Annotated in this window: 220 protein-coding genes, 10 pseudogenes, 2 riboswitches and 1 other annotated feature (1 of these 233 running past the window's edge); of the genes and pseudogenes, 176 read left to right on the top strand and 54 right to left on the bottom strand. The window is 34.3% G+C overall.

The window, feature by feature from the left end; all coding sequences use genetic code 11:
• Positions 1–618, bottom strand: the beginning of a protein-coding gene (locus tag AABL52_RS11165) for an MFS transporter (RefSeq protein WP_120450523.1). It extends 627 nt beyond the left edge of the window; the window shows 618 of its 1,245 coding nt (coding positions 1–618); its start codon is at positions 616–618; the stop codon falls past the left edge of the window.
• A gap of 224 nt (positions 619–842) precedes the next feature.
• On the opposite strand from AABL52_RS11165, the gene AABL52_RS11170 reads away from it, so the two are divergent.
• The 4 genes from AABL52_RS11170 to AABL52_RS11185 all read left to right on the top strand — a co-directional run bounded on the left by AABL52_RS11170 (position 843) and on the right by AABL52_RS11185 (position 7,127).
• Positions 843–1,424 carry a TetR/AcrR family transcriptional regulator gene (locus AABL52_RS11170; protein ID WP_341519388.1) on the top strand — a complete coding sequence of 194 codons (582 nt, stop codon included), beginning with the start codon at positions 843–845 and terminating at the stop codon, positions 1,422–1,424.
• 433 nt (positions 1,425–1,857) lie between these two features.
• Positions 1,858–3,633 carry an S-layer homology domain-containing protein gene (locus tag AABL52_RS11175; RefSeq protein WP_073515638.1) on the top strand — a complete coding sequence of 592 codons (1,776 nt, stop codon included), beginning with the start codon at positions 1,858–1,860 and terminating at the stop codon, positions 3,631–3,633.
• A gap of 289 nt (positions 3,634–3,922) precedes the next feature.
• Positions 3,923–4,657, top strand: a complete 735-nt coding sequence (locus AABL52_RS11180) for a DnaD domain-containing protein (RefSeq protein ID WP_341519389.1) — start codon at positions 3,923–3,925, stop codon at positions 4,655–4,657.
• A 79-nt stretch (positions 4,658–4,736) separates the two neighbouring features.
• Complete coding sequence (locus AABL52_RS11185; protein WP_341519390.1) at positions 4,737–7,127, top strand: penicillin acylase family protein; 2,391 nt, start codon at positions 4,737–4,739, stop codon at positions 7,125–7,127.
• Positions 7,128–7,416: 289 nt separating this feature from the next.
• Here AABL52_RS11185 and AABL52_RS11190 read toward each other — a convergent pair.
• Positions 7,417–7,671: pseudogene (locus AABL52_RS11190) on the bottom strand (DUF4878 domain-containing protein); the annotation flags it as partial.
• A 251-nt stretch (positions 7,672–7,922) separates the two neighbouring features.
• On the opposite strand from AABL52_RS11190, the gene AABL52_RS11195 reads away from it, so the two are divergent.
• From AABL52_RS11195 to AABL52_RS11210, 4 genes and pseudogenes are all read left to right on the top strand, one after another.
• On the top strand, positions 7,923–8,750 hold the full coding sequence (locus AABL52_RS11195) for a helix-turn-helix transcriptional regulator (RefSeq protein ID WP_341519391.1): 828 nt from the start codon (positions 7,923–7,925) through the stop codon (positions 8,748–8,750).
• A gap of 292 nt (positions 8,751–9,042) precedes the next feature.
• On the top strand, positions 9,043–9,282 hold the full coding sequence (locus AABL52_RS11200; RefSeq protein ID WP_078205579.1) for a cupin domain-containing protein: 240 nt from the start codon (positions 9,043–9,045) through the stop codon (positions 9,280–9,282).
• 735 nt (positions 9,283–10,017) lie between these two features.
• Positions 10,018–11,289, top strand: a complete 1,272-nt coding sequence (locus AABL52_RS11205) for a tripartite tricarboxylate transporter TctB family protein (protein WP_341519392.1) — start codon at positions 10,018–10,020, stop codon at positions 11,287–11,289.
• A gap of 205 nt (positions 11,290–11,494) precedes the next feature.
• Positions 11,495–11,862, top strand: a pseudogene (locus tag AABL52_RS11210) (nitrilase-related carbon-nitrogen hydrolase); the annotation flags it as partial.
• A 210-nt stretch (positions 11,863–12,072) separates the two neighbouring features.
• Here the strand turns inward: AABL52_RS11210 and AABL52_RS11215 are convergent.
• Entirely contained in the window at positions 12,073–12,726 is a 654-nt protein-coding gene (locus AABL52_RS11215) for a YczE/YyaS/YitT family protein (protein WP_341519393.1), read from the bottom strand.
• Between the two features lie 98 nt (positions 12,727–12,824).
• On the opposite strand from AABL52_RS11215, the gene AABL52_RS11220 reads away from it, so the two are divergent.
• Positions 12,825–13,277 carry a MarR family winged helix-turn-helix transcriptional regulator gene (locus AABL52_RS11220; protein WP_341519394.1) on the top strand — a complete coding sequence of 151 codons (453 nt, stop codon included), beginning with the start codon at positions 12,825–12,827 and terminating at the stop codon, positions 13,275–13,277.
• Between the two features lie 50 nt (positions 13,278–13,327).
• Positions 13,328–13,771 (top strand): GNAT family N-acetyltransferase, encoded by a 444-nt coding sequence (locus AABL52_RS11225; RefSeq protein WP_341519395.1) that lies wholly within the window; start codon positions 13,328–13,330, stop codon positions 13,769–13,771.
• Between the two features lie 198 nt (positions 13,772–13,969).
• Here AABL52_RS11225 and AABL52_RS27135 read toward each other — a convergent pair.
• Positions 13,970–14,322, bottom strand: a pseudogene (locus tag AABL52_RS27135) (alpha/beta fold hydrolase); the annotation flags it as partial.
• 145 nt (positions 14,323–14,467) lie between these two features.
• Complete coding sequence (locus AABL52_RS11235) at positions 14,468–15,826, bottom strand: PLP-dependent aminotransferase family protein (RefSeq protein ID WP_341519710.1); 1,359 nt, start codon at positions 15,824–15,826, stop codon at positions 14,468–14,470.
• A gap of 501 nt (positions 15,827–16,327) precedes the next feature.
• On the opposite strand from AABL52_RS11235, the gene AABL52_RS11240 reads away from it, so the two are divergent.
• The 15 genes from AABL52_RS11240 to AABL52_RS11305 all read left to right on the top strand — a co-directional run bounded on the left by AABL52_RS11240 (position 16,328) and on the right by AABL52_RS11305 (position 32,121).
• Positions 16,328–18,493 (top strand): peptidoglycan D,D-transpeptidase FtsI family protein, encoded by a 2,166-nt coding sequence (locus tag AABL52_RS11240; protein ID WP_423250474.1) that lies wholly within the window; start codon positions 16,328–16,330, stop codon positions 18,491–18,493.
• A gap of 407 nt (positions 18,494–18,900) precedes the next feature.
• Positions 18,901–19,131 (top strand): hypothetical protein, encoded by a 231-nt coding sequence (locus AABL52_RS11245; RefSeq protein ID WP_341519397.1) that lies wholly within the window; start codon positions 18,901–18,903, stop codon positions 19,129–19,131.
• 267 nt (positions 19,132–19,398) lie between these two features.
• Positions 19,399–19,719 carry an ArsR/SmtB family transcription factor gene (locus AABL52_RS11250; protein ID WP_341519398.1) on the top strand — a complete coding sequence of 107 codons (321 nt, stop codon included), beginning with the start codon at positions 19,399–19,401 and terminating at the stop codon, positions 19,717–19,719.
• A gap of 48 nt (positions 19,720–19,767) precedes the next feature.
• Complete coding sequence (locus AABL52_RS11255) at positions 19,768–20,271, top strand: DUF3902 family protein (RefSeq protein ID WP_341519399.1); 504 nt, start codon at positions 19,768–19,770, stop codon at positions 20,269–20,271.
• A 100-nt stretch (positions 20,272–20,371) separates the two neighbouring features.
• Entirely contained in the window at positions 20,372–20,506 is a 135-nt protein-coding gene (locus AABL52_RS27140) for a polysaccharide deacetylase family protein (protein ID WP_167496993.1), read from the top strand.
• Positions 20,507–20,601: 95 nt separating this feature from the next.
• Positions 20,602–21,915, top strand: coding sequence for a D-alanyl-D-alanine carboxypeptidase family protein (locus AABL52_RS11260; RefSeq protein ID WP_341519400.1), 1,314 nt, complete (start codon positions 20,602–20,604; stop codon positions 21,913–21,915).
• Between the two features lie 383 nt (positions 21,916–22,298).
• On the top strand, positions 22,299–23,474 hold the full coding sequence (locus tag AABL52_RS11265) for an MFS transporter (protein ID WP_341519401.1): 1,176 nt from the start codon (positions 22,299–22,301) through the stop codon (positions 23,472–23,474).
• 323 nt (positions 23,475–23,797) lie between these two features.
• Positions 23,798–24,706, top strand: a complete 909-nt coding sequence (locus AABL52_RS11270; RefSeq protein ID WP_341519402.1) for a DMT family transporter — start codon at positions 23,798–23,800, stop codon at positions 24,704–24,706.
• Positions 24,707–25,035: 329 nt separating this feature from the next.
• Positions 25,036–25,857: a peptidoglycan-N-acetylglucosamine deacetylase gene (locus AABL52_RS11275; RefSeq protein WP_341519403.1), complete on the top strand. Its 822-nt coding sequence runs from the start codon at positions 25,036–25,038 to the stop codon at positions 25,855–25,857.
• Positions 25,858–26,570: 713 nt separating this feature from the next.
• Positions 26,571–27,638 carry a glycoside hydrolase family 113 gene (locus AABL52_RS11280; RefSeq protein WP_341519404.1) on the top strand — a complete coding sequence of 356 codons (1,068 nt, stop codon included), beginning with the start codon at positions 26,571–26,573 and terminating at the stop codon, positions 27,636–27,638.
• An 89-nt stretch (positions 27,639–27,727) separates the two neighbouring features.
• Positions 27,728–27,919, top strand: coding sequence for a DUF378 domain-containing protein (locus AABL52_RS11285; protein ID WP_000670803.1), 192 nt, complete (start codon positions 27,728–27,730; stop codon positions 27,917–27,919).
• A 210-nt stretch (positions 27,920–28,129) separates the two neighbouring features.
• Positions 28,130–29,212: a 3-phosphoserine/phosphohydroxythreonine transaminase gene (gene serC, locus AABL52_RS11290; RefSeq protein WP_341519405.1), complete on the top strand. Its 1,083-nt coding sequence runs from the start codon at positions 28,130–28,132 to the stop codon at positions 29,210–29,212.
• Positions 29,213–29,224: 12 nt separating this feature from the next.
• Positions 29,225–30,397: a 3-phosphoglycerate dehydrogenase family protein gene (locus tag AABL52_RS11295; protein WP_341519406.1), complete on the top strand. Its 1,173-nt coding sequence runs from the start codon at positions 29,225–29,227 to the stop codon at positions 30,395–30,397.
• A gap of 13 nt (positions 30,398–30,410) precedes the next feature.
• Positions 30,411–31,658, top strand: coding sequence for a DUF1015 domain-containing protein (locus tag AABL52_RS11300; RefSeq protein ID WP_341519407.1), 1,248 nt, complete (start codon positions 30,411–30,413; stop codon positions 31,656–31,658).
• 85 nt (positions 31,659–31,743) lie between these two features.
• Positions 31,744–32,121 (top strand): enoyl-CoA hydratase, encoded by a 378-nt coding sequence (locus AABL52_RS11305; protein ID WP_341519408.1) that lies wholly within the window; start codon positions 31,744–31,746, stop codon positions 32,119–32,121.
• A gap of 231 nt (positions 32,122–32,352) precedes the next feature.
• Here AABL52_RS11305 and AABL52_RS11310 read toward each other — a convergent pair whose 3' ends face one another.
• The 3 genes and pseudogenes from AABL52_RS11310 to AABL52_RS11320 form a co-directional block, all read right to left on the bottom strand.
• Positions 32,353–32,748 carry a DUF3224 domain-containing protein gene (locus tag AABL52_RS11310; protein WP_341519409.1) on the bottom strand — a complete coding sequence of 132 codons (396 nt, stop codon included), beginning with the start codon at positions 32,746–32,748 and terminating at the stop codon, positions 32,353–32,355.
• 44 nt (positions 32,749–32,792) lie between these two features.
• A complete protein-coding gene (locus AABL52_RS11315) occupies positions 32,793–33,824 on the bottom strand; it encodes a S66 family peptidase (protein ID WP_341519410.1) in 1,032 nt (343 codons plus the stop codon).
• Positions 33,825–34,475: 651 nt separating this feature from the next.
• A pseudogene (locus tag AABL52_RS11320) lies at positions 34,476–34,923 on the bottom strand (hypothetical protein).
• A 449-nt stretch (positions 34,924–35,372) separates the two neighbouring features.
• Here AABL52_RS11320 and AABL52_RS11325 point away from each other — a divergent pair.
• Positions 35,373–36,014: a hypothetical protein gene (locus tag AABL52_RS11325; RefSeq protein ID WP_341519411.1), complete on the top strand. Its 642-nt coding sequence runs from the start codon at positions 35,373–35,375 to the stop codon at positions 36,012–36,014.
• Positions 36,015–36,205: 191 nt separating this feature from the next.
• On the opposite strand, the gene AABL52_RS11330 is transcribed toward AABL52_RS11325, so the two are convergent.
• Positions 36,206–36,460 (bottom strand): hypothetical protein, encoded by a 255-nt coding sequence (locus tag AABL52_RS11330; protein ID WP_000900575.1) that lies wholly within the window; start codon positions 36,458–36,460, stop codon positions 36,206–36,208.
• A gap of 275 nt (positions 36,461–36,735) precedes the next feature.
• On the opposite strand from AABL52_RS11330, the gene AABL52_RS11335 reads away from it, so the two are divergent.
• Positions 36,736–37,005 (top strand): 2TM domain-containing protein, encoded by a 270-nt coding sequence (locus AABL52_RS11335; RefSeq protein ID WP_000434263.1) that lies wholly within the window; start codon positions 36,736–36,738, stop codon positions 37,003–37,005.
• 311 nt (positions 37,006–37,316) lie between these two features.
• Here AABL52_RS11335 and AABL52_RS11340 read toward each other — a convergent pair whose 3' ends face one another.
• Positions 37,317–38,189, bottom strand: coding sequence for a LysR family transcriptional regulator (locus AABL52_RS11340; RefSeq protein ID WP_341519412.1), 873 nt, complete (start codon positions 38,187–38,189; stop codon positions 37,317–37,319).
• 182 nt (positions 38,190–38,371) lie between these two features.
• Between AABL52_RS11340 and AABL52_RS11345 the strand changes: the two genes are divergently transcribed.
• From AABL52_RS11345 to AABL52_RS11380, 8 genes are all read left to right on the top strand, one after another.
• Positions 38,372–39,100 carry a (Fe-S)-binding protein gene (locus AABL52_RS11345; RefSeq protein ID WP_341519413.1) on the top strand — a complete coding sequence of 243 codons (729 nt, stop codon included), beginning with the start codon at positions 38,372–38,374 and terminating at the stop codon, positions 39,098–39,100.
• Positions 39,097–40,509 carry a LutB/LldF family L-lactate oxidation iron-sulfur protein gene (locus AABL52_RS11350; RefSeq protein ID WP_341519414.1) on the top strand — a complete coding sequence of 471 codons (1,413 nt, stop codon included), beginning with the start codon at positions 39,097–39,099 and terminating at the stop codon, positions 40,507–40,509. Before AABL52_RS11345 ends, AABL52_RS11350 begins: the two co-directional genes overlap by 4 nt.
• A 1-nt stretch (position 40,510) precedes the next feature.
• On the top strand, positions 40,511–41,203 hold the full coding sequence (locus tag AABL52_RS11355) for a LutC/YkgG family protein (protein ID WP_341519415.1): 693 nt from the start codon (positions 40,511–40,513) through the stop codon (positions 41,201–41,203).
• Positions 41,204–41,243: 40 nt separating this feature from the next.
• Entirely contained in the window at positions 41,244–42,596 is a 1,353-nt protein-coding gene (locus AABL52_RS11360; RefSeq protein ID WP_341519712.1) for an MFS transporter, read from the top strand.
• Positions 42,597–43,055: 459 nt separating this feature from the next.
• Positions 43,056–43,895 (top strand): YitT family protein, encoded by an 840-nt coding sequence (locus AABL52_RS11365; protein ID WP_000747488.1) that lies wholly within the window; start codon positions 43,056–43,058, stop codon positions 43,893–43,895.
• Positions 43,896–44,047: 152 nt separating this feature from the next.
• Positions 44,048–44,725 carry a response regulator transcription factor gene (locus AABL52_RS11370; protein ID WP_341519416.1) on the top strand — a complete coding sequence of 226 codons (678 nt, stop codon included), beginning with the start codon at positions 44,048–44,050 and terminating at the stop codon, positions 44,723–44,725.
• 1 nt (position 44,726) lies between these two features.
• Positions 44,727–46,103 carry a sensor histidine kinase gene (locus AABL52_RS11375; protein WP_341519417.1) on the top strand — a complete coding sequence of 459 codons (1,377 nt, stop codon included), beginning with the start codon at positions 44,727–44,729 and terminating at the stop codon, positions 46,101–46,103.
• A 202-nt stretch (positions 46,104–46,305) separates the two neighbouring features.
• Positions 46,306–46,776, top strand: coding sequence for a DinB family protein (locus tag AABL52_RS11380; RefSeq protein WP_341519418.1), 471 nt, complete (start codon positions 46,306–46,308; stop codon positions 46,774–46,776).
• A gap of 117 nt (positions 46,777–46,893) precedes the next feature.
• Here AABL52_RS11380 and AABL52_RS11385 read toward each other — a convergent pair whose 3' ends face one another.
• Both AABL52_RS11385 and AABL52_RS11390 read right to left on the bottom strand, forming a co-directional pair.
• Positions 46,894–48,153 carry an MFS transporter gene (locus AABL52_RS11385; protein WP_341519419.1) on the bottom strand — a complete coding sequence of 420 codons (1,260 nt, stop codon included), beginning with the start codon at positions 48,151–48,153 and terminating at the stop codon, positions 46,894–46,896.
• Between the two features lie 69 nt (positions 48,154–48,222).
• Complete coding sequence (locus tag AABL52_RS11390; protein WP_341519420.1) at positions 48,223–48,846, bottom strand: ArsR/SmtB family transcription factor; 624 nt, start codon at positions 48,844–48,846, stop codon at positions 48,223–48,225.
• 185 nt (positions 48,847–49,031) lie between these two features.
• Between AABL52_RS11390 and AABL52_RS11395 the strand changes: the two genes are divergently transcribed.
• Positions 49,032–50,096: an ABC transporter permease gene (locus tag AABL52_RS11395; RefSeq protein ID WP_341519421.1), complete on the top strand. Its 1,065-nt coding sequence runs from the start codon at positions 49,032–49,034 to the stop codon at positions 50,094–50,096.
• Positions 50,096–50,767 carry an ABC transporter ATP-binding protein gene (locus AABL52_RS11400; RefSeq protein WP_064449276.1) on the top strand — a complete coding sequence of 224 codons (672 nt, stop codon included), beginning with the start codon at positions 50,096–50,098 and terminating at the stop codon, positions 50,765–50,767. The genes AABL52_RS11395 and AABL52_RS11400 overlap by 1 nt, the downstream gene beginning before the upstream one ends.
• 64 nt (positions 50,768–50,831) lie before the next feature.
• On the opposite strand, the gene AABL52_RS11405 is transcribed toward AABL52_RS11400, so the two are convergent.
• The gene (locus tag AABL52_RS11405; RefSeq protein WP_341519422.1) at positions 50,832–51,944 is read right to left on the bottom strand and encodes an LPXTG cell wall anchor domain-containing protein; all 1,113 of its coding nucleotides are present in this window, start codon (positions 51,942–51,944) and stop codon (positions 50,832–50,834) included.
• A gap of 150 nt (positions 51,945–52,094) precedes the next feature.
• Positions 52,095–52,688, bottom strand: coding sequence for an ATP-binding protein (locus AABL52_RS11410; protein WP_341519713.1), 594 nt, complete (start codon positions 52,686–52,688; stop codon positions 52,095–52,097).
• 207 nt (positions 52,689–52,895) lie between these two features.
• Between AABL52_RS11410 and AABL52_RS11415 the strand changes: the two genes are divergently transcribed.
• From AABL52_RS11415 to AABL52_RS11455, 9 genes and pseudogenes are all read left to right on the top strand, one after another.
• Positions 52,896–53,810, top strand: coding sequence for a class I SAM-dependent methyltransferase (locus tag AABL52_RS11415; protein WP_341519423.1), 915 nt, complete (start codon positions 52,896–52,898; stop codon positions 53,808–53,810).
• Positions 53,811–53,955: 145 nt separating this feature from the next.
• The gene (locus AABL52_RS11420; RefSeq protein ID WP_341519424.1) at positions 53,956–54,750 is read left to right on the top strand and encodes a MerR family transcriptional regulator; all 795 of its coding nucleotides are present in this window, start codon (positions 53,956–53,958) and stop codon (positions 54,748–54,750) included.
• Between the two features lie 109 nt (positions 54,751–54,859).
• On the top strand, positions 54,860–55,684 hold the full coding sequence (locus AABL52_RS11425; RefSeq protein WP_341519425.1) for a CPBP family intramembrane glutamic endopeptidase: 825 nt from the start codon (positions 54,860–54,862) through the stop codon (positions 55,682–55,684).
• Positions 55,685–55,709: 25 nt separating this feature from the next.
• Complete coding sequence (locus AABL52_RS11430) at positions 55,710–55,928, top strand: hypothetical protein (RefSeq protein WP_340420465.1); 219 nt, start codon at positions 55,710–55,712, stop codon at positions 55,926–55,928.
• 289 nt (positions 55,929–56,217) lie between these two features.
• On the top strand, positions 56,218–56,418 hold the full coding sequence (locus AABL52_RS11435; protein WP_000903049.1) for a helix-turn-helix transcriptional regulator: 201 nt from the start codon (positions 56,218–56,220) through the stop codon (positions 56,416–56,418).
• A gap of 5 nt (positions 56,419–56,423) precedes the next feature.
• The gene (locus tag AABL52_RS11440; protein WP_000925449.1) at positions 56,424–56,717 is read left to right on the top strand and encodes a hypothetical protein; all 294 of its coding nucleotides are present in this window, start codon (positions 56,424–56,426) and stop codon (positions 56,715–56,717) included.
• A 476-nt stretch (positions 56,718–57,193) separates the two neighbouring features.
• A pseudogene (locus AABL52_RS11445) lies at positions 57,194–58,734 on the top strand (serine hydrolase domain-containing protein).
• A gap of 196 nt (positions 58,735–58,930) precedes the next feature.
• On the top strand, positions 58,931–60,163 hold the full coding sequence (locus tag AABL52_RS11450) for a DUF4073 domain-containing protein (protein WP_341519426.1): 1,233 nt from the start codon (positions 58,931–58,933) through the stop codon (positions 60,161–60,163).
• A 251-nt stretch (positions 60,164–60,414) separates the two neighbouring features.
• Positions 60,415–61,410: a D-cysteine desulfhydrase gene (locus AABL52_RS11455; protein WP_341519427.1), complete on the top strand. Its 996-nt coding sequence runs from the start codon at positions 60,415–60,417 to the stop codon at positions 61,408–61,410.
• A 170-nt stretch (positions 61,411–61,580) separates the two neighbouring features.
• Here AABL52_RS11455 and AABL52_RS11460 read toward each other — a convergent pair whose 3' ends face one another.
• Positions 61,581–61,871 carry a hypothetical protein gene (locus tag AABL52_RS11460; RefSeq protein WP_098238182.1) on the bottom strand — a complete coding sequence of 97 codons (291 nt, stop codon included), beginning with the start codon at positions 61,869–61,871 and terminating at the stop codon, positions 61,581–61,583.
• 102 nt (positions 61,872–61,973) lie between these two features.
• On the opposite strand from AABL52_RS11460, the gene AABL52_RS11465 reads away from it, so the two are divergent.
• The 3 genes from AABL52_RS11465 (at position 61,974) to AABL52_RS11475 (ending at position 65,294) form a co-directional block, all read left to right on the top strand.
• A complete protein-coding gene (locus AABL52_RS11465) occupies positions 61,974–62,396 on the top strand; it encodes a hypothetical protein (RefSeq protein ID WP_341519428.1) in 423 nt (140 codons plus the stop codon).
• 912 nt (positions 62,397–63,308) lie between these two features.
• A complete protein-coding gene (locus tag AABL52_RS11470; RefSeq protein ID WP_001064088.1) occupies positions 63,309–64,754 on the top strand; it encodes a L,D-transpeptidase family protein in 1,446 nt (481 codons plus the stop codon).
• Between the two features lie 324 nt (positions 64,755–65,078).
• Positions 65,079–65,294: a hypothetical protein gene (locus AABL52_RS11475; protein ID WP_001104093.1), complete on the top strand. Its 216-nt coding sequence runs from the start codon at positions 65,079–65,081 to the stop codon at positions 65,292–65,294.
• A gap of 176 nt (positions 65,295–65,470) precedes the next feature.
• Here the strand turns inward: AABL52_RS11475 and AABL52_RS11480 are convergent, their stop codons facing one another.
• Both AABL52_RS11480 and AABL52_RS11485 read right to left on the bottom strand, forming a co-directional pair.
• Entirely contained in the window at positions 65,471–66,844 is a 1,374-nt protein-coding gene (locus AABL52_RS11480) for a sensor histidine kinase (protein ID WP_341519429.1), read from the bottom strand.
• Positions 66,841–67,515 (bottom strand): response regulator transcription factor, encoded by a 675-nt coding sequence (locus AABL52_RS11485; RefSeq protein WP_001264519.1) that lies wholly within the window; start codon positions 67,513–67,515, stop codon positions 66,841–66,843. The genes AABL52_RS11480 and AABL52_RS11485 overlap by 4 nt, the downstream gene beginning before the upstream one ends.
• Positions 67,516–67,943: 428 nt before the next feature.
• Here AABL52_RS11485 and AABL52_RS11490 point away from each other — a divergent pair, with 428 nt between their 5' ends.
• Positions 67,944–68,414 (top strand): hypothetical protein, encoded by a 471-nt coding sequence (locus tag AABL52_RS11490; RefSeq protein WP_341519430.1) that lies wholly within the window; start codon positions 67,944–67,946, stop codon positions 68,412–68,414.
• Positions 68,415–68,434: 20 nt separating this feature from the next.
• A complete protein-coding gene (locus AABL52_RS11495) occupies positions 68,435–68,758 on the top strand; it encodes a PepSY domain-containing protein (protein WP_341519431.1) in 324 nt (107 codons plus the stop codon).
• A gap of 263 nt (positions 68,759–69,021) precedes the next feature.
• Here AABL52_RS11495 and AABL52_RS11500 read toward each other — a convergent pair whose 3' ends face one another.
• Entirely contained in the window at positions 69,022–69,354 is a 333-nt protein-coding gene (locus AABL52_RS11500; protein ID WP_001120954.1) for a DUF1904 family protein, read from the bottom strand.
• Positions 69,355–69,800: 446 nt separating this feature from the next.
• Between AABL52_RS11500 and AABL52_RS11505 the strand changes: the two genes are divergently transcribed.
• Positions 69,801–70,460 (top strand): serine/threonine protein kinase, encoded by a 660-nt coding sequence (locus AABL52_RS11505; protein WP_120450488.1) that lies wholly within the window; start codon positions 69,801–69,803, stop codon positions 70,458–70,460.
• A gap of 377 nt (positions 70,461–70,837) precedes the next feature.
• Here the strand turns inward: AABL52_RS11505 and AABL52_RS11510 are convergent, their stop codons facing one another.
• A complete protein-coding gene (locus AABL52_RS11510) occupies positions 70,838–71,215 on the bottom strand; it encodes a hypothetical protein (protein WP_341519432.1) in 378 nt (125 codons plus the stop codon).
• Between the two features lie 369 nt (positions 71,216–71,584).
• Between AABL52_RS11510 and AABL52_RS11515 the strand changes: the two genes are divergently transcribed.
• The 3 genes from AABL52_RS11515 to AABL52_RS11525 all read left to right on the top strand — a co-directional run bounded on the left by AABL52_RS11515 (position 71,585) and on the right by AABL52_RS11525 (position 73,371).
• Positions 71,585–71,746: a hypothetical protein gene (locus AABL52_RS11515; protein ID WP_000441004.1), complete on the top strand. Its 162-nt coding sequence runs from the start codon at positions 71,585–71,587 to the stop codon at positions 71,744–71,746.
• A gap of 289 nt (positions 71,747–72,035) precedes the next feature.
• Positions 72,036–72,434, top strand: a complete 399-nt coding sequence (locus AABL52_RS11520; protein WP_002072351.1) for a DUF1259 domain-containing protein — start codon at positions 72,036–72,038, stop codon at positions 72,432–72,434.
• Positions 72,435–72,720: 286 nt separating this feature from the next.
• Positions 72,721–73,371 (top strand): YwbE family protein, encoded by a 651-nt coding sequence (locus AABL52_RS11525; protein WP_341519433.1) that lies wholly within the window; start codon positions 72,721–72,723, stop codon positions 73,369–73,371.
• 261 nt (positions 73,372–73,632) lie between these two features.
• Here the strand turns inward: AABL52_RS11525 and AABL52_RS11530 are convergent, their stop codons facing one another.
• Positions 73,633–74,229: a hypothetical protein gene (locus AABL52_RS11530; RefSeq protein WP_341519434.1), complete on the bottom strand. Its 597-nt coding sequence runs from the start codon at positions 74,227–74,229 to the stop codon at positions 73,633–73,635.
• A gap of 457 nt (positions 74,230–74,686) precedes the next feature.
• Here AABL52_RS11530 and AABL52_RS11535 point away from each other — a divergent pair, with 457 nt between their 5' ends.
• From AABL52_RS11535 to AABL52_RS11565, 6 genes are all read left to right on the top strand, one after another.
• Positions 74,687–76,165: a DHA2 family efflux MFS transporter permease subunit gene (locus tag AABL52_RS11535; RefSeq protein ID WP_341519435.1), complete on the top strand. Its 1,479-nt coding sequence runs from the start codon at positions 74,687–74,689 to the stop codon at positions 76,163–76,165.
• A 505-nt stretch (positions 76,166–76,670) separates the two neighbouring features.
• A complete protein-coding gene (cypD, locus tag AABL52_RS11540) occupies positions 76,671–79,868 on the top strand; it encodes a bifunctional P-450/NADPH--P450 reductase (RefSeq protein WP_341519436.1) in 3,198 nt (1,065 codons plus the stop codon).
• A 611-nt stretch (positions 79,869–80,479) separates the two neighbouring features.
• Positions 80,480–80,986 carry a GNAT family N-acetyltransferase gene (locus tag AABL52_RS11545; RefSeq protein ID WP_341519437.1) on the top strand — a complete coding sequence of 169 codons (507 nt, stop codon included), beginning with the start codon at positions 80,480–80,482 and terminating at the stop codon, positions 80,984–80,986.
• A 590-nt stretch (positions 80,987–81,576) separates the two neighbouring features.
• Positions 81,577–82,320, top strand: coding sequence for a class I SAM-dependent methyltransferase (locus AABL52_RS11555; RefSeq protein ID WP_097843167.1), 744 nt, complete (start codon positions 81,577–81,579; stop codon positions 82,318–82,320).
• Positions 82,321–82,583: 263 nt separating this feature from the next.
• A complete protein-coding gene (locus AABL52_RS11560; protein ID WP_341519438.1) occupies positions 82,584–82,889 on the top strand; it encodes a monooxygenase in 306 nt (101 codons plus the stop codon).
• A 404-nt stretch (positions 82,890–83,293) separates the two neighbouring features.
• Positions 83,294–83,665, top strand: coding sequence for a DUF1304 domain-containing protein (locus AABL52_RS11565; protein ID WP_000402482.1), 372 nt, complete (start codon positions 83,294–83,296; stop codon positions 83,663–83,665).
• Positions 83,666–83,777: 112 nt separating this feature from the next.
• Here AABL52_RS11565 and AABL52_RS11570 read toward each other — a convergent pair whose 3' ends face one another.
• The gene (locus AABL52_RS11570; protein WP_000248329.1) at positions 83,778–84,101 is read right to left on the bottom strand and encodes a hypothetical protein; all 324 of its coding nucleotides are present in this window, start codon (positions 84,099–84,101) and stop codon (positions 83,778–83,780) included.
• Positions 84,102–84,369: 268 nt separating this feature from the next.
• Entirely contained in the window at positions 84,370–84,762 is a 393-nt protein-coding gene (locus tag AABL52_RS11575; RefSeq protein ID WP_001145281.1) for a VOC family protein, read from the bottom strand.
• 111 nt (positions 84,763–84,873) lie between these two features.
• Between AABL52_RS11575 and AABL52_RS11580 the strand changes: the two genes are divergently transcribed.
• Both AABL52_RS11580 and AABL52_RS11585 read left to right on the top strand, forming a co-directional pair.
• Positions 84,874–87,183 carry an AAA domain-containing protein gene (locus AABL52_RS11580; protein WP_341519439.1) on the top strand — a complete coding sequence of 770 codons (2,310 nt, stop codon included), beginning with the start codon at positions 84,874–84,876 and terminating at the stop codon, positions 87,181–87,183.
• Positions 87,184–87,258: 75 nt separating this feature from the next.
• Positions 87,259–87,361: riboswitch (SAM riboswitch) on the top strand.
• Between the two features lie 88 nt (positions 87,362–87,449).
• Complete coding sequence (locus AABL52_RS11585) at positions 87,450–88,655, top strand: M20 family metallopeptidase (RefSeq protein ID WP_341519440.1); 1,206 nt, start codon at positions 87,450–87,452, stop codon at positions 88,653–88,655.
• A 115-nt stretch (positions 88,656–88,770) separates the two neighbouring features.
• On the opposite strand, the gene AABL52_RS11590 is transcribed toward AABL52_RS11585, so the two are convergent.
• Positions 88,771–89,211 carry an Lrp/AsnC family transcriptional regulator gene (locus AABL52_RS11590; RefSeq protein ID WP_064469892.1) on the bottom strand — a complete coding sequence of 147 codons (441 nt, stop codon included), beginning with the start codon at positions 89,209–89,211 and terminating at the stop codon, positions 88,771–88,773.
• A 226-nt stretch (positions 89,212–89,437) separates the two neighbouring features.
• Here AABL52_RS11590 and AABL52_RS11595 point away from each other — a divergent pair, with 226 nt between their 5' ends.
• The 6 genes from AABL52_RS11595 (at position 89,438) to AABL52_RS11620 (ending at position 96,265) form a co-directional block, all read left to right on the top strand.
• Positions 89,438–90,202 carry an SDR family oxidoreductase gene (locus AABL52_RS11595; protein ID WP_341519441.1) on the top strand — a complete coding sequence of 255 codons (765 nt, stop codon included), beginning with the start codon at positions 89,438–89,440 and terminating at the stop codon, positions 90,200–90,202.
• A gap of 282 nt (positions 90,203–90,484) precedes the next feature.
• The gene (locus AABL52_RS11600; RefSeq protein WP_064469890.1) at positions 90,485–91,081 is read left to right on the top strand and encodes a TetR/AcrR family transcriptional regulator; all 597 of its coding nucleotides are present in this window, start codon (positions 90,485–90,487) and stop codon (positions 91,079–91,081) included.
• 62 nt (positions 91,082–91,143) lie between these two features.
• Positions 91,144–92,286: an MFS transporter gene (locus AABL52_RS11605; RefSeq protein WP_341519442.1), complete on the top strand. Its 1,143-nt coding sequence runs from the start codon at positions 91,144–91,146 to the stop codon at positions 92,284–92,286.
• A gap of 223 nt (positions 92,287–92,509) precedes the next feature.
• Positions 92,510–94,057 (top strand): spore germination protein, encoded by a 1,548-nt coding sequence (locus AABL52_RS11610; RefSeq protein ID WP_064449518.1) that lies wholly within the window; start codon positions 92,510–92,512, stop codon positions 94,055–94,057.
• A gap of 4 nt (positions 94,058–94,061) precedes the next feature.
• Entirely contained in the window at positions 94,062–95,165 is a 1,104-nt protein-coding gene (locus tag AABL52_RS11615) for a GerAB/ArcD/ProY family transporter (protein ID WP_033659858.1), read from the top strand.
• Positions 95,162–96,265 (top strand): Ger(x)C family spore germination protein, encoded by a 1,104-nt coding sequence (locus AABL52_RS11620; RefSeq protein WP_000824428.1) that lies wholly within the window; start codon positions 95,162–95,164, stop codon positions 96,263–96,265. The genes AABL52_RS11615 and AABL52_RS11620 overlap by 4 nt, the downstream gene beginning before the upstream one ends.
• Positions 96,266–96,878: 613 nt before the next feature.
• On the opposite strand, the gene AABL52_RS11625 is transcribed toward AABL52_RS11620, so the two are convergent.
• The gene (locus tag AABL52_RS11625; protein WP_000770119.1) at positions 96,879–97,511 is read right to left on the bottom strand and encodes a sterol desaturase family protein; all 633 of its coding nucleotides are present in this window, start codon (positions 97,509–97,511) and stop codon (positions 96,879–96,881) included.
• A gap of 21 nt (positions 97,512–97,532) precedes the next feature.
• Complete coding sequence (locus AABL52_RS11630) at positions 97,533–98,216, bottom strand: GntR family transcriptional regulator (RefSeq protein ID WP_000659654.1); 684 nt, start codon at positions 98,214–98,216, stop codon at positions 97,533–97,535.
• A 330-nt stretch (positions 98,217–98,546) separates the two neighbouring features.
• On the opposite strand from AABL52_RS11630, the gene AABL52_RS11635 reads away from it, so the two are divergent.
• From AABL52_RS11635 to AABL52_RS11655, 5 genes are all read left to right on the top strand, one after another.
• Positions 98,547–98,690, top strand: coding sequence for a hypothetical protein (locus AABL52_RS11635; RefSeq protein WP_002108101.1), 144 nt, complete (start codon positions 98,547–98,549; stop codon positions 98,688–98,690).
• A gap of 473 nt (positions 98,691–99,163) precedes the next feature.
• Positions 99,164–99,730, top strand: coding sequence for a TetR/AcrR family transcriptional regulator (locus AABL52_RS11640; RefSeq protein WP_063259541.1), 567 nt, complete (start codon positions 99,164–99,166; stop codon positions 99,728–99,730).
• A 58-nt stretch (positions 99,731–99,788) separates the two neighbouring features.
• A complete protein-coding gene (locus AABL52_RS11645) occupies positions 99,789–101,645 on the top strand; it encodes an alpha/beta fold hydrolase (protein ID WP_341519443.1) in 1,857 nt (618 codons plus the stop codon).
• A 520-nt stretch (positions 101,646–102,165) separates the two neighbouring features.
• The gene (locus tag AABL52_RS11650; protein WP_000817662.1) at positions 102,166–102,612 is read left to right on the top strand and encodes a MarR family winged helix-turn-helix transcriptional regulator; all 447 of its coding nucleotides are present in this window, start codon (positions 102,166–102,168) and stop codon (positions 102,610–102,612) included.
• Positions 102,613–102,644: 32 nt separating this feature from the next.
• Positions 102,645–103,589 (top strand): acetyl-CoA carboxylase carboxyltransferase subunit alpha, encoded by a 945-nt coding sequence (locus AABL52_RS11655; protein ID WP_000052085.1) that lies wholly within the window; start codon positions 102,645–102,647, stop codon positions 103,587–103,589.
• Positions 103,590–103,979: 390 nt separating this feature from the next.
• Here AABL52_RS11655 and AABL52_RS11660 read toward each other — a convergent pair whose 3' ends face one another.
• Positions 103,980–104,564 carry a DUF7010 family protein gene (locus AABL52_RS11660; RefSeq protein WP_341519444.1) on the bottom strand — a complete coding sequence of 195 codons (585 nt, stop codon included), beginning with the start codon at positions 104,562–104,564 and terminating at the stop codon, positions 103,980–103,982.
• Positions 104,565–104,819: 255 nt separating this feature from the next.
• Here AABL52_RS11660 and AABL52_RS11665 point away from each other — a divergent pair, with 255 nt between their 5' ends.
• The gene (locus AABL52_RS11665; protein WP_341519445.1) at positions 104,820–106,250 is read left to right on the top strand and encodes an IS4 family transposase; all 1,431 of its coding nucleotides are present in this window, start codon (positions 104,820–104,822) and stop codon (positions 106,248–106,250) included.
• A 320-nt stretch (positions 106,251–106,570) separates the two neighbouring features.
• Here AABL52_RS11665 and AABL52_RS11670 read toward each other — a convergent pair whose 3' ends face one another.
• The gene (locus tag AABL52_RS11670; protein ID WP_087966744.1) at positions 106,571–107,413 is read right to left on the bottom strand and encodes a type II CAAX endopeptidase family protein; all 843 of its coding nucleotides are present in this window, start codon (positions 107,411–107,413) and stop codon (positions 106,571–106,573) included.
• Between the two features lie 200 nt (positions 107,414–107,613).
• Here AABL52_RS11670 and AABL52_RS11675 point away from each other — a divergent pair, with 200 nt between their 5' ends.
• The 15 genes from AABL52_RS11675 (at position 107,614) to menA (ending at position 122,169) form a co-directional block, all read left to right on the top strand.
• The gene (locus AABL52_RS11675; protein WP_341519446.1) at positions 107,614–109,047 is read left to right on the top strand and encodes an IS4 family transposase; all 1,434 of its coding nucleotides are present in this window, start codon (positions 107,614–107,616) and stop codon (positions 109,045–109,047) included.
• 904 nt (positions 109,048–109,951) lie between these two features.
• Positions 109,952–110,461 (top strand): DinB family protein, encoded by a 510-nt coding sequence (locus tag AABL52_RS11680; protein WP_341519447.1) that lies wholly within the window; start codon positions 109,952–109,954, stop codon positions 110,459–110,461.
• A 469-nt stretch (positions 110,462–110,930) separates the two neighbouring features.
• Positions 110,931–111,236, top strand: a complete 306-nt coding sequence (gene arsR / locus AABL52_RS11685; RefSeq protein ID WP_000046014.1) for an arsenical resistance operon transcriptional regulator ArsR — start codon at positions 110,931–110,933, stop codon at positions 111,234–111,236.
• 60 nt (positions 111,237–111,296) lie between these two features.
• Positions 111,297–111,734, top strand: coding sequence for an ArsI/CadI family heavy metal resistance metalloenzyme (locus AABL52_RS11690; protein WP_098346762.1), 438 nt, complete (start codon positions 111,297–111,299; stop codon positions 111,732–111,734).
• An 18-nt stretch (positions 111,735–111,752) separates the two neighbouring features.
• Positions 111,753–112,793 carry an ACR3 family arsenite efflux transporter gene (gene arsB / locus AABL52_RS11695; RefSeq protein ID WP_046954878.1) on the top strand — a complete coding sequence of 347 codons (1,041 nt, stop codon included), beginning with the start codon at positions 111,753–111,755 and terminating at the stop codon, positions 112,791–112,793.
• Between the two features lie 37 nt (positions 112,794–112,830).
• Entirely contained in the window at positions 112,831–113,235 is a 405-nt protein-coding gene (gene arsC / locus AABL52_RS11700) for an arsenate reductase (thioredoxin) (RefSeq protein ID WP_097843177.1), read from the top strand.
• 344 nt (positions 113,236–113,579) lie between these two features.
• A complete protein-coding gene (locus AABL52_RS11705) occupies positions 113,580–114,197 on the top strand; it encodes a uridine kinase family protein (RefSeq protein ID WP_341519448.1) in 618 nt (205 codons plus the stop codon).
• 323 nt (positions 114,198–114,520) lie between these two features.
• Positions 114,521–115,504 (top strand): phosphotransferase enzyme family protein, encoded by a 984-nt coding sequence (locus AABL52_RS11710; RefSeq protein ID WP_341519449.1) that lies wholly within the window; start codon positions 114,521–114,523, stop codon positions 115,502–115,504.
• A gap of 55 nt (positions 115,505–115,559) precedes the next feature.
• On the top strand, positions 115,560–116,159 hold the full coding sequence (locus AABL52_RS11715; protein ID WP_341519450.1) for a DJ-1/PfpI family protein: 600 nt from the start codon (positions 115,560–115,562) through the stop codon (positions 116,157–116,159).
• Between the two features lie 376 nt (positions 116,160–116,535).
• Positions 116,536–117,285: a metal ABC transporter ATP-binding protein gene (locus AABL52_RS11720; RefSeq protein WP_341519451.1), complete on the top strand. Its 750-nt coding sequence runs from the start codon at positions 116,536–116,538 to the stop codon at positions 117,283–117,285.
• The gene (locus tag AABL52_RS11725) at positions 117,282–118,148 is read left to right on the top strand and encodes a metal ABC transporter permease (RefSeq protein WP_341519452.1); all 867 of its coding nucleotides are present in this window, start codon (positions 117,282–117,284) and stop codon (positions 118,146–118,148) included. The genes AABL52_RS11720 and AABL52_RS11725 overlap by 4 nt, the downstream gene beginning before the upstream one ends.
• A gap of 17 nt (positions 118,149–118,165) precedes the next feature.
• The gene (gene mntA, locus AABL52_RS11730) at positions 118,166–119,101 is read left to right on the top strand and encodes a manganese ABC transporter substrate-binding protein/adhesin MntA (RefSeq protein ID WP_341519453.1); all 936 of its coding nucleotides are present in this window, start codon (positions 118,166–118,168) and stop codon (positions 119,099–119,101) included.
• A 390-nt stretch (positions 119,102–119,491) separates the two neighbouring features.
• Positions 119,492–120,376: an alpha/beta fold hydrolase gene (locus AABL52_RS11735; protein ID WP_341519454.1), complete on the top strand. Its 885-nt coding sequence runs from the start codon at positions 119,492–119,494 to the stop codon at positions 120,374–120,376.
• A 239-nt stretch (positions 120,377–120,615) separates the two neighbouring features.
• Positions 120,616–120,891 (top strand): hypothetical protein, encoded by a 276-nt coding sequence (locus AABL52_RS11740; RefSeq protein ID WP_001176332.1) that lies wholly within the window; start codon positions 120,616–120,618, stop codon positions 120,889–120,891.
• A 366-nt stretch (positions 120,892–121,257) separates the two neighbouring features.
• A complete protein-coding gene (gene menA, locus AABL52_RS11745) occupies positions 121,258–122,169 on the top strand; it encodes a 1,4-dihydroxy-2-naphthoate polyprenyltransferase (protein WP_098662348.1) in 912 nt (303 codons plus the stop codon).
• A gap of 81 nt (positions 122,170–122,250) precedes the next feature.
• Here menA and satA read toward each other — a convergent pair whose 3' ends face one another.
• Positions 122,251–122,802, bottom strand: a complete 552-nt coding sequence (gene satA / locus AABL52_RS11750; RefSeq protein WP_341519455.1) for a streptothricin N-acetyltransferase SatA — start codon at positions 122,800–122,802, stop codon at positions 122,251–122,253.
• A gap of 252 nt (positions 122,803–123,054) precedes the next feature.
• On the opposite strand from satA, the gene AABL52_RS11755 reads away from it, so the two are divergent.
• The 4 genes from AABL52_RS11755 (at position 123,055) to AABL52_RS11770 (ending at position 127,181) form a co-directional block, all read left to right on the top strand.
• Positions 123,055–123,456, top strand: coding sequence for a response regulator (locus AABL52_RS11755; RefSeq protein WP_341519456.1), 402 nt, complete (start codon positions 123,055–123,057; stop codon positions 123,454–123,456).
• A complete protein-coding gene (locus AABL52_RS11760) occupies positions 123,453–125,237 on the top strand; it encodes a sensor histidine kinase (RefSeq protein ID WP_341519457.1) in 1,785 nt (594 codons plus the stop codon). The genes AABL52_RS11755 and AABL52_RS11760 overlap by 4 nt, the downstream gene beginning before the upstream one ends.
• Positions 125,238–125,363: 126 nt before the next feature.
• Positions 125,364–126,047: an N-acetylmuramoyl-L-alanine amidase family protein gene (locus tag AABL52_RS11765; RefSeq protein WP_341519458.1), complete on the top strand. Its 684-nt coding sequence runs from the start codon at positions 125,364–125,366 to the stop codon at positions 126,045–126,047.
• A gap of 291 nt (positions 126,048–126,338) precedes the next feature.
• Entirely contained in the window at positions 126,339–127,181 is an 843-nt protein-coding gene (locus AABL52_RS11770; protein ID WP_341519459.1) for a polysaccharide deacetylase family protein, read from the top strand.
• A 194-nt stretch (positions 127,182–127,375) separates the two neighbouring features.
• On the opposite strand, the gene AABL52_RS11775 is transcribed toward AABL52_RS11770, so the two are convergent.
• Positions 127,376–127,921: a TetR/AcrR family transcriptional regulator gene (locus AABL52_RS11775; protein WP_341519460.1), complete on the bottom strand. Its 546-nt coding sequence runs from the start codon at positions 127,919–127,921 to the stop codon at positions 127,376–127,378.
• Positions 127,922–128,094: 173 nt separating this feature from the next.
• Here AABL52_RS11775 and AABL52_RS11780 point away from each other — a divergent pair, with 173 nt between their 5' ends.
• From AABL52_RS11780 to AABL52_RS11835, 12 genes are all read left to right on the top strand, one after another.
• Complete coding sequence (locus AABL52_RS11780; protein ID WP_341519461.1) at positions 128,095–129,549, top strand: DHA2 family efflux MFS transporter permease subunit; 1,455 nt, start codon at positions 128,095–128,097, stop codon at positions 129,547–129,549.
• A gap of 357 nt (positions 129,550–129,906) precedes the next feature.
• Complete coding sequence (locus AABL52_RS11785; RefSeq protein ID WP_341519462.1) at positions 129,907–130,269, top strand: DUF2294 domain-containing protein; 363 nt, start codon at positions 129,907–129,909, stop codon at positions 130,267–130,269.
• Between the two features lie 612 nt (positions 130,270–130,881).
• Complete coding sequence (locus AABL52_RS11790; protein ID WP_341519463.1) at positions 130,882–132,414, top strand: NADH dehydrogenase subunit 5; 1,533 nt, start codon at positions 130,882–130,884, stop codon at positions 132,412–132,414.
• Positions 132,414–135,038, top strand: coding sequence for a DUF2309 domain-containing protein (locus AABL52_RS11795; protein WP_341519464.1), 2,625 nt, complete (start codon positions 132,414–132,416; stop codon positions 135,036–135,038). Before AABL52_RS11790 ends, AABL52_RS11795 begins: the two co-directional genes overlap by 1 nt.
• A 79-nt stretch (positions 135,039–135,117) precedes the next feature.
• Entirely contained in the window at positions 135,118–135,639 is a 522-nt protein-coding gene (locus AABL52_RS11800) for a carbonic anhydrase (protein WP_341519465.1), read from the top strand.
• A gap of 257 nt (positions 135,640–135,896) precedes the next feature.
• Positions 135,897–136,922: an alpha/beta hydrolase gene (locus AABL52_RS11805; protein WP_341519466.1), complete on the top strand. Its 1,026-nt coding sequence runs from the start codon at positions 135,897–135,899 to the stop codon at positions 136,920–136,922.
• 174 nt (positions 136,923–137,096) lie between these two features.
• Complete coding sequence (locus tag AABL52_RS11810; RefSeq protein ID WP_341519467.1) at positions 137,097–138,314, top strand: NAD(P)/FAD-dependent oxidoreductase; 1,218 nt, start codon at positions 137,097–137,099, stop codon at positions 138,312–138,314.
• 215 nt (positions 138,315–138,529) lie between these two features.
• Positions 138,530–140,053 carry an MDR family MFS transporter gene (locus AABL52_RS11815; RefSeq protein ID WP_341519468.1) on the top strand — a complete coding sequence of 508 codons (1,524 nt, stop codon included), beginning with the start codon at positions 138,530–138,532 and terminating at the stop codon, positions 140,051–140,053.
• Positions 140,054–140,129: 76 nt separating this feature from the next.
• Positions 140,130–140,711: a PadR family transcriptional regulator gene (locus AABL52_RS11820; protein ID WP_098313821.1), complete on the top strand. Its 582-nt coding sequence runs from the start codon at positions 140,130–140,132 to the stop codon at positions 140,709–140,711.
• A gap of 110 nt (positions 140,712–140,821) precedes the next feature.
• On the top strand, positions 140,822–142,252 hold the full coding sequence (locus AABL52_RS11825; protein ID WP_341519469.1) for a cryptochrome/photolyase family protein: 1,431 nt from the start codon (positions 140,822–140,824) through the stop codon (positions 142,250–142,252).
• Between the two features lie 132 nt (positions 142,253–142,384).
• On the top strand, positions 142,385–142,840 hold the full coding sequence (locus tag AABL52_RS11830; protein ID WP_341519470.1) for a TspO/MBR family protein: 456 nt from the start codon (positions 142,385–142,387) through the stop codon (positions 142,838–142,840).
• Positions 142,841–142,943: 103 nt separating this feature from the next.
• Positions 142,944–143,654 (top strand): alpha/beta hydrolase, encoded by a 711-nt coding sequence (locus AABL52_RS11835; protein ID WP_341519471.1) that lies wholly within the window; start codon positions 142,944–142,946, stop codon positions 143,652–143,654.
• Between the two features lie 35 nt (positions 143,655–143,689).
• On the opposite strand, the gene AABL52_RS11840 is transcribed toward AABL52_RS11835, so the two are convergent.
• Positions 143,690–144,055: a YxeA family protein gene (locus AABL52_RS11840; RefSeq protein ID WP_000714881.1), complete on the bottom strand. Its 366-nt coding sequence runs from the start codon at positions 144,053–144,055 to the stop codon at positions 143,690–143,692.
• A gap of 331 nt (positions 144,056–144,386) precedes the next feature.
• Positions 144,387–144,612: a binding site (T-box leader), on the top strand.
• A 101-nt stretch (positions 144,613–144,713) separates the two neighbouring features.
• Between AABL52_RS11840 and AABL52_RS11845 the strand changes: the two genes are divergently transcribed.
• The 3 genes from AABL52_RS11845 (at position 144,714) to AABL52_RS11855 (ending at position 146,565) form a co-directional block, all read left to right on the top strand.
• Positions 144,714–145,343 carry a DUF1349 domain-containing protein gene (locus AABL52_RS11845; RefSeq protein ID WP_341519472.1) on the top strand — a complete coding sequence of 210 codons (630 nt, stop codon included), beginning with the start codon at positions 144,714–144,716 and terminating at the stop codon, positions 145,341–145,343.
• A gap of 370 nt (positions 145,344–145,713) precedes the next feature.
• On the top strand, positions 145,714–145,836 hold the full coding sequence (locus AABL52_RS11850; protein ID WP_000564623.1) for a flavoprotein: 123 nt from the start codon (positions 145,714–145,716) through the stop codon (positions 145,834–145,836).
• 399 nt (positions 145,837–146,235) lie between these two features.
• Positions 146,236–146,565, top strand: coding sequence for a hypothetical protein (locus AABL52_RS11855; protein WP_197244043.1), 330 nt, complete (start codon positions 146,236–146,238; stop codon positions 146,563–146,565).
• A 132-nt stretch (positions 146,566–146,697) separates the two neighbouring features.
• Here the strand turns inward: AABL52_RS11855 and AABL52_RS11860 are convergent, their stop codons facing one another.
• The gene (locus AABL52_RS11860) at positions 146,698–146,853 is read right to left on the bottom strand and encodes an acyl dehydratase (RefSeq protein WP_232289219.1); all 156 of its coding nucleotides are present in this window, start codon (positions 146,851–146,853) and stop codon (positions 146,698–146,700) included.
• A gap of 119 nt (positions 146,854–146,972) precedes the next feature.
• Between AABL52_RS11860 and AABL52_RS11865 the strand changes: the two genes are divergently transcribed.
• The 6 genes and pseudogenes from AABL52_RS11865 to AABL52_RS11890 all read left to right on the top strand — a co-directional run bounded on the left by AABL52_RS11865 (position 146,973) and on the right by AABL52_RS11890 (position 151,896).
• Positions 146,973–147,248, top strand: a complete 276-nt coding sequence (locus AABL52_RS11865) for a general stress protein (RefSeq protein WP_341519473.1) — start codon at positions 146,973–146,975, stop codon at positions 147,246–147,248.
• Between the two features lie 85 nt (positions 147,249–147,333).
• On the top strand, positions 147,334–147,675 hold the full coding sequence (locus tag AABL52_RS11870; protein ID WP_341519474.1) for a peptidase U61: 342 nt from the start codon (positions 147,334–147,336) through the stop codon (positions 147,673–147,675).
• A 35-nt stretch (positions 147,676–147,710) separates the two neighbouring features.
• On the top strand, positions 147,711–148,736 hold the full coding sequence (locus AABL52_RS11875; protein ID WP_341519475.1) for a ParM/StbA family protein: 1,026 nt from the start codon (positions 147,711–147,713) through the stop codon (positions 148,734–148,736).
• Positions 148,737–149,021: 285 nt separating this feature from the next.
• Entirely contained in the window at positions 149,022–149,972 is a 951-nt protein-coding gene (locus tag AABL52_RS11880; protein ID WP_341519476.1) for a magnesium transporter CorA family protein, read from the top strand.
• Between the two features lie 457 nt (positions 149,973–150,429).
• Positions 150,430–150,798 (top strand): annotated as a pseudogene (locus AABL52_RS11885) (MarR family transcriptional regulator).
• Between the two features lie 219 nt (positions 150,799–151,017).
• Positions 151,018–151,896: a LysR family transcriptional regulator gene (locus tag AABL52_RS11890; protein ID WP_341519477.1), complete on the top strand. Its 879-nt coding sequence runs from the start codon at positions 151,018–151,020 to the stop codon at positions 151,894–151,896.
• A 304-nt stretch (positions 151,897–152,200) separates the two neighbouring features.
• On the opposite strand, the gene AABL52_RS11895 is transcribed toward AABL52_RS11890, so the two are convergent.
• The 4 genes from AABL52_RS11895 to ycaC form a co-directional block, all read right to left on the bottom strand.
• The gene (locus tag AABL52_RS11895) at positions 152,201–154,036 is read right to left on the bottom strand and encodes an amidohydrolase (RefSeq protein WP_341519478.1); all 1,836 of its coding nucleotides are present in this window, start codon (positions 154,034–154,036) and stop codon (positions 152,201–152,203) included.
• Between the two features lie 13 nt (positions 154,037–154,049).
• Entirely contained in the window at positions 154,050–154,643 is a 594-nt protein-coding gene (locus AABL52_RS11900) for an antibiotic biosynthesis monooxygenase (protein WP_097843211.1), read from the bottom strand.
• The gene (locus AABL52_RS11905) at positions 154,640–155,284 is read right to left on the bottom strand and encodes a hydrolase (RefSeq protein WP_000067162.1); all 645 of its coding nucleotides are present in this window, start codon (positions 155,282–155,284) and stop codon (positions 154,640–154,642) included. The genes AABL52_RS11900 and AABL52_RS11905 overlap by 4 nt, the downstream gene beginning before the upstream one ends.
• Before the next feature lie 172 nt (positions 155,285–155,456).
• The gene (gene ycaC / locus AABL52_RS11910) at positions 155,457–156,101 is read right to left on the bottom strand and encodes an isochorismate family cysteine hydrolase YcaC (RefSeq protein ID WP_341519479.1); all 645 of its coding nucleotides are present in this window, start codon (positions 156,099–156,101) and stop codon (positions 155,457–155,459) included.
• A 506-nt stretch (positions 156,102–156,607) separates the two neighbouring features.
• Between ycaC and AABL52_RS11915 the strand changes: the two genes are divergently transcribed.
• From AABL52_RS11915 to AABL52_RS11930, 4 genes are all read left to right on the top strand, one after another.
• On the top strand, positions 156,608–157,444 hold the full coding sequence (locus tag AABL52_RS11915; protein ID WP_341519480.1) for a bromoperoxidase: 837 nt from the start codon (positions 156,608–156,610) through the stop codon (positions 157,442–157,444).
• A 458-nt stretch (positions 157,445–157,902) separates the two neighbouring features.
• Complete coding sequence (locus AABL52_RS11920) at positions 157,903–159,492, top strand: bifunctional metallophosphatase/5'-nucleotidase (protein WP_340420415.1); 1,590 nt, start codon at positions 157,903–157,905, stop codon at positions 159,490–159,492.
• 820 nt (positions 159,493–160,312) lie between these two features.
• Positions 160,313–161,578 carry a Y-family DNA polymerase gene (locus tag AABL52_RS11925; protein ID WP_341519481.1) on the top strand — a complete coding sequence of 422 codons (1,266 nt, stop codon included), beginning with the start codon at positions 160,313–160,315 and terminating at the stop codon, positions 161,576–161,578.
• Positions 161,575–161,916: a YolD-like family protein gene (locus tag AABL52_RS11930; RefSeq protein ID WP_341519482.1), complete on the top strand. Its 342-nt coding sequence runs from the start codon at positions 161,575–161,577 to the stop codon at positions 161,914–161,916. Before AABL52_RS11925 ends, AABL52_RS11930 begins: the two co-directional genes overlap by 4 nt.
• A 214-nt stretch (positions 161,917–162,130) precedes the next feature.
• Here the strand turns inward: AABL52_RS11930 and AABL52_RS11935 are convergent.
• Positions 162,131–162,789 (bottom strand): annotated as a pseudogene (locus tag AABL52_RS11935) (DUF1796 family putative cysteine peptidase).
• Positions 162,790–163,234: 445 nt separating this feature from the next.
• Between AABL52_RS11935 and ppsA the strand changes: the two are divergent.
• On the top strand, positions 163,235–165,841 hold the full coding sequence (ppsA, locus tag AABL52_RS11940; RefSeq protein ID WP_341519483.1) for a phosphoenolpyruvate synthase: 2,607 nt from the start codon (positions 163,235–163,237) through the stop codon (positions 165,839–165,841).
• A 57-nt stretch (positions 165,842–165,898) separates the two neighbouring features.
• Here the strand turns inward: ppsA and AABL52_RS11945 are convergent, their stop codons facing one another.
• Positions 165,899–166,516, bottom strand: coding sequence for a TetR/AcrR family transcriptional regulator (locus AABL52_RS11945; protein ID WP_341519484.1), 618 nt, complete (start codon positions 166,514–166,516; stop codon positions 165,899–165,901).
• A 131-nt stretch (positions 166,517–166,647) separates the two neighbouring features.
• On the opposite strand from AABL52_RS11945, the gene AABL52_RS11950 reads away from it, so the two are divergent.
• The 9 genes and pseudogenes from AABL52_RS11950 to AABL52_RS11990 all read left to right on the top strand — a co-directional run bounded on the left by AABL52_RS11950 (position 166,648) and on the right by AABL52_RS11990 (position 175,015).
• Positions 166,648–167,868 carry a YhgE/Pip domain-containing protein gene (locus tag AABL52_RS11950; RefSeq protein ID WP_341519714.1) on the top strand — a complete coding sequence of 407 codons (1,221 nt, stop codon included), beginning with the start codon at positions 166,648–166,650 and terminating at the stop codon, positions 167,866–167,868.
• Between the two features lie 189 nt (positions 167,869–168,057).
• A complete protein-coding gene (locus tag AABL52_RS11955; RefSeq protein ID WP_341519485.1) occupies positions 168,058–168,492 on the top strand; it encodes a ferritin-like domain-containing protein in 435 nt (144 codons plus the stop codon).
• Between the two features lie 232 nt (positions 168,493–168,724).
• A pseudogene (locus AABL52_RS11960) lies at positions 168,725–169,182 on the top strand (DUF2691 family protein).
• A gap of 27 nt (positions 169,183–169,209) precedes the next feature.
• The gene (locus tag AABL52_RS11965; protein WP_000841644.1) at positions 169,210–169,725 is read left to right on the top strand and encodes a GNAT family N-acetyltransferase; all 516 of its coding nucleotides are present in this window, start codon (positions 169,210–169,212) and stop codon (positions 169,723–169,725) included.
• A 3-nt stretch (positions 169,726–169,728) separates the two neighbouring features.
• Positions 169,729–170,607, top strand: coding sequence for an aminoglycoside phosphotransferase family protein (locus tag AABL52_RS11970; RefSeq protein WP_341519486.1), 879 nt, complete (start codon positions 169,729–169,731; stop codon positions 170,605–170,607).
• Positions 170,608–170,720: 113 nt separating this feature from the next.
• On the top strand, positions 170,721–172,049 hold the full coding sequence (locus AABL52_RS11975; protein WP_048566125.1) for a YjiH family protein: 1,329 nt from the start codon (positions 170,721–170,723) through the stop codon (positions 172,047–172,049).
• A gap of 112 nt (positions 172,050–172,161) precedes the next feature.
• Entirely contained in the window at positions 172,162–172,749 is a 588-nt protein-coding gene (locus AABL52_RS11980) for a GNAT family N-acetyltransferase (RefSeq protein WP_341519487.1), read from the top strand.
• Between the two features lie 330 nt (positions 172,750–173,079).
• Complete coding sequence (locus AABL52_RS11985; RefSeq protein ID WP_000662230.1) at positions 173,080–173,712, top strand: YdcF family protein; 633 nt, start codon at positions 173,080–173,082, stop codon at positions 173,710–173,712.
• Between the two features lie 154 nt (positions 173,713–173,866).
• Entirely contained in the window at positions 173,867–175,015 is a 1,149-nt protein-coding gene (locus AABL52_RS11990; RefSeq protein WP_341519488.1) for an acyl-CoA dehydrogenase family protein, read from the top strand.
• A 136-nt stretch (positions 175,016–175,151) separates the two neighbouring features.
• Here AABL52_RS11990 and AABL52_RS11995 read toward each other — a convergent pair.
• Both AABL52_RS11995 and AABL52_RS12000 read right to left on the bottom strand, forming a co-directional pair.
• Positions 175,152–175,510, bottom strand: a pseudogene (locus AABL52_RS11995) (DUF4440 domain-containing protein).
• Positions 175,511–175,649: 139 nt separating this feature from the next.
• Positions 175,650–176,120, bottom strand: coding sequence for a DinB family protein (locus AABL52_RS12000; protein ID WP_341519489.1), 471 nt, complete (start codon positions 176,118–176,120; stop codon positions 175,650–175,652).
• Positions 176,121–176,189: 69 nt separating this feature from the next.
• Between AABL52_RS12000 and AABL52_RS12005 the strand changes: the two genes are divergently transcribed.
• The 5 genes from AABL52_RS12005 to AABL52_RS12025 all read left to right on the top strand — a co-directional run bounded on the left by AABL52_RS12005 (position 176,190) and on the right by AABL52_RS12025 (position 180,718).
• Positions 176,190–176,918 carry an ArsR/SmtB family transcription factor gene (locus tag AABL52_RS12005; protein ID WP_341519490.1) on the top strand — a complete coding sequence of 243 codons (729 nt, stop codon included), beginning with the start codon at positions 176,190–176,192 and terminating at the stop codon, positions 176,916–176,918.
• A gap of 218 nt (positions 176,919–177,136) precedes the next feature.
• On the top strand, positions 177,137–178,282 hold the full coding sequence (locus AABL52_RS12010; protein WP_097843664.1) for a stage II sporulation protein P: 1,146 nt from the start codon (positions 177,137–177,139) through the stop codon (positions 178,280–178,282).
• 196 nt (positions 178,283–178,478) lie between these two features.
• Positions 178,479–179,156, top strand: a complete 678-nt coding sequence (locus AABL52_RS12015) for a copper homeostasis protein CutC (protein WP_341519491.1) — start codon at positions 178,479–178,481, stop codon at positions 179,154–179,156.
• Positions 179,157–179,179: 23 nt separating this feature from the next.
• Positions 179,180–179,731: a signal peptidase I gene (gene lepB / locus AABL52_RS12020; RefSeq protein ID WP_000662492.1), complete on the top strand. Its 552-nt coding sequence runs from the start codon at positions 179,180–179,182 to the stop codon at positions 179,729–179,731.
• A gap of 153 nt (positions 179,732–179,884) precedes the next feature.
• Positions 179,885–180,718, top strand: a complete 834-nt coding sequence (locus tag AABL52_RS12025) for a DNA alkylation repair protein (protein WP_341519492.1) — start codon at positions 179,885–179,887, stop codon at positions 180,716–180,718.
• A gap of 193 nt (positions 180,719–180,911) precedes the next feature.
• On the opposite strand, the pseudogene AABL52_RS12030 reads toward AABL52_RS12025, so the two are convergent.
• Positions 180,912–181,091, bottom strand: a pseudogene (locus AABL52_RS12030) (hypothetical protein); the annotation flags it as partial.
• A gap of 164 nt (positions 181,092–181,255) precedes the next feature.
• On the opposite strand from AABL52_RS12030, the gene AABL52_RS12035 reads away from it, so the two are divergent.
• From AABL52_RS12035 to pcp, 7 genes are read left to right on the top strand one after another with little or no spacing between them, the layout of a single operon-like run.
• On the top strand, positions 181,256–182,008 hold the full coding sequence (locus AABL52_RS12035) for an IclR family transcriptional regulator (RefSeq protein WP_341519493.1): 753 nt from the start codon (positions 181,256–181,258) through the stop codon (positions 182,006–182,008).
• A gap of 14 nt (positions 182,009–182,022) precedes the next feature.
• Positions 182,023–182,736, top strand: coding sequence for a 5-oxoprolinase subunit PxpB (gene pxpB / locus AABL52_RS12040; protein ID WP_341519494.1), 714 nt, complete (start codon positions 182,023–182,025; stop codon positions 182,734–182,736).
• On the top strand, positions 182,727–183,716 hold the full coding sequence (locus AABL52_RS12045) for a biotin-dependent carboxyltransferase family protein (protein ID WP_341519495.1): 990 nt from the start codon (positions 182,727–182,729) through the stop codon (positions 183,714–183,716). The genes pxpB and AABL52_RS12045 overlap by 10 nt, the downstream gene beginning before the upstream one ends.
• Before the next feature lie 18 nt (positions 183,717–183,734).
• Positions 183,735–184,496, top strand: coding sequence for a 5-oxoprolinase subunit PxpA (pxpA, locus tag AABL52_RS12050; protein ID WP_341519496.1), 762 nt, complete (start codon positions 183,735–183,737; stop codon positions 184,494–184,496).
• A 21-nt stretch (positions 184,497–184,517) separates the two neighbouring features.
• The gene (locus AABL52_RS12055; protein ID WP_000593388.1) at positions 184,518–185,213 is read left to right on the top strand and encodes a DUF969 domain-containing protein; all 696 of its coding nucleotides are present in this window, start codon (positions 184,518–184,520) and stop codon (positions 185,211–185,213) included.
• A gap of 1 nt (position 185,214) precedes the next feature.
• Complete coding sequence (locus AABL52_RS12060) at positions 185,215–186,177, top strand: DUF979 domain-containing protein (protein WP_098096428.1); 963 nt, start codon at positions 185,215–185,217, stop codon at positions 186,175–186,177.
• Positions 186,178–186,192: 15 nt separating this feature from the next.
• A complete protein-coding gene (pcp, locus tag AABL52_RS12065) occupies positions 186,193–186,840 on the top strand; it encodes a pyroglutamyl-peptidase I (RefSeq protein WP_341519497.1) in 648 nt (215 codons plus the stop codon).
• 474 nt (positions 186,841–187,314) lie between these two features.
• On the opposite strand, the gene AABL52_RS12070 is transcribed toward pcp, so the two are convergent.
• On the bottom strand, positions 187,315–188,802 hold the full coding sequence (locus AABL52_RS12070; protein WP_341519498.1) for a peptide MFS transporter: 1,488 nt from the start codon (positions 188,800–188,802) through the stop codon (positions 187,315–187,317).
• 357 nt (positions 188,803–189,159) lie between these two features.
• On the opposite strand from AABL52_RS12070, the gene AABL52_RS12075 reads away from it, so the two are divergent.
• From AABL52_RS12075 to lepB (AABL52_RS12085), 3 genes are all read left to right on the top strand, one after another.
• Positions 189,160–189,897 (top strand): NAD-dependent protein deacylase, encoded by a 738-nt coding sequence (locus AABL52_RS12075; RefSeq protein WP_341519499.1) that lies wholly within the window; start codon positions 189,160–189,162, stop codon positions 189,895–189,897.
• Positions 189,898–190,138: 241 nt separating this feature from the next.
• On the top strand, positions 190,139–192,292 hold the full coding sequence (locus AABL52_RS12080; RefSeq protein ID WP_341519500.1) for a peptidoglycan D,D-transpeptidase FtsI family protein: 2,154 nt from the start codon (positions 190,139–190,141) through the stop codon (positions 192,290–192,292).
• 82 nt (positions 192,293–192,374) lie between these two features.
• Positions 192,375–192,896: a signal peptidase I gene (lepB, locus tag AABL52_RS12085; RefSeq protein ID WP_098274003.1), complete on the top strand. Its 522-nt coding sequence runs from the start codon at positions 192,375–192,377 to the stop codon at positions 192,894–192,896.
• A gap of 36 nt (positions 192,897–192,932) precedes the next feature.
• Here the strand turns inward: lepB (AABL52_RS12085) and AABL52_RS12090 are convergent, their stop codons facing one another.
• Positions 192,933–193,565, bottom strand: coding sequence for a cephalosporin hydroxylase family protein (locus tag AABL52_RS12090; protein ID WP_341519501.1), 633 nt, complete (start codon positions 193,563–193,565; stop codon positions 192,933–192,935).
• 252 nt (positions 193,566–193,817) lie between these two features.
• Here AABL52_RS12090 and AABL52_RS12095 point away from each other — a divergent pair, with 252 nt between their 5' ends.
• Positions 193,818–194,003: a hypothetical protein gene (locus AABL52_RS12095; RefSeq protein ID WP_341519502.1), complete on the top strand. Its 186-nt coding sequence runs from the start codon at positions 193,818–193,820 to the stop codon at positions 194,001–194,003.
• 210 nt (positions 194,004–194,213) lie between these two features.
• Positions 194,214–195,071, top strand: coding sequence for a PhzF family phenazine biosynthesis protein (locus AABL52_RS12100; protein WP_098257736.1), 858 nt, complete (start codon positions 194,214–194,216; stop codon positions 195,069–195,071).
• A gap of 55 nt (positions 195,072–195,126) precedes the next feature.
• Here AABL52_RS12100 and AABL52_RS12105 read toward each other — a convergent pair whose 3' ends face one another.
• Entirely contained in the window at positions 195,127–195,888 is a 762-nt protein-coding gene (locus tag AABL52_RS12105) for a class I SAM-dependent methyltransferase (protein WP_341519503.1), read from the bottom strand.
• 341 nt (positions 195,889–196,229) lie between these two features.
• Here AABL52_RS12105 and AABL52_RS12110 point away from each other — a divergent pair, with 341 nt between their 5' ends.
• Positions 196,230–196,997: a MerR family transcriptional regulator gene (locus tag AABL52_RS12110; protein ID WP_341519504.1), complete on the top strand. Its 768-nt coding sequence runs from the start codon at positions 196,230–196,232 to the stop codon at positions 196,995–196,997.
• Positions 196,998–197,145: 148 nt separating this feature from the next.
• Here AABL52_RS12110 and AABL52_RS12115 read toward each other — a convergent pair whose 3' ends face one another.
• The 3 genes from AABL52_RS12115 to AABL52_RS12125 form a co-directional block, all read right to left on the bottom strand.
• Positions 197,146–197,916 carry a DNA alkylation repair protein gene (locus tag AABL52_RS12115; RefSeq protein WP_341519505.1) on the bottom strand — a complete coding sequence of 257 codons (771 nt, stop codon included), beginning with the start codon at positions 197,914–197,916 and terminating at the stop codon, positions 197,146–197,148.
• A gap of 32 nt (positions 197,917–197,948) precedes the next feature.
• Positions 197,949–198,254 (bottom strand): iron-sulfur cluster biosynthesis family protein, encoded by a 306-nt coding sequence (locus tag AABL52_RS12120; RefSeq protein WP_141545264.1) that lies wholly within the window; start codon positions 198,252–198,254, stop codon positions 197,949–197,951.
• Between the two features lie 113 nt (positions 198,255–198,367).
• A complete protein-coding gene (locus AABL52_RS12125) occupies positions 198,368–199,834 on the bottom strand; it encodes an amino acid permease (protein WP_341519506.1) in 1,467 nt (488 codons plus the stop codon).
• Positions 199,835–199,946: 112 nt separating this feature from the next.
• Positions 199,947–200,139, bottom strand: a riboswitch (Lysine riboswitch).
• 386 nt (positions 200,140–200,525) lie between these two features.
• On the opposite strand from AABL52_RS12125, the gene AABL52_RS12130 reads away from it, so the two are divergent.
• Entirely contained in the window at positions 200,526–200,975 is a 450-nt protein-coding gene (locus tag AABL52_RS12130; RefSeq protein WP_341519507.1) for a GNAT family N-acetyltransferase, read from the top strand.
• 39 nt (positions 200,976–201,014) lie between these two features.
• On the opposite strand, the gene AABL52_RS12135 is transcribed toward AABL52_RS12130, so the two are convergent.
• Complete coding sequence (locus tag AABL52_RS12135) at positions 201,015–202,025, bottom strand: sulfite exporter TauE/SafE family protein (RefSeq protein WP_002072193.1); 1,011 nt, start codon at positions 202,023–202,025, stop codon at positions 201,015–201,017.
• Between the two features lie 97 nt (positions 202,026–202,122).
• Between AABL52_RS12135 and AABL52_RS12140 the strand changes: the two genes are divergently transcribed.
• The 6 genes from AABL52_RS12140 to AABL52_RS12165 all read left to right on the top strand — a co-directional run bounded on the left by AABL52_RS12140 (position 202,123) and on the right by AABL52_RS12165 (position 207,136).
• Positions 202,123–202,920 carry a VOC family protein gene (locus AABL52_RS12140; protein WP_341519508.1) on the top strand — a complete coding sequence of 266 codons (798 nt, stop codon included), beginning with the start codon at positions 202,123–202,125 and terminating at the stop codon, positions 202,918–202,920.
• Between the two features lie 14 nt (positions 202,921–202,934).
• Positions 202,935–203,873: an aminoglycoside phosphotransferase family protein gene (locus AABL52_RS12145; RefSeq protein ID WP_341519509.1), complete on the top strand. Its 939-nt coding sequence runs from the start codon at positions 202,935–202,937 to the stop codon at positions 203,871–203,873.
• Positions 203,874–203,886: 13 nt separating this feature from the next.
• Positions 203,887–204,630 (top strand): metallophosphoesterase family protein, encoded by a 744-nt coding sequence (locus AABL52_RS12150; protein WP_341519510.1) that lies wholly within the window; start codon positions 203,887–203,889, stop codon positions 204,628–204,630.
• A gap of 151 nt (positions 204,631–204,781) precedes the next feature.
• Positions 204,782–205,450 (top strand): hypothetical protein, encoded by a 669-nt coding sequence (locus AABL52_RS12155; protein WP_341519511.1) that lies wholly within the window; start codon positions 204,782–204,784, stop codon positions 205,448–205,450.
• 42 nt (positions 205,451–205,492) lie between these two features.
• Positions 205,493–206,035, top strand: a complete 543-nt coding sequence (locus AABL52_RS12160; protein ID WP_341519512.1) for a GrpB family protein — start codon at positions 205,493–205,495, stop codon at positions 206,033–206,035.
• Between the two features lie 276 nt (positions 206,036–206,311).
• Positions 206,312–207,136, top strand: coding sequence for a DUF2785 domain-containing protein (locus tag AABL52_RS12165; protein WP_340420382.1), 825 nt, complete (start codon positions 206,312–206,314; stop codon positions 207,134–207,136).
• A gap of 118 nt (positions 207,137–207,254) precedes the next feature.
• Here AABL52_RS12165 and AABL52_RS12170 read toward each other — a convergent pair whose 3' ends face one another.
• Positions 207,255–208,127: a hypothetical protein gene (locus AABL52_RS12170; protein ID WP_341519513.1), complete on the bottom strand. Its 873-nt coding sequence runs from the start codon at positions 208,125–208,127 to the stop codon at positions 207,255–207,257.
• A 241-nt stretch (positions 208,128–208,368) separates the two neighbouring features.
• Between AABL52_RS12170 and AABL52_RS12175 the strand changes: the two genes are divergently transcribed.
• Entirely contained in the window at positions 208,369–208,683 is a 315-nt protein-coding gene (locus tag AABL52_RS12175) for a DUF3892 domain-containing protein (protein ID WP_341519514.1), read from the top strand.
• A gap of 86 nt (positions 208,684–208,769) precedes the next feature.
• Here the strand turns inward: AABL52_RS12175 and AABL52_RS12180 are convergent, their stop codons facing one another.
• Both AABL52_RS12180 and AABL52_RS12185 read right to left on the bottom strand, forming a co-directional pair.
• The gene (locus AABL52_RS12180; protein ID WP_341519515.1) at positions 208,770–209,210 is read right to left on the bottom strand and encodes a YaiI/YqxD family protein; all 441 of its coding nucleotides are present in this window, start codon (positions 209,208–209,210) and stop codon (positions 208,770–208,772) included.
• An 81-nt stretch (positions 209,211–209,291) separates the two neighbouring features.
• Positions 209,292–210,734: a PLP-dependent aminotransferase family protein gene (locus tag AABL52_RS12185; protein ID WP_341519516.1), complete on the bottom strand. Its 1,443-nt coding sequence runs from the start codon at positions 210,732–210,734 to the stop codon at positions 209,292–209,294.
• Between the two features lie 124 nt (positions 210,735–210,858).
• Here AABL52_RS12185 and AABL52_RS12190 point away from each other — a divergent pair, with 124 nt between their 5' ends.
• On the top strand, positions 210,859–211,770 hold the full coding sequence (locus tag AABL52_RS12190; protein WP_000832980.1) for a DMT family transporter: 912 nt from the start codon (positions 210,859–210,861) through the stop codon (positions 211,768–211,770).
• A 33-nt stretch (positions 211,771–211,803) separates the two neighbouring features.
• Here AABL52_RS12190 and AABL52_RS12195 read toward each other — a convergent pair whose 3' ends face one another.
• On the bottom strand, positions 211,804–212,256 hold the full coding sequence (locus AABL52_RS12195) for an NUDIX hydrolase (protein ID WP_341519517.1): 453 nt from the start codon (positions 212,254–212,256) through the stop codon (positions 211,804–211,806).
• Positions 212,257–212,352: 96 nt separating this feature from the next.
• On the opposite strand from AABL52_RS12195, the gene AABL52_RS12200 reads away from it, so the two are divergent.
• The 4 genes from AABL52_RS12200 to AABL52_RS12215 are packed head-to-tail and all read left to right on the top strand — an operon-like array spanning position 212,353 to position 215,153.
• Complete coding sequence (locus tag AABL52_RS12200; RefSeq protein WP_087956256.1) at positions 212,353–212,760, top strand: DUF3980 domain-containing protein; 408 nt, start codon at positions 212,353–212,355, stop codon at positions 212,758–212,760.
• Between the two features lie 17 nt (positions 212,761–212,777).
• A complete protein-coding gene (locus AABL52_RS12205; protein ID WP_144649390.1) occupies positions 212,778–213,248 on the top strand; it encodes a GNAT family N-acetyltransferase in 471 nt (156 codons plus the stop codon).
• 48 nt (positions 213,249–213,296) lie between these two features.
• Complete coding sequence (locus AABL52_RS12210) at positions 213,297–214,187, top strand: AraC family transcriptional regulator (RefSeq protein WP_341519518.1); 891 nt, start codon at positions 213,297–213,299, stop codon at positions 214,185–214,187.
• A gap of 24 nt (positions 214,188–214,211) precedes the next feature.
• Positions 214,212–215,153: a serine hydrolase domain-containing protein gene (locus AABL52_RS12215; protein ID WP_341519519.1), complete on the top strand. Its 942-nt coding sequence runs from the start codon at positions 214,212–214,214 to the stop codon at positions 215,151–215,153.
• Positions 215,154–215,302: 149 nt separating this feature from the next.
• On the opposite strand, the gene AABL52_RS12220 is transcribed toward AABL52_RS12215, so the two are convergent.
• Positions 215,303–216,061 (bottom strand): CPBP family intramembrane glutamic endopeptidase, encoded by a 759-nt coding sequence (locus AABL52_RS12220; RefSeq protein WP_341519520.1) that lies wholly within the window; start codon positions 216,059–216,061, stop codon positions 215,303–215,305.
• 171 nt (positions 216,062–216,232) lie between these two features.
• On the opposite strand from AABL52_RS12220, the gene AABL52_RS12225 reads away from it, so the two are divergent.
• Both AABL52_RS12225 and AABL52_RS12230 read left to right on the top strand, forming a co-directional pair.
• Entirely contained in the window at positions 216,233–217,264 is a 1,032-nt protein-coding gene (locus AABL52_RS12225; protein WP_341519521.1) for an SDR family oxidoreductase, read from the top strand.
• A 55-nt stretch (positions 217,265–217,319) separates the two neighbouring features.
• Positions 217,320–217,751 (top strand): SMI1/KNR4 family protein, encoded by a 432-nt coding sequence (locus tag AABL52_RS12230; RefSeq protein ID WP_341519522.1) that lies wholly within the window; start codon positions 217,320–217,322, stop codon positions 217,749–217,751.
• A gap of 63 nt (positions 217,752–217,814) precedes the next feature.
• Here the strand turns inward: AABL52_RS12230 and AABL52_RS12235 are convergent, their stop codons facing one another.
• Positions 217,815–218,012, bottom strand: coding sequence for a hypothetical protein (locus tag AABL52_RS12235; protein WP_070168923.1), 198 nt, complete (start codon positions 218,010–218,012; stop codon positions 217,815–217,817).
• Between the two features lie 195 nt (positions 218,013–218,207).
• Between AABL52_RS12235 and AABL52_RS12240 the strand changes: the two genes are divergently transcribed.
• The 6 genes from AABL52_RS12240 (at position 218,208) to AABL52_RS12265 (ending at position 221,876) form a co-directional block, all read left to right on the top strand.
• A complete protein-coding gene (locus AABL52_RS12240) occupies positions 218,208–218,597 on the top strand; it encodes a GntR family transcriptional regulator (protein WP_341519523.1) in 390 nt (129 codons plus the stop codon).
• Positions 218,585–219,457, top strand: coding sequence for an ABC transporter ATP-binding protein (locus AABL52_RS12245; protein WP_098721172.1), 873 nt, complete (start codon positions 218,585–218,587; stop codon positions 219,455–219,457). Before AABL52_RS12240 ends, AABL52_RS12245 begins: the two co-directional genes overlap by 13 nt.
• Positions 219,445–220,062, top strand: a complete 618-nt coding sequence (locus AABL52_RS12250) for an ABC-2 transporter permease (RefSeq protein ID WP_341519524.1) — start codon at positions 219,445–219,447, stop codon at positions 220,060–220,062. The genes AABL52_RS12245 and AABL52_RS12250 overlap by 13 nt, the downstream gene beginning before the upstream one ends.
• Before the next feature lie 29 nt (positions 220,063–220,091).
• Complete coding sequence (locus AABL52_RS12255; protein WP_341519525.1) at positions 220,092–220,385, top strand: YfzA family protein; 294 nt, start codon at positions 220,092–220,094, stop codon at positions 220,383–220,385.
• 358 nt (positions 220,386–220,743) lie between these two features.
• Positions 220,744–221,211 (top strand): NUDIX hydrolase, encoded by a 468-nt coding sequence (locus AABL52_RS12260; RefSeq protein WP_341519526.1) that lies wholly within the window; start codon positions 220,744–220,746, stop codon positions 221,209–221,211.
• A 20-nt stretch (positions 221,212–221,231) separates the two neighbouring features.
• Positions 221,232–221,876: an alpha/beta family hydrolase gene (locus AABL52_RS12265; protein ID WP_341519527.1), complete on the top strand. Its 645-nt coding sequence runs from the start codon at positions 221,232–221,234 to the stop codon at positions 221,874–221,876.
• A 46-nt stretch (positions 221,877–221,922) separates the two neighbouring features.
• Here the strand turns inward: AABL52_RS12265 and AABL52_RS12270 are convergent, their stop codons facing one another.
• Entirely contained in the window at positions 221,923–223,866 is a 1,944-nt protein-coding gene (locus AABL52_RS12270; RefSeq protein WP_341519528.1) for a translation factor GTPase family protein, read from the bottom strand.
• 264 nt (positions 223,867–224,130) lie between these two features.
• Here AABL52_RS12270 and AABL52_RS12275 point away from each other — a divergent pair, with 264 nt between their 5' ends.
• From AABL52_RS12275 to AABL52_RS12310, 8 genes are all read left to right on the top strand, one after another.
• Entirely contained in the window at positions 224,131–224,559 is a 429-nt protein-coding gene (locus AABL52_RS12275; protein WP_061676916.1) for a MarR family winged helix-turn-helix transcriptional regulator, read from the top strand.
• Between the two features lie 18 nt (positions 224,560–224,577).
• A complete protein-coding gene (locus AABL52_RS12280) occupies positions 224,578–225,216 on the top strand; it encodes a nitroreductase family protein (protein WP_000185376.1) in 639 nt (212 codons plus the stop codon).
• Between the two features lie 44 nt (positions 225,217–225,260).
• Positions 225,261–225,554, top strand: a complete 294-nt coding sequence (locus tag AABL52_RS12285) for a putative quinol monooxygenase (RefSeq protein WP_000583826.1) — start codon at positions 225,261–225,263, stop codon at positions 225,552–225,554.
• 147 nt (positions 225,555–225,701) lie between these two features.
• Positions 225,702–226,634, top strand: coding sequence for an AAA family ATPase (locus AABL52_RS12290; protein WP_341519529.1), 933 nt, complete (start codon positions 225,702–225,704; stop codon positions 226,632–226,634).
• On the top strand, positions 226,631–227,740 hold the full coding sequence (locus AABL52_RS12295) for a DUF58 domain-containing protein (protein WP_341519530.1): 1,110 nt from the start codon (positions 226,631–226,633) through the stop codon (positions 227,738–227,740). The genes AABL52_RS12290 and AABL52_RS12295 overlap by 4 nt, the downstream gene beginning before the upstream one ends.
• A 15-nt stretch (positions 227,741–227,755) precedes the next feature.
• Positions 227,756–228,484: a signal peptidase II gene (locus AABL52_RS12300; RefSeq protein ID WP_341519531.1), complete on the top strand. Its 729-nt coding sequence runs from the start codon at positions 227,756–227,758 to the stop codon at positions 228,482–228,484.
• A 269-nt stretch (positions 228,485–228,753) separates the two neighbouring features.
• Positions 228,754–229,260 carry a DUF3902 family protein gene (locus tag AABL52_RS12305; protein ID WP_000805748.1) on the top strand — a complete coding sequence of 169 codons (507 nt, stop codon included), beginning with the start codon at positions 228,754–228,756 and terminating at the stop codon, positions 229,258–229,260.
• Between the two features lie 203 nt (positions 229,261–229,463).
• A complete protein-coding gene (locus tag AABL52_RS12310) occupies positions 229,464–230,630 on the top strand; it encodes a serine hydrolase domain-containing protein (RefSeq protein WP_341519532.1) in 1,167 nt (388 codons plus the stop codon).
• The last annotated feature ends 56 nt before the right edge of the window (positions 230,631–230,686 follow it).

Below are 230,686 nucleotides of genomic sequence, written 5' to 3' on the forward strand. Positions count from 1 at the left end.
ATGTTCAAGAGTAGGTAAATTTCGGTGCAACAAAACAGTTACGAAGAGTAAAAGAATAGCAGAGGTGAGATAAACAGATCGCCATCCAGCTAAATCTGTTAATGTGCCTGCAAATGTACGAGCAAGGAGAATGCCTATCACAACGCCACTTGTAACGAAACCTACTATGCGTCCACGTTCTGATGGTTTAGCTAAAATTGATGCATATGCGACGAGTGTTTGCGTAACAGTTGCAAGAATTCCTACTAAGGCCATACCTATAAAAAGTACGATGGTTGAGGGAGCGACTCCAATTATAATTAAAGCAATAACGGATAAAAGCATTTGAGCAATAATAAGTTTCTTTTGGTTTAATAAGTCACCGAGTGGAACTAATAAAAGTAATCCGATTGCATAACAAATTTGAGTAATAGTAATCACAATACCGATAGTTGAATGACTAATCTTAAATTCATTTGATAAAGAATCAAGTAGTGGATGGGCGAAGTATATATTTGCTACAGCCATCCCACAAGCTATTGCAAATAATAGAGTCATATAACGAGACATTGCTGCATGAACAGGTGAATGTATCTGAGTATGTTTTCGAATGGTCATCATTTTTTCTTTACTATTCATAAAATCAGCTCCTTTTTGTATTATTGAAAATAACGTACCGAACGGTATGTTATTTATAAGTAAAATATAATCTCGAAGAAATATATATGTCAAGTTTGTTTTGAGTTAATTATGATTTTTTTGACATGTCGTTTATAATCTAATACGATATATAATATACCGATTGGTACATAAATGATGATGTATAGTCTTAATAACTAGATGTAGAAAGGAGATGGTTTTAAATGGCGCGACTACGTGAATTTGATGAAGAAAAGGCTTTAGATGCTGCTATGCAACTTTTTTGGGAGAAGGGATACGCAGCTACTTCATTAAGTGAATTAACTGCAAAAATGGAAATACAAAAGCCGAGTTTATATTCAGCCTTTGGTGATAAAGAGGGATTATTTGAAGCGGCATTAAGGCGATACACAAATTTACATGCGGCTAATATACGAATAAAACTTCAAAACGAACAATCTGTAAAAGAAGCTATTCGGGCGTTTTTTGAAGATATGGTGGAAGAGGAATATAAAAAAGATTTCAGTAAAGGCTGTTTTTGCATTAACACAATGGTTGAACTTGCTCCTCATAATGAAAAATTTGAAGTACTGACTAGAGAACATCAAATGTATCTTACAGTTATTTTTCAAGAATTAATTACGAAAGGAATTCGATCAGGAGAACTACAAAATGATTTGAACGCTAAAGCATTAGCGCAAACATTAGTCACGTCCTTAATTGGATTAACGGTGTTAATGAAATCACGCCCAGAACGTTCCGTTATAGATAATTCGGTATCTATAATAGTATCTTTACTAAAATGACTTTTGTAGAAATGTATTTCAATGTTAGTGAGTAAAATAAGAGTAATCTTTTCCATATAATAACTCCTTTCAATGTGAAAATATTGATATTTAAAAATGGGGAAAGTATACAGCAATAGGATTGATTAATAGATACATAATAGTTATGAAAAATCATAAAGATCCTTCTTGTTGAAGAAAATCAGTAAAAGGTATCCTAATCTATTTTTTGAGAAGTAGTGGAGTGTAAGGTGGATAAGTGCTTTTGACGGCAATTGCAATTGGTTTTAAAATAATGTCTGTTAAGGAATTTTATAGAAACTATCATTCACCTGCTGGGGAAAGTATTTATAAAAGGGTGAAATAAACATAGTAGATTTATAGTCTTTCACTAATTGGAAAATAAAGGGGGGTTAAGATGCTTACACGAACTGTGTAGGTATTTCATACAGCAATGAATATTAAAAAACGAGTAATCACACTATCAACAAGTTTAGTAATGTTAGGGAGCGCACCTTTAGTGATATCAGCAGAAGAGAGTAAACACCCTCAAGCTGATCAACTTCGTATCGCACAAGGAGAACGTGGAACGAACGGATTAAGTTATTCTGATTTCAATCTAGAAACTCCAGATTACATGCAAATTAATGAAGCGGAAGTATCAGAAAACGAGAAAATTCTCCTAGAAGAATATAAGCATAAACATGATGAAACTGAAGAGTTACATAAAATGAAAGAAGCGAAAAAAGGTCAAGTAGCGGAAGAAGAAGCTATTTCAAATATTGAAAAGGCATTTGAACATGTAGACGGTCGAAATGATGGTTCTACTCGCGAAATGAAGCCAGTCGAAAAACCAAGAGCGATTCAGTATAGTGCATCGATGACTACAAAGAAATATGGAACTCTTGCAGGTACTCCGTTTGTAGAGTGGATTGTTCCAGCAGGAAACCCTGATATTCGCCCTGCCAATCCGATGAAAGCACGTTACATTACAATTCACGAGACTGCAAACACAGCTCGTGGTGCGAATGCTGAAAATCATGCGAAATACTTGTATAAACAAGCAACGGAAGGTACGTTCCGAACTGCTTCATGGCATTTTACTGTAGACGATAAACAAATTTATCAGCACTTACCAACAAATGAAAACGGTTGGCATGCAGGAGATGGTGATGGCTCAGGAAACAGAGAATCTATTGGGATTGAAATTTCTGTTAACCAAGATGGAGATTACAATAAAGCGTTAGAGAATGCGAAGCGACTTGCAGGTTACTTAATGAATAAAGAAGGAATTAGCGCGGATCACATTTACAGGCATCAACAATGGAGCGGAAAAAACTGTCCTGATATTTTAATTTCTCGTGGGAATTGGACTGGCTTCGTACAAGGTATTCAATGGTATGCAAATGTGAACGCACAAATTGACTCGCCTTTACAAGAAAGAAACGAGCTATTTGATTCAAATGAATTTAATCCAGCTGAACCTAGCATGGAGCTAGTCGTGAATGGTGATGGTATAAACATACGTAGCGGCGCAGGAATTGAACATCCTACCGTTCGTAAAGCTTCAAACGGAGACCGTTATAAAGTGCTAGCAGTTAAAAACGGTTGGTACAAAGTAGGAAATGGAGAATGGATTTTCTACAATCCGAGTTGGATTAAAATTAATTACAATGTACCAAAAGAAGAAGTACAAAAGCCAAAAGATGATATTACAGGTGGATGGTTTGAGGGACATATTCGTAAACTACACAGTCTAGGTATTATGCACGGAGAAGGAAATGGTGTATTTGCGCCTTATCGTAATGTAACGAGAGCTGAGTTTGCGACATTAATCTCAAATGCTCTTAAACTACCAGAAGGAAATAAGTTATTTGTAGATATTAACAAAGCGCACCCATCACTTCATGACGGTATTAAACGTAGTGCAAGTGCAGGAATTATTAGCGGCCGTGGCGGGGGGATTTTTGACCCGAATGCGCCAATCACTCGTGAAGAAGCATCTATCATGATTGACAACGCATTACAGTATAAAGGTGTTACAGGTGAATTAGTTGCATTACCATTTCGGGATAAACATTTGATCACATATAAACAGCCTGTTCAACGATTATACAGCTTACAGGTAGTTACTGGTGTTGGAAATAATGAGTTTAATCCTAAAGGTACAACAACTCGTGGTGAGGCAGCTGCCTTTTTAGTGAAGATGTTAGATGCAAGTCAAAAATAGAAAGAATGGTAAAGGAGCTTTCCAAAATGAGAATTTGGAACAGCTCCTTTTTATTTTAGCCCCTATGAAGCCCCTTCCAAGCCCCTCATAAGCACCTACCAAGTAATAAATCACTAAGAAAAAACAAAACAAAAACAACTACAAGAACAAAAAGCGCGAAAAAATAAAACCGTCGTTGTAGTAGTTAAAAAAATTTGAAATTCAAACGCAAAAACAAAGCCCTCATTCCTATATGTATATGGAAGGATTGAAATTTGTCTTTTTATGAATAAAAGGAGGAGGGAAATAGATGGCGGTATACCGTAATGTGCAGGTGAACTTTTGGCAAGATGAATTCATATTAGATTTAACGCCAGAGGAGCGTTATTTTTACATATATTTGTTAACTGGTACAAAAACGAAGCAATGTGGAATTTACGTATTACCGAAGCGTGTGGCAGAACTGGAAACAGGCTACAGTATGGAAACTGTTGAGAAATTGTTGAACAGGTTTATTGAATACGGAAAGATTTTATACGATGCAGAAACGAAAGAGTTATACATACTAAATTGGCTACACTATAACCCTATTTTAAATACGAACGTAGAGAAGTGTGTATTGCGTGAGTTAAAGACTGTGAAAAATAAAGAGTTTATACATATGTTATTACGTAAATGTCTGGAAGAAGAATGGAAGATTCCATTGTTATTGCAGCACTTTGGAATGCCGAAGGAAGAGGGTAATAGTAGTTTACAAGAAATTGTTGAGGAGAAGGAAGAGATAGAAGAGGATACTTCGCATAGTGAAGTGTATAAGTTTTACGAACAACATATAAGTAGTCTATCCCCATATATCGTGAAGGAATTGAAAGAGTGGATACAAAAATTTTCAGGAGAGACAGTACTAGAGGCACTTAAAATTGCGTTTGAACAGAATAAGCGAACGTTTGCTTATGTGAAGGGGATTTTGAGAAAGTGGTTTAAGAAAGGACGGGGGGATTTCCGTGGAAGAAAGGAAGGAGAAGTCTGTTCACATGATCCATAACAAGAGAAAAGAAGGATCTTTCCTGTTCAAAAAGGTTCTTTTCAAATAAAAGCGAATTGTTTGAGAAAGGAGGGGTTATATGGAAGTCGTCATAAAGAAGAAACGAACTAGAGGTAAGAGAATTTTTATATGGTCTAGTAGTATCGTTCTTTTGTTAGTTATTTGTACAGTAATTTTTTTAAACATATATACGCTGAGATCTGTGCCAAAGATTGATGGGACGATAAAGCTAGAGGACCTGCAACGTGCTGTTCAGGTAAAGCGGGATAGTAAAGGGGTACCGCATATTAAAGCGGAAAATGCACATGATTTATATTTTTCGCAAGGGTATGTACAAGCGCAAGATCGTTTGTTTCAAATGGATTTAAGTAGAAGGCAAGCTTCTGGGATGTTGAGTGAAGTTGTAGGGGAAGCAGCTGTTGATCGAGATAAGTTGTTTCGAACGCTCGGTTTACGGAGAGCAGCCGAAGCGTCTGTTAGTCAATATGACGGAGAAGCGAAATATGCCCTGCAGTCATTTGCTGATGGGGTGAACGCTTTTATACGCGAGGCAAAAGAGGAAAAGAAATTGCCAGTTGAGTTTACTATATTAGGCTATGAACCTGCTGAATGGTCCATTATTGATACGTTAACGATTGGAAAGTATATGGCGTTTGATTTAGGTGGACATTGGCACGGACAGGCATTTCGATATTGGGCGCTGAAAAATTTACCGAAAGAGCAAGCAAATGAGCTATTTCCTACATATCCGAAAGATGCGCCTAGATTGCTGGCTGAACTGAAAAATACAAATGTGGACGTAGCGCAAAGTTTTGCAAAAACAATCATTCCGCCAGAGTTTAATGGTAGTAATAACTGGGTCATAAGCGGTGAGAAGAGTGCGTCTGGTAAGCCAATCTTAGCGGATGATCCTCATTTATCTCTTGCGACGCCTTCAATTTGGTATCAATCAAAACTTGAAATGAAAGATTTGAATGTGAGTGGCGTTATTTTCGCAGGAGTACCAGGTGTTATATTAGGTCACAATGACAAAATAGCATGGGGTGTTACGAATACTGGCCCTGATGTGCAAGACTTATATATTGAGAAGAGAAATCCTAATAATGAAAATGAATTTTTGTATAACGATAAGTGGGAGAAAGCCACAGTTGTTGATGAATCCATCAAAGTAAAAGGCGGGAAAACAATTCCGTATAACGTGACGGTTACGAGGCATGGTCCAGTCATTTCAGAGTTTGCGGATAAAGGGAAAGAGAAAACGAAAACCGTATTTGCTTTGAAATGGACTGCTTTGGAACCTTCCGCTGAATTAAAGGCTGTATTAAATATGAATAAAGCGAAAGATTGGAATGAGTTTGAAACGGCACTTCAAGATTTTCATACACCAACTCAAAACTTTGTATTTGCATCAAATGATGGCACAATTGCTTATAAAGCGAACGGAAATATACCAGTGCGTAAAAAAGGAGATGGGAGTTTACCAGTACCAGGATGGACAGATGAATATGAGTGGGAAGGGTATATCCCATATGATCAACTCCCAAAAGTAATAAATCCAAAACAAGGGTTTATTTCAACGGCGAATAATAAAATTGTGGATGATCATTATCCATATCATATTAGTAATACGTGGGCGCAGCCATATAGACAAATGCGTATTCAAGAGTTTTTACAAGAGAAGGAAAAGTATACGGTGAAAGATTTAGAAGAGTTACAGATGGATCAAAAAAATTTATACGGGAAAGAATTTGCTCCTATATTGTTAAAAGAGTTAAATAAAGCATCTTTAAATGAAGTAGAGAAAGAAGGCGTAAAACAATTAGCAAAATGGAATTTTTATGATAGTAAAGATGAAGCGGCACCATTACTATTCCATTTATTAATGAAAGAGATTTCGAATACGTTATTTTCAAAAGAAATACCGAAAGATGTGATGGAGTTATTTGAAGGGAAGTCACAAGTTGTTGATGAATTGATTCGAAAAGAAGTAGCGGGAGAAAAGAGCGCTTGGTTTACGAAGTACGGAGGATTCACGAAAGTTGTGCATACATCGTATGAAAATGTAATGAAGAAATTACAGAAGGAATATGGACCAGATGTTGGGGAGTGGAAGTGGGGCGATTACCATCAACTAGCGTTCACACATCCAATTTCAAAATCATCTAGTATATTAGCACTACTTGCATTTAATCGCGAAAAACCAGTTCCAATTGGCGGAAGCCAAGTTACCGTTCAAGCAGCGAGTTACGGAGAAAACGGTATTGTTAATCATGGAGCTTCTTGGCGATTCGTTATTGATACGAAAGATATGTCAAACGGTTATCATATCGTAGGGCCAGGACAATCGGGACATTTTAGAAGCGATTGGTATCATGATCAAATCGATGATTGGGTAAATGGAACGTATCATACGACTACATTGAATACGGATGGGATAGAGGGGAAGGTGTTAACTTTAGAGCCGAAGTGATGGAGTGTTTTTGTTTGTGGAGGGGACTAGTAATAATCTTTTTGATAATGAAAGCGTATCATTTAGAACATAACCTAGTTCTTAAATAATTTTAACAGCCAGCCTACTATCATTTAATTTGATAGTAGGTTGTTTCCATATTCGAAATCGTTGTCTACATAGAATGTTTTGGAATAAATGAAGCAAAGCCAATGATGTTTAACATTGTGCAAGAATTAGATATCTACGTGATTTTGAAGAAGAAGATTGAGGGAACTAAAAAAACGGTCTAGAATTCTAGACCGTTTTTTTATGATTTACTAATTTTCCAACCATCATCCGTTTTCTCAAGTTCAATTACGATTACTTTTTTAGGATTACCTTTATATGCAGCATCAACAGTTACTGTAGCAATTTCATTTTTCTCTTCGACTTTTCGAATTTTATAGCTTTTAAGATCCTTGCTAACCGATTTCATTAGGTCTGCATTTCCGCCCACAAAAGCAACGATTTTCTTCGCTTCAGGAGTGAATAACTCGCCAAAATCTTTAACATTTCCTTCTTTTGTACCCTTGTTTCGTCATTTTTCTAGGCCATCCAACTTGACAAATGTTTTTTTATCAAACTACAATGAAAATCATTATCAATAATATAGGGAGGATACTTTTGTAAATAAATGAAAAACAATATATTTATAGGTTAGTAGCCAGATCTTGTTAAGTCGTATGTACTATTTTTAGTTTAGCGTTACCCAGAATGTACACCAATTAATCTCGCGAATTACAAGAAAACTATTATTGAAATGAGGCGTGCATTATGAAGTTGGACGTGAATGAGTTAGCAGAGTATCTTTCTAATAATCCTTTCCGAGTAGAAGGAGTATATCGTTATGCTAAAAATCCAGGTGTGCCTTGTGCTGAGTCTACAGATTCTTTTCCAGGATTTGTATTTCCACTTACAGGAAAGACGCAATTTCAATTTAATGGTACGCCGTATATCCTTTCCCCAGGAAAAGTTATACATGGGGGTGCAAAAATGACATTAGCCCATAAAATGCTTGGTGAAATAAACTGGGAATATATTCTTGTTTTATATCGGATAAGCAATTCAGAACGAGAAGACTCTGGCTTTACTCATCAGCATTTTGAATTATTAACAGGACAATCTCCTCGTCTTGTCGAATTACTTATGCGTCTTTGGGATGTGTATAATCAGCGTGGAGGCATTTCGATGTTTCAGACCGAAATGCTGTTTCGCGAAGCGTTGAATGAAGCTTTATTAAGTGTTGTCAATAGAGAAAACAACTATGAGTCGCATACTTTATTCGAACGAATATCTAGTTATGTCCGAAAATACTACTATAAGGATATTGCGATACATACACTTACAGAACAAAATAATGTTAATAGAAATCGTCTTTCTTACGTGTTTAGAAAGCATGCAGGTATGGGGCCAGCAGAATATTTATTGAACTATCGTATAAAGATGGCTCAAAAAATGTTATGTACAAGTAGTGTGCCTGTACAACAAATTGCGCAGGCTGTTGGAATTGCAGACCCTTTTTATTTTAGTAGAGTTTTCAAGAAACGAGTGGGCATTTCGCCTACTAAATATCGTGAGAAGTTCATCAATAATCCATACTAATGTCAACAGAGGTCCATTCTTATTTGAAAATCACTGTTCTATACTTATGGAGAGTTAAAGGAAACATTGGATTGAAAGAACTTTCATTGAAATCACTCCTTTGTACTATCTGAATGAAAAATTCTGGCCGGAGCATTTTCTTTTTAAGTGTAATGACGACTTTTTACTTAGATTACTGTAATATAGTGGAAGTTAAAAATGAGGAGGGATTATTATCCATTACCAACCTATTAAACTAAATGAAGAATTATCTAAAATTAACGATTATTGGTATCCACGAGTGATTGGTGAAATGAATGATGATCAAATTCAGCTTTTTAAAGCTAATGGAGATTTTATATGGCATGAGCATCCTAATACGGATAAGCTATTTATTGTGCTTGAAGGGGAGATGTTCATCGATTTTCGTGATGGACAGGTGAAAATTTCTAAGGGCGAGATGTTTATTGTCCCGAGAGGCGTTGAGATTAAACCTTTCACTGAAAAGGAATCCCACATCATGTTGGTAGAGCCTAAAAGGGAAATGGATTGATAATTGTATCTAATGTTTCATTGGCAGATAAGAAAGTGTAGATACAATTGAGAAGTTAGGATTTAAATGCTCTATTATGGAATAAAGCATGCATCTTTAATTGATATTCTATTATAGAAATATTATGCAGTAACCTTTTCCTTATTAATTCGCTCGTATTCCTATTCTAATATCTAAAATAAAAATACATCACTATTAAATAGTGATGCATTTTTATTTTAGAAAGAATCGTTGTACGTAGCTGTACGAAAATGAGGTTCTCTTTAATTAATAGATTTTGTATTGAAAATCGTATTCAATATATGTAACTACAACGATTTATTTATAGCAAAGTCATACTTATGAAATTTATAAGAGAATCAATTACTGGCAGGCTAGCCTATCTATCTTGTCTATTTTTTATGTACTATGTATTTAGTTCTGTAAATCTATAGAATTTTAGTTTAGAGTTTCTTGTCCCAATTAAGTTCCCAAAATGAAAGTTTAGAGTTTCTTGTCTTTGTATGTAAAAAGACATTCATGAAGGATCTACTTTCTTGTCTAAAAAATATCAATTTTCATGTTCTTGTACAGTTATTTCTTTTATTGTTAAAAATATAGTTATCTAAATAGAATTCCTATTTGTATTTCATAAAAAAATATCACCACTTCCTTATTACATCATATAAGGTTATTATAATAACTGGAGTATTAATATTTACTAAGTTAATTATTGTAGGGAGAGAACTTAATAGTATGGACATTTTGATAACAATTTTAATGTTTGCTTCAATCAGTTTATTAGTATACTCACTAATACAAAAAATAAGAAAAAAACCAGCTATCATATGGCTGAAAATCGCTGGTATATCATTCGGTCTTGCTTTAATCATATCTGGATTTTCTGTTGGAGTAAGAGGTGGATTTGCCGCAATAACGTTTATTATTGGAGCATGCACTACAGTAAAACTAATTTTACAATTTGTAAAAAAACAATCCGGAAAATTAAAAACTTTCATTGTGGTTCTTATTGCATTTACCACATATACCATACTAGACAATGTAATTCCATATAGTACAAGTGTTGAAAGTAGCGATGGAAATGTTACAAGTCAAAAGAAACCTGCTGTAGATGTGGGGAAAGTAGATGCGAAAGAAGAATCTAGAGAACCTACTCACAAACAGTATAGCACGGAAGAAATTAAATCATTGTTTACTATCGGTATGAGTATAAAGGAATTTGAAGAAAAAAAAGAAGACAGCAAGTTAAAAGTTCGAAACTATAACAATTACGATCCAGCTGGATTATACACATTTGATACTAAAGATGGGCAAATTGTAGTAGTGGTATTAAATGCAAAAGAGGTTATTAAAGTTGAAACGTTAACTGACGAAGCTTCTTTAGGAAATTTCATTAAAGATGAAGAAAATAGAATGAATGAAGAAAAAAGAGTTGCAAAAGAAGAAGCTGATAGAAAGCTAAAAGAATCATACGAAAATAGTAAACAGAAATTAGAAGGATCTGGTGATTCTGTCACAAATAAAGTTAATCTAAAGTCAGGTTTGGCTTTTTTTGATTTTAATAATGCAGGTTCAAGAAACTTTATAATACATTTAAAAGATTCTAGTGGCAAAGATGTTGGATTGTTAGTAAATACAATAGGTAGTTATAAAGGGAAGGTATCAGCTACGATTCCGGCTAGTGGGGAATATTATTTAGAAGTGAAATCGAGTGGCGATTGGAATGTAGCAATAACGCAAGAAACACCACTTGTATCAGAATCGGTTCCAGGGACAATTAACGGGCATGGTGATGATGTAGTATTCATTAATATCCCAAGTGGAAATCATATTGTTAAGTTAAAACATACAGGTTCAAGAAACTTTATTATTAAAGTGAATGATCAGAATTTATTAGTCAATAAAATTGGTTCTTATGAAGGTTCTTCTTCTCACGTTTTCAAAGATTCAGGGATGTATAGTTTTGGAGTAAAAGCAGATGGAGATTGGAGCATTACAATAGAATAGTACTATAAGGGTGGCCACAAATATAGTTATAGCTTTAAAATGAAGTTTAAATTAAAAACCTTCGTTAAATTTAATGAAATATTGATTTAAGAAGTTTTTTGGGAATCTTAGATTAAACCCTTGTATAAAAACTAATTTTATATGTCTAACACGAGAATCTATTTTGATTAATCTTTTTTCAAAATGGATTCTTTTTCTTTATCGTAAAACATGTTTTTATGCAAAAGGCGTTCAAATCTATATTGCAGCGGAAGGACGATGCTTCGTTTTATCTTGTAATCAATATGTTAATAAAGATATGTATCCTGTCGATTTAGCCTGTTATGAAGACTTACTATCCTCTCCTGATGAGATGTGTCCTGGGGGGAGTGCAATTGTTGGTCCTTTAGGGGAATATATTAAAGAACCTGTTTTTGGAAAAGAAGATATTCTCATAGCAGATCTTGATTTACGAGATATAGCATACAGTCAATTTGATTTTGATGTAGTAGGTCATTATTCAAGACCAGATGTATTTCAACTCTTAGTAAACAAGGAGAAAAAAAGAACGTAAAATGGGAAAGGTATGAATGAATAATAAAATTGTTTACTTTTGATCTGAAAAATAAGAGCCATAGTACATTTGAAATGTAATATGGCTTCTAATTTTGAATACTCACTTGCTCTCCCTATTGTAAATAATTTCGAGTCTGATATATCAGTATTGTTTACTTTATCGTATACGTGAAACAATGTACTTACATTAACGGAACAGGTTAATTAAATAAGTAGAACAAAACCATCCTATGTAGGATGGTTTTGTTCTTTATCATAAATTTTTGAGGTGGAAGTGTCTATTAATAGGTGTTCTACTATGTTTTTAGTGATTGGTATAAAGTAATTAAGTATTATTCCTCCTAAACAGACAGTTAATAAAGTTCCAATGCCAATTGGACCATTAAAAATAAATGCCACAATCAAGAATATGAGATAAATAAATGTTCTGGATAAAAATATATTTGTTCTAGTTAATTCTTGTATGATTAATGTCAATCTGTCTACTGGAACCGCTGCAAAATTTGTGTGTAAATAAATTGCGGTGCCAAATCCTATAACAACTAGGCCGATTATAAAACAAACAATTTTACTATACCATAGTTCAGGTGATATCACATTTTTCAATAAGAATAGCCACATATCGATACCGATACCTGTTATAAAAGCTGTTAATATCCCCAAAACTTCAGGTCTTTGTTTTTTTAAAAATGAATTACAACCGATCAATATGAAAGCTAGAATGATTTCCCAACTGCCTACTGTTAGCCCCACGCTTTTGGATAGTCCCACCAAAAGTGCATCAAAAGGTGAAGTTCCAAGGTCTGATTGTATAGTGAGAAAAACACCAAAGGTTAATATTAAAATTCCTAATACATAAAGAACATATTTTACTTTACTCACCTCTTTATATTTTTATTGCAAATACAACAATAATGAGTTATGTTTAATATACAAGCTTTTTGTTGTATTTGCAATAAAAAACAGTTGAGGAGTTAATTATGAAAGAGATTCTTCGTGAAATTGGTAAGATTGCAAGAGCATTAGATTCTATTAGTAATATAGAATTTAAAGAATATGACCTCACAAAAGGGCAATATTTGTACCTTGTACGAATATGTGAAAAACCGGGAATCATTCAAGAAAAGTTAGCGGAGATGATAAAAGTAGATCGAACAACAGCTGCACGCGCTATAAAAAAACTAAAAATAAATGGATTCATCGATAAAAAAGATGATGAACATAACAAAAAAATAAAAAAACTTTTCCCAACAGAGAAGGGCAAGAATGTTTATCCTTTTATAAAAAAAGAAAATGATTATTCTAATATGGTTGCATTAAATGGATTTACAGAAGTGGAAATGGAGACCCTATTTAACCTTCTTCAAAGGGTGAGGGGAAATGTAGAAGTTGATTGGGAATTTGTTAAAAAAGGAAACAAAAGAAATTATTGATTATATAAATTTTTTTGCATTTGCAACAAAAAAACAAGAGGTGAAATTTTATGGGTTGGAATTTAAAGGAATTTGACGAGTTAACAAATATTGAACTATACAATCTTTTAAAAGAAAGAACTTTAGTTTTTGTGGTTGAACAAAATTGCCCTTACCCAGAAGTTGATGGTAAAGATCCTTTTTCATATCATCTTTTTAAAGAAAACAATGGAGAAATCATTGCATATTTAAGGATTGTACCTGCAGGTGTTTCTTATCAAGAAATTTCCATTGGAAGAGTCTTTGTAAAGAAGGAATATAGGGGACAAGGAATTGCAGAGGAACTTTTAAAAAAGGGGCTAGATTTTATCCAAAATGAATTAAAAGAAAAAACTGTTAAAATTCAAGCCCAAGATTATTTGAGAAAATTCTATAGTTCCTTTGGTTTTCAAACCATATCTGAAACATATTTAGAAGATAACATCCCTCACATCGATATGGTTTTACAAAGATAACAAAACTGATCATTATTGGGGGGCGTTAGAGTTATCTTAAGATGTAGAAGAGATTGTTAAGAGTTACACTTAAACAAACGGGTCGCTAGTTTAACACAAAAAATTAAAAATCGGTTCCTAAATATTGTAAAGGAATCGGTTTTTATGCTCCATTTAGCTTAACGTTGTAAATCCGCATTTTCCTGACACTCCTCCTACTAGTGGTAATGCCATTATCTTATTTAATATATTTACAAAAGGAATTGGTTTAACCAAAGCGCTTTTAATCATAGCAAAATCAATTAAATTTTGTTTCTTACTAAACATTGAAAGGGTTACTTGGGAACCTAAAGAGAAACTTTTGCCACAACAGACTTACCTTCTCTTTTTTCTTCTATTAATTTAATTATTTTCTCTGCTGCATGATCAATTGAAAATTTGTTCATCTTTTCTGCTATATCCATGTTCAGGTAGGTTAGGTCAAGAACTAAACAATGAAAATTTTGAAAGAAGTAATCAACTTGTTTCTCCCACATCCAATCACTTACTCCGCCACCATGTATATAAACCATCTTAGTTCAATAAGAAGTAAACAAACTTTATTGTCACTAAACAAAAGGGCCTATAATTAATTGGAAATATATAACAGTATCTACCTAATACGAAACTCAAAAAGACACCTTGAAATAAGGTGTCTTTTTGAGTTTCACATTAATATTAATTCCATATTATCATCTCTTTTTTCTTTTCCACCATATCTACTATACAAGCTGCTAATTCCCGAATCCCATATTCTATTTTATCTTTATTTACCTTGGAGATACTGATCCGAATGGCCTTTTGCTTACTTCCTTCTAAATACATTCGAGATGCATTATCTACATAAATGCGTTTTTCTTTTAACAAATCAATCAACTTGTCCATGTTTATATGTGAAGGTAAGAAAATAGTAAGATACAAACCACCTTGTGGTTTCGTAAATTCTATATAATCTGGTAAATAAGAAGAACAAGCATTTAATAAGGTATTCATTTTATTAATATACAATTTTTTAACATTATCTACATGATAATGAAACATGCCACTTTTTAGATAAATTTCTAAAGCACCTTGTGAGAGTGTCGATGTATTAAAATCAGAAACAAATTTATAATTTATAAATGAATCAACCATCGCTTCAGGTAGTATAACTGTTGCAATCCGTAATCCCGGTACAAAGACCTTCGAAAAACTTTTAACATAAATGACCCTTCCATTAGGTTCATATGCAAATAATGGATCTGCTTTTGAATTCTCATCAAATTCAGCCAAATAATCATCTTCTACAATGTAAACATCATACTTTTCTGCAAGAGCGACCATTCTTTTCTTATCTTCATTTGTATAATGATGGCCAAGTGGATTATGAAATCTTGGCATAGTATAAAAGAATTTAATATCTTCGTCTCGGAACAAAGCTTCTAGTTTACCAAAATCAATACCATCCATTGTTAAATCAATCCCTAGTATCTCGTTTTGATTTAACTGTAAGGTATTTATCATACCATAATAGGTAGGTTGCTCAATTAATACTTTTTTCTTTCCGTTTAAGAAAGGCATGATTGATAAGATATTTAACGCTTGTTGTGACCCCGAAGTAATAACAAGTCGCTCAGGCTTCGTAAACACTTGTGAATGATGTAAGTAATTTATTAACTCTTTTCTCAACGAGAGTAACCCTTGCGGCTCACTATAAGCGAATATTTGTATTTTATAATACTCGATTGCCTTGTTGATACAATGCTGAAAATCTTCATACGGCATGGTTCGTTCATCAGGACCTACAGACAAAAAATCTACATCATGCGTTTCATCAGGTACTATGTGTGTATGAACGACGTAATAACCACTTTTAGGTTTGGAATAAACAATATGTTGTTTTTCTAATTCTAATAATGCTTTTACAACCGTATTTTTACTACATTGAAATTGATCAGCCAATGTTCGGATAGAAGGTAATTTATCTCCAGCTTTAAAATGCTTATCTTCTATTTGTTGTTTCAACCATACTAAAATACCTCTATATTTTGAAATCATATAAATTCTCCCTGTAATCTGTACCACGACAGACATGAAATTCTACTATATAGAAAAAAATTATTAACAATTATAATCATATTTAATTAGCTTAAACAGTTTAATGATAATTATGATGTACATTCATGTATTTGTGAAGGGGGGATGAACATTAAAATTCTATGTTGTTACTTTTAAATCATCAAAACATTCAAACCTACCAAGAATTATAGTAAAAAAGAAAAGTTATGTTGAAAATATTGAGAAAGAAACAAAATGGATAAGAGGCGGACTATGGTGTAAAAGTGATTGATGTTACAAGCTAACATATAACATATAAATCATTTAATCGTTCAACTGTTTTAGTTCAACATATGAAATAAATTTGATAACCAATCCAAGTAGAATTTATGGTGTATGAATTACAAATGTGAGAATTTTTTCTGATTGAACATTTGTTACCAATTGTTTTAGTCACTCAGTAGTTAACATGCAATGTCAACAGTATTAAATGGAGGAGTTATGAAGAAACAGCAAGGAAAGAAACAAGAGAAGAAAATAAAAAATAATAAACAGAATAGACGTATATCTATCCGATTAAATATAATGTTTCTTTTCGTATTTTTACTATTTTCAGCTATTATTATTCAACTGGGAAAGGTGCAAATTATTGATGGTGAGACCTATAAGAATCAAGTGGAGAAAAATGAGAATGCGACAACGAGTATTCCAGTCCCACGTGGACATATTCTAGATCGAGAAGGAAACGCTGTTGTAAATAATCGTTTTATTCGCACGATTACGTATACAAGGTTAAAGAGTGTAACGAGTGATGATATTTTCAAAGTAGCAAATAACCTTGCAAAAGTACTTGAAATACCTGATAAAGATCTAAGTAAGTTAACTGAGACGGATAAAAAGGATTTTTGGATGCAATTAAATAAGAAACACGCGGAATCACTGGTCACAAAAAAAGACATAGAAAAATATAAAGAAAAAGGAATTGAAGGGAAAGAGCTAGATAAAAAAATAGAAGACTTAAGGCGAAGTCGTATAACAGAGGAAGAATTGGCAGAGCTAACAGCACAAGATTTAAAGGTATTAGCTATTAAAAGTAGAATGAGCTCAGGTTATCAATTAACACCTCAAATTGTGAAAAAAGATGCGACAGATGAAGAATATGCAAGGATAAGTGAACATCTCGCTGAATATCCAGGGGTAGATGCAACAGTTGATTGGGAACGTAATTATGTGAATGGGGAATTGTTCCGCTCTGTATTAGGAAATATTACAAGTAGCGAAGAAGGTTTACCAAAAGAAAATTTAGACTCATATTTAGTACGCGGATATAACCGAAATGAGCGTGTAGGGAAAAGTTATATTGAACAAAAATATGAAGATGTACTACATGGTACAAAAGAAGAAGTTAAATATATTACGAATAAATCAGGTAACATCATAAACACGGAGAAGGTTTCTAAAGGGAAAAGTGGCAATAGTTTAACACTAACAATAGATATGGAATTACAAAAGAAAGTAGAAGAAATTATAGAAAAACATTTGAGAGCATTTAAAACTTCAGAACCATTAATGGATCGAGCTTTTGTTGTCATGATGAATCCGAATAATGGACAACTTTTATCTATGGCGGGTAAAAAGATTGTACAAAAAGATGGGAATATAGAACTTCAGGATTTAGCATTAGGTAACATGACGACTTCATATGAATTAGGATCCTCTGTAAAAGGAGCTACGGTATTAACCGGATACCAGACAGGTGCTATTCAACCAGGAACGCAATTTTATGATGCGCCTATGAAGTTTAAAGGTACACGAGTTAAGAAATCTTGGAATGTATCTGGATTTGGTAGTATTAATGAATTGAGAGCTTTACAAGTATCTTCAAATGTCTATATGTTCCATACAGCTTTGAAAATAGCAGGAGTTAATTATGTACCAAATGGCTCGTTATCTATTAAACAAGAAGCATTTGATACAATGCGTTATTACTTTAAACAATTTGGTTTAGGAGTTCAGACAGGGATTGATTTACCGAATGAAATTACAGGACAAACTAGGAAAGTAGATAGTCAACCTGGATTTCTACTCGATTTCGCCATTGGACAGTATGATACCTATACACCATTACAATTGGCACAATATGTTTCAACTATTGCAAATGGTGGATTTCGAATGCAACCTCAAATTGTAAAAGAAATACAAGAACAACCAATAAAACAAGAAGAGGTTGCTAAAGTTATACGTTCTATAGAACCAGTGGTATTAAATCGAGTAGATATGAAGACTGAATATATTGATCGAGTAAAGGAAGGCTTTAGATGGGGATTTCAAGAAGGGGATGGAACGGGTGTAAAGTACTTCAAAAATGATCCATACAAGCCAGCTGGGAAGACAGGGACAGCCCAAACGGTTTATGGTGGAGATGACCCAATTGGGAGAAATGAAAAGGGAGAACGGATAGAGTGTTACAACTTAACATTAGTTGGATATGCTCCAAATGATAATCCGGAAATATCATTTTCAGTAGTAGTCCCGTGGCTAAAACATGATAATAAAGGAATCAATTCTATGATTGGAAAGGAAGTTATAGACGCATACTTTGACTTGAAAAAACAGCGTATAAATGGTGGTGCGCCTAGCATAGAATCACCAAATAAAAATCAGTAAAATTATAGTTTTCTTGTAAAAAGATATCCTTTACCAGGGTTAGAGAGACTCTGTTTATATAAAGTTCTTCTAAACTAAATAAAAAACATTAAAAATTAAAAGGAGAAATAGCAACTATCATTGTTACTATTTCTCCTTTTTTTATTTTGTAACGTCTAATGAAATGAAATGAAATCAAATCAATTCAAAGGAATATCATGATGTTCATTACCCAAAATTACTTATCTATTATTTGTCATTTTAATTATTCTAAATTGTACAGTTTTACATCTTACATGAATTCTGTACCATGACAGATACAAAAATCTGTCCTATAGATAAAGTTTGATATCAGTTAGAATCATAATTAATTAGCTTATTCAGTTTAAATATAAAGTACATTTTTGTATCTATAGAAGGAGGTGTGATTGAAAAACAATATAAGAACAGGAATGTTACTTGATGTTATTTGTTTTCGTTTAACACTACCTGTTACTAGAAAAGCTGTACCTTACTTTGGTGCGACAGTTGCTGGATTAAGTAGAACGGGCATTGTAGCAATAATACCCACGAAAAGGCCATTGATTATTGCGATTCGAACTGTATTAGCCTTTCCACTATTATCAACCTACACTATGAAATCGTTACCTGTATCATAAGGTGGCATTGCAATAGTTGGTAAGAATGGTTCTACGTTAAGAAGAAAGCGTACTATAAAAAGCATATACTTATAAATCAGGTAACAAGTTTATAAAAAGCTAATTAAATATTTCAGTTATAAGTATTATAAAAAATTCAATTGAGGAAAATGAAATACAAAAAAAATGAATGTTACAAGTTCACTCCACCCTTAATACGTGGGATCTTAAGGTGTATCTAGTTATTCATGAAAAGAAAATTGAAAGTTATGGAGGGACTAACAAGTAATGAATGATGAACAACTTACAGATATATTCAAGGCACTATCAAACAAAAATCGCTTAAGGATAGTACAACTGTTAAAAGATCCAGAAAAAAACTTCCCTCCTCAATTTCCTAATCAAAAAGGAGAAGAATTTCCAGGAGGAGTTTGTGCAGGGGATATACAAGATAAGATAGGTTGGGTTCAATCAACAACTTCTCGACATTTATCATCGCTGCAAAAGTGTGGCCTTCTAGAGAATAAAATTGTGGGAAAGTGGTCTTATTATCGAAGAAATGAAAAAGTAATTAAACAGTTAGATCGCTTCATTCGTAAAGTCTTGTAATACAAAAATTTTAATATAGTAAAAATTGTTTAAGGAAGTGAAGACATCATGAAATCAGCTCTAAATAAAATTATTATCTCCTTTATTTTTGCAGTAGGAGGGATGATTTTTCTTCTATTTAATTTAAAAGGAGAGCAAGATTGGATCTTAAGTTGGATAGGGGTATTACTGGCATATCTATCTTTGGCCATTTTAAATGATCTATATAATAAAACAGTTTATTACAAAACATTTCCTAAAATATTAAAAAGAATTTTGTTTATTTCTTTCAATGCTTCAGTATTAGGAATAGTAATCGGTATATCATACCAGCTATTAGGAAAATGGGATCTTAATATAATGATGTTTTATTGGATAATAATTTTATTATTACATCTAATTACTATATTTACATTAGGTACCCTAACACTTTTGAATTGTAATAATGAAAATTATAGCTTGCTATATAAATTTATTATACTTTTAAATATTTTCCTTACTTTAGGACCAGTATTATATCCAGTAGTTATAACTATTATTGGAAACGGAATAAACAGTAGTGCAGGGAATTAAATTTACAAACGTAAAATGAGTTTGTTAAAAAAATCTATTATCTAATAGGATGGTAAAAACTAAACAAGAAAATTAAAGAAATACAATAGGTAGATGAATTGTGTATTTAACCATTGATGCTGGATTAGGGAAATGTGCAGCCTACTTATTAGATATATTTAAGAAAAAGAATGTGGAAGCCACATTCTTTTTCATTGGAGATAATCTGAAAAAGTTCTCTTATTCCGTAAAGTAAGAACATATAGCGCACTAACAAAACTTATAAGGGATGGAATAAGATGCTCTATATGAAAGCACTCATTGAGCATAAAGATATTGGAGGTAATAGAAGTGAACGCTAGGTTTTGCAAGAGATTTATTGTAATAATAACAGTGCTTACATTATTTTGTAGCATGGTTGTTACGTCAGGTAGTGCATCAGCGGAGACATCGCCTGCTATAGACGTAAAAGCAGGATCAGCCATTTTAGTAGAAGCACATTCCGGGAAAATTTTATATCAAAAGAATGCAGATGAATCATTAGCAATTGCTAGTATGACAAAAATGATGAGTGAGTATTTAGTTCATGAAGCGGTGGATAAAGGAAAACTTAAGTGGAATCAAAAAGTTAGAATTTCTGAATATGCACATAAAATTTCCCAAGATCGCTCATTATCAAATGTTCCATTAGAAAATGGTGGCTCTTATACGGTATATGAGTTATATGAGGCAATGGTGATTTACTCAGCAAACGGTGCAACAATTGCTTTAGCTGAAGCGATTGCTGGAAAAGAAGTCGATTTCGTAAAAATGATGAATGCTAAGTCGAAAGAGTTTGGTATGAAAAATTATAAATTTGTAAACTCTACAGGCTTAACAAACTACGATTTAAAAGGACACTACCCCGAAGGGACAACTCCAGAAGACAATAATAAAATGTCTGCAAGAGATTGTGCGATTTTAGCACAACGTCTCATTCAAGATTTCCCAAATATATTAGATACAGCAAAAATCCCCAAAAAAACATTTCAGAAGGGCGGCAAGTATCCAATTGAAATGGTGAACTTTAACTGGATGTTAAAAGGTTTAATTAAGCAATACGAAGGTGTAGATGGCTTGAAAACAGGAACTACTTTAGAAGCCGGCGATTGTTTCACCGGTACAGTAGAAAGAAACGGCATGCGTTTAATCTCTGTAGTGATAAAAACAAACTCTCATACAGCACGTTTTGATGAAACAAAGAAATTATATGATTATGGGTTTGCGAATTTTGAAGTCAAGAAGGTTTATGAAAAAGACTCAGTGATACAAGGGCATGAAACAGTGAGAATAGGAAATGCAAAAGACAAAGATGTATTTGTTCAAGCAAAGCAAGCTGTTTCACTTCCAGTGCAAAAAGGCAACAAAGACGTTTATAAAAAAGAATTTAAAGTATTGAATGAAGAACAACAAGCACCTATTAAAAGAGGTGTAACAATTAGTCAAATGAATATATCGCCTCAAGATAGTACAGATCCTGGGTTCTTATCAGGCAAATCATTACAAGTAGATCTTGTAACAAAATATGAAGTAGAACAAGCAAATTGGTTTATACGCTCTATGCGGGCAATAGGATCTTTCTTTAGCGGTATGTGGAATAGTGCGGTTGATATAGTAAAAGGATAGCTTTATAGGATAAGAATAAATATTAGCAGAAAAGAAAAGGTTTTATAGTAGGATAGATTCTTTTATGAATGAAAGCTAATTCAGAAGAAGTGATTAAACATTTGGCGTAATAACTTATATAGTTATGTATGAGTTAAGTGAAGAATAGAGAAGTTGATTAAGTAATAGACAGTGAATTAAGAATGAAGTAAGCCAATTGCTAAAGAAAATCGATGAAATGTACTTTAGAGAATTTTTCTGAAATTAGTAGGAAACATTAGGGAGAAACATGTTACTGATAGAAAGTGGTCACAATATGTGAGCACTAGAGTTGTAACGCGGGAAACTAAGCTCTCGTCTCTTATTTATTAGAGACGAGAGCTTTTTAATTGGAGGTTAAAAGAATGCTTGAACAGAATAAAAAACTCACCTTAAATATTTTGCTTGGAAATCTGTTTATGGTTTCTTTAGGGCTTGGGTTAGTGATTCCTGTCCTCCCAAGGTTAATAAATGAACTTGATATCAGTGGTTCAACAGCTGGTTATTTAGTGGCTGTATATGCGATCACGCAATTTATTACGTCGCCTTTTTCAGGAAAATGGGTGGATCAATACGGTCGTAAGCCGACAATTATGTTAGGATTACTAATATTCGCTGTTTCTGAATTATTATTTGGACTTGGAAAAAATGTATATGTATTATTTGTTTCACGAATACTTGGAGGGTTCAGTAACGCATTCATTTTCCCTGCCGTTACAGCGTTTATAACAGATGTCACGTCTGAAAATAAGCGACCAAAGGCAATGGGCTATATGTCGGCAGCTATTAATACTGGATTTCTTATTGGACCAGGAATCGGTGGTTTTTTGGCTGACATCAATATGCGAATGCCTTTTTTTATAGCAGCCCTATTTGGAGCTTTTTCAGTAGTTTTTTCTTTTTTATTATTGAAAGAACCTAATGAATTCGAAGAAAAAAATGAGCAAAAAGAAATGGAGATAAAAGGGAATGAATATTTCAAACAGGTTTTTCAACCTATGTATATAATAGCTTTTTTAATCATTTTCATTTCCTCTTTCGGCTTAACTTCGTTTGAGTCTATATTGTCTTTATACGTTAACCATAAATTCAATTTTTCACCAAAAGAGATTGCTAGTGTCGTATCAGTTAGTTCAATTATTGGGATGATTGGTCAAATATTCCTTTTTGAACATTTTACCAAAAAAATAGGAGAAATTGCTCTTATTCGTTACTCTTTGGCACTGGCAGCTATATTTATATTTCTAATGACGGTTGCGAATTCATATGCAACAATTTTGTTAACCTCATTATTGTTATTTGTAGGATTCGATTTTATACGTCCATCCGTCACAACTTATTTATCAAAAATTGCAGGTAATCAACAAGGATTTGTCGGTGGGATGAACTCAATGTTCACCAGTATAGGAAATATTGGGGGACCAATTGTAGGTGGCACTTTATTTGATATAAATATAAATTATCCATATTATTTCGCAACAATAGTAATAATATGTGGAACCATTCTAACAACATTTTGGAAAAAACCAGTCAGTTTATAAGGATTATATAACTTTATTTAAATTCTAGAAAAAATCAGTTCGTCTTCTAATACAACTACATTAAACTTTACAAAGAAAAATAGTGACTATCTTAGTTGCTATTTTTCTTTGTAATTTGTAACGTTTTATGAGGTCATATTAATTAAAAAGGACTAGGTACTAATTCTATATTGTATCGTTATATGTTTCCTTTGAAATCTGTACCATGACAGGTGTGAAATTCAATGGTATGGAAAACGATCGATATCCGTTAGAATCATAATGTATTAGCTTACCCAGTTTAACTACAAATTACATTTATGTATCTATAAAAGGAGGATCGAATGAAAAACAACATAAGAAAAGGAATGTTACTTGGTTGTATTGGTGTTATTTGTTTTAGTCTTACACTCCCAGCAACAAGAACGGCCGTACCCTACTTTGGCGAGGCAATTGTTGGGTTAGGTAGAGTTGTCATTGCAGCAATAATAGTAGGTATTATTTTTATTAAAAACCAAGAAAAAATACCAAATAAAGACCAAATGAAAAGCCTATGGATTGTTGCTATTGGTGCTGTACTTGCTTTTCCATTATTATCAACCTACGCAATGAAATCGCTGCCTGTATCACACGGAGCCATTGAGGTGGCATTATTACCACTTGCAACAGCTGGCTTTGCGACGTGGAGGGGGGGAGAGCAACTTTCCAAGCGTTATTGGATTGCAAGTATCATTAGTACAATAACTGTTTTTCTTTATGCTGGGTATCTTGGATTAGGCCAATTACAGATGGGTGATATAGCATTAATTGCAGCTGTATTAATTCTCGGTTTAAGCTATGCAGAAGGAGGCAAACTTTCAAAGGATCTTGGAAGTTGGAAAGTAATCGCATGGGCGAATTTAATCGGTGCTCCTTTCTTTATAATTCCTGTTGGACTAAGCATATCCAGTGATATGCTTCAAGCGCCTATAGAGGCCTGGATTAGCTTATTCTACTTAGCTATCATAAGTCAATTTTTAGCATATATCGCTTGGTACGGCGGCATGTCTTTAGGTGGCATTGCAAAAGTTGGTCAGTTGCAATATTTACAACCATTTTTAATGATTATTTTTTCAGTTTTATTCTTAGGTGAATCAATTACATGGCTAACAATTGTCTTAGCTTTTATTGTTGTCATCTGTGTAATTGTGGGTAAAAGTGAACCTTCAACTAAGAAGGAATCTTACTATGAAAAGCATGTAATTCATAAATAAGGTGTCAAATTTATACCAAGCTAATTAATTATTTCAGTTAGAAACATAATAAAAAATTCAATGTCTTAGAAGTGAAATTCAAACAAATTAAATATTAGATATTCACTCCTCTTTAATAGGGTGAATCTTGAGATATATTTAGTTATCTATGAAAAGAAAATTAAAAGTTACGAGGTACTAAATCGTAAAGGTACTACTAAATACAAAAAGTGATTGAGGATAGTACAGCTTTTATAATATCCAGAAAAAACTTACACTTTCAATTTGTTAATCATGGTAAAACTAAACAACATGAAGTGGAATAATAGGATAGAAAGAAGAAATAATGTATGAAAATTAGGCTTAAGAAAAAGAGAGTTATAAGTGTATTACTAGCTATTATAGTAGTAGCGATAGGTTATTACATGTTTCAATCTATTACGAATCCTAAGCTAGTAAATGCGGCAGAAGGAAACAGCGTTCAACAAGTGAGCAGTCTACCTAAAAATGAATTAAAAAAATCAATACCTAATCGTTTTGATGGCAAAGAAAGAAAAGTTGTATATTTAACTTTTGATGATGGACCAGGAAAATATACATCTAATCTATTAGATGTATTAAAGAGAAATAATGTGAAAGCAACATTCTTTTTAATTGGTAACAATGTGAAAAGGTTCCCAAATTTAGTGAAACGAGAGCATGTAGAAAACCATTATGTGGGCATGCATAGTATGACACATGATTTTAAAAATCTATACACCAATCAAGAATATGTTAAAGAAATGAAAGAGGACCAATCTTTAATTAGACATGTTATTGGAAACTCACCGAAATTAACACGGCCACCATATGGATCAATGCCTGGCTTAAATGAATCACTTCGAAATCAAGTGATCGGAAATGATTTAAAAGTATGGGATTGGACAATTGATTCTTTAGATTGGAAATACAATAAATTACCCGTTGATGTAGCAGCTGCAAAGATTGTTCAAAATGTCTTAGCAGGTGCGACGTCTTCAAAAGAAATTGTTTTAATGCATGATATTCATCCACAATCTGTCGCGGCAGTTCCAGCAATTATAAAAGGGTTAAAAGAAAAAGGGTATGAATTTGAAGCTTATGATGAGAATAATCATTTTCCAATAAACTTCTGGCATGATAATCGTATATAAAAAGATATGTATTAGTTAAAAGAAACTCAGAATGAAATTGGCAATTTATATAGGGTTTATATATTAGTAAGAGCGTGTTTAGATAAATAGATGAAAACACGCTCTTTTTATTGTGCTATTTTTCGTTAGAAATTGAAGTTAATACTTTCATGTCTTTGGACAATAGCACATTAAGATAGGAGGGGAGTTTAACTCACATCCCCTGAAGTGTTCGTTAAATCCCGATTTAATGAACACTTGGATAATATACGTATCTCTCTCCCTTCTTTATTTTTTAACTAAAAGAATTAATTATAGGTATAATGTTCATGAAGTAATTATTACTTTGTACACAGTTAAGAATTTATTTGTATGATGGTGTAATTTTTGAAAGGAGAAAAAAGGAATTCTTAACTGAAAAGATAGATAATGAAGTAAATGTAATACAAACAAAAATGAATTTGGATAAAAATGTTTTGATACATTTATGAGTATAAAAATTTATTTATACGAAAAGATAGATGTGTTTGGATTATGAGAAAAAGTAAAAAAAGGAGTGAAAATAAGCTCCTTTTTTATTTACCTTACTATTTTTAGGAGGTTAGTATGAATAAGGTGTGAATAAAGGATGAATAGCATTTTTTTGGATGAAAATTCCACCCTTTTTTGTATGGGATATATATGAAACATTGTATAAAATAATCAAGAAAGCCAAAAATTATAGGAGGAAAGTTGTGAAGAAAAATAAGAGTTTAGTAAGTTTTTTAGGAGTGTTTATTATGTTGTTTTCTTTTTGTTTTCAAGGAAATGTACAGGCAGATGTAAATACTGTTCAATCTGGGAAAATCAAATCAGGAAATGTAACGGTATGGGAAGTTGGGAATGTGGCGAAAGTGTTAGCTGATGTAGAGCGCTTAAATTTAAATACCGTAAATGTACCGATTCAAGTAGATATTCCGAACGTGACTTCTACGAACATGGTAATTAATCAAGCGCAAAAGCAACAGGCTATTCTTTTAATTCAAGAATTATTAAAGCGTAATATTCAAGTTATAGTGGAACCGTTCCCGTATATTCAGCAAGGAAATGTTGGGGAAACGGAATGGAATCCGAGTAATATTAATGATTTCTTCTGGAATTGGAAAACGGTTATTTTGCAAGATATCTTTACTTCCATTACAAGTAAATACAATGTGTACGGAATCAAGATTGCTTCTAATTTCGTGAATATGGAATATGCAGAAGGATATTGGAGCGATACGATTGATTTTGTTCGTCAGCAGTATAAGGGGAATGTTTTGTATCAAATGAATTGGTGGTTAACAGCAAGTTGGGATCCTTCTTATGAAGCGAAGTTTGTAGAGAAAATCAATCGTCCGTATTTAAAAAAGGTAGATATTGTTAGTATCGATAGTTGGTTTGAAGTTTCGGGAAAAAGAAATCCATCATACGAAGAAGTGAAGCAAAGTTTATTTGCCACAACAGTGTATAATCGTGGGCAAAATGTTGTGCAGCAACTAGAACAATTACATAAAGCAACAGGAAAACCGGTTTATTTTGGTGGATTTAACGTTCCGGCACGTGAACTAGGCTTGCAAAATCCGTGGAATCCAGATGTATCTAATGTGTTTTCAAAGGACGTACAATTAAACGGATGGCGTGCTTACCGTGATGTATTAGAACCGAAACCATATTTTAAAGGTTTTTCAATTTGGTTTATTGGCTCTCATAATAGTACGCATGCGTATCAAATACATAGTAAAGAAGCAGAGGCAGTTATTAGCGGCTGGTACCGAAAATAATTTTTATAAAATAGGTAAGTTTTGAATTTTACCACATATATTTCTAGTGAAAGGCCTTTCACCATCTTATCACCTAGGGGGCAATCATAATGAAATTTTTGTCTTACCTTACCGTAATTTTGGTGATTCTTGGCGGTTTGAATTGGTTGTTTGTAGCGTTAGATTACAATGTAGTTGAGAAATGGTTTGGTTCTATGCCGGCGCTTGTGGACACTATTTATTGGCTCATTGGTCTTTCTGCTATTTATCAAATTTTTGATCGGTTTTTCACGGACAATTAGCAATTATACTTTATTACTAGAGTGTTAAGTACGATTATGTACTTAACACTTTTTTGTATGTTTATAAAAAATAGTTTGCACATGCAAGCGATTCCATTGCGTCTTACGCCGTAATAATAGAAAACAAATTGACCACGTATTATATTTTAGGTTATAATTCAGAAAGTTTAAAAAATAATAAAAATGAGAAATAGGGAGGTTTTCAGGGTGATGGAGAGAGTGTATAATTTTTCAGCTGGACCATCAATACTCCCTTTGCCAGTTTTAGAGAAAGTGCAAAAGGAGCTTGTAAATTATAACGGGACAGGCATGTCTATTATGGAAATGAGTCATCGATCTTCTTATTTTCAAAGTATTATAGATGAAGCGAGTAACCTAATTCGTGAATTAATGAACATTCCTGATGAGTATGAAGTACTGTTTTTACAAGGCGGTGCGTCATTACAATTTTCTATGATACCGTTAAATTTAATGAATACGTATAAAAAAGCAGGGTACGTATTGACTGGCTCATGGTCTAAAAAGGCGCTGCAAGAAGCTGAAAAAGTAGGGGAAGTACAAGTGATTGCTTCTTCTGAACAAGCGAAGTTTACTACAATTCCTAAATTAGATGGTTTACTGAGCAATGAAAAACTAGATTATGTACATATAACAACGAACAATACAATTGAGGGGACGAAATATGTGGACATTCCACATTTAGATAAAGTACCGCTCGTTGCGGATATGTCCTCAAATATTTTATCAGAACAATATGATGTTACGAAGTTTGGTCTTATATATGCGGGAGCGCAAAAGAATTTAGGGCCAGCGGGCTTAACGATTGCTATTATAAAAAGAGATTTAATTGGGGGAGCAGAACGCTCTTGTCCTACGATGTTAAACTATGAAACTTACAGCAAAAATAACTCCTTATATAATACACCGCCATCCTTTAGTATTTACGTAACGAAACTTGTACTAGAGTGGCTGAAAGAGCAAGGCGGGGTATCTGCGATTGAAGAACAAAATAGAATGAAATCTTCACTTCTTTATAATTTCTTAGATGAATCAAAATTGTTTACTTCACCAGTTGATCCTATGTATCGATCACTTATGAACATTCCGTTTACAACACCGTCAGAAGATCTGAACAGTGAGTTTTTACAAAAAGCGAAAGAACGCGGCCTTGTTACATTAAAAGGACATCGCTCAGTCGGTGGTATGCGCGCAAGTATTTACAATGCGATGCCAGTACAAGGCGTACAACAATTAGTAAATTATATGAAGGAATTTGAGCTTGAGAATAGATAGGGAGATGGGAATATGTTTCGTGTTCAAACGTTAAATCAAATTGCAGAAAAAGGTTTGCAAGTACTCAGCGGAGATCGCTATGAAGTAGGGGATAGAATGGACCACCCAGATGGTATTTTACTTCGCAGCTATTCTTTACATCAAGAAGATTTTTCAAAAGACTTAAAGGCGATTGCAAGAGCTGGTGCTGGTGTAAATAATATTCCTGTCGAGCGATGTACAGAAAAAGGGATTGTAGTATTTAATACACCAGGAGCGAATGCCAATGCAGTAAAGGAACTTATTATCGCCAGCCTTATTATGTCTTCACGTAACATTATTAACGGAGTAAGCTGGACGAAAAATTTAGAGGGCGATGAAGTACCGCAGCTTGTTGAATCAGGAAAGAAACAATTTGTTGGGTCAGAAATTGCAGGGAAGCGTCTAGGGGTTATCGGCCTTGGTGCAATCGGTGCTTTAGTTGCGAACGATGCGTTAGCTTTAGGAATGGACGTTGTCGGATATGATCCTTACATTTCAGTTGAAACTGCATGGCGCCTTTCTACACATGTGCAAAGAGCATTTAGTTTAGATGAAATCTTTGCAACGTGTGATTATATTACACTGCATATTCCTCTTACGAATCAAACGAAGGGAATCATTGGTGAACACGCTGTAGAGAAGATGAAAAAGGGTATGCGTCTATTCAATTTCTCTAGGGGAGAACTTGTAGATGAAAATGTTCTTCAAAAAGCGTTAGAAGAAGATGTTATTACGCATTACGTAACAGACTTCCCGAATGAAAATGTTATAAAGATGAAAAATGTAACAGCGACGCCTCACCTTGGTGCATCTACGTCAGAATCGGAAGAAAATTGTGCGATCATGGCAGCGCGTCAATTACGTGAATATTTAGAGACAGGAAATATTCGAAATTCAGTCAACTATCCAAACGTAGAATTACCGTATATCGGAAAAAAACGAATTACGATTATGCATCAAAACGTTCCGAACATGGTAGGACAAATTACAGGATGTTTAGCAGAGCATCATATTAATATTGCTGATATGATTAATCGTAGTAAACATTCTTGGGCGTACACAATGATTGATATTGATAACGGAATTGATGATATAATAAAAGAGAATATAGTGGGAAATATAAGCAAAATTACAGGTGTTGTAGCCGTTCGAATGATTGTGTAAAGGAGAGAGGGAATTGGCAAAAATCCGACCGTTTCGGGCCATTCGTCCAGTAGAAGAAAAAGCAGCGGAAGTTGCAGCTTTACCGTATGACGTATTAAATAGTGAAGAAGCAAGAGAAGTTGTAAAAGGGAATCCGTATTCTTTTTTACACGTTGATAAAGCAGAAATTGATTTAGACCCGGCACTTTCACCGTACGATGATCGTGTATATGAAAAAGCGGGTGAAAATTTAAATCGATTTATACGAGAAGAAGTATTCATTCAAGACGAAGAGCCAGCACTATACATTTATGAACTGACGATGCAAGGAAGAACGCAGTCAGGCCTTGTCGTTTGTACATCTATTGATGAGTATGAAGATGATACAATTAAAAAACATGAAAGAACGCGTCATGAAAAAGAACTAGATCGCATTCGTCACGTAGATGTGTGTGATGCAAATACGGGTCCTATCTTTTTAACGTATCGTACTAAAGAAGAGATAAAGCGTTTCATTGCCAGCTGGAAAGAAGAACATGCACCAATCTATACATTTACAGCAGAAGACGGCGTTAGGCATGTTGCTTGGAAAATAGCTGATGAAGAAGTAATTACAAGTTTAGTAAACTTATTTGAAGATATCCCTAACTTGTACATTGCAGATGGGCATCATCGCTCTGCATCAGCTGCAAAAGTAGGGCTCATGCGAAGAGAACAATATCCGAATTACACAGGGGAAGAGGAATTTAATTTCTTCTTATCTGTTTTATTCCCACACGATGAATTATCCATTTGGGACTATAACCGAGTTGTAAAAGACTTAAACGGCTTATCAGAAGAACAGTTTTTAAAGCAAATTGGACAATACTTTTATGTAGAAGAAGCACCTGTTTCTCCGTATAAACCAAATGAGCCAAAAACTTTTGGAATGTATGTAAATGAGAAGTGGTATAAGCTTACAGTGAAAGAGGAAACGTTTGATGCGAATGATCTCGTGAAAGGTTTAGATGTATCTATTCTGCAAGATCATTTATTAAGCCAAGTACTTGAAATACACGATCCGCGATCTGATTCACGTATCGATTTTGTCGGAGGAATCCGCGGATTAGAAGAACTAAAACGTCTTGTAAAGAGCGGTGAATATAAAGTAGCGTTTTCATTATATCCGACATCAATGGAAGCTTTATTGGCAATCGCAGACGCTGGAGAAATTATGCCGCCGAAGTCAACGTGGTTTGAACCGAAACTGCGTAGTGGGTTGTTTGTACATTCTTTAAAGTAAATATAGACTTCTTTAGATTGAAAAACCGAAATGATTATAGTTTCGGTTTTTCTTATGTTAAAAGTGTTTTTGAGGAGGGGGATAGATGAAATTGCAAGTAGGCGAAAAAATCACCTTTGAGCGAACTTTTACGAAAGAGGATGTTGTTTTATTTACGGAAGTATCGAAAGATGAAGGTGTTCATCATGTTACACCAGATGAGCAGGGGAGATTTGTTGTACAAGGGCTGTTAACATCAACGTTGCCTACAAAAATTGGCGGTGACTATAACGTACTAGCTCGCAAAATGGATTTTGAATTTTTACGTCCTGTTTTTAGTGGTGATACGATTCGCTGTGACGTAACCATTGAAAAATTTGAGCTCGACGAAAAAAATCGTACAAAAATTATTGCGATGTTTATATGTAGGAATCAACTTGAAAAGGAAGTGTTGAAGGGAAGTTTTTCGGGAATTATTCTTTAGTTAGTAGAAAAAGTAATGAATAGGTGGGGGGCCATGTCACTCGGGCTTAGATTTTTAATTCCCCCCATAACGAAAATTTTATGTATCATTGAATACTGATAATAAGACGTTATGCAATATACTCTGTTCTTTTCTTAACTAATAGAAGAATAGTTGAATAAGCCCATCAACAAAAAGGACATTCCTAGTATTACAAGAAATGTCCTTTCCACTAAATTATAGGGTATTTTGCTAATATTCAAACTCTAAAATTAGTTTACTTGTTTGACCTGTAAACTGATAATTATAGGATCCTCGCAGATTTTCTAAGTTACCGGTAGTTTTAATAATTGTTCCTGGGGAATCTAGATTTCCTTTATCAAATATTCCTTGCTCTATAGCTGTAAATGTTCCTTGTTGCCCCTTGTAAATTCCTTCAAAGTGTAAAAATCCAGAAATTTTAGCAGTAGCCAAGTGACCATCATTTATATTTGAGTCTAAATAATATAATAAGTATTCAACAAAAGCTTTTCCTTTTAATTCCCCATCAATATCATATTCAACATGAGCAATATTAATAGGGAAATCTTTTCTAGTATCATCAATTGGTTTTTCATCCCATTTACTTACTGTAAATGTTACTTCCATACACGTAATCTCCCTCCAATTAGATACTTATTTAAAGTTTTCCTTTATTCCACGCCACTCTCTAAAATAGAGAAAGACCCATTTTCACAATCAATTTCTGCCATCGCACCGTAAGGTAAAATAAACTTCGGCTCGGTATGACCAAAATTTAAATTATAAAGAATAGGCAAATCTTCTAAATGATGTTCCTTCATAACCTGCAGTATTTCATGTTTATATTCTTCATAATATTGTTCATCTTTCGGTTTACCGAAGATGATACCTTTTGCTTTTTGCAGAATACCTTGCGCTGCATAATTTCGTAACCAATACTTTATGTAACTTGGTTCTGGATAATCTTCAGAAGTTTCAAAGAAGAGAATACTATCCTCCCAATGTTTTTTTGCAGGCCAAAGCTCCGTTCCTTTTGCAAATTCAAGTACCTCTATACAACCACCAATTAAACGCCCTTGTACGGTAGTAGAGCCCTGAAGTAGTTCATATCCATTGTTTTGTTGCATCGTACGCCTTGTATCTTTATTTACCTCTATCCATTCTAAACGCTCACTTGTCCATTTAGGAGCTGGTTGAATCTCGCCAATTGTCTCATTTGAAAAGAGAGTTCGATTTACCATTTCAATTGTATATGGATCCATCTCTACATTTTCAGCAAAATCAGTTAAAATGGCTGGACCGTATAAAGAGGAAAGCCCTGCTTTATGGCAAAATAAATGTGAAATAGTAACGTCAGAGTATCCCATAAAAATTTTCGGGTTTTCACGTATCACATTAAAATCTATATAGGGAAGTAAACGAATGCTATCTTCACCGCCAATATTCGCAATAATTGCTTTCACGCGCGTATCTTTAAAAGCTGTCATTAAATCTTCCGCACGCGCCTGTGGATTGTTATAAACGAATTCGCTACCTTTTAAACTATTTGGCATTGGGATAACCGTAAGACCGAAAACTTCTTCTAATCTCTTTACTCCTTGTTCATACCGCCATCTTATCTCAGAATCACCTGCGCCTCCCCATGAAGGGCTTACTGTTGCCACAATATCTCCTGCCTGTAATCTCTTTGGTTTCTTTAACATGTGAACTCCGCTCCTACATAATGTAATGGATTACGATAATACAAACTGTAGCATTGAAAAATATGATGCATCACATTTATTTCTTCGTCATCAATTCGTTTACCTGCTGGTATTCAAGAATTTAGCATTCGTGTTGAATATAGGAATAATTGATTCATATTTAAAAATTACAGTATGCAACATTGCATAAGAAAGATGGTTGCTATTTTCTGCAATCTGTAACTGTAATGATTATAAGTTGGTCGTATTCAATCCAAAAAATAAAATCATCATGAATGGAAAGGTTACAGCTTTTCCTGAACAAGAAAGCTATCGCCTTTAGGCACTTGGGATGAAAGTGAGATTGGATGGGAGTGTCACTAAAAATCGCAACGTTCGTGATACTTTAAGCGTCTGAAGTATAGGTAGTTTCTTCGGTTTTTTTGTTGGGATTTTTAGGGGAGTATTCTTTAATTATTAGATAGAGAGGTAAAATACACCTAATTACTAGGTGTATTTTTTAGAATTGAAAACCACATATGTATTGGAAATTTCTCTCGGGTAGAGTGTATCACAATAGAAATCATGTATATACATACTATTCGTTACATCAAATGGTTTCCTTGTAAATATATGAAAATGGTAAACAAAATAGATTTCAATTTTGGTAACTTAAATACCTGTACCATGCTCAGAATTAGCAGGAGCGCCGCCAGTATTGCCATGAGATTCAACTTTTGGAGCTGGGAAATGTTCATGCCCTTCCTTGTTTAGGAGCACCACCAGTGTCACCGATGTTTAATGCAGGAGCGCCGCCAGTATCGCCAATATTGAAAGCAGGAGCCCAAGTATCCCCTTTATTGTAAGATGAAATAGGAGGTCTGCCATGATCATAAGCAGGAGCGCCACCGCCATCCCCAATGCTTACTGATTTAGGAGCAGGAGTATCGCCAACATTGAAAGTAGGAGCGCCACCGTGGTCCCCATGGCTTTCTAATTTCGGAGCAAAAGTTTCACCGTGCTCAGCTTTTACAACGCCGCCATCCCCAATATTTACACCAAAAAGACCAAAGCTAAGTACCGATAAACCTACAACAGCTGTACTAATTTTTCTTTTCAATCTATATCTCTCCTTTTGTTATGTTTTTCATTTTGTCTAAACATGGTAGATAAAATGAAATGAATCGTAAAAAATTTCCAATTATATTACGATATACGAATAATTCTGTGTAATATTTTGTAAAACCTCCTTGAAATTTGAATTTTATGAAAATAAAATTCGACATGGTTCATTTTTCAATTCGTTGAATAGATTTTGATTGAGTTTTTATAAAGCTATTCGTTAACCTTAGGACCGAAAGTAGTTCTTAATTTCTTTATACCGTGGTCATAAGGTTATTTTAGCTTTGAATTAAATTAAAGCCCTCTTGCTGTATATTTAAAAAGTACAGTATGCAACATTGCATAAGAAAGATGGTTGCTATTTCGTATGACCTGTAACTATAATAGTTACAGGTTGGTCGTATCCAATCAAAAAAATAAAATCATCATGAATGGAGATGTTTCATAATGGGTATGAAAAAAATAATTTTAGCAGGTGCTTTAGGTATCGCAGCATTATCAGGAACGAATTTACCAGGATTAGAACTGTCAAAAGCGAGTGCGGCTTCTATTGAGTCGAATTTCTCGACGTTAGAAGGACGAGTAATAGAAGTAGATAAAGGTGTGATTGTTGTAAAATCTAAGCAATATGAAGAACCTGTTAGTGTGTACATGGATTCATTTTCAAATGTGAAAATAGGAGATGAAGTAAAAGCTACTGGATCTATGATGCGTAATTTCACGGAATATATGATTGCAAATACAGTTGAAAATACTTCAAATAAATTAGGTATGCACATGAAAGAAGACGGCTCTCCTGATTATGTAATTGGAGAAGTATCAAAAGTAGGAACAATGGAAGAAGAGGGAGACGTTTCTACTAAATATGTCGGAGTTGAGTATCCATCGCTAAACGGGAAGAAAGTGATTATTGATGTTTTCTTAACAAAGGGACAAGTATTTCATACAGGTGAGAAAGTAAAAATTGATATGAAGTATGTGGGCTGGGGTGGAAGTTCTATTAACTGGAACACAACGGATCATATCGAAAAAGTGTATGAGGTAAAGAGCAACGTTGAAAATAATGATGATGTTTGGATTTGGTCTTAATTAGACTTCTGTAAATAACAAATGTACCATGCAGTACCCATCGAATTATCATATGTATGATAATTCGGTGGGTACTTTTTCTTTATTTTATATTCGGGGCTAAGGTACATCATTGTCTATAATAATTTTTAAAATGCGGGTGTACAGTTGAATCGAATAAACCCATACAGACAAGTGCTTTAGCCTATTGCTTATGCATTGATTTTATTCAAAATTGAGACCCTATTGGTCGTAAATAATAGATAATTTTGTTTTACTGTTCTGATTAAAATCCGGTCTGTTGTAGCGTATGCTGTTCCAATTCGGATTACGTTTTCTTCTTCTACACCAGCATAGGTTTCATCTTCTGTAACTTCAATAATTTCACTTAATGGAATTTGAATCTTAGCTAGTTGCCATGAAATAATTAATTCTCCATCTGTTTTTTTGATATCGATACCTAGCATGTTACCAAAACCTTTCTGTATTAAAATATCGCTATTAATTTTATTATACAGATTTAAAGGTTTTATTTCTATTGTGAAATTTGATTTTTCAATTTTTTCACAAGGTATCGTACTACGAACAAAAAAGGGTATCCACTAGCCACCTGCAATCTTCCTGAAATGAAGACGATCTTTTTTATTTTGTGAATTTTTGAGAATAAGAGATTTTTGATTAGAATATGATGTTTAAATCGGAGCGAATTTAAAAAATACAATAATGAAAGAGGTGTTTATAAATGGAGCAAGATGAGGTTTATTTACGAGCTAAAAAAAGGGTGGAGAATTTAAAAGCATTTTACATTCACTTAACGGTTTATATTCTAGTGAACTTAATGCTTTTTATTATAAATATAAGCTCTGATTCAAGTAAATTATGGTTTTTATATCCACTTGCAGGTTGGGGAATCGGTATCGTTATACATGGTTTGACAACTTTTCCAGTTGGGATATTCGGAAAAGAGTGGGAAGAACGAAAAATTAAAGAATATATGGAGAAAGATAAGTAAATCCATTTTGATAATTCGATTTTCAAAATAAATACTGAGGATGGAGTAGTGTTCTACGCCCGTTTAGAAAAATGGGATATAAAGAAGTAAGGTGTGACGTTCGGCGTAAAGACCTTACTGAGGATTACAATTCATTAAAAAAACAAAGATGTGAAGTCCCTTCTATGACTTCGCGTCTTTGTTTTTTCTGTTTAGAAGGATTACTGAGACATATAACATGTCCAATGATAATAATAGAAGAAATAATTTTATAAACGAGGTAATAGCGATGGAGAAGCGAATAGATCTATCTCTACACTTCTAGGCTTTATTCATGTACATTCTATAAATCGTTGAGCTCTTTTAGAAAGCTTCCGATTTTTTAGCCATATAATCGATGATTCGGATTGATAAGGAAAATCCATTACATCTACTATTTTTATAAATTCTTGCGGGATATGAGATACAGCGCTTTTCGGCAAGATAGAGGCGCCGATTCCAGTCATGATAAGCATAAGAATAAATGCTGAGTCAGGACATTCACATGCTATATTTAATTGAATACCAAGGTGCTTGCATTCATCAATGACGAGCTGATGATAGCTGTTTTCTGTATCTTTATGTAAAAGTAAGAGGGGAATATGACTTAATTCGGTTAGAGGAATTGGAAGCTGTGAGTGATATAGTTCCCATTTAGCAGGCATGATTAATACGAATGGTTCCTTTGATAAACTAATACTAGAAAAAACATCTTTATTAAAGGGCGCGCGCAAGATAGCAAGTTCGATATTCCGATTTTCTAATTGCTCTATTAAGTAAAAAGGACCACCTTCCCATATTTTTAAGTTCACATTTGGATAGTTATCTCGAAAATAGCGGATTTTTTCAGAGAGAAAAGGAATGCAAGAATGGAATGCTCCAATAGAAAGATTACCCCTTAGCCCTTCACCGGTATCTTTAATTTCCGTAATGGTTTCTTCTAATTGTTGAATAATGTTTTTGGCTTTCGTATATAAAATTTTGCCTTCTTCAGTCAAATGCATATTTCGACCGTTTCTTTCAAATAAGCTTACTGATAATTCTTGTTCTAGTAGAGATAGTTGTCTACTTAAAGGTGGCTGTGCCATATGAAGCCGTTGGGCAGCACGGGTAAGCTGTTTTTCTTCAGCGATTACAGTAAAGTAACGAAGTTTTCTTATATCCATTTTAAAGTCCCTTCTATACCTTTTTTGTATACAAAAACAACCTTATAGATAGTTTTCATATAATATCCCACATGATATCATAAACAAAAAGTTTTAAAAATAGAAAATTCTAAAAATTTAAAAATTAATCTGATAGAGTAATACTTTGAAAATAGATCGTATCGTTTTGAGGGGGGATTTTTATGAAAGTTTCGTTATTTATTACTTGTTTATCAGATGTGTTTTTTCCTCAAGTAGGGAAAAGTGTCGTAGAAATTATGAAGCAATGTGGAGTGGAGCTAGATTTCCCTGAAGGACAGACTTGTTGCGGGCAACCAGCTTACAATAGCGGATATCAAGAAGAAGCAAAACTAGCAGCAAAGCAAATGATAAAAGCATTTGAACATAGCGAATATATTGTAACGCCTTCAGGTTCTTGCGCAAGCATGGTTCATCATTATTATAAAGAGATGTTTAAAGATGATAGTGAATGGTATGAAAAAGCGGTTCATTTAGCGGATAGAACGTATGAGTTGACGGATTTTTTAATAAATGTACTTGGAAAAAGTGATTTGAAATCTAAGTTGGTTGAGAAGGCTGTTTTCCATCAATCTTGTCATATGAGTCGTGCGCTTGGGATAAAAGACGAGCCCTTAAAGTTATTATCGCAAGTAGAAGGCCTAGACGTAAAAGAATTACCATATTGCCAAGATTGCTGCGGGTTTGGTGGTACTTTTGCAGTAAAAATGAGCTCGATTTCTGAAACGATGGTTGATGAAAAAATAAAACATATTGAGGCGACAGAAGCCAATCTGTTAATTGGAGCAGATATGGGATGCCTTATGAATATTGGAGGAAGATTGCGCAGGGAAAATAAAAATATTCAAGTGTTACATGTAGCAGAAGTATTGGCGAAGGGGCTGAATAAATGAGTGTGGCGGGGGAACAAAGTTTTTTGAAAAGAGTAGATAAAGCGTTGCACGATCCGCAGATGAGAAGCGCGGTTCCGTTTACACAAGATAGACTTCGGACGGGACGGGAACAAGCTACACATGAATTAGGAAATATGGAAGAGTGGCGTGAGGCAGCATCTCAAATTCGGATGCATACAATTGAAAATCTAGATAGTTATTTGGAACAATTAGCTACTAATGTTCGAAAAAATGGAGGGCATGTTCATTTCGCTTTCAAAGCAGAAGATGCCGTATCGTATGTTTCTGAAATCGCAAGAAAAAAAGGAGCGAGAGCAGTAATTAAGTCAAAGTCTATGGTTTCAGAAGAAATACACCTTAATAAAAACTTAGAAGAGATAGGCGTAAAAGTAGTAGAGTCTGATCTTGGGGAGTACATTATTCAATTAGCTGGAGAAACTCCATCCCATTTAATTGCTCCAGCTATTCATAAGACGAAAGAACAAGTGGCAGAGCTTTTTTCTAAGGAGGCGGGAAGAAAGATACCAGTGGATACGAATCAATTATTACAATTTGCTAGGGAGCGATTGCGTAAAGCGTTTTTAGAAGCTGATATTGGTATTTCCGGTTGTAACTTTGCGGTAGCGGAATCTGGATCAGTTGTTCTTGTAAGTAATGAGGGAAATGTTCGTCTTACTACGACATTACCAAAAGTTCATATTGCTATTATGGGGATGGAGCGCCTTGTTCCGACATGGAAAGATCTTGATGTGGTTGTTTCGATGTTAACAAGAAGTGCGACAGGCCAAAAGATTACATCTTATGTAACTGGAATTAATGGCGCACGTTTATCTGAAGATATGGATGGACCTGAAGAGTTTCATTTAATTATTCTAGATAATGGTCGTTCTGATATTTTAGGAACTGCTTATGAAGAAGTATTAAAGTGTATAAGGTGCGGAGCTTGTGTAAATGTTTGTCCTGTGTATCGTAATATTGGAGGGCATGCTTATGGAAGTGTGTATAGCGGACCAATTGGAGCAGTACTAGCGCCTTTATTAGAAGGGTATGAAGAATTAAAAGAATTACCTTTTGCATCAAGTTTGTGCGGAGCGTGTACAGACGTTTGCCCCGTGAAAATTCCATTACATGACCTTCTCATTGAACATCGTAAAGATGTGGTGGAACAAGGGTTTATAACGAAATTTGAGCAGCTGGCTTTTAAAGGTTTCACGTTTATGGCGAGCCATCCATTCTTTTATGAGAAAACTATTAAAATGGCATACACAGGTTTATCGATATTTGCAAAAGATGGCTATATTGCGAATGGCCCCGGACCATTAAAAGGGTGGACAAAAAGTAGAGATTTTCCAAAACCTGCGAAACAATCATTCCGTGATTGGTGGAAAAAAGAAATGAGGGATTCATAATATGAATACGGATGTACAACAATCTTTTTTAAACAATATCGCACGTAAACTAAACCGAGAACGTCGCTCTGGGGTCACTCCTCCTAGGTGGAAAAACGATCCGCTCAGGCACTATCCTAAAGAGATAAATCACGAAAGATTGATAGAGCAGTTTATTGCAAATTTGCAAATTTTACATACAGAAGTAAGTCATATATACCGTTCAGAAATAGAGAGTGCACTTCAGTACATTGTACATAAATTTAATGTTCAATCTGCGGTGTATTGGGATGATGATAGATTACATCAACTTGAAATAGGAAAGCATTTAACAGGAAATTTCGTTTCTCATCGAATTTGGAAAAGTAAAGAAGGGGAAAGCGAACTACGGGATTATGCAGCACAAGTGGATATGGGAATTACATATGCCGAAATGGGACTCGCTGAGACTGGAACCGTTGTTTTATGGAATGGTGGTGGACGCGGACGTTTAGTTAGCGTTTTGCCAGCAGTTTATGTAGCGATTCTCTCAGAACATACAATTTATAGACGTTTAACAGAAGGAGTAACTAGCATTCACGAACAGGTTTCGAATGGATTACCTGCCTGTATTAATTTTATTACTGGGCCTAGCCGGACAGGTGATATTGAGATGGAATTAGCTTTTGGAGTTCATGGTCCTGGAAAGGTTCATGTCATTTTACTAAAGGATTAGAGAGAAAAACAAAAGAATACGAGGGGGAGTGAGGATTTTGATGAAGAATAAATTTCGTTATTATGTCTTTACAATGCTCACGTTTATTACGATGGTAAATTATATTGATCGAGGAGCCATCGCTTATGCGCAGTCTTTTATTATAAAAGAATATGGCTTTGACCCGAAGGAGTGGGGCGCTATATTAGGGTATTTTGGTTACGGTTACATGATTGGTTCTTTATTAGGAGGTATTTTTTCTGATAAAAAAGGACCGAAATTTGTATGGATCGTAGCAGCAACTGCTTGGTCTATTTTTGAAATTGCGACCGCTTTCGCTGGAGAAATAGGGATTGCTGTTTTTGGAGGGTCTGCTTTAATAGGATTTGCTATCTTCCGCGTTTTATTTGGCTTAACAGAAGGGCCATCTTTCGCGGTTTCGAATAAGACAGCAGCAAATTGGGCAGCTCCAAAAGAAAGAGCTTTTCTAACATCTCTTGGTTTTGTTGGTGTTCCGTTAGGTGCAGTATTAACGGCGCCTGTAGCGGTTCTGTTGCTATCTTTCACTAGCTGGAAAGTAATGTTTTTCATCCTCGGTACAATTGGGATCGTATGGGCGATTATTTGGTATTTTACTTTTACGAATATGCCTGAGGATCATCCACGCGTAACAAAAGAAGAACTAGCTGAAATACGAAGTACGGAAGGTGTGCTGCAATCCGTAAAAGCAGAGAAAGAAACTCAAAAAGAGCCATGGTACTCCTTTTTTAAAGTTCCGACATTCGTTATGGTTACGATAGCATATTTTTGCTTTCAATATATCAATTTTTTAATATTAACTTGGACACCGAAATATTTGCAAGATGTATTCCATTTTCAATTATCCTCCCTTTGGTATCTTGGGATGATTCCTTGGCTTGGCGCTTGTATCACATTGCCGCTAGGGGCGAAGCTATCTGATCGTATTTTACGTAAAACAGGGAATCTTCGTTTAGCTCGAACAGGGTTACCAATTATTGCTTTATTCCTTACAGCAGTTTGTTTTAGCTTCATTCCCGCGATGGATAATTATGTAGCTGTATTAGCGCTTATGTCGCTTGGAAATGCGTTTGCTTTTTTACCGAGTTCATTATTTTGGGCGATTATTGTCGATACGGCTCCTGCTTACTCAGGAACATATAGTGGAATTATGCATTTTATCGCTAATATCGCGACAATCTTAGCTCCGACTTTAACTGGATACTTAGTTGTAAGTTATGGCTATCCTTCTATGTTTATCGTAGCTGCCATTTTGGCCGCTATTGCAATGGGGGCAATGTTATTTGTAAAACCAGGGCAGCAAACGCAGAATGAAAGCTTATTTAACTGGAGTAATAAGAAGGGGTTAGAGGAACCTCGTGCTAATTTTGAATGAGTAATGAAGTGAACCCGAATAGTGGTATATGAAAAAACTCCTGAATTTGCATACTGAGTATGCAAATTTAATGGAGTTTTTTTCATTACACGGAAGAAATAAAGTGAAACGATCAACAACATACAGAAGTATAAAATGACATATAAATCTCTATGATTAAATGTTTGATGCGAAGTTTATTCTATAGCTTCGCCTATTTGTTTTGTATTCGAAGTTTGTGCGAGTTAGAGTGTTTATATTCATTTTTTAGGCTGAATTGCATGTGAAATCAAAACTTTGTTTGTAGTACATAATAAATACAGTTGTTTTCCTTTTTTAATTACATGTGGATATAGGATGAAGTTAATTTATTATCCTATATTAAAATAAAAATAAACCACTGTTCGATTTGAATATTCCACGATATAATGGTGAGAGTTTATGACAGAATAAATATTTACATAAGAAGTGAGGTACTGTATGAAAAAAAGAACGACAGACATTATTTTTATTATTATCGGTGCATTTCTTTTTGCGTTAGGTGTCAATTTGTTTGTTATCCCGAATGAGTTTGGTGAGGGCGGGGTAACAGGTATCACGATTATTACGTACTATTTATTTGAATGGTCACCGGGTTTAGTTAACTTAATTTTAAATGCGATTTTGTTAATAGCTGGTTATAAATTTTTAAATAAGATCACAACAATTTATACGATTATCGCTGTAGTTACGAACTCACTATTCCTTCATTTGACAGAAGGTTGGACGATTGCTTCGGATGAAATGCTCGTAAATGCCATTTTCGGAGGAATATTTATTGGGTGCGGGATTGGTCTTATTATTCGCGTTGGCGGAACAACAGCAGGTACTACCATCTTAGCAAGGATGACGCATAAATATTTAGGATGGAGCATTAGCTACGGTCTACTGTTCTTCGATTTAATCGTTGCGTTTTCATCTTATTTCATCATTGGTGCAGAAAAACTGATGATAACAATTATTATGCTATATGTAGCAACGAAAGTGATGGAATTTGTAATTGAAGGCTTAAATCCGAAGAAGGCTATTACGATTATTTCTGATAACCCAAATGAAATCGCCGGTAAGGTGACTACATTAATGGGCAGAGGGGTTACGGTGTACTCAGGTCATGGCTATTACACGAAAACGCCGAAGGAAATTCTTTATGTTGTTATTAATAAGCAAGAAGTAGTGAAGCTAAAGAGGATTGTTCAAACTACGGATCCAGCTGCGTTTATCGCTATACATGATGTTCGTGACGTATTTGGAGAAGGATTCGTTGATATTTCTAAAGCTTAGAACTTATTTTTCATTAAAATAATCTTAATACTAAAACGTAAGAATCTATTTTGAATAATCTTTTTTCAAAATAGATTCTTTTTCTTTTTCTTGCAAAAAATCCAATTGTTTCTTAAGGTAAGGATGTAGAAGGATAAACAAGAGAGGGTTTAATGAAGATGATACATATTTTATTAGCTGATGATGATAAGCATATTAGAGAGTTATTACATTACCATTTACAAAAAGAGGGGTTTAAAGTTTTTGAAGCAGAAGATGGAAAGGTAGCGCAAGACGTATTAGAGAAAGAAAATATTCATCTTGCGATAGTAGATATTATGATGCCATTTGTTGATGGCTATACGTTATGTGAAGAAATTCGGAAGTATCATGATATACCGGTTATTTTATTAACGGCGAAAGATCAGTTAGTTGATAAAGAAAAAGGATTCATTTCTGGTACGGACGATTATATTGTAAAACCGTTTGAGCCAGCTGAAGTTATTTTCCGTATGAAAGCATTACTACGTCGTTATCAAATGCTGAATGCTGATATGATTACACTGCACGGTACGACAATTGACCGAAAAGGGTTTGAAGTGAAGTGTAACGGTCAAACGATTTTATTACCACTGAAGGAATTTGAGCTATTATCACAACTTGCTAGTTATCCAGGAAGAACATTTTCAAGAGAAGAACTAATTGAATTAGTATGGGGAATGGATTTTGAAGGGGATGAACGAACGGTTGACGTTCATATAAAACGTCTCAGAGATCGTTTCTCAAAACGAACGGATGATTTTCAAATTACGACGGTGCGCGGACTCGGGTATAAGTTGGAGTTGAAATAAAATGAAATCATTATATTCTAGATTTGTTTTTATGACAGTTGGTATTATGCTTCTTAGTAGTATTATCGGCTTTTTATTAACGAACGTATATTATCAAGTGAAGTTAAAACCGTATAATAGTGAAAAGATTTTAAAGTATGCTGAAGAAGTTAAATCGTTATATGAAAAGCAAAGTGAAGAAAATCAAGAGGCATACTTACAGTCTATTGCGAAGCTAGGGTATGAAATTTATATTGTCGATGATCAAAAGAATGGAAAGCGTATCGGTAATGCGTTTCGTAAGACGACAATAAGTGATGATACCGTTCATAAAGTATTGAATGGCGAAACGTTTAATGGCGTTTCTACATATCCGACTCGCCTCTTTATTACAGGTTTTTTCGATAATGAATTAATTAATAGTGTCGGTGTCCCGGTAAAACACGGTGATAAACAGTACGCTTTATTCATTCGCCCTGACATACAGCAACAATTTGGCGAGATGCGAATCTTCTTAGCGGTATTACTTGGGTTTATCGTACTATTAAGTATTATCTTTATAGCGATTGCAGCAGGTTATATCGTTCGTCCGATTCGTAAATTTACGAAGGCCACGCAAAAAATTGCGAGTGGTGAATATGAAATTGAATTAGACGTAAAACGAAAAGATGAAATAGGAACGTTATCTACAAGCTTCCAAAAGATGACGAAAAGTATTAAAGAACTAGATGAAATGAGACAAGAATTCGTTTCAAATGTTTCGCACGAATTCCAATCACCACTTTCTTCCATACAAGGGTTCTCAAAAACGTTACAGTCAGAAGAGATGAGTGTGGAAGAAAGAAACCATTACTTACAAATTATTGAGGGCGAAAGTAAGCGAATGTCTAGTTTATGTAAACAGTTACTTACGCTAGCTTCTTTAGATAAAGAAGAGAAAGTGTTGCAAATAAAAGAATTCAATTTGCAGAAGCAAATTAAAGACGTGATTTTTATGCTCGAATGGAAATGGCGTGAAAAAGATATCGCCGTTGAATTTGATGTGCCAGACATTACATTTCAAGGTGATGAAAACTTACTTCATCAAGTATGGAGTAACATCTTTACGAATAGCATTAAGTTTTCAAATGACGGCGGTACGATTGAATTTGTTGTTGAAGAATTGGAATCAAGTGTGATGATCTCTATATCAGACAACGGAATTGGTATGGAAAGAGAAGAAATGGACCGTATATTTGATCGTTTTTACAAAGTAGATACAGCTAGGGCGAGAAACGTAGAAGGTAGTGGGTTAGGGTTGTCAATTGTGCAGAAAATTGTGGAACTGCATAACGGAAACGTTTCAGTGTATAGTACGAAAGGGGAAGGGACTACTGTTCAGGTGGAGTTTCCGAAATAAATGGAAGAGGCTGTTTGGAAAAGGCCTCTTCTTTTTTTGTCGCTAGTATACGTTGTAAAGTGAAAAAATGTGAGTCATTTTCATTTCATAATCGGACGAGTTTGTGGAGTAAGATCAGGAGGAAGTTTATTTGAAAATGTAGAATCTCTACAGAGTTAGAAGGAGTGTATTAAAACTTGAACCGTGTAGGGAGGAAATTACTTTGAAACGAACTGACTTGTTATTAAACGTACTAGATTCAACATTCGATAAAGAGAGTTGGTATGCACCGTTTAAATATGCTATAGAAGGACTTACAGCCGAACAGGCTATGTGGAAACCATATGGTGAGGCAACGAATACCATTTGGGAGAGCGTTAATCATCTCATTTATTACAAAGAGAGGCTTGCTGCAAACTTGGAAGGCCGTGAATGGACACATAATCTTGACGGGAATGACACCTTTTATCTTACTAAGCAATCTAATGATGATACAGAATGGAAGGAAGTCGTTGAACGTTCTGAAAATGCTCAGCGTAATTTAAGACGGGTATTAAGTGTAATTTCCGAAAGGGAGCTCGAGCGAAATTCACTTGAGGGGAAATTACTAGATATCATGCTTCATGATGCTTATCATACAGGTCAAATTATTCAATTAAGGAAAATGCAGGGGTCTTGGCCATCAAATCGATAATTGAACGTTTTAGTTGGTGCTATTGTTATATTTTTAGTAAAGTATCTTACATCCAAAATTAAATAACTATATGTTTAACCCCGTCCCAAATTTAGAACGGGGTTATGTTTGTTCCTGTTATAAAGCTGCACCTTTCCCGCGCTCTTCCTTAAACCGAACCCCAAAAGTATCCGCTGTAATTTCATCAGCTTTCGGCAAAGCTCGTAATTTTGGATGAAGCAGCCATACGAGAGAGATAAATAAAATCCCGATGCTAGCGAGTGCGAAAATGAGTTGGCTACTAAATACATTTGCAGCATATCCACCAATTAAAGAGCCAAACGGCATAGCAATTGTGCCCATACTTCGCATGACTGAGTTAATACGTCCAATATATTGATTTGGAATTACAATTTGACTAATTGTCGCAAACAATATGTTCGTGGCTCCAATTGGAATCCAAGCTAGGCCGAATAAAAAAATAGATAACCATTGAACCGGTACAATCGTAGAGAGAAACCAAAAGATAGCGCCAGTCGCAAAGCCAATAATAGAGACACGGCCAACATTACGTTTACCAACCCATGAACTGAATAATGCACCGAGGAGACTACCTGCTGATATAGCAGCTAAGAAGAAGCCATATGATTTCACGCCTCCTAAAGAATCAGCGAAAGAAGGGAGTATTGCCATCGTCATACCGATTGAAAAATTAGCGACTACTGAACCGATTAAGAATACGCCCATTAATGAACGGAAGACGATCGAAAAACCTTCTTTTAAATCAGAAAAATATTGTTTAGTTGATAGCGATGTATTGGTTTCTGCTTGTTTCGGCATTTTTAATGAAAAGAATAAAATGGCAGTAATCGCGAATGTAAAAGAGTCGATTACATATAAAGTGATTGCGCCAAGTAGTGCTACTAATATGCCTGAAAGAGTCGTGCAAATTAAATCAATGCCTTGATACGCAAATGAAAAGAGTGAATTTCCTTTTAATAATTGTGTTTTATGCAGTAGAAGTGGTAAAGCTTTTGATTGTGCGGGATAGGCGAATTGTTCGATAAAGGCTACGATGGGCATAATAATCAGTAGTAGTTGAACTGTTAATACATCGAAGTAGTGTGTAATAGGAATGATTAAAATAAGAATGCATTGCAAAACTTGTGTGATGACGAGGGTGTTTTTGATTGACCATCTATCAACGAATGGACCGGTAAGAAATTGAAGTGTAGAAGGTAATAACGTAAGAAAACCAGCTAATCCAGAATAAAAAGGATTACCACTCAGCTTGTATACGAGCCACATCGCGGCTACATAATACAAGCTATCTCCTATGTTTGTAAAAATTCTCCCTAAAAATAATAAGAGGAAATTCCGGTTTTTTAATATGTCCATTTAATCTACTCCTTTATAAAAAAATTATTCGGTAAAATAAATTTGACCGTTAGTGTAAAAAAAATCGTATTACGATTTTTCTTCTTTTTTCACAAAGCGCTGCATCGCTCGTTCATCGATTTGTAGTGCAGTAGTAGAAATGTAAAAAGATTTACTATTTGGATCTTTATCTGCGTCTTTTGCAATCTCATTTAATTCAGCCATTAATTCATGAAACTTTTTCACCCATACTTGAAATTGTTCTGGCGTTGCATCAAACTCCCAGCAAGACGAAACGTAATTCCACTCAGCTGGATCTTCGCTTACTTTTCGTAATGTAAAAGCTTCTTCTGGTGCAGCGAGAATATGGCTTTTCGTTCTTTCTGTCATTTGTAAAAAGATTTGGCGACCTGATTCACTTAATATTTCTAAATGAGGTAATAGTTCAGCAGCAGGGGTAAAACCTCTAGCGACAGATTGATAAAACTTTTGAACGATGCCATTCTTTTCTTCTGTATAAACAATTTCTATAAAACCATTCTTTTCTAATTCTTTTAAATGATAATGAATTTTCGCCCTTGGAATGCCGAATTTCTCAGATAGTAGTTGTCCTGTATAAGGACGTTCGCATAGACGCATCATCATTTCGACACGTAGTGGATCGCTTATTGCTTTTAGTTGGCTATAAGTAGTTAGTGTTAACATGGGCTTCAAAATGATCAACTCCTCAAATAAAATTACTCGGTCAATATTATTTGACTGAATTGTATCAAGGATTTAAATTATTTTCAATACTTTCTGAAAATTTAATCTTATCCTCTGTAATCTTCTGTTCATATTCCGTTCATATTTCTTTTTTATGATGAGTGCATAGAAAGAAAGAGGAAGGAGCGAGCGAAATGTTTTTAGCTCTGCGTGAATTAAAACAATCAAAATTAAGATACGGATTAATCGGACTGATTATGGTGTTATTATCATTTTTAGTTCTTGTTATTTCAGGATTAGCAAATGGATTATCATATGATAATGCTTCATCGATTCAAAATATGGAGGCAAATAAGTTCGTCTTAGCAGATGATGCGGAAAATAAATTACTTCGTTCACAAATTAAGCAAGATGGTGTAAATAACGTAGTAAATCAAGTAGGCGAGAAAGAGGCCGTTCCGTTTCGTGTGAAAGTTTCAACGTATGAAAAGAAAGACAGTTCGAAAAAAGTGGATGTTGCTATTTTCTCAAGTGAACGCGATTCATTTTTAGAACCGAAAATTGTAAAAGGTGAGAAATTAGGTACAGCAAACAACGAAATGGTTGCTGATGAATCAATTAAAGAAAAAGGAATCGATATTGGAGATACAATTATCGATCCTGTTTCAAAGAAAGAATTTAAAATCGTTGGATTTACGAAAGATCAAATGTTTAGCCATACACCAGTCGTTTATGTAAATGAAGACGTATGGGGTGCTATTTCACAACCAAACCAAAAAGATTATAGTGCAATTGCGCTGAATACAGATAAAGACATTAAAAATGCACATGTTATCGACAAAAAAGAAGTATTACAAAGTATTCCAGGATTTAAAGAAGAGCAAGGAACATTAACGATGATTATTGCGTTCTTACTTGTTATCGCTGCGTTACTAATCGGTGTATTCTTCTACGTCATTACACTGCAAAAAACACAGCAATTAGGTGTATTAAAAGCAATCGGTACAAAGAACTCTTATTTAGCAAATAGCTTAGTCGTACAGGCGTTATTCTTATCAGTTGTGGCGATGGTAATCAGCATTGTTCTTGTACAAGGATTAGAACAAATTTTACCAGCAGGTATGCCGTTCTTATTAACAACACCGATGATTGCACAATATGCAGCAATCTTTATCGTCATTAGTATTTTAGGAACACTGATTTCGTTATATCAAGTATTAAAAGTTGATGCATTAGAAGCAATTGGAGGCGGGATGTAATGACTTCATTATTAAAATTAGACAAAGTAAGTAAAGTGTACGGAGAAGGGAATACGGAAGTAACAGCCCTTCATCCGATGTCGCTTGATGTGAAAGCTGGAGAGTTTATCGGAATCGTCGGTCCTTCGGGATCAGGGAAAAGTACATTATTATCAATCGCGGGTGCTTTATTATCACCATCAAAAGGGGATATTTACATTCGTGAGCAAAATATTACGAAGTTATCAGAAAAGGAAATGACAGACATTCGTTTGAAAAAAATCGGTTTCATTTTCCAATTCGCAAATCTTGTTCCATACTTAAATGTAAAAGAACAATTGCTTTACATTGCAAAGCTTAAAAAAGATAACAAACAAGAATCTGAAAAGCGCGCGGATCACTTATTAGCAGCATTTGGATTAGGAGAAAGAAAAAATCATTATCCAAATCAACTATCTGGCGGGGAAAAACAAAGGGTAGCAATCGCTCGCGCGTTCATGAACAACCCAGATTTAATATTAGCGGATGAACCAACGGCAAGCTTAGACTCAAAACGCGCACGTGAAGTTGTAGAAATGATGAAACGTGAAGTGAAAGAAAGTCAAAAAGCAGCCATTATGATTACGCATGATGAAAGAATGCTTGATGTATGTGATCGTATATTGACGCTTAGAGATGGGAAGTTAATATAAAGAAAAAGGACAATCGCACATAAATGTGCGGTTGTCCTTTTTATAAAATATAGTTATAAGGGCCTTATTTTGAGAATAACGCTTTAATTTTATTTCGTGTTACTAATAAAACGCCGCCTAAGACAGATAACATACCTAAAGCCATATTGTTTGATTGCTCACTACCAGCGTTAGGAAGTTCTTTAGCGTTATTGTTTTTAGTACTATTGTCTGTTTGCGTTTGTTTCGATTGAGATACTTCATTAATTTTGTTATCTACATTTTGCTTCGTTGTATGTACCTCAGCTAATTTGTCATCAATTTTTTTCTCAGTATGTTTAAAGTCGTTGATTTTAATATCTAAGTCTTGTTTTTTCTTTGTTAAATCGTCTGAAACAGTTTGTTTCGCTTGTTTCATTTCGTTAATTTTATTTAGTAAATCTTCTCTAGCTTTTTGTAATTCAGCTAGTTTGTTTTTTACATCTTGTTTAGCTAGTTCTAAGTTAGCGGAAAGACTATCTAAATTGCCTTTAATTTTCTTAAGTTCCTCTAACGTGTTTCCAGTATTCGGCTTGTTTTCTTTTAGCTCAGCAAGTTTGTCCTCAGCAGTTTGTTTTGCTTTCTTTAACTCAGCTAATTTTTCATCTACCTGTTTTTTAACTTCCTTAAGTTCATTAACCTTTTGATCGATATTTTCTTTATGTTGTTTAATTTCATTCACTTTTTCATCGACAGTTTGTTTATGTTCTTTAATCTCATTAACCTTATTATCGATATTTTGCTTATGTTCTTTCACTTCAGCAACTTTATCTTCTACTTGTTTTTTATGCTCTTTCATTTCAGCGATTTTATCTTCGGCGATTTGCTTGTCTTGCTGAAGTTTTGCATCTAACTCTTGTTTACGTTGTTTCATTTCGTTAATTTTTTCATCAGCAACTTGTTTACGCTCATGTAGTTCATTAACCTTCGTATCAACATTTTCCTTAACCTTGTTAAGTTCATTCAATGTTTGATCCACGTTTTCTTTGTGTTGCTGCAATTTCGCGTCTAACTCTTGTCTATGTTGCTTAATTTCAGCTAATCGATCTCCCGTACTTTGCTGAGGAGTAGCATCAGTTACTTCCGCATGAGCAGAGTTTGCGCCAGCAATCATTGCTAAAGCTAGTGTAGACGCAGCGATAGTTTGTTTTGTTTTCATATTTTTATACCTCTTTTCTTTCATATGCATGAGCTGTTTTGTGTAAAATTGAGCATATAGAAGTAGATTATCTTATCATTATATACCATGTACGATGTCTAGAGGAAGTATTTGCATAATAATCTATCATTATGTAATTCTTATAGTCTTTTATTTTTGGATAGTGGAGAGGTCTTTAGCAAGATGAACAATTTCTTCTATAGTAGAGTTTACATCCTTACTATTACGAATAACAAACAAATAATCAGCCTCGTTTTCTATAGGATCTACCACATCTTCTTGAAGTGATTCAGACTGTTGTCGATCAAGTACTTCTTTGAAACTAGAATAACCACCTCTAAAAATATTCGTACTTCGCGTGCTTCGAGCTACTCTTTCGTAAAGTACATCATCTGGAATGTCAAAATGAACGAGTATGCGTACATATTCCTCTTTCTGAAACAATTCATTGAGTAAATACATCCTGCCGTTTCGGCTTCTATTGGAGTTGCAAATAATAAGGTGTAAACTCGTATGTTCTTTTGCATAATCAACAATGAATTTCGAAAGACCATGCTTAAATGCATTAGCGCCTTCAGCCGGCTGTAATTTTTCATAATGCGTATTAATAAATTCAGCTTGGTTATCTTGATCCATAACGAAAGAGTGGGGTAATTCTTTTTCTAATGCTCTTGAAAATGTAGTTTTTCCGCTGTGTGTTTTTCCTACGGTAATAATGACGAATCGTTTCATATTGACCTCCATTTGTATTGTTATAATTTGGAACATTCGATGTGTATCGACAATTTTCCTGCTAGAGAATGTACAAAGTGTCGGAGTGGTAGTAGGCTGGAAACTTGACAAAAAAACTTATTTATGCTATAATTTACCAAAATAAAAATAAGGTGTATAATAGGGTTCTCCTGGCCAGGGGAACCCTATTTTGTTGTGAAAATGAAGGAGTGTATATGCGTGAAAAAAGGTGAATCAAGTGTAACGTCACTAGTATCAGCTTTCGGAAGGGCGTATCATAGTGAATTTGATAGTCCTAAAATTTTTGATGATTATGTAGCTAAAGATTTTATTCCACAAAAAGAACGTAATGATATCGAAACGAATATGGTTCAAGGAATCCATTTTTTCAATACAGACATTGCACAGCAGTTTCAAGACAATCCACAAGAAATATTAAAATGGATTACACAAGTTCAATTATCGCCAACACCTTTAGCACGCGCCGCATATTGTGAAAGAGTATTACTACATGAAATTATATTAGGAGCAACACAATACGTTATACTCGGTGCAGGCTTAGATACATTTAGTTTTAGACATCGAGAATTAGAAAATCAAATAGAAATATTTGAAGTGGATCATCCTTCTACGCAAGCGTTTAAAATACAAAGAGTGAAAGAAGTAGAGTATGAAATTCCACGTAATCTGCATTTTGTTTCGATGGATTTTACTAAAGGTTTCTCGAAGCAAACATTAGTAAATGAAGGGTTTGAAAATAAAAAGACTTTCTTTAGCCTATTAGGTGTAACGTACTATTTAACGAAAGAGGAGCTATCTAGTTTAATAGAATACTTATTCGAGATGGTTCCAGTGGGGAGCTCTATCGTATTCGATTATCCGGATGAAAACTTATTTACGGAAAAAGGATTGTCCAATCGAGTGGGAAATATGGTTAAAATGGCTACAGTAGGCGGAGAACCGATGAAATCGTGTTTTTCTTATACCGAAATGGAAGCACTGTTAGAGAAGGCGGGCTTACTCATTTATGAGCATTTATCACCTGAGGATATTCATACATTATACTTTGAAGGACGAAACGATTATTTAAAAGCTTTTGAGACGGTGCATTATGTGCATGCGGTGAAGAAGTAGGAATTAGTAGGCATGGGGAGAAATCTCTGTGTCTTTTTTTGTGGGAAAACAAGGGGGGAATATTAGTAGGAAGGGAAATTCGATAATTTAAAGAATATGAAGTATGAATGTAATAAATTAAGTAGCAATGATAAAGGAGAACGTAATGTACACAATTGGACAAGTCGCTAAATTTTTAGATGTATCTAGAGATACTTTGAAGTTTTATGAGGAAAAAGATTTGGTCAAGCCAAAGCAAAATATTGAGAATGGATATAGAAAATATAATCATTTTGATATATATGATATAACAACGGTCAATTTCTATAGGGAAATGGATATCGAAATAAAAAAAATTCAGGAATTAAGAAAAAGTAAGAGTATAGAGGGAATAAAATCATTGTTAGAAGAGAAAGAACAAGAAGTTTTAGAGGAGATAGAATATAAAAAACTTCTTTTAAAAAAGCTTCAACTTGTAAAAGAAGATTGCGAAAAAACAACGCAATTCTTAGGGAAATACGTAGTAAAAGAAATGAAGCCATTAGAAGTAAACGGAGAAATAGAGCATTTTACTGCATATGATGAATATGAATCTTTGAAAAAGAATACGGATAGTTTAAAAAAAGCAATTACTTTAACATCTTTACGAAGAGTTATAAGTTTTAATAAAGAAGGTATTATAGAAGATAAATTTATAATTGTAAGAAAAGTAGAAGACTTTGATAAAGGATTAGAAGGGGAAATTCTATCGCATCCAAAATGTATTTATACAGTTATTGAAGATGGAAGATGGGCAACTGGTGGGAAAAGTATTGATCATAATGTGGAATCCAGTTTAAGAAAAGCAGCAATAGAACAAGGGCATGAACTTTTGGGGCTAGTGTATATAAATATATTACTTACCACATATGAAGATGAAATTGAGCGTATATTTTTAGAGGTTTATGCACCTGTAAAATAATGAAGGTATGTATTGACCTGTGAGTAACCCCCAGGTTTAAGCTGAAAGTATCTGTGAATATAACTACTATTATGTTTACGAAATACTTAGTTTGAAATGGGGATTTTGCATGAATAGGGAAAAGAAACTCAAAAAACCAGTAGCGAGTTTTATCGTACTAACCAATATCATTTTTCTGCCACTTTTTTTGCTTGTAGGTGCTATAAGTATACTAGGATTCCCAGCATGGGTTTTTGATGTAATGTTTTGTATATCATCTTGGTCCTCAACTTTTGCTTTTGCCGTGCTATTTAAGAAAATCTATCCGGGGCAGAGCTTTATACAGTTTGTAAAAGAGAAATTCAAGAATAAACTTAAATTTTCTGTGATTCTTACTACAATTATGATTCAAGCCTTCATATTTTTGATAATTTTATTTCATGTATCTAAAAATAGTAAAGTAGACTCTATTTTTACTGTCACTTCATGGGGAATGCTAATCTATTTCTTTGTTAAAAACTTTCTTGCGGGGCCATTGGGAGAAGAACTAGGATGGAGAGGATTTGCACAAATTGAGCTTCAAAAGAGGCATTCACCACTAAAAGCTTCGCTAATTATAGGATTTTGGTGGGGGATGTGGCATCTACCTATTTGGTTTACTACAGGATTTGTAGGCATGGACCTAATTAAATATATTCTATTTTTTATGATCTCTATCATATCTATAAAAATCGTCATGACTGCATTTTATAACTTAAATCAAAATCTAATCATTCCAATCATTATCCATCAATTCTTTAATTTCTTTATTGGCATCATAAACGGAAACTTAATCGATCTAATCATGTATAACGCGATTTTTTATTTAGTAGTTGCAGTTGTTTTAATTGTTGTGAACCCAAAGAGAGTTCTGTATGGAGCGGAAGATATAGATAGCAGGAATGGAAAATATTAAGTACATTGCTATTGGAAGGCGGGGAATGATGAAAAATTATATAGGGATAGCCGCTGCTATAAGTATTTTTATCCTTACAATTGTTTTTCTATATTTCAACCCATATAGCAATCAAGAGCTTGATAAGGAAGTATATATCACTGTATTTTTCATGTTCTTACTTCCTTCTTTTCTAGCAGTAATTGCGGTAGTTGCAAGGAAAAAGACTTTTATGATCGCTTATTACCTGAAACTCTTTATTTAAGTGTAGCTGCAATACTTACGTTATGGAGTGTATATAGTATATTTTTAATAATTTATTTTATATGTATCGTTTGGATGAAAGAGAGAAGTGCTTGAAGAGTAGTTCTCTTTTTTATTAAGTTTTTGAAACAGCGCATTATGTACATATAGTAAAGAAGTAGAAGATTAGTAGGCATGGGAGAAATCTTTATGTCTTTTTTTATGAGGATTTTTAATTTTAAAAATATATTGTAAAAAATAATTTACAATTTGTAAAAAATAAATTACAATTATCTCAAGGGGTGTTACTATTGTTGCATAATAAAATTGTAGTTTGTCGAGCAGAAAAAGGTTGGACCCAAGAAGAACTGGCAACAAGAGTGGGAGTTAGTCGTCAAACTATCGCTACTCTTGAAAAGAATAAATATAACCCTTCTCTAATTCTTGCCTTTAAAATCGCAAATGTATTTGAAAAGCCGTTAACCGACGTATTTGATTATCTAGAGGAGTGATACATATGTTGTTGTTAAAAATTTTATTATTTGGTTTAATAGTGATAAGTAAGATGTATGTAATAAAATTTCAATCAAGTGATGAAGCAAATGACGAACGAGGAAGAGAAATTCTATATAAAACAAATAATGTTTTGTACAATATTCTATATTTAGGTATCCTTGTCATTATTGTTTTACAATTAATTGATATTATTCCTTTGAAATTTCTACCTGATTTGTTATTATATTTTGCACTTTCATTAAGTGTGTTAGGCAGTATTTTTATATTTATCAACAGAAACAGTAAAAATTACTAATACGAGTTAAGTGTTTAATCTTGTTCTGTTAGTTGATTAAACAAAATGTTTTTTTAGTAGGCTACATAAAATAATCAATCTTTTTTATAAAAACTTAAGGAAGCCAAAAGAACCCCACACATTTTAATCAAAATGTGTGGGGTTCTTCTTTTTATAGAATAAATATTTGCAGCAATACTTTGTTCAAATTCTAATTAAAACTAAAATCCACCTTTTCTATTATAAATTTTTGTAGTTTGGAATATATCTATTTGATTAACCAAACTAGTATTTTAGGGGCCTTAACTGAAACAATAAATATAACTTCATATCAATCTTGTTAATGAATTTCATTGCCCTCGGATAAAGGACAATAGTAGATCTTTGATTTTTATTACAATTTTGTAAGGTTAAGTAATAAAAATCGATAGAATGGGATATTAGAATGGGATACTCTGATTGATGGGTAGAATATTCTGAAAAAAGGGGTAGAGCAAATGAAGAATAGGCAAAAAGCATCGATAATATGCAAAAGTATTTTATGTTTCATCATTTGTATATTTATTACGAATGAAGCATGGTTTACAAATGTGGTGAGGGCAGAATCGGGCACGTTGACTGATAGAAGTATAGAGGATTTCAAAAAAAAGCTGGATGAACAGGTACCAAAATGGCAGGAGAATTATGAGGTACCAGGGGTTGCAATAGGGATTGTACATGAGGGGCGTATTGCTTATACACTTAACTACGGTTATGTAGATAAAAAGACAAAAAAAGCGGTGAGTGATGATACTTTATTTCAAGCTGGTTCCATATCTAAAAACCTTACAGCGTGGGGAATCCTACATCTTGTAGATGAAGGTCGTGTATCACTAGATGATCCCGTTGGAAAATATCTGACCAAATGGAAATTATCTAATTCAGAGTTTAATAATAATGAAGTCACAATAAGAAGATTGTTAAGCCATACAGCAGGGCTGTCTGCACATAAAGGATACCTCGGGGTTGCACCAGGGAAACATCTTGACTCTATTGAGGAGTCTCTGTCTGGAAAAGGATGGATTAATGAACCAGTGGAGGTTACCAATAAACCAGGTTCAGAAACAATTTACTCTGGTGGCGGATATACAATTTTACAACTTGTAATGGAAGAGGTTACCGGAATACCGTTTGATCGTTATATGGAAGAACAAATTATGAAACCTTTAGGAATGAAATCTAGTTCATTCTTACAACGTCCTGAAAACCATAACCTGTCGAAAGCTTATGGATATTTTGGAGAGGAGCTCCCTAGTTACCAATTTACCGAACAGGCTGCTGCAGGTCTTAAGACAAATGTTACCGATATGATGACATTGATACTTGCTAGCATGGATGCAAATAATAAAGGGAATAGTGTCATCAAAAGTGAACGTGTTGAAGAAATGCAAAAGCCAGTATTAGGGGAGAATGGTTTAGGTATATTTGAAAAAAACTATCTAATCAATGGAAATTACTTTATCATTCTGGTGACAATCGAGGCTGGCATTCTTTTTATGGTTTCATTCCTAATACAAAGGATGGATTGGTAATCCTTACAAATGGTGAAGGTGGTATAGACTTACGACAGGATATTTACCATGCATGGATTGAACATGAAACTGGAAAATTACCTGAAAGTTACTTCTCTCTAGCTGAGCAGAGAAAAAGTAATTCCATTACATCAATTGTTATTGGAGCCATACTTAGTGTATATTTGCTGCTATTCGTAATTAGATTGTACAAAGGTAGAAGAACTTTCATTTTTAAGCAAGAGAAGAAATCCTACATCGGATTAGTAGTTAGGACATTTTTACTTATTATTACTGCTATCCTCGTTTTTTGTGCTGCCTACTTGTGGAGAGTTTTCAGCTTGAATTCCGGTAATACAATAAATTTTATTCTAATAATGGTATGGATTATAACATTATTAATTAGTGGATTTTTCCCGAAAATTAGAAGTAATAAAAAACAACGTATGAAAATAAAAGATTTAACATCAAAATTTACATGTATGTAATGTTAAAGGCTAGAAAGCTAGATTGGCGTGAATCGCTAATTTTGGTTTGCAAAAAACGACAAAATCTCTTAAAAAATACTTAACTTTTAACGTCATCTATCTTTACAATCCCTCCTTATAATGTGAATTGGACAAGCATCTAAGAGAAAACAGAACATGTCAGTTTATACATTCTATCATTAGGGGGAGAATTTGTATGAAAAAGACAGTTGCTTCGTTAGCGGTTATGGCGGTATTATTGCCGACGTTTTCAGCACATGCGGAAGGGAAAGAGCAAGTTCGAAAATCAGCTACAACTTTTAATGTTATTAGTGATATTCAAGGGGACTTAGGGGATTTTGACCACGTATTAAAAGATATGAACAAAGTGATGCCACTTTCTAGAGCACTTATTATGAATGGGGATATAACGTCAACTGGACAACAGTCACAATATGATGATGTGAAGCGTGTGTTAAACAAAAATAAGCATCCAGAGAATGTATGGTCAACTGTTGGCAATCATGAGTTTTATGCTGGTAAATGGACAGTTGATGGGAAACTCTCTCAAAGTACATGGCCAAATGGTGTAACGGAAGAAACGCTATTCAACCGTTACTTACAATTTAGCGGGCAAGAAAAGGTGTATCATAAAAAAGAATTAGACGGTTATCCGCTTTTATTTTTAGGAACTGAAAAATATATGAAATACCACGATTCAAAAATGTGGGATGAAGTATTTATGAGTGATGAGCAATTAGGTTGGTTAAAACAAAATTTAGAAGAATATAGTCAAAAAGATAAAAATAAGCCAATCTTCATTTTCTCTCATCACGTTTTACCTGATACAGTAGCTGGATCAAGACAATCACCGTACTTACAAGATTATTTAAACGTCGATAAGTTGTACGATATATTAAAAGACTATCCGCAAGTTGTTTTCTTCACGAGTCATACGCATTGGGATTTAAACTTGCCAGACTGGGCTGGTAAAAAGAAAATTGCAGGGGGAGATAAAAAAGGATTTACTGTAGTAAATACAGGCGGAATTGAAACGGGCTGGATGTCAGCCGGACCGAATGGTGGAGAGAAGACTGCTCCTGATGGTTATTCATTTAAACAAGGGTTGCAAGTGAAAGCGTATGGTAGCGATGTAATGGTGACAGCTTATGATTACAAACGTGATAAAGAGATAAAAAAATTATTAATTAGTGATTCGAAAATTGCACAAATGACACCAAATGTAACCGCTGATGATAGTAAAAATATAATTGTCGGTGCAACGGAGTATATGGAGTACTCTGTAGAAGGAACGAGTGAGTGGAATACGTATAATCCAGGGAATCCACCAAAATTTGATGGTGACAAAATTGTATACGTACGCCATAAAGGCGAAATGAATTTAGAACCAGGATTAACGCAGCTACTTCGATTTTCAGCAAATAAGTGATTGGTAAGGGCCTATTTTTGAATGAGTGGGCTCTTTTTAGATTGTCGGTTTTTGTCGGTAAGTCGATATATTGAAAAAATCGTTGAAATAAATTTCATGTACCGTAATGAAGTTAAAATCCTTAATGCAATTTCATACATCTAAACCGAATTCCAATACATTTTTCCTCCAGAAAGGTGACTTCATCATTTTTACATGTAATAATAGTATCGTTACATATATTGTGAAAGAAGTACAAAGGAGCGTTATTAATGAATTTAGCTAAATTCCCGAGAAAAAAATATACAGAATCATATACACCAATTGAAAAATTAAACAATTTTTCTGAAGCACTTGGCGGGCCGACTATTTATTTTAAACGAGATGATTTACTTGGTTTAACAGCTGGTGGTAATAAGACGAGAAAGTTAGAGTTTCTAGTTGCGGATGCACAGGAAAAAGGTGCAGATACGTTAATTACAGCTGGTGGTATTCAGTCAAACCATTGCCGTCTAACGCTTGCAGCTGCGGTAAAAGAAAAAATGAAATGTATTCTTGTATTAGAAGAAGGGCTTGAGTCAGAAGAGAAGCCAGACTTTAACGGAAACTATTTCTTATATCATTTACTAGGTGCTGAAAATGTAATTGTTGTACCAAACGGAGCAGATCTGATGGAAGAGATGCATAAAGTAGCGAAAGAAGTTAGTGAAAAAGGTAATACACCATATGTAATACCAGTTGGTGGATCAAATCCTACTGGTGCAATGGGATACGTTGCTTGTGCGCAAGAAATTATGGCGCAATCATTCGATCAAGGAATTGATTTCAGCTCAGTTGTTTGTGTAAGTGGTAGCGCTGGTATGCACGCTGGTTTAATTACTGGTTTTGCTGGAACACAAAGTCACATTCCTGTAATCGGAATCAACGTAAGTAGAGGAAAAGCAGAACAAGAAGAGAAAGTAGCAAAACTTGTAGAGGAAACGTCAGCTCACGTTGGTATTCCGAACTTTATCCCGCGTGAAGCTGTTACATGCTTTGATGAATATGTAGGACCAGGTTACGCGTTGCCAACGCCAGAAATGGTGGAAGCAGTTCAATTACTTGCGAAAACTGAAGGTATTTTACTGGATCCAGTGTATACGGGTAAAGCAGTAGCGGGACTAATCGACTTAATTAAAAAAGGTACATTTAATAAAGAAGACAACATTTTATTCGTACATTCAGGTGGTTCACCAGCGTTATATGCGAATACGTCTTTATTTGCGTAAGTGTAAAAAAGCATTGGGTATCCAATGCTTTTTTGTTATATAATGGAATTGTTAGAAGGTGAGAGGAGGGAGTATATGAGTTCAAATGTAAAATGGATTATATACACGGTGCTCAGCATTTCTATTTTACTAATTACATTTGTGGCTTATGGAGTGTATTTATATTTCACTTAAGTGAAATGGTAACCAAACCAAAGGAAAAATAAAATAATCGCTGTGTTACATAGCGTAAAACATAAACCGATTATGGCTAAAATTTTCTTCTCAGCTCGGCTACAAAAAGAGACGACTGCTAATATGATTGCTATAACAGCGGAAGTTAATATGAAGTAGGCGAAAGGCACGACATATTCTACTCCAACTCTGTCTAAAATAGGTGAAAAGAGAAAAAGATTAATAGTAACGAATATACTTACAATGAGAAACGTATAACTTTTCCAAGTGTATGTTTGTAACTGCATAGAACGATACTCCTTTCTCTTTATTATTTATATTTGTAAGTTTAAATTAATTACCTTTATTTTACAATGTAAGATATTTTGTATTGAACAGAGGGTATTAATATGAAATTTAGAAATTGGTCTCTAGTTATTATTAGTATCTGCATATTCATAATAACCGGCTGTTCAAATGTATTAGAAAATGAAGAGCAAAGAATCGAAGTCCAAAAATATATTGGTGATAATGAATATGGTGAACTTAAGGTAGTGATAGATAATAATGAAGTGTTGCAAGTAAAGAAAATATTAAATGATACTGCTTTTGAAAACAAAAAAGTGGAAATGTCTCGTCCAGCTGATTATCACCTTATTTTTCAATTTAAAAATCCGAAAATAGAGGCAAAAGCTGTGTTGTATCAAATTTGGGTAAGTGCTAATAAGGATAAAGTGGAAATCATCTCAGGAGATAATCGGTACGCTCAATTACAAGATAAAAATGCGGCCACGTTGTTTCAGATTGTTACAGGGGAGGGTTTAGCTGAATAAGTATATATAGAGCTATAGGAATCCAGTTCGTATTTTGCATTTTGAGAGATACTTAGTTTTCAACAAAAATAGTTATCTTTTGATATTGGAATAAATATTGAGAATCGGATAAAATGGAAATTGGACATTGACTTGATGAGCATGAGGTTCTACGCTTATTAGCGGATTCATACACTTTAAGGTGTGAATGAATCTGCGAATGGATAATAAAACTAGGAAATATATTGTTTTTATAAAGATTCGATGTTATGTTTAATTTTCTCAATATAATATTTCCCTTATATAGGAGTGGCTATTTGAAGAAATTAATATTATTAGTTTTATTGGCTACATGCTGTCTCACTATAGCAGGATGTTCTAATAATAGGGTTACAACAAAGGATGAGTCTAAAAATTCAACACCTGTAAAGATTAAACGTATCAATAAAGCGTGGTACAAACATATATAATAGTTTAAAGAATAAATTAGTTAGGCCGATAGTAAACGTTGCGAAACCTGGTGAAAAGCAGGGAGCATGGTTTGCATTTAAATTTATAAAATATGCGACATTAAAATATTCACAAAAAAGAGTCTACATGTAGTCCCTTTTTTGTGGATATTTTTCATAAATAATAGACATCCCATGGTGCCTTTCTCTGATTTGAACTATCCGAAAAGTATTTTATCAAGTTAAGTAGTATCGTTCTTCAAAATTCTGCGAATGCGAGGGGCACGTAATAGCTCGATTGTTGTGATCCTTTTTCACTTTATCTATCATCTTTATATATCTTACTATTAAAAAATCTAACTTTAATCGATTAAATCAGATGAAATCTAGTAAAAACAATGAAATTTTAGGAAAAATAAGGTACACTATTCAATGGTTTTGGTTTAAAATCGATTGACGTTAATGCATACGGGGGAAAAGATTGATGAACAATAATACAGTAAATGAATCAGTTGAAGAAGTTGAGAAAAAACGGGTAAGATCAAAAAAACGTTTTACAAATTGGAAACTTATCGCAGCGGGTGGCGGTGTAATTGCAATTCTTATTGGGGGAATGAGTTATTATCAGGCAACTCACTTCAATTCAAATGTTACGATTAATGATACAAAAGTCGGTGGTTTGAGCGCCGATCAGGCAATACAGGAATTAAAAACATCTGGATTAGCAAATAAAGTCTATATTGATCAACAACAAATTTTAGATGAACAAGATACAAAAACGGAACTGACGGAAAAAGATTTGCCACAAGTTGAGAAATTATTAAAAAGCCAGTGGACATTTTTCCCTTCCTCAAAGGAAAAAGATTATTCATTGTTACCGAAAGAAGCGGATCAGTATCGTAGTGAAACGATGAAAAAACTGCTAGAAGAAAAGCTCGTTTCTATGAATGAAAAATTAAAAGCGCCTCAAGATGCTATGGCGAAGCTCGAACAAGGAAAAGTTGTTATTTCGAAGAGCATTGATGGGAAACAATATGACGTAACGAATCTACTAAAAGATTACGCCAAGCAGAAGCATAAAAGTGAAATTCATTTAAAGTCTACATACATACAACCTATTAAAGAAGACGATCCAATCATCAAAAAAGAAGAGAAAGCATTACAGAATCTTCTTCAGCAGTCTGTTGATTATAAAGTGCAGGATGAAGTGTATTCATTAAAAGCGAAAGATTTAATTCAAAATGCCTCTATGTCAAAGGATATGAAAGTGACAATCGATGCGAGCGAAATTAAGAATAAGGTTGCTGAAATTAATAAGGCTAAATCTACATTACATAAAGACTTCGCTTTTAAAACACATTCTGGTTCGGTTATTTCAGTAAAGGGACAAGGATACGGCTGGGCACTAGATGTGGAAAAAGAAACAAAACAAGTTCAACAAGCCTTTGAGAAAGGCGAAAAATCGCTTTCTGCTTCTAATATTCACGGGAATGGTTGGGAGAAGGAAGGGATCGGTTATAAAACAACATCGAATAATGGCATCGGGGATACATATGCGGAAGTTTCCATTGCAGATCAACAAATTTGGATTTACAAAGATGGAAAATTAGTTGTCACAACAAATGTAGTAACGGGTAAACATAGCACGGGTGAAGATACATCACCAGGTGTATGGTACGTTTTATATAAACGAACTCCATATACGCTGAGAGGTAGCGCAGTAGGGAAAGCTGATTATGCAGTGAAAGTAGATTACTGGGTTCCATTCACAAATAGCGGTCAAGGATTTCATGATGCAGGCTGGCGAAAAGACTGGGGAAATAATGCTTATGTAACAGGGGGATCAGGTGGGTGTGTAAACCTTCTGCCTAACGTTGCAAAAACTGTATATGATAGTTTGAACACGTATGATCCAGTTATTGTGTACTAATAGCTATGTATTAAGAGTATAAACGAATAAACAAAGCAAGAAATCTTACTTGATGTATATGAAAAAAACCTCTTGAATTCGCATGCAAATTCAAGAGGTTTTTTTGTTTGAAAACAAGAGTTCATTGCTTATAAGAAACAAAGTAGAAAGAGTTTGAGATGAAGAAACAAGTATTCAAATAGTCAATAAAATTGACATTGAATATCATTTTCACTTATTATAGAATCATTGCATTTAATTAGACAGGACTTTTTTATTAATATAATAGATTTTTAATAAGGTGTCCCATTAAAGAATTTAAACGTAGGAAAGGGTAATATAAAAATGAACTGGAAAAAAGGCGGATTATGGATTATTATTTTTTTCATTGTAAAAGGTACGATTTCTACACTGTTAATCGTTACAGGTGCTAAATATTTTAATTTATCATTTATGCAACTTTTCGCACTAGTACTGATCTTATTACTGATTTCTCTCATAAGCCGAAAATTGCTGTATAAACATAAACAAAACAAAAAGCAAAAAGAGCTAAATATATAATGAAGCCCCAGAGACCTTTGGATTTCTGGGGTTTTATTTCGATATTTTTCCATATGCATATCAACTTAACGGAGCAGGTTGCTTAATATGATAAAATCGATGTTGTTTAAAATGCGTCGGTTACTTTTATATAAAGATTAAAGAATCTTTATTCTGGAGCTACAGACATTCATACATTATGCTCGTTTTTCAATTGGTAGTTTAAAGGTAAAAGTACTACCTTCTCCTAATTCACTTTCAACCGTAATTTCTCCTCCGTGTAGTTCGACAATCCATTTTACCATCGACAATCCTAAACCTGTGTTTCCAGTGCTTGAAGATGTTCGTGCTGCGTCAACTCGATAGAATCGGTCCCATATTTTTGTAATATGTTGCTCGCTGATGCCTATGCCATTATCGGAGACTTTACCTATTATGTTGGTTTCATCACGGAACAGTTGCATATGCACAGTGCCGTTCGCTCTGCTATAAGCAATCGCATTCGTTAGTAAATTCATTAATAAACGCATCATCAATGTTTGATCTGCTTTCATAAACAGGTTTTCCTCTATATGAGTTGTTATATCAATCGATGCTTCTTGAACCATTAATGAAAGCTCTTCTACAACGATTTCCGTTAATTCACTCATATTGATACATTCAAATTGGAAAGTATTATGGCTTTCTTGGTCAGCTCTTGCTAATAATAAGAGTTGTGAGATGAGCGCGGACATTTTACGTGATTGCTTTAAAATTACTTCTAATGATTCTTCCATTTCTTTCGGATTATTCCTCTGCGATAAAGCGTATTCGCATTGCGAAATAATAACAGATGTTGGTGTTCTTAATTCATGAGATGCGTCAGATGTAAATTGTTTTTCACTTTCGAACGATGTCTCCAATCGCTCGAACATTTTGTCAAAGGTTTGTGCTAAATGATACATTTCGTCTTTCGGTGAACCTTGTAAATGAATTCTCTTCGAAAGGTCTTTACCATCACCAATTTTACTGGCTGAATCACTCATTTGTTGCACAGGTCGAAACGCTCTTTGCGTAATAAAATATCCTCCCACTGCCGCAATGAGAATAAGTAATGGAAATGAGATGAGTGTTATGACAATAAGCGTATTCATCGTTGATGATAATTGGTTCATAGTCATTATTCCACGAATCCAGACTTGCTCATCGCCGCCTGCATTATGGAGAAAATCATATACAATCCATTCTTTATTACCGTCTTTAATAGTTTGTATTTCATCGGATTTAAGCGGTATTTTTTTATTAAAGCTTGTTGGCATATTTCCTGCCAGCAGCTTACCTTGTTTATTATAAATGCTGATAGTTACTCCATCTTCTAAGGGTTCAAAATCATCGTCCATCTTTAATTGTCCATGCTTATATTCGATATCTTCCATGCTTTCTTTTACTGTGCTCTTCAATTGATCTTTCATATTAAAAAGCAAAACTTTATCTGAAGAAGTTAAAATAAAAGCTAACACGAGTGCCATAATAATTACAATTAGCCCCGTATACCACAGGGTTACTCTCATTTTGATTGATAGTCTTTTCATGATTCTACTCGCAATACGTAACCAGTTCCTCGTACTGTATGAATTAACTTCGTTTCAAACTGGCTATCAATTTTTTTACGAAGATAGCGGACGTAAACGTCAATAATATTCGAGCCACCTTCATAGTCGTAATTCCACACATGTTGCTCAATTTTATCTCGTGTGAGCACAACTTCTTTATTACGAATCATATATTCTAAAATAGCAAATTCTTTACTGGAAAGAGTGATAATCTGATCTCCTCTTGTTACTTTATGCATATTGCAATCTACCACTAGATCAGCGATTTCAAACACATTAGATGTGTTTCCTGTATTTCTTCGCATTAACACTCGAATTCTTGCTAATAGTTCATCAAAAGCAAACGGCTTTACTAAATAATCATCCGCACCTAAGTCGAGTCCTGTTACGCGATCATCAATTGTATCTTTAGCTGTAAGAAGCAAGACAGGAGTTGTATGATTATCCGCGCGTAATCTTTGTAATACTTGTAAGCCATCTATTCCGGGAATCATAATGTCAAGCACAATCAAATCGTAGGTAGCCATGTTTATATAATCTAAGGCATCTTCTCCATTCCCACATGCATCGACACTATAATGTTCAGCATTTAATCGTTTTACCAATATATTTTGTAAGTCTTGTTCATCTTCGACAATAAGAACTCGCATTACCATTCTCCTTTTTTCCTTATTTATCCCGCTTTAATGGGCAGTAAGACCCCCACCTCAAAATGCAGTGAAAGCAAAGAAGTTAGGTGGGGGTGGGGGATCAACTGCCCATAAAAGTCCGATTGGTTCAACTAATAATCAGTGGGGGATGAAGAAAACCCCCACTGATTAAAGTTTCACTTTATATGTATCACTATAATTCCAAAACATTAAAGAAAGATTAGAAACGATTTAATTATATCATTTTATCCAGCATTAACGGGCAGTAAGACTCCTCCTTCAAAATTCGACGAATGCGAGGGAGTTAGGGGAAGTCGGGCTACCCGTAAAAGTCTTCACTTTATTTTTTGTACATTAATCTTCCTTTAATGTTTGTTGAGTAATATAAAGGCAAGGATAAGGTGTACATGTAAAGGGAGGAAAACAGAATGAAAAAGTGGATGTTGATTGGAGCAATGTCTTGTTTATTCTTAACAGCTTGTTCTACTCAAGCTGATAACAATACAGAAGTACAACAACTGAAAGTGGAAAATGATAAATTGCAAAAAGAAAGTTCTCAACTACAACAAGAACCACACAAAACAGGGCCTGCTACGAATGATACGAAGCAAATACAAGATTTCAAAAACGAAGTCACATCTATCATTGAAAAGGCAAATAACACGAAACCAGTTGGAGCAAAAGAAGAAAACTTAAATACGTACTTTGCAGCAAAAAAAGAAATTGATCAATTAGATGACAAGATAGATCTATCTGATAATCAGCTTGAAGCAGATTATCGCGCTGGAACGATAACGATTGAACAATATAAAGCACAAGAAAGAGAACACGATATACTGGAAGATCAATTAGGGCAAGCAGAAAATGCACTTGAAGCAAGATTTGGAATAGATGATTAATCATGAAGGAGTGGATGAAAATGTTAAAACATAAAAAGAAAATAATTATAAGTGTAATTGCTATTTTAGTAAGTGGTATTGCTATTGTTGGTGGATATTATAGTATGGGTTACAATTATGCAAAAAAGAATGAAAACTACACAGAGAAACAAGTTCGTGAAATTTCTTTAGCACATACAAATGGAGAAATTATGAATGTGAAAAAAGAATTCGAATTAGAAGATGACAACTTAGCACAATCTAAATTTGAATATGAAGTGGAAATCAAGACACCTGATAATCTGTTAAATGTTTTAAAGGTTAGTGCTAGAACAGGTACAATAGAAATCGATAAAGAAGATTAAAAAAATATCGCATATTTGAAAAAACTCCTAACAAAATTTGTTAGGAGTTTTTTCATGTTTATACTCTGCTGTTTTAAAAGGGGGACCGCTACAACACGATCAAGCTAATATTTTGATGTCCCCCAAACAAAAATTTTATCTCTTCACAGTTAGTTGTTTATGAGAATAGAGTTCATTTTTTGTGTTTGGATATTCGCTTTTCTTAGCTTGATAGCAATGTGGCTCTACCCCTTATAAACCGTACAAAAATCTTTCAAATAGCTCTAACTTGCACAATGCTTCCCGTTAATATAATACGCTGATTCTGTGAAAACCGTAAATACAACCTCTACTTCTGGAAGTCCAAAATCCATTACATATGTAGTAATGGCCTTGGCAAATCGATCACGAATTTCCTGTCCACGCTCGAACCATTTCACTTCAATAAGAGGAAACGCTTCTATTTCTTCTCCATTGAATACAAACGTAGAACTTGGTAGTTCCAACGTAAAATTATCCGTACCACACTCACAAATCTCTGCGAGCTCTTCTACTAATGGCTTGCTTATGTGTTTTAATTGTTCAGTAGTAATTCCACGAAATACAACATGTGGCATATGAATCCCTCCGTTAGATAGCTTTATATTTGCTCACATCATAACACAATTTATTTTACTGCACTAACATCTATTGGTACATTTCAATGACATTCTTAAGAATGATCATATGTTATTGAAGCAATACATGTATTGTAACTATTTAAAATATTTGAGAGCTCGGTAATTGGGTAAATAAAAAAAGCCTTATCATTCTCCCTGTAAGGAGGCATGAGGGGAGGCCTCTGAAAAAATGAAAATACGTAAATAGTTGGAAATATTTTTATGTTGTAAGGTTTTTAGTTATGAATAATGGAATAAATATTAAGTATTCAACAGTTCAAATAAAACGAGTCATCTTTGTATTTTAAGAAAAAAGATGACTCGTTTTATGCTAAAATTCACTTAGTGTATATTTTCGTTAAATTGTGGGTGGTACCCCTTTTAACAAAACCGGAGTGGAAATGATGAGTATAAACAGTTTTGTGGGATTGATAAAGGACGAATTATTAAAAGAGGTAAGCATAAGAAGTGAGGATGAATTCGAGCCTGTAGTAGTTAATGATATTCCTAGACTTTGGAAGTGTTTAGGGATAGGGAATTATGCCGCAGTATTTATGCATAAAGAATACAAAGATTGGGTAGTGAAAGTTTACGCACGAGAAGGAGAAGGAATTGAAAAAGAGTCAGAAGTATACCAAAGAATCGGAAATCATCCTTCTTATTCGAAGCTTATATATAAAGGAGAAAATTTCATAGTATTGAAACGTTTAAAAGAAATTACTTTATACGATGCCCTTCATAAGGGGATTAAAATTCCTAAGCAGGTGATCTTTGATATCAATGAAGCTTTAGAGTACGCGAGGGAACAAGGATTAACACCTTGTGATGTTCACGGGAAAAATGTGATGATGGAAAACGGAAGGGGATATGTAGTCGATGTATCTGACTTCTTAAAAACAAAAGAAGATAGTAAGTGGAGAGACCTAGAAAAGGCATATTTCACCTTTTATTTTCCTTTCATTTATAAATTTCCTTTCCCTATTAAAATACCGTATTTTATGTTAAATATTGTTAGACGTTCGTATAGAAAATATAAGAAACTTACAAAGAAATTCAAATGGTAAAAGGGCCACATATTTATCTTTAGGTTAGATAAATGAACGACTAGTAAACAAAAGGACCGTACATATTAGACATGTCTAATATGTACGGTCCTAATTTGATTACTTCATGAAGTAATCAGTAAGCTTTACATTTTCTTTTTCACGCAATTATTTATTTTTTCTTCAAGTCCTTTATTCTTTTTTCTCTATCTTTTCAATTCTTCTTTTAAGAGAAGTAATGACGGCATTTTGATTGTTCTCGTTCCATTTAATCTAGGGGGACACAAATACTTTTTCTTGTTGATTTCGCAAGAATGGATGCGTTCTTTGAGCTCTGTATGGTTATACAGTGTGGTTTTACTCACTCCGGCTTCTTTCTGTCACACTCTTGAAGTTAATTATATTTTTCTACGTACGAAATAAAAAGATAAGGACCCCATAATAACAGGTGCAACGAAATCAAAGAAATGGGAAAAATTAAAAGGAAAAAGAAAAAGAAATGGTATAAGTGTATAGATAACTGCTTGTCCTATAAATACAGGGATTCCAAATTGAAATTCTCTACATCGCTTGATTTTTCTGTATAATACTTCCCCAATTAGACAAGCTACAAGAGCCGGTATACTACCATAAGTGACGATCGTTTTAATGAATCCTAATACAACGTTCGGGTGAATAAAGCTAGGATGAGAAATATATGAAATCAAGAACCAGCCAAAAATAAAAGCAAACAGACTTGCAGCATAACTAATTATAAATTTTATCAACGTAACCATCCTCACAGTTTTCTAATAGTAACTCCATTGTATGACATAACGTCCTATTAACAGTAGTCAATGATGCATATAATTTTCATTTTGGGGAGAGGTGCATTTCTTAGCTTGATAACGATGGGATGAGTCCTTAATAGTGACAAATATCCATACTGCTATTAACTGGTTAATTAAAGAAGAATTTGTTCCACAACTCTTAAGTTATTATAATATGAAAAAATGAAATTCTCCTTCTGTAATGTATTCAAATGGCTCAATCTCTGCATCTTATGAACGCTCTTCAATAATACATAAGCAAAATAATTAACTATCCTATGCAAGAAAGTTAGGCTAGTTAATCGCATATGTTTTATTGAAGGGATGTGATTGACTATGGAACGGCCGAATTGGGGAATTGGAGGATTAGTATTCGTTGGCTGCATGTTTCTTGGCGGAGGAGTGGGATCTATATTAGGCGATACTCATGCTGGATGGCTAATTGGGATGGGGGCTGGATTTATTGGGATGGCTTTAACGAGACTGGTCAAAAAGTAACATAACGGAATTCTTCTTCGGGTAAATAAGGAAATATGTATGTAAGTAATTCATGGTATAAGAGCTCTATAAATTATAGTTAGAAACTTCTATTTCTCAGATTTATCCATACATAGATATGATTCTCAAATCGGAGGATGGCACCTTAGGGTGTTTTTTTTATGCTCTCTAAAAATGCCTTACCATATAATAGACTTCGTTAGATTCCGATAATCTTTTTTTGTAATAGAATAGATTCATTACCGTTTCAGACCTAAGTATTCATTCATAACCTAATAGTAAAAGGGGGATGATTCAAGGTATGGCGTGTAATGATGAATTAATTTGTCAACAGTTTGCAAGAATTATCGGTGGCCAAGAAGGATTCGCCGGTGGAAAATGCGTGGCAACAATAAATCGGGAGGAAATACAAGCAACTATCCTAGGAAAACGTTTTAGAGTAACAACTTCCTTCTCATTCGAATCACGAGATAATAAAACTGGACGAGCATTATGTCTAGGCCGGGTAGCGCTCTTACAAAAAGAAGTCAATGGATTTGTTGCTACAATTATTAAACAAGGAATAATCGTTTCGTCTATACACAATGAGTGGTTATGTGATGATCCAAATTTGATTTACGTTAATATTGAAGACGTTGATGATCCGCTAAGTTTCGCAAGGAAAGTTAGAAGAGCTTTATGCAATTAACCAATTTATTTAGTTAAATAAGCAATATAAAAGGATCTTCAATCGAAAGATCCTTTTATACATAAGATGAAGATTTTTCCCGGTATTTCATTAATTAAGTTTAATTGACTAGCAAACGAACGTAATTCCTGTGCACGAATCGATATAATAATCTCCGCTTTTATTGTAGTGTCAGCCTTTTAGTAGAAAATAAAAATATACGACAAATTTTGACAAAGAAAAGCTTATATTTTTGTTATGCTATAAAAGTTATTGATTTGTAATGTATATATAGGAGGATTTTTTAATGTTAAAGAAATTGTTATTTTTTGTACTTTTGAGTTTGTGTGTAATGTCTTTAAGTGCTTGTAAAGGTGATGAAGAAAAATTAAAAGCAGCATCAGATGAGCAAAAAATAGATGAAGATAAAAAAGTAGCGGAGGAAGAAAAACGTAAACAAGAAGAGCAACAAAGAGTAGAAGAAGAGAAGCGTAAACAAGAAGAGCAACAAAGAGTAGAAGAAGAGAAGCGTAAACAAGAAGAGCAACAAAGAGTAGAAGAAGAGAAGCGTAAGCAAGAAGAGCAACAAAGAGCAGAAGAAGAGAAGCGTAAGCAAGAAGAGCAACAAAGAGTAGAGGAAGAAAAACGTAAGCAAGAAGAACAGCAAAGAGTAGAAGAAGAAAAACGTAAACAACAAGAGCAGAAGACTCAGCAACAACAGTCTATACACCAAGAGAGAACACAAAAACAAGAAAAAACAACACAAGCAACAGGTGGGAAACCAACAAGATCACAAATTTCAGTTGGTTCACATGTAGTTATTCAATTGGATAATGACTATAGTAAAACTGTAAGTGGTGTTGTGAAAGACATTTTAACGCATAGTGAAACACATACATACGGCATAAAAGTTCGATTACAAGATGGACAAATTGGCCGTGTTCAAAGTGTTAACTAGTGAGAAAAGATTTGACTACTTTTCAAATAAATAAAAATTACAAAAAAACGGTCCTTTCGTAAAGGTACCGGTTTTTTGTTGTACGAAATTTGTGTTTTGTTGATGTCACCATACCTCTATCAAGTCATTACATACGAGGTAATAGATGTTTTTTATGATTTGAAAGGAGAGGAAACGAACTTGGAGGGAGTATGTTTGAAAAAATTAAAAGGAAATGTTTTTTTATTCTGGGCTATGGATCTATCCACCTGCTCTAATTAACTAAAAGAAGAACTTTCCTATACCGATTAGACTACTAAGCATTCCGATTCCATTCATGGTGCCTTTTCCTACTGTCAGCAAGTTTCCAAGCATTCCTGGCTGACCGTTATTCCCCCATCCCATGGGACTTACCTGTCCTCCCCATCCTGGAGGGTTTCCAAAAATACCCCAGTTATTATTGGTATTAAAAATAAAAGGCTTGGCTGGCGGTGATAGTAAAGCGGCAATATGACCTGGTGCGAACATCCCTGTATGATTGAATGGCTGGGGCCAGGAGAGGGGAGGCTTTTGAAAATTAAAACCTGCATGGCCTTGTAATGGAGTCCAATTAGTGGGATGTCCTTGGGGCATCATCCCTGCATAATGGATTGGCTGACCTAGAGAGAAGGGAGGGGGCTGGGGATTGAAACCCGTATAATTGGCGGGTGAATCCCAACCAAATGGATAGACTCGACAACTCCAATTTTCAGGAACCTTCAAATCATTCATTCCCTTAGCTTTAGCTATTTGTTGCTGTAAATATAATGATGACATTGCAATTTGGTTATTATATTGCTCCCCGTTTCCCTGTGAATTCAAATACCAATATTGGTGCATAAGCTTATTCCCCTCACTTTAAAAATGTAATGTTAGATTTAGCCTATGTAATATTCCTTTTTATGGATGGTTACATAACTAGATTTACAAGCCTGTATTTAAAGGAATAGGTGTATAGACTGGTTGATTTATTCCGCAATTTGTGGGTCATAAGACACCACCCCCCTCAAAATTCAGTGAAAGCGGCTGCCTGTAAAAGTCCGACTGATTAAAGTTTCACTTTATTTTAGAAGGGTATTTTCAGTTGCTCCTTTTGTTCAATTCGGCCTAATTTAATAAACGTGTTTAAACAATAAAAAAGATTTTAAAATGTTAAGTTGAGCAAATAGAATTGCTAAAAAGAGAATATCCATTCGAAGAGTTTGGCAAAATACTGCAAGGATAATGTATTTTTGTGCAGATATACAAACGATTTAAACGAATCAATGGAATTTATAATGAAGGGGCAAATAAATATATGAGTGAAACATTACATAAAAGACAACCACCATATTTAATGCTTGTAATCCTTTTTATTGGAGCATTTGTTTCATTTTTAAATAACTCGCTTTTAAATGTAGCCTTGCCATCGATAATGAAGGATTTAGACATTAAAGATTATTCAACGATTCAGTGGCTTTCTACAGGGTATATGCTTGTAAGTGGTGTATTAATTCCGGCCTCAGCATTTTTAATAACCCGCTTCTCCAATAGGAGCTTATTTATTACATCTATGTTGATTTTTATTCTTGGTACGGGCTTAGCGGCTTTAGCACCGAACTTTGGTTTGTTACTGACTGGCCGAATGGTTCAAGCAGCAGGTTCTTCAGTCATGGGGCCTTTGTTAATGAATATTATGCTAGTAAGCTTTCCAAGAGAAAAAAGGGGAACAGCAATGGGGATTTTTGGGCTAGTTATGATTACTGCTCCAGCAATTGGACCGACACTATCAGGTTATATTGTAGAGTATTATGACTGGCGTTTGCTTTTTGAAATGATATTACCGTTAGCAATCATTAGCTTACTGTTAGGGATTTGGAAATCGGAGAATGTCATGAGGCAAAATAAAAATGCAAAACTTGATTATCTCTCATTATTATTATCTTCTGTCGGTTTTGGCGGTCTGTTGTATGGATTCAGTTCTGCAAGCTCCGATGGTTGGACGAATAAAGTTGTTTTAACAACCTTAAGCATAGGCGCTATTGCCTTAATTGCTTTCATTATCCGCCAATTAAAAATGAATGAACCGTTATTGGATTTACGTGTTTACAAGTACCCAATGTTTGCACTTGCGTCTGTAATTGCAATTGTCAATGCAGTGGCCATGTTTTCGGGTATGATTTTAACACCAGCTTATGTACAAAACGTCCGCGGCATTTCACCGCTGAGCTCTGGGCTGATGATGCTTCCAGGTGCGGTAATAATGGGGATTATGTCACCAATTACAGGTAAACTATTTGATAAATATGGCCCTCGGATTCTTGGTATAGTAGGACTTTCCATTACAGCCGTTTCAACTTATATGCTGGCCAACCTGCAACTCGACTCTAGTCACACACATATTATTCTTATTTACACACTGCGGATGTTTGGGATGGCGATGGTGATGATGCCGCTTATGACAAATGGTCTTAATCAATTGCCAACTCGCTTAAATCCGCACGGTACAGCTGTTAATAATACAGCTCAACAAGTATCTGGGTCAATTGGTACTGCTATTCTTGTTACGATTATGAATTCTGTAACAAAAACAAAAGCTGAAAATCTAATGGCTGATATAGATCCAACAACCTTCACAGAAGCTACGAAGGCAATGTTAACTCAGAAGGCTTTATTATCCGGAATTCAATATTCATTCTATGTAGCGCTTGGCATGAATATTGTTGCACTACTATTAGTCTTTTTCGTTAAACGTGTAGATACAAGCGCGGAAGCTGTCGAGAGGTTAAATCGGTAGAGTAAAATAAAACTTTAGATCATGATTCCTATAAGTTTTTACTGTTTAGTTAGACTATGAAGAAATGCAAATTTTTGCTGCTAAGGCGCTGGTATTTAAATCTGGAAAAGAACCAGTGAAATAATTATATATAGTAAAAAGGATCTGATATTCATATCAGATCCTTTTTCATTAGTAACACAGTATACTTGCTTATCGTATTTGTTTGAATTGACATTAGGAACTACTGGTTTTCCCAATACTACAATCTTTAGCTCTCAATTTCTGATTAGCATCATAATAATACGCTTCATTTTAATTTAGTATTTTCTCTGCAAGTTATAAATGTAATAGCAACAAACAACTTAGATTACAAACCTTATAAGCAAAATCATAATCGTGAATAGTTAGGGAAAAGATAAAATAAGGTAATCAATTACATATCTTTATCCCAGGCGATTCATTGCTATCTTCTTTTTATTGAATGGGATATTTTATTTTATGCTTTTTTGAAAGGGTGTTTTTAATGGATAAAAAAGTATCTGACATTCCTCAACCGAAAACATATGGATTGCTGGGGAATCTCCCATTAATCGATAAAGATAAACCGACCTTATCTTTTATCAAGATAGCGGAAGAGTATGGTCCCATTTTTCAAATTCAAACTTTAAGTGATACCATCATTGTTGTTTCTGGACATGAACTGGTAGCAGAAGTCTGTGACGAAACAAGATTTGATAAAAGTATAGAGGGTGCTTTAGCGAAAGTTCGCGCCTTTGCTGGAGACGGATTATTTACAAGTGAGACTCATGAGCCTAACTGGAAAAAAGCTCATAATATTTTGATGCCTACATTCAGCCAACGGGCAATGAAAGATTATCATGCTATGATGGTCGATCTTGCCGTACAACTCGTTCAAAAATGGGCACGGCTTAATCCGAATGAAAGCGTAGATGTACCGGAGGATATGACTCGCCTTACATTGGATACAATTGGTCTATGTGGTTTTAATTATCGATTTAATAGCTTTTATCGTGAGACCCCTCATCCTTTTATTACTAGCATGAGCCGTGCTCTAGATGAGGCGATGCACCAATTACAGCGGCTGGATATAGAAGACAAACTCATGTGGAGAACGAAACGTCAATTTCAGCATGATATTCAATCTATGTTTTCTTTAGTAGATAATATTATTGCTGAACGTAAAAGTAGTGGAAATCAGGAAGAAAATGATTTACTTTCCCGTATGTTAAATGTGCAGGATCCGGAAACTGGTGAAAAATTAGATGATGAAAATATTCGTTTCCAAATTATCACTTTTTTAATAGCTGGGCATGAAACAACAAGTGGATTATTATCTTTTGCAATCTATTTTTTATTAAAGAATCCAGATAAATTGAAAAAAGCCTATGAAGAAGTAGATAGGGTTTTGACAGATCATACTCCAACATACCAACAAGTTATGAAACTAAAGTATATCCGGATGATTTTAAATGAATCGCTACGTCTATGGCCTACTGCTCCAGCATTCAGTCTCTATGCAAAAGAAGATACAGTAATTGGTGGGAAATATCCGATTAAGAAAGGAGAAGATCGTATTTCTGTTCTTATTCCACAGTTACATAGGGATAAAGACGCGTGGGGAGACAACGTGGAAGAATTCCAACCTGAACGATTTGAAGATCTGGATAAGGTTCCTCATCATGCTTATAAGCCATTTGGAAATGGTCAACGGGCATGTATCGGTATGCAGTTTGCACTTCATGAAGCCACACTTGTAATGGGAATGCTTCTTCAACATTTTGAATTCATTGATTATCAAGACTATCAGCTGGACGTAAAACAAACATTAACGCTAAAGCCTGGTGATTTTAAAATTAGGATTCTACCCCGAAATCAAACTATGAGCCATACTACTGTTCTTGCGCCTATAGAGGAGAAACTGAAAAACCATGAAATTAAGCAGCAAGTTCAGAAGACTCCTTCTATTATTGGAGCCGATAATCTTTCGCTTCTTGTTCTGTATGGCTCGGATACAGGGGTAGCAGAAGGTATTGCAAGAGAACTAGCAGATACAGCTAGTTTAGAAGGTGTTCAAACGGAAGTGGTAGCTCTTAACGATCGAATTGGAAGTCTGCCAAAAGAAGGGGCGGTTCTTATTGTAACTTCTTCTTATAATGGAAAACCACCAAGTAATGCAGGGCAGTTTGTGCAATGGTTGGAAGAATTAAAACCGGATGAGCTAAAAGGTGTTCAATACGCAGTTTTTGGTTGTGGAGATCATAATTGGGCGAGTACTTATCAGCGAATTCCAAGATACATTGATGAGCAAATGGCTCAAAAAGGAGCAACAAGATTTTCTAAACGCGGGGAAGCGGATGCAAGTGGTGATTTTGAGGAACAGCTCGAGCAATGGAAACAAAGTATGTGGTCTGATGCGATGAAGGCATTTGGGTTGGAACTTAACAAAAACATGGAGAAAGAACGCAGTACATTAAGTTTACAATTTGTTAGTCGTCTTGGAGGATCTCCTCTTGCGCGAACATATGAAGCGGTTTATGCAACTATACTAGAAAATCGAGAGCTTCAATCATCTAGCAGCGAAAGAAGCACACGACATATTGAGATATCTTTGCCAGAAGGTGCTACGTATCAAGAAGGAGACCACCTTGGGGTGCTGCCAATTAATAGTGAGAAAAATGTCAACCGAATTTTAAAACGCTTTGAATTAAACGGGAAAGATCAAGTCATATTGAGCGCAAGTGGGCGTAGTGTAAATCACATACCTTTAGACAGTCCTGTTAGTTTATATGACCTTCTTAGTTATAGTGTAGAAGTGCAAGAAGCAGCCACTCGAGCACAAATACGAGAAATGGTGACATTCACAGCATGCCCTCCTCATAAAAAGGAATTGGAATCATTATTGGAAGAGGGAGTTTATCATGAACAAATATTAAAGAAACGTATGTCAATGTTGGATCTTCTTGAAAAGTATGAGGCTTGTGAAATCCGATTTGAACGCTTTTTAGAACTTCTTCCTGCGCTCAAACCGCGTTACTATTCTATTTCAAGCTCTCCACTCGTTGCACAGGATCGTCTGAGCATTACGGTTGGTGTTGTTAATGCACCTGCATGGAGTGGGGTAGGGACATATGAAGGAGTCGCTTCTAATTATTTAGCTCAGCGTCATAATAAAGATGAGATTATTTGTTTCATTCGAACGCCACAATCAAACTTTCAATTACCTGAAAATCCAGAAACACCAATTATCATGGTTGGACCAGGTACTGGAATTGCACCATTCCGTGGATTCTTACAAGCACGACGTGTTCAAAAGCAAAAAGGTATGAACTTAGGACAAGCACATCTATATTTTGGTTGTCGTCATCCTGAAAAGGATTATCTCTATCGTACAGAACTAGAAAATGATGAAAGAGATGGATTAATCTCTTTACACACAGCTTTTTCTCGCCTAGAAGGATATCCTAAAACATATGTACAGCATTTAATAAAACAAGATAGAATCAATTTAATTTCGTTATTAGATAATGGAGCTCATCTTTATATATGTGGTGATGGAAGTAAAATGGCTCCTGATGTAGAAGACACCCTTTGTCAAGCGTATCAAGAAATTCATGAAGTCAGTGAACAAGAAGCAAGGAATTGGTTGGATCGTGTGCAAGATGAAGGGCGATATGGAAAAGATGTTTGGGCTGGTATATGAATTATTCTTAATTAGATAAGTAATATTTCATTCACGAACTTCTTTCGACTAAATATAACTGTAAACAAAATAAACTGATTGATAAAACCCTGTATTTTTTATTGAATATGGGGTTTCTTATTTTTAAATAAAAGGGACGTATATGTTGATTCAAAATCCAATAACTTTTACGCTTTATATACACAACACGGTAGATTTGAAGTACTTAATAAAAAGGGGAAACATCAGGGAGAAGTTGACGTTAATTTAAACTCAATAAAATGCGTAATTGTTGTTACTCATTCACAAGAAGTTGCAAAAAAATCAGATCGAGCATTTTATTTAAGTAAAATGAAGTTAGTAGTAAACGAAATAATAGTTAAGAAAAGCTATTTTTGTCCTCAATTAACATAATTTTCAAAAATATACAGATGTTAATATTTGTTATATGATATATTTGTCAAAGTACTATTCCTGTAGTTTCTATGATGAATCTGTAAGATAGTTTGTCTGTCCCATATATTCACCTTAAACTAAAAAGAACTTGCAGAGATTCCTACAAGTTCTTTTTAGTTTAAGGGTTGAATGTGGATTTGAAATAAAGAAACGATTTTTTGAGAGGAGAAAAGTAAATGTTTATAAGAGCAGAAAGATTATTAATACGAAATTTTGAGTTCAAAGATTGGCAAGCTGTCCATGAGTATACATCAGATAGTAATGTTATGAAATACATACCCGAAGGGATTTTTACTGAAGAAGATACAAGAAACTTTGTAAATAGAAATATGGGTGAAAATGCAGAGAACTTTCCTGTGATACTGGTAGATGAAAATATTCTGATTGGTCATATTGTTTTTCATAAATATTTTGGTGAGCATACTTACGAGATTGGGTGGGTATTCAATCCTAAATATTTCAATAAAGGATATGCTTCTGAAGCAGCACAAGCTACATTAAAATATGGGTTTAAGGAAATGAAATTACATAGAATTATAGCTACATGTCAACCACAAAATACCCCATCATATCGATTGATGGAGAAAATTGGAATGAGAAGAGAAGGATATTTTAGAAAGTGTATACCCCATGGAAATGAATGGTGGGATGAATATTATTACGCTATTTTAGAAGAAGAGTAGTGTCTCAGAACGCATTGTTTAAGTCAAAATCATAATTAAAATTGTGCGATCTTTTTTTGAGAATTATACCCATCAAGCTAACAATATATAAGTTTAATTTCATGTAAGATTTTTTCTTTTTCTAAAGATCCAGTGCAAGTTCTTTAAAAGTTTGCATACAAATAAACCCTATCAGACTTCAATTTTTTTGATTACGCTACATGATTGTGAGACATAGAAAAGTTATATACGACGCCTAAGATATCAAAGACTGTTTCCCTCTCATATCTATGGGATTTTTGTCCGTTTTTCTGTAAGTGATTAAACAGACGAAACAATATCTTTGTTAATTATTAGGTATCTTTTTGTAAGGCTCTTTTCGTAAAGATTTTTTCTTTTAATTAAAATAAAAGTTAATTTTCTTAATACGGTATAATATCTACAGCAGATTATTCAGCAAACGGGCAGGATTGTGAAAGTATTGAGTTCGAGATATCTTCCTAAAAAACATTACTATAATAAAAGGATGATAAAATTTTTATGGTTAGTATGATAATTTGGAAACAGAAGTCAGCTTAATCTATGAAACCCTTATCAGAGGAGTGATGTAAGTGAAACAAAATGTTTACGATAATCTGAATTTCTTCAAAAACTATACAGCGTTGCGTGAAAGTGGAATAAACGCTAATGACTTCATAGAACAGCCAGCAATCAAATCATTAATTCTGTGTTTGAAAGGAAAATCGGTATTAGACTTGGGTTGCGGTGATGGTCATTTTTCAAAGTATTGTATAGAAAATGGTGCAAAAAACGTAATAGGTGTAGATATATCCAAAAATATGATTGAACGTGCTAAAAAGTTAAATCAGGATGATAACATAGAATTTATGTGTCTTCCTATGGAGGATATGGGACTAACCAATCAAAAGTTCGACCTGATTATAAGTTCCCTCTCTATACATTACATTGAAGATTACTCGGCAATGATTCAAAAGATTAATGAATTATTAAAAAGTGGTGGTGAATTTATCTTTTCAACCGAACACCCAATAGCAACAGCTCGCAAAGGAAGCAACCATTGGATAAAAACTGAGGATGGTAATAAATCACACTGGGCGTTAGATAATTATCAAGAAGAAGGAATCAGAGTACACAACTGGTTTGTTGACGATAGTGTGGTTATTTATCATAGAACTGTTGCCACATTAATAAATACTTTAATTGAACACGGGCTTTCGCTGGATAAAATAATCGAACCGCAATCAACTTTGGCAGGGATAGAGAAAATGCCAGATTTAATAAACGAATCGCGAAGTCCATCTTTTATTATAATCAAGTCAAAAAAAACAAAATAATATTTAAAAATATCTACCGCAATCTGGGAGCTTTTATTGAATTACGAAAACAGCCGTTTCACTAAGGAATGGCTGTTTTTTTTAAAATAACCTAAAGCCGTTAAACTGTATGCGTTCAAGTTGCTATCATTTTTTAATTATTTTATAAAAGAGGTTGTGAAAATACAGGTGAAATTTCAAATGAGTGCAGGAATAATTGCAGCACTCATTTAAGGTATTACCTGCAATCGAATTGAAAATATTGCCCATAGGAGTGAGTGGAAATGGCATATTTATTACAAGTTGATTTTCCGTTTGAAGGTCCTTTTGGTGAAGCAATGGAAAAAGCATTTAGGGATTTAGCAAAAAGTATTAATAAAGAAGACGGATTCCACTGGAAAATATGGACGGAGAATCAAGAAACGAAAGAAGCAGGAGGCATCTATGTATTTGAAGAAAAACAAGATGCTGAAAAATACGCGGAAATGCACAGGAATAGACTTCAGGCATCTGGTATTAAAGATATTAGAGTAAGAATTTTTCACATCAATGAAAAGTTAACTAAACTGAATCGTGGTTATAGTAAATAATAAAGGACATGTAATTCAAAAAAGAAGGGGATAATCCCTTCTTTTTTTGAATTCTTCTTTACTAGGATTTCTAGAAATTTGAACTGGTGTTGTGAATGAATTTTAAGGTGTTGAAACAAAATAGACCCACTTGAGCAAAAAAACTTGCAAAACTAAAAAAAGAGATGTATATTAATTGACGCATCAATTATTGATATGTCAACTATTTTCGGCTAGAAAGAATTGGTGAGAAGTTTGAAGAATGCGTTGGTATTAGTCAATCTCGATTGGAATTGCTCGCTATGTATCAACTATGCTTCTATTTATCGATCAAGCACCTGACGTAGGGAATCGTTTCCTAGTTGATAGAATTCACAGTTGAAATAATATAGAACTGATATTAAGGAGAGAGGGGGTAGAATGGTATGGAAATAATCGCAGCTATTTTAGTCGGGATTGTAGCATTAGAACATTTGTTTATCATGATCCTCGAAATGTTTTTTATTAATTCAAAAGTAGCGAAACGTGCTTTCAAATTACCGAAGCATTTAGAAGGAGATAAAAACGTAGCTGTTATGTTTGCAAACCAAGGGTTATATAATGGATTTTTAGCCGCTGGTCTCATTTGGGGACTTATAATTGGGTTTAACTCAATTGGTTATATGGTTCAATTATTTTTCGTGATTTGTGTGGTGATCGCCGCCATTTTTGGAGGTTTCACATCTAATAAATCAATTATTGTGAAACAAGGACTTCCAGCTATTTTAGCATTGGTTGCTCTTTTATCTATGATGTAGAAAAAATTTTTTCAATAAAAGAAACAATCTTTCCTAAAAATGACTTTGCATACTTTTAACTTTGTAGGTATGTGGCGCTACCCTCAGTAAGAAAAGAAATAGGAAAAACGTCTTATTTCTTCTTATTAATATAATAAAATGTAATGACTAAATCCAAAGTAATGATAATAATTAGAAGTAACAAGTGTATAAGCGCATCAGTTTTTCCGTTTAATAAAGACTTTATAAAGAAATCCCATTCTGTTTCATAGGGAGGATCTGACCAATTTCGTTGCATTCCTAGCACTATTCCATTTACAAAAAAGATAATGCTTAATAGGATTCTTCCAACAAATACGGCAGCTACTTTTAAATTCCAATGCTTTATCTTAATTACATACAGAATAGGGAATAGTATAAGTATCCAAAAAATAATAATATAGATTGTATTTACCATTCTTTACTCCTAATAAAATGATTGTTTTTAATATAGGTGATTTTTTGGGGTGAAGATATGTTTCATTAAAAACAAGGGCCGGAATCCCGGCTCTTTTTCTATCTTAAAGTCTTACTTTATCCCGCATTAACGGGCAGTAAGACCCCCACCTCAAAATTCAGAGGAAGCAAAGAAGTTAGGTGGGGGATCAACTGCCCGTAAAAGCCCGATTGGTTCAACTAATAATCAGTGGTGGATGAACAAAACCCCCACTGATTAAAGTTTCACTTTATCTCTCCGTTTCAAAAAACTCAATCCATTCTCCGTCAGGACCAGCGAAGAATATGTAACGTGTTCCATCTGGTAATGTTTCAATTTCTTCTCCTAGTAGAAAGGTTACTTTTTGTTTCTTTAGTCTTTCGATTTCATCCTCTAATGAATCCACTTTAAAGCAAATGTGATGTACTTTTCCTTCTGCCGGAAGAGAAGAGTTATAACCTTCAATGAGTTCGAGTATCGTTTCCTTCGATTCTTCTACACCTAAAAAAGCGAGTTTTAAGTCTGGATTCGGGTGCCCCATACGTTTAATGAGCTGTAAGCCAACTACTTCTTCATAAAATGAAATAGATGTTTCTAAGTTTGCAACCATAAGTCCAACGTGTTCGATTCTTCTAACTGGCATGTAGATTCCTTCTTTCTGAAAATTATATACAATATATTATTGAAAATTAAGAAAATAATCAAGATAAAAACCTTACAAATTTTAGCGTGTTATATGGTATAGTGAGAAAGTATGTTTGGGGAGAAGGAAGGAGATTATACGATGAATACACCTACTCAAACTCCTTCATTATCGGCAACGATGAAAGAGTGGCATTATGCATTAGCGTATGAAATTAAACATTGGAAAACGATAGGTGGTAGTAAAATTTCTATCATGAACGGTCGTTTTTTATATACAGATTATGAAAGTACAGTATACGTATTTCAGCTCATATCGGAAGTAAGCTTACCGGAAGGTTCACCAATTCGAATTGAGTTTGATGGTGAGGAAGCGACAGGAGAAGTATTATCTGTACATGGATTAGAAATAGAACTGAAATTAAATGATTATATACAAGGTGAAATACGAGAAGCTGTTTTATACAGTGAACCGTGGCAATTGTTAGAGCAACTACAAGAGCGATTGAAAGAGGCACATAAAGATAAGCTAAAACGTAGTCGTATAAAGCGTCTTGTTGATGGGACGAGCAGTCCAAAACATATTGAGAAGATGAAAAATCCGAAAAATGAATTGGCGTATCGTTCATTTTACAATCCGACAACGTACGTGTGGGGACCACCTGGAACAGGGAAGTCTTACAATTTATCACGTATTATTTCGGCTCATTATCAAAAAGGAAAATCGGTACTTGTATTAGCTCATAGTAACGCGGCAGTAGACGTATTAATGAGTGAAGTAACGAAGCAAATTGAGAAGAAAAAGAAATGGACACCTGGCGAAATTGTTCGTTACGGTTATAGTCAACATGAACATATACGAAATCATGAAACATTACTTACGTCGAAGCTAGTTGAAACGACGAACGGATCATGGGGAGAAGAAAGACTCTATTTAGAGGAAACACGACAAGATCTTCGTGAAAAGATTTTATCATATAAAGCGACTTCTGCTGATAAGAAGCGTATACAAGAGATTGAAAGTGATCTTCGAAAGCAAAAAGCGAAAATTAAAGAAGTAGAAAAAGAATATATTGAAAATGCAAAAGTAATCGGCGCAACTTTATCGAAATGTGCCATTGATTCACTTATTTATGAGCGTACATTTGATTTAGTTGTCGTAGATGAAGTGAGTATGGCATATGTTCCGCAAATTGCATTAGCTGCTTCACTTGGAAAACGTATCGTCGTTTGTGGGGACTTTTTACAGTTACCTCCAATTGCGATGGCGAACCATGAACTCGTTCGAAAATGGCTTGGGGAAGATATGTTTTACCATGCAGGGATTGTTGATTCTGTCAATAAATCAGAAGCACATCCAAACCTATTTATGCTGCAGGAACAAAGACGTATGCATGCGGATATATCGAAGTTTACAAACTCATTTATTTATAAAAATAGAGTATACGATCATCCGTCTGTTTCAGAACGTAAAGAACTTGCGAAACTACAACCGTTCGCAAATGAGGCAAGTGTTTTATTTGATACGAGCTTAATGGGAGCCTTTTCGTTAAAGGACGCTGCTTCTGGTTCTCGATTTAACATTATGTCTGGTTTAGTAGCGATGCAAATGATGTTAATCGGGCTGTTAGATGGTGTTCAATCGATTGGTGTTGTTACACCTTACAGGGCACAATCCCGCTTTTTATCAACGTGTATTAGAGAAATGTTGCAGAGAACGAAATATCAAAACATACCAGTTTTAGCGGCGACGGTTCATAAGTTTCAAGGGTCTGAAAGAGATATGATGATTTTTGATACGGTTGATAGTTATCCGCAAGAACGACCTGGCGTGTTATTCTTTGACCATAAAAACCATCGCCTCGTCAACGTTGCAGTAACGAGAGCGAGAGGGAAGTTCATTCAATTATCAGATTGCCATTATATGCGTAAAAACTTATCGAGAAAACAAGCGTTATCACAATTAACAGCTCATATAGAACGACACGGAGATGTGTATGATCGTACGACATCAAGACAATTGTGGGAACGGAAAATTTCGAAACGTTTACGTTGGTTTATGGAAATGAATCTTGAAGAGCCGAAAGGACTATTGAAAGATATTTTGGCCGCAAAACGAAAAATTATTATTTCACTTCCAAGCACAAAACAAGTGGATAAGCGAGTATGGCAAGCGTTAATGCGTACAAATGCGCAAATAACAGTGTATAGTGATGGACCAGTTCCATTAAAAAATGTAAAGTTACAAAGGCAAAATAAAGCATTCCCGTTTATCGTAATCGATGATGAAATCTTTTGGGCAGGCGCACCGCTCACATCACAAATGATATTTGAAGGTAGTATGGAATTTCCGTACGTATGTGCAAGATTACAAGTACCGGAAACAATTGGTGTGTTAAAAGGATTTTTAGATATTCGGTAAATTCGGATAGGAATTCCTTGACTTTTAATCGGAATGAACATAGAATGAATGTAATTTAATATAATCTTATGAAAATTCTTATCACGAGAGGTTGAGGGACTGGCCCTATGACACCTCGGCAGCGGATTCTTTTATGAATACTGTGCCAATTCCAGCAAGGTAACTTGAAAGATAAGAAAGAAGCTCATTTTGACTGTAAATGCAGAAGCCTCTTTCTATCTTTTAGAAAGAGGCTTTTTTATGTGAAAATATAAGGGGGAAGACAAATGGGAGCGACTGGAGTAACGTCACAAAGAAAAACAATTGAAGAGAGTATAGAAAGAAATAAGGAAAAGTACATAGAAACAAGTCATGATATTCATGCGAATCCGGAGATTGGTAATCAAGAGTTTTACGCATCAAGAACGTTAAGTTTATTATTAGGAAGCGCAGGGTTTCAGCTGCAGCACAATATAGCTGGACATGAAACAGGTTTTATCGCGCGCAAAAGTTCAGGAAAACAAGGACCGGTCATCGCATTTTTAGCTGAGTATGACGCTTTACCAGGACTCGGTCATGCGTGTGGTCACAATTTAATTGGCACAATTAGCGTTGCAGCAGCGATCGCATTATCAGAAACGCTTGAAGAAATTGGCGGGGAAGTTGTCGTATTCGGAACGCCAGCAGAAGAAGGAGGGCCAAACGGTAGTGCGAAAGCGAGTTATGTAAAAGCGGGGTTATTTAAAGATATTGATGTGGCACTTATGATTCATCCGAGCGGAAAAACTGCGACAACGAGTCCTTCACTAGCAGTCGATCCACTTGATTTTCATTTTTACGGAAAAACAGCTCACGCCGCAGCTTCACCAGAAGAAGGAATTAACGCATTAGATGCGGTCATTCAGCTGTACAACAGCATTAATGCACTTCGCCAACAACTTCCGTCAGATGTGAAAATTCATGGCGTGATTACTGAGGGCGGAAAAGCGCCGAATATTATTCCAGACTACGCAGCAGCAAGGTTCTTCATCCGTGCAGCAACGAGAAAAAGATGTGCAGAAGTAACAGAAAAAGTAAGAAACATCGCACAAGGAGCAGCGCTAGCAACAGGTACGAAAGTGAAAATTCATCAATTCCAAAATGAAATCGATGAACTACTCGTAACAAAAACATTTAATGACGTCGTAGCCGAAGAATTAGAATTACAAGGTGAAGACGTAAATCGTAAAGAAAGATTTGGCATCGGCTCAACAGACGCAGGAAACGTAAGCCAAGTCGTACCGACCATTCATCCGTACATTAAAATCGGTCCAGACGATTTAATTGCGCATACGAATGAATTTAGAGAAGCAGCACGTTCAGAACTTGGAGATAAAGCATTAATTACATCCGCAAAAGCACTAGCAAATACAGCGTATCGATTAATTACAGAAGAAGGGTTGTTAGAGAAGGTGAAGGAGGAGTTTAGAGAGGCGCAGAGAAATCAGGGGTAGGTGATTAAAAGGAGTGGATGATCCACTCCTTTTTCTTTTTTGGGAAAGCTGGTGCCTGTCAATTTAAATAAAGTGTTCATTTTCACATTGAGATGTCAATTCTCTTATTCCTTTATCAGAACGACAATTTCTCCTCAAACTCACTTTTTAAAACAATTAAAGGAGATGATAATCCGAATTGCATTAAAGAGTCTAAAAATGTAGCGAGAGAATCCATCGAATCGCTCATGACCTTCATCATATAATTAAACTCCCCGCTAATTCGATATAAATCTATTACTTCAGGAGCGGCATTACAAAATTGGATAAAATCAGAGCATTGGCTCGTTTTAAACATGATGAATGCTTGAATGTTTTTATTAATTTTAGAAGGCTCAAATTTTGTTCGGTAAGCCGCTATAACACCTTGATCCTCAAGTTTATTCATACGCTCTTTTACAGCAGGCTGTGTCATGGATATGATCCGTCCTATTTCTGAAACGGAAATTCTCGCATTTTCATATAACAAGTTCATAATTTTATGATCGATTTCATCCAGTTTTACTGTGTTTTGCATTGTGTAGCCTCCTTGTTATATTTTCTAAAGTAAATTACAAATTATAACTATAATATCATAAGTGAACAAACTAAATTACCTATAAATCTATATTTAAAATGATTGGTTTTTGCATGAAAATATAAGTATAGAATTTATCTCACATTAACTGTCCGTAAACGCCCGATTGGTGAGGGCTGATTAAAGTTTCACTTTATTACACGGAAATTTAGGAAGGATGGAAAACATGAAAAATTTTGATGGGAAAGTAGCGTTAGTAACAGGAGCGAGTCGGGGCATTGGCCGTGCGATTGCGATGAGATTGGCAAACGACGGTGCATTAGTTGCGATTCACTACGGCCGAAATAAAGCAGCTGCAGTTGAAACGATTAGTGAGATTGAATCTAATGGAGGAAAGGCGTTTTTAATTGAAGCTGATCTCAATTCAATGGATGGTGTCAAAAATCTAGTAGAACAATTAAAGAATGAATTACAAATAAGAGTTGGTACATCAGAGATTGATATTTTAGTAAACAATGCAGGGATAGGCACACAAGGAACGATTGAAAATACGACAGAAGAAGTTTTTGATGAAATTATGTCTGTAAATATGAAAGCACCATTCTTCTTAATTCAGCAAACATTACCGTTACTACGAGCAGAGGGGCGCGTTATTAACATTTCATCAGCTGAAGTACGACTTGGTTTTACAGGGTCCATTGCATACGGCTTAAGTAAAGGTGCATTAAATACGATGACACTTCCTCTAGCTAAATATCTTGGAGAAAGAGGTATAACAGTGAATGCAATTATGCCTGGATATACGAAGACAGATATAAATGCAAAATTGCTAGATAATCCAGAAATACGAAATTTTGCTACGACTTCATCTGTGTTCGGACGAATAGGGCAAGTTGAAGATATTGCAGATGTAGTAGCATTCCTTGCTTCTTCTGATAGCCGCTGGGTAACAGGGCAAATTTTAGATGTTTCTGGTGGGTTTTGTTTATAGGGGCACTATTCCATACCCATCAAGCTAATCAAGTAAATTACGAGTTATGAAACGATCCTTGTTTCATAACTCGTAATTTATAGAAAGGTAGGGATGATAAAGAAGTCTATTAAAACGTGATTTTTTCGCTAGGCAACTTGAATAAGGGAGCTATTTTTCATTATTCGTAATCTAACATAATCAAATTTTATTTTACAGTAACAATAAAACAAAATTATTGACCACGCGGTACAAAAAAGGGTATTCTATTCATGTTATCTTTAAAATGAGAGGAGGATACGATTGAATAAACGCGGCAGACCTCGAGAGTTTGATTATTCCTCAATTGTAGATGTTGCAATGAAAACATTTTGGTTAAGAGGATATGAAGGGTGTTCTACACAAGATTTATGCAGTGATACAGGACTTGGAAAAGGAAGTTTATACAATACTTTCGGTAGTAAACATGAACTGTATAAACAAGTATTAGAACGCTACCATGAAATTGGGATTAGGGAACAAAGGAAATTGTTACATACTCCAATTCCAGTTAAAGAACGATTAAGTAATTTTTTTGAATGGGCATTGAAAGAAGACTTTCAGAATGTTGATCAAAAAGGATGTTTATTGATTAATGCCAGTATAGAACGTGCTAAAAACGATTCAATGGTACAAGAAATTTTTTCGAAGCATGTTGAACTTCTTAAACAAGCTATTGAAACAGTGATGGAGGAAGGATTGCAAACAGGTGAAATTTCAAAGAAGCAATCAGCTGAGGAATTAGCTAGTCTGCTTTTAAGCAGTTATTACGGATTCCGTGTTCTTAATGTATCGATGCAAAATCGGATGTTGTCTGAACAAGTTATCAAAGGAACAATAGAGTCTATTTGTGGCGCTTAGTGCGCTCTTTTTTCGCACCATTTTTGTACCAATCATTACAATAATGAATAAGGAGTGTTTTTATGCCATCGATTATTTATTTATTAGCTTTAGCAATCTTTTGTATGACTACATCAGAATTTATGGTTGCAGGTATGATGAATGAACTTGCTCTTGCATTCCAGGTTTCTGTATCATCTATTGGGTATTTAATTTCAGCTTATGCAGGAGCAATGGTAATAGGAGGCCCCATTTTAACTGCAATCCTCTTACGAATGCGCAGCAAACAAGCATTATTGTTTTTAATGTTCGTATTTTTAATTGGTCAATCGCTCGGAGCTATTGCTTGGAACTATGATATTATGATGATTTCACGTATTATAACTGGTATTGCTTCAGCTTCAGCTTTTGGAGTTGCGATTTCCTTTTCTGCGACATTGGTTCACTCTGATTCAAGGGGAAAAGCTGCATCAATTGTACTTGCAGGTTTAATGTTCGCAACTGTATTAGGTTTACCTATAACAACCGTTATTTCGCAATATTTTGGCTGGCGTATTAGTTTTGGGGCTGTTTCTGTTCTTGTGCTAGTATCAGGGATTATGATTCAACGGTTGTTACCATCATCTTCAAATAAAGAGCAATTAAATTGGAAAGACGAACTTCTGCGATTTAAGAATATTCATCTTTGGGCAGCGTACGTAACAAGTATGTTCATTATTGGTGGTACGTTTGCAGCATTTAGTTATTTCACTCCGATCTTTACAAATATCACAGGCTTTTCAAGTGCAAGTATTCCATATTTACTTGCTCTCTATGGTAGTGCGACGGTAATTGGGAATATAATAATTGGCAAGTTCGCTGATAAATTTACAATGAAAATACTTATGGGTGGATTAATTATATTAATCATAGCGTTGTCTGTATTTGCTTTAAGTGCAGAGAATAAATACATTGCAGTTATTTCTACGATTTTTATTGGTTTAACTGGTGTAGCATTGAATCCAGCTATGGTTGCGAGGGTGATGAAAACAGCTAGTAATGGAATAATGATAAATACCGTTCATAGTTCTTTTATTACGCTAGGTATTGTTATTGGTTCGTCACTTGGTGGTCTTGGGATCAGTAAAGGATATGGTTTTGTATCTCCGCTATGGATTGGAGCTTGTTTAGCTATCCTTGGGGTAATTTCGTTATTCCCATATTTACATAAAGGAAAGGTAGATTAAGATGTTTAAAATTTCTTTATATGGGGGAGCAACACATTACTAGCTTGGTAGTACCACACATCCATTAACTTAAAGGACTATTTTTGAACTTGATTTTTATGAAATATGCACCCGGAAATTTATAGTAATAATTCTAATGTTACCTCTCTAGTTAGTAGGATATTTTTTCTTAATATATGCATACTAAACATACTATAAAAAGTACATAGAAAGTGAGAGAATCATGGCTAAATTTTTGAGGCGTTTAAAATATAGAGATAATCCTAAGTCATTTCCAATACTAGACAATACTCATTTTCAGGAAAAAAATATTGAAGATGCCCTCTTAGACGCTGATTTAACCAAAAACATAGCTGATATTCAGAATATATTTCGTCAAGCGCCTGATTTAGTAATTCGGCGGTTTCAAATAACAGTAGATGGATTAGAAGCAGCTTTAGTATATTTGTCTGGATTAACAGATAAAGAATTGATTCAGAATCATGTCCTAAGTCCTTTGATGAATAGTGATTTTGATACCAATACAGAACTTCCAATTCCATTAGGACAAATTAAAATTATTAATACATTGAGTCAGATTGAAAATGCTATTTATGGGGGAGATAGTGTTTTATTAATCCACAGTCGAACAACAGCACATCAATTGGATACAAAAGGATGGCCACAAAGAAGTGTTGAAGATGCACATAACGAAATAGCTCTAAAGGGTGCACATCAAGCATTCATAGAAACTGGAAGTCAAAATATCGCAATGATTCGAAGATATATTCCTCATCGTGAATTAGCGATAAAAGAAATAGTAATTGGTGTACGAAGCAAAACCAAAATTTCTATTTTATATTTGAAAGATGTAGCTTCTGAAGATGTGCTGAAGGAATTAGAAACACGAATTCAAAATATTACAATCGACGCTGTGACTAGTAATGGCGAACTTATAGAATTCATTGAAGATCACCCTTACTCGCCGTTTCCGCAATTTATATTAACTGAAAGACCTGATTTGGCTGTATCTCACATTTTACAGGGCAGATTTGTAACTGTAATGGATCATTCACCTAATGTATTAATTACTCCAACAAATTTTATTTCCTTTTTTCAAGGAGTTGATGATTACGGTACAAGGTGGTTAGTTGCTTCGTCTATTCGGTTGCTTCGTTTTATCGCCTTTATGGTTGCTTTATTTCTGCCGGCGAGTTATGTTGCGTTTATTTCCTTTAATTTTGAAGTTATTCCTGTAGAGCTATATTTATCTATTGCTGAATCAAGAACGCGTGTACCCTTTTCTCCAGTTATGGAAGCATTACTTATGGAAATAACATTGGAAACGATGAGAGAAGGGGCTTTACGGATACCTACTCCGATTGGTCAGACAGTTGGAATTGTAGGTGGTATTGTCATTGGTCAGGCGGCTGTTCAGGCGGGAATTGTAAGCAATATTATGATTATTGTTGTCGCTGTTACCGCCATCTCTTCTTTTGTTATTCCTAACTATGATATGGGAGCGGCAGTAAGACTTTTACGTTTTCCAATGATGCTAGCAGCTGCCTTATTTGGAATTGTAGGACTTGTTATCGGGTGGATGACTTTAATTGGGCATCTAAGTAGTCTTAAATCGCTAGGTACTTCTTACGGAACACCATTAGCACCCTTTCGTTTTGCAGATATGAAAGATGCTTTTGTACGCTTTCCTTTATGGACAATAAGAAGGCGTCCTAAGGGGAATGGAACCATTCAATCTATTCGACAAGGAAAGAATCGTAATAAAAGGTGAAATTATGAAAAAGTATGCTTATAATGAAATCTCTCTTATGCAGTATATTGTTTTAATCAATGGAATGCAGGTGGCCACTGGCGTTTTATCGCTTCCCCGTGTGCTTGCAGAAAAAGCCGGAACAGATGGATGGATAGCTATATTGATTGGTTGGATATTCTCCACAATATCAGGTGTATTTATAGTCAAAACTGCTGCAAGATATCCCGAGGACACGATTTATGACATTCTTATACGATTGTTTGGAAAAATAGTAGGGAGAGCATTCGTTGTTATTTACATGATGTACTTCTCTTTTTATTCTTGTGTAGTTCTTGTGAACGCTATGCTTTATCTTAAGGGATGGCTTCTTCCAAAAACGCCTGACTATCTCGTTATCTTTTTGTTTTCGATTCCTACCTTTCTTGTCGCACGTAACGGCCCTCGTATTATAGGGCGGTACTCCGAACTTACTTTTTATACGATGCTTTGGATTCCGTTATTTTTCTTGATACCTCTTAAAGAGAACGGAAGTTGGATGCCATTCTTTCCGCTCTTAAAAGATGGGTGGAAACCTATATTTACAGCTGTACCGACCACTATTTTTGCTTATTTAGGATTTGATATTGCGTTCTTTTTATATCCCTTTTTACAAAAAAAACAGTATGCAGTCCATGGAATGGTTATTGCAAATACTTTAACGATGTTATTTTATTTATTTGCTACTTTTGTTTGCTTTGCCTATTTTAGCCCTGATAGCATTACGCAATTTAACCAACCAGTACTAAATTTACTTAAAGTAATTGAGTTTCGTTTTTTAGAACGTTTTGACATGATTTTATTGGCTCTTTACTTACCCGTTGTTTCCACAGCATGGATTCCCACCATATATTGCGCTGTATTTTGTTCAAGCCAATTACTTGGAAAACAAGACCATAGCTCTCATGTAGTAATTCTCTTATTGCTCATTATCGGATTCATATTTTGGACTCATCCTAGTTGGAATGAAGCCGAAATTTGGCAACAGGTATTATCGAATGCTGGATTAGGATTAACCTATATATTACCTATCATTTTATGGCTGTACTGCTGTCTATATGAGAAGTTTCGCCAGGGGAGGATACATTGAAAAGAAAAGTACTGTGTTGTATTTTGTTATCGGTATTCATGATGACTGGATGCTTTGATCAAACAAATGTTGAAGACGTTTCTCTTACTCTTGTTCTTGGTATTGATTTAGATCGTAATGATAATTTATTAGTGTATATATCAAGCCCTGTTTTTAATAAAGAAGCAAAAGTAAAAGAAGAAACTACTGTTGTAAAATCTGCTACGGTTCGAAAATCTAGAGACCAATTTGATGCTACTGTTATGGCACTTACCTCGGGAAGCAAAACACAGGTTATTTTAGTTGGAAAACGGTTACTGAAACAAAAAAATTGGATGAAATATCTCGATCCATTTTACCGAGATCCCAAAAATACAGTTACCACAAGGGTTGTTGCTGTAGATGGACCTGTTTCAGACGTCATCTATTATAATCCAAATGATAAGCCGCGTCTTCCTCTATATTTAACAAAACTAGTTGATACCGCCTCTTTAAGAAATATAACAGTAAAAACAAATCTTCAAGAACTACATGAACAAATAGCAGACAAAGGGTTAACAGCAAATATGACTGAGATGAAAAAAACGAAAAAAATATTTGTGACAGGTACAGCTTTGCTAGATGAAAAAGGACGGTATAAACTAACACTAAAATACGATGAAAATAAATTATTACGCATTCTGCAACAAAGAACTACAGGCGATTTTCCATTTACAATTGCAATTAAACTAAAGTCGAATAGCCAGGATAAAGATTGGATAAGTTTTACTGCATATAATATTAAAGTAAAGACAAAGGTAAGATATGATAATAAGTTTATATTTAATACAGATATAAAGATGAGGGTCGGCATTACAGAACGGCTTTTTTCGTTCAATACAAGAAAGGATGCAGCAAAATTACAAAAGGCGATCGAAACTAAGCTGGAAGCTGATTTCAAACAATTAATAAAGAAAATACAAACTGCCAATATTGATCCTATTGGGCTTGGGAGATATGCAAGAACTTACACATATCCAGAATGGAAAAAAGTCCAAAATAAATGGAATAACGAATTAGCAAAAGGCGATGTCAACGTCAAGGTTAACATTAAAATTTCCGGAATGGGTACGATTAAGTAACATGAATTCAACTGTGATTCGTACTAAGATTGCAAGTACTGTCTACTTTAGAAGGAGAAATGTCTTTAATAGGAGTACCGTCACATCGCTATGAACCTTAAATTTTATAGTACCCCCAGAACGAAATTTTGTGTTAACTTGTAACAAAAACGCTCATTTTTTCGTCTTGGGGTAATTCTGAATTCTTAAGGTGATGGCGATGGGGTATTGCCCCTACCTATCAACTTAAAAATTTTATAACACCTCAAGCTAAAAATTTCGTGTATTTTTGACAGAAGGCAGCTTATTTTTCGTTTTGGGGGTATTTGCATTTCTTAGCTTGATGGTGATGTGACGGTACCCCAATCGTAATTTATATGAAAAGAACTCCTCAACAGATGAAAGAGTTCTTTTTTATTTTCACATTCATCTTTCATTGATCAATAGACATTCCAACAAATACCTCTAAAAAGAACATAAATTCGTAAATGATCAGAACAAACTTTCAAAAGATCCTTACGCAATCTATTACCATGCGTACTACTCAATAGGAAAAAATGCCTGCCACTCCCTGGGAAATGTCGAATCTGCAAAATTCATTCAACATTTCCAGGATGATGACAATGGATTATTTTTATAATTCTATTTTCTGGTCACCACGTTTCTCTAGGTCTTTAGCAGTTTTACTTTGGGCAACATCTTTTTGGTCTTTAAAGGTTCCCATGAGAAAATCATAGGCTGGATTCGTAACACCATACCAGTAATTTTCATTTTTGAAGTGATGCCATAAATGAACTTTTTTCATCCATCGCCCCCATGGTGATATTGGTTGAAGGGGGCGATGCGCGATATAATGCTTCCACTCATAAAATAATAAAAAGAGCATAATACCTGCAATAAATGCGTTTGTCATGACAAAGCTGGATGAAAGAAAATAAAAAATCGCTCCTGAAATTGCAATGTTTGGCACACTATACCATAAGGGTAAAAATAATAAATGTAATTCATTCGGATTTGTATGATGGTCATAATGTAGGCGCTTAAGCGTTTTTAATAAAAATGCATTCTTTGGTGGCTTTAGATGAAAAATAAACCTGTGAGTAGCGTACTCAGCTAAGGAATACATAATCATTCCCAAAATAAAAGCACCCCAAATTCCGATAGAGGTTAAATGTAAAATCATAAATCCAAAGCTAGTGAGGAAAAGACAGCTCATAATCAAAATATCAGGATAGGAAAAATATTCTTTAAAATATTTTAGTTTCATTTTTCACGCCTCCAGCTTTCTTTATTTTTTTCTATCTTTCCAAAGAGCCAAGCTTTTCTCCAATGTTGTCTTACACAATCTTTCTGCTTCAATCGCATCTCCCTTTAATGCAGCTTTTAATAAATCGTGATAATAGTGGAAGGATAACTCACGATGATCTTTTACAGAAAAATACCTTTTTGCCATATCTACATAAATGGAATCAAAGCTATTTAAAATGAGTAGAAAGATTGGATTGGCAGCAAGCCCAGCACACCTTTTTTGCAAATCCCAATCAAATGCTGCATAGCTTTCTGCACTATCTTCAAGTTGCTCAAGATTAGCAAGGAGAGCAACCACTTTAGGTTGATTAAACGTAACAGCATTACGAATATAAGTCGGAGTCAACGAACTTCTAAATTCTAATAAATACATAATAAATTCATCTGTAATGGTATGATGATTCTCAACAATATTAATAAGTGTCGTTAGATTACCATTGCTCCAATAATCATTAATAATCGATGGCATTCCTTTTCTCCCTGTTATCCATCCACTTCTTCCTAAACGTTGAAGCGCCTCACGAATAGTTGGGCGACCAACACCAAATTCTTTCGCAAGCTCTCTTTCTGGCGGTAAAGTGCTTCCTATAGAATAAACACCGGCCAATATGGATTTAATTAATTCGTTCACAATTTTATCTGAGGTGCGTTCCTTTTCTTTCAAGTCATCGTCTCCTTTATTTTATGGTAATACATGTTGAAGACATTGGTAATACCAAAATTATATAATGAATTTGAATTTTCCGTCAATTATAAAGGAGTGAATTTTTATAATTAGGATTGTCGAACTTTCTATATATTTCTATGAAAAGAATAGTTTATTTTCATTGCTTTCGCGCTCAATTTCTTTAATTTTAAGAAAATTCATTTATCAATTCGCTATTTTAGAACAAGGAAAAACCCATCACTATAGAACCAGGAGAAGATCCATTTTATTTATGATTAATGACAATGACAAGATAGAGAATTATGAACTGGAAGGAATATAAAGGGGATGAAAATAATTGTTCCTGCAAAAGGAAAGGACAATGCCTATCAAGTTGTAATTATTGAGGATGTTTTAAATAAAGCTGAATTAGAAAAGATTATACTTTCCATGCTAAATCAAAAAATAGGGTTCTTAAGATACTTATCTTAAGAACCCTATTTTTTGAAAAGAACTTCTAAATTGGACTGAGGAAATTTAGGAATCCTAAAATAACTAAGATCTAATTAACCATAGAAATATAAAATTCCCATTTTGGGCGTACTTCAGAATATTAGCTTGATAGCGATGGGGGAGCACCCCATCACCATCAAGCTAATACTTTCATATCCCCCTAAATTAAAATTTTCTTTCTCTACAGATAGCTATTCTGAGAAGCCGCTCATTTTTTCGTTTTGGGGGCATTTCTTTTTCTTAAGTTGATGGGCATGTATGGTGACCCTTATTAGACGATAGTGAATGAACAATTTCGGGGTTCAGTTCAACTTTATTCAAAATAAGATTTTTTTGCAGTAAAATCAATGTTAGTGGAACTTTTTTAATCAAACTTTTTTCTAAATTAACATAAATACTTGCAATATTTAAATTAGTACTATATAGTTCTAATTATGACAAAGGTAAAATTAATGAATCAAAAACGTGTGATTGAAGTAGCTGCAACATTATTTTTAGAAAAAGGGTTTGCTTATACAAGTATGGATGAATTAGTACGTGTAAGCAAAGTTTCAAAGTCTAATGTGTATTATCACTTTTCTAATAAGGAAGTATTATTAGAAGGGGTCGTTGATTATTGGATTGAAATGTATCAATCTGCAATTGATGACGTACTTTCTCAGACTCAATTTTTAGTTGAAGATCGTATCCAACTGTTTTTAAAGCAATTATCACAAGGAGTTCAGTCGAGAGAGTATAAGGGGAGCTGTCCATTTATTACTCTTTATATTCAAAGTCCTAAACAGGCCACGCAAATAAAAGAAAAAATAGGTCTTTTTTTTACAGGATTACAAAAGAAAGTTTCTCTATTACTTAAACAAGGGGTAGAGAATGGAGAATTCAGAAATACGATTAATATTGATGAGGTTGCATCACTTTTTATTACAAATCTTGAAGGAGCGTTATTTATTTCAGAAACATTGAAGGATGCAACTGTAATTACGAAAACAGCAGATCATTTTTTAAAATTGCTTCGATAAAAGAAGCTTTTTTTTTACATCAAATTAGTACTGAATAGTACTAAAAAGGAGATTTTATATGAGAACAGTATTTTTAATTGGTGGAACAGGCTTTATTGGAAAACAATTAGTGAAAGAATTAGCCAAAGAGGATGTTAAAATTCTTCTTTTAGTGAGGTCGAAAAGTAAAGCAACACGCCTTTTTCAAGAAAGAGGCATCTTAAAAAAGGAAGTTATGCACTTTATTGAAGGTGATTTGACGAAAATAGATTTAGGTCTAAGTGCTGAAGATAAGGAGAGCGTATTGAAAACGGATGTGATTATTCACGCAGGAGGCCCCATGGATATTCAAGCGACAAGTAAAGAGGCAGCTTCCGTATTTTTAAATGGCGCCAAACATATTAGTGAATTAGCTAAAAGCATTCATCAATTGAAGGGCTTGCAACAATTTATTCATGTTGTAGGTTATATGAGTCCCTTTGATGATAAAAATAGCAAGATTGCAATTGATGTGTTTAAAGAAGGAAACAATTATTTGAAAATGAAAAATCCATATGAGAGAACAAAATTTTTAGCAGATCTTTATATCCGTCACCAGGCATCAGCAGTAGGTTATCCGCTTTCTGTAATTAATCCGCCAACTGTAGTCGGTAGTAGTAAAACTGGGAGTACAGAGCAGATAGCAGGATTAGGTTTGCTTGTGATGAGTATGCGAAGAGGGCTCATGCCAGTGATTCCTGGAGGTAAGGGATATAGGTTACCACTTATTTCAAACGATGAGCTTGCGAAGTTTATTGTGCAGGTTTTCAGATTGGAGCAACCGACTATTCAAACATATACACTTGTTGAAGACAAACAGCACGATCAGAACATTGCTGAATTATTAAGTATTATGTCGGAAAGTATGAATATGAGGGCACCAAAAATCTCTGTCCCAATGCCACTTATGAAAGCAATTATGAATAGTGGAGTAAGTAAAATAACAAAAATTCCTTCTGATGGACTGAATTTTATTACAAAACGAAAATTTTCAAATGTTTCAGCGAAAAAAATTATGGGAGGAGATTGGTTTAAGAAGACGAGTGTAATGAAATTTTTCCCTGCCGTAGTAGCTGATCTGGATTATCGAATGATGTATCAAAATGGCCAGCATAATCATTTATTTAAACGAACATTATGCGATAACACTACCCTTTACCAATTACAAGGAGAGGGTAAACCGTTTATTTTATTACATGGTTTATTGAGTGATGGAGAGGATTTATTTCCTTTAGCACAAGAGCTTCATGAAAAAACTGGTCAACCGGTATGGATCTTGGATCTTCCAGGTTTGGGACGTTCTCCTTTTAAACAAGAGAAAAATCTTCTAGATATCTATTTGAATGTAGTGAAAAAGTTATTGGAGAAAGCTACTAATGGTGCACATCTAATTGGCCATTCATTCGGTGCGTTTATTCTTCTGGAAGCATTGGTACAAGAGTACATAGATAAGAAGTATTCAATCACTTTACTTCAGCCACCTGTTGCTAAAAAAAATGCTAAATCGCTAAATGTTCCCCAATTTATGAACAAATGGACATTAAAATTGGCAACTACTAATTTGATAGGGCGTTATTTATTAAGTAATGGTTTGTTTGAAAGTATGGAGAGCATCCCTGAACATTATATCGAAAAAATAAGTAACAGTTTTACTTCTCCTAGAATTTTAAATACTACGGTTCAGCTTAACAGTTTACTACTGAAAAACGATCAAGGTGATTTTAATGAAGTAACAAAGTATAATCTTCACATTATTTGGGGGGATTATGACAGAGGCTATTCTGCTCCATCGCATCTTGGTAAGGTTGATTTTGTTCCATATGGCCATCATTTTCCTCTTAGCCATCCGAGTGAAACGGCAACATTAGTAATAAAAAATAGTAATACTAGCAGATGAGAGTGTGGGATAAATAAAAAGTTTGTAGTAAGATCGTTGTGTCTTTGAAATAAAATCGTACTGTGTGGGGGCCCACCCCATCACTATCAGACTAAGAAACGCAAATACCTCAAAACGAAAAAATGAGCATTTTGTTACAAGATAGTACAAAATTTCGTTCTGGGGGTGCTATAAAATTTTAGCTTGATGGCGATGTGGTGCTACCACATGCCCATCAACTTAAGAATTTAGAATTCCCCCCTCCAAAATTATGAGTTTTTTGTCACAAGTTATCACAAAATTTCGTTTTTGGGGTAGTTTTATTTTCTTAGCTTGATTGCGATGAGCGGTACCTCATAAAGGCCCCTGATACATAATTGATGTTCTGCCATTTGTAGAAAACAATCCACTTATACCATTTTAACAAGAAGAAATATCTCGTCCATGTTGTAATATTGGCTTACGTTAAGCTTGTGAAAAAATCATATTCATGTATAATACAATTGATGTATGATACATTAGTTATAGGAGGGTGACCTTTTTGAAAAGAGAAGATGCCTTAAAACTAAGAACAGATATTAAGAAAATGATTATAATAACTGGGGTTTTTGAATCTCAAAATTTGCCCAATGGACCATTTGAAAAACCTTTACCAACTTCTCAAATGATGGCGTTAGAGGAACTAGAGGTGGAAAAACTAACTGTTTGGCAACTATCCAATAAACTTAGATTAGAGACTTCAACTGTAAGTAGATTGGTAGATAAGTTAGTAAAAAAGGGGCTTATTTATCGTGAAGTAAATGAAAAAAATAGAAGAGAACTTTTTCTGCACCTCACAGAAAAAGGTCACATAACTGTTAATTGTTTAAGGGAGCAATCCATTACATTTTATCAAAGTATTCTCAATAATTTATCAGAATCAGAACAAAAAATAGTTGTGGATGGTTTTGAATTATTTATTGATTCTATTTCTAAGCCTTTTGATTAGAGTGAGGTAAATCATAACATTTGGAGGATAAAATGAGTTTGCATTTTGAACGTCCTATTATTGAATTAAAAGAGAAATTTGATGAATTAAAGAAAATAATGAAAGAAAATAATGTAGATTTATCGTCAGAAATTCATGAATTAGAAAAACGTTTAAATAAAATGCAAGATAAAATTTATTCTAATATTACACCTTTTCAACGAGTTCAAATTGCAAGGCTACGTAACCGACCCACGACGTTGGACTATATACCTTTATTGTTTACAAACTTTCTCGAACTTCATGGTGATCGATTATATGGTGATGATAAAGCAATGATAGGTGGTATTGCAAAATTTAAAGGAATGCCCGTTACGGTTATTGGTCATCAAAGAGGTAGAAATACAAAGGAAAGTATAGAAAGAAATTTTGGAATGGCACATCCAGAAGGTTATAGAAAAGCGCTAAGGCTTATGAAACAAGCTGATAAATTTAATCGTCCTATTATTACATTTATTGATACAATAGGCGCCTATCCAGGGATAGGGTCTGAAGAACGTGGAATTTCTGAAGCGATAGCTCGAAATCTATTTGAAATGACTACACTTAAAGTGCCAATTGTTTGTATTGTAATTGGAGAGGCATCAAGTGGTGGAGCTCTTGGCATTAGTGTCGGTAACCATATCCATATGTTAGAGTATTCATGGTACTCGGTAATTTCGCCAGAAGGAGCAGCATCTATCCTATGGAAGGACGCTAAGTATGCTCCAGAAGCTGCTGAACATATGAAAATTTCAGCAAAAGATTTAAAACATTTAGGAATTATTGATGAAATCATTCCTGAAATTAAAGGTGGAGCACAAAATGATATAAAATCACAGGCAAAAATGATTGAATCTGTAATCGAATCATCTCTAAAAAAATTGATACTATTATCCTCGGAAGAGCTTATACAACAGCGGTATGAAAAGTATAGACAAATAGAGAATTATAAATGAAAATATTTAAAGTCCGTATTACATTTCGGAGGATTCTCGCAAAAAAATTCTAAATATTTTGCGAGTAACCTCTTGAACTGGGATATGCTGATACTATTACTCTACAAAAGATGTGTGATCGGTATGGAAAAGGAAAATTTGTTCAAATGGAAGCATTATCACATACCCATCAACTTAAGAAATTGATTGTTCCCCAAAACGAAAAAATGAGCTGAATTCTCATAAATAACTGTAAAGATGCGGGAATTTTGTTATGGGGGGTATCTCAAAATCTTAGGTTGATGGCAATGTGGTGGGACCCCATGCCTATCAAGCTAATATTTTAAAGAACCCCCAAAACGAATTTTTTATTTCTTGACAATTATTAATTAATAAAACCGGTTGCTGGATTTATCCTTTGATGGAAAAGTCATATCCCTTTAAAGGCTGTTGAGTAGAATAATGAGTAATAGCTCCAGTTATTAAAGAAATTAATCCCCAAATTAATGCAAGGTAATGTACTTGGGAGCTTGGTAGAGTATAAATAAAAAGGCACCCAAGTGAAGCTCCCAATATAACAAGTATGAAATATAAATAATCTAAATGAACCCAGCAAAGAATGAGAAAATGGGCGGCATTTATAATACATATTACGGGAAGTAACATATCTACATTCAGTTCTTTAACGAGAAGCAATACTGGGATACAAACAACTACGACACCGGAGGAAAATGCGACCAATGATGAATACTGATTAGGTTTTGCAGACATTTTCATCACTTTAAATAAAGCTACTCCAATTATAGGAATAAGCAATCCACCCCATATATAAAACTCTACTACTGCTACTTTAGGTAATGCATAAGTTAATATAAATGCTAATAACCAAAAAACAGCACCTGCAATTAACATAAATCCTCCGCCTCGGTATTCTTTAATAAAATCATAGCGATCCTGACTAATCTCAACATTTTTAGGTACAAAAGGTATTCTCACAGTTTCCCTCCTCAATTAAATTTCCCCACCATTAAATGGCATTTTTGTGGCGTCATTTCAAGTGATTTTGCAATATCTGTTCATTTAAAATTCTAGCAAGTATTTAAGAGTTCCTTCCTTGTTTTTTGGTGTAGGTGCTGGCTAGAGGTTTAGGGGCTAGTGCTCATCGCTATCAAGCTAACAAAATTAAATTTCCTTCAAATGAAAAAATACGCTATTCTTTCTGTAGAATCATAGGAAAGGATGGCGTTTTTTGTGTCTGTTTCTGTGTCTGACGAATTACAACTATTTGCTCAAGAGATTCAAAGTTTTTTATCTCCAAATACCTTACGGGATCTTGCTAGAGATGTTGGTTTTGTACAACGAGCCAGTAAGTATCAAGCAAAAGATTTAATAGCTTTATGTGTATGGGTGAACCAAAATGTAGCTATGACTTCTTTAACTCAGTTATCTAGCTGTTTAGAAGCATCAACAGAAGTACTCATCAGCCCTGAGGGCTTGAATCAACGATTTAATAAAGCGGCTGTTCAATTTTTACAACACCTATTAGCTGAACTACTAAACCAAAAACTGACCTCATCTATGCCGATTTCTTATCCATATACTCCTGTTTTCAAGCGTATTCGTATTTTAGATTCAACTGCATTTCAACTTCCGGATATATTTTCATCAATATATCCTGGTGCGGGAGGATGTAGCCATACAGCGGGAGTAAAGATACAGCTTGAGTATGATTTATTAAGTGGACAATTCCTTCATATTCATACAGGTCCAGGTAAACAACATGATCGAACCTACGGTTCCCTGTGTGCCCCAACTGTAACAGCGAATGATTTATGTATCCGAGATTTAGGTTATTTTCATTTAAAAGATCTTCAACATATACAAGATAAAAAGGCTTATTATATATCACGTATCAAATCGAATACACGTATTTATCAAAAAAATCCTAACCCTGATTATTTTCGAGATGGAAGAATTAAGAAAAGTACAGAGTATATCCAGATAGATATGGAGTTTTTAATGAACTCTCTTCAGCCAGGACAAACATGCGAAATATCCAACGCTTATGTAGGAATGACTGATAAAGTCCCAACTCGTGTCATTGTTCATCGACTTACAGAAGAACAGCAACAAAAACGCTTACACGATCAAACTGTAAGAGAAAAAAAGAAAGGAATGAAGTATTCTGCTCGTAGTAAACGACTTAGCGGTATCAATGTATATATGACAAATACCCCTATAGATATTGTCCCGATGGGACAAGTACATGATTGGTATTCTTTACGTTGGCAAATCGAGATTTTATTTAAAACGTGGAAATCATTCTTTCATATTCATCATTGTAAAAAGATAAAACGAGAACGATTGGAATGCCATTTGTATGGGCAACTGATTGCCATTTTACTTTGTTCTTCTACCATGTTTCAAATGCGGCAATTGCTTCTTATGAAAAAGAAACGAGAACTGAGTGAATATAAGGCCATATATATGATTAAAGATTACTTTCTTCTTCTTTTCCAAGCAATACAGAAAGACACCCATGAGCTATCAAAGATTCTAATTCGCCTGTTCAACCTCCTACGGCAAAACGGGAGAAAATCTCATCGATATGAGAAGAAAACAGTCTTTGATATATTAGGTGTCGTTTACAATTGTACCATGTCTGATAATCAAGCGGCTTAATTCAAAAAAGTGAAACCCGTTAGGGTTTATTTCATGTGCAGATCTTTAGGTTCCCTACACATAAATTTTATAAAAAAGAAACAACCACTACTTTAATTGACGTTGTATGAGCTTAGCTTGATAGCGATGGGGTCCCACCACATGCCCATCAACCTAAGAAAACAAATTAACCCCAAAACAAAAAAATCCTTCACATAATATATGAGAGAAAAGGATAGATAAAGGGATTTTATCCTTATCTATCCTTTTCTGTATTACAAGTGATTACGTTTACTACTCAAAACCTCTATTACTATTTTTATACACCATAACAAATTTAATTAGGTTGTGGTGTACTTTAAAGGCGGTAAACTATCATATCTTAATAGTTCAGAATGTCTTCTAATAAAAGGAATAATCCACATTAATCCAATTGTTATTAGCACAACAGACATTAAAAGAATGATAGTTAATTCAGGTTGTGCTGAAGATGTGCTTGTAGTTGTAGATTTTAAAGCAGAAAAGATATCTCTTGAAGCTACAATTATATTATTTACCATGTGAGCTATTATAGAAGGGAATAAACTTTTAGTTTTTAAGTACATCAAACAAGAAATAATCCCGAATATTGTGGTTCCAAATACATTGTTTAGATGCAAAACACCGAAGCAGATGGAAGAGAATATAACTGCTTTTTTTATTCCGAATTTATATGTAAAACGACTAAGAATAAAGCCTCTGAACAAAATTTCTTCACAGATAGGAGCAATGAAAGAAAGAGTTATAGCTTTCATTAAAACAAACCACATGCTTTGTGTTTTAATTATTTCGTTTGTATCCTCTAGCGAAGTGCTCTTTGGTATTAATGAGAATACCATTACGATTAGCAATAACATACCTAACCCGAAAATCATAGTCATAATTGCTGATGCAAAAATTTTTCTGAAAGAAAAGGAAGATGGTTTTGACAAGTAAGTTTTAAACGAGATATTATATCTTTTAAATTTAAAACCAATCCAAAACATAGGAATAGCATAAATTGAAATAATAAGAGCAATATTCAACTTTACATCTTTAGGAATTTCTGTGAATAATAAAGGCAAAATAAACATCATTATTGCAAAAGAGATAATAGCCCACATTAAAATAAACCTGGTTTTCATATGTTCAAAAATTTTATCCATTAATAGCCTCCTGTAGTTTCATGTATAGTATTCTATATTTTATTATATCATTTTAAAGGTATATTTTGGTATTTTATCTGATGTAGGTTGTCCGCCATTTTGGATCACGTTAGATTGATATTAAGCTAAGATTTTACACTACCTATACAGCAACAATGAAGTGATTTCTGTAGAATTATAGGAAAGGATGGCGTTTCTTTATGAATCTTTCAATTCTTGACGAACTTCAACCGATTGCTGAAGAATTACAACGACATATGTCACCTCATAATCTAGAACTCCTAGCCAAAGAAAAAGGATTTGTTCAGCGAAAGAGTAAATATCAAGCACAGGAGTTAGTTGCTTTATGTGTATGGCTTAGTCAACAAGTCGCAAGTACATCACTCACGCAATTATGTAGCTGTCTAGAAGTATCTACAGGTGTTCTTATCAGTCCTGAAGGACTTAATCAACGATTTAATGCTTCCGCAGTAAAGTTTCTTGAACAAGTTCTAGCTAACCTTCTAACCCAAAGAATTCATTCAACACAAGAAATAGTTCATCAATATACCACGATATTTAAGCGCATTCGAATTCTAGATTCTACAACATTTCAGCTTCCAGATAGGTTTTCTTCACATTATCAAGGTTCAGGTGGAAGTAGTCATACGGCCGGTGTCAAAATTCAATTGGAGTATGACTTATTGAGTGGGAAGTTCCTGTACGTTTATGTAGGAGAAGGAAGAGAAAATGATAAAACCTTTGGTTCAAAAAGCCTGAAAACCATTCAACCAAAAGACTTGTATATAAGAGATTTAGGCTATTTTGACTTACATGACTTACAGAAGATCCATGATAAAGGAGCTTACTATGTATCACGTTTGAAATTAAATTCTCGAATCTATCGTAAGAATGATGAGCCAGAGTATTTTCGAAACGGGACCGTGAAGAAAGGAACACTCTATATTCAATTAGATATGGAAGAACTCATGAATCAATTGCCCCCTGGTCAAACACTAGAAATTTCAGAAGCATACATTGGACAGTATCAAAAATTACCAGCGCGTGTTATTATTCATCGATTAACAAAGGAACAAACAGAGAAAAGATTGAAGGAACAAGCCAAAAAAGAAAAAAAGAAAGGTATTACCTACAAAGAACGAAGTAAACGGTTGAGTGGAATCAACGTGTATATTACAAATCTTTCTGCAGAAAATGTTCCAACGAAACATATCCATGATTTATATTCATTACGCTGGCAAATTGAAATTTTGTTCAAAACATGGAAATCTTTCTTTCAAATTCACAAGTGCAAAGAAATTAAGAAGGAACGCTTAGAATGCCATTTATATGGGCAACTTATTAGCATTTTACTCTGTACATCTACTATGTTTAAAATGCGTCAGTTACTCTTGGATAAGAAAAAGAAAGAGTTAAGTGAATACAAATCCATTTATATGATAAAGAATTATTATCTATTGTTTTACCAAGGATTACAAAGGGGCACCCAAGAATTATCAAAGATTTTCCTACGTCTGTTCAACCTTTTAGAGAAAAACGGACGGAAATCTCATCGTTACGAAAAGAAAACAGTCTTTGATATCCTCGGCGTTATGTATGAGTGTACGTTGTTAAAGAGTTTCAAAGTCGCATAATATTTTTCAAAACACCTTTTGGTAGGTTTATTTGTTATGCACATTTTTAGTGTAGTCGTAGAAATTCCCAAAAAATACACTCGCATATACCGTCATGATACCCTTAGCTTGATGGTGATGTGGTGCTACCCCTAGTAGCACGAACACTGTTCTTGTTATAATTAATTTTTTTCAGAACGTCTATAATCCTCTTTTAAAAAATATATGTAAATATAATAAAAAACGAATGATTAATAGAAATATTCTACGCCACTCGTTTTTTATTGGACTTCTTTTTACTGTACTTTTATTTTCTTTATGGGTTATTAGAAAAATAATTGTCTATATAAGTCTTTATTTTTTCAAAATCCTTTTCCATAAATAAGATTGCTGGTACTTCAATGTTGATATAGCGGGAATTCTAGGGATCTTCGCTATTCTTTTTTGTATAACTTCTTGTATAAAAAAGTAGTTAGACTAGTGTGTTTTACTCCGATTCATTTCAAAATATAATTGAAAATCCATCTTTAAATTAAAAAAGAAGGTGTTACCTTTATATACTAATAACTTCGAAATATTGTTTAACAGATAATTTTTATCCCGCTTTAATGGGCAGTAAGACCCCCACCTCAAAATGCAGCGAAAGCAAAGAAGTTAGGTGGGGGATCAACTGCCCATTAAAGTCCGATTGGTTCAACTAATAATCAGTGGGGGATGAAGAAAACCCCCACTGATTAAAGTTTCACTTTATGCATTATTGATTAGCATTGCTTATTGTGCTAACGAATCAGGATAGTGTGGCGACCGACAAACTAAATAGTTGCTTATCCTCAATTATTAGAAGGAAAGCTCTATCATTTCGAGAATTTATTAGACATAGACGAGTGCTATAATTTTCTATATATACATAAAGAGGTGACTACGCATGAATCAAAGACCGTCAGAAGAAGAATACGCCGGGAACTCTGGCGAATATATCCGTTTGGTGCCGGACGGTAACATCATCGATATTCTGTTCGCCCAGGAAAAGCAAATGACCGAGCTCCTGGCATCGTTGACCGAAAGCCAGGCCGCATATCGGTATGCGGAAGGAAAATGGACGTTGAAAGAAGTCGTGGGCCACATTGCAGATGCGGAACGTGTCATGACCTACCGCCTGCTCCGGTTCGCAAGAGGGGACCAGACGCCTCTGACTGGTTTCGATCAGGAATTGTTCATGCCTCCTTTTGGAAGCTGGACAACCGAGCAATTGGCCGAAGACTACCGGGCCGTACGGCAATCAACGATCACATTGCTGCGCGGGCTACCGGCGGAGGCGTGGACCCGCAAGGGCACAGCCAACGACCTAAGCATTACGGTGCGCGCCCTCGCGTACGGTATCGCAGGACACGAACTTCATCACATGGGGGTCATCCGAAATCGGTACTTGAGTTAATCGTCGGGTGAGGCCTTTGGAATGGAACTAACACCTCTCATACAACCTTATATACCGTTCTTATTGGGGTCCCGCCCCACAACCATCAACTTAAGGATTTAGTCTATTTTTGAAATTAAAAGCACATTACTATTCTCTTATGTTAATGAGAAAGGGTGACGTGCTTTTTATGAATATGCACCAAAAACAAGAGTTATCTTTATTTGCCGAAGCGTTATATCGATTTTTTTCATTTGGGGGTATTTGTTTTTCTTAGCTTGATGGTGATGGGGCGCTACTCTAAAATGGTCAAATTAAAATTTAAAACAGTTATAGAGACTCCATTCCCCGGACATATTGTAACAAAGATAGGATGCGAGGAAGTTTTTTAAATAAATCAAAAAAAATTGATGAAGTAGTTGCATATAGAACTCAACAGCGTATATACTATAAACATCAAAAAAAATTGATGAAGGGAGAGTGAACTAAAATGGCACAAGATTTTCAGCTCTATGAGAAAAAATTCAAAGCATTAGCGGATCAGAAGCGTTTAGAGATTATGTATGAACTTTGCCAGCGAGGCCAGACTTGTGTATGTGATTTAACAGAGATTTTTGAAATGACGCAATCTAAATTGTCCTATCATTTAAAGATTTTATTAGATGCAGGTTTAATTGTAAAAGAAACAAAAGGTACGTGGAGTTATTATGATTTAAATGATGCGGAAGTAAATAATTTATTATCAGAAGAATTATGCTGTATCTTTAGAAAAACAGGCAAAGGTAGCTGTTGTTAAAATTTTGCGTTATTAATCAAAAAAAATTGATTAATAACATATAAAGAGGAGGAATAAGCTATGAGATATGTTCATGTCGGTATAAATGTTACGGATTTAGAGAAGTCTATTGAATTCTACGAAAAGGTATTTGGTGTGTCACCAGTTAAGGTGAAAGTAGATTATGCAAAATTTTTATTAGAGACGCCAGGACTTAACTTCACGCTAAACGTACGAGATGAAGTGAAGGGAAATCAGGTAAATCATTTCGGTTTCCAAGTGGATACAGCTGAAGAAATTACGTTACATAAAGAAAGATTAGAAAAAGAAGGTTTCTTTGCGCGTGATGAGATGGATACGACTTGTTGCTATGCAGTTCAAGATAAGTTTTGGGTAACAGATCCTGATGGGAACGAGTGGGAATTCTTTTATACAAAAGCACAGAGTGATGTTCATAAAATAGAAGAGGCATCATGTTGCACGACCTCTAACGTAGTAGAACAAAATTCTTGTTGTTAATAGGAGATGGAAAATAAAATGAAACGTTTATCTTTTCTAGATCGATATTTAACACTATGGATTTTTCTAGCTATGGCTGTTGGGATTGGTTTAGGGTTTGTGTTTCCTAGTGTAGTAGACGGACTAAATACATTACAAGTTGGAACAACGTCTATCCCGCTCGCTGTTGGTTTAATTGTCATGATGTATCCACCATTAGCGAAAGTTCGTTACGAGGAAATGGGCCGCGTATTTAAAGACGTAAAAGTATTGGTTTTATCTTTAGTACAAAACTGGATTATCGGACCAGTACTTATGTTTGTTTTAGCAATTATTTTTCTTCCTGATAAGCCAGAATACATGGTCGGGCTCATTATGATTGGTTTAGCACGTTGTATAGCAATGGTAATTGTTTGGAACGATCTTGCGGATGGGGATAAAGAGTATGCAGCAGGTTTAGTGGCTTTTAACTCAGTATTCCAAATGTTATTCTTCTCTGTTTATGCATACGTGTTTGTAACAGTCATTCCAGAATGGTTAGGGATTGAAGGGGCTATTGTTGATATTACAATGATAGAAGTAGCGAAATCCGTATTTATCTATTTGGGAATTCCTTTTATAGCAGGTATGTTAACACGTTTTGTACTCGTTAAGTTAAAAGGAAGACAATGGTATGAAAAGGTGTTTATACCGAAGATTAGTCCACTTACATTACTTGCATTACTATTTACAATCATCATTATGTTCTCTTTAAAAGGGGAAATGATTGTTAGCGTACCATTAGATGTAGTAAGAATAGCAATTCCATTACTCATTTATTTTATTGTAATGTTTTTTGTTTCTTTCTTTATGGGAAGAAAAATTGGTGCAAACTATCCGGTGACAACAACGTTAGCATTTACAGCAGGTAGTAATAACTTTGAGTTAGCAATTGCTGTAGCAGTTGGTGTGTTTGGTATTCATTCGGGTGCAGCATTTGCAGCTGTTATCGGGCCGTTAGTGGAAGTACCTGTAATGATTGCGCTTGTAAACGTCGCTTTTTGGTTTAAGCGTAAATATTTTAATGATCAACCAGTATAATTTAAAAACAAAGGCGGAAAACAACATGGAAAACAACATGGAAAACAAAAAGACAATCTATTTCTTATGCACAGGAAATTCATGCCGAAGCCAAATGGCAGAAGCATGGGGCAAACAATATGTAGGTGATAAGTGGAATGTATATTCTGCAGGAATCGAAGCACACGGAGTAAATCCAAATGCTATTAAAGCGATGAATGAAGTAAATATTGATATAACGAATCAAACATCAGATATAATTGATTCAAACATTTTAAATAATGCTGATTTAGTCGTTACCCTTTGTAGTCATGCAGATTCTGTTTGTCCTTCGACACCTCCGCACGTAAATCGTGTTCACTGGGGATTTGATGACCCAGCAGGAAAAGAATGGTCTGAATTTCAACGTGTTCGCGATGAAATTGGAGAACGTATAAAGAGATTTTCTGAAACAGGGGAGTAAATAAAGGAAAGAGCCAATCTTCTATCGTATAGGAGATTGGCTCTTTTTTATTAGTCATGACTGCATTGGTTCGCATAAATTACCGAAAAATAGAGGATATTCTATTGGATTTATAAAGTTAGAAATGTATTTAATCATGTAGGTGTTCACAAATAATAAAGTCATTTAAAAGATCATAAAGTTGTTTAGAATTAGAGATGGTATGATGAATAATCACACTATCTTTTCCTTTTTATGTATAATTAGATAAAAGGATTTTTGGATATTAAAATAAAGGGTAGTATATTAGCGCAAGGGGGAGAATGATGGATAAGTTGTTACAAGAAATCATAAATTGATTAAAGATGAGAGATGAACAAATTGTTATCGGTATTTCAGGACATGGTGCAGCTGGAAAAACGACGTTTACTAATAGACTCGTAAAGCTACTAAATCAAAATGAAGTAAATTATATTAATACAGATCCTTACATTGTTAGTTCGGATATCCGCAAGCATGCAGTGATTCACTATACATATCAAAATGAAAATCATCGTTATAAAATGACAGCTTGTCATCCAGCGGCGCATCATTTGGGAGCTTTAGAGAGAGATATTCATATGGTTAGAGCTGGGCTAGATTTTTATACGATAGATACGCATTATATGAAAAGTGAGTTGATTTCTTCGGAAAATAAAGTAACGATTGTGGAAGGAATGAGCGCCGCATTTATTAATCCTAATTTATTTGATTTGAAAATTTATTTTTATACAGATGGTGAAACGGAACTAATGAGAAGATCAAGCCGGGATATAGCTGAAAGGGGAGCTGATATAAATTATTTAAGGCAGTCTCATGAAGAACGCCGGATTCAATATGAAGTATTTATGCATTCGTATAGTCAGCGTTTTGATATCATTATCAAAACTTCTGATGAAACAATATGTTTAGAAAAAAATACATTTGAGTTTTATAAAGTTTAAATGAAGATCCTCAATTTGTTAATTGCATTATGACGGTTAGTTTTTCTTATTTAGTATTTGTGTTAAACAAATGTATTATTTAATCAATAATACATTCACTATGAAATAACTAGATTTTTAAAAAGATTTAGTAGCCTTCTTTCATCTATATAGATGAAAGAAGGCTACTGTAATTTTGGCGGCAAAATTACATAACTGTATTATTACTCACAGTAGGATAGGATTTTTTATTTGAATACATTAGGTGTATCTTAAAAATCCTCACTTTAAAAGCTTTATATTCGGAAGTGCAAAAATGAATTTTTGTATGTAAGGAGAATAGTATGAAACACATAATAAAAGACATATTAATAAACTACTTTAAAGAAATTCATTCACTACTAGTTGAAGAAGAACTACATAAAAACAGTTGGCATACAGATCTACACTATAAAATCATTGTAAATGGGAATCGGTATTCCGCACGGTTTATAAATAGCGATCGAACAATCAATCCAGCCTTTGGAACGTTATCAAATGAACAATTGAAAGAGCAAGTACGGTTTACGTATTATTTACGAGAGCATGGAATTCCGTTTATGCAGATTCAGGAGAATATGGCGGGGGATTGCTTTTCATTACTCACTTGGAATGAGGAACAGTACCGGTTTGTATTGTCTACTTGGATGGAAGGGGAACATATTACTCATTGTACAGAAACGATAGCAGAAGTCTTCGGAAAGGAAGCAAGAAAGATAAATGATATTTCTAGTACATTTCAAAGCCCAACTTTTCAAAAGAAATCTCATTTAGATGGATATGGTGAGTTTATAAAGCTGTTAGAAAATAAAGGTGGTACATGCAAGCAATTGCAGAGATATATGGATTTAGCTAAGTATCATATAGAATGTGCACATACGAGTGATTTGGAGTTTATTGTACAAACTGATTTAAATCCTTTAAATGTCATATGGAACTCCAATCAATGTGTAAAAGGGATTGTAGATTTTGAATCGATTGGATATGTTGATCGTATTGAGGGTTTAGCCTTTTTATTAAAGTGGTATTCTCGAACGGAAGGAATAGAATCACATGTAGTATGTTCTAAAATTGCTAGAGCATTTTTAGAAGGTTATGGAGCTAATAACATTTTAACTTCAAATGAATATAAAAGACTTTCTTCATTGCTATGGTTATCCGGTAGTCTAAATTGGAACTTTGTTAAAAAGACGATGAGTCTATTAGGTGACGAGAGAAAAGTAGAGGAACATTTGAGAGTTTATAAAATAAGAGGAGAAAGACTGTCGTCATTGTTAATTGGTAGATAACATTTATTATTCTAATTTTGGATGCGAAAAAGAAATCATATGAGGTGTTCAAAAAATGAAAATACAACTTGTATTGTTTGACGGCTTCGGAGAACTTGTCTCCTTTGCACCTTTTGAAGTACTGAAAAGAGCAATAGAAGAAGGGGCGCCATTTACGGTTGAACTCGTATCAAGTGAACCGAAACAAGAAGTTACTACTTCATTTGGAGTTACGATTAAACTACATGATTTTTTACGAATGGATAATCGTCCGGATCTATTAATTATACCTGGTGGTGGTTGGAATCATAAAGCTAAGCAAGGGGTGCGAAAGGAAGCTGAGATTGGTACTTTGACTAAAATGATTAGAGATATGCACAACGAAGGAACGATTGTTGCGGGAGTTTGTACAGGAGGTATGTTACTAGCTGCATCCGGTATATTGAATGATAAAAAGGCGACCATGCATCATTTGGCGCAGAGTGAAATGAGTGAATATGGGGCAGAACTTCTTCCTTACAGAATTGTAGATCAAGGGAATGTTATTACCGCAAAAGGAGTTACTTCAGGAGTTGACTTAGGACTTTGGATCACGGAAAGGTTCGCCAGTCCCGAAATTGCAGCTGCTGTTGAATATAGAATGGAATACGAGCGGCGAGGTGTTGTTTGGAAGTGATTTGACCGTAATCATAGTTTTTTTGCTGTAGAGTGTATTAGATATTGTAAAAGAGAAAGAGCCAACTCATATGAGTAGGTTCTTTCTCTTTTATACTATATTGCTTATTTTTCACAGTAATATCTTTTTAAAAAAATCATAAAAATAGATAATATATTTTGTTCCAAATTGATAATTATTTTCATTATATATTTATAAATTAGTAAAATTTAGTTTACAAATTTGCATCTAACTTATATAATTTGACTCATATAAAAAAGTTTCCTTAAGGAAACTTTAGTGTGAATTTACATTCGCGTTATATTTTTTTGTTTAAAAGTTTCCTTAGCGCAAAATAATTATATACACGAAAAAAAGAAAGGAGAATGCATAAAAAATGGATGAGGCTATAATTGTTAAAGATTTGTTTGTATCTTATCAAGGGAATCAAGTAGTTCAAAATGTTTCTTTCAATATTGAAAAAGGGAAACTCGTTGGAATTATTGGTCCAAACGGAGCAGGAAAATCTACTTTAATGAAAGCTGTTTTAGATCTAATTCCAAGTGATAAGGGATATGTTCAAGTTCTTGGAGAGGATATTCGAAGTGCTAGAAAGTATGTTGCGTATGTACCACAAAGAAGTGATATAGATTGGGATTTCCCGATTACAGTTTTAGACGTGGTGCTAATCGGAACGTATCCATCTTTAGGGATGATGAAAAGACCGAAGAAAGAGCATCGAGATTGGGCTTTTGAATGTCTAAAAAAAGTCGGTATGGAGGAATTTAAGAATCGTCAAATTGGTGAACTTTCAGGTGGACAACAACAACGTGTCTTTTTAGCGAGAGCATTAGCACAAAAGGCAGAGATATTTTTCTTAGATGAACCGTTTGTTGGAATTGATGTAACAAGTGAAGAGACAATTATTAAAATTCTTAGAGAATTACGTAAAGAAGGAAAAACAATTGTTGTTGTACATCATGACCTAAGTAAAGCAGAGTCCTATTTTGATAAATTACTATTATTGAATAAGAGCTTAATTCATTACGGAGAAGTAAGGCAAGTATTAGAACCAACTGTGATGTCAAAAGCGTATGTAAATCATGGCATATTGTTCAATAATGCAGCGGAGGTACATTCATCATGAAGATTGTAGAATTTATAGATGCATTAATGCAGTACGGCTTTCTGCAGAAAGCGTTATTAACTTCCGTTATGGTAGGAGTTATTTGCGGCGTAATTGGCTGTTTTATTATTTTACGAGGTATGGCTTTAATGGGAGATGCCATTTCACATGCTGTTCTTCCAGGCGTAGCCCTTTCTTATATGATTGGTATGAATTATTTTATAGGGGCGGTTTTAACAGGTGTTATTACTGCAGTTGGAATCGGATTTGTAAGTCAAAATAGTCGAATTAAACATGATATGGCGATAGGGATTATGTTTACATCTGTTTTCGCTATAGGGATTATTTTAATTACCTTTATGAAGAGTAGTTCGGATTTGTATCATATTTTATTCGGGAATGTTCTATCAGTTCGTTCTTCCGATATGTGGATGACACTGATTATTGGAGTTGTCATTATTGGTCTTGTGATTTTGTTTTATAAAGAACTACTCGTATCCACTTTTGATCCAACGATGGCGCAAAGTTATGGATTGCCGAACAAATGGATTCATTACGGTTTAATGATTTTACTTACAATGGTTACAGTTGCTTCACTTCAAACTGTGGGAATTATTCTAGTTGTCGCTATGCTTATTACACCAGCGGCTACAGCGTATTTATTAACAAACCGTTTATGGGTCATGATTTACTTAGCGGCAGGCATTGGTGCACTTTCATCTGTAGTCGGGCTATATTTTAGTTTCTCTTATAATCTTGCTTCAGGTGCAACAATCGTTCTCGTTGCAACATTCTTATTCGCCTTGGCATTCTTTTTCTCGCCATCACAAGGTTTATTTTGGAGAGCTATTAAAATTATAAAAAATAGAGCAGAGTTGTCATAATTGATTGGAGGATAATGATGAAATTAAAAAATATTTTATTATCGGTAATTTGTATTTTCGTATTTGCATTAACAGCGTGTTCTAGTAACACAAATGGAAAAGAAGAGAAAAGTGGGAAATTAAAAGTTGTAACTACATACTCCATTATATACGATATGGTGAAGCAAATTGGTGGAGATAAAGTTGAGATTCATAGTCTTGTTCCAATTGGAGCTAACCCACATGAATATGATCCGCTACCAAAAGATGTTATGAAAATGACAGATGCAGATATGGTGTTTTACAATGGGCTAAACCTTGAAGAGGGCGGCGCATGGTTTAAAAAACTATTGAAAACGGCAAATAAATCAGAGAAAGATGCACCGGTTTATAAAGTAAGTGAAGGTGTAGAAGCTATTTATTTAGAAACAAAAGGATTGGAAAAAGAACCAGACCCACATGCTTGGATGAATATTAAAAATGGTATTGTATACGCTGAAAATGTAAAGAAAGCATTAATTAAAGAAGATCCTAAAAATAAAGAGTTCTATACTAAAAATGCCGATAAGTATGTAGCAGAACTTCAAAAATTACATGATGAGACGGTAAACAGAATTCATCAAATCCCTGAAGAAAAACGTTTCTTAATCTCTAGTGAAGGTGCATTTAAATATTTTGGAAAAGCATATGGGATTAAGACAGGATACATTTGGGAAATAAACTCAGAAAATCAAGGTACTCCAGATCAAATTAGAGATGTTGTAAGTTTAATTCAAACAAACAAAGTTCCGGCTTTATTTGTTGAAACAAGTGTAGATCGACGTAGTATGGAAACTGTTTCAAAAGAAACAAACGTACCGATTGCGGGTACAATTTTTACAGACTCACTAGGTAAAACAGGTGAAGATGGAGATACTTACTTGAAAATGATGAAATGGAATACAGATACAATTATTAATGGGTTACAAAAGTAAAATCTAGTTAGTGTATCTATTGAAATTTTATAAGATAAGAAAGAGCCAACTCATGTGAATTGGCTCTTTCTTTTATGTATCATGTTTTATTAATGATTTGGCTGAAGTAACAGCATCTAAAGAAGATGAAATAATATTATAAGAAGCTAGGCTGTGAATCAAGGAAAGTTTAACATAATGGGCATAAAGAATGCTTATAAATATAAAAGAAGATGTTATGAAAATGAATAAAGGCTGCTAATTTTCGTGCGTTCAACTAGAGTTAACTCTCGCATTCTATAAGAATTATTTACAAAAAAGGGATTTGGATAATTTCGTTAAATTTATTTATTATGAAAAAACAATGTTGCATTCAAACTAATTTATATCTAACAATTAGAGGAGATAAAAATGAATCACTTTTTTGTAGAATTTGGTGAATATGAAGCAAGTGTTTGTGAATGGGGAGATAAAAGTAATCCTCAAATCATTTGTTTTCATGGTCTAGGAAGTACAAAATTAAGTTTTATCGAAATAGCGGAACTTTTAAAAGATAACTATCATATTGTATCGTTTGATTTACCTGGACACGGGAAAACACCAAGTTTCGGGAAGGATGAAGATTACGGTGCATCTCATTTAACAAAATGGGTAGTAGCATTACTTGAGCGGATAGGAAAAGAAACATTTCATGTAGTAGCACATTCATGGGGAGCAAGCGTTGCACTTCACTATGCAGCAGAATGTCCAGAAAAAGTGAATGAAATGGTATTGTTAGATGGTGGTTATCATCATGGTAAAATGAACGCGGATTATTTTGCGAATCTATATAAAGATGCGAAAGAAGGAGAGTGTCCACCGCGATCATTAGAAGAAGAAATCACCCATTACGAAAAAGATTTTGATGAATACATTTTTGACAGTAAAGAAGCATTCATCCAGTCAGAAAAAATGGTTTACAGCAGGTGGTCACCATTAATAGAACGTGCGGTTTATGATTTAATGCGAGAAGAAGATAATAAAATGAAATGGCATGCTACTGGCGATACCGCTAGAGGTGTAATTAAGTTTCAATATACGGTATATAAAACGTTGCAATCTCATAAAATTAAAAGCAATATTTTATTATTGTATTGCGATCTTCCACATAATTATTTAGAAATAAGAGAATTGCAGATTGCGGAATTTAGGAAGCATATTGATATTACGACTAAGCTTTATACAGATACAGGGCACCTAATGCATTGGGATAGATCGGAAGAGATTGCCGAGGATGTTTTACATTGGTTCATATAAAGGAGGTCCGTTGTTCGAATTTGAGCAACGGATTTTTTTGATACGTTACCTGAAAAAGAAACAAGTATCTCTAAACTAGAGGAAAGTAAAAAATAAAGAAAAGAGGTTGCCAAAAAGTAACTATTCAGTGACTTTTTGGGACAACCTCTTCTTTTTGTTGTGGATTTTCAAGAAAATTTAGAATAAAATAAAAATATATTCACCTACCTATTATTCACTAATGAAAAGAGGCTAGCGAAATGCAACTGAAGTATGGGAAGCACATTAATATATTATCTATTGTTCTAACTTTGTTCTCTTTTTCTGTAATTGTAAGTTTCTCTACCTGGTTGAGTGGATATTCAATTCCCAACCTTTCTACAATGCTTAAGGTAACAATGTTGAGTGCATTTATTCTTGGAATTATAGGGTTTAGACAAGAGAAAAGCGCACTAGCGATTATAATTATGGGAATATGTGCCTTTGCTCTAGTCGTTCTATATACTTATGCGGTTATAAGTTTTCTTGAGCATTAAGCACCAAAAAAAGAAACGAACATATATGTTCGTTTCTTTTTTTGGATGATTATTATAAAATAGCTTCTTCTAATGATTGAGTGCTGAATCCAAGAATTAATTTTTGAATGTTATTTTCATGATCTTTTACAATGATATATGGAACGTCCTGTACGTTAAAGGATTCAAACTCTTCTTTTTTTCTGGGGCATTAGGGGGACCCCCATATTAGAAAAAATATATTTTGATGCAAATTTATGGTGTAAGCAAGAGCATGAAAGTTCTATCACCAATTCTTTTTTTGCTATAATAGATGCGTGGCAGAAAATAGATAGAAAGATACTGCTAGTCATTTATACTTAAAATGTAGGGAGATTGAACAGAGTTATGGGGACAGAAAAAGAAATTAGTTCCGCTAAATTAATATGGAAGATGACGCGCCCGCATACGTTAACGGCGACGTTTTCTCCTGTAATTTTAGGAACAGTGGCATCACTGTATGTTACAGACATTCATTGGCTTTTATTTATTGCGATGATGGCTGCATGTTTAGCATTGCAAATAGCAACGAACTTATTTAATGAGTACTATGATTTCAAACGTGGATTAGATACCGCTGATTCTGTTGGCATCGGTGGTGGAATTGTCCGTCATGGATTGAAACCAAAAAATGTGTTAACAGTTGCGCTTTTATTGTATGTAGTAGCAGCAATTATTGGAGTTTATATTTGTATGAATAGCAGCTGGTGGTTAGTCGTTATTGGTTTAATTGGGATGGCAGTTGGTTATTTATATACAGGTGGTCCATTACCAATTGCGTACACTCCGTTTGGAGAATTAGTTTCTGGCTTGTTGATGGGGACATGCTTTGTACTCATCGCTTTCTTTATTCAAACGAATACGATAACAACTGAAAGTGTATTAATTTCCATTCCAATTGGAATTTTAGTCGGTGCAATCAACATGTCGAATAACATCCGAGATATCGAAGAAGATATTAAAGGTGGAAGAAAGACATTAGTAATTCTCCTTGGGAGAGAAAAAGCAATAGTAACACTAGCTGTAGCCTTTTTCATTGCTTATTTATGGATCGCCGTAATTGTATTAATGGGTTATATAAGCCCTTGGGCATTAGTTATGTTCCTAGGTTTGAGAAAGCCAATCTCTGCCATTCAAAGTTTCCAAAAAGGAGCAAAGGATCCTGGATATATGCGCATCGCAATGAAATCAACAGCGATGACAAATACGATTTTCGGCTTCTTATTATCAGCAGGATTATTAATTAGTTATCTCTTTTAAATAACTTAACCCCAATTTCTCAATTTTAATGTCGAGAGATTGGGGTTTTTATTTTGAGTTTGTTTAACGATAAGAACATTTTCATTCGAAGTGAAAATACCAATAAATTGCAACTTCATCACTTGTCATATCCAAGCCTTTATAAACAAGAAAATCAAATCCACCAATTATAAATCCGCATTTTTCATAGAACTTACATGCTGCGACATTATTATTTTGTGTTTCAAGCATGATACCGGGCATATTGCCTTCTTTTGCCCACTTCTTTGCTTGATCAACTAATCTTTTACCAACCCCGAGTGTACGATGTTTTTTATCCACTGTTATATCTTCTATGTAAGCATAGTGGTTCCAATTCTTTTTTAATACTATGAATCCGATGATTTGGTTATGTAACAGTGCTATGTAGATTACTTGATTGGGCTTATTTATATATTCATTGTACGCCAGTTCTTCATTATCATTTTGTAAATAACTTTTTTCATAACTCGGAACGTCTTCTACTGTATATTCTATGCGTCTATTTCCTTTCGAAAGAGAAAGTATTAACCGAGCATTCACTATAAAACTGTCATCAATCTCCGGGTGATTGTCTAAATCATTTGTTTCTAACTTTCTAATTAAAAGGCTCATCGTGATACCTCCAAATCATATTATTTCTTCTGGTTCTTTATGTGATTCAAATTTATTCCAATTACAAAATTATAATGGAATTTCAATAGTAAGGCTATCTCTGCATTTTATCTTTATACCGTCATGCTATGATCTGGATATAAACATGTTGTATGTAGTAGTGACGGAAATAGTGAAAGATTTCTAATTGGTTAACATATAAAATGAACTATTTCTTCCTAACAATAAAATAAATCGTGGAGAAGATAAAGGATGCAAAGAACAATATTAATTGTAGAAGATGAAGATATTTTACGTGAGATTATGAAGGATTACTTATTAAACGAAGGGTACAACGTCTTAGAGGCGATTGATGGGAAAGAAGCATTATCTATATTTGAAGAGCATGAGGTGGATTTAATTATTTTAGATATTATGTTATCAGAATTAGATGGTTGGGCGGTCTGTCGGCGAATCCGGAAGAAATCTAATGTACCTATTATTATGTTAACGGCTCGGGTAGATGAGGATGATACTTTACTCGGATTTGAACTAGGAGCAGATGATCGCACCATTAATAGTCAGATTCGTAATTTTTGTCATAAATTAGGACAAAAAGCAGCTCGTATTGTAACTGTTGTGCGTGCTGGTTATAAATTTGAGGGGCAAGTATGAAAAAAGGAATTGTATTAAAGTTATTTATTTTAACAACAGCATTATGCACACTTATTTTAGTAACTATTTTTATTGGACAAACTATATTTTTTAAGCAATACTACGCAAATCGAAAAGTTAATGATATTGAAAAGAATATTCAATCCTTTGAAAAAGCATATGTAAAAGCTGGAGATGATGTGAAAGCCATTCAAGAGTTGGAACAAAATTTCTATCAAGAGAATGCGACATGGATTACAACGTTAGATAGTGTAGGTAATATAAAATATGCAAATGATTTTTCGATAGAAATTCAATTAGACCCTAACGAAAATAAGAGATTTTCTGAACGCTCAATTCACATACCGTTGTATAGTTTTATCAATTTAGAAGATATACAAAGGATGAAATATAGTTTAGAACAGGGGAGTCATATTATTATCGATGGAGTACAGAAGGGGGATATAGTAGTCCCTGCGATGTTAACGATAAAAGAGAAGAATGTTGGGCTAGAGAACAAGCAACTGTCAGAAAGGTTGTATGGGCCAAAAGCCGCATCTTCAAAAGAAAGTTCACAATTATATTTAGCAGGAAGCATTCAGAACGTGCAATTACCGGAGGGGACTGTAGGAACGAACTTTATATATGGAAATCGTGTGCTTATAGATAGAATAAAACAATTTCAGGTTGAGTTATTATTGAATCAAAAAGTTAATGATGTTACTTCTACAGAAATAATGGATTACGAAGAAAATAATATTAAATATAAGCTATTAATCAAACCAACAAAAGATGCACTTGGTAAGACAAATTATATTTTTGCTATGACATCATTGCAACCAGTTGATGAAGCAGTGCAAATGATAAAGGATTATTATGTATATTTAATTATCTTTGTACTGATTTTAATTGTTTTGATATCGTTCTATTACTCAAAAAAAATCGCCAAGCCATTATTACAAATAAATGATACTACAAAAAAAATTGCGGGTTTAGATTTCTCAGAGACGATATCTATTACTACAAGGGATGAGATAGGTGATTTATCACAAAATATTAACACACTTTCTAAAGCTTTGCATTCGTATATTCATCAATTACAGCAAGATATAGAGAAAGAAAAGCAATTAGAAAATACACGTAAAGAATTTATCGCGGGTGTTTCACATGAGTTAAAAACACCTTTAAGTATTATGAAGAGCTGTATTTCAATTTTGGAGGATGGTGTTGCTAGTAATAAAAAGGATTATTACTTTAAAGCAATGTCAAAAGAAGTAGATAAAATGGATATGCTCATTATTGATATGCTGGAGTTAGCAAAATTCGAATCTGGTACGTATAAAATGGAAATGGATGTTTTCCATATTGATGAGATGATTGATTATATATGTGAGCAATTAACCCCGGATATAACAGCTAAGCAATTACATGTTTATAAAGAACTTTCTAAAATTGAAGTTGTTGCAAACCAGCATCGCATAGAACAAGTTATAACGAACTTTATTACGAATGCGATTCGTTACACACCAGAACAGGAGAATATTATTATTTCTACAATAGAAGAGAATGAACGTGTAAAAGTTTGTGTAGAAAATAAAGGGGCTCATATCGCGCCAGAACATTTAGAAAAAATATGGGATCGTTTTTATCGAGGAGATACGTCACGTCAACGTTCAATAGGTGGAACAGGATTAGGCCTTGCTATTTCAAAGAATATTTTGGAGCTACATGGTGCGGAATATGGTGTTTCGAATACAGAAGATGGAGTATTATTTTTCTTCTATTTAAATAAAAACGTGTAGAATTTTCGTTCTACACGTTTTGTTCATTTTTAATTAAAATCGACATTATCTGCATTTTATCTTTATCAGCATTCATTACTATTTTCATTAGAAACGGAATGAAAAGTTGATAAGGAGATTGTTAAAATGAAAAAAAGAGCGATATTGCTTTTGTTTATTATATTAATACTGGGTACAGGCGTTAGTTTCATACATGCTAAAGGGTACAAAAATATATCAAAAGAGGATTTACGATTAAAAGGAAAAACAATTGTAATTGATCCGGGACACGGTGGAGGAGATAGAGGGACGAAAGGAAAGAAATTTGGAACGATTGAAAAAGAACTTAATTTAAAAGTAGCACAAAATATAAAGAAAGAATTAGAAGAAAGAACCGATGCAAAAGTTATATTAACACGTGAAAAAGATACGAGTTTACTTCCAGAAACAAAACAAAAGGAAGAATTGCAAGCTCGTGTCAAAGTAGCGAAAGACCATGCGGCGGATCTTTATATTAGCGTTCATCATGATGCTTTTGAGGATACAAATGTAAAAGGAATAACAACTCATTATGGATCTAATAAAAGGAAAGATAAAAAATTAGCTAAGGTCGTACAAGAAGCTATTTTTGATCAAAATATAGACAGCCGAGATCGAGGCGTTCATGGCAGTGATTTTCTTGTCTTACGAGAAAATCCTTCCCCGGCTATCCTAATTGAATTAGGATTTATATCTAATGCCAGTGATGAAAAAAGAATGAATTCAGAAGAATTTCAAGCAAAATCGCAAAAAGGTATTGTGGATGGCATTATTAATTATTTTACGATGTAATAAAATAAGCAACTAGAAAAATACCATTCTTTCTAAATCTTAATTAGGAAGAGTAGTATTTTTTATTTTGGGTGTATATCCAGTTTTCAAATTAGAAACAAATATTTTTCTAAAGAGTGGATGCAATACGCTATTCTTTAACTGATTTCGACATTATCTGCATTTTATCTTTATCCATCTCTATTAATCTATTTATTGTAAACACCGGTTGAAACTAATGATTCAGTCGAATAAAGGCTCAGCCTTATAAATAATGAATATGAAAATGAATAGGGAAAGGATCGAAAAATAATGAAGGAATCACAAAATAAGAAAAAAACAAGTGTAGTTACGAAGGCAATCATATCTTTAGGAGTTGTTTTAGCGACGACCTTTTTCACATTCTTTTTAATTGGAAAGTGGAACTCTATCCCAGCGAAGGGAGTAGCTAAGGAAAATATGAAACAAGTTAATACGCAACAACAAGAAAAGAAAAAGGAAACACCACCGGCAAAACAAAAAAGACCTGATGGAAAACCGGTAGGCAAGGTTGTGTATTTAACATTTGATGATGGTCCTAGCGAATTAACTGGGAAATTTTTAGATATACTAAAAGAGCAAAATGTTGCCTCGACATTTTTTATGCAAGGTAGTAATTTACAAAATACAGGTTTTCAGGACAATGTAAAACGAGCAGTAAAAGAAGGGCATTATATTGGTGCACATAGTATGACACATAACAGTGAGAAGTTATACAAAAAAGGACAATTTGTACCGGAGATGAAAGAAACGCTAGCTCTTATCCATAATATTACGGGTACAACTCCTAAACTAGTCCGTCCACCATATGGATCTGCACCGGGGTTAAAGGGGGAGGAAATTCGTAATCAAATTGTAGAAGCAGCAATAAAAGTTTGGGATTGGACAATAGACTCAAATGATTGGAAATTAAAAGATAATCCAACTCAGATTATCGAAAATGTAAAGAAGCAGACAACAGAAGAAGTAGAAGTTGTTTTAATGCATGAAAAGGCGCAAACCTTACAAGCTCTTCCTGAAATTATTAAATTTTATAAAGAGCAAGGATATGAATTTGGTGTATATAATGACGAGGATCATTTTCGTTTAAACTTCCAGAAAGATCAACGGTTATAGTATAAACTTAGTTATTTTAAAAAGATGTTTTTATTACTAAAACAATAACTAATACAAAGTCGATTTCCATGAAGTGTACCCCGATTGTTAAGCACATTCTAACAATCGGGGTATTTTTTATATTCAAATTCTCTTAGCGTACGAAATTCGCATTTTTCTACATAGCGAAATAGGACTTACATGCTCCAACCTCATTATCCTCTGTACATGAAATAAATTTGGTCTGTAATATAATCTGAACTAAAATGAAGTCCATTTTTTATCCACCACATGATGATTCCTACCAATGAGGCAGTTTTAATCTCAATAGCGACATAATCTGCGGGTAACTCTGTCTCACTATTATTCCTTCTCGTTTCTACTAATCGCTTTATTAATAGAAATAATTGTTCTTCAAAGTGATTCATATTAAATAAAACGGATAAATAATTTCGATGAATATATAAATAATCGAGTAATTGTGTTAGCTGTTGTTTTTCTGATAAATCGCTTACGTGTATTAAAGCAGTAATTTTATTAGAAAGTTCGTTTAAAATTTCATCAGTGAGCTGCATGAGTAAATCCTGAATGTCTTGATAGTGTAAGTAAAATGTTGTCCGATTTAACCCAGCTTTGTTTGCGATTTTTTGGACTGTTAAATTTGAAATGGTGGATTCCTCTTGTAAAAGGGAATAGACGGCATTTTTAAACATTTCTCTTGAACGAAGTGTACGAGGATCCTCTTTTTTAGATGTAGACATTTTGAAACTCCTTTATAGATTTTTCTTTGACTTTCTCGACATAGCATATTTTCAATGTCGATTAATGAACATTTTCAACAAAATTGTTCATGGTCAAGAATATGTATCTTTGTTACTATGAATTTTATCGACACTGTGTCGATAATGCAACTATAGAAAAAGGGAGTTTACAAATGGAGAAGGGAATAACAGAAAGAAATAAAAAAGTTTTATTACTTGTACTAATTGCTGGCTGTTTTTTATCAACATTAAACCAGACGTTACTAAATGTAGCGATGAGTAACTTAATGGAGGTATTTGATGTTACAGCTGCAACTGTACAATGGTTAGCAACAGGATTTATGCTCGTAAACGGTGTGTTAGTGCCAATTACGGCATTTTTAATGAAACGTTTTACAACGAGGCAATTATTTACTAGCTCAATGATTTTTTTAATCATCGGAACATTACTATGTGCCGGTGCCATCAATTTTGGCATGTTATTAACAGGAAGAATGATTCAAGCAATTGGGGCAGGAATTATTATGCCGCTCATGATGACAGTTATTTTATATTTATACCCTAGCGAAAAACGCGGGAGTGTTATGGGAACGATCGGTTTTGCTATGATTTTTGCGCCAGCCATTGCTCCAACGTTATCTGGTTTTATCATTGAATATGTATCATGGAGATGGTTATTTATTGGATTAGCTCCATTTGTATTCATCGTCATTATTCTTGCGCTAAAATATTTAATGAACGTTGCAGATACGACAAAAGCAAGATTGGATATTGTAAGTGTCATTTTATCAACGATTGGCTTTGGTTGTGTTTTATTTGGATTCAGTAGTGCAGGAAGTAAGGGATGGGATCACCCGATTGTTATTACGACAATTATTACCGGGGTACTTGTTACAACGCTATTTTGCTTACGTCAAATAAAGTCTAACGATCCATTATTAAATTTATCCGTATTTAAGTATAAAATTTTTACTCTTACATCAGTGATCAATGTACTTATCACGATGATTATGTATGCTGATTTAATTCTTTTACCGATTTACTTACAAAACGGAAGAGGCTTTACCGCATTTGAATCAGGTTTACTTCTATTACCTGGAGCGGTCATTAATGCATTCTTATCACCAATTACAGGTAAAATGTATGATAAATACGGAGCAAAACCACTCTTTATTACAGGGTTAGTATTTATTATTATTTCGATGTGGGGTGTAATTGATTTAACTGAATCCACAACGTATATGTATGTAATGGTGCGTACTATTATTTTACGAATTGGGTTAAGTTTCATTTCAATGCCTTTAAATACAGCAGGACTAAATGCTTTACCTAGAGAATTAGGTTCACATGGTTCAGCCGTAAATAATACGGTTCGTCAATTAGCCGGTGCTATTGGAACAGCAGTTGTTATTACTGTATATACGACTCAAGCAAGTTCACATGCTTCAGAGTTATCTTTACAAAATGGAAATATTACAGCTATTCAACTAGCGAAATTATCTTCTATTTTCGGCTCAAGTGATGCGTATCTATTCATGTTATTCTTATCTTTCGTAGCATTAATCTTTGCATGTTTCATGCCTAAAAAAGTGGCAACTCAAAAACTTGAAAGTAAGACAAGTAATTAGAATCGTTTATAGAGTTGTTTAGAAAGTATATGATGAAAGAAAAGCAAGTGATCTAATAATTAAGGTCATTTGCTTTTCTTTTTGTTTATGAACTTAACTTTATCCCGCTTTAATGGGCAGTAAGACCCCTACCTCAAAATGCAGCGAAAGCAAAGAAGTTAGGTGGGGGATCAACTGCCCATAAAAGTCCGATTGGTTCAACTAATAATCAGTGGAGGATGAAGAAAACCCCCATTGATTAAAGTTTCACTTTATAAGAGTTCTTTTTTATAATTTCTACTTAGGAATTGAAAATAAAATTAATCCAGATTATTATATTGTTATTGTAAATTTATTTTATTTAAGGAGGATACATAAATGAAAAACTCAAAAGGTTCTATTGAATCAGAGATAAGTAAAGCAATTACTCACTGGGAAAAGGACTATCTAGGACGCGGGTCTATATCCGTTAAGACAGATATATTACGGGATATGATTATTGTAAATTTACAAGGTATTTTAACGCCGGCTGAATATACTGTGTGCGAAACAAAAGACGGTATGCTAACGATAAAGAAAAATCGTTCGGAGCTAGTTGAATCTGGAATTGAAGATTTAAAAGAGATTATACTAGAATTAACTGGAGAGAAAGTGAAAAGCTTTCATACGGATATAAGTTCCCGTACAGGTGAACGAGTAATGATTTTTAAATTAATTCATAATCTTGAGGAAAAGTTTTAAAAATAAAAAACATCTTAAGATTAGTGGAAGATAAACTAAAAATGTAGTGGGAGGATTAAGAAACCTACAAGTTTTGCACTTTATTAACAGGCTGATAATTAAAAACTTGAAGTTATTTAGGTATAATAAATCTACAAAACTGATAAAGAAATTGACAAACTGCTTAATATGGTTTATCTTATAATTGTTTTAAAAAATTGATAGATGCTCATTTTAACAGTTTGCTATAATTAAGGCTTTAGCATTTTTTTAATATGTAATATTGACTAAATGAAAAAGCTTCTTAATGAAAAGATAGCACATAACATAAATTGATATATTGATTGCATAATCTAGGAGATCAGAAATATACTTTTCTTTTTAACAGGAGTAATACATACATTATCCTCTATAAAATGGGAGCTCTTCAAAAAACTTTATTCAAGTTAGTTGAAGTGAAACCGACAATCTCCATAATTCAATGATGATATAAAATCATTGAATTATGGAAGTTGTCGGTTTTTTTTATGGAAAAAAACGATGTACTAAAAAGAGTGAATGGAAATTGAAATTAAAAAACTATCTTAAAAGAAATTTTTATAGGTTATTTTCGTTTGGAAGGGAGTATTGTACATGTTAATTTCGCTGAGTTCATCAACACTGTTAACATTATTTTTTATGGCGCTTAGCGCTTCTTGGCTAAGTGGATTATTGTTTTTACATGCAAGGATGCCTTTACGTTTTGTTCATATCCATATTGGTATCGCTGCATTGCCTTCATTGGTTTCTTTACTCGCACTTGTTAATCACAATGGAGATAGCGTTGTAGGTCCTTGGCATTTAGATACTTTAGCTTGGTTCATGGCATTCTTTGTTCTTACAATTGGTTTAATCATTCAACGTTTTTCTATACGCTACTTACTGGGAGATCGCTCATATCGAAAATACTTTGCACTTTTTACATGTACTACAGGTGTATCTTCAGTCGCATGGTTAAGTAATGATCTCCGTTTCATGATTATTTGTTGGGGAGCAACTCTTATAGGATTGGTTTTACTTATAGGGCTAAATAAAGGGTGGAAAGTAGTTAGCGAAGCAACAAAAATTTCTAGTTATTTATTTATAATAAGCTGGATCGCTTTGCTAGTAGCTATCATTTGGCTTTTTCAAATTACTGGACAGTGGCAGTTAACATCAGTTTTAACGAATGAAAATGTAGCTCAATTTGGAACGTTGGAGAAAACAGGAATTAACTTATTGATTATAGTAGCTGTGATGATTCCAGCAGCACAATGGCCTTTTCAAAGATGGTTAATTGAGTCAGCTGTTGCTCCAACTCCTGTTTCTGCTATTATGCATGCTGGTTTAGTAAATGCTGGCGGTATCATGTTAACTAGATTTTCACCTCTTTTTCATGATGATATTGCACAAATCATTTTACTAATTTTCTCAAGTATTTCTGTCTTAATCGGAACAGGAATTAGCCTAGTTCAAGTTGATTATAAACGTCAGCTAGTGGGATCAACCATTGCACAAATGGGGTTTATGCTTATTCAATGCGCATTAGGAGCCTATTTAGCGGCTGTTATTCATTTAATTTTACATGGTTTGTTTAAAGCTACACTGTTTTTACAAGCTGGTTCTTCCGTGCAACGTTTTGGGGCAGTGAAGCAGTCTAATGAAAAGATATCTGATTTATGGATTATGGTCGGACGTGTTTTCGGATTATTTATAGCGATTGCTTTTTGGTTTACGACTTCTGGAGAAGGGTATGAATTAGTTAGTGCGTTCATCTTAGGGTGGTCATTATACTTTTCATGGAAACAGCTTGTTGTTTTGGGAGAGGGAAGAATGGGGCGAATTGTTGGCGTATTTATTTTAGCTGGATTTTCTCTCATTTACTTTACCGTTCATAATTCTCTTTATAAATGGTTGCATACTGACATGTATCAAAATGTTCAACCTTCAGCTTCAGCCGTTATTTTTGTTATATGTCTCTTATTATTTGGTAGTGCTATTAGTACTCTCGTTACTCGTAATCAATCCTCTACTATATTTGCTGTAATGTATCTTTGGTTCGTTCGAGTAGGTGAGGCGAGACAAAATTCAGTAGAAAGTCATCCAAGCTATCTAAAACATTATGTATCAAAGGGAGGTAATCAGTGATGAGCATACAGTCAATCGTAACGAAAGAAACTTTAAAAAAGAAAGAGACAAACATTGAAGTACAAGAAAAGAATATGAATGATTTAGTTGAATCTGCTAGCCGGGTTGTAGCACCACTTTGGCCGATTGCTACATTTGCAGCTCATCACCCTTGGATGGGACTTGAAAAACAATCATTTGAACAAGTTGCAGATTGGTTAAAAGAAACTCGTAATGTGGATATATATCCTAGTGCTTCTATGATTCATTCGGCAAAGGCGAAAGGTGAAATTGAGGAATCATTTTTACAAAGTGGCTTGTCTCGTTGGCTTGATTCACAATCTTTTCATATCCCGCGAAAGAAAGTGGAGCAGTTTTGCCAAGCGGCTTTAAAATTAGAGGAATTACCTTCTAGTTTATTATCATCGCCAGAATTAAATAAACTGGCAGAAGAAATGAATTATATAAATACAGGAAGTATGAAAGACTCTTCTATGCAACCTGTAAGTACACTGATAGAGAATCAAAAGGGAGACAATCTATCTGATATTCTTAATTATCATATTATTAAATGGTGTAAATTATATCTTGATGACTCCGGGTCAAGTTGGACGATGCCAAATCGAGAAAAAGGTTTGTATCGTGCATGGCATCACCTTATTACATTTGATCCAGCGCTCAGTAAAAATGAGCGTAGCGTTTTAAAAGATTGGCCAGAGGATGCCGAGGTAGCTTTAACAAGAGCTTTATCTGAATTAGGAATTTCTGAATCTAACAAGCAAGCTTACCTTGAAGGTCACTTGCTTGCTTTGCCTGGGTGGGCAGGAATGATACGATGGCGTTCCCAACAATCAATCCAGGAGCAGGAACTCGTTATAGAATATTTAGCAGTTCGAATTTCTATGGAGCTAGCCATTGTAAAACCTTATTTACCTATAAAAAATCAAAAGGCTGAGAAAAAAATTGCGATTGTCCCACTTATAGCTTCTTGGATCTACTGGGGGAATATTTCAACCCTGGAATGGTCACAAATGTCTGCAGCTGAACAAAGCGAATTATTAGCATTTGCCTATCGTTTTGATGAAAATATTCGCAGAAAACTTTGGCTAGAAGCTTGGGAACAGACGCATGCAGAGCAATTAAGGGAGAAGATTGCTTCTAAGCAACGTGCAACTAATGATAAAAAACGTGTACTAGCTCAATTAGCATTCTGTATTGATGTACGTTCAGAACCGTTTCGCCGCTATCTAGAAAAATTAGGTCCGTTCGAAACGTTTGGAATAGCTGGTTTCTTTGGGTTACCAATTGCCACTAGTGAACTAGGTAGTAATGACAGCCATCCTTCTTTGCCAGTTATATTAAAACCGAAACATCAAATAAAAGAGCTCACGGATGAAAATGAATATAAATCTTATCAACAACGTAAGAAGATAGATAGCTCAGTAAGCTATACGTTTAAAACGATGAAACAAAATGTACTGACAAGTATGTTACTACCTGAGGTAAGTGGCCCTTTACTTGGTCTACAAATGGTGACAAGGAGTTTTGTGCCAAGAAGAGTAGGTAGTTTCCTTCGTAACCTTCGTAAAACGATGTTACAAAAACCTGATACAACATTCTCACTTAATCATGTTCATGATACAAAATGTGAGATACCTATCGGTTTTACGAAAGAAGAAAAAGTGAACTATGTGCGTCAAGCTTTAAAAATGGTGGGATTAACAGAAAAATTCGCGCCTTTAGTTGTAATGTGCGGGCATAGTAGTCAAAGTACGAACAACCCTTATGCTGCAGCGCTTGAGTGTGGTGCTTGTGGCGGAGCAGCAGGGGGATTCAATGCAAAAGTTTTTGCTACTTTATGTAATCTTCCAGAAGTAAGAGAGGCTTTGTCTGCTGAAGGCATTAACATTCCAGAGGATACCATTTTTGCAGCAGCTGAACATAAAACAACAGTGGACGAATTGGAATGGATTTACGTTCCAGAACTTTCGGAAACTGCGCAAGAAGCATTTGATTGTATCGAGTCGATTAGGCCAAATGTGAGCCAACATGCAAATAGAGAGCGTTTAATGCAATTACCTAATTTTAAAACGAAAATAAAAAATGCGAGTAAAGAGGCACATCGATTTGCAGAAGATTGGAGTGAAATACGTCCGGAATGGGGATTAGCCCGTAATGCATCTTTTATTATCGGACAACGAGAATTAACTCAGGATTGTGACCTAGAAGGAAGGGCTTTCCTTCATAATTATGATTGGAAACAGGATGAAAGTGGCGATATATTAGCTAGCATCATTGCGGGACCAGGAACAGTAGCGCAGTGGATAAATTTACAATATTACGCTTCAACTGTAGCTCCTCATTATTATGGTAGTGGAAACAAAACAACCCAAACCGTAACGGCGGGTCTCGGTGTTATGCAAGGGAATGCAAGTGACCTGTTGCCAGGCTTACCTTGGCAATCCGTTATGCAGTCAGATAGTGAAACGTATCATTCACCACTTCGTTTATTAATTGTAATTCAAGCGCCTACTAAATATATAGAACGCTTGCTAAATAATGATTTCACATTTCGAGAAAAAGTTCAAAATCGATGGGTCAGACTTGCAAGTATTGATCCAGAGGGACGCTGGAAAAACTGGTAACAATCATGTAATGAATAATCAACTATCGTTACTAGTTTAAAAGTTTCATAAATACAATTATGAAGAAGGAGTGCTCCATATGAATTCAAAGAATACAAAAGTATTATTATTAACAGACATTGAACACGGAATAGAGCCTATTATCCAACAAGTAACTAACATTCAACAAGAAAACATATTGACTATACACAGCTATGATTCTGTAATTGTACATCCTTATGGAGAGATAATGAGGTCTGTTATTATTGCTATTTATGAAGAAAATGTAGAAGAAATTTTTGTTGTCGGAATAGAGGATAAAGAAACTTCTTCCGTTAATCTACAAACTCAAAATGATTTCATAAAAGATAATATAGAATTAGACTATCTTTTTAAAAATTGCATGCCTGAATTTTCAAGTGGTAGCCTGAATGCATGGCTAAGTGGACAAGAAAATGTTAGTGAAAATATTGAAAAGAGTATAGATATGATTCGTAATCATCCATTAGTGCCTTCTGATATTAAAGTTCGCGGTTTTATGATTGATAAAACTGGTGGAAAAGAAACGGTTGTCAAAGTTTCTGCTAATAAAGTAGCGAAAAAAATGCATTCTTATGTGTAAGTTATCGATAGATAAGCAACTTTTATTTGGACTTGTGTCCTTTACAAAGAGCAAAAGAAATCTTCTATAAATGGGGATCTTTTGCTCTTTTTGTTTGAATTTTTAATGTGTTTTATAGGAGATATCTAATATGTATATAATAAAAATATATAACCTTTTGCATGAAATTTTAAGGAGGGATTAGCAGGCGGAAAATAAAAATTTATGTTGTGATTTATTTCAAGGTTATTATTAAAAAGAATGGAGATTCTTTAATTATGAGAATAAAACAGTTAAAACCTAAAATGATATGGAAAAAAAGAATGCTACTAACTATTTGTATTGTTTTCGGATTGATTATTGCTGGAGTTATTTTTTGGAATGTTTCACCTATTCCAAAAGCGTTTCTCATAAAAAAAGCATTTGAAGGTGGAATGTTTGTTCAATCTAACAATTATAAAAACGCTCTAAAAGAGACACGAATTGTTAAAGATATTAATTATAATTCTAAATTTCCTGATGGTACATTAGACATTATTTATCCCAAAAATCTTACGGAAAAAACATCTGTTATTTTTTGGGTACACGGGGGTGGATTTGTAGGTGGAGATAAATCAGACATTACTGGTTATGCAGTAGAATTAGCTGCTCGTGGTTATACAGTGATAAATATAAATTATGCTCTTGCTCCTAAAAGAAAGTATCCTACACCAGTACTACAACTTGGTGAGGCTTACGAATATATAAAAGAAAATGCAAAGAAATATAATGTAAAACTAGATGACCTGTATTTTGCAGGAGATTCTGCGGGAGCGCAAATATCTGGACAATTTGTTACTATTCAAACATCTCCAGATTATGCGAAATTAACCGGAATTGACGCTATTGTTGCTCCTTCTACAATTAAAGGTATATTGCTATTTTGCGGCCCGTATAATATGCCTGCATTAGCTAAAATGGAAACATCCAAAGAAGTGCAAGACTTTATGCGTACTACTGGCTGGGCTTACTTTGGGAAAAAGAAGTTTGAAACATCACCTGAAATGGAAATCGCCTCTATTTATAAACACGTTACAAAAGATTACCCACCAACGTTCATCACAGATGGAAATACTGCATCATTTGAAGATCAAGGTAAAGCATTAGCTTCTACTTTACAAAATAAAGGAGTACCTGTAGATACACTTTTCTTTGATAAAAATATCTCTGGCGAGTTGGCGCATGAATTTCAATTTAAAATGAACACTCCAGCAGGTCAAGAAGCTTTTAAACGAGTTCTTAAATTTCTAAATGAAAATAAATAATATATATACTATTAACTTTTTATAAGCTTAGTTTAATACCAAATATGGGTGAACAAAATATTGCACTAATAATCTAATGGTAGCAAAAATAAATTTGATAAGAAGTATATAGTAAGAATGATTTGGAGATACAGATGGGGATATAACTATTTTATTTAGGACGGTGCACTTTAAATGGATTTACAGAAAGGGAAATTATATTGGAACACAACTTTTTCTAATACACCTTCTTATCCTCGGTTGGAAGAAGATATAAAATGTGACGTACTAATAATAGGAGCAGGAAGTTCAGGTGCTCAATCAGCATACTATTTGAGTGAATCAGATTTAAATATTGTTGTCGTTGATAAAAGAAAGGTAGGACACGGGAGTAACCTTACAAATACAGCACTTATTCAATATTTAGGTGACAAGATGTTTTTTGAGCTTGTAAATACATTTGGAGAAGAGTATGCAGTTAAGCATATGAAATTGTGTGAACAAGCTATTAATGATATTGAATATGCTGATCAAAATTTACCTTATTGCTCTGATTTTAAACGACGTGACAGCTTATATTATGCAAGTTATGAAGAGGATATAAAGAAATTAGAAAAAGAACTGTATTATTTACATAAGCATGATTTTAAAGCGACTTGGCTATCAGAGGAACAAATTGGACAGAGATATCCATTTAAAAAACGTGCAGCTATTTATACGTATAATGATGGTGAAATAAATCCTTATAAATTTACACATAGTTTATTAGAACAAGCCTCTAATAAAGGAGTTCACATTTATGAAGATACAGAGATTGTTGGCAAAAAGTTAGAGAAAGAATGTGCTATCTTTTATACAAAAGGGGGCAATTCTATTACTGCCAACAAAGTAATTGTGGCTGCAGGATATGAAGGTTTGGAATTTAAAAAGGAAAAGAACGCTACACTGATTAGCTCATATGCAATTGTGACTAATCCTGTGGAAGATTTATCTTCTTGGTATAAACGTACTCTCATATGGGAAACTGCGAGACCATATATTTATATGAGAACTACTGCAGATAACAGGATTATTATAGGTGGGTTAGATGAAGATACAAACATTGCTCAAGAAAGAGATTCAAAATTAATTCATAAAAAAGAGAAATTAGTGAATGAATTTAATAAGCTCTTTCCCAATATAACCGTTGAACCTGAATTTTATTTAAGTGCTTTTTATGGTGGTACTCATGATGGTTTACCTATAATTGGAATGTATGAAGAGTTTCCAAATTGTCACTTTATCTATGCGTATGGAGATAATGGATTAGTATATAGTATGGTACTTTCTAAAATTATGCGAGATGTAATTATTAGCGGTTCAAGTCCGGATTTGAATTTATATTTACAAACTAGACCAAAACTAAATGAGTAAGCTACATGTACGCAAAATCACAGTAGTATAAAGAAGTGATCGTTTTAACGGTTTTAATTATTTTATATAGGAAGCAATTCTACATTTGTAATCTCTCCAATATATTTTGGGGGGGTTTATTTTTTTATTGAAAAATAGTCTAATTAAACTATAATGAGTATATAGTTTAATTAGACTATTTATTTTGTTGGATGTGAACAAAGGAGGAAAGAGGTATGGTTGCAAAAGAGACCAACTTACGCTTAGTAATAGCTGGTTTAATGCTAGGCATTTTAATGGCTGCAATGGATAATACAATTGTTGCTACTTCAATTGGTACAATTGTCTCAGATTTGGGTGGATTGGATAAATTCGTCTGGGTTACTTCTGCTTATATGGTTGCAGTTATGGCTGGTATGCCTATTTTTGGGAAATTATCTGATATGTATGGTAGAAAGAGGTTCTATATTTTTGGTTTATTAATCTTCTTAATTGGTTCTGCATTATGTGGTACTGCGCAAAGTATTGTTCAGCTAAGTATTTATCGTGCAATTCAAGGTATAGGTGGGGGTGCACTTATGCCAATCGCCTTTACCATCGTATTTGATATTTTTCCTATTGAAAAAAGAGGCAAAATGACTGGATTATTAGGGGCCGTATTTGGTTCTTCAAGTGTATTAGGACCTTTATTAGGCGCGTATATAACAGAAAATATTAGTTGGCATTGGATTTTTTACGTCAATATTCCAATTGGTTTAATGTCATTAATTTTTATTTTAAAAGCTTATAAAGAAAATAATCCACCTACTAAGCAAAATATTGATTGGTGGGGGGCGATAACGCTCGTAATAGCAGTAATTAGCTTAATGTTCGCTTTAGAATTAGGAGGAAAAGAATTTAAGTGGGATTCGATACAAATCATTGGGTTATTTACATCGTTTATTGTATTTTTTATTGGTTTCCTATTGGTAGAAAGAAAAGTGAAAGATCCAATCATATCATTTTGGATGTTTAAGCGTAAGGAGTTTGCAATATCTCAAATTATTACATTTTTCTATGGAGCAACATTTGTTATTTTAACAGTATTCATTCCTATTTTTGTTCAGGCTGTATATGGTGGAACAGCAACTAATGCTGGATTAATTTTAACACCAATGATGTTAGGTTCTGTCGTAGGTAGTGCCATTGGCGGAATATTTCAAACGAAAATTAGTTACCGCAACTTAATGTTATTATCTGTAATATCCTTTGGGATAGGTATGTATTTATTAGGAACGATGGATCCGCAAACAAGCCGTGCACTTTTAACGATATACATGATTATAACGGGATTTGGGGTTGGATTTTCGTTTTCTTTACTTCCTACAGTTTCTATTCATAATATGGAACCGAGATTCCGTGGTTCAGCTACTTCAACAAATTCATTCTTTCGTTCACTAGGTATGACAATTGGGGTAACGATTTTTGGCTCCATTCAAAATAGTACCTTTACAGCTAACTTAAAGGATGCTTTTAAGGGAATAGAACACAGTTCCAGCATGTTAAATAATCTAGGTGATCCAAGTGCAATATTTCGCTCAGATATAAGGGTCAGTATCCCTACTTTTATTCTTGAAAAAATTATAGCCGCTATGTCATCTTCGATTACTACTGTATTTCTATTAGCTTTAATTCCAATTATCGTTTCGTTTATGGCAATATTATTTATGGGGAATGTCAAAGCTGGTACAAAGGATAATAAAGTGAATTTGAATTCATAAATTTTATAAAACAAAAAGATTCTTTGCTTATTTTTAGCTTATACTATTGGTATAGGTTATTAAGGAGTGGAGAGTTATGAATACAAAGCTTTTTATGCTGGGTCTTCTTATGGAGAAGAATAGACATCCGTATGAAGTCCAGCAACTTTTAAAAAATAGTGAAATGAAATATTATATAAAAATTACAAAAGGCTCTTTATATTATACATTTGAGCAACTTGAAAAGAAGGGCTTTATAGAAGTTGTTGATATTATTCGTAATGAACAACGCCCTGAACGGACTATTTACGGTATTACTCAAAGTGGTAAACAAGAATTTGAGCATTTATTATTAGAGCAAATGATAAAGAAAGAGGATATGCATCGTCCTATATATGAAGCGTTACTTTTTGCACAATACGGGGAGGAACAATTAATTCTAGAACAGCTAAAAATTAAAATTTCTCAACTAACGTTATATCTTACTACTCTTCAAAAAGTATATGAAGAGAAGTGTGGAAAAGAGAGTTTAGCTAAGCTATATATATTATCTAGTGTCATTTTACATTTAAGAACAGAGTTAAAGATTTTACAGAGTTTATATCATAACATAAAAAATGAAAAGATAGATAATATAGGAAATGATGTACTTAGAGAGATAGAAAATCAATGTTTATAATGAAGAAGATTATAAAATAAAAAGAACGATTGTTATAATCATCTAAAAATAAAAGAAGTACTTGTTCTAATAAAAAATGAATTGTGCTTTAAGAATGAGAAAGGATAGCCATGCAAAATAAAATTATCGTTATGTTTCAAAAAGATTTTCGCTTATATGATAACCCAGCTCTATTTGAAGCTGCTCAGTCCGGTGAGGTTGTTCCGGTATATGTACATGATGAAACTTTTTCAATGGGGAGTGCGTCAAAGTGGTGGTTACACCATGCAATAATAGATGTAAAGAAGCAACTTGAGGCATTGGGCTCTACTTTAATAATTCGCAAAGGAAATACACAGGAAGAAATACTTTCTCTCATAGAACAGTTAGGTATAACGGCTGTATATTGGAATATTTGTTATGATCCGGAAAGATTACAATCTAATCAAAAAATGAAAATGATGTTAGAAGATAAAGGTATTATTTGTAAGGAATTTAATTCACATTTATTATTAGAACCGTGGATTATAAAAAAGAAGGATAACACTGAATATAAGGTGTTTACGCCTTTTTACAATGCATTTCAAAAGCAGGTAATACCTAAACCTATTAGTAAAGTGCAGCGTATAAAGGGAGGAAACTCTTTACCAGCAAGCTTATCTGTTTCAAAATTACACTTGCTGCCGACTATACCGTGGACATCTCATATTGAATCAATGTGGGAGCCTACAGAGGAAGGGGCATATAAAACATGTAAGAAATTTTTCTCTAGCAAATTAGCCTCTTATAGTGAAGGAAGAGATTTTCCAAATGAAAATGCTCATTCGATGTTGGCACCTTATCTTTCATTCGGCCAAATATCAGTGAGATGGATGTATCATTACTTAATCAATAAAAGTACCGAAAGACAATGTAGTCTTTTTGAAAAACAAGTGAATAGTTTTATACGTCAATTCATTTGGCGAGAGTTTTCTTATTATTTGCTATATCATTATCCATTTACAGTATATAAACCTCTTAATAAGAGCTTTGAACATTTTCCATGGAATAATGAAGAGGAGTTATTAACAGTATGGCAGAAGGGTGAAACTGGTTATCCGTTTATTGATGCGGGAATGCGGGAACTGTGGCAAACAGGTTTTATGCATAATCGAGCAAGAATGGCTGTAGCTTCTTTTCTTGTAAAGCATTTGTTAATTCCGTGGCAAGAAGGAGCAAAATGGTTTATGGATACACTACTAGATGCTGATATTGCAAATAATACAATGGGATGGCAATGGGTTGCTGGAAGTGGGGCAGATGCATCACCGTACTTTCGTATTTTTAATCCCATCACACAAGGAGAAAAGTTTGATAAAGGTGGGGAGTATATAAGAAAATGGGTACCAGAATTAAGAGATATGCCTAATAAATATATACATAAACCTTGGGAAGCACCTGAGCATATTTTACAAAAGGCCAATATAACGCTTGGTCATACATATCCTTTGCCAGTTGTTGATCATAAGGCAGCACGAGAGAGAGCACTTTGTGCATATAAAAGTATGAAAGAATTTATATAAAATACACGAGTCAATATGAATTTGATATGTAAAAGTTATAATGTCTATTTGCGTATTAAAGTTGTATTCATTGAAAGAGTATACGAATCATATAGAGTTTCTAAAACCTTCTATCGAAAAAGGAGAATGTTTATGAAAAAATCTAGTATTCTAGTATTTTTACTAACATATGGTTTGTTTTATGTTTCTAGTATTTTATTTCCTATTGATCGTACTTGGTATGATGCGTTAGAAAAGCCGTCTTGGACACCTTCTGGTATGACAATCGGAATAGTTTGGGCTGTACTATATGGATTTATTGCATTGTCGGTTACAATTATTTACAACAAATATGGATGTAAGCCAAAAACATTTTGGTTCGTATTCCTTTTAAATTATATGTGTAATCAAGCGTTCAGCTATTTTCAATTTAGTCAAAAAAATTTATTTTTAGCAACAGTAGATTGTTTACTTGTCGCTATTACTACGTTACTTCTCATAGTAGTTTCTTCCAAATTATCTAAAGTATCGACATGGTTGCTAATTCCATATTTTGTATGGGATACATTTGCTACATATTTATCTTGGACAATTTACAGTATAAATTAAAGACGTAAATAAAAACTTGAGCATAATAAAAATGCTCGAGTTTTTATGTGTATGAATGAAAATCTAAAATATAGAATATATACATCTTAGGGAGGTCATCTTTGTGAAGAAATGGATAAAAATTATGCTGTACTCTTTACTAGGTATTTTACTTATAGGAAGTATTAGTTTTTTTGTTTGGTCTCAGTTTACTTATAAACCAACGAAAGAGGCTTTGTCGTTAGTAGATGATAAAAAAGATGAAGGTAATATCATTTTTGGAGAGAAAGATGCTAAAATAGGGGTTATTTTTTATCAAGGAGCTAAAGTAGAAGCTGAGGCTTACAGTTACTTAGGGGAAGCTCTTGCAAAAGATGGGCATTTTGTAGTAATGCCTAAGTTACCATTAAACTTAGCGATATTTGGAATCAATGCGGTAGACAGTGTAATGGAACAGTATCCTAAAGTTCAAAAATGGTATGTTGCAGGGCATTCAATGGGGGGAGCTATGATTTCTAAGTATGCCTCTCAGCATGAAGACAAGGTAGACGGAATCATTTTCTTAGGCTCTTATCCTGCAGATGACTTCTCTACGAAATCGATCCCGATGTTATCAATTTATGGAGAAGTAGATGCTTTAGCAACTGTAGAAAAAATAGAGAACAATAAAAAGTTAATGTCAAAAAATACAACTATGCACATGATAAAAGGCGGAAACCATGCTCATTTTGGCATGTATGGTGAGCAAAAAGGTGATAATGCGAGCTTAATTACATCAAAAGCACAACAAGATGAAACAGTGAAAGTAATTGAAGAATGGTTATTAAAACAATGATAGACCGGAGAGCCAACTCATACGAGTGGGCTCTTTTATTTAACTTCTATTTCCAATTTCCTTCTTATTTTCTTCGGAATATCCTCTTCAGTGATAATGTCGTAAGAATACACATACTTTCCTTTCACATGAATTTTCAAGTAAGTTTTTCTTATAAAATCATTAGGCGTGTTCGTTCCAACTTTATATTCTTTTTCATTGTTTAATTCATCAACACCTTTTAGGGCGTACATAGCTCGTCCTTTATGATGATAATCCGGAACACCATATCCTTTTGCAACCGCATATACATTTTTTTCTTCAGCAATCGGATTAAATCTGTCTAAATCACCGCGTAATATGAAAGGTAGTAAGTATATAGGAAGACCTATTCCTATTATGCAAATTACAAATTTCTTCATGACCGTTTCTCCTTTTGTTAAATTACTTATTTTTAAGTATAGGAAAAAATTCTTATGAATTTAGAAGTGAATTTCTTAAGTTTTTCTTAAATAGGTGTTTAAAGGAGGGATAACATTGTATGGTTATTCTTTCGTGCAAATCGTATCATTTTTTATTTATATCTTCGTGGCTTTTATGCAAAATACAATATTTCTAGATAAAATATAACCTCCTTATATATTAGGAAATATAATTTCGTGAATTAATTATGAATATATTTTATTTTGAAAAACATCCCTTGATAAATACACAGAATTATTGTAAAGTGATGATAATTAAAATATATATTGTTTGAAAGCGATAAAGGGAAATAGTACAAGTAGTTTTTTTAGAGAGTCGGTGGGTGGTGTAAACTGATAGAAGGAACGTGTGAATCCGTCCTTGAGGGAAATGAGGAACAATTCAATGTGAAGTTCGTAATCGTTTCCAGCTACAAGCAGTTAATAATTTAAGTGGAGGGCGTATATTTTTACGTTTTTAACTAGAGTGGCAACGCGGATTAGCTTTCGTCCCTTTTATAGGAACGGGAGTTTTTTTTATTTTATCTAGTTAAAATAAAAATTTGAAAAAGGTTAGTTCCTTCATTAATAAATATAAAAGATTAAGGGGATATTCTTCATGGACAATCAATATAAGTTAATAGAAGAATTTAATAATGCGGAATTTGATAAAAGTTTAAAATGGTTTTCTCCACCTAAAGATTGGGAGGTTAATAGCAATAAATCGAAGTTAATAATCAAACCGGATAAAGAGACAGATTTCTGGCAAAAAACACATTATGAATTTCAAGTTGATAATGGACATTTTTTATACTATGAACTAAATGGAGACTTTAGATTGATTACGAAAGTAAAATCTAAACCAGTGAATAGATATGATCAAGCAGGTTTAATGGTTCGATTTTCAAAAGATACTTGGTTAAAGACATCGGTTGAGTATATACCTGATGACAATAGTAAATTAGGTGTTGTTGTAACAAAGAATGGATATTCTGATTGGTCTAGTCAGGAGTTTTTTGGAGATTTAAATTCTCTTTATTATCGCATAACAAGAAGGGGAAATAATTACTATGTTGATTATTCATTAGACGGGGATTTATGGAAACAAATAAGAATGGCTCACCTTTTTGAAGAAAAAGATTGCATGAAAGTTGGCATTTATGCTTGCAGTCCACAAGGAGATGGGTATGAAGCAGAGTTTGAATTTATTAAGATTGAAAATATAGATGATAATACAAAAGTTTATTAAAAGTGTAAAGGCTCTTATCCATCATTATTCTACTGCTGAATCTTCTTATGCTGACATTATTTTTATGGCTCTTTATATAAAAATACCGAGTAACCACTCACTCTAAGGATGAGTGGTTACTTGCAGTTTGTTTAAATAGAGAAATTGGGCTTTTCCGTTATAGGTAACATTTTTCAATGCGTAAATAAGAAGGTTCTAGTGTAAAAACTTCAGAGCAATTGCACCAGAATCACTATTGGATCAGTTTAGATCCATAACAATTAAAAAAAGATATCCTGGAGTGGAAAGTAAAAAATGAAATTGCTAAAGGTGAATTTCAAATAATGCCAATGTTTTATAAAAACATTGTATACGAAGGGATGTACCATTTATGATTGACGAGAAAACAATACAAATTGTGCAGTCAACGGCTCCAGTATTAAAAGAACATAGTATAGAAAAGGAATTGATTCATTATGAATCGTTTAGCCCCGTTGCAATTTTAGGTGAGTAACTAATACCGGATAGGGCTATAGTCATAATAATGTAAGTAAATGGTTTTTTTGCGATACTTCAATAGTGAAGTATCGTTTTTTCTTGTATAACTAAAGCACAGCTATGGAATCTGATGTAATGTTGAAAAATGATCCCAAGTAATGATTTGTCTATTGTAATACTAAGTAACTATGATGAAATTGAATCTAAAAAGTATGCTAATAAAATAGTAAAAAATTTTTTAAAAAAGTAAAAAAAATAGAGCTTAGATTTGCAACAATAAATGTTTTTTTATTAGATAATTACTTTACCGATAATCGAGATGTTTGCGGATACATTTATTTTTGGGATACATAATTATATTTAGAGAATACCCAGTTACAGTATTTGAATTTTTAATAAGAAGGGATGCGAAGGAATGAACTCACAGAGACAAGGCTATGCAGGCTGGTGGCAAGGCGGACACGGTGGTTGGCCGGGTGGACACGGTGGTTGGCAAGGTGGACACGGTGGTTGGCAAGGCGGACACGGTGGTTGGCAAGGCGGGCACGGTGGTTGGCAAGGTGGACACGGTGGTTGGCAAGGTGGACACGGTGGTTGGCAAGGTGGACACGGTGGTTGGCAAGGTGGACACGGTGGTTGGCCGGGCGGACACGGTGGTTGGCAAGGCGGACATAGCGGCTGGCAAGGTGGACATGGTGGTTGGCCGGGTGGACACGGTGGTTGGCAAAGCGGGCATGGATATTAAAACGAGGCTATAAAATCATTTTTTTATGCAAAGTTTGTATATTTAGTATCGTTGTATATTTTCATTTTTATTAGGTTATATGTTTTTAAAGCACTCTTTGAAAAGGAGTGCTTTTTTTATTTTTCTTTTGATTTAATTAACGAAAAAAGTATCTTGTACTCCTTTTGTAACTTTTTCTAAATAGAAATTTTCTATAAAATAAGGGGCCTGCCTGCCAAACAAATCGTTATTTGTAATACTGCTATCAAAGGAAAGTGCTTGTGACATCTCGTTAATATTGAAAAACAGTAATAACCTATTGTGTTAAATTTTTTGAAAATTTAGGTTTAATATCTTTAAAATAGGTGTATTACATATTACATAACAACTAAATAAAAAAATAAAAAATCTAAAGGAGGAAAAATACCATGCATAAGAATGAAAGAAAACCGGTGGTTCATGAATATGAAAATGAGCAGGAAGTAGTTATGAAAGTAAAAGAACAAGGGTTGGGCACAAGTATTATCAACTTTTTCTCCAAAAAAGGGGACGAGCTCCGAAATCAAATGGAGGAAATGGGGTTGTCGAAGGAGGAAGCTAACTTATATGAAGAAAAACTAGATCAAGGGAGAATTTTACTCCTAGTAACAGATGAAACACTAACGGCGAGTGGTAGGCAGCCGCAAAACTATTATTCTCTCTAATAGATTGCAACATCTGATAAATAGGTAAGTTAATTATTCTAGGTTGTAGTATGAAAGAAAATAAAAGTAGAGAAGGGTGAGAAAAATGAAACATACGATATTTAAATATGCTGTGATTGGGATTACGACCGGAGTCATGGTCTCCTTATTAAAAAAAGAAAATCGGAAAGCTATACAAACAAAAGGAAAAAGTGTAAAAGACAAACTACAAGAAGGAAACATAAAGGAAACATTAGAGAAGGTAACTGAGACAAGTAAACAATTCTCTGTAAATGCAGCTAATGTTGCAAAACAAACATTACCACAACTGCTTACAGCCACACCAGTTGTCATTTCTACCATTAAAGACTTAACAGAAAACGAAAATAGCAAAAAGAAAAAAGATGAAAAGAAATATATAAAAGAAGGGAAAGAAGAGAGTGCTTAGATTTAATTCTAAAAAGAGAAAGTGAGGAAAAAAGTATGAAATCTCTGTATGCAATTGATGTAGGAATTGGTTTTACTAAGCGGGCATATCGACAGGATGTAGATTCTGAGGTGACGATTAAGAGTGAAGCTTCTACACTAGCCCCTGTACCTAATCATGCTGAAAGTGACGATTTAACAAAGGTAAGTTTTATAGATTTAGACTTTGCATACTACATGGGAAATGAAGCACATCAATCTGACGCTGCATTTCTTCCTCCATTTGACGAAGAAATAGAAAATTATTATGAAAGCGAACAGTTTAAACAACAAATATTTGGTTGCATTGCAAACGATTATAAAGAAAATGTCGTGTTACCTTTAGTTGTTACCGGGCTTCCAGTTACTTGTTTTGGTAGTCAGCATGAGCAATTACAACGTGCACTAAAAAAAGAAACTTCCGTGCAAATCGATGGGAAATTTATTAATATTACGGTGGAAAATGTTTTGATTCTTCAGCAACCGGTCGCTTTACATGCCTATTTCTTAAAAGAGGGAATCATTCAGGAACGAGATCGTATCTTAATTATTGATGGTGGATTTCGTACATTAGAAATGACAGATATGAAACAGAATGTCATTTTAAATCATTATGAGACAGAGCTAGGATGTAGCAAGCCTTTGAAAAATATTAAGAATATCTTGCAGAATCATGCGGGTGAAAGTAATCAATTGCATATTAACGACATGCCAAACATATTAGAAAAAGGATATGGAGGTCGAGAAGAAAATCCTGAGACAAATCAGGTTGATACTTTGATTCAAAAAGAGTTGGATGCACACTTCCAAGACGTTATGCGTGTATTACAAGAACAATTTAAGTTAGACCAGTATGACACTATTATTTGGACAGGAGGAATAGTAGATCTCCACAAAAAACGAATTGAAAAAATACAAGGTGAAATTTCTTCTTTCCGTATGGTAGACGCTTCGAAAGAGGCTGCACTTCATGGATACTATATGATTGGAAGTCAAGTATTTGACGACATCACCAATCCATCTGCATATGAATCCAAATTATAATGACGACTGAAAAGGAGTTCGTTGAATAGACGTGCCAAATTATGTAGCTTCTTTTCCACATATAAATAAAAAGTACTTGTATAGAGGAAATGTTTAAAATTGAGAATAAAAATAACTAATATATAGGGGGTCTTCCTTCTAACAGAAGAAGACCTCCTATACCATTTAGCTTGTAATTTAGATGATCTAAAAACTTTTCCTCCAAGACATGAATACCTACATACAAATTGCATATTACGGATATTATTCGATCAAACATAAAACTATTCAGAAAGGAAGAATAATATGGAATGCATACAAATGCCGAAATGGAATTGGTATCATGTGAAAACTAGTGAACTTGAAAAACTTTCTTCTATAATCCCTCGTGATGTAACATCTTATTTCTCTCAATTTGTAAAGAAAATAAGTTCTCCTTGTGAAAATGGATTATATGTTTATACGTTATCACCAAGTCAAACTTGCGTATATGGTTCGTTTTTATATGATCAAGATAAAAAGGACGCCAAAATTCAAAAATTCCTTCATTATTTCGTAGCTCATGGAATACTGATAACGGTCCAGGAAAAAGAGGAAGAGAATTTTCAAAAATTAATACATAATTTTCCTATAGGTATAAAAAATTGTAATAGTTCCGCTGAAGGACTATGTGCTATCTTATCAATATTTATATCTCACTATTTACGAAAGGTTGACTATTTTGAAAACAATTTCAGAAATGTGTTATGGGATTTTTATCATCATAATAACATAGCGGTTTTAGAAAGAATTTATCATATTCGTCATGAATTATTTATGAATACACATGTGTTTCGCTTAATACAAGAAGTGTTACAAGGATTGGAGGAAGCTTGGTTAGAAAACATAACAAACACCCTTTGTTATAAACAAACACACGTAAAATTAGAGCGTGGATTACAACTCGTTAAAGAGTACCAAGAAGAATTAGACACGATGATTCATTTACAAGAAGTTGTTTCTTCTCATCGTGGGAATGAGATTATGAAAGCTCTTACTGTATTAACTGCTGTAAGTACGCCTTTGACGGCCTTAGGAGCATTATGGGGCATGAACTTTAAATACATGCCCGAACTAGAATGGAAATATAGCTATTTAATCGCTCTCTTATTTATTATTTTCACAACAGGAAGTATGTATATGTATATGCGATTTAAAGGATGGACAGGCGATTTATTACGAGTAAAGAAAAAGAAATCCTTTTTTAAATCTAATTAATCTTATTTTTTTAAATATGATAGATATTAACCTAGAAATATGGTTAGTAATATTTATTAATAGGGGGTGTGCAATATCCGCATCAAGTTAAAGTTTTGATGTCCCTGCAATGAAAAAATGGTGAATATTTATATGGAAGATTAGAGCTCTCCTACGTGAAGGAGGGCTCTAATCTTTATTTAAAAACTATATCATATACATGGGCAGACTCACCATCTGAAATCTTCCTAGAATATGACAAAAGAGAACTTGCGTTAGAAAACAAGCTCTCTTTAAAAGAAATAACGTAATTGAGATACTTATATAGTAACAATTGTTTTCTTCTAATTCCATATGTCTTATGTTGAGAAATAAATTATAAGTGGCTTGATAAAGAACAAACGAATTATTGACATAATATTTTGACGATAATATAATGAATCTCGAATTCAAGATAACTTGTAAAGGATTGGGAATTATGAGCGTGATTAAAGATGAAAGCTTATCTTTAAAGTTACTCGTTATATTATCAAGGGCAGTACAGTCAATACTAAACGTATTGAAAAGGTTATAAAAAATTATGGACTTAATTCAACTGAATTTGCAGTGCTTGAGCTACTATACAGTAAAGGTGATCAGCCTATACAAAAACTTGAAGACAAAATATTATTTGCAAGTAGTAGTATCACGTATGCGTTAAATATTTGAGAAGGTATCGAATTGATGGATACTATTTTTCCTCAGCATAAAGAGGGATTCGGTAAATATTTGGTAGTTTGGGCTATATTGAGAAAAAATGATAATTAAACAGTTGAAAAAGTTAGGATATTGCACGCAGGAATTGTAAGTTTTTAGAGGTTATTTCTGTTTAGTAATATCCTAATTAAATATAAATTAAATAAATAGGAGGAAAAATTAATAAATAGGAGGAAATTTGTTGTAATGCAAAATAAAGAAATTATGTAATTGCAATTGATATAGTAAGAAAGATAGTTGTTATATTAACAATATACATATCGTCCTTTTCATTATAAATCTTTCATAAAGCGGAGAGTGGGTATCAAGAATGGAATTACGTCATTTAGAGTATTTTATTCAAGTTTGTAATAATAATAGTTTTACTAAAGCTGCGGAAGTTCTAGGTATTTCACAGCCGACTTTAAGTCAACAAATCCGTGTGTTAGAAGGTGAACTTGATACACCCTTGTTTTATCGAGTTGGAAGAGGTATCAAAATGACAGAAGCGGGTAAGCTGCTATTTGATAAAGGAAAATTTATCATGCAACAATTTGATGACGTTTATAATGAAATTTTTGAATTAAAGGGTGTAAAAAGAGGTGTAATTACTATAGGAGGTTTATTAGAGGATCTCACCTATTTAACACCTTATATTATGAAGTTTCAACAACATTATCCCAACATCGTGGTGAAAATTATAGAATTCGAAGTTGCTGTAAATCAAATCGTTGACAAAAATATTGATTTAGGAATTACACGTAGTGCTCAAATTCCAGACACATTAACAAGCACCCTTTTGTATAGCGAAGAGCTCGTCCTTGTCATTCCAAAAAATCATCCTTTGAATGAAACATCATTTGTTTCTTTTCGAGAATTAGTAGGGCTGAGTAGAATAATGGTTTCATGTAGTTGTCGTGAATCTATTAAAATATATTGTGAGAGTTTAGGGTTATCTTTATCTGAAGCAAATATAGAAACAAAATCTTCTATTTCTTTATTGAGCCTTGTATACAATGGACATGGTGTTGCTATAATACCTCTTTCACTAGTTGACTTTGTTAATAATGATAATTTGAGCATAGTTCGTATTATTGATCCGACACCAAGTCAAGATATTAATCTTATTCATTCTGATGATAAATTTTTAAGTTTTGCAGCGCGTATCTTTATGCAAAAGTTACATGATCCTGAAAAAGTATCAGTATAGTAGAAACAATAAGGATTCTAGTGTGAAAATTGGAAAAACCTATAAGTTTTGAGATGAAACCTATATTAAAGTCAAAGGGCAGTGGCTTTATATGTGTGGTGTGATTGATTCTTGACTTTTACTTAAGGGAAAAAGGACAGACTTTGCACGGAGAGAAGGGTATAAAAATAAGTCAAGTTAATCCATCAACTCTTCGGTCTTATCGCATAGTAATAGATTCCATTAGGGATATACATCGCTATTTCGAGTATACATATCCTTATTGCATAAAGAAAACCACCGGCATTATACCGGTGGTTTTGACTTAGAAAGCAAAGCAAGTACAACCAATCCCCCATTTAGTTCCATCTTTTCCTATTACGGTATGAGTGTGTTGATGGAGAGGGTTACTACAACTATGTAACTTGTTATCATGGGAATCGTGAGAAAGTATAGTGTGGGCTAGGTTAGCGCCACCATAACCATAAACTCCCGTCGGTGCCCAATCAGGTGATGCTGGCGGTAATTCAGGTGATAAATTTTTAAATTCATCATTTCCATAAACAACCTGCCCACCCATAATGGTGAGTAATGATTCAAGGTTCTTTATTTCTTCTTCTGGCACAGTAAAGTAATCAGCAGACAATACAGCAAGATCAGCAAACTGACCTACTGCAAGGGTTCCTTTTTTACCTTCATCACCAGAGAACCACGCACTTCCTTTAGAATATAATTCTAGGGCTACTTTTCTATCAAGTTTATTTTTTTCATCATATATCGAAAGTCCACCAATGGTTTTTCCGGCAACCATCCAGTAAAGAGCGACCCAAGGGTTATAGCTGGAAACCCTAGTTGCATCACTACCGGCGCCAACAGGTATACCTAGGTCTAACATACGATAAATCGGAGGAGTACGCTTTGCAGCTTCCTTTCCGTATAAATCAACAAAGTATTCACCTTGAAAAGCCATGCGGTCTTGGATGGCAATACCACCATTTAAAGCTTTAACACGTTCCATACTACGATCTGAGATTGTTTCTGCATGGTCAAACCACCATCGTAGACCATTAAAAGGAATTTCTTTGTTGACTTCCTCAAATACATTTAAGAATCGTGTGATTGACTCGTCATAAGTTGCATGTAAACGGAAGGGCCAACGGTTTTCCACCAATAGAGAAATTACTTTCTTTAGATCAGCTTCCATCATCGTAGCTAATTCAGGCCGTGGCATTTGAAATTTTTCAAAATCGGCTGCTGAGAATACTAACATCTCTCCGGCACCATTCATTTTATAAGTATCAGTTCCTTGACCTGGAGAAACAATTTTTGCCCATGAAGCAAAGTCTTCATATTCATGATTAGGATTTTGCGTAAATAGATTATAAGCAATACGCAAAGTTAATTGTTCTTTCTCGGCTAAATGTTCAACAACTTTGTAGTCATCAGGGTAATTTTGGAAACCACCACCTGCGTCAATGGCACTTGTAATACCTAATCTATTTAATTCGCGCATAAAATGGCGAGTTGAATTAATCTGGTCATCAAAATTAAGTATTGGAGCTTGACCCAAACTTGAATAAAGAATAGAAGCGTTAGGATTTGCAATTAAAAGGCCCGTTGGATTACCTCGTTTATCCCGCTCAATTAAGCAGCCTGGAGGGTCTGGGGTATCTTTTGTGTATCCCAGTGCACGCAGCCCTGCACGATTTACAAGTGCTCTATCATAAAGATGTAGTACAAAGACAGGTGTGTCTTCAGAAACAGCATTAATCTCTTCCAAAGTTGGCAACCGTCTCTCTTTAAATTGAAATTCAGACCAACCTCCAACTACTCTTACCCACTGAGGAGCTGGTGTACGCCTTGCCTGTTCTTTGAGCATTTCGAGAGCTATAGCAAGTGAAGGCACACCTTCCCATCGTAATTCCATATTATAATGAAGACCGCCACGAATAACGTGTATATGAGAATCATTCAGGCCTGGAATAGCTCTCTTTCTTTTAAGGTCTATTTTTTTTGTTTTTTCTGTGGCACTATCAAGAAGCTCATCTCCACCTACTGCAGTTATTAAACCATCAGTTATGGCGATAGCAGATACCTCAGGTTGAGAGGGATCAAGGGTAGTAATTTTTCCGTTATATAAGATTATATCCGGTACATTCATATTCACACCTCGTCTACTTCCTATTATTTTGTAACCATGGATGAAATAATTTACCGAAGACCGGCATAACTACCCATGATAGCAAGGACACTATACATATAGAAACGAAAAAAGCGGACATAATAGGATTCATATGTTTTATAATAGGTCCTATCAATTTAGGAACTAACATGCTAAGTGGCCATACCCCCAGAAGGGTAACGATAGACATTTTCCATTTTGGCGGTGGAACTGGCGTTTTCGGAGTAACAAACCAATAAGCCAAACTGCTTTCAGTTTTGTACGTTGGATTAGTAGCTTGAAATTGCTCCGCCGTTTTTAACAAATCTCGGCGAATATCTGATTCTTGCCAAGCACGTAGATGCTCATACGTATCAAAGCGAAAAATAACAGTATACTCTCTGGATACATTATTAGGGACTATTAGATTTACACCTAAATGTCCTGGGAATTTAGTAGCGGCAGCTTCGATTTCATGTCTCCATGTTTCAAACTGTTTTTCTTTACCTTCTTGAATTTCCCATGTAACAATCGTTGTTACTGGATCAGCAGCATCCATCGTGTTAACTGTATGAATCTCTTCGACAGCTACTCCTTCTTGTTTCATATTTTCCTGCTTGGAAGCGCGCCATGCACCATGGTATATGCGTATTCTACGCCTTGACCATAAGCACCAGTGTGTTCTTTTACAATCTCCATTACCGCATCATAAGTGTCTTTGTGTGCCCAGTCACGTTGGTATTCAAGTAAAACTTGAATTGCTGTCACTGGAATGGCACCAGCTTGTTCTACACGACGCATAGCAGCGTTATGTGCTGTCAAACTAGTACCACCTGAAGCATCATCAACTGCATACACCTCATAGCCAGCTTTAATTGCTTCAAGCACAGGGAATGCAAGGCAAACTTCAGTCCAAAGTGCTGCAAATATTAATTTCTTTCTACCTGTTGCTTTAACTGCTTCAACAAATTTTGGATCTTCCCAAGAGTTCATTGAACTGCGTTCTATAATTTCATGGTTTGGGAATATGTCAAGAATTTGCGGCCAAAAATAACCAGAAAAGCTGCGTGTCTCAACTGTAGTAAGAATAGTAGGTACGTTAAAAGTTTTTGCTGATTTAGCAAGCAACATGACGTTATTAATCAATGTTTGTCTATCAATACTTGCAACTCCAAAAGTCATTTGAGGTTGAAAATCAATCAAAATTAAGGCACTGTTCTCCGGATTTAATAATTCTAAATTACTCATAATAAAACGCTCCTTTTTTTATTATTTTCAAAAAGTTAATTTAAGCTGTAATCATAAAAATAAAAGCTTTGCTATACTTTTTAATTTAAAATTTAGTGCTGATTTAATCAGCACTAAACCTATACTATCTACTTTAAAAAAAGTAATTTAAAGCTATTTCTTTGGAATATATTTATGCATTTTGTTTACTAAGATCTCGTTGAGCTCCTAAATAGCTTCCAATTATATTTTGATAACCTGGAAGATTACTAGCAAGTAAATTGCCAAAACCTTCAACATCGTTGCGCCAATCGCGTTGTAATTCGCAAGCTACGCTAAACCAGTTCATAAGTTGTACGCCATTATGTGCCATACGCGTATTGGCAGCATCTGCAACTTGTTTACTGAAAGTTCCTGAAGCATCAGTAACAGCAAATACTTCATATCCAGCTTTTATTGCGGAAAGTGCCGGGAAAGCAACACAAACGTCCGTAACTACGCCCGCGATGATAAGTTGCTTCCTTCCAGTTTCTTTGATTGCTTTTACAAAATCATCATTATCCCATGCGTTAATTTGTCCAGGTCGAGCTATTTTTTGTGCGTGAGGAAAGAGATCAACCAATTCTTGCATTAAAGGTCCATTAGGTCCGTTTTCAAAGCTAGTTGTTAAAATAACTGGTAAATCAAAAAACTTAGCAGTGTGAGCAAGAGCTAAAACATTGTTTTTGAATTCATCAACACCATAGTCACGTACTAGTCCGGACATAAGACCAGTTTGATGATCTACTAAAAGCACGACAGCATCATCTTTGTTAATACGAGAATAGAGATCAGTCATTATGTATTCCTCCTAAAATTAAGTAATCGAAGAAAGTTTAAACAGTAGAATATTGTCCTAAATTTCTTCGTTTGTTACGATTAGTTTGTAACTAAACTGACCGTTAATATGAGTTATAGCAGCATTCACGGAACATGAAGCGCTATACAAATTTATAGTATTTGAAAACGAATTAGTTAATCAATTCTAAATTATCTATAGTTTGTATAGGTGGTAACTATAGTTATTTTCACTATAAAATGAATTGGTTTTACCTATACATTCTATAGATAGAACGATATTGATAGTCTTCTATTTTTGTTATTAGAATTGAATAGGAGGAATGTTCAGCAAATACTTCGTGATGAAAAAGGTATGAGATGGGGAACTGTTCCATAAACAGAAAATGAATTCATTGGAACGATAGAGTTTCATGCTTAGCGTTCACAATACAAATGCGTATAAATAGGTTATGAGATTCATCCGAATTATTGAAGAAAAGGATACATATTAAAGGAGGTAGGACAATGGCAAAAATTACTGTAGGAACCGAAAATCAAGCACCAATTGAAATATATTATGAGGATCATGGCATAGGAAAACCAGTTGTACTCATTCATGGTTGGCCGTTAAGTGGTCGATCTTGGGAATACCAAGTTCCCGCTCTTGTTGAGGCTGGATACAGAGTTATAACATATGATCGTCGAGGCTTTGGAAAATCATCTCAGCCGTGGGAAGGGTATGAATATGATACCTTTACTTCTGATTTACATCAACTATTAGAACATTTAGAGCTTCAAAATGTCACACTTGTTGGTTTTTCTATGGGTGGAGGCGAGGTAGCTCGGTACATTAGTACGTATGGAACAGATCGTATTGAAAAGGCTGTTTTTGCTGGAGCAGTTCCTCCATATTTATACAAATCAGAGGATCATCCTGAGGGGGCATTAGATGATGCTACAATTGAAGCATTCAAAAGTGGTGTGATAAATGACCGTCTTGCATTTCTTGATGAATTTACTAAGGGATTTTTCGCGGCTGGTAATCGAACAGATTTAGTTAGTGAGCCATTCCGTTTATATAATTGGGATATTGCAGCCAGTGCATCACCTAAAGGAACGCTTGATTGTATTACCGCCTTTAGTAAGACAGATTTTAGAAAAGACTTGGAGCAGTTTAATATACCTACCCTTGTTATTCATGGTGATTCAGATGCAACTGTACCATTTGAATATAGTGGGAAATTAACACATGAAGCAATTCCTAATTCTAAAGTAACGTTAATAAAAGGTGGTCCACATGGGCTAAATGCAACGCATGCCAAAGAATTTAATGAAACACTCTTATCATTTTTAAAGGGCTGATTACAACTATATAATTGTTAATTGATAAATTATAAACAAGTAAAAATAAAGCTTTATAAAAGATGCTCTTGGATAAATCCAGGAGCATCTTTTTGAATGCGGAGTAGTGCACCACTGTAATCAATTTAAAGAATCGAAATCTTCTATAACGAAATTTCTGTTCATTTTTAAATGGTGATATTGAGATGTTAGGTTGATAAATCTCCATTAGTTTCGAATTGAATATTCTTCTTAACAGCAAAAATGTATTGATTAGAGTTTTTTAAATCTCTGAGTTGGATTGCTATATTACTACAGATAATATTTTGAATAATCCTCAAAACAAAGAAATATCTTGTCAGAAAACAATAAAATCTTATTAATTTTTATAATTGGTAGAATTTTTATAGAAATAATCCTCTTAATATATTAAAATAACATTGTATTATGTCAGATTTTAATTAGGGGAGAGAAATTTTATGTTGAAAAAAATAATTCCAGTTGCTTTAGCATTAAGTACAGTTACTTTTACTAGTGTATTTGCTATGCCTTCAGCCCAAGCAAGTACAGAACCAAACCGCTACATAGATGTACAAATGCTCGGTATTAACGATTTTCATGGGCAACTAGACACTGTAAAAAAAATTAACAATAAAGATGCGGGGGGAATCGAGTACTTAGGGGCTTATTTACGTGATCGTGAAAAACAAAATCCGAATACATTAAAGGTACATGCTGGCGATGTTGTTGGAGCAAGTACTCCTGTTTCAGCATTGTTACAAGACGAACCTACGATTGAATTTCTAAATGATTTGAAATTCGATGTTGGGACTATAGGAAATCATGAATTTGATGAAGGTGTTGCGGAAATGAACCGCCTTATTTATGGTGGATACCATGAGAAAACAGGGAATTTTAAAGGAGCAAAATTCCCATATGTTGCCGCAAATTTCTATAATAAATCCACTGGTCGTTTATTTTTACCACCATTCACTATAAAAAAGGTACAAGGAGTTCCTGTTGGATTTATCGGAGTCGTAACAACGGATGTTCCTAATCTTGTTATGCCTACTATGCTAAAGAATGTGGAAATTACAGATGAAGTTGAAGCTATTAACAAATCCGTAAAGCAATTAAAAAAACTAGGCGTTAAATCTATTGTTGTTCTTGCACATAACGGAGGTACAACAGATGGGAACGGCGTAACAAATGGTGATATCGTTCGATTAGCAAATGAGACTGATCCAGAAGTCGATGTTATTTTTGGTGGGCATAGCCACACTTATGTAAATGGAACTGTTAATAATAAACTTGTCGTACAAGCAAATTCTTATGGTATGGCTTTTGCTGATGTTGATGTAAAGATTGATCGTAAAACACAAGATATTGTTGAGAAAAAAGCAGAAATTGTTACAACTTACCATGAAGGCATGGAGCCTGATAAAAAAATAAAGAAGAAGATGGAGAAATATCAAGCAAAAATCGCACCTCTTGTTAATGAAGTTGTAGGTAAGTCTATTGCTCCACTAGATCGCAAACTAAATACGGCTGGTGAATCTACTCTTGGAAATTTAGTTGCTGATGCCCAGCGTACAACAATGCAATCTCAAATTGCACTTATGAATCCTGGTGGTATTCGTAATGACTTAGATGCTGGTGATATTACATGGGGAGAGATCTATGGTATTCAACCATTCGGAAACCAATTAATAAAAGTAAATTTAACAGGCCAAGACATTCGTGATATTTTAAATCAACAATGGCAAAAAGACATAACAAGAATGCTTCAAATTTCAGGGATCCAATACACTTGGGATGCGAACAAGCCTAATGGAGAAAAAGTAACAAGTATTCGCTTAACAAATGGAGAAGAAATTATTCCTTCTAAAACTTACAGCGTCGTTGCTAACGCATTTTTAGCTTCAGGTGGAGATGGATTTGTATCCTTTAAAAACGGTAAAGATGCTGAAACAGGACCGACTGATTTTGAAGCATTAGTAGATTATATAAAGAAATCAAAAGAACCAATTCAGTCTATTATTGATGGAAGAATTCAAAAAATAAATTAGTTTTTTATTAATCTCAAAAACAAATAGATTACCTGTACGCTATACTTTTTCGTGTGCAGGTAATCTATTTTTTATGGGTTTGAAATAAAATCTTACTGTGGCCAATGGGTATACCGTCTAGATGCAGAATGCCGAAAACAATGGAGTAGACAAAAAGTAACCCCTAAATTAACTCTATGATGAAGAGACTACAAATAATTAAAATTTGGAACTTCATATTAGCCCAATATTAACTACACTACTAACACAAACTGAAATTGGATACTTTAAGTTATACGGATGAATCTTAGTGCATACGCTATGTAGGAAATTTTGCCGGAAGTATATGTAAGTGAAAACTAAATTTAGAAAAATATACAAAGTAGAGACAGGAAAGCTGAAGTAAATTGAAAATCTTTACTTTTTTGTTTGGGGAATAGTATTTTATTATCTTCACACATATAAGAAACAAAGGGAGTTATATAAATTATGTTTTGATAATAAAGATTTAATTGGTTTGTTTTAGTAGTTTTTATGCTTATGAGTTACTTGAAATTCTAGTTTTTCTCTCCATGATTGATAGTGTATAGATAAGAAGCTTATTTTATATACTCATGTTACCAAGAATACATTTAGTAAAATTTTCATAGCTAAATACATTGTAATGCCAAATGGTGAAAATAATATTAGCATTTGAATATTGAGGGGGAATTTCTTAAGTGTTTTTTGGATTTTTTAAAGTAAGGTTATTTTAACCAAAATTTTCATGAAAATACCTTTAAAAAGAACATTAGTTCGTATATAATAAGAACAAACGTTCTTTTTGTTGGGAGTGATAACCTTGTATGATTATTCTCTTTTACCGAATCGTATTATTCTTTGTGTCGATCTTCGCAGCTTTTATGCAAGTGTATCATGTATTAAAAAAGGACTTGATCCACGATATACAAAATTTGCCGTCGTAGGAGATGTAAACCGTAGTGGATCAATCGTGTTGGCAGCAACACCGCCATTAAAAGCATTAGGAATTAAGAAAATGGCACGGTTGTACGAAATACCGAAGCGACCAGATATTATTATTGTGAATCCAATTATGCATACGTATATGAAATGTTCAACTTACATAACCGGTTTAGCTTTACAGTATGTTGCACCGGAAGATTTTCATCAATATAGTATTGATGAGTTTTTTATGGACATGACCGCAAGTATTCATTTGTTTGCGAGTAATCCGTGCGAGTTTGCATTAAAGTTCAAGCGAGAAATATACGAACATACACGGATCGAAAGTACGATTGGTATTGGGCCAAATTTATTATTGAGTAAAGTAGCAATGGATGTGGAAGCGAAAAAGAATAAAAATGGAATAACACAGTGGACGTATGACGATATACCCGAGAAGTTATGGAGTATTAGACCACTCAGTAAATTTTGGGGTATATCGTATAAAACGGAAATGAAATTAAATCGAAAAGGTATACATACGATTGGGGATTTAGCGCAGTACCCATTGAATTATTTAAAACAATCATTTGGTGTAATAGGGGAAGAATTACACTTGCATAGTAACGGGATTGATTTCAGCAGAATAGCAGAGAAATATGTTCCAGCGACAACATCTATAGCAAAAAGCCAAATATTGTTTCGTGATTATTCAATAGAAGAGTTCATCGTTATTTTATTAGAGCATGTAGAAGAAGTTTGTTACAGATTGAGACGAGAAAAGAAATATGCGCAAACGATTCATTTTTCAGTCGGATATAGTAAGGAATACGGAGGAGGAATAAAAAAAGCACATACGTTAAACAGAGCAACAAATTTAACGATGGACATTTACAATGTTTGTACCTATTTTTTATACGAGGGATATACAGGAGAGCCGATTCGATCGATAAGTCTTTCATTAACAAATTTAATACATGAAGGAGAAGAGCAAATTTCGCTTTTCGATAACATTATACAAAGAGAAAAAGAAATGAGATTAACGAAGGTTATGGACGAAATTCGAACGCGATTTGGTAAGAATAGTATTTTACGTGGAATTTCCTACACAAGCGTCGCAACAACAAGATATAGAAACACATTATTAGGAGGACACAAATCGTGAAGAATGCTAATATGCCAAAAGGAAGAGGAATGGTAAAGTGGCAACCGTTTGCCAGTATGCCAGAGCAGTTCGCCTGTATTAAAGAAATGATACAGGAGCAAACAAAAATCTCGCGTCCAATCTTAACGCAAGATGCAAAAGAAAGGATTGAAAATAAGCTGTTAACTTCATATTTAGGTGAAGAAGAGGTTTTACTTACATATTATAAAAATGGCTATCTATATAAAAATTACATAACAGTAGCTGATATAAATCCATTAAATAAGACGATTACTTGTACCGATGCTTTTCGTAATCAAAGAACGTTTAAGTTTGGAGATGTAATTGAGATTAGTTAAAATGTGTTTCTAGGTAACAGGCTCATCTTCAAGCTTATTACCTAGAACGATTTGTTCACTTACCAATCGTTCTGATGGAATAAATCTGGAATGTTCGGCATTTGTGCTTTCTGAGAGGAAGGTTAATAATCTTATCTTTAACGAATGTACCGAAAGAAATTTTTTCCTTAAGCGTGTGAAAGGCGATAGCCTACTTTTCATTATTTAAGTTTTATTATTTTGAGTTTAGATGTATATCTTTGAAGAGGATATACCAAGTTCTTTTATTTAGATAATTACTCGAAACTTGAATGGGAAAAACATGATCAAGCCCCATTCTAATTCGTTTATTTCATTTTCAAGTCCTGTTGGATAGAGTAAAAGGATCTTAAAATTATTTTTAACAATATTTGATAAAACTGTTTGTAATTCTAACGCTTCAATCAAGTTTCCGCCCCATCTAACAAATAAAATGGACTGTGAATTATGAATTATTTTGTAAAGGTTATCAATTCTTCGATCTAATTTTTGTTTAAAATCATGGTATGTGGTGAACCAATCTTCATTTGGAATAACAGGGAAATCATGATAAGATGTTACGTTATATTTTGTGTCTTTTATAATATGAGAAAAAACAGGTTGTATCACACCATCATTAAACACAACATTTTGATCCGGCATTGCGTGCATGTTTTTTAAATCCATAAAGTCTATAAAGTTATTTTTCAATAATTCATTGATAGAAGAAAGATCCGGTGATTCAAACCAATCTAGAGGACCTGAATATTTCCGCAATCTATATTTTTTTAGATGAATAGCAGTATAACAATTTTCCCCTAAACTAATAACATCATCATACATTCCTTGAAGCTTTTTCATTTCCAATACAATCATCCTTTTTTAGAAAAGTTAGAAGGTATATATAAATTCTAAAAAGCGTTATTATGACACAGAATAAGCTTTTGAAAAATAGGAGAACTGATTCATTATAATAATATATGTATGTATAAAAACTCCTGTGAAAAGGCTCACAGGAGGATAAAATAAAGCATACTTCGGGTTATATACCATTTGTTGAGGTAAGAATTGTATGTGATAATGAATGACGTTTCTATAATAAAAGGGATAAACAGAAATACATTGAAGTTAGTTGTGAGCAAATTATAATTTAAAATTGAGCGAAAATAAGAAGCCCCAGTTGCAGAATGAAGCAACTGGGGCATTTTTTAATCTCTTCCTAATTTAATTATATCATGTAAATCAAGTTCGAAATAGACTGTTTATTCGTATTTACTACTGCTACAATCAAGAACACATGCAAAATAAGGAGAGATGTTACATGAGTTCTTTCGTTCTCGATTTTCAGGAAATAGGAAAAACGCAGTTTTCACTCGTTGGTGGAAAAGGTTTGAATTTAGGGAAGTTATCTAACATTCAAGGGATACAAGTGCCAGAAGGATTTTGTGTTACAACGATAGGATATGAAAAGGCTATCGAGCAAAATGAAGAGATTCAAACTTTGTTGCAGCAGCTAACAAAGTTGAAAAAGGAAGAGCGAGCTCAAATTGGTGAAGTTAGCGAGAAGATTAGAGAAGTCATTATGGCAGTAGAAATTCCTTTTGATGTAGTGGAAGCGGTAGCTCATTATCTCTCACGTTTTGGAAATGAACATGCGTATGCCGTGCGTTCTAGTGCTACGGCTGAAGATTTACCATATGCCTCGTTTGCTGGTCAACAAGATACGTATTTAAATATTATCGGAGAAAAAGCGATTTTACAGCATGTAAGAAAGTGCTGGGCTTCTTTATTTACAGAGCGAGCAGTTATGTACCGCATGCAAAATGGTTTTGAACATAACCAAGTTTCTATATGTGTTGTCGTTCAAAAAATGGTTTTCCCTGAGGCCTCGGGCATTTTATTTACGGCTGATCCGGTTACTTCTAACCGAAAGGTGCTATCAATCGATGCCAGTTTTGGACTTGGTGAGGCTTTAGTATCAGGACTGGTCTCTGCCGATAATTATAAAGTAAAAGAAGGCGAAATTACTGAAACGAGGATAGCGACTAAAAAAGTAGCTATTTATGCTTTAAAAGAGGGCGGAACAGAAACAAAACAGATTGATCTAGCTCAGCAAAAAATTCAAACATTGTCTGAACAACAAATTTTACAACTAGCAAGTATCGGAAGACAGATTGAAGCCTATTTTCGTTGTCCACAAGATATTGAATGGTGTTTAGTGGATGATACATTTTATATTGTCCAAAGTCGTCCGATTACGACATTATATCCAATTCCCGAAAAAAATGATGGGGGAAATCATGTGTATATATCGGTTGGTCACCAGCAAATGATGACCGATGCGATGAAACCACTAGGATTATCTTTTTTCCTGTTAACGACTAGTGCTCCTATGCGTAAAGCAGGGGGAAGGCTATTTGTTGATGCTACGCAACAATTAGCTTCACCTGCTAGCAGAGATTACTTAATAAACACTTTAGGAAAATCGGATCCGCTCGTAAGAGATGCATTAACGACTATAATCGAGCGAGATGATTTTATTACATTGTTACCAGATGATGAAAAAGGAAAGAGTGCTGGTAAAAGTGTGCCACCTGCAAATTCACAACCAGAAATCGAAAATGATCCGGCAATCGTTACGAATTTAATAAAGACTAGTGAAGCATCGATCGAAGAGTTAAAACGAAACATGCAAACGAAATCAGGGGTGGATGTACTCCATTTTATTTTGGAAGATATTCAGCAATTAAAGAAAGTATTATTTAACCCGCAAAGTATCGCTGTCATTATGGCAGGAATGAATGCTTCAACGTGGATCAATGAAAAGATGGAGCAATGGCTAGGCGAAAAGAATGCAGCAGACACGCTTTCTCAATCCGTACAAAATAATATTACGTCTGAAATGGGGCTAGCATTACTGGATGTTGCAGATGTGATTCGGCCGTACCCAGAAGTTGTTGCGTATTTACAACATGTAGAAGATGATAGCTTTTTAAATGAACTAGTTCAGTTTAAAGGCGGGGAGAAAGCTCGAGATGCCATCTCTGCTTTTCTAAATAAATACGGAATGAGATGCAGCGGAGAAATAGATATTACGAAAACCCGCTGGAGTGAAAAGCCAACAACCATTATCCCGATGATTTTAAATAATATAAGAGACTTTGAAGCGGGTTCTAGTAAGCGAAAGTTTGAAGAAGGGCTGCAAGAAGCTTTGAAAAAAGAAGAAGAGCTAGTAGATCGAGTGCAGCATTTGCCGGATGGAAAACAAAAAGTAGAAGAAACGAAGCGAATGATTCGTAACATCCAGAATTGTATCGGTTATCGTGAATATCCAAAATACGGCATGATTAATCGTTATTTTATATATAAGCAGGCGTTATTGAAAGAAGCTGAGCAACTTGTGCAGAGCGGTGTCATTCATGAAGTCGATGATATATACTATTTAACTTTTGAAGAACTTCACGAAGTTGTTCGCACGAATAAACTAGATTACGAGCTGATAAAAAAACCAAAAAATGATTACAAATTATATGAAAAACTAACGCCTCCGCGAATTATGACGTCTGATGGAGAAATCATTACAGGTAAATATAAACGAGAAAACCTCCCAGCTGATGCGATTGTAGGTTTGCCTGTTTCTTCAGGAGCTATAGAGGGAAGAGCTCGCGTTATTTTAAACATGGAAGAAGCGAACTTAGAAGAAGGAGATATATTAGTTACTGCTTTTACTGACCCCGGCTGGACACCTTTATTTGTGTCTATAAAAGGGTTAGTTACCGAAGTTGGTGGACTTATGACGCACGGAGCAGTGATTGCACGTGAATACGGATTGCCAGCAGTCGTTGGAGTAGAAAATGCTACGAAATTAATAAAAGATGGGCAACGAATTCGGGTACATGGAACAGAAGGATATATTGAAGTGTTGTAATGAAACAAAAGATCATCCGCTATTATAGTGGATGATCTTTTGTCATATATAGCTGGCTCATTTCTTTAAACCAGCCGCATAAAAAGGTCCATGAACGGCGATTGTTGATAAAATGCGAGCAATTTCCTCAGGTGTTTCTTTTTGTCCGTTATTTAACCATTGCTGAATAACACCAATATGGGCAGATGCCATATAAGAAGCTAAGTATTGGCTTGGAACAAGTAAATTCTCCTTGTTAATGAGAGCACCATTCGTATCTTCAAATAGTGTTTTCCACATAAAGTCTTTCAGTTTTGTTTGGAAAGATAAATCTCCTTTTGGGCTCAGTACAGCTTTCATAAAATCACTATTTTCATTTAGAAATTCAAGAATAGAAGTGATAAGTATAAACGGCATCGTTGGGGAAGGATTTGATCCAAGGTCAGCAATAACTTCTGGAAACTTCCGTTTTGCAATGCTGGAAAACTCATACATAATGCCTTCTTGGCATTTCGTCATTAAATCAAATTTATCTTGATAGTGCGCATAGAAAGTACCGCGATTAATGTTTGCTTTCGTTGTAATATCTTTCACTGTAATGGCGTCAAAACCTTTTTCTTCAATTAATTCTACAAATGCATTTCGTATAGCAGTTTTCGTACGAACAACACGTAAATCTAAATTACTATCACGCAAAGTATGTCCTCCTTCATTTTAGCCAACACATTTCAAGGATGTGTCTTATAACCGACACATTCACGATTTTTGATTATTGTATAAGATTCAACTCGAACATATAATTCAAAATATAAATAAACAACACGTTGTTGGTTATTATAAATCAAATTAGAGGAGGAGAACAGAAAATGTTTAAAAATAAACTTTTATTGGTATCACCAATTATTGCACTACTTGTAGTTTTTATTTTTTCATTAACGTTATTTCCAACTGTTCAACCACAGCTGAAAAACTTGCCAATCGCAATCGTAAATGAGGATCAAGGAGTAGAAATCCCGAATCAACCGAAGATGAATATGGGGCAAACGATTGTTGATAATATGAAAAAGACATCAAAATCAGAGGAAGAACCCGCGGTAAAGTGGGTAGAAGTAAAAAATAAAGAATCTGTGCAAAAAGGATTAAATAATCAAGAGTATTACGCAGCATTAGTCATTCCGAAAGATTTTAGTACAAAGCAGGCATCATTACGAACACCACAGCCATCTTCGCCAGAGGTAGAAATATTCATAAATCAAGGAATGAATACAGCAGCTTCAACTATGGCAGGACAAATGTTAAATGCTGTAGTTGATAATATGAATAACACTGTTCGCACGCAATTATTAGAAGGATATAAAGCAAAAGGAGCTACATTAACAGCAGACCAAGTTTCAAAGGTAGTCACACCGATTGCAAAGAAAGTGACAAACGTAAATGAAACCGGCAAAAATAGTGCGAACGGTAACTCGCCAATGTCTTTATTCCAGCCGTTATGGATTGCAAGTTTAGCGAGCGCAGCAATTATCTTTATTGCGATAAGTAAAATACCAGTAGGTACAAGAAAAGAAAACTTCGTATTAAAACTAAAACAAATAATAACAGGAGCTATTGCGACACTTGTCATTGGATTTGGCCTTACATGGATCGCGGATGGTATGGTAGGGTTAAATATATCGAATTTCACCGATACAGCTTTATTTTTATCCATTACGTCCTTTAGTTTCTTCTTAATGATATCAGCGGTACTTTCATTAGTTGGATTAAAGGGAATCGGTGTATTCGCTCTCTTACTATTCTTCGGTGCACCGTTATTATCATTAGCACCTGAAATGTTGTCACCATTTTACCAAGACTGGGTGTACGCATGGTTGCCAATGCGATTTATGATTGAGGGACTTCGAGAAATATTCTTCTTCGGAAAAGGGTTAAGCTGGGGTACACCTGTTACTGTGCTCGTTTGGATTGGTGCGGTAAGTATGGCTATTATTTTAGCGACTGCTTTCAAACGTAGTGCAATAAAGGAACATAAAACAGAATTACACGCATAAAGGATAAAAACGTTTCACTAGGAGTGAAGCGTTTTTTGATTTTTATTAACCTATAGAGAAATCAAGCAAGATAGGTTTTTCTATATTTTAAGGGGAATAGAAGAGTTCGGATTTGCGGTGCTTTTTGTATACATGCTCCTACTATTTCAAATTGCATAAAATGTAATGCGAAATAATGGAGGGGATACGATGTATAATTCGAATTATTATGATTGGTATAGGCAAAATGATAAGTTGATTCGTGAAATTGAGAAAGCAATTAATGGAGAGTTTAGTGCTATAAGTTGCTATGCGAAATTAGCTAATATGGCTCCAAATGTGGCGGAAAGAAATCAAATTCTTGAAATTCGTAATGATGAAATAAAGCATTTTCATCAGTTTGTACAGATCTATACAAATTTAACTGGTCAGCAGCCGAAACCACAAATTACGGAAGAATGTCCAAATACGTACTTACAAGGATTAGAATTCGCAATACAAGATGAACAGAAGACAGTAGATTTTTACTTGGAAATTTCAGATGAAGCATCAGATGCACATTTGAAAGAGTTACTGCGTAGAATAGCTGCCGATGAACAAAATCATGCAGTGTGGTTTTTATATTATTTTGTGAAGACGAAGTGAGTATAAAGAATGAATGGCTGATGTGATGAATATATTAGAAATTATTTTAAAGCGCAGTGCAACAATTGAATGGAAAACTTAAATATAAGCAGAAAAAAACCGTTTCATAAGTAGTGGGACGGTTTTTTCGCGGTGAAATACAAGTTACATAGGTATCGACAAAATATAGTAGTTGAATTTGGTATATAATGTATGGAATGAAAACGAAAATAAATAAACTAGGAGCAAATAAATGAAAAGAGGAATTACAGTAGATATTCTAGATAGATATGATAATTTACTTTGGAAAGTGTTAAAGCCGATTGATATTTCTTCATTTGATTGGTGGGGAGTGAGGAGTCATACTTAGTAGCACGTGGTGGATTGGATGAGGCATTATTTCCAGAAGAACTAAGTATAGTGGAAGGATCAGATTTGAAAAAAATATTTAAAGACAATATATATTATGTTATTTTTGCAGATTTAAAAGCGTATCCAAAAGGGGAAGTACTAGGAGATATTGAAACATATGAAGAATTTAAAGAGAGCAAGTGTGAATGAGTTTTACTAGTTGCGGATTGTACATACGTCACAATTTACGCTAAAGATCAAAAAGCGATTGAGTTGATGTATGAAAACGCACTGAATCAAGATTTTTACGTTGAATACGTGACAGACGAAAATGACGGTAGAACGCGATTATCAGTATAGTAGTAATTTGAAAGGAGACATGAAAATATGAAGAGCAATACAATAACAAAAGAATATAAGATTCGAACTGCTACTGAAAATGAAAGCGATAGCATTATTGCTCTATTAAAAGAAGTAGCAAAGTGGTTACAACATAAAGGAGTTGATCAGTGGCAGTATTTGTTAGGCGGGGAAGCTACAGCTGAAATATTAGAAGGGATAAGGGAGAAATATACATATGTGATTACAAAGGAAGATGAAATTATCGGTACAGTGACAGTATCTCCTAAACAAAATGAATGGGATGAATATATTTTTGGTAAAGAGGAAGTTTCTAATTCATTATATATTCATAGATTTGCGGTGAAACGGAAGTATAAGGGCAACGGAATAGGAGAATGGATTTTACGGTGGGTAGAAGAGAATGTAAAACATGACAAAGAGTTTTTGAAACTAGATTGTGTAGGGCATAATCGCATATTGAATGATTTTTATAAGAGAAATGGTTTTGAATATGTTGGGAGTATAGATGGACTTAGTAAGTTTCAAAAGAAAAGGGGATAGTGAATGGATCAAATTAATACCGATTTAGTTAAAAGGTTAATAGGGGAACAGTTTCCTGAATGGGCACATTTAGAAGTGAAACCTGTAAAGTTTAGTGGGCATGATAACAGAACATTTCACTTAGGGGATGAGATGAGTGTAAGATTGCCAAGTGACGTGGCATATGCACCACAAGTAGAGAAAGAAAATAAGTGGCTACCTATATTAAGTAAGGAGCTTTCTTTACCGATTTCTACACCACTTGCGAAAGGAAATCCATCTGAGGAGTATCCCTGGCCTTGGTCTATTAATAAGTGGATAGAAGGAGATACTGTTACGAAACAAAGTGTCCGTGACCTAAATGAATTTGCGGCGGACTTAGGAGCATTTTTAATAGAATTGCAATCCATTGATGCGACTAACGGACCGATAGCTGGAGCACATAATTTTTACCGAGGCGGGCTTATATTTGTATATGATGAAGAGGCGAGAGGTGCTATCGAAAATAATAAGGATGTTTTTGATGAAATAGTATTAAAGCATCTTTGGGATTTAGCACTTCAGTCAACGTGGGAGCGTAAACCAGTTTGGGTTCATGGAGATGTTGCACCAGGAAATCTACTCGTTAAGGATGGAAAGCTTTGTGCCGTAATTGATTTTGGTATTTTAGGAGTAGGGGATCCTGCTTGTGATGCGGCGATGGCTTGGACGTTTTTTGATAAGAATAGTAGAAATGTATTTAAAGAAGTATTGCGCATAGATGAAGAAACGTGGAATAGGGCGAGAGGATGGACACTTTGGAAGGCGTTAATTACGTATGATGCGAATAAGATTAGTAATAAGATAGTGGCGGAAGAATCGTATCGTGTCATTCAAGTGATTGTGGATGATTATGAGAGGTAATAGAAAAAGCCTATTTCAAAATAGGCTTTTTCATATGATTAAATATTAGAAATCAAAAGAAGGAATCTAACATGATTATACAGAATATTTAGATAAATAGGAGGTGTCGAATTTTGAGTGAAATTGAATTAAAAAGGAATGTAATTAAGACAGGGAGTGAGAAGAGGATCATTCTTCGGTTTATACTCGCTAGTCTCGTTGGGGTGTTTATGTTTTTCGTACCGGTTACGATAAATGGTGCTTCGTCCATTATGATTGATCATATCGTATCTTGGGTCCGGGCTTCGGTTCCAGGAGTAGTACCTTATTACGCACTACTTGTTATGGTAATGGGTGCAATTTATCCGTTTTATACAAAGAAATGGAATACGTCCCTCGTAGACATTTGTTTTTCTATTTTAAAAGTAGTTGGCGTCGTTTTCGGTGTACTATATTGTTTTAAAGTGGGACCAGCCTGGTTCTTTGCGCCAGATGTAGGGCCGTTTTTGTATGAGAAACTAGTAATATCGGTAAGTTTACTCGTTCCAATTGGCTCAGCTTTTTTAGCGTTATTAGTCGGGTACGGATTACTAGAATTTATCGGTACATTTTGCCGTCCGATTATGAGACCGTTATGGAAAACACCGGGAAGATCAGCAATCGATGCGGTTGCTTCCTTTGTAGGGAGCTATTCATTGGCGTTATTAATTACGAACCGCGTGTATAAAGAAGGAAAATATACGACAAAAGAAGCAGCCATTATCGCTACAGGTTTTTCTACAGTATCCGCAACATTTATGATCATCATCGCAAAAACATTAGACATTATGCATTTATGGAATGTTTATTTTTGGACTACTCTTGTTGTCACATTCATCGTAACTGCTATCACCGTAAGAATCCCACCCCTTAGTAGAAAACCAGATACATATGTAACAGAAGAAGGGTTCCCAGAGCCTGTTTATAAAGAAAAAATGCTAGAACGAGCTTGGGAAGATGCGTTAGAAGTATCAAAGTCTGCACCGAGTATTATGAAAAATATTGCAGTGAACTTAAAAGACGGTTTTATCATGACGATGGGAATTTTACCATCAATTATGTCAGTAGGGTTAATGGGTATCATCTTAGCAAAGTTTACACCAATATTTGATTGGATCAGCTATATTTTTTATCCATTTACATGGCTATTACAATTACCAGAAGCAGACTTAGCTGCTAAAGCGGTATCCGTTGGTATTGCGGAAATGTTTTTGCCATCATTATTAGTAGTAAGTGCACCACTTGTGACAAAGTTTGTCATTGCGGTTGTTTCGGTATCATCTATATTGTTCTTCTCAGCTTCCATTCCTTGTATTTTATCGACAGACATTCCGTTAAAAGTATCGGAACTTATTATTCTCTATGTACAAAGAACGATATTAACGTTACTTATTATTACGCCGATTGCTTACATACTTCTATAAAGAATGAACTCGCTTTAAAGAAAAGCGAGTTTTTTTATGTTTGTTAGTTTACGATATGTAGATTATAAGATGTTTTTTTGTATGATATAGTTAAAAAAGAGGAGGGGAACAAATGGAAATAATTCATGAAAGAGCAAAGTTACAGTTAATAGATAGTGATGATGTCGAAACTTTGTTTTCGATTGTAGAAGGAAATCGTGATATTTGGGCGTATTTAATCTCTAAAATGGATAGTGTTCAAGATATGCAGCAATACGTGCAAAAAGCGATAAAGGGTTACGGAAGGGGTAATGAAATACCTTTCGTTGTAGTGGATCAACAGACGAATACAATTGTAGGAAGTACACGTTTATATAATATTTCAGTAGAAGATAAAACAGTCGAATTAGGACAAACGTGGTATCATCCAAGTGTGCAACGTACGAGTATCAATACAGAGTGTAAGTATATGATTCTCCAGTATGCTTTTGAAAAACTGCATATGCTGAGAGTGCAAATTAAGACAGATGCAAGAAATGAAAAAGCACAACGAGCAATTGAGCGATTAGGAGCAGTTAAAGAGGGGATGCTTAGAAATGAAAGAAAATTGCCAAGTGGTCATGTGAGAGATGCAGTTGTGTATAGTATAATCGCAAGCGAATGGCCAGTAGTGAAAGCTCGTTTGTTGGAAAAATTAGAATTGTATAAAGAAAAGTTATAATTCGTGTTTTGAAAGGTATATTGTTCGTGATGTATGAAAAATATACCTTTTTTCTTACAAAATGCTACTTTATTTTAATTCCTTTTGTTTCATCGTTCCCTTCTGAGAAAAAATTCGTTACAATGTAGTTGTATGGTAATAAACTTATGAATTTAAAACATGTAATGAAAACCGCAAATAAAAATGAATTGATAATCCTCAATTTTAAATGAAAACCCTTTTATACATAAATAACAAGTTAAGTTCCTTCTTTTAAATAAACTCAAACAAAACGATTTGATATAAATGTTTTTTTATAGAAGTATGGATGATGTACGGAGGCAATTACAAATGAAAGAAAATAAGAAGAGTAAGAAAAGACGAATCTTTCAAGTATTTTTACTAATGATTTGTTCTGCTATTTTATATGTAAGTTATGCAGCTTACGATATTTGGAGTTATCGTTTTAAAACAAATGATGGCGTGAAAACGGATGCTGGTATCGTACTAGGAGCAGCTTCATGGAATGGAAAACCATCTCCTGTATTTAAAGAAAGAATTAATCATGCGATTTCTTTATATAAGAACGGAAATATTAAAAAGATTATTTTTACAGGTGGTACAAAGTTCGAGGCAGAACTTGAGGAAGCGCGTACTGCAAGAGTATATGCAATGAAACAAGGTGTAAAAGACGAAGATATTTTAATTGAAACAAAATCCCTTTTCACTGAAGAAAACTTAAAGAATGCGAAGGAAGTTGGAATAGAGAACGGAATACGCACATACACGATTGTAAGTGATCCACTTCATATGAAACGCGCAATGAGAATCGCAAAACATATTAATATTGAAGCGTATGCTTCACCAACGCCGACATCAGCATATAAAACGTTAGACACAGAAATACCATTCTTCTTTAAAGAATTATTCTCGTACATTGGATATGTAACCTCCTTGCCATTAAAGGCATTGAAGGGAGACTAATATAAGAAAAGAACCTATCTTAAAATAGGAACTTTTCTTATTGGTCAAAAACATTGTATTTTTATCGGAATAGTGAAACAATAGAGAGGTAGCTTCATATAATCATAATGAAAAAGTGAGCGGTTGATGAATCGAACATAAAGGAGATTATAGAATGGCACTCTCATTTGTTGAAACAGAAGAACAATCTTTCATTATTGAAAAAATAAATAAATTGATTCCGAAGTTCATGGAAAGGGAGCATCAACTAAGTGAATTAGGATCATTTCCGTATGAAAATATAAGTGATTTGAAAGATATCGGATATACGAAATTAACGTTACCGAAAGAATTTGGTGGTAGTGCGATTTCTTTATATGACTTCGTTTTATTTCAAGAGAAAATCGCGGAAGGCTGTGGGGCCACGGCATTATCGATTGGCTGGCACCTTGGTATTGTGAAAGAATTAGCGGAAAATCGCTCTTGGAATGATGAGATGTTCAAATGGTTTTGCGAAGAAGTGCGTAACGGTGCACTCTTTAACCGGGCAGCAACAGAGCCAAAAACAGGGAGTCCGACGCGTGGCGGTAAGCCAGAAACGATAGCGGTTCAACAAGGCGAGAAGTGGGTTATAAATGGAAGAAAAACTTTTACAACGATGGCGCCAATACTTGATTATTTTATTATTTCAGCAAGTATTGAAGGCCGAGAAGAAGTTGGTGAGTTTGTCATTCCAAGAAATACGCTCGGTGTATCCATTGAAGAAACGTGGGATAGCGTTGCGATGCGAGGGACTGCTAGTCATGACCTTGTCTTACAAAATGTAGAGATAGAAAGTCGCTTTTTTACGAATGTATTGGGCGGGAAAGTAAAACAAAAGGGTATTGGCTGGTTGCTACATATACCAGCATGTTATTTAGGAATTGCACAATCAGCAAGAAATTATGCAGTTCAGTTTGCGGGATCATACAAGCCAAATAGTTTAAACCATTCTATTAGTTTATTACCGAATATTAGAAGATTAGTTGGAGAATTAGAACTCGAGCTTATGCAAGCTCGCGTCTTTTTATATCAAATTTCGAAAAAGTACGATGAGGCAGAAGATAAATTATCACTGCAAGCAGAACTAGCAGCAGTGAAATATGCCGTAACGAATGCAGCGATATCTATTGTTGATAAAGCAATGCGCATCGTAGGAGCAAAAAGTTTATCAGAAAAAAATCCACTTCACCGTTACTATTTAAATGTCAGAGCAGGGTTGCACAATCCGCCGATGGATGATGCAACACTATCTATATTAGCGGATGCGGCGTTTCGGTCGTAGATTTTTTACCTTATATTTTATTGTTTATGGACAATATAGTTGTTTTGAAAGCACGTGTTTGATTAATAATCGAACACGTGCTTTTTATTCGCTTGATATACTGGTTTAAAATGCAGCGTTTTAATATAAATAATCATTATGATTTTGTGAGTGTTCCTTGATGGAAAAACATTTGCCATTTTCCCTCTATCAGTTTCCAAATGGAACTTCGCAAAGTATTCTGCATTCTAGTTTCATCTCTTACAAGATATGTCGACAACACAGTATCCTTCGATAAAGGGTATATTTCAAAATTAGAAAGAGTCATTTCTCTCACACTAAGTCCGTCTCCACCAACAGAATCCTTCTTATACCAAACGTTTCCCGAACTTCCAAACTCAAAAAAGTCGTCTGCAAGTAATTTGTCCAGTTCTGCTGGATTTGTACGAGTTTAGGTTCTAATAGTTTTTCTTCCAGTTCACATAAATGCTTTTTTAATTCAGAGTGCTTTTTCACGTGATCATCTCCATGTATTAATTATCGTACAACAACTAAACTGCTCTTTTTAACTAACGAAAAGAATTTTGACTAGTTAGATAATTGATTGCGTATTATTATAATGCCAGTTTGGAAGCTTTGTAAACATTTGTTATATTTAATCCCAAATTAAAGGTCTTTCCAAGTTTATCATTCGTAAATATTGTAAAAATTGACCAGAATGGACCGCATCATGATAGGCAATTCGTAATAGCATGTCGCCTAAATATCTTTGATAGCCAACATCGCTTCGATCAATAAGGATTGAATCTAGCTCAGCTATGCTTATGGATTGAACATATTCTATGAAGTCAGTAAAGTATGATTGTGCCAATTCAATTTCATTTTTTACACAAGTAATTGGCTCGTCATCATATGGGATATGTATGTCATGTATTGAGCCGTTATTTTTTAAAATCATATGATAGTAAAAAGTTGAGGTCCAAACATGACGAATCATCTCACCAAAGGACATGGCCTCATGATCAGGCTTCCAATTAAGAAAATTATCGGGAAGAGAATTCCATAATTTTTCTGAGCGCCTTCTCGTTTCTTTCAAATTTAATATACTAATATCAATTGCATTCATAATACATTCTCCTTTACTATTTAACTTAAAATAATTGTATCAATTTAACAGTTAGGGTATCATCGAAATATGAATGTATATCCGAATATCTCATATATAGCTAAACTAATTGCTGAACCTACGAGAGCAATTATCTTAGATTGTTTAATGAACAATCAGGCACTACCTGCTAGCGAATTGGCTTATAAGGCAAAAGTGTCACATCCAACGATTAGTTCTCATCTTTCTAAATTAGTAGAGGGGAATCTACTTACAGTTGAACAACATGGTAGACATCGTTACTATCGACTTACTAATCAAGAGGTAGCAGAAGTTCTTGAAAAGTTAGGAACAATTGCACCAACAGTCCAAGTTCGGTCTTTAAAACAATCGGACCAACTAAAACAAATTCGTTATGCTCGAACTTGCTATGATCATCTTGCAGGCAGACTCGGTGTAGAGATAACTGAAAAATTACTACATAGGGAATTTATAATTTTAAAGGAAGGAGAATACATCGTAACGGAACAAGGTAAGCAATGGTTTCTGAATTTTGGAATAAATATTGAAACGGCAGATATAAAGAGAAGGGTATTTGCAAAACCTTGTCTTGATTGGAGTGAACGACGTTACCATATTTCTGGTTGGTTAGGAGCTGCAATAGCAAAACTATTTTTTGAACAGGAATGGATTACAAAAACGGATAAGAATCGGGCTGTTCATCTTACAAAAAAAGGTACGAAATTGTTGAAGGACCAATTAGGCATTGACATGGACAATAAGAAAGTCCATCAAAATGCAGTGCCTCCTGTCGAGTAAGCAGTATTAAATAACCTGAGTTCTATATTTATATAGACTCAGGTTATTTAATTTCTTTTAAAATCTTTGATAATATTTGCGCACGGCAACTTTAACCTCATTTGCTTTATGGAAAGAGCTTAAATGAAAACATAGTAGTTGAGGCAATTCTATTAAATTAGTAATCATATTCATTGAAAATTATGCGTAAGAATATAGTAAATGAAGGGAGATATAAAATGAATAAAATTAAACTGAAAGTATTAAATGCAAGGTATGTAGTGATATGTATTTTATTCACTATTATATGTATCCTCACTTCATTCTTCATTTCTAGTAATTCCAGCGTATTTAAATCATTTTATATGAATCAATTATTGGGAACGAATTCTACTAAAGGCCTTATGTATATGATAGGAAGTGAAAATCGTTATTTTGCAGAAGAATTCCATAAAGAAAAAGGACGAGCGTCTTTGGAATCTTTTTTACTGTCACTTTCTACAAACATTAATGTAAATGATCTTCGAAGTTTATTAACCCGGGAACTTCCGAACATGAATCAATTTTATTCAGAAATATTAATTGCTGGGGAAGGAACAGATTATACGAACATTCCGGAAGAATCCAGCATTCCTTTAGATAAAATTAAAGATAAAGGTACTGCTATTGAGCGCCCAAAGAGTGAGAAAGAAAACAATTCTACTGATGAAAATTCAAATACACAAAATAACAGTGAAAATAAAGTTTTTATTTATCATACACATAGTTGGGAAGCGTTTATTCCTCTTATTCCAGGTGCTACTGTACCCGACGATGCTTCCAGTACAAATAATGAAGTGAATATTACGTTTGTTGGAAACTATTTAAAACAAAAGCTAGAAGAAAAGGGAATAGGTGTTTCACATGATACGACAAATATGAGAGATTTTCTGCGAAATAAAAATTTAAATTGGGCCCAATCTTACAAAGGATCCCGTCAAATATTACAAGATAAATTGGCACAAGATAAAAATATTATGTTTCCAATGGATCTTCATAGAGACGATGCACGAAAGAATATTACAACAAAAAATATTAACGGAAAGAATTATGCTCGGCTTTATTTCATTTTAGGACGAGAAAATCCTAACTTTGAAAAAAATAAAAAAATAGTAACGGCAATCAATTCATATTTAGATGAAAAGTATTACGGTTTAAGCCGAGGGATTTTTATTAAAGATCGTAAAAGTGGGAACGGAGTATATAATCAAGATCTTTCTCCCAATGCATTACTTATTGAAATGGGAGGGGTAGATAATACACCAGAAGAATTGTATGCGTCAGTTGATGCATTAGTAGAAGCATTTAGCCACTATTATAATGGAGTGACTAAGAAAAATAACTAAAATAAAAAGGAGTGATACCTAGTCAGAAGTGCTAGGGGATTACTCCTTTTTTGTAGAATATAAAATCACCAATGAACGTCATCGATTGAAAAAATCTTTCTTTTCATTCTTCTTTTTACAGTTTTATAGGAGAAAGCTAGGTTTCTTATTTTTACTAATGTTATAATAAGAAAAAAGCACGAAAAGAGGTTATCTCATGCTAGAGGTTATTGCAACATGTTTAGAAGATGTAAAACGAATTGAACGAGCTGGCGGGAAGCGAATTGAATTAATTTCATCTTATACAGAAGGCGGTTTAACGCCGAGTTATGCATTTATTAAAAAAGCGGTAGAAGCAGTACATATACCGATTCACGTTATGATTCGTCCGCATGCGAAGTCTTTTACATATACGGAAGAAGAAATTGAAATGATGAAGGAAGATATTATCGTTGCGCAGAAGTTAGGTGCAGCTGGTGTTGTATTAGGCGTATTAAACGAACGAAATGAAGTGGATGAAGAGAAATTAGCGGATTTACTATCTGTTGTAGATGGAATAAATGTAACGTACCACCGTGCGATAGATGATATAGAAAATCCAGTAGAAGCGATGAGAACTTTAAAGAAGTTTCATAAAGTGACTCACGTTTTAACTTCAGGTGGACAAGGAAATATAGTAGAGAATATTCCAGTGCTTACACAAATGCAAAAGGTAAGCGAGGGTCAAATTCAACTTGTTGCTGGAGCTGGCGTGACGAAAGAAAATATAAAGCGTTTGCTAGATGAAACTGGAATTTCGCAAGCTCATGTCGGTACAGCGGTAAGAGAAGGGGAATCATGTTTTTCTGAAATTGATCCTAATTTAGTACAAAAATTAGTTCAAATCATACAATAAACACGTAAGAAAGAGGAGAAACGATGAAGGAAAATACGAAGAAAGAATTATTCTCATGGGCTAAAACGATAGGGTTTACACTTGTATTAATCGCTATTATTCGTGGTGTTTTATTTACACCTTCATTAGTACAAGGCGAATCGATGATGCCAACTTTAGAAAATAACGAACGAGTTCTTGTGAATAAGATTGGTTATAGTATAAGTGGATTAGATCGCTTTGATATTATCGTGTTCCACGGTAAAGAAGGATACGATTTAGTAAAACGAGTAATTGGTGTACCAGGCGATACAGTTGAGTATAAAAACGATGTTTTATATGTAAACGGAAAAGCGATGGAAGAACCATATTTAAAAGAGTTTAAAGAAAAAGCAGCAGGCCGTGTATTAACTCCAGACTTTACGTTAGAACAAATCACAGGAAAAACGAAAGTGCCAGAAGGCCAAGTGTTTGTTTTAGGAGATAATCGTGAAGTTTCGAAAGACGGTCGTATGTTTGGATTCATTTCAGAAGATGAGATTGTCGGAAAAGGACAAGCTGTTTTCTGGCCGTTGAAACAAGTAAGAGCTTTATAAAGCAAGTATGGGAGAAATATTCTTCCGGTGGATTTAAATCACATTTTTTGTAAAACTGAATGTTCATTTAAGAAAAACAGAGGTCATTTTGATTATTATTTTTCAAAATGGCCTCTGTTTATTTGAAGATAGTATTGCAAGGAGGGAATTTAAATGATAACGAAAGAAGTAGAAGCTATCCTAAACAGGAAAGGACCTAGGAAAGTAAACGAAATTCCTAAAGAGGTCTTACAATTACTACAGCAAGGGAAAGTAGAAAGTGTTAATTTAACAGAATGGCTAGCTATAAATCATATTGAACTACTTAAAAATGTCTTACCTTCAATAGGACTCAAGGATAGCTTGGAATGTATAGTAGCTGAATTAGAAAAACAGAACGTTGAAACAGGAATGAAAGTCATACGAATAACAGGAATTTTATTGGATGAAATTATACTCAAAGAGTATGAAGGAAACAAGGAAGACATACTGTTGAAATTATCTGATCATATTTCAGATAGTGTACGATGTTGGGCGGCGTTTATGAATAAAAAATCAAATAACACATTAAAAGATACATTAACGTACATTCGACCTTTTGCGGCGGATCATCATTTTGGTGTTCGAGAAATTGCTTGGATGTCTATTAGAGAAGATCTTTCACAAAATATAGAAGAAAGTGTGGAATTGTTAGTAGAATGGGCAAAAAGTGAGGATGAGAATATTCGCAGGTTCTCTGTAGAATCTATTCGTCCTCGAGGTGTATGGAGTAAACATATTGAAATATTAAAACAAGAACCTGAAAAAGCACTTCCCATTCTTAATTTGCTTAAATCAGATTCATCAAAATATGTACAAGATTCGGTTGGAAACTGGTTAAATGATGCAAGTAAAACTAAACCGGATTGGGTAATGAACCTGTGTGAAGAATGGGCAAAGGATACTGACATAAAATCAACTAGTAGAATTATTAAAAAAGCTAAAAGAACGATTTTGAAAAATAAGTAATATGTAACTAATAGACTTGTTAGTTGTACGGAGGAACAATCAATCATGTTAAAAAAGAATATTTCGAATAACTATGAGAAGAGCATGTATTGATCAATACATGCTCTTTATATTTTTTTATATTAGTGTTAGGAATGAAAGGTGATCAAATTTCATTTCAAATCTAAACTTCCGTACTTTTTTATTGTAACTTTTATTCTAATAGTTTTGTGGCAACATGTACTTTGGAAAGTGAACCGTCTCTATTTCTAAAAATAATTTTATATTCACCTTCAGGAAGCCAATCACTCCAATATAAATTACATTCACTAATAGTTCGTTCTTTACGTGTTAAAGTTCTGTCAATCATCCAAGAGCCTTTCATTCTATATAAATCACATATTATTTGTGTTTTTTTAATAGCGGACAAAATATATCGGATTATGTATGTGAAAAAAATATTGATAGAATTGAAAGAATATTTTATAATTTTAAATTATATATTTGTTTCGAAAAACGGAATTTAAGTTCCAAAATTCGGAACAAGAGGGAGATAGAATGAGTATAAATAAAACGGCAGTTAAGACAATGGATATTTTAGAGTTGTTTTATGAGCATGAAGAGCTAAGTTTAACAGAGATGGTTCAGCTTACGAGTATGCCGAAAACATCTGTTTATCGTTTAATTGGCTCGTTAGAAGAAATGGAGTTTTTACAAAAAAACGAGAAGGGGAAATATCGTCTAGGAGTCGTTTTTTTACGATTCGGTCAACTTGTTTCACAAAGATTATCAGTAAGAAATATTGCGATTCCCTATATGAAAGAGCTTAGAGATAGTTTAGGGCAGGCAGTTAATTTAATTATTCAAGATGGTAATGATGCGATTTATGTGGAAAAGATGGAAGGTGCTCAGCCTGTACGCGTGTATACAGCGGTTGGTAGAAGAGCTCCACTTTATGCGGGTGCATGTCCGAGAATTTTACTATCGTATTTCTCTGAGGAAGAGAAGCAGAAATACGTAGAGGAAACGGATTTAAAACAGTTTGCGGATGGAACCATTGTGGATAAGGAACAATTGCTAGAAGTGTTACAAATGGCGAAAAAGGAAGGACACACAATTAGCTACTCTGAGTTAGAAAATCATACAGCCGCTATAGCAGCGCCCATTTTTGCAAGTGATGGAACGGTTGTAGCGGGGATTAGTATTTCGGGATTAGCAATTGAGTACAGCGAAAGTAACATTTCATATTTTATTGCGAAGGTGAAAGAAACAGCACATCGCATTTCGAAAGAACTCGGCTTTTTGGCATAGAAAGAGGGAGTGGGATGAAATTTTCTGCGTTAGGGGATCAAGCAATTACTGTTACATTTGGTGAAGAAATTGAGATGGAGACATACGAAAAAGTGCAGCGATTATATCAAGCGTTGAGGCGGCACCCGTTTACAGGAATGGTTGAGTGTGTGCCGTCTTTCACTTCATTAGCGGTCTACTACAATGTATACGAAGTATGGAAGCGAAATGGGAGAAGTGAAGGGTCATATCATCACGTTTGCCGGTATATAAAGGAGCTTTGTAATTCGTATCAAGAAGAATTAAATCAGGATGTGAAACATATTTCTATACCTGTTTGCTACGGGGGAGAATATGGACCTGATTTAGAAGAGGTTGCACATTGTAGAGGATTGCGAGCGGAGGATGTTATTCGTATACATAGTGAAACAACATATTTTGTATATATGTTAGGTTTTACACCAGGATTCCCGTATTTAGGAGGACTATCAAAAGAACTAGAAACACCTAGAAAAGAAACGCCACGGTTACAAATACCTCCTGGTTCGGTAGGTATTGGTGGAAATCAAACAGGTATATATCCGCTTGAAACGCCGGGTGGATGGAATATTATTGGCCGAACTCCAATCTCCTTATTTAATCCAGAAGAAGAAACACCAACCTATATTCAAAGCGGTATGTATTTACGATTTATCCCAATAACGAAGGAAGAGTACGTATCACTTGAGGGGGCTAAAAAATGGATGTAGAGGTTTTACATGCAGGGATGTTTACAACAGTCCAAGATTTAGGGCGGTCTCATTATCAACAATACGGTGTACCAGTTGGCGGGGCCATGGATCAAAGTGCACTTCGGATGATCAATATGTTGGTCGGTAATGAAGAGAATGAAGCAGGACTTGAAATGACAATTATGGGACCTAAATTGTTAATAAAGAAAACGACTTTACTTGCGATTGGCGGAGCGGATATGGAACCTTTACTGAATGGGGAGCGTATTCCATTATGGCGTCCCATTTTTGCAGAAGAAGGTAGCATGCTTTGTTTTGGAAAAGTGAAAAGTGGTTGCAGAGCGTATGTGACTTTTGCAGGTGGTATACATATTGATCGTACGATGGGAAGCAAAAGTACATACATACGTGCTGCGATTGGTGGTATTGAAGGAAGGATGCTGAAAAAAGGGGATTATTTTCAAATTGATACGCACACAGAAATGGCAAGTCGTTTCATTCAAGATTTACAAAAGAGTGAGCAAATCAAAACGAAATGGGCAATTAGCAGCAGCGTACTGCCAAAGTATAAGAAATATCCTAAGCTGCGCGTCATAACTGATTTTGAATATGATCAATTTACAGAAGAAAGTATACAGGCGTTTTTTACGAAAGAGTATAAAGTATCTAATTACGCTGACCGTATGGGCTATAGGGTTGAAGGAGAAGTTTTAAATAGAGTGGAAGAAAAAGAGATTTTATCAAGTCCCGTTACATTTGGGACCATTCAAGTTCCTAATGGTGGACAGCCGATTATATTAATGGCAGATAGACAAACGACAGGTGGCTATCCGAGAATGGGAAATATCATTTCAGTAGATTTACCTCTTCTTGCTCAGTTAAAACCGGGGGACTATGTTTCTTTTGAGAAAATTACGCTGGAAGAAGCGGAACAATTGTACATAGGACAAGAAGTAAATATGAGTCTATTAAAGAAATTCATCGCTTTACGAAGCTGACACTAGGAGGGAAATATTGTGACGACAATCGATTTAAACTGTGATTTAGGAGAAAGTTTTGGAGCTTATACAATGGGGAATGATGATGAAATTCTTCCGTTCGTTTCCTCTATAAACGTTGCTTGTGGTTTTCATGCGGGTGATCCGACTGTAATGAGGAAAACGGTCGAAAAGGCACTGCAGCATAACGTAGCAATTGGCGCGCATCCTGGTTTTCCTGATTTAATTGGATTTGGAAGAAGAAACATGAATGTGTCAGAGAGTGAAGTATACGATTATGTATTGTATCAAATCGGCGCATTAGACGCTTTTGTGAAAGCGGCAGGAGGGAAAATGCATCATGTAAAACCGCACGGTGCTCTATATAATATGGCAGCGACTAATCCGGAAATTGCAGATGCAATTGCAAAGGCAATTTATGATAGTAATCCAAATCTATTACTTTACGGATTAGCAAATAGCGAAGCTTTTATACAGGCTGCAGAAAAATACAATATAACTCTCGTACAAGAAGCTTTTGCAGATCGTACGTATAAGCAAGATGGGACATTGACGAGCCGGACAGAAGAAAATGCACTTATAAAAAATGAAGATGAAGCGATAAAGCAAGTGCTACAAATGGTGAAAGAAGGCTATGTAAACGCGGTGAGCGGAGAGAAAGTAGCAGTTCAAGCGAAAACCATTTGTTTGCATGGTGATGGAGAGAAAGCATTGCAATTTGCGAAAAAAATATACAGAACATTCGAACTTAATGGTATTTCTATTTGTGCATCGAAATAAAAAATAGGGGGAAGTACTGGGATGATTAAATTAATCGGGATACTACTTGTTGCAGTTGGTTTTTTATTTAGATTAAATACACTATTAGTAGTTATGGTTGCAGGTATTGTTACTGGTATGGTTTCAGGATTAAGCTTTTATGATGTGATCAGCATGTTCGGTAAATTTTTCATAGAAAATAGATATATGTCTATGCCAATTATATTAACTTTACCGGTAATCGGCATTTTAGAGCGTTACGGTTTAAAAGAAAGAGCAGAAGCACTTATAACGAAATCAAAAGGCGCAACAACTGGAAGAGTATTAATGTCATATTTTACGATAAGAGAATCATCAGCAGCACTTGGACTGAACATTGGTGGTCATGCGCAAACAGTAAGACCGCTCGTTGCGCCAATGGCAGAGGGAGCTGCGCAAGGTAAGTATGGTAAGTTACCTGAAAAGTTAAGAGAAAAAATTAAAGCAAACGCAGCAGCTGCGGAAAATACAGCTTGGTTTTTCGGAGAGGATATATTTATCGCGACAGGTGCGATTTTATTAATGAAAGGATTCTTCGATTCAGTAGGTATGCATGTCGGTGTGTGGGATATGGCGCTTTGGGGCATTCCAACTGCAATATCAGCGCTTATTGTGAGCTGGATCAGATTTAGAAGATTTGATAAATATATAGCGAAAACGATGACATCAAAAGAAAAAGAAGAGAAGGAGGCAATATAAAATGAACATCATCACAATGGATACAATTTATTACGTATTAGGTATAATCGTGGCCTTTATCGCTGTTCGTATTGCATTTGATCGTGAACATCCAAACCGATGGGGTTCTAGCTTATTTTGGGCGTTATTTGCAGTTACATTTTTATTCGGAAATGTAATCCCTTCGTTTTACGTTGGTTGTATCGTGCTCGCTATGGTCGTGTTAGCTTCATTAAACAAAGTAACAAAATCAGAGGAGAAAGAAGTACCAGTACAAGAACGTGTAAAACATGCTGAGAAATTAAAAAATAAAATTTTTATGCCTGCACTTTTAATACCTATTTTTACAATTATCGGTACGTTAACGTTAGGGAAAATCAAATGGGGAAATGTTTCCCTTGTTGATCCAGATAAAGTAACGCTAGTAGCATTAGCACTAGGGGCATTACTTGCATTCGTTGCAGCGATGCGTATTACAAAATCGAAAATAACAACGCCTGTACAAGAAGGAAGCAGACTATTACAAGCTGTCGGCTGGGCTGTCATTTTACCACAAATGTTAGCAGCACTTGGCGGTATTTTCGCGAAATCTGGCGTTGGACAAGTCGTTTCTGATTTAGTCGGTCAAGTATTACCGACAGAGTATCCGTTTGTAGCTGTTATGGCATATTGTTTAGGAATGATGCTCTTTACAGTCGTAATGGGAAATGCATTCGCAGCGTTTGCCGTTATTACTGGCGGAATTGGCTTACCTTTAATTGTTCAAATGCACGGAGGAAACCCAGCGATTATGGCAGCACTCGGCATGTTTGCTGGATATTGCGGAACACTACTTACTCCAATGGCAGCAAACTTTAATATCGTTCCGGCAATGCTTTTAGAGCTAAAAGATAAGAACGCAGTTATTAAAGCGCAAGTACCAATTGCTCTTTCAATCTTTATCATCAATATGTTTATTATGTACGGCCTTGTATATCGTTTCTAATTAGGAGGGAAAACTATGAAAACAGTATTACTAACAGGATTTGATCCGTTCGGCGGAGAAAGCATCAATCCAGCTTGGGAAGTCGCAAAAAGTTTGCACGAAAAAACAATCGGAGAATACAAGATTATTAGTAAACAAGTACCAACTGTATTTCATAAATCAATACAAGTATTAAAAGAGTATATAGAAGAACTAAACCCTGAAATGATTATATGTATCGGACAAGCTGGGGGCAGACCAGATATTACGATAGAGCGTATCGCAATTAATATTGATGATGCAAGAATTGCTGACAATGAAGGGAATCAGCCGATAGATGTACCGGTTGTAGAAGGAGGACCGGCTGCCTATTGGTCTACGCTTCCGATGAAAGCAATTGTAAAAAGACTGCAAGAAGAAGGCATACCAGCTTCCGTTTCACAGTCAGCAGGTACATTTGTTTGTAATCATTTATTCTATGGTCTCATGCATGAATTAGAGAAACGTGATAAGGAAATAAAAGGCGGATTTATTCATATTCCGTTCTTACCAGAGCAAGCGAGTAATTATCCAGGGCAACCGAGTATGTCACTTTCTACTATTAGTAAAGGGATAGAATCGGCAGTAGAGGTAACGACGACAGTTGAGGTGGATATTGTGGAAGTTGGGGGCACGACGCATTAAATAATAGTAGATTAGAGAGGGCTAATGTGGCCCTCTTTTTGTATTTGTATGAAGATGCAAAAAAGAGGTTGTTGTAATAGGAGCAGTCTAACATATACGGAATTGTTCCAAATAAAAGGAAACTTTTTAAATAGTTTCTTAATGATGTAGAATTTTCGTCTATATGAATGGATAAAAAGTTAAGTTCTGATAAACTCAAAGACATACAAAGTAATGATTTTAAAATGGTGTGATAAAAAATATTACACCATTTTTATGTAAAATAAACAGAGTGAATTTTTGCCATTAGTAAAGTATAACTGGGTAAGAGATAATCATGAGAATTGTTAATTGTACTATGATTTTTCAAAACTGATAAATTTAAATATAAGTACGGTAAGAATGCAATATTTATCTAACTTTTACAAAAAAGAGTAACCCGTTTGGCTACTCTTCACATAGAAATTTATATTTGTTTATTTCAATAAGAGACCGTTATTGAAGTCCCTTCATGAAATTTTGGATTTTTGATGATAATGCAAACAGCAGGATGCTAACTAAAATGGAGATAGCACCAATAATACCAAAGTAAATTGCTTCTGTTGCAGGATTATACAGTTTAACAACTTGGGCATTTATTGCTTGCGCAGACGCAGTTGATAAGAACCATAAGCTCATTGTTTGCGAAGAGAAAGCAGCTGGAGCCAGCTTCGTCGTTATTGATAACCCTGAAGGAGATAAACAAACTTCTCCAATTACAATTAAAAAGAAGCTAAGGACTAACCACATAGGATTCACTAGAGAGTGAGTACCGTTGATTAAAGCCGGAATAATCATAACTAGGAATGATAAACCTGCAAATAGCAATCCAATGGCGAATTTTTTTGCCGTTGAAGGCTGCTTCTTGCCTAACTTTATCCAAACCCATGCAAAAATCGGGGCAAGCGTTACGATAAAGATTGGACTTAATGATTGGAACCAAGCGGAATTCAATGTAATTCCATTAAACTGTAATTGAGTTCGTTGATCTGCGTATGTCGCTAAGATAATAGCACCTTGTTCTTGTATAGACCAAAATATTGTAGCTGCAATAAAGAGTGGTATATACGCAAGAAGACGAGATTGCTCTACTTTTGTTGTTTTAGGACTACGATACATATAAATGAAATAATAGGCTGGAATAACAATCCCTAAGATGCTAATCAGGAATGTAAAACGATTTATAGTTAACAACCCAGTTGGAATTGTAACCACACCTAGCAATGTTAATACAACCAGACCAACACTGAAATACTTAATAGTCTTTTTTCTTTCCGAATCTGATAATGGATTAGGTACTTGCGTACCGACTAGACCAAGGTTTTTCTGTTTTGTTCCAACAAATACCCCTAACCCAATTGCCATACCAATTGCCGCAACTCCAAAACCAAGGTGGAAATTATATTGCTGACCTAATGTTCCGACAACTAAAGGTGCAAGTAAAGCACCTAAGTTAATACCCATGTAGAATATACTGAACCCGGAGTCACGACGCGCATCTGTTTCACTGTATAAACTTCCTACGATGTTCGATATGTTAGGCTTCAACAGCCCTGTTCCTAGAACTAAGAAGACCATAGAGATAAATAACGCACTTTTACTACCCGGTAAAGCTAAAATAATATGGCCAATCATAATTAAAATGCCACCAAAGAATACGGTTTTACTTGGACCAAATAAACGATCCGATATCCATCCACCAATAATACTAGACATGAACAGTAAGGAACCGTAAATTGCCATTATCGAGGTTGCGGTAGATTGTTCAATTCCTAATCCACCTTTTGCGACCGAATAGTACATATAATATAGTAAAATAGCTCTCATTCCGTAATGAGAAAATCTTTCCCAAAACTCAGTGAAGAATAAAGAGAATAATCCTCTTGGATGCCCAAAAAATCCTGTTTGAGGAATACTTTGAACAAGTTCGTTTTTTTCTTTCATAATGTTAATATTACCCCTTGTTAATTTTTTTATATTATACAAGTATAACTTAAGAGGCTCCCAGTAGTCCATAAATATCTAAGTCTATCTATGAAGAAGAGCAGCCTTCTGGCTGATTTTTAAACGAATTGAAAAATCGTTATATTCTTAAAATCGGTTTGGATTTTCGAAAGGTTTTATGCCAGTTTGCAGAATTAAAATTAAATAACTTTATTTTAATTGAACAGTAGTTATCTTTGAAACTTTAATTACACCCAAAAGAGTTGGGGGTTAATTCATGCAATGAAGTAAGTAAAATGAATTGTACAACACCTCCTGTAAACAACTGGTATAATAAGTATAGGAAAATACATAGAGGTGATTTTTGTGCAACATTTCGAAGAAGTACGTTCAATTTTAGAAAAAGCGAAGAAAATTACGGTGTTAACAGGTGCTGGTGCAAGTACGGAAAGTGGTATTCCAGACTTTCGTTCAGCAAATGGATTGTATGCTGATGCGAATGTGGAGATGTATTTATCAAGAGGATATTATAATAGAAATCCGAAAGAATTTTGGAAGCATTATAAGGAAATCTTTCAAATTAATACGTTTCATCAATATAAACCAAATCATGGGCATCACTTTTTAGCTGAATTAGAAGAACAAGGGAAAGACATTACGATTTTAACGCAAAATATTGACGGTTTACATCAATTAGGTGGTAGTAAACATGTCATTGATTTACATGGAACGCTTCAAACAGCACATTGTCCGAAGTGTAAAGCGGGGTATGATTTGCAGTATATGATTGATCATGAAGTGCCTCGCTGCGAGAAGTGTAATTTCATCTTAAATCCAGACGTTGTTTTATACGGAGATACATTGCCGCAATATCAAAATGCGATACAACGTTTATATGAAACAGATGTACTTATCGTTATGGGAACGTCATTAAAAGTACAACCTGTCGCTTCATTCCCGGAAATCGCAAAGAGGGAAATAGGGGCAACGACAATCTTAATAAATGAAGAGTTAACAGGGCAAGAATATAACTTTGATTTTGTTTTTCAAAATAAGATTGGTGAGTTTGTTGAAGGGGTATCGTCGGTTAAATAAGTTATTATTTTTATGGAAAACTGAGGTGTATAGAGAACACCTCAGTTTTTTGTTTGAATAAAATTCATGTTATGACGTATGAAGGGGAATGGTAATAAATAGGTTATAAAATTAAAAAACTGAAAATTAAATCTTTTATTTCTTTAGTAATTAATATAAAATTCTATATATATCATATAAATAAATTTGATACATAATGGTTCTATGTAAAAATGTTAATAGAATGAAGCGAGGGAGCGAAATGAGACAGAAAAAGGAGCAGAAAAAACAATCGAAAAAGAAAAAGACTCATATTCCTTTTCGGTTAAATGTACTATTTTTTATCGTCTTTCTTTTATTTTCAGCTATTATAATTCAATTAGGTAAAGTACAAATCATTGATGGAGAAACGTATAGAAATGAAGTGAACAAAAAGGAAGATGTAACGGTAAGCACACCTGTTCCTAGAGGGAAAATGTTTGATCGGCAAGGTCAAGTGATTGTAAATAACAAACCACTACGAACCGTTACATATACGAAAATGAAAGGGGTAGATTCGAAAGAAGTTTTACAAGTAGCAAGACAGTTAGCACAGCTAATAGAAATGTCACCAGAAGATATAGATAAGTTGACAGAAACAGATAAGAAAGATTTTTGGATGCAATTAAATGAAAAACGTGCCGTAGCAAAAGTGACAAAAGAAGATGAGAGTACATTTAGGAAGCAAGAGATAGAAGGGAAAGAATTAGATAAAAAAGTAGAAGAGTTACGTAGGGAAAGAATTACACAAGAAGAATTAAGTGAACTTTCAAAAGAGGATTTAGAAGTACTAGCAATTAAAAGTAGGATGAATGCGGGATATAAAATGACGCCGCAAATCGTTAAAAAAGATGTAAGTCAAAATGAATACGCAGTCGTAAGTGAAAGATTGGCAAGTTTGCCAGGAGTGGATACGACAGTAGATTGGGAACGTGAATACCCAAATGATAAAATACTTCGCTCAATCCTTGGTAGCGTTTCTACTGAAAATGAGGGCTTGCCAAGAGAACAGTTAGATTATTATTTAGTGCGTGATTATAACCGAAATGACCGTATTGGTAAGAGTTATATCGAGAAACAGTACGAAGATGCATTACATGGAACGAAAGAGCAGTCGAAAAATATTACAGATAAAGCGGGAAATATTATTCGAACTGAAAAAGTGACCGAAGGAAAAAGTGGTAACAACTTAATGTTAACAGTAGATATGGAGTTACAGAAAAAAGTAGAGCAAAGTCTTGAAAAGAATTTACGAGCATTTCATTCGGCAGAGCCAATGATGGATCGTGCGTTCGTTGTAATGATGAACCCGAAAAATGGGCAAATATTATCAATGGGTGGAAAGAAAATTGTAAATAAAGATGGCGGCATGCAAATAGAAGACTTCGCTTTAGGGACGATGACAAGTTCTTATGAGTTAGGGTCAACTGTGAAAGGGGCTACGTTATTAGCCGGATATCAAACTGAAACAATTAAGCCGTATACGCATTTCTTTGATGCACCAATGTATTTTAAAGGAAGTGCTAAGCCAAAGAAATCGTGGAAAGATTTTGGAGATATTGATGATTTAAGAGCTTTACAAGTTTCATCAAACGTCTATATGTTTAATACAGCATTAAAAATGGCAGGTATAAATTATGTGCCAAACAATCCGTTAGACATTAAAAAAGAGACATTTAATAAAATGCGTTACTACTTTAGACAGTTTGGCTTAGGTGTACCAACAGGTATTGACTTGCCGAATGAATCGATTGGTCAAATGGGTAGAACGGATGACATACCTGGTTTTTTACTTGATTATGCGATTGGACAGTATGATACATATACGCCGCTTCAACTTGCTCAATATATGTCAACAATTGCAAACGGCGGTTACCGAATGAAACCACAAATTGTACAAGAAGTGAGAGAACAACCACATAAACCAGAGGATGTTGGAAAAGTTGTTCGGTCTATTGAACCAGTTATTTTAAATCGAGTGGATATGGACACTTCATATATTAATCATGTAAAAGAAGGATTTAGAAGAGTTTTTCAAGAAACTGACGGGACAGGTACTGCAACGTTTAAAGGATTACCGTATAAACCAGCTGGAAAAACAGGAACAGCTGAAACCGTATATGGAGGAGAAAGTGAAATTGGAAGAGATGAAAACAATAACCGAAAAAAATGTTATAATTTAACTCTTGCCGGTTATGCACCATATGATGCTGACCCGGAAGTAGCTTTTTCAGTTGTTGTACCATGGGTGAATGATGACAAATCGGGAATTAATTCTGCGATTGGTAAAGAGATTTTGGATGCATATTTTGAATTGAAAGCAAAAAGAGCGGGTGGAAATCCAGTCCCAGTAGAACAGCCGAATAAGGCCCAGTAAAAATAGTATCACTGCATGGAGACATATTGTGCAGTGATATATTTTTTGAGTTAAAAAGCGTTTAAATAAGGTGGGAATGGATATGAAACAGGAGATGAAAAGAGGCTGGGGGAAATACATACTCTTCGTGTTTGTTTTGGTAGTAGCCTATCATTCTTTTACTTTATGTAAAGTGGAAGGGAAATCGATGCAACCAACTTTATATGAAGAAGACTACGTATTTGTAAATAAAGCAGCAGTACATTTTTCTAATCTAGAGCACGGAGAAATTGTCATTATAAAGGAAGAGGATGAGTCGAAATATTATGTAAAACGAGTAATAGGACTTCCTGGTGACGTAATTAACATAACGAATGGATCAGTATATGTGAATGATAAAAAGCAAGAAGAACCGTATACAAATAAAGATTTATTCAATAATACGCAAGTGTTTTACAACTTTCAAAAGACAAAAATCCCGCCAAATAAGTTATTTGTAATGGGAGATAATCGTGAACTTAGTAGAGATAGTCGAAATGGTTTAGGATATATTGAAGAAGATAATATAATAGGCAAAGTGGAATTTGTATATTATCCTTTTTCAAAAATGAAGATTATAGAATAAGTGGGGGATGAACAAAACCCCTCACTTATTAAAGTTTCACTTTATCTTCTTTAAAAAACCTTTTGGATTAAATGAAATGAAAAACTTATGCTTGGATTCATCGATTATGAAATTGTTATTTTTAGTTAAAAACTCTTCTACAGCTTCCATTGGACCAGGGCCCCAATCAGGAGAGAGGGGATTTCCGTTAATACTTGTATCTTCTACAATCAAGTAACTGCCTTTTGTTACAATAGATTTATAAAGTAACAGTTCTTTTGAGACATGCTCTTTACTATGATCTGAATCTAAAATAACTAAAATCACATCATCAGGTTTGCGCATAGTTAATATTGTTTGGACGGCCTGTACAGAAACAGAGGAAGCTGTTAAATACGTAATTCGATCATGTGATGGTCGATTTGGTTGAGGGAATATATCAATAGTAAGTACATGACCTTTTCCAATTAAATCTAATAAAGAAGCTAAATACAGTGCGCTACCACCATAACACGTACCACATTCAATAATTAAATCGGGTTTTAATTCGTAAACAATTTCTTGATACAAAAAAAGATCAGTGGGAAGTTTGAGAATGGGGACACCAAGCCAATGTGTATCATATAACCAGACTCGACTATCGTAATATTGTTTTAAAAATTCGCTACTTATGTTATCGATTTTGAACACTCCTTTCTGAAACGAAAGTTGTACAATATAATATGTGAAATATAATTATAAGGGGAATGTTTTTTAATAAAAATGAGCAAAATACCTCATTAAAAACCAATTGTTTGTATAAGAAAAAAACTTAATTCAGCAAGTTTTAATCAAAATGCAATTTAAATATGTAGATGAGGGGAAAAGGAACGTATGTATAAGTACACAATTTGCTTCATTAGAAAAGGAAATGAAAATGATGTGAAAGAGATAACTTAAATTATGGCATTCAAAAGTGAGGAAGAACTAAATGAAGCTATCCAAGAAGCTAAAGCAAGTCTAGCAATAGAGAGTATGATTATTACAAAAGAAATGGAAAAAATTATTAAAGCGAAGGTAACAGGAAAGATAACGCACGAGCAATTTATTACATTAGCTGATGCGATTGCGAGACGCGAACTTATTTAATGATCTAGAAGCTACCACAAAATTTTGCTAAATAAACGGGAAAAAAGAGATGTTAGATCCAACTCTCAGACTGTAGACAAACTATTTTTTTGAGGGTTCAGATGCTAAAAAATAGTTTGTTTTTTTCTTTGTGGATAATTTATCCAACGGTATATATACGTAGTACGTTCTATGTTACAATTTACTATAAGTGAGGAAGGAAGGTGTCTTATGAAAATATCTGTTTATGTTGCAAGTGCATTTAGCAAGGATCATAAAGGTGGAAATAAAGCAGGAGTGGTATTTATGGAGAATACATTGACCACTACTCAAAAAATGGCAATAGCCAAACAACTGGGCTATGCGGAAACCGCATTTATATCAGAATCTGAAGTTGCTGATTATAAAATTGAGTATTTTACACCAAAAGAGGAAGTTGATTTATGTGGTCATGCCACAATTGGCTCTTTCGCCATACTGATGCATGTAAATAAACTTTTCAAGAATTGCTATACGATTGAAACGAACAGCGGTGTTCTTACTATTACCATAAAGGATGACGTCATATTCATGGAACAAAACGAACCGATATTCTATGATGTTATATCTCCAAATGAGTTTATCGACTGCTTTGACATTAAAGATATAGACAATACATACCCAATTCAAATTGTCTCCACGGGCTTAAAAGATATTTTAGTTCCTATAAAAAGCGAAACACAATTACATACACTGGAACCTAATTTTGAAAAAATTAAAGCAATCAGCAAGTATTATAATGTTGTCGGGATGCATCTATATACTTTTAATGACAATCGAATTATATGCAGAAACTTTGCTCCACTATACGACATCAATGAAGAAGCGGCGACTGGAACTTCAAACGGTGCATTAGCTTGCTACCTTTATGAACAGAACTACTTACAAAAAGAAGTCTATGTATTTGAACAAGGTTATTCTTTACACTCGCCTTCCGAAATATTAGTTAAATTAGCAACCAATAGCAATAATAAAATAGAAAAAGTTTATGTTGGTGGCAAAGGCTATTACTGTGAAACGAAGTGTTTGAATATAGAAAACATTGAGTGAAAATAAAAAAAGAGATGGTAGATCCATCTCTTTTTCATTTCCATATGCTTCATGATTAGCTACGAATCGACTTAATCATAAAACGATGTTGCTTCACATCAAAATAACTTTTTTGTAAGATGATTTCATGTATACGATATAATTCCTCATAATACCTTTCAACAGTAAAATCTGGAATTTGCCACGGAATCGCTTTTAAATAATAGACGATAGCGCCAATGTCATAAAAGCGTTGAAAAGGGAACTCTTCTTTTTCTTCTAAAATAGTAAATCCATTTTGCTTTAACTCAATGCAAGCTGCTTCGAGCGACCAACTTGCAAATTCGTTATTTAGCGGCGTGTTAAACTGCTCATTTAGTTCCGCGCAATCGAGACCACCAACTTGTTGTGTAAGGAAAATTCCATTTGGAGAAAGGATTCTGTTTACCTCATAGGCAGTATAGGATTCATGTTGATTCATGATTAAATCAAACTGACCATCTTGAAATGGTAAAGCAGTATCATCCGTTACCTCTATAACTGTAACCCCTAAAGGCTCTAATTTCTTCCGAGCAATTGGCACGTTTGGAGCATAGCCCTCAGTCGCATAAATAGTTGACGGAAACGGTTGTAACATAGATAAAAACTCCCCGCCGCCAGTCCCCATATCGAGCATGGATTCTGCATGCTGCATAAGTTGGAAAGCAGTGCTGCCGTACGACCACGATAAAGGCTCGCTCTTTATTCGACCCGTTTCTGAAATGAATGAGAAATCCCAACCGCTAAAATTTGTATTAGCACTTTCTAATAAAGTTAAAAATAATGGATCACGTTTCATAAATTTGTCCTCTTATTTCATAAATGAATGATATGATGAGAAAAGAAAAAGGGAGGACCTCTTATGAAAGATAAGCGGTTTTACGTTTCATGTTCGAATAGATTCATATTAATTCGCTCCTTGTAAGAATGGTTATTTATATATTCGGGATAAGTAAGTGAAAGTCCTTTGAATTTGTGAGGGAAGGTTATGCTATTCAATAATCCGGCTGTAGAATGGGATAGCGCAATACATATGGATTACATGCACTTTTATATGTTTGAATTTTCTTGAATTATCTCTTGAACCTCTAGTTACTTTAGGTTTTATAATGAATTTATAATTTTAATAGGGGGATTTAGATGAAAAAGGATAAAAAGTTTTCTATCGGAGAATTCTCAGAAAAAACGGGAATACCAATTCCTACTTTGCACTATTATGATGAAATCGGGTTATTACAACCTGAAAAGAATCCTTCCTCACGGCACCGCATTTACAAGTATCAAGATATTATAACCTTACAAAAAATTCTAAGTTTAAAATTTCTAGGCTATAGTCTAGATAAAGTCGCTAATTTGTTACACGAATCAAGTTTTGATGTTGATTTGAATGAAAGTTTGTCTCTCCATTTGCAAGTGTTAGAAAGTGAAAAAGAAAAAATTGAGCAATCAATGCAAGCAATTAAAAGAGTAATGAAGTTAGTCGAAGAGGAATGTGAAATAGATAGTACAGTATTATTTAGTCTTATTTACGGTATGAATACAGAACATACACATAAAGAATGGATGAAACGTCATGAGTTAACGGATATCGTGGAAGAATTATCAAAGAAACGAGAAGAAGATAAAATTGCTTTGGATAAAACGTTTATTCAATTGTCTAAAAAGGTTAAACAATTATATGGTAAACCAGTCGAGGATTCGAAAGTACAAGAGATGGTTAAGGAATATATAGAAGAGTCTTTTTCATTTCTTAATGAGGATCTGATACAAAAGTTAGCTAATACTAGTGTGGAAGAACTGGATATGCAAGAACTTGAAAATATGATACCTTCGCCTTTCACAGAAGATGAACAAAAATGGCTTAATGAAGCGATGGAATATTATGTGAAGCAAGTAGAAATGGAATAGGAATAGATTTTATGAGTGTTTAGCTTCATCGAAATAATGCTATAGACCTTTCAGTGAAGGAGGGGAATTACGTTTGTTATTGCTTTATTCAAAAGAAAGAAACGCTTATGCTTCATTTTTGAAGTATAAGCGTTTTTGTTTAAAATACTCAAAAAGAAAAATCTTTTGGTAAAGTATCATTCTTTATCACTGTTCTTAACCCATGTTTTATAATCCAAGGGTTAATCGGAAGTTTGCTATCCCGTAATTGCTGCAACCATTGAAAAACGAGTTCTCTATCTTCTTTCGTAATATCGTTAATATGATTGGCTACTGATTTTTGGACATATTTAGAAGGATCATTCATTAATGGTTCAAGAAGTTGTAAATTGTTCTTAAAGTCACCTTTCAGTGCTCCTATTTTTTTAGCCCAAGGAAGTCTTGGTCTTGTACCTTCGGAAACTAATCTCCTAATGTGGCTGTTTTCGTCATGAAGCCACTGTTGTAATATGTCTAGTGTGTCTTCATGGTATGTTTCAAGAAAAGGACGAATAGCATATTCAGCAGTATTCCTTTTTGTTATCTCATACATGGCATGAAAAGAGGATTGGAAATGGTTAAGTCCATATTTTTCAACGTATTTTGCAATAGGCATGTACATATATCCGTTTGTAAATGTACCTACTTCTGTTGTGTTTTCTGGTCCCAATGTTTTCAGTAAAGTATGTATTGCTCCATTAAAATCTTTTTGTAATGCAGTATGTAATTCATCTGCTATTACTTCTATACGCTGCTTTAACTCTAAATTTTCAACTTTACATGTTACAGAATCTACAAAGATACATTTAGAGAAAGTAGGATCGTGTTTACAAATAGAATCAGCCATTTTTTCTACTAATTCTTCATTAAATAAAAATTTTAACGGAACATATTTACCCATTTTTTCACCTCATTGATAAGATAAAACAATTTCTATTTTTTAATCGACAACCCATAAACTAAAGTCTCACTCGGAGTCGTAATACTAAAACCTGTCGTCTTATAATCAAGTTTCACCGTATCACCAGTGTAGTCTTTCGTGAATGAATCCATTTGTACGATAAGGTCTGCATCTTCATATACAACATCATCTGCATCATATGTATCCCAAATTAAATCCACATCAACGAAAATACTACAAGAGTTTGTCATTGTCCCTCTAATGCGAATGATCTTTTTGTCTTCACGTTCTAATCTATGTATAGCTGCTTTTGCTTCATCAGTAATGCGAATGTTCATGGTATCCCAACCTTTATGTATATTTCCTTTATTATTGCAAAAACAGGAGAAATAGGGAAGGGAGAAGCATCGGAATAAAAAACGAGCAAACAAATTTGTTTGCTCGTTTTACTTTATTTTAGTTCACATTTATCAAGTGGAATCACTTTCGTTTTTTTCGTAAATTTATATCCTAACCATAGTACTAAAAAGAGTGGTAAACCGATGTAAGAAACGAGTACGCCGTTCCAATCGATTGCTTCGCCCATAAATGCGCCGTAGTTTTGACCTAAAATGACGATGACACAAAGTGCAAATGCGAAAATTGGACCGAACGGGAACCATTTTGCTCTATATGGTAAGTCTTTTAAATCTTTTCCTTGTGCGATATATGCTTTACGGAAACGGTAATGACTAATTGCAATTCCGACCCATGCGATAAAGCCAGACATTCCAGATGCATTTAATAACCAAATGTATACAACGCCGTCACCGAATAAAGAAGCAATGAAAGCGATACTACCAACAATTGACGTTACGATTAATGCGTTAACAGGTACACCGCGGCTGTCTAATTTGCCTAAGAATTTTGGTGCTTTTCCTTGGCGAGCTAAGTCCCAAAGCATACGAGTTGATGCATACATTCCAGAGTTACCAGCAGATAGTACTGCCGTTAAAATAACAGCGTTCATAACAGAAGCAGCAAAAGCAACGCCAGCTTTTTCAAAAATAAGTGTAAATGGACTTACTGTTACATCACTTGCAGCAAGGCTTTCTGTTGTATAAGGAATTAATAAACCGATAACGAGAATCGCAAGAATATAGAATAAAAGAATACGCCAAAAGATAGAACGAATCGCTTTCGGAATATTACGCTCTGGATCAGATGTTTCACCAGCAGCAACTCCTAATAATTCAGTACCTTGGAATGAGAAACCAGCTGCCATAAATACACCGATAATTGCCATGATACCGCCATTAAATGGTGCATCTGCAACAGTGAAGTTTTTGAAGCCAACAGTTTCGCCACCCATAATTCCAAAAATCATCATGAAGCCGACAATTAAAAAGATAATAATAGTAACTACTTTAATAAGTGCAAACCAATATTCAGATTCACCAAACCCTTTAACAGATAAATAGTTTAAAAGGAAAATAATAGCTAAACATAATCCGCTCCAAATGAGGGAAGGGGTATCTGGGAACCAAAATTTCATAATTAATGTTACAGCAGCGAGTTCAGCAGCAATTGTAATGGCCCAGTTATACCAATAGTTCCATCCAAGTGCAAAGCCAAGGGACGGATCAACAAATTTTGTTGCATATGTGCTAAAAGATCCGGTAACAGGCATGTAAGCTGCGAGTTCAGCTAAGCTTGTCATTAAGAAATAAACCATAATTCCAATTGCAGCGTATGCGACTAGTGCACCGCCAGGACCAGCTGAATGGATGACACCACCGCTGGCAAGAAATAGTCCGGTACCAATTGTACCACCGAGAGAAATCATTGTAAGGTGCCTTGATTTTAAACTACGTTTTAATTCACCTTTTCCATTTGTAGTTTGTGTTTCAGAGGTAGTTTGATTTGTTGCGCTATTCATGTTCAACACTCCTTTTCTTGTAAGATAGGAAGGAACGGGGGAGAAAAATACAAAAAACCGCCAAAGGAATTTGGCGGAACGTTTCACAAATAACCACCCCATCATACCCTTCCGTTAAGATAGCACCCCACGTTTACACGGTAATTTTGTAAACGTGACAGTTCTGTTCCTTTCGGAGACAGCCCCAGCTCATATTTCCAGAGAAGAAATATAAACTTCGGCAACTTTTCCTTTCAAACGGAGTCGGTGACATTCTCTGTGTCTCGTCCGTTTTACTCATAAAAGTCGCAACCTCTACCTCATCGGATTGATGAGGATTTGATATATTGCTAAGATTTTTAATATATGGCAATTGTAATGACTTTCTGAATATATTGCAAGATATTTTGTTAGGAAAAGTCAAAAAATATCGGTTATTGTATAGGAAACGCTTGCAAAACTCCACCCGAACCTACTGTTATGTAACAAAAAATAAAGAAACAAATTGTTATACAAATGTTTCGCAAAAAATATTGAAAAACCCTTTAAAATTAAAAGAAAATTCAGAAAATATAATTCGACATAACTAACAAAAGAGGATTATTCCTTAAATTCGTTTCAAAGAATAAGTATAAATCTGATGAATAGAATGAATATTCTCTTTATTTCTGGTAAAATTGAGGTATTGTTTAATTGAAAAGGGGAAATCAATATGAAATTAGAAACAGAAAGGCTCTATATAGTGCCGTGTACAGAAGAGCGTATTCACGTTGCTAACGAGCAAGGATATAATAGTGGTCCACATATTGTAGGACATGTAGAAAATGTAAAACAAGATGCGGCTTTATTACCTTGGGGCGCGTGGTATGTCATTCGAAAAGAAGATGACATCGTTCTAGGTGATATAGGGTTTAAAGGGAAACCAAATGAGGAACATACAGTAGAAATTGGTTACGGATTTATTGAGAAATATTGGAATAAAGGATATGCGACAGAAGCTGTAAGTGAACTAATAAATTGGGCTTTTCAAACAGGAGAGGTAGAAATGATTATCGCGGAGACACTTCTTGAAAATGAAAGCTCGATTCGTGTATTAGAGAAATTACATATGAAGAGAATTAGCAATACAGAAACGATGATTAATTGGAAAATAGAAAAATAAAAAATACCGCCCGAAGTATATCAGGCGGTATTTTTATCGTTATGGTAGCATTTGTTTTTGATCATTCGGATATCCGGCTGTCGGTGCGTTAGAACGCTTGGAATGATTACGAACAGCAATGAAAATAGAAATAATAACGACAAGACCAACTGCTACGTAAGAAAGTGAAATAATAGTTGGATCCACTTTAAATGTAGTAAGCAGTGTACGAATGTTTGTAAAGATTATAAGGCCCCCAACTAATACGCCAAGTAAATGAGAAGGAACGATGCGTACTAACCATGCAGCGATTGGTGCTGCAACGATGCCACCAAGCATGAGAGAAAATACCCAAACCCAACTTACTTGTTCCCAGCCAAGTGAAATGAAAAAGCCGATTGTTGCTGCGAGTGAAACAGGAAACTCACTCGTATCTACAGATCCGATAACTTTTCTAGCTTCATTTCCCCTTGCCAAAAGCACAGGTGTTGTAATTGGGCCCCAGCCACCTCCACCTGTTGAATCAACGAATCCTGCGAATAAGCCAAGCGGAACAAGCTGTTTAGCTGACATACGTTTATTTGAAGTGACAATTTGTTTTTGAATGATGAATCGTAATAAAATATAAACCCCTAAAGTAAATAAAAATATGGAAATGTACGGTTTAATTACATCACCAGGTAAATTGCTTAAAAAACATGCCCCAATAAATGCGCCAATTGCTCCTGGTAATGTAAGCCTGGAAACGGTATATTTATCCACGTTTCCAAATTTGATGTGTGATGCACCAGAAGCAGCAGTTGTAACAACTTCAGCTAAATGAACTGATGCAGATGCAACGGCCGGAGCAATACCAAACATTAATAAAAGTGAGGTAGATGTTACCCCGTACGCCATTCCAAGCGCTCCATCGATTAATTGAGCGAAAAATCCGATAATAGCAAAGACAATTAATTTCTGCATAAATAATCCCCCTGTAATAATAAATGAAAAAGACACTTTTCCCGTATGAGAAAAGTGCCTTTGGTTTTTCCAATCAGCAATAATTAAATTTGTTTTATTATAATACATATTAATCGTATAAATCAACTAGGTTTTAAAGTTTTTGAATTGAATGAAAGAAAAATAAAATATACAATAAAAGGATGGAGAGAAGGGGGAGAAAGACATGTTACGATTTGATCATCTCGTACACGCAGTACATGGTACACCGGAGGAAGCGGCAAACCAAATGCAGGAGCATGGATTTCATACTGTAGTAGGCGGAGAGCATACTACTTGGGGTACTTGGAATAGTTTGTGTTATTTTGATTTATCCTATATAGAATTTTTAGCAGTTCAGCATGAAGAAAAAGCGAAGAAAGCAGACAATCCATTAGTACAAGAAACAGTAGTGAAATTACAAGATGGAGAAGGAATGTTACAAATCGCCATTCGAACAGATGCAATTGAAGAACTAGTAGTTAAATTTAATAAACATGGATTACATACGATAGGACCATTTGAAGGGAAACGAATGAGAAAAGATGGCCGACTATTAGAGTGGAAAATGTTATTTGTAAAGCAAGAAGAGAACGGGCCGAAATTGCCTTTCTTTATACAGTGGAATGAAACGGATGAAGAAAGAAGAAACGATTTACGTAACATAGGAACAATCACTGCACATAAAAACAACGTACAACAACTTGAAACGATTCATTACGCAGTGAAAGATGTTCGAAAAACAGTCCGGAAGTGGAAAGAAGTAATGGGACTAACTGCAAGCCAGGCCGTGAAAAATGAAGAGTGGAATGCGGAGTGTCAAAGTGTATCGTTTGGTGATGTTCATGTACAGTTTTGTGAACCAATTGGAGAAGGATTAGTACTAGAACGTTTGAAGCATCATGGCGAATATCCTTTTGCAGTGGAGTTTAAAGGTGAAAATAAACGAGAGCATGAAGTGCTAGGTAGTTTGTACATATATTGATAGAGGTGAACGTTGTGCAAGAAATGCTTAGAGAGATAGAGGGAAAACTAGAATGGCCTCGTATTGCAAAGTGTACAGCTATTTCAAAAGGTTTTTCACATGAAGAGAAATATAAAATAGAATTAGAAAACAGAGTAACATATTTTGTGAAAGTATGTGATGCTGTTCATTTTGAACGCAAACAAGAAGAATATACGTATATGAAACAATTAGAGTTATTACATATTCCAACGCCTAAGTTAATTCATTTCATAAAGCTTGAGGAATTAAATAAATGTATTCAAGTATTTGAATGGATCCAAGGTGTAAATGGTGAAGAAGGTTTAGGGAAGTTAACGGTGGAAGAACAGTATCATGCGGGAAGAAAAGCAGGGGAAGTATTAAAGAAGATTCACTCAATTGAAAGAGAAAGTGCAAGTAATAAATGGGAAACGGTTCGATGGAATAAATACGAAAGATACGTAGAAGCGTTAGCAAACTATGAAATAGATTTCCTTGATTTGAAACCAGTATTAAGATTTGTAGGGGAGCATAAACAATTAATGAAGAATCGTCCAATCACATTTTTACACGATGACTTCCATCCAGCAAATAGTATGATTCTTAATAAGGAATTTATCGTTATCGATTTTGGAGGATATGATTTTGGCGACCCAATACACGATTTTTATAACGTAGCGATTTTTACTACAAGAATAAGTAAACCATTTGCGGTTGGACAAGTTCACGGATATTGCGGAGGCGAACCATCGCTTCATTTTTGGCAACTGTACTCATTATATGCAGCAATGACATTCCCAGCTGATATCGTATGGACAAACCGAAGTACGCCACATTTAGTAGATGATATGAAGGAAAGATTGAACGGAATTTTAGAAGATCATAATCATTTTTCATCCTATATTCCAAAATGGTATCAATCACAACATGAGGATATAATAAACAATAAGTAATGGAGGGATTTATATGGATAAAATAGCGGTAATTTCAGATATTCACGGTAATATTCCGGCATTAGATTCTGTACTGAAAGATATTAAAGTAAGAGGAATTGAGCACATCATTTGTCTTGGAGATCTAGTTGGAAAAGGTCCTCATTCTAGCGAAGTGATTGAAATCATTCGTAAAGAATGTGATGGAGTTGTAATGGGGAACTGGGATGATTTTATTACAAAACCGACTGAATTTCAGGCGTTAAAATGGCATCAAAAACAACTATCGGAAGAACAAAATGACTATTTAAGAAACTTACCATTTTCAATCGAATTTTATATGAGCGGCAAACTCATTCGTATGTTCCACGCTTCGCCGAGAAGTTTATATGAAAGAATTCAACCACATGCCTCAAGAGAAGAACGGATTAGTATGTTCGAAAACAGTGAGCTCACAGAGAATATAGAAGGGGAAAGAAAACCAGATGTCGTTTGCTACGGTGACGTTCACCAAGCATTCGTTCAAAATTTCAGAGGGAAAACGTTATGTAATGCTGGTAGTGTTGGAAACCCGCTTGAAATTACACAAGCTTCCTATTTAATATTTGAAGGAACATACAATGAAAAAGAAGCCACAAGCTTTTCCATTCAACTCGTACGTGTGCCGTATGATATTGAATTAGCTATCAGACTAGCAGAAGAACTCGATATGCCAGAAATTGAAGAATACAAACAAGAATTACGGACTGCTTTATATCGAGGGTTTAAGGGAAAGTAAGCCAATCATAATATATCAACGATTTTTCAAATATATCTATCGTAACTTAAAATATATCAACGATTTTTTCGATATATCGACTTACCGACAAATAGTGACATAAACTCTTGTTCATAATAATATTATGTAAACTAATTGTAGGAGGAATATCATGAACCGAAAAGAACGAATCACAGAAATTGCAGATCACATATTAAAGCTAAACTTAACCCATCCAACAAGAGTTGGAGTAAGTGGTATTACAGCTTCAGGAAAAACAACATTTGCAAACGAGCTAGCGGAAGAAATAAAAGAACAAGGAGTACGAGTAACACGCGCCAGCATTGACGATTTTCATAATCCGAGAGCAATTCGATACGCGCAAGGAAAAGAATCTGCAAGAGGGTATTATGAAGATGCACACGATTATACAGCTTTCAAAGAAAGATTATTAAAGCCTTTAGGGCCTAACAGGAATTTACAATATGAAACGATTTCTCATAACTTAATAACGGATATACCTGTCCATAATGGGCAGCTATTGGCTCAACCTAATATGGTACTAATAGTAGATGGGACGTTTCTATTGAAAAAAGACGTAGAGCATTTATTTGACTATAAAATTTTCGTAGATACAGATTTTGAGATTGCGAGAAAACGTGGTGCAAAGCGCGAGACTGAGGCTTTTGGAAGTTATGAAGAAGCTGAGAAAAGGTTTTTAAACAGATATCATGCGGCCTGTAAGATGTATATAGATGAGCATAATCCGAAAGAGTGTGCGGATGTTGTATTTCAGAATATTGATTTTCATAATCCCGTAGTTGTATTTAAAGGAATTTAAAATCGTTTATATAGCAAAAAATCGTGAAAGGAGATGCTTTGGATGGATAAAAAAGATAATCCGAACGATTGGCCTATGTGGGCGAATGAGTCAGTAGAGATAGTTAATGCAAATCCTGATTGGCAAGATAAAGGCCGATGTGAAGAACAGCAACTATATGAACTGCTTGCTCCTCTCGGTATAAGCAAAGTAATACATATAGGAAGTACATCCATACCTGGTTTACCAGCAAAACCTATCATTGATTTAATGGCTGAAATAGACTCATTTGATAGAGTACAACATATTTCAGCGAAATTGGCCATATATAATTGGCATTATGTAAGCCCAGAATTAGATGAAAGACCTTGGAGAAGGTTCTTTGTGAAAATTAAGAATAATAGGCGTGTAGCGCACCTGCATTTGATGGTTAAAGGAACTGAGCGATGGGAGCAACAACTTTTATTTCGTAACCGCTTACGAGAGAATCCACAATTAGTTTATGAGTATTCAAACCTTAAACAAGATTTAGCTAAAAGATTTAAAGAAGATAGAGAAGCCTACACAAAAGCTAAAACAGATTTTATTAAAAAAGTTCTAAAATGATTTAATTTTTAATTGTAATTACGTTTGAATATAAAAGAAAAAACATACTGTATTTTATAGCTTAAACTGACAGGAAATGCATGTAAAACAAGTGAAAGACTGCGATGTTCTAATGTATTTCCTTTTATTTATCAGGATAAATTATATATAATTGAATCAAGTTCATAGAAAGATAGGTATAAAAACGATTCTAAAAATCGACTTGATTTTATGAAAAAAATTAAAGGGAATAAGGCGAAAATATGTTAATAAAGTAAAAAGGGGACAAGAAATATAATGAATGAAGTACTAGAACTAAAAGAAGAACTACTACAAATTAAAAATAATAATTATGCTGTACCAGAAGACGTAGATGCATATCCATATGCACAGTGGATGCTAGATTATATCGGTTCACCTGATGCTGAATTACGTGATGATTTAATTTATAGTACGCTTCACACATGGATTACAAATGATGTATTTAGACAAAAAGAGTTACGAGGATTAATGTTACAAGCAATTAGTCCTGATTATTTATTTTATAAAATTGGTGAAAAAGGCACAGACTCTGTATTTAAACGTGCATTCTCCGTATTAATTCCGCCACTTATTTTATCTGTTCATGAGAGAGAACCGTTGTTATCGGAAGAGCAACTGTACAGTGTAGCAGAACAAGTGCTGGAATATGTATATTTAGAAGAAGATGTAAGAGGCTACGTAGAAGGAAAAGGCTGGGCACATTCTACGGCGCATGCAGCAGATGCACTCGATGCTTTAGCACGTACTATACAAAATCGTGAGTTTTCATATGCGATATTAGCTGCTGTTCGCCAGAAAGTTCGATTAAGTGATTACGTATATGTCCACTTTGAAGATGAGAGATTAGTAGCGCCAATTATGTCGTTACGTAACCAAAATCTTTTAACTGAAGAAGAGTGGAGCAATTGGCTACATAGTATAGCAACGGTTGAAGACATCCGACATCCACAGCATGCTATTTTAGTACAAAATATTAGAACTTTCCTAAGAAGTTTTTATTTCAGAGCTTTAGAGACAGAAGGTAGTACAGCCTTTACAGATGATATATTGGAGACTTTGAAGGATTTGCGTAGGTATTAAAAAAGGGAATATAAGAAAAGAATAAGACTAAAAAACCGATTATACTTGTAGGCCCTCTACAAAAATAATCGGTTTTTTAGTTGAATTGAATTATTAAATTTAACTATACACGAGTGTATTAAATATGTAATTGTGGATTCTCTTCATATAAACTATTCACATACTGTTTTAAATTCTTGATGAATAATAAAATATCTTCACTAGGCATTCTAGCATGTAGAAGATGAAATATGTTTCCTTTCCCAACTTTAAATTCATCTGAGGTCAAAGTAATAGGGATATTTTTAAAGATATGCCATGGGAAATATAAGTGTACAAAGGTTTCTCTAAAATATATACCTGATTGACAAATTAATACTCCATCAGATCCTTTCCCAATATTCCCAAGGACAGATGTATCTAAAAAAGCGATGATCTGTTCTTCTTTTGGAACAATAAATCGTGCCTCAATTGCTATTAACTTTTTGTCTGAAATATGAGTATCTACAAATAATCCGTTATCAGATTCTAATAATTCATTATGCGTTTCAAATAATGAGCAAATTGATTTTATCTCATCCATTTTGATAACTGGATGTATATCATGTTGTTTTGAATTTTGGAATGAATTCGTAAGAGCTATAAGTAATTCTTTAAATAACAGTGGGGGATAATCACTCCCGTTAATATTGAAACTTTTTTGTGCATCAAAAGATAAGAAACCATCTTTATCAATTTCAATTTGTTGCACTTCATTTAATTGATCCCATTTCAAACTTCCTTTACCTAATAACCAATTTTTCCAGTATAAACCCGAACTCGTAAAGTAAACACCATACTTTCCAGATCCAAATAAATTACAACTTAAAAAAGCAATAATTTGATCATCCGTTGGTATAGAAAAGCGTTTCTGGGCAATTGATAAGAAATCTTTAGGGATTCTAGTAACATAAAATCTAGATTGCTGGTACTCTAAACAAATATCAGTTAAACGATTAATATCTATATTCATCTTAACCATTCTCCATTTCAAAGTTCGTTTCGATATATTAAATTATAAAGTTTTCAGGAAAATATTAACACTTAAATTTATCTTAAATGAAGTAAAGGATTTATAAAATAAATTTGTATTAGGCTAAAAGTATGATCTGTATGATTTATTTGGAGGAGTATAATCTTGTTAAGGTAATAAAAAGGTACATAAAACCAACACCTCCCAACCATACTAATAAAATGTGTTGGAGGTGAATGGTATGGACAATAAAGACTTTGAAAAAGTTTATAATGATTACTTACATCAAGGAGAAGAGCAAGCTCAATTTGAAGTAGACAATGAAGTTAATTCAGGAGCAGAACAAATTGTTGCCGTTCGTAAAAATGATGATGGTGATTTAGTAGCGTTTAAAACAAGTAGCGGGAGAGAGTTAGATTATATAACTGCTCTTGAAGAAGCAAAATCAGGGAAATTAGCTCATATAGACGTATTTCATAAGTATGGTAGAGATATTATACGTAGTGAACCGGATGGAATAAAAGAAAATAATTTAGATAATTTACCTTCATTTTAAACGGGTAAACCTCAAGAAGAGAATGTTCATTTGGGTATTCTCTTCTTTGTGTTGCGAAGTTTTCCTTGCGAAAAGAAGGTTCATCTTTAATGGGCGATCATACTTTTAAAGAGCGCTCTAAATTTCTCTTTATCTTCTGCTGTAAATGGTTTCGGTCCCTTTGTGCGCTTACCACTTTTTCGAACCATTGCACTTAAATATCGTGTTTGTAACAATTGTTCAATGTTATCATTCGTATACTTATAGCCTTTATGGTGTAGAACGATACAGCCTTTTGCTAATGCAAGCGAAGCAAGACCGTAATCTTGCGTTACGATTAAATCTTCTTTTTGAGCTAATTGCATAATGCGGTAATCTGCAGCATCTGCTCCAGAATCAACATAAATTGTTTCCACACCTTTAGGTTGCTCTGCATTAGAATAATGAGAAAAGCTAGTAACGAGGGTTACAGGGATTTCTGCATTCGTAGCCTCTAAAATAATCACATCTTTTACAGGACAAGCATCTGCATCAACGTAAATTTTCATTTTTATCACTCCTATGACTAGGTTCGAGTTGATAATAATGGTAGATTTAGGTTTTGTCAAACGAAAAAGCTTTATCTCATATTATTTTCCACAAACTAAAATAGCTTCTCGCAAACGAGAAATACCTTCCTCAATTTGATCAATATTCACTTTTCCATAAGATAAACGAATATAACCATCTTTTGCACCGAAAATACTACCGGGCATAAAGGCGATTTCTTGTTTTAAACTTTGCATAATAAGTTGTTTTTCGTTTATCGGTTCTTTTAGTTTCCCCCATATGTATATACCACCGGTCGGGTTTGAAAAAGAGATTTTATCGTGAAGTTGCTCGTTTAGGGCGCGAACGATAATGTCTCTTTTTTCTGCTAATTGTTTTCGTAACGGTACGATATGAGACTGAAATGGTACAGTTTCGAAAAATTGTTGCATAAGCCACTGCGGGAATATGCTCATTCCTAATTCCATTTGGTGCCTTGCATCAGATAACCTTTCTACTACAGACTGCGGGGCGACAAGCCAGCCGACTCGTAAGCCTGGTGCAATCATTTTAGATAAGGAATGTACATAAATGACTGTTCCATTTTCATCAATTGATTTCAAAGTAGGACAAGGTTGTTTTTTTTCTAGCGTAAGTAAACTAGAAGGATCATCTTCAACAATCGCAATTCGTAAGTCTGCGCAAAGTGATAATAGTTTTTTTCTACGGTTAGGATGAAGCATTGTGCCCGTAGGATTTTGGAAGTTTGGATTTAAAAAAATCATTTTAATACGATGCTTTCTATATAATTCTTGCACATCGTCTGGATTAATACCGTGTTCATCGACAGGTAACGGGAAAATACGGATACCTGCTGATTGGAATAACGGTAAGGAATAACAGTGTGAAGGGCTTTCGAAAGCAACTGCATCACCGGGATTTAATAAACATTGAACGATAAGGTGAAGTGCTTGCTGTGCGCCAGATGTAATCATTATGGATTGTTCAGTCGCTTCAACTTTTAAATATTCTTTCATATATTTTACGACCGCTTGTCTTAGCGGGAGATAGCCTTGCGGATGATCATAACTTAATGAATGCGTTAACGGTTGTTCTCGTAAAATTGTCTGTAGTTGATCGTGAGGATAAAGGTTACAACCGAGCTCGCCGTTTGCGAAATCAATGATATTTTCATTTTGTTGTACTTCTGCCCGAATATGGCGAAGTAACGGTAAGTTTGGTAAAAAAGTACCACCTTCTACGAAATTTCTCCAGTTCGGCGTTAATGTTGGAGAAACGCCCCACATATGTGTACTTACACGTGTCCCTTTACCAGTCGTACTTTCCACAATCCCCATAGCACGTAGTTCATTATAAGCAGTCGTTACCGTACTTCGGTTTACATTTAACTGCGTAGCTAATTTCCGTTCGGAAGGGAGGAAGCTTCCAGGAGGAAGTTCTCCGTATGTAATACGTTTCTCAATAAAGTCAACTACTTGCTGATAAATTGGGATTTTACTGTCGTTATCTAGCTTCCATTCCATACAAACGCCTCCGCATCTCTTATATACATTAAGTATAACAAATTGGCTGGGCAAAAAAACAGCCAATTGGACGGTGTTATATCCAGCCAATTTTACTATGCTAAATATGGAAGGGGAGATTCGGATGAAACGATGGCAAATGGAATGGCTCCTAGTATCAGTAGCATTAGTATGGGGAGCAAATTATACAATTGGAAAGTATGGTGTGGCATATATGTCATCCATTCAATTTAATAGTTTACGATTTTTAGTAGCATCACCGGTATTATTACTTATTACATTTATGATGGAACGCTCATTACGTATTGAAAGAAAAGATTGGTTACGATTAGTAGCAGTCGGTATCGTTGGTACGGCAATGTATCAAACGATGTTTATGCTATCTGTGAAATATACTTCAGCAACGAACGCCTCATTATTAATTGCGATGTCACCTATATTTACAGGGATATTAGCAGTATTACACAAACAAGAACGTTTTTCGATGAAAGTACAAATTGGTTCAATAGTAGCGTTTATTGGTGCAGCATTCGTTTTATTAACAGGACATACAGGAGGAGCTACTTACGAGTATGCGTGGCTTGGGAATATAATTGGATTAGTCGCAGCAATTGCGTGGGGATGGTATCCAATTTTAGCGCAACCTCTTATTACAAAATACTCCGCAATGAGAGTCACATCATGGTCTACTTTAATTGGAATTGTACCACTAGTTATATACTGTTTATTCAACGTAAATACTTTAACGTGGCCAGTAGATACGCCAAGCTGGGGATCACTAGCATATTCAATCATCTTTGCAACCATCTTCGGACTAGCAATGTGGTATGTCGGTATTAGTCAAATAGGCTCAACAAAAGTAATGGTTTATATGTATCTCGTACCATTATTCGCAGTTATCTTTGCGGCAGTAACAATTGGGGAGCAAATTAATATGATGCAACTCGTTGGCGGACTTATTATTTTCATTGGCTTATATGTTGTAAAAAAAGGTGGAATGAAAAAGCCTGCTCTCAATTTGAAAAAAGTAAGTTAGTAGTAAAAATGATCTCCTTCATATAGAAGGAGATCATTTTTTATTTCGTAATAACAGCGCTTGTTCAACAGCCCATTTTTGATGGTCATGAATGAGAAGCTCTACAGTATGTAAAGGAGACATCCACCTTAGAACATGATCCTCCTCACAATTTTCAGTTTGTTTCTGCACCATGTTCGCAATATAAAAGAAACCATCATTCAAATAATATGTATCTTCCTTTTCTGCATAAAAATATCGTGCGGCATTACCGATATATTGATCAATTTCAATTGTCCATCCTAATTCCTCTAGTAGTTCACGGTGCAAAGATTCTTCTTTTGTTTCATTACCTTCCATACCGCCACCTGGTAAAAAATAACGGTCTCCTTTTTGGATAACAGCAATCATTGAAGAAGATGAATGGAAAATAATCGCATAACAACTAGGTCTTAATACATAATGAACAGTAGATTTTTTCGAGCCAAATGTAAGTTTCGAAATCATAAAACACGACCTTTCTCTATAAAATACATAAAAGGGATATTAAGGTAAATGAAGAATGATATAAGTATAATCTTAATAGATGGGAGTGGTAACAACATGATAAATCGAAAATGTTCAAGATGTAAAGAAATAACGGGTACAATACATGGGGGTAAAAAAATTAAGGAAGAATTTTTATGTGAAGACTGTTTGCAAAAAGGAATTGAGAGTGGAGAAATCGAATTATCACAAGTGGAGGAAGAACAAAATTCATATCTTTCTATAAAAATATTAAAAATAATGAGTGTAATTTATTTGATAGGATCAATTTTAATGGCTTTTTCAACCGGTCCATTTATACATAATATGGGGTTTGATGAAATGTCCATTTCAGGATCAGAATTAGGTCTAATAAGTATAGTTATGCTAGGTTCTATATTCCAGTCTGTTCTTGTATTTTGCGGGATTTGGGTATTCATTCTCTTGGTAGAAACTGTAATTAAAATTTATGAAAAAATGAAGTGAGTGAGAGGGAGAAATATATGCGAGTAAGAAACATCCAAGGGGAAGATTATGTAAAGATTCATTCTGTTTTAAATGATTGGTGGGGCGGAAGAGATATGACTGCTATGTTGCCAAAACTGTTTTTTGTTCACTTTCAAGAAACGAGTTTTATCATTGAAGAAGAGGGCGAAACGTTAGGTTTCTTATGCGGATTTTTTTCACAAACATATAAAGATGAAGCATACGTTCATTTTATCGGTGTAAATCCGAAGTATAGAAGAAGAGGAATCGCATCGACATTGTATTCTTATTTCTTTGATGTCGCTCGTGCAAATAATCGTAAAGTGGTAAAAGCAATTACGTCACCGATTAACAAAAGGTCGATACAGTTTCATCAAGAAATTGGTTTTCAAATTGAGGCCGGGGATGATGAGATAGAGGGTGTATCGGTACATACAAATTATGATGGGAACGGCGGTAGTAGAGTTTTGTTTTTGAAAAATGTGTAAAAGTAGGCTAGCTTAACGTTAGCCTTTTTGTTGTGAGGAGATAAAAATATGGAGAGTAAACAAAGTAGAAACGAGTACTTACGACGCATTTATAAAGTGCAAGATTATATAGAATCACACATAAATGATTCACTTTCAATTGAAGAGTTAGCGGATGTAGCAGGATTTTCAAAGTTTCATTTTCATCGGATTTTTAAGGGGATAGTAGACGAGCCATTATCACGGTATGTAAACAGATTGAAGTTAGAAAGGGCAACGCATCTACTTACATATCGTACAGATATGACGATTACAAATATTGCGTATCACTTTGGGTTCACCGATTCAGCAGTTTTCTCCCGTACATTTAAAAGTCATTACGGAATAAGTCCATCTCAATATCGAAACGATAATAGCAAGAATTGCAAAGACGTAAGGAAATCTTCTCAATACAATGAGTGTAAGAAGGTTCGAGGAAATGTTGAAATTGTAACAGCGGACGATATACAAGTCGCATACATAAGGCATATCGGTACATATGAAGAGTTAACGATAGCTTTTCCAAAAATGATAGAGAAATTATTTCATTACGCAGCGAAGGAAAAATGTCATGTATTTGAGGATACGAAAGTATTAACCATTTACCACGATCATCATGAATTTACAGAAGAAAATCATTTAAGAACGAGTCTTTGTATAACAATTCCGAATGATTCCGCAGTAGAAACGAACGACATTGGAATAATGGTAATACCTTCTGGAAAGTATGCGGTAGGTCATTTTGAAATATTCCAAGATGAATATAAAGGAGCATGGGATTTCTTATACGGTGAGTGGCTTCCAAATAGCGGATATAAACCGAGAGATTCGTATCCTTTTGAAATGTATAAAAATGACCCAAGGCAGCACCCGGAAAATAGACATATAGTTGATATATTTGTACCTATCGAACCTTTTTAATTATGGGCTAAAGGGGAATGAATAATGAAAACTGCTGAAAAGTTAGATCTGATTATAAAAGAAGAGTATAAAAATATTAATGGGATGTTAGTAGTACAAAAAGGGGATTTGATTTTTGAAAAATATTATAACGGTCATGATCCAGATGATGCATTTCATATAGCGTCAGTCACAAAAACGATAATTTCTGCGTTGATTGGACTATGTGTAGATAAAGGCTATATACAAAGTATTGATCAAAAAGTAATGGAATTTTTCCCGGAATATAACATTAATTCATCTGAAATAACAGTACGACATCTTCTTACGATGACAGTTCCACATCCATTCGTAGACTGGCAGGAACCGTTAGAAGAACTATGTACACAACAAGATTGGATACAATATAAGTTAAATAGGATAGGGAACGGCGGAGAAATTGGACATTTTAAATATTCATCCGCAGGAGCTCATTTGTTATCAGCAATCATAATGAGCGTAACAGGAAAAAATGCACGTGAATTTGCTAATGAATACTTATTTCAGCCACTCGGCATGAGCGGAATTCCAAACTACAATATGAAAGCATTTGGATTTGATGACTTATTCGGAAAAGATGTAAAGGGATGGGTTCACGATCCAAATGGTAATTCGACAGGCGGTTGGGGACTTACGTTAACAGTTAAAGATATGGCTAAGTTTGGACAGTTGTATTTGAATGAAGGTATTCATAATGGAAAACAAATATTATCAAAATCATGGATAAAAGAATCGATAGAAATGAACCAAAATCAATATGGTTACTTATGGTGGTTACGAGAAGAGGCTGGAATCTTTTCATACTGTGCAATGGGTGATGGTGGGAATGTGATTTGCTGCGTACCAGAGAAGGAACTGGTGGTGGCGATTGCTTCTGAAGTCATACCGAATGCAGAGGATAGATGGAAGTTAATTAGAGAGTGCATACTTCCTTATTTAAAAGATTAATATAGTTATTTTTATAAAAACAAGAATGAAAGGTTTAGTTAAACTTGTTTTGTTCTTCATGTTAGAAAAAAGTGTTGTATTAACTAAGATTAGGAAACTTCAACACCTATACGATTATTGAATAGGTGTTGAAGTACTTTATAATTTGTTTAGGTACTATTAACTTTTCGATGTATTAGATACATCATGCCAAACACAATTGCCAGCAAGATAAATTTAAGTAATTCCATTAGGCTAATATCCCATTTTGTTTCTACTCCATCTGTTAAATAAAATACATTGAACATGCCATGTAAAATTGCAGGTGTTATCACAGAATGGCTATACTCTCGCGTATACGTCAAAATTATAGATAATATAAATAATAAAGAGAGATAACTTAATATTCCTACAACCTGAAACCCATAATTTTTATAAAAGATTGATACTGGTAAATGCCATAAAGACCAAAGCGATGCAGTAATGATTGCTGTTTGTTTTAAAGAATATTTTTTTCGTAAATGGTAATGAAAATTTCCACGCCATATGATTTCTTCTAAAAATGCAGACAAAGCAGCAATTGTAAGACCAATGAGTAGGAGAAATCCTAATTCATTATAATGATTAAATAAGAATTTTATATTATAAATATAAAAATAGAAATGCAGACATAGACCTAGAAGTATTGGGAATAAAATGGAGAAAATTAATGTTTTTATTTTTGGACGTGAAATTCCAAATGTATGAACTAGTTTTTGTTTCTTATATAATTTCTGATATAAAATAGCAGCTAAAAGCGGAACAACCATCGTAAATCCTAAATAGTTACGACCATTTTCTATGTTCAGTAAGATGATATAAATAAGCGATGAGAGAAGATATATACATAATGTTGAATGATAAATTATGTTTCTATTAATATTTTTCACCTACCTAAGTATATATAAGTGATTAATCAAATATCCGATATTTTAATTATATATGAAATGGAAATTACATATGTTGAACTTGTAGAAAAAGTTAGACCAACCCCGTAACTTTTTACAACAAAAAATCGTTTAACAAAAGAAAGAATTTTCAATTACGAATGGGGGAGAACCATGAAGATTTTAATTCTAGGTGGTACACGTTTTTTAGGAAGAGCTTTTGTAGAAGAGGCTTTAAAAAGAGGGTATGAAGTTACATTATTTAATCGCGGAACACATAAAGAAATTTTTCCTGAAGTAGAGCAGTTAATCGGTGACAGAAATAATGATGTTTCAAGTTTAGAAAATCGCAAATGGGACGTTGTCATAGATACGTGTGGATTTTCTCCGCATCATATTAGAAATGTTGGAGAAGCATTACACAATAATATAAAGCATTATATATTCATTTCAAGTCTTTCCGTTTATAAAGATTGGATTCCGTATCATATAAAAGAAGATTATATATTACAAGCTGAACCTACGGGTGATCAAATAAAGGCTGTGGAGAATGGTGAAGGTTCTCCTTATGAGTATTACGGTGCGCTGAAAGTATTGTGTGAAAAGGAAGCAGAGAAGTATTGGCCGGGGCGTGTTTTACACGTAAGAGCAGGACTTCTTTCTGGTATGTTTGATTATACAGACCGGCTTCCATACTGGATTGGGCGTGTAGCAAAGGGAGGGAAAGTGTTAGTTCCAGGAAGAAAAGACCGTCCAGTGCAGATAGTTGATATAAAAGACGTTGCAAACTGGGGACTAAACATGGCAGAAAACAATAAAGCAGGTACATTCAATGTTACAGGTCCAAACTATGAATTGACGATGGAAGAGCTATTAAATACGTGTAAAAAGGTTACGGATAGTGATGCTGCATTCGTTTGGGTAGATGAATCGTTTATGAATGAAAATAAAGTGCAGCCTTGGACAGAGATGCCACTATGGCTTCCTGAAGCTTTTTCATTAGAAGGTGAGACGAAGCCGTGGAAAGGTGGTTTTTCTATTAGTATTGAAAGCGCTGTGAAAGAAGGACTTACGTTTAGAAGGTTAGAACATACAGTTACAGATGTGTATGAGTGGATGAAGAGTGTGGACGAATGGGAATTAAAAGCAGGTATTTCAGGCGAGAGGGAGAAAGATTTGATAGAAAAGTGGTATCAATCAATTTAGGGAATCCTCTTTGTCTATACTTGATTGAACATAAGTGATGGAAGGATAAAAAGCTATGTGGAAAATCACCATTCGTAGTATTTCACAAAACTTAAGTTTCAAAAATCCAGCTACAAAGAATGAACTCGCTGAAGTTCACAAAAATTTGCAGGTGGAATTACCGAATGATTTATATCAATTATTACAGGAAACAAACGGTGTACAAGGTGAGTATGGGGACTTTATATGGTCTGCTTCAAAAATTAAAACTGAAAATATGAATATGAGAAATATAGTTGATTTCAAGGATTTATATATGCCTTTTGACTGTTTATTATTTTTTGCTGATAGCGGAAATGGTGATTTGTTTGGTTATTCCATTTTGAACGGAATCGTGCAAAGAGATGATATATATGTATGGAATCATGAAAATGATAGTAGAACTTGGGTTGCTCCTTCGTTAGAAACTTTCATGAAGTGGTGGGAAAGTGGGAAGATAACTATTTAAACATAGTGTCATGAAAAACGCCTTGTTACGAAAGAAACAAGGCGTTTTTGGCAATTAACAAATCTACCACTCTATCGATTCTTCCCCATACATGTCCCATAACTTAGGAAACATCTTTTTTAATCCTTCTTCGTCATCTTCATTCCAGTCTAACTTGATATCAACTTCCTCAGATTGTTCTTCTGTTTCAAACTCTTTTGCTTTCACACTACCAGCTGTGCCAATTTCTCCGTAAAACACAACGTAGTCTTTATACCGCATTAGATAGCAGTAAGACCTCCACCTCAAAATCGAGCAAATACGAGGAAGACCCGTATAAATAAGTTGTATGAATTACATTTATTATTAGATTGTGTTTGTGACTATATTTTGGAAATTTTCTGTTGATTTAAAATGTACGATAGTATATATTGTATATAAAGTATATATACAATATTTTTAAAAAGAGGTACTTGCATGCAAATCGTTATTACGAACACTTCAAAGGAACCTATTTATGAACAAATTGGTGTCCAAATAAAAAAACTTATTTTACTAGGTGATTTAAAGCAAGGAGATGCTCTTCCTTCAATGCGTCAGTTAGCAAAAGATTTAAGAGTAAGTATTATTACAACGAAAAGAGCATATGAAGAACTGGAAAAAGACGGTTTTATTTATTCAATTGTCGGAAGGGGGTCCTTTGTAGCAGAACAAAACATTGAAACTATGAAAGAAAAAAAATTAAAGACAGTTGAGAAAAAGTTGTGTGAAGCGATTCAAAATGCTAAACAAATGGATGTTTCTTTAAATGATCTAAAAGAAATGCTTACAATTTTATACGAGGAGGAAAACTCTTGGAAAACGTAATAGAACTTCAAAATGTCAGTAAATCTTTTAAAGGATTTCAAATTGAAAATTTTTCGTTGGAAGTAAAAAAAGGGTTTGTTACGGGTTTTATTGGGGGAAATGGATCAGGTAAATCTACAACGATTAAAATGATTATGAATCTAATGAACCCGGATAGTGGAAATGTCTCCTTATTTGGCATGAACTATTCGACTGATGCGAAGCGAATTAAAGAAAGAATTGGTTTCGTTTATGACGATAACGTGTTTTATGATGAACTCACATTAAAGGAAATTACTAAAATTATTGCGCCTGCTTATAAAAAATGGGATTTTAACCAATTTACATATTATAAAGATTTGTTCGAATTACCATTAAATAAAAAAATGAAAACATTCTCCAAAGGAATGAAAATGAAAGCCTCTCTTGCAATTGCCCTTTCACATCATGCTGAACTAATTATTATGGATGAGCCTACTTCCGGACTCGATCCGGTATTTAGAAGAGAATTATTGGATGTTTTACAAAATATTATGCAGGATGGTGAGAAAACTATCTTTTTCTCATCTCATATTACAACGGATTTAGACCGCATTGCCGATTATATTACATTTATTCAAAATGGGAAGCATATTTTTACAAAAGATATTTATGCCATTGCAGAAGATTATATTTTGGTCAAAGGACCACTAGATATGTTAGATTTTGATACTGAGCGTGAATTTATATCAGTATGTAAGGCAAATACAGGTTTCGAGGGATTGATTGAAAATGTAAATTCTATCGAAACTTTATTTAATAAAGAAGTTGTGATTGAAAAACCAAGTTTAGAGGATATTATGTATTTCATGAAAAAGGGGGAGTCAAGATGCTTAATTTAATTAAAAAGGATTTGATTTTACAAAAAACTTTTTTACCTGCTTATCTCTTATTTCTAGTTACCTATTTGTGGGCCGGCATGGATGTAGCATATGTCATAATCATTTGTAGTGCCGTTTTTGTAATTAACACATATCAATCTGATGATAAAGATAATGCTAATATTTTAGTAAACTCATTACCGTATACTAGGAAGGAAATTATAAGTTCAAAATACGTTGGAACCTTATTTTTTACAGTAGTAATCATCCCATTTTGTTTAGTTGGAAAATATTTCATTTTAGACAGCATGGAATTTCAACTTTCCTTAGAAAGTTACATCCTAGGCTTCTTGGCAGTCATGCTGATTACTGCATTTTACATCCCATTTTTTGTTGCATTTAAAGTGAAAACACTTGTACCAGTTTTTATATTTTTATCTATTGGAGTTATATATTTAATGCGAAATACTCCATATTTATTAAATAAATATGCTAATGGCGTACTGACCTTTTTAAAAGAGATTTCAGATTTGAAATTATTTCTTATATTTGCTGTCATAGCAGTGGGGTGCTATGGGGTTTCATGGATATTATCTATTCGTATCTATCAGAACAAGGCTCTTTAATAGCAAGTTCTAAAAGGAGGATCATTTAAATGACATCAAAAAAAGGGCGTCCTATTCGAATACGAAATTGGCTGAAAACTCTTGGAGCATTTTTCGTTATGCAACTAATTTTTATCATCCTTGATATGAATTCGTGGATACCGAACTTCAAGGAAGGAGGAGTTGGGGAGCGTCTCGTTAATTCAGAGTTCTTTACGGGATGGTTCGCGCCTTATAAAACAAAGCAATTTAACGTATTAACGGTAGTTATGGCTATTTTATTATTCCTAAATGTATTAACAAGTGCAATAAAAGACGCTTTTTCTAGAAAAAGAATTAATTAGCACATAAGTTGACCTTGCGTCTTTTTTAATAATGTCTTAACAATATTTAAAAACAACAGGGGAAAGATAAAAACGCCACTTATTGAAGTTTCACTCTATCTTTCACAACGATTTTTCAAAACTTATTTGATTTCTCAGTTTGCTGGATTAATAACGTTTCCATTCGTACCTCCATAATGTTTTTCTAGTATGCCCTGTGATTATATTATATATATACCTGTAATGATAAAGGATAAGTCTAATTGTCGGAAAGTTCAAAACTTATTGAATGGAATAGAAAAATTTAGTAATCTTATTTGTACAGCACATACATAATAGTTTTATAGCAATTTTTAAATGAAATATAGGGGGCAATAGTATGGATCTAACATTTAAAGTGGAGGAAACATGTTTTAATTACCGAGTCGGAGCAATTTGTAAACATGATAATAAAATACTCATTCTGCAAGGTGACGGTGAAGATTTTTGGTATGTACCAGGCGGAAGAGTGAAAATGCTAGAAAATAGTGAAGATGCATTAAAGCGAGAGCTTGCTGAAGAGTTAGCGGTTCCTATTGAGGTGAAGAGATTAATATGGTCGGTAGAAAATTTCTTTACACTTTCTAAACGAAAGTTTCATGAAATTAGTTTTTATTATGAAGTAGAGCTGGAACAATTACCTGCAAATGGAGCAGAGCAATATACTTTGGAAGAAGAAGGTAGAACATATTTCTTTAAGTGGGTGCCGGTAGACGAGTTAGATACATATAACTTACAGCCAGCGTTTATAAAAGAGAAAGTAAAGGATGTATTAGTTCATACAGAACATATCGTTTTACAAAAGTAAATGTATGCGGAGGGGAAAAGGTGAAGGGGACTAAAAAAGAAATTCTTATAGAAGGAAAAGTAATTCCGTATACACATATTGAAAAAGGTTCTAATACAGTTTGTTTTATGTTCTCAGGTTCAGGATACAATTACGATAAACCGTTATTCTATTATGCGACGATGCTTATGCTTGAAAATAAAATAGATGTAGTACATATTCATTATTCTTATGACGAACAAGTAATGAATAAACCGATGGAAGAAGTAACAAAAATAATTATGGATGATATTAATCCTTTAATGAAGGAAGTATTAAAAGGTGAGCAATACAATTATACGATGTTTTTAGGGAAGTCACTCGGAACAATTCCGATTGCAAATGATTTAATGAAGAGGGAAGAATACTTACAATCAAACATGATATTATTTACACCATTACTAACTTTTGATTCCATTTTTGATTCGATCCTACATAGTCATCACGAAGGGCTTTTAGTAATTGGAGATAAAGATCACCAATATAATGCAGATCAAATCGAACAGTTACATAAGACGAATTTACAAATTGAAGTTGTCAAAAATGCAAATCATTCTTTAAATGTTGGAGAATTTGAAACAGAGAATTCAATTGAAGCGATAGCGAAAATAATAGGAAAACTTAAAGAAGTTGTTAGGACAAACTAACCTATCAATACATGCAAAAAGAGGTGCAATTTGCACCTCTTTTACTTTAATAAGCCTTCAAAACATGGAGCAAATAATCCTTACGATTCAGCGGATTATAGTCAACGCGTTTTCGAATAGGAAAGGGACCCGTCAGTTTTATAAAACCAGCTGGCTTCGTTGTAAATATACCTTCTCCTTCAGTGAATGAATGAAGCATTCGTTTAAAATTCTCTGTTTTCGCAACAGGTAATGAGCCTGTTAAATGGTAGGAGTCATTATTGAATATCGGCTTGCTAAAAGTTGCTGGAATAGCAGCTAGTTTATACATTGCAGTACTAATTGTATGTTCCGGTACAGTTAATTCAAATTCGTTTACAGGTTCATATACACATGTTTCAGCTTGCTTTAAAGCATTCATTAAAACGAGTGGTGTTAAGTTTCTAAAGTCACTCGCTGTAGTAACAGGACTAGCATAACCTGTATGGGTTAACGTGACGATAATGTCCGTAACTTCCCATCCGTACAAACCTTGATTTAACGTTTGAAATACAGTATCTTCAATCGCTTTATGAAATGCTAAAGGCAATGATCCAAGTTCAACGCCTAAGTTATATGTTATGCCAGAGTTAAGCTCACCACGTTTGATTTTAAAACCAATTGTTGCGTAAAATGGATTCGCTTTTTCGCCCATTACTTCAACGCTATTCCCTATGCCAATGGGTTTCTCAATACATACGACACGCGTATTTGAGAAAGTAACTTGCAAATTATATTTCTCAAAAAGAGTTGTTTCAATTACCTCTTTTTGTACTTCACCGAAAAGGCGAATATATAGTTCATTATGAACATCATCTTTCCACACTTTAATGAGCGGATCTTCTTCACATAGCTCCATAAGCGCAGCGTATAGATCATGGATTCGTTCTTTTGGTAATGCTTCAATAACAGCTTCCATTTGTGGTTCGGCAAAGTGAATGTCTCTTATATAATGAGTCCGTTCACCGATAATATCACCAATTTTAATATCATTCAGTCCCCACACTTTGGAAAATTCTCCGCTAGGAACGATAGAAGCTTGAACAGCACCTCCGTTATGAAATACACATAATTTCTTAATCTTTTCTTTATGTGCTAGGGCTTCACTACGTTGTATATAAACATATTTTCTAACATGTAAACGACCAGAAAAAACTCTTATATATGCAATCTTTTCCCCAGAAGGTTCACGTTCAATTTTAAAAACAACACCGGATAATATTTCATGTTCTGCCGGATTTTTAGCTGGAATTAAGTCTGAAATATTTTCGAGCAGTTCAGTTACTCCCATACCTGTCATAGCTGAACCGAAAAAGATAGGGAACACATTTGCTTGCGTTATTTGTTTAATGAGTTCTTCTCTTAATAGTGTGTCCGGTACAATTTCGTTATTTACGTATGACTCAAGTAAAGATTCATTATATGGTGCTAGCAGTTCTATACAATCGTCATATGATTTGTATGCAATGATACGGGCTTCTTTCGTTCCTTCGTTTAGGGCAGAGTAGAAGGGGAATGCTTCATTTGAAAGAATCTCTTTTATTTGCTTCATAACTTTTTCAGTATTTGCACCGCTACGATCAATTTTATTTACGAATAATATTGTTGGTATGTTTAGTTTCTGTAATGTCCGCATTAAAATTTTTGTTTGTGCTTGCACACCTTCAACAGCAGAAATAACTAAGATTGCACCGTCTAGAACGCGGAATGATCGCTCCACTTCAGCGATAAAATCAGCGTGTCCAGGTGTATCTATAACATTTACTTTTAAGTCATTGATACAGAAAGAAACGACAGATGCTTTAATCGTAATTCCGCGCTGTCTTTCTAAATCCATTGAGTCAGTTTGCGTATTACCACTATCTACTCGGCCAATTTCATTAATCACATTCGTTTCATAAAGAATACGCTCAGTCAAACTCGTCTTGCCAGCGTCTACGTGCGCCACAATCCCTATATTTATTGTTGTCATATGTGAATATCCTCATTTCATTTTCCATTTTTAATTCCTCATTTCTATTTGTGTATTGCCGCATTACAATCACTCTCCAGTCATTTGAATTAGTACTATTATAGTGCAATTAACATTATTTGTAACGCGACAAAGCGCCTTAATTTGGAAAAATATAAATGAAAACAAAATGCTTGCATTCTAAATCGATATAGATTATATTAATTGACATATCAACTATTGATACATCAAACATATTTGTTTTGTATGTAAAGGAGGGGTAGTTTGACAAGTTCATGCTCAAAAGAAGCGATTATTTTATATAAATTACACTTTCTAAATAAAGAAGTAAGTTCGAAGTTTGAAGGGTGTACGGGTATGAGCCAGTCTCGATTAGAGCTTATACTTCAGTTATATGAAGTAGGTGAAATAAGTCAAAAAGCACTTCAACAAGAAGTGAATATTGACAATGCTGCGATTACAAGACATTTAAAGCAGCTAGAGGCAAATGAAATGATAGTAAGACGTAAAAATCCAGACGATAACAGAATTACGTTAGTGTCTCTTACTGAAGAGGGACGAAATAAAATTCAGGCGTTTCAAGAGGAAAAAGAACGTTTTGCAGCTTCAGCATTTAAAGGATTAAGTGAAGAACAGCGCGATAATCTTTTAAATGTGTTAAATCACATTCAAGAAAATATAAAAGAACTTTAAAAAAGGGAGAATACAACTATGACTAACTCAGTAAAAACAAATGATTTTAACGAAATTTTAACAGGACGCCGTTCAATTCGTAAGTACGATCCTTCCGTGAAAATTAGCAAAGAAGAAATGACAGAAATTCTTACAGAAGCAACACTTGCGCCATCTTCAGTAAACATGCAACCATGGAGATTTTTAGTGATTGAAAGTGACGAAGCGAAAGCAACACTTGCGCCACTTGCGAAATTTAATCAATCTCAAGTAGAAACATCTTCAGCGATGATTGCTGTATTTGGTGATTTAAACAACTTTGATAACGCAGAAGAAATTTACGGTACAGCAGTAGAGCGCGGTTTAATGCCAGCTGAAGTAAAAGAAGATCAAATGAAAAAACTTTCAGGTTACTTCTCAATGGTTACACCAGACGTAATGAAAGATACAGTACTAATTGACGGTGGTCTTGTAGCAATGCAATTTATGCTAGCAGCTCGTGCTCACGGTTATGACACTTGCCCAATTGGTGGATTTGAAAAAGACCAAATCGCAGAAGCATTCGGATTAGATAAAGAACGTCACGTACCAGTAATGTTAATTTCAATCGGAAAAGCTGCTGACAGTGGTTACCAATCCGTACGCCTTCCAATTGAAAAAGTTGCTGAGTGGAAGTAATTTTATAAATACAGAAATAAGTGAGATATGAGAGGGGAAACACCATGATTATTATTCACGCAATATTTCAAGTAGATCCAGCAAAACAACAATCATTTTTAGAAGAAATTCGTCCGCTCATTCATAGTTCAAGAGAAGAAAGTGGAAATGTATCTTATGACCTTTATAAAGATACAGAAAAAGAAAATGTATATACGATGGTAGAAGTATGGAAAGATGCAGAGGCAGTTGCGAGTCATAATACGAGTGAACACTTCACATCTTTCGTTAGTAAAGTAAAACAATTTTTAACTGCTCCTCTTGATATAAAAGCTTATAATGGAGAGTTAGTAAAATAATATAATAAAAAAGATGACTTTAGCTTATAGTGCTAGGGTCATCTTTTTTATTTTGACAGGAATATATTTACTTTTACCGTGATGTGTTATAATTTGGAAAATAATAATTCTTAATTTTCTGAATAATGGAAAGTGGGAGATAAATAGATGAACACATTAAAGAAAATCACTAATAATATTTCGAAAGTTATTATAGGAAAAGATGAATCGATAGAACTTGCAGCCATAGCTCTCATAGCAAAAGGACATATTTTATTAGAAGATGTACCGGGGACAGGAAAAACAACATTAGCGAAAAGTTTGGCTAAAAGCGTGGACGCAAAATTTCAAAGAATACAATTTACAGCGGATACTTTGCCCGGAGATGTTATTGGTCTTGAATATTTTAATGTGAAGGAATCGGATTTTAAAACAAGGTTAGGGCCTATTTTTGCAAATATAGTATTAGTGGATGAAATTAATCGTGCTGTACCGAGAACGCAATCTTCGTTACTCGAAGTTATGGAAGAGCGTACTGTTACAATTGCGAAACAGACACATTTATTACCAGAACCTTTTTTAGTTATTGCAACGCAAAATCCCCTTGAATCGGCCGGTACATTTCCTTTACCTGATGCTCAACTAGACCGTTTTTTACTAACTATACGTCAAGGTTATCCTACGAGAGAAGCTGAAAAGGAAATGATGAATCGGTTTCAAATGAATGATCCGTTAGAAACATTACACTCTATTATTTCAAGTGAAGAAATTATTATGATGCAAAAACGTGCAAGAGAAGTGTTAGTAGGAAATGATGTGCAAGATTATCTTCTTGAAATTATAGAAGCTACGCGTATACATGAGTTAATTGAAATTGGTGTAAGCCCGCGGGGGACGTTGGCATTTATGAGAGCGATTCAAGCGCGGGCTATATTAAATGAAAGAGATTACTGTACGCCAGATGATATTAAGACGCTCGCAGCATCCATTTGTGCTCATCGTTTAACGTTAACGATTGAGGGGGAGATGAAAACGACGAAAGAACAAATCATGAAAGAAATTCTTCATAGAATTAATGTGCCAATGGAGAATATACGATGAATCAACAGCTTGTGTATACACCTTTAGCGGAGCCTTTCGTAATGGGAGTTATGTCAGTTGTAGCCGTTATTTTATGTGTATTTTCAAGTAATCTACTGTTTTTATCTCTCGTATTTTTGTATGTAATTTTAATAGGTGCGATGCATGTGTACATACGTAAAGTATCTCGTGTTGAATGGGAATATAGTCAAGGGAATTCAAACGTTTTTATAGGTGAAGCGAATGTGTGCAAAATGAAAATTTCAAACAAGTCGTTATTTCCTATTTTTAATATCGTATTTCGATTTAAATGTGAAAATAAGCTGACTTGGAATCATGATGAAATAAACAAAAATCATAGTACAGGTTCAAATTATTATATGAATTTTAATATAAAAGGAAGAGAGTCAGTTTCATTTGATTTGCAAGCTGTAGCTGTAAAAAGAGGAATTGCGAAATGGGAAGAAGTTGAAATTGTCATTACGGATCCCTTTGGATTCATAACGAACCATATAACATATAAACAAGTTGAAACGCCGTCCTATTTAGTTTTACCAGCTGTTCCGAAAATGCAAGTTCCTGAATTACAAGAATGGTCACGAGGATTTCGAAAAGCGATGTCATCACCCTTATATGATGAAACGAAAGTAATGGGAGTGAAGTTGTATGAAAATGAAGATTTTCGTTCCATCCACTGGAGTGCAACAGCGAAAACAGGGACAATAACCGCGAAAAAGTACGAGCGAACACAATCAGATAAATATGCGATATTTCTCAACTTGCAAAATAAAAGTGGAATTTCTTTGAGAAATGATACAGAGGAACTCATTGAATTAACGGCAGGCATATGTAAACAACTGCTCATGCAAAACTGTTCATTTGAAGTTTGGATCAATAGCGTAAAAGATAATGGATTGTTGCATATAAAGAACGGTCATAACCGGAAACATTTGCAAAATGTATTAAAAGTACTTGCCGCGATATCGGACCAAGATACTCCTGTATCTTCTACTTATTTTTACACAGCAGGTTTTCGTCGTAAAGAATTGGATGCAGTTCCTTTAATTCTGGGTACTTCCCCAAGGAAATACAGCAGAACAAATAAATGGGTTGTAATTAAAGAATAAGAAGGGGTTTATATCATGGCTAATAAAGGGCGACATATGCAAGTGAAGTTGTGGAGTGTTAGAGTATTAATACTACTTTTCTTTACGGTTAGTGCGATAACGTTATCACAAGGTGTTGTGCATGTACAAGACATAGTAAAAGGGCTTTTTTCTAGTAAGACGGAGACAATATCGGAAAGAAATTATGATTTTACTAGTGTAGACGCACAGTTTGATGAACCTGAAAGAATTATAGATGAAGAAACAGGAGTTGTAGATACAAGAACAAAAATAGATAGGAAAATTCCACTTTTTGTACGAAAAAATTCATGGACTGATGTGTTTTCTGTTCTTTCAAATTCATGGATTAGTGTCGTTTTTTATGTAATTATTGCATTGGTCATTCTATATGCTTTTTATAAATTAATGAGGAAAAAGGTAACAAAATCAAAAATAGAACAGGATAACCAATCGATAACAAAGGAAAATACGGATAGAACCGAAAAGAACAAGAAAGTGAAGCACCAGTTTGAACAGCCGTTACCTAAAGATACGATAAGGAAAACGTTAGTTGAATGGGAAAGAACTTTACCATTTCACGAACAGAGAAGGACATATGAAACGATGCAACAATGGTTAAGTAGAATTTGTAGAACGCGAGATATTATTCCGATATATGAGTCTGTCCGATATGGAGAAAAGACGTATACGGAGTTAGATGTAGAGAAGACTGTACGATGGATAGAGCGAGACGGGAAAGGGTGACGTTAATATAAGTAAATAAAATTAACTGTAAATTAATTTTATTTACTTATATTTAATTACGTGGTAATGTATACTTACTTTTATATATATCTACCAATGGAAAAAGGTTCCCTTAGTAGAGTATAGCTCGTTAAATTTTTTATGAGATTATCTATGTTTCATTAATATAGAATGAAACGTAGATGTAATAGAAATAAGCTAATAACGAGTAGCATGTAAATAATAAATTATTATTTATTTTTAAATTCTTGTAAGGGTGTGAAAATAGAATGAAACCAGTATTGAAAAACATACTCCTTTCCTTTGTTTTTTCTGCAGCAGGGATGTGTTGGCTTCTGTTTCTATTAGTTAGTGGAGGCGGAGATTGGTTATTGTCTTGGGTAGGTGTATTAATGGCATTTATATCTTTATACACGATAATAGATTTATATTGTAAGTATACATATGATAAAAAATTAAGTAAATTGTTTATCAAAGCAACAGTTACTACCTTTAGTTTTGCAGTGTTGGGAATCACCTTTGGTATTGTACACGAGCTATTACAGCCATGGAGTCTCAGTTTAATGGTTTGGTATTGGTTGTTAGTGTTACTTTTATTTGTAACGACCATAATATTATTAGTTTTTCTAGTATTTGTTAATCGTAAAAATCATAATATTACTGGGATATATAGAATACTTATACTGCTCAATCTTTTTCTTACGTTAGGACCAGTACTGTGGCCATTACTTCTTACTATAATAGGAAATGGTATGAACGCTAGCGCAGGATGGTAAAAGTTAATAGAGTGCTTAAAAGAACGTGTTTATAAATGAAAACACGTTCTTTTTTATTTCCATACATAATTTTTTCTCATCTGGTCGCCAAATTTTGAACGTAAGTATTTCGTAAGGAATGGATAAGAAAAAAGAGAGTTTTATCATATAGGATGAAAGTATAGCTTGAATCAATACGATATGAATAGAGGAGGGAAAGCCTTATGAAAAAATGTTATTCCATTAAGTTAGCAAGTTTGGCAGTTTTATTAGCGGGTACTACTTTATTCACACCAGGTTTTACTGTAAAAGCAGAGTCTACTCAAAATATTTCTAATTCGTCAGAAGCACATGATCAAAAGAATCGGAATGGTTGGAAACGAGTCATGCAGGAAACAATCCAAGTTGGAGCGCCAGGGGTATTAGCTAAGACATCTAATAACGGAAAAATTAGTAGTTATACTGCTGGTGTCGCGGATTTAAATAGTAAGAAACCAATGAAATCGGATTATCGCTTTCGGATTGGTAGCGTGACAAAGACTTTTACTGCTACGACTGTTCTTCAATTAGTAGGAGAAAATCGTGTGCAGCTTGACGATTCGATTGAAAAGTGGCTGCCCGGCCTCATTCAAGGAAATGGGTATGATGGCAATCGAATTACGATACGTCAACTTTTGAATCATACGAGTGGTATAGCTGATTATTTAAAGTCAAAAGACGCTGATATTATGAATTCGAAAAAAACGTATACAGCAGAAGAAATAGTAAAGATAGGACTTGCTCTACCTCCAGATTTTTCGCCAGGTAAAGGTTGGTCGTATTCAAACACAGGATACGTAATACTAGGAATGCTTATTGAAAAAATAACGGGTAATAGTTACGCAGAAGAAATCAAAAAGCGCATTATTGAACCTTTGGATCTATCAAATACGTTTTTACCAGGGAATTCGCCCGTTATTCCAGGTAAGAATCATGCCCGTGGATATATGAAAATTGATGAAAAAAGTGAATTGAAAGATATGACGTATTATAATCCGAGTTTAGCTAATGCAGCTGGAGATATGATTTCTAATGCGGACGATTTAAATAAGTTCTTTTCATCCTTACTCGGTGGTAAGTTACTGAAGGAACATGAGCTAAAAGAAATGCTTACTACAGTTCCTGTAGAAGGAAAAGGGGTTGGTGATGGATATGGTCTTGGAATCTATGAGACTAAACTTCCAAATGGTGTCTCAGTATGGGGTCACGGAGGATCAATTCCTGGGTTTATGACTTTTGCTGGTGGAGTAATTGGAGGCAAGCATACATTTGCTGTCAATGTGAACTCTTTAGGTCCGGTTGATATTCTTACACAGTTTAATAAAATGATGCAAATTGAATTTAAGAAATAAATGAATAGAATGCAAATAGGCTCCTGCTTTAAAGGACAGTATTAGCATTCCTAATT

Origin of the sequence: Bacillus paramobilis (assembly GCF_038096195.1) — a bacterium.
GTDB classification, from domain to species: domain Bacteria; phylum Bacillota; class Bacilli; order Bacillales; family Bacillaceae_G; genus Bacillus_A; species Bacillus_A mobilis.

Bases quoted from the DNA above. Each gene is read 5' to 3' on its own strand.
- AABL52_RS11170 (WP_341519388.1), top strand. From the start codon at position 843: ATGGCGCGACTACGTGAATTTGATGAAGAAAAGGCTTTAGATGCTGCT.
- AABL52_RS11175 (WP_073515638.1), top strand. From the start codon at position 1,858: ATGAATATTAAAAAACGAGTAATCACACTATCAACAAGTTTAGTAATG.
- AABL52_RS11180 (WP_341519389.1), top strand. From the start codon at position 3,923: ATGGCGGTATACCGTAATGTGCAGGTGAACTTTTGGCAAGATGAATTC.
- AABL52_RS11185 (WP_341519390.1), top strand. From the start codon at position 4,737: ATGGAAGTCGTCATAAAGAAGAAACGAACTAGAGGTAAGAGAATTTTT.
- AABL52_RS11195 (WP_341519391.1), top strand. From the start codon at position 7,923: ATGAAGTTGGACGTGAATGAGTTAGCAGAGTATCTTTCTAATAATCCT.
- AABL52_RS11200 (WP_078205579.1), top strand. From the start codon at position 9,043: ATGAATGATGATCAAATTCAGCTTTTTAAAGCTAATGGAGATTTTATA.
- AABL52_RS11205 (WP_341519392.1), top strand. From the start codon at position 10,018: ATGGACATTTTGATAACAATTTTAATGTTTGCTTCAATCAGTTTATTA.
- AABL52_RS11220 (WP_341519394.1), top strand. From the start codon at position 12,825: ATGAAAGAGATTCTTCGTGAAATTGGTAAGATTGCAAGAGCATTAGAT.
- AABL52_RS11225 (WP_341519395.1), top strand. From the start codon at position 13,328: ATGGGTTGGAATTTAAAGGAATTTGACGAGTTAACAAATATTGAACTA.
- AABL52_RS11235 (WP_341519710.1), bottom strand. From the start codon at position 15,826: ATGATTTCAAAATATAGAGGTATTTTAGTATGGTTGAAACAACAAATA.
- AABL52_RS11240 (WP_423250474.1), top strand. From the start codon at position 16,328: ATGAAGAAACAGCAAGGAAAGAAACAAGAGAAGAAAATAAAAAATAAT.
- AABL52_RS11250 (WP_341519398.1), top strand. From the start codon at position 19,399: ATGAATGATGAACAACTTACAGATATATTCAAGGCACTATCAAACAAA.
- AABL52_RS11255 (WP_341519399.1), top strand. From the start codon at position 19,768: ATGAAATCAGCTCTAAATAAAATTATTATCTCCTTTATTTTTGCAGTA.
- AABL52_RS11265 (WP_341519401.1), top strand. From the start codon at position 22,299: ATGCTTGAACAGAATAAAAAACTCACCTTAAATATTTTGCTTGGAAAT.
- AABL52_RS11270 (WP_341519402.1), top strand. From the start codon at position 23,798: ATGAAAAACAACATAAGAAAAGGAATGTTACTTGGTTGTATTGGTGTT.
- AABL52_RS11275 (WP_341519403.1), top strand. From the start codon at position 25,036: ATGAAAATTAGGCTTAAGAAAAAGAGAGTTATAAGTGTATTACTAGCT.
- AABL52_RS11285 (WP_000670803.1), top strand. From the start codon at position 27,728: ATGAAATTTTTGTCTTACCTTACCGTAATTTTGGTGATTCTTGGCGGT.
- serC (WP_341519405.1), top strand. From the start codon at position 28,130: ATGGAGAGAGTGTATAATTTTTCAGCTGGACCATCAATACTCCCTTTG.
- AABL52_RS11295 (WP_341519406.1), top strand. From the start codon at position 29,225: ATGTTTCGTGTTCAAACGTTAAATCAAATTGCAGAAAAAGGTTTGCAA.
- AABL52_RS11305 (WP_341519408.1), top strand. From the start codon at position 31,744: ATGAAATTGCAAGTAGGCGAAAAAATCACCTTTGAGCGAACTTTTACG.
- AABL52_RS11310 (WP_341519409.1), bottom strand. From the start codon at position 32,748: ATGGAAGTAACATTTACAGTAAGTAAATGGGATGAAAAACCAATTGAT.
- AABL52_RS11315 (WP_341519410.1), bottom strand. From the start codon at position 33,824: ATGTTAAAGAAACCAAAGAGATTACAGGCAGGAGATATTGTGGCAACA.
- AABL52_RS11325 (WP_341519411.1), top strand. From the start codon at position 35,373: ATGGGTATGAAAAAAATAATTTTAGCAGGTGCTTTAGGTATCGCAGCA.
- AABL52_RS11330 (WP_000900575.1), bottom strand. From the start codon at position 36,460: ATGCTAGGTATCGATATCAAAAAAACAGATGGAGAATTAATTATTTCA.
- AABL52_RS11335 (WP_000434263.1), top strand. From the start codon at position 36,736: ATGGAGCAAGATGAGGTTTATTTACGAGCTAAAAAAAGGGTGGAGAAT.
- AABL52_RS11340 (WP_341519412.1), bottom strand. From the start codon at position 38,189: ATGGATATAAGAAAACTTCGTTACTTTACTGTAATCGCTGAAGAAAAA.
- AABL52_RS11345 (WP_341519413.1), top strand. From the start codon at position 38,372: ATGAAAGTTTCGTTATTTATTACTTGTTTATCAGATGTGTTTTTTCCT.
- AABL52_RS11350 (WP_341519414.1), top strand. From the start codon at position 39,097: ATGAGTGTGGCGGGGGAACAAAGTTTTTTGAAAAGAGTAGATAAAGCG.
- AABL52_RS11355 (WP_341519415.1), top strand. From the start codon at position 40,511: ATGAATACGGATGTACAACAATCTTTTTTAAACAATATCGCACGTAAA.
- AABL52_RS11360 (WP_341519712.1), top strand. From the start codon at position 41,244: ATGAAGAATAAATTTCGTTATTATGTCTTTACAATGCTCACGTTTATT.
- AABL52_RS11365 (WP_000747488.1), top strand. From the start codon at position 43,056: ATGAAAAAAAGAACGACAGACATTATTTTTATTATTATCGGTGCATTT.
- AABL52_RS11370 (WP_341519416.1), top strand. From the start codon at position 44,048: ATGAAGATGATACATATTTTATTAGCTGATGATGATAAGCATATTAGA.
- AABL52_RS11375 (WP_341519417.1), top strand. From the start codon at position 44,727: ATGAAATCATTATATTCTAGATTTGTTTTTATGACAGTTGGTATTATG.
- AABL52_RS11385 (WP_341519419.1), bottom strand. From the start codon at position 48,153: ATGGACATATTAAAAAACCGGAATTTCCTCTTATTATTTTTAGGGAGA.
- AABL52_RS11395 (WP_341519421.1), top strand. From the start codon at position 49,032: ATGTTTTTAGCTCTGCGTGAATTAAAACAATCAAAATTAAGATACGGA.
- AABL52_RS11400 (WP_064449276.1), top strand. From the start codon at position 50,096: ATGACTTCATTATTAAAATTAGACAAAGTAAGTAAAGTGTACGGAGAA.
- AABL52_RS11405 (WP_341519422.1), bottom strand. From the start codon at position 51,944: ATGAAAACAAAACAAACTATCGCTGCGTCTACACTAGCTTTAGCAATG.
- AABL52_RS11410 (WP_341519713.1), bottom strand. From the start codon at position 52,688: ATGGAGGTCAATATGAAACGATTCGTCATTATTACCGTAGGAAAAACA.
- AABL52_RS11420 (WP_341519424.1), top strand. From the start codon at position 53,956: ATGTACACAATTGGACAAGTCGCTAAATTTTTAGATGTATCTAGAGAT.
- AABL52_RS11425 (WP_341519425.1), top strand. From the start codon at position 54,860: ATGAATAGGGAAAAGAAACTCAAAAAACCAGTAGCGAGTTTTATCGTA.
- AABL52_RS11430 (WP_340420465.1), top strand. From the start codon at position 55,710: ATGATGAAAAATTATATAGGGATAGCCGCTGCTATAAGTATTTTTATC.
- AABL52_RS11440 (WP_000925449.1), top strand. From the start codon at position 56,424: ATGTTGTTGTTAAAAATTTTATTATTTGGTTTAATAGTGATAAGTAAG.
- AABL52_RS11450 (WP_341519426.1), top strand. From the start codon at position 58,931: ATGAAAAAGACAGTTGCTTCGTTAGCGGTTATGGCGGTATTATTGCCG.
- AABL52_RS11455 (WP_341519427.1), top strand. From the start codon at position 60,415: ATGAATTTAGCTAAATTCCCGAGAAAAAAATATACAGAATCATATACA.
- AABL52_RS11460 (WP_098238182.1), bottom strand. From the start codon at position 61,871: ATGCAGTTACAAACATACACTTGGAAAAGTTATACGTTTCTCATTGTA.
- AABL52_RS11465 (WP_341519428.1), top strand. From the start codon at position 61,974: ATGAAATTTAGAAATTGGTCTCTAGTTATTATTAGTATCTGCATATTC.
- AABL52_RS11470 (WP_001064088.1), top strand. From the start codon at position 63,309: ATGAACAATAATACAGTAAATGAATCAGTTGAAGAAGTTGAGAAAAAA.
- AABL52_RS11475 (WP_001104093.1), top strand. From the start codon at position 65,079: ATGAACTGGAAAAAAGGCGGATTATGGATTATTATTTTTTTCATTGTA.
- AABL52_RS11480 (WP_341519429.1), bottom strand. From the start codon at position 66,844: ATGAAAAGACTATCAATCAAAATGAGAGTAACCCTGTGGTATACGGGG.
- AABL52_RS11485 (WP_001264519.1), bottom strand. From the start codon at position 67,515: ATGCGAGTTCTTATTGTCGAAGATGAACAAGACTTACAAAATATATTG.
- AABL52_RS11490 (WP_341519430.1), top strand. From the start codon at position 67,944: ATGAAAAAGTGGATGTTGATTGGAGCAATGTCTTGTTTATTCTTAACA.
- AABL52_RS11495 (WP_341519431.1), top strand. From the start codon at position 68,435: ATGTTAAAACATAAAAAGAAAATAATTATAAGTGTAATTGCTATTTTA.
- AABL52_RS11500 (WP_001120954.1), bottom strand. From the start codon at position 69,354: ATGCCACATGTTGTATTTCGTGGAATTACTACTGAACAATTAAAACAC.
- AABL52_RS11505 (WP_120450488.1), top strand. From the start codon at position 69,801: ATGAGTATAAACAGTTTTGTGGGATTGATAAAGGACGAATTATTAAAA.
- AABL52_RS11510 (WP_341519432.1), bottom strand. From the start codon at position 71,215: ATGGTTACGTTGATAAAATTTATAATTAGTTATGCTGCAAGTCTGTTT.
- AABL52_RS11515 (WP_000441004.1), top strand. From the start codon at position 71,585: ATGGAACGGCCGAATTGGGGAATTGGAGGATTAGTATTCGTTGGCTGC.
- AABL52_RS11520 (WP_002072351.1), top strand. From the start codon at position 72,036: ATGATTCAAGGTATGGCGTGTAATGATGAATTAATTTGTCAACAGTTT.
- AABL52_RS11525 (WP_341519433.1), top strand. From the start codon at position 72,721: ATGTTAAAGAAATTGTTATTTTTTGTACTTTTGAGTTTGTGTGTAATG.
- AABL52_RS11530 (WP_341519434.1), bottom strand. From the start codon at position 74,229: ATGCACCAATATTGGTATTTGAATTCACAGGGAAACGGGGAGCAATAT.
- AABL52_RS11535 (WP_341519435.1), top strand. From the start codon at position 74,687: ATGAGTGAAACATTACATAAAAGACAACCACCATATTTAATGCTTGTA.
- cypD (WP_341519436.1), top strand. From the start codon at position 76,671: ATGGATAAAAAAGTATCTGACATTCCTCAACCGAAAACATATGGATTG.
- AABL52_RS11545 (WP_341519437.1), top strand. From the start codon at position 80,480: ATGTTTATAAGAGCAGAAAGATTATTAATACGAAATTTTGAGTTCAAA.
- AABL52_RS11560 (WP_341519438.1), top strand. From the start codon at position 82,584: ATGGCATATTTATTACAAGTTGATTTTCCGTTTGAAGGTCCTTTTGGT.
- AABL52_RS11565 (WP_000402482.1), top strand. From the start codon at position 83,294: ATGGAAATAATCGCAGCTATTTTAGTCGGGATTGTAGCATTAGAACAT.
- AABL52_RS11570 (WP_000248329.1), bottom strand. From the start codon at position 84,101: ATGGTAAATACAATCTATATTATTATTTTTTGGATACTTATACTATTC.
- AABL52_RS11575 (WP_001145281.1), bottom strand. From the start codon at position 84,762: ATGCCAGTTAGAAGAATCGAACACGTTGGACTTATGGTTGCAAACTTA.
- AABL52_RS11580 (WP_341519439.1), top strand. From the start codon at position 84,874: ATGTTTGGGGAGAAGGAAGGAGATTATACGATGAATACACCTACTCAA.
- AABL52_RS11585 (WP_341519440.1), top strand. From the start codon at position 87,450: ATGGGAGCGACTGGAGTAACGTCACAAAGAAAAACAATTGAAGAGAGT.
- AABL52_RS11590 (WP_064469892.1), bottom strand. From the start codon at position 89,211: ATGCAAAACACAGTAAAACTGGATGAAATCGATCATAAAATTATGAAC.
- AABL52_RS11595 (WP_341519441.1), top strand. From the start codon at position 89,438: ATGAAAAATTTTGATGGGAAAGTAGCGTTAGTAACAGGAGCGAGTCGG.
- AABL52_RS11605 (WP_341519442.1), top strand. From the start codon at position 91,144: ATGCCATCGATTATTTATTTATTAGCTTTAGCAATCTTTTGTATGACT.
- AABL52_RS11610 (WP_064449518.1), top strand. From the start codon at position 92,510: ATGGCTAAATTTTTGAGGCGTTTAAAATATAGAGATAATCCTAAGTCA.
- AABL52_RS11615 (WP_033659858.1), top strand. From the start codon at position 94,062: ATGAAAAAGTATGCTTATAATGAAATCTCTCTTATGCAGTATATTGTT.
- AABL52_RS11625 (WP_000770119.1), bottom strand. From the start codon at position 97,511: ATGAAACTAAAATATTTTAAAGAATATTTTTCCTATCCTGATATTTTG.
- AABL52_RS11635 (WP_002108101.1), top strand. From the start codon at position 98,547: ATGAAAATAATTGTTCCTGCAAAAGGAAAGGACAATGCCTATCAAGTT.
- AABL52_RS11640 (WP_063259541.1), top strand. From the start codon at position 99,164: ATGAATCAAAAACGTGTGATTGAAGTAGCTGCAACATTATTTTTAGAA.
- AABL52_RS11645 (WP_341519443.1), top strand. From the start codon at position 99,789: ATGAGAACAGTATTTTTAATTGGTGGAACAGGCTTTATTGGAAAACAA.
- AABL52_RS11655 (WP_000052085.1), top strand. From the start codon at position 102,645: ATGAGTTTGCATTTTGAACGTCCTATTATTGAATTAAAAGAGAAATTT.
- AABL52_RS11670 (WP_087966744.1), bottom strand. From the start codon at position 107,413: ATGGATAAAATTTTTGAACATATGAAAACCAGGTTTATTTTAATGTGG.
- AABL52_RS11675 (WP_341519446.1), top strand. From the start codon at position 107,614: ATGAATCTTTCAATTCTTGACGAACTTCAACCGATTGCTGAAGAATTA.
- AABL52_RS11680 (WP_341519447.1), top strand. From the start codon at position 109,952: ATGAATCAAAGACCGTCAGAAGAAGAATACGCCGGGAACTCTGGCGAA.
- arsR (WP_000046014.1), top strand. From the start codon at position 110,931: ATGGCACAAGATTTTCAGCTCTATGAGAAAAAATTCAAAGCATTAGCG.
- AABL52_RS11690 (WP_098346762.1), top strand. From the start codon at position 111,297: ATGAGATATGTTCATGTCGGTATAAATGTTACGGATTTAGAGAAGTCT.
- arsB (WP_046954878.1), top strand. From the start codon at position 111,753: ATGAAACGTTTATCTTTTCTAGATCGATATTTAACACTATGGATTTTT.
- arsC (WP_097843177.1), top strand. From the start codon at position 112,831: ATGGAAAACAAAAAGACAATCTATTTCTTATGCACAGGAAATTCATGC.
- AABL52_RS11705 (WP_341519448.1), top strand. From the start codon at position 113,580: ATGAGAGATGAACAAATTGTTATCGGTATTTCAGGACATGGTGCAGCT.
- AABL52_RS11710 (WP_341519449.1), top strand. From the start codon at position 114,521: ATGAAACACATAATAAAAGACATATTAATAAACTACTTTAAAGAAATT.
- AABL52_RS11715 (WP_341519450.1), top strand. From the start codon at position 115,560: ATGAAAATACAACTTGTATTGTTTGACGGCTTCGGAGAACTTGTCTCC.
- AABL52_RS11720 (WP_341519451.1), top strand. From the start codon at position 116,536: ATGGATGAGGCTATAATTGTTAAAGATTTGTTTGTATCTTATCAAGGG.
- AABL52_RS11725 (WP_341519452.1), top strand. From the start codon at position 117,282: ATGAAGATTGTAGAATTTATAGATGCATTAATGCAGTACGGCTTTCTG.
- mntA (WP_341519453.1), top strand. From the start codon at position 118,166: ATGAAATTAAAAAATATTTTATTATCGGTAATTTGTATTTTCGTATTT.
- AABL52_RS11735 (WP_341519454.1), top strand. From the start codon at position 119,492: ATGAATCACTTTTTTGTAGAATTTGGTGAATATGAAGCAAGTGTTTGT.
- AABL52_RS11740 (WP_001176332.1), top strand. From the start codon at position 120,616: ATGCAACTGAAGTATGGGAAGCACATTAATATATTATCTATTGTTCTA.
- menA (WP_098662348.1), top strand. From the start codon at position 121,258: ATGGGGACAGAAAAAGAAATTAGTTCCGCTAAATTAATATGGAAGATG.
- satA (WP_341519455.1), bottom strand. From the start codon at position 122,802: ATGAGCCTTTTAATTAGAAAGTTAGAAACAAATGATTTAGACAATCAC.
- AABL52_RS11755 (WP_341519456.1), top strand. From the start codon at position 123,055: ATGCAAAGAACAATATTAATTGTAGAAGATGAAGATATTTTACGTGAG.
- AABL52_RS11760 (WP_341519457.1), top strand. From the start codon at position 123,453: ATGAAAAAAGGAATTGTATTAAAGTTATTTATTTTAACAACAGCATTA.
- AABL52_RS11765 (WP_341519458.1), top strand. From the start codon at position 125,364: ATGAAAAAAAGAGCGATATTGCTTTTGTTTATTATATTAATACTGGGT.
- AABL52_RS11770 (WP_341519459.1), top strand. From the start codon at position 126,339: ATGAAGGAATCACAAAATAAGAAAAAAACAAGTGTAGTTACGAAGGCA.
- AABL52_RS11775 (WP_341519460.1), bottom strand. From the start codon at position 127,921: ATGTCTACATCTAAAAAAGAGGATCCTCGTACACTTCGTTCAAGAGAA.
- AABL52_RS11780 (WP_341519461.1), top strand. From the start codon at position 128,095: ATGGAGAAGGGAATAACAGAAAGAAATAAAAAAGTTTTATTACTTGTA.
- AABL52_RS11785 (WP_341519462.1), top strand. From the start codon at position 129,907: ATGAAAAACTCAAAAGGTTCTATTGAATCAGAGATAAGTAAAGCAATT.
- AABL52_RS11790 (WP_341519463.1), top strand. From the start codon at position 130,882: ATGTTAATTTCGCTGAGTTCATCAACACTGTTAACATTATTTTTTATG.
- AABL52_RS11795 (WP_341519464.1), top strand. From the start codon at position 132,414: ATGAGCATACAGTCAATCGTAACGAAAGAAACTTTAAAAAAGAAAGAG.
- AABL52_RS11800 (WP_341519465.1), top strand. From the start codon at position 135,118: ATGAATTCAAAGAATACAAAAGTATTATTATTAACAGACATTGAACAC.
- AABL52_RS11805 (WP_341519466.1), top strand. From the start codon at position 135,897: ATGAGAATAAAACAGTTAAAACCTAAAATGATATGGAAAAAAAGAATG.
- AABL52_RS11810 (WP_341519467.1), top strand. From the start codon at position 137,097: ATGGATTTACAGAAAGGGAAATTATATTGGAACACAACTTTTTCTAAT.
- AABL52_RS11815 (WP_341519468.1), top strand. From the start codon at position 138,530: ATGGTTGCAAAAGAGACCAACTTACGCTTAGTAATAGCTGGTTTAATG.
- AABL52_RS11820 (WP_098313821.1), top strand. From the start codon at position 140,130: ATGAATACAAAGCTTTTTATGCTGGGTCTTCTTATGGAGAAGAATAGA.
- AABL52_RS11825 (WP_341519469.1), top strand. From the start codon at position 140,822: ATGCAAAATAAAATTATCGTTATGTTTCAAAAAGATTTTCGCTTATAT.
- AABL52_RS11830 (WP_341519470.1), top strand. From the start codon at position 142,385: ATGAAAAAATCTAGTATTCTAGTATTTTTACTAACATATGGTTTGTTT.
- AABL52_RS11840 (WP_000714881.1), bottom strand. From the start codon at position 144,055: ATGAAGAAATTTGTAATTTGCATAATAGGAATAGGTCTTCCTATATAC.
- AABL52_RS11845 (WP_341519472.1), top strand. From the start codon at position 144,714: ATGGACAATCAATATAAGTTAATAGAAGAATTTAATAATGCGGAATTT.
- AABL52_RS11850 (WP_000564623.1), top strand. From the start codon at position 145,714: ATGATTGACGAGAAAACAATACAAATTGTGCAGTCAACGGCTCCAGTA.
- AABL52_RS11855 (WP_197244043.1), top strand. From the start codon at position 146,236: ATGAACTCACAGAGACAAGGCTATGCAGGCTGGTGGCAAGGCGGACAC.
- AABL52_RS11865 (WP_341519473.1), top strand. From the start codon at position 146,973: ATGCATAAGAATGAAAGAAAACCGGTGGTTCATGAATATGAAAATGAG.
- AABL52_RS11870 (WP_341519474.1), top strand. From the start codon at position 147,334: ATGAAACATACGATATTTAAATATGCTGTGATTGGGATTACGACCGGA.
- AABL52_RS11875 (WP_341519475.1), top strand. From the start codon at position 147,711: ATGAAATCTCTGTATGCAATTGATGTAGGAATTGGTTTTACTAAGCGG.
- AABL52_RS11880 (WP_341519476.1), top strand. From the start codon at position 149,022: ATGGAATGCATACAAATGCCGAAATGGAATTGGTATCATGTGAAAACT.
- AABL52_RS11890 (WP_341519477.1), top strand. From the start codon at position 151,018: ATGGAATTACGTCATTTAGAGTATTTTATTCAAGTTTGTAATAATAAT.
- AABL52_RS11895 (WP_341519478.1), bottom strand. From the start codon at position 154,036: ATGAATGTACCGGATATAATCTTATATAACGGAAAAATTACTACCCTT.
- AABL52_RS11900 (WP_097843211.1), bottom strand. From the start codon at position 154,643: ATGAAACAAGAAGGAGTAGCTGTCGAAGAGATTCATACAGTTAACACG.
- AABL52_RS11905 (WP_000067162.1), bottom strand. From the start codon at position 155,284: ATGAGTAATTTAGAATTATTAAATCCGGAGAACAGTGCCTTAATTTTG.
- ycaC (WP_341519479.1), bottom strand. From the start codon at position 156,101: ATGACTGATCTCTATTCTCGTATTAACAAAGATGATGCTGTCGTGCTT.
- AABL52_RS11915 (WP_341519480.1), top strand. From the start codon at position 156,608: ATGGCAAAAATTACTGTAGGAACCGAAAATCAAGCACCAATTGAAATA.
- AABL52_RS11920 (WP_340420415.1), top strand. From the start codon at position 157,903: ATGTTGAAAAAAATAATTCCAGTTGCTTTAGCATTAAGTACAGTTACT.
- ppsA (WP_341519483.1), top strand. From the start codon at position 163,235: ATGAGTTCTTTCGTTCTCGATTTTCAGGAAATAGGAAAAACGCAGTTT.
- AABL52_RS11955 (WP_341519485.1), top strand. From the start codon at position 168,058: ATGTATAATTCGAATTATTATGATTGGTATAGGCAAAATGATAAGTTG.
- AABL52_RS11965 (WP_000841644.1), top strand. From the start codon at position 169,210: ATGAAGAGCAATACAATAACAAAAGAATATAAGATTCGAACTGCTACT.
- AABL52_RS11970 (WP_341519486.1), top strand. From the start codon at position 169,729: ATGGATCAAATTAATACCGATTTAGTTAAAAGGTTAATAGGGGAACAG.
- AABL52_RS11980 (WP_341519487.1), top strand. From the start codon at position 172,162: ATGGAAATAATTCATGAAAGAGCAAAGTTACAGTTAATAGATAGTGAT.
- AABL52_RS11985 (WP_000662230.1), top strand. From the start codon at position 173,080: ATGAAAGAAAATAAGAAGAGTAAGAAAAGACGAATCTTTCAAGTATTT.
- AABL52_RS11990 (WP_341519488.1), top strand. From the start codon at position 173,867: ATGGCACTCTCATTTGTTGAAACAGAAGAACAATCTTTCATTATTGAA.
- AABL52_RS12000 (WP_341519489.1), bottom strand. From the start codon at position 176,120: ATGAATGCAATTGATATTAGTATATTAAATTTGAAAGAAACGAGAAGG.
- AABL52_RS12005 (WP_341519490.1), top strand. From the start codon at position 176,190: ATGAATGTATATCCGAATATCTCATATATAGCTAAACTAATTGCTGAA.
- AABL52_RS12010 (WP_097843664.1), top strand. From the start codon at position 177,137: ATGAATAAAATTAAACTGAAAGTATTAAATGCAAGGTATGTAGTGATA.
- AABL52_RS12015 (WP_341519491.1), top strand. From the start codon at position 178,479: ATGCTAGAGGTTATTGCAACATGTTTAGAAGATGTAAAACGAATTGAA.
- lepB (WP_000662492.1), top strand. From the start codon at position 179,180: ATGAAGGAAAATACGAAGAAAGAATTATTCTCATGGGCTAAAACGATA.
- AABL52_RS12025 (WP_341519492.1), top strand. From the start codon at position 179,885: ATGATAACGAAAGAAGTAGAAGCTATCCTAAACAGGAAAGGACCTAGG.
- AABL52_RS12035 (WP_341519493.1), top strand. From the start codon at position 181,256: ATGAGTATAAATAAAACGGCAGTTAAGACAATGGATATTTTAGAGTTG.
- pxpB (WP_341519494.1), top strand. From the start codon at position 182,023: ATGAAATTTTCTGCGTTAGGGGATCAAGCAATTACTGTTACATTTGGT.
- AABL52_RS12045 (WP_341519495.1), top strand. From the start codon at position 182,727: ATGGATGTAGAGGTTTTACATGCAGGGATGTTTACAACAGTCCAAGAT.
- AABL52_RS12055 (WP_000593388.1), top strand. From the start codon at position 184,518: ATGATTAAATTAATCGGGATACTACTTGTTGCAGTTGGTTTTTTATTT.
- AABL52_RS12060 (WP_098096428.1), top strand. From the start codon at position 185,215: ATGAACATCATCACAATGGATACAATTTATTACGTATTAGGTATAATC.
- pcp (WP_341519497.1), top strand. From the start codon at position 186,193: ATGAAAACAGTATTACTAACAGGATTTGATCCGTTCGGCGGAGAAAGC.
- AABL52_RS12070 (WP_341519498.1), bottom strand. From the start codon at position 188,802: ATGAAAGAAAAAAACGAACTTGTTCAAAGTATTCCTCAAACAGGATTT.
- AABL52_RS12080 (WP_341519500.1), top strand. From the start codon at position 190,139: ATGAGACAGAAAAAGGAGCAGAAAAAACAATCGAAAAAGAAAAAGACT.
- lepB (WP_098274003.1), top strand. From the start codon at position 192,375: ATGAAACAGGAGATGAAAAGAGGCTGGGGGAAATACATACTCTTCGTG.
- AABL52_RS12095 (WP_341519502.1), top strand. From the start codon at position 193,818: ATGGCATTCAAAAGTGAGGAAGAACTAAATGAAGCTATCCAAGAAGCT.
- AABL52_RS12100 (WP_098257736.1), top strand. From the start codon at position 194,214: ATGAAAATATCTGTTTATGTTGCAAGTGCATTTAGCAAGGATCATAAA.
- AABL52_RS12105 (WP_341519503.1), bottom strand. From the start codon at position 195,888: ATGAAACGTGATCCATTATTTTTAACTTTATTAGAAAGTGCTAATACA.
- AABL52_RS12110 (WP_341519504.1), top strand. From the start codon at position 196,230: ATGAAAAAGGATAAAAAGTTTTCTATCGGAGAATTCTCAGAAAAAACG.
- AABL52_RS12115 (WP_341519505.1), bottom strand. From the start codon at position 197,916: ATGGGTAAATATGTTCCGTTAAAATTTTTATTTAATGAAGAATTAGTA.
- AABL52_RS12120 (WP_141545264.1), bottom strand. From the start codon at position 198,254: ATGAACATTCGCATTACTGATGAAGCAAAAGCAGCTATACATAGATTA.
- AABL52_RS12125 (WP_341519506.1), bottom strand. From the start codon at position 199,834: ATGAATAGCGCAACAAATCAAACTACCTCTGAAACACAAACTACAAAT.
- AABL52_RS12130 (WP_341519507.1), top strand. From the start codon at position 200,526: ATGAAATTAGAAACAGAAAGGCTCTATATAGTGCCGTGTACAGAAGAG.
- AABL52_RS12135 (WP_002072193.1), bottom strand. From the start codon at position 202,025: ATGTATTATAATAAAACAAATTTAATTATTGCTGATTGGAAAAACCAA.
- AABL52_RS12140 (WP_341519508.1), top strand. From the start codon at position 202,123: ATGTTACGATTTGATCATCTCGTACACGCAGTACATGGTACACCGGAG.
- AABL52_RS12150 (WP_341519510.1), top strand. From the start codon at position 203,887: ATGGATAAAATAGCGGTAATTTCAGATATTCACGGTAATATTCCGGCA.
- AABL52_RS12155 (WP_341519511.1), top strand. From the start codon at position 204,782: ATGAACCGAAAAGAACGAATCACAGAAATTGCAGATCACATATTAAAG.
- AABL52_RS12160 (WP_341519512.1), top strand. From the start codon at position 205,493: ATGGATAAAAAAGATAATCCGAACGATTGGCCTATGTGGGCGAATGAG.
- AABL52_RS12165 (WP_340420382.1), top strand. From the start codon at position 206,312: ATGAATGAAGTACTAGAACTAAAAGAAGAACTACTACAAATTAAAAAT.
- AABL52_RS12170 (WP_341519513.1), bottom strand. From the start codon at position 208,127: ATGAATATAGATATTAATCGTTTAACTGATATTTGTTTAGAGTACCAG.
- AABL52_RS12175 (WP_341519514.1), top strand. From the start codon at position 208,369: ATGGACAATAAAGACTTTGAAAAAGTTTATAATGATTACTTACATCAA.
- AABL52_RS12180 (WP_341519515.1), bottom strand. From the start codon at position 209,210: ATGAAAATTTACGTTGATGCAGATGCTTGTCCTGTAAAAGATGTGATT.
- AABL52_RS12185 (WP_341519516.1), bottom strand. From the start codon at position 210,734: ATGGAATGGAAGCTAGATAACGACAGTAAAATCCCAATTTATCAGCAA.
- AABL52_RS12190 (WP_000832980.1), top strand. From the start codon at position 210,859: ATGAAACGATGGCAAATGGAATGGCTCCTAGTATCAGTAGCATTAGTA.
- AABL52_RS12195 (WP_341519517.1), bottom strand. From the start codon at position 212,256: ATGATTTCGAAACTTACATTTGGCTCGAAAAAATCTACTGTTCATTAT.
- AABL52_RS12200 (WP_087956256.1), top strand. From the start codon at position 212,353: ATGATAAATCGAAAATGTTCAAGATGTAAAGAAATAACGGGTACAATA.
- AABL52_RS12205 (WP_144649390.1), top strand. From the start codon at position 212,778: ATGCGAGTAAGAAACATCCAAGGGGAAGATTATGTAAAGATTCATTCT.
- AABL52_RS12210 (WP_341519518.1), top strand. From the start codon at position 213,297: ATGGAGAGTAAACAAAGTAGAAACGAGTACTTACGACGCATTTATAAA.
- AABL52_RS12215 (WP_341519519.1), top strand. From the start codon at position 214,212: ATGAAAACTGCTGAAAAGTTAGATCTGATTATAAAAGAAGAGTATAAA.
- AABL52_RS12225 (WP_341519521.1), top strand. From the start codon at position 216,233: ATGAAGATTTTAATTCTAGGTGGTACACGTTTTTTAGGAAGAGCTTTT.
- AABL52_RS12230 (WP_341519522.1), top strand. From the start codon at position 217,320: ATGTGGAAAATCACCATTCGTAGTATTTCACAAAACTTAAGTTTCAAA.
- AABL52_RS12235 (WP_070168923.1), bottom strand. From the start codon at position 218,012: ATGCGGTATAAAGACTACGTTGTGTTTTACGGAGAAATTGGCACAGCT.
- AABL52_RS12240 (WP_341519523.1), top strand. From the start codon at position 218,208: ATGCAAATCGTTATTACGAACACTTCAAAGGAACCTATTTATGAACAA.
- AABL52_RS12250 (WP_341519524.1), top strand. From the start codon at position 219,445: ATGCTTAATTTAATTAAAAAGGATTTGATTTTACAAAAAACTTTTTTA.
- AABL52_RS12255 (WP_341519525.1), top strand. From the start codon at position 220,092: ATGACATCAAAAAAAGGGCGTCCTATTCGAATACGAAATTGGCTGAAA.
- AABL52_RS12260 (WP_341519526.1), top strand. From the start codon at position 220,744: ATGGATCTAACATTTAAAGTGGAGGAAACATGTTTTAATTACCGAGTC.
- AABL52_RS12270 (WP_341519528.1), bottom strand. From the start codon at position 223,866: ATGACAACAATAAATATAGGGATTGTGGCGCACGTAGACGCTGGCAAG.
- AABL52_RS12280 (WP_000185376.1), top strand. From the start codon at position 224,578: ATGACTAACTCAGTAAAAACAAATGATTTTAACGAAATTTTAACAGGA.
- AABL52_RS12285 (WP_000583826.1), top strand. From the start codon at position 225,261: ATGATTATTATTCACGCAATATTTCAAGTAGATCCAGCAAAACAACAA.
- AABL52_RS12290 (WP_341519529.1), top strand. From the start codon at position 225,702: ATGAACACATTAAAGAAAATCACTAATAATATTTCGAAAGTTATTATA.
- AABL52_RS12295 (WP_341519530.1), top strand. From the start codon at position 226,631: ATGAATCAACAGCTTGTGTATACACCTTTAGCGGAGCCTTTCGTAATG.
- AABL52_RS12300 (WP_341519531.1), top strand. From the start codon at position 227,756: ATGGCTAATAAAGGGCGACATATGCAAGTGAAGTTGTGGAGTGTTAGA.
- AABL52_RS12305 (WP_000805748.1), top strand. From the start codon at position 228,754: ATGAAACCAGTATTGAAAAACATACTCCTTTCCTTTGTTTTTTCTGCA.
- AABL52_RS12310 (WP_341519532.1), top strand. From the start codon at position 229,464: ATGAAAAAATGTTATTCCATTAAGTTAGCAAGTTTGGCAGTTTTATTA.